This window comes from Sulfidibacter corallicola, from assembly GCF_017498545.1.
In the GTDB taxonomy this organism is placed as follows: domain Bacteria; phylum Acidobacteriota; class Holophagae; order Acanthopleuribacterales; family Acanthopleuribacteraceae; genus Sulfidibacter; species Sulfidibacter corallicola.
The window spans coordinates 6,311,030-6,541,715 of sequence record NZ_CP071793.1; the positions used below are offsets into that span (position 1 = coordinate 6,311,030).

Here is a 230,686-nt window from a genome sequence, read left to right on the forward strand (position 1 = left end):
GCGTCGTTGATGTTGGCGACAAACACGTCCAAGTCGTCGTCGCCGTCCAAGTCGCCCAGCGACAGGAAAAAGGGGCTGAAGCTGTTGAACCTGTAGCCACGCGGTTCAACGACGGTGTCTTCGTCATCGTCTTCTTCCGCCGCGTCCACCTCGTCCTGGTTGACGACCAGCAAATCGAAGATCCCAGCGCCGTTGTTCCGCCAAACCTGAATCTCGTACGCATTGGTTTTTCCCAATACCAGGTCCAGGTCGCCGTCGCGATCCATGTCGCCCAAGGCGAGGGCGCGTACGTCCTCCATGTCGGAAGGAAACTGGAAGTCGGAAGCCACGAAAAAGGCCCCGCCGATGTTGGTCCAGATGGTCGGCGCGCCGTTCCAATTGGCGACCACCGCATCCAGGTCCCCGTCGCCGTTGATGTCGCCCAGCACCACGTTGACGCTGTTGGTTACCGTCGTTTCGGTGTCCTCCTCAGTATCCTCGTCGTCACCATCCTCGTCACTGTCGACGACCGGTGTGCCCAACTGTTGTTCGGTATTGGTGAAGTTGCCGAACCCGTCGTTCAGCCAAACCTCGTTGGCCCCATCGTTACCCAGGAACAGATCCAGATCTCCGTCGCCGTCCAGGTCGCCCAGGGCGAGCGATCGCGTTTCGGCACCGCTGTCCATGAGGAGATCGAGTTCCACTTCTTCGTACTGGTTCTGGGCCTGGTTCATCCAGAGTCGGGTGGACTGGCCCAAGGAGTTGGCGGTGACGGCGTCGATCGCCGCGGCCGGAGTGAGTTCGCAAAAAGCAATCAGGAGAAGAATTGGCGCCCATCGAGAATCTCGACGTTGGCGGAAGCGCGCAGCCCACTTTTTCATCACGTGTACCTCGTAGCTCATTTCCCCGTGGGGTTGCTCAAATGACACAACGACTCCTCGGACTGCGATCTCCTTTTTACAAATTGTTACTCGGAGGATGAGCATCTTTGGTGGAGAAGCCGCGAGGCGGCACGAAACCGCTCGAACCACTGTTTGGTTAAATAAAGAAAAGGTAATTTTTAGGTAAAGGTTGTGTTTTGTGAAGTGATGCGGTGTTGCACGGTGCCTGTTTGAAAAATAGCTGAACACATGCGTCAACTTTGTGGTTGAAAGTCTGAATTCCGGCCTTCAGTTTCAGTTATGGGTAACTGAAATATGACTTGCGAAACAAGATAACCAGTTCCGTTGGCTCCGTTTGTGCCGTTTCAGCCAATGCCGGGTTCGCCAAGTAGGCCGGCAGCCGCCCAGTTTCAACCATCTTTCACTACTTGCCGCCACTGCACCTTTGTAAGCTTGATGACACCGCAACCGACCTCAATCATCACTACGACTTGGCGCCCTTTCGGCTCCGGCTGTCCTATCTGTATCTAGGCTCTTGGTTACATTCGAGTTCTGCATGGTTTTGTTGTGGTATTGGAATCTGCTTTTTTTCGTTTTTCGGTGGGGCCTCAGCGTGCTGGCTTCACCGAAATGAATAGGCCGGGCCGAGCGTGCTTGGAGGAAAGAAAATGCTTTTTCGAAGCTTGAAATTCATCGTTCTATTGTTTTTTTTGGGTTCTTCGCCCGCCCTCGTGGCGCAACACGAAGCGACCGAAAGCCTGGCTCGGGGATTGGGCTTTTCCCGCGTCCATCTCGGTGACGACGCCTCCGTTCGCTACTTGGGAGGCCGAGCCGGTATGTTGGCGCATTCGGCCGCGGAGGCCGAGGCCCTGTTCCAGGATCAGTTGCGCGGGTTGTACCGAATCGGCGCTCAGGATCAGGTGATCGCGGTATCGCAAGAGGTTCACGGAGAGAACCGGTACTACCGCATGCAGCAGACCTATCGCGGTCTGGAGGTTCGCGGAGGTGAACTGGTGCTGCAGACGGATCTCGAGGGCAGAGTGGCGGCGGTGATGGGGACCGTTCGTGACGGCATCGACCTGCGCGTGGGCCGGATCGGATTTACCGAGAAGCACTATATTCACGCCATCGCCGACTACCTGGGGATCCCCAGCGAAGCGGCAGCCAAGCTACCCTACCGCGTGCTGGAACAGCCCGATCTGGTGGTCTACGCACCAAACGACGCCCTTCCGGTCCTGGCCTTCGAGTTCGTCTTGGAGTTCGTCGACGAGCAGGCCTTCTACATGGAGCGGATGTATCTCAATGTGAAGGGCGGCCGGCTCGAGAACAGTGTGAACCTGATTCACAGCGCCCTCGAGCGGCGCATTCACGACGTGGATGGCGGCTGTCTTTCCGCGATTTTCGGAGCGTCACTGCCAGGACAGCAAGTCATTTCCGAAGGAGGTTCCTCCAGTGACGAAGTGGCCCAGGGAGCTTACGACAATACCGGTGCGACCTGGTGGTTCTACCACCACATGTTCGATCGCGATTCTTGGGACGGCAACGGCATTCCGCTGGTCTCGACGGTGCACATCACCTTTTCCACCGGCATTTTTCCCGTCAATTGCTCGCCCAACAATGCCGCGTTCCTGCCGGCTCCCTACAACCAAATGGTCTACGGCGACGGTGACGGGCAAATTCTGAAAGAGACCGCGCTTTCCCTCGACGTTACCGCACACGAACTGACCCATGGCGTCACCAACTCCACTTCCAACCTGGTCTACCAGCGCGAATCGGGCGCGATCAACGAGGCCATGTCCGATATTTTCGGTGCCGGGACCGAAGCCTGGGTTCAGTCGCTGGCATTGGAAGGCAAGGACCCGTCCGACGGCAATCCGGCGCAGTTCCGGACGTTCCGCGAAACCTGGTTGTTGGGTGACGACATCGCCGGCAGCCAACTGGGCGAGGCGTTGCGCTACATGGACAATCCCACCGAGGATGGCCGCTCCGCGGATTATTACCCCGAGCGCAACTACCCGAACTGCACCCCCAACAGCAGCAACGACAACTGCGGCGTGCACACCAACAGCGGCATCGCCAACCTGGCGTTCTATCTCCTGTGCGAGGGCGGCTCCCATCCTCGCGGTAAGACCAATGTCCAAGTGCCGGCCATCGGCATCGTCAAGGCGCTCCACATCTTCTATGAAACCAATGCGCAGTTGCTGACCAGCAACGCGACCTTCGAAGACTTGCGTTATGCCTCGGCTCAAGCCGCGGTCAACCAATTCGGCGAAAACTCCTGCGAGTACGTGGCCATCATGAAGGCCTGGGACGCGGTCGGCATCAACGGCAGTTGGACCGATCCCGGAGCGAATTGCGGCGGTCCCACCAATGATCCGCCGGCTGCGGCCTTCAGCTTCTCTACCGATGGCCTGGACGCCACCTTCGATGCCTCCGCCAGTAGCGATTCCGATGGCACCATCTCTCAATACGCCTGGAATTTTGGAGACGGCAACAGCGGATCCGGCCAGATTTCGACCCACGCCTACGCGGCAGACGGAAGTTACCAGGTGACCTTGACGGTGACCGACAACGACGGTGCCGTGGATGCCACGACGCAAACCGTCACCGTGTCCGACGACGGCAACGAAGTACCGCCGACCGCCGTGATCCGTCTGGTGGCAGAGGATCTGACCGTGGATGTGGACGGAACCGGCAGCAGCACGCAAAACGGCTCGATCGTGGCCTATGACTGGGACTTCGGCGATGGCGCCATCGGAACCGGCGCCACCGCGTCACACGATTACGCGGCCGCCGGCACCTACGAAATCTCCCTGACCGTGACGGACGAGGCAGGGCTCTCCGACTCGGCTCGCGAAACCGTGACCGTGACGGATCCCGGCGATGATTGCGGCAACGGATTCGCGATCGGTTCACGGACCATCACCTTCAACAACGACGGCCGTAACATTCAAACCGATGTCTACTATCCCTCCGATACGGGTGGTTCCAATGCGCCGATTCTCGAAGGCTGTGACTTCCCGGTTCTGGTATTCGGTCACGGTTTCACCATCGGAACCAATGCCTACGGCTACCTTTCCGATGGCCTGGTGCCCGCCGGGTACATCGTGGCCCTGCCACGTACGGAGTCGGGCTTCTCGCCGAGCCACGCGCGGTTCGGCGAAGATCTGGCCTTCGTGGTCGGTGCCGTCGAAACCGAATTCGCCTCCTCGGTCAGTGGTACTTCGGCGGTCATGGGTCACTCCATGGGCGGCGGCTCGGCATTTCTCGCGATGGCCGACAACCCCCAGATCACCGCGCTGGTCACCCTGGCGGCGGCGGAAACCAATCCCTCCGCAATCGCGGCCGCCGGCAATATCACCAATCCGGCTTTGGTCGTGGCGGCCAGTCGCGACTGCATCACGCCGCCGGCGGAACACCAAATACCCATGTTCGAAGCGCTCGCTTCAGCGGACAAGGAATTGGTGACGATCGAGGGCGGCAGCCACTGCCAGTTCACGACCGGTAACTTCAACTGCTCTTTCGGTGAGTTGTTCTGTGGCCAGAGACCCAACATCGGTGCCGATGAGCAGCACGCCGCCACCATCGACGCAATCCTGCCCTGGCTGGAACGCGTGCTCGAGTAGGTACGTACTCGGTCCTCGGTTCGAACCGAGGACCACCAGGAGCCTCGACCAAGGTCGGTCGGGACTCTGTACGGGACCGACTCTCCTGCGTGTGCGGAGCCCGCGAGTTCTTGGGTTCCGCGCACATTCCTCGAGGGGCGCCGGATGTCCTGGAGTGCACTTCCGTTCCCGAAATCGAACGTCTCGCCGCGTTGCGGAATGCCTCGTTCCCTCGCGGAAAAGCGAGTTCGAAACACGAAGTCCCGATCGGAGCCCATGACTCCGAATGAGGCGATTGGCCTGGGAAATGGAGTCATTCGGGTTACTCTCGTTGGTAGGGATATTTTTCAATTGTAGTTTATGACACGTCACGGCAAATTTTACTGTTGAACCTTTGGTGGGTATGTTTATAATGCGAGCCGTGTAAAATACCTGTAAATCGAATGTAAATCGCGGGTTTGAACGTAGGAGTTTCTGTTTGGAGAGGTTCTCTGAACGCAAACTGAATCTTCGTTCAAGGCCTTCTTCCTGGCTCCGCATTGTCCTTCATTCCATTTGGCCGCTTTGGCCAATTTCAATCCAAGGTAGGTTTATCATGAAGTTTTATACATTCGATCCATTTCTCTTCGAGCCCGATTCCGGCAAGCTGGCCTGGCCCGGCGGTGAGGAGTTATTGCGACCCAAAACCGCCAAGTCCCTTGAAGTTCTCATTGAACACCGCGACCGTCCCCTTTCTCGCCAGGAGCTCCTGGAAATCGTTTGGAAAGAAACTTCCGTGACCCCCAACGTGCTCTACCAGAGCATCAAGGAGATCCGCCACTGCCTCGGTGGGCGGGAGGAATCCCAAGCTTTTCTCACCAGTTCACGCAATCGCGGCTATCAGTGGGTCTTTCCCCAAACGGAAACTCATTTCGAGGAGAATCCCAATCTGCTGGCGCTCCGTCAGGCAAAAGAGACCGCGCTCATGAAGCCGGGCGAACTCTCCATATCGGAGGCCTCTGTCTCCGCTGTCGATAGTTCCCCGCAAACCGATTCACCACCCGCCAAGACCGACCCATCCAAACCGCTGACACTCGCGGTTGGTCAATTCGGAGCCCGTTTGGTGCTGGCCGCCTCGATTCTCATCTCCTTGGCCGCCGGATTCACCTTTAGCCATCTGCTCGGCGAGGCCGAGCCACGACCCGCGGTGCCAGCGGTCATCGACCAGGCCCAGGGCAACGCCAAGGCTTTCAAGGTCGGCGTCGTTCACAAATCGCGAGACAACCAGATGCCCGTCTCATGTCTTATTCGCGAACGGCTCTCCCAAAGCTACGATTTCGTATGCATACCCAGTGTTCAAATCGACCAGGCCTTCAGTGTGCCCAGCTTGAAAGGCAAAACCCGGGAACAGGTCAACCTGGCCGAATTGCTGAGCTGCGATTTGGTGCTCGATCCGCTGTGGGATCCCGAGGTCCATCAGCTCTCTTACTCGCTGGAATACCCGGGTGGGAAGATTCACATGAACGACATGCCGTTTCGATCTTTGGAGGAGGCGGTCGTGTTTCTCACCAGTCAAATCGGCCATCAAGCCCAATTCATCGACACGTTCATTCTCGCGCAGCATGAAGACAAAGGATCGATGTAGGCCCGGCACCGGCCGTCGACACCACGGAGATCGGTAACCGATTTAGACTCGATCCATCAAGAAATACCTCGGCAACCGCAATGGCTCCGGCCGTCCCAAACTGGGCGGTCGGGCCTTTTCTCGTTCTGGCCGGTCCGGAGCCCAATCAGGGGGGAGCCAGGAGCGGGGGGAGGGCTTGGGCAGTTCGCCATGGACGCGGTATGATGGGCCGTCTCCAGGAAAACGAATCCGCTTCGGGCGATATGGGGTGCCGTGAGTCGTGGTTAGGGCCAGGCCGCGGGGAAGGGGAGAGGGATGGCGAATGTCTCGGATATGGTGGAAAAGCTGATCGATCCAAACGGGCTGCCGCGATTCGGCATTTTTGAGCGGCCCGTCGAATTCGTCAACTACCGCGATTTCGATCTCCGCAGCGCCATGGATCGGCCGTGCGGCAAGCTGGCTCGATGGAGCGGCTTCAAACAGTTCCAATTCGTGGGTCTATGCGGACCCGAACTGGTGATGGGCTGTGCCGTGGTGGACCTGAAGTGGGTGGGCAACGCCTTTTTTTACCTCTACGACCCGGTTCGGCGTCACCTGGAGGAGTTCAGCTTTCTCCAGCCATTGGGGCGCAAGACATCGATCGACCCGCGACCCGATGCAGGGCGGGCCAGCTTCGCTCGGGGAAACAATCGCGTCACCATGGTCGCGGAGGCACGGCCCCGGGTGCGCAGCGTCCAGGCCCAGATCGGCAAGCGGCTTCAACTGGAAATGCACCTCGAAGAACCGGAGGGCTTTCGACCCCTCGCGATCTGTACCCGGTCGGGCTACCAGGGATGGACCTACACCCAAAAGGCGGCGGGTTTACCGGTTCGGGGGTGTCTGCAGTGGGATGGTCGCGAATTTGACCTGGGCGCATCGAACCTTGCCGGCAGTTACGATTGGAGCTGCGGCTACATGCGGCGCGAGACCTTTTGGAACTGGGGCTGCCTTTCGGGAAGGTTGCCAGACGGTCGCTGGTTGGGGCTGAACATTGCCGCCGGTGTCAACGAGACCGGGTTCACCGAATGTGGCTTCTGGTTGGATCACCGTTTCACCAAGCTGGATATGGTGAACTTTCACTTCGATCGCCTGAACCCGGAGCGAACCTGGACCATGACTTCCCACGACGGCCTGCTCGATTTGCGTTTCGAGCCGGAGGGGACGCGTCGCGAGTGCCGTAACTTCGGATTGCTCGCCTCCAATTTCAAGCAGGTCTTCGGCAAATATTACGGAAGCCTGCGCGACGAATCGGGAGAAACGATCCGCCTCGACGGCCTCTACGGCTTTGCCGAAGACCACTATGCCAAGTGGTGATGTCCATCCATCGAGGATTCGAAGAGTGTGGAGGCTAAAAGTTGGCGACGTTTCGGATCGGCTGCATGCTCCGGTGTATGGCCGAAAGCACGCCCATCCAACCGATGGCTCGCCAGAGAAGGCGAGCACATCGCCCTGGATGGGCACGCGTTATTGTGGATAGGCGGGATAGACCGGTTTACCGTCGATCGTTCTCAGGTTCTTCTCTTGCCGGTACGCTTCGAGCCCATCCGGTCCCTTCTTTTCGGAATAGGCGATCAGCGTCGGACGCTCTCTCACGAGTTGGTATTCGGGGACGGCGTATCCGCAGGAGGTCTGTACCGATTCGATGTCCATCAGAATCAGTTGGCGGACGCCAGGCATCAACTCGAAGGCGGTGATCAGCGATGTCCATTCCGATTCATCGGGTCTGACGACTCGACCGGTTCCGTACAACCGCAAAATCCGCGGCTGCTTGTCGAAGCTGCAGAACATGAAGGTCATGCGACCGTTTTCGTTCAGGTGCCCCGCGGTTTCGTTACCACTTCCGGTAAGGTCCAGATAGCCGACCGTTTTTTCGTCGAGGCACCGAAAGGTGTCCATGCCTTTCGGGGATAGGTTGATACGGCCCTCGGCCGGTGCCGTTGCGGTGAAAAAAATCTTTTGGCGATGGATGAAATCGATCAGTTTCTTGTCCAGACTGTCAAAAAAGGCGGCCATGGCGATCCTCCTGATGACGATGATGGGAAACGGTACCAAGCTCCGCTTCCAATTCGTAATCCAGTACCTTACATGTGGGTTGACGATTCGCTTATACGTTTGCTGTGATAAGCTCGCAGCTTGTTTTAACACGATTTGCAGTAGGGTATCGCCGCCAAGATCACGCGGACCGGCCAAGTCTGGTGACGCTCGATAGGGAGGGCCTTTCCTTGAATTTCGAGATTCCCGATGAATTGAGACATCCGAGCATCTACGCCTTGCTGATCTTGCTCGGATCATTTTTGTTGGCTGGATGCGTGCGCTTCTTTCTGTCTCGCACCATGAAGCGAATCGCCAGCCAAACCAAGACGAAAATCGACGATCACTTCATTGATTCGCTGCAATCTCCGGTGACCGTGTCGATCGTATTGGGCGGCATCTGGCAGGCCTTTCAGTTCATATCGTTCAACCCCAGCCTGCGGCACCTGATTTTCGGACTTCTGGTAACCATGGTGGTCATCAGTTGGATGCTGGCGGCGCTCAACTTCTCCGGCGATCTGGTGGATTGGCTGAGCGAGGGCGAAAACCCGCGGCGGTTGATCCAGCCCAAAACCAAGCCGCTGTTCCTGATCGTGTTCAAAGTGCTCGTGGTGACCTTCGCGGCCTACTTCATCATTTTGGCCTGGGGTCAGAACCTGACCGCCTGGCTGGCCTCCGCCGGTGTCGCGGGTATCGCCATCGGTTTGGCTTCCAAGGATTCGCTCGCCAATTTCATTTCGGGCATCTTCATCATCGCCGATTCCCCGTTCAAAATCGGCGACTACATCGTGCTCGACAATGGGGACCGCGGACGGGTCACCCATATCGGCATTCGCAGTACCCGCCTGCTGACCAACGACGACGTGGAGGTCATCATCCCCAACGCGGTGATGGGCAACTCCACGATCATCAACCAGAGCGGCGGACCCTACGAGAAGTTTCGCCTCAGGGTCCCGGTATCGGTCGCCTATGGATCGGACATCGACGAGGTGCGTCAGGTGCTCCTGGAGTGCGCGAAGGTGGAAGATAAGGTGGAACAGGTACCCGCGCCGCGGGTGCGGTTTCGGCAAATGGGTGAATCCTCCCTGGATTGGGAGATTTGGGTCTGGGTTCGCGAGCCGGCCATCATGGAGGAAGTGAAGGACATCATGCTCAGTCGTGCCTACAAGGCGTTGAACCGGGCGGAGATCGGGATTCCCTTTCCCCAGATGGATCTGCACATCAAGGAGTGGCCCGAAGGGTCCTCTCGGAATCCGGCTCGTGATTGAAGACAGCCGCGACGAACACTGGAGACCGAGCACAGCGAGCTTCATCGCTCATCTTTATTCGTTTAATCCTAGCTCCGGAGCATATTTCTAATGTATGATTCCCAGCGGCGTATTTTGTCTCGATAACTGTAATTGGATCAACGCAATCATGGCATTTAACTTTTCCCGAATTTTTTCAGCTTTCAATCGAGACTTGGCCATCGATCTCGGCACCGCAAACAGCCTGGTTTACGCCAAAGGATTGGGGATCGTCGTTCGCGAACCCTCGATTGTTGCCATTAACAAGGATGAAAGCCGGGTTGAAGCGGTAGGTAACGAGGCCAAGGAAATGTTGGGCCGGACGCCCAGCAACATCGTGGCGATTCGACCGATGCGCGACGGCGTCATCGCGGACTTCGAAGTCGCCGAGCAGATGCTGAGCTATTTCATTCGCAAGGCTCAGAAACAGTCTTCACCCCTCAACCTGTTTCAAGTGGATGTCGTCATCGGCGTTCCCGCGGAGATCACGCAGGTCGAACGCCGTGCGGTGCGCGACAGTGCCAAGAAGGCCGGCGCTTCCAACGTGTACCTGGTCGAGGAAGCCATGGCCGCCGCCATCGGCGCCGGTTTGCCCGTCACCGAACCGACCGGGAACATGATCGTGGACATCGGTGGTGGTTCCACCGATGTGGCCGTCATCTCCCTTTCCGGGATCGTGTATTCCAAGACCTTGAAAGTGGCCGGCAACGCGATGGACGAGAACATCGTCCAGTACATCAAGCGCAAGTACCGATTGCTGATCGGTGAGCGCACCGCGGAAAACATCAAAACCCAAATTGGAAGCGCCTACAAGTTGGACGAACCCATGGAAATGGAAATCAAGGGTCGTTCACTGGAAAGTGGGATTCCCAAGACATTGGTCATCAACGACACCGAAATTCGCGAAGCGCTGGCCGATACGGTCGACGCCATTGTGGAAACGATCAAGATCGCGCTCGAGCGGACGCCTCCCGAATTGTCGGCCGACTTGGTGGACAAGGGCATCATCCTCACCGGCGGCGGCAGCTTGCTCAAGAATTTGGATATTCGCTTACGGGAAGAGACCAATTTGCCGGTAAGTATTGCCGAGGAACCGTTGCTCAGCGTGGTGATGGGCGTCGGAAAGATGTTGTCCGATCCCAAGTTGCTCAAACGGGTGTGCCGTAAGAGCTGAGATGTTTCGGATCCTCGTCGGGGATCTTCGAACACCGCGCGATCACCAGGTTCGGCTCCTTCCATGCCGGACGGTTCGCGTTGGAAGGGTAGGGAGGCGACGCGCCATGCCCACGGCAAACCACAGCGTGAGGGAATCGGGGGACGCCATCCCGGCAGTCGTTGTCGTGGATCGCGGTTCCACGGAAACGCGCATCTCGAATCGGGATCGTCGCTGAGGGGGTGACTTTGGCAGGCTTCGGCTTCATGAAAAAGTACCCCGAGCTCAGCCTTTTGTTGGCCTTGGAGCTGGTGGCGTTCCTGATCGTCAGCTACCAGATCCAGGTGGACGAGCGCATCAGCCTGCTCGAACGCTTGAGCCTGACCATCGTGGGCCCGATTCAGAACCTCAGCAACGGCGCGGTGGGATCCGTGACCCAACTGGTCGAGGATCGCAAGACCTTGGCCGAGCTGCAGGAAGAGAACGCCCGCCTCCGCAAGAACATGGAAGAGCTGTTCCGGGTGCGCACCCGGTTGATCGAAGCCGAAAAACAAAACCAACGCCTGCGCGACCTCCTGACATTGCCTGAAATCGAGAGTTGGAAATACGTCTATGCCGAGGTCGTGGGTCGCACCAGCCGTCGCGACGACTACATGATCATCATCAACAAGGGCTCCAATCACGGCATCAAACCCGATTTCGGCGTGTCCTGCCCTTCCGGTGTGGTCGGCGTGGTTTGGGAGGTGACCGGCAATTACAGCAAGGTCATGACCATCAACAATCCCAATGCTTCGGTCGCCGCACTGGTGCAGGAGTCCCGGTACCACGAGAGTTTCGTTTCCGGGATGGGCGGTGCCCTGGGGCGCCTCGAAAACTATCCCAATTTCGAACCGATCGGCGTCGGTGATCTGATCACCACCTCGGGACTCGATCGGCTCTTTCCCAAAAACCTCCACATCGGACGCGTGACCTCGGGTCAGCCCTCTTCCGACATGTTTCAGGAGGTGCGGCTCAAATTTTCTACCGATTTTTCTCGACTGGAAGAGGTAGTGGTGTTGATTCCGGTTCCCTTGGAAGGGCCGGCAGAGGAGGCCGTCCTTGAAGTGGAGTAAGTTTTTTGGCGGCTTTCTGTTGGTGATCCTGCTCACCTTCGCCAAATCCAAGATCACCCGTTACGGCGTGCCGATCGAATTCTCCATCTTCCTGATTTTCTTCGTGATCCGATCGACAGACACCGTTCGGGCGATCCTCATGACCTTCATCCTTTCCCTGGGCTTGGATCTCATACTGCAAACGGGTCAGGTCAAAGGTCTCGCGACGATGACGCAAATGTTACTGGTTTACGTTATTATGTTATTGAAGAAGCATGTGATTCCCAATTATGAAGATCTCTTTTTGTTGGGTTTGTTTGCGCTCTTCTACGTCGCCGAGTACTACCTGCGTTTGGGGCTCGGCAAATTGCTCAACACCTACATCTCCACCATCAGTCCCACGATTCTGGTGTTTCACGCGCTGTTCCACACCGCGATTTTCGGTCTTTTGCTGGTTATCAACCTGAGGTTCTCGAGAGGCGATTCATGAGGTTGGCACCTACTCCACTTGCCTTTCAAGGCAGGATCTTTTTCCTGCGGTGGGTTGTCATTTTCAGTTTTTTGATGGTGTTGGGCGGCTATTATCGCATTCAGATCCTCAACCAGGAACGCTACGAAGAGTTGGGCGAGAGCTACCGCATCAAGAAGCGCCGCATCAAGGCCACGCGCGGCTTGATCTACGACCGTGCCGAGCGCCTGGTCACCCAGAACATGCCCACCTACGACCTCCTGCTGCGACGGGACGAGATGGAAGAGCCCTGGCGCCGGCTCAAACCCCGCATCGCGGAATTCCTCGAGGCCGAAGAGGAAACCCTCCAGCGCAAGTACGACAACCGCTCCCATCTGTTGTCCCAGCCGGTCACCCTCATCGAGAACATCAGCTTCTCCGAATCGATGCGCATCAGGCGCAACATCATGCGCTATCCGGGTCTCGCCATCGAGACTACCGAGAAGCGGCACTACACCTACGGCCGGCTCTTCCCCCACGTGCTGGGTTACGTGAGCGAAGCTTCCAAGGAAGCGTTGCGCAAGAATCCCCGGCTGCGGTTGGGCGACGTGGTCGGCAAGAGCGGCATCGAGTTGGCCTACGATCAGTTGTTGACCGGCACCGACGGCGAACGCACCATCGTGGCCGACCACCGCGGGGTCTACCACTCTTCCGAGATCACCACCGCGCCGCAACCGGGCGGCGACGTCGTTCTGACCCTGGATTTCGAGCTCCAGAAGCTGGCCTTCGAAACCCTGGAAGGTCGCACCGGTTCGGTGGTCATGATGGACGTCAAGACCGGCGAGGTGCTCGTCTACGTGTCTTCGCCCACCTTCGATCTGAACATGTTCACCGAGGGCCTCAGTCAGGAGCAATGGCAGGAGTTGTTGAAACGACCCGGCAATCCGTTGCTCAATCGGCCCCTGCAGGGCGCCTATGCGCCCGGATCGGTCTTCAAGGTGGTCACGGCCCTGTCGGCCCTTCAAAACGGCAAGATCACCCCCAACACCACCTACTTCTGCAACGGCGAATACAAACTGCACAACCACGTGTTCCACTGCCACAAGCGCGGCGGCCACGGCCATGTCGATGTTTCGCGCGCGCTGCAGGGCTCCTGCAACGTGTATTTCTACAACGTGGCCCGCGATCTCGATATCGAGCAGCTCGCCAAAACCGCCCACGAGCTGGGCTTGGGCGAAACCACCGGAATCGATCTGATCGGCGAGAAAAGCGGGTTGGTGCCCACGCCCAGGTGGAAGAAACAGCGCTCGGGCAAGATTTGGTATCCCGGCGAGACCCTGTCGGTGTCCATCGGGCAGGGGAGCTTGCAGACCACGCCGCTGCAGTTGCTGAGCATGATGTCGACCGTGGCCAGCGAGGGTCAGGTCATCCAGCCCCATCTCCTTCTCAAGAGCCGCCTCAACGAGACGGTCGTCCCCAACGAGGGCCGCAAAAAGCACATTTCCACCATGGAGCGGGAGTACTTTCGGCTGGTGAAGCAGGCGCTTTGGCGGGTGGTCAACAAAGAGCAAGGCACCGGCTCGCGCGCGCAGGTGCCCGGTTTCGACGTTTGCGGCAAGACCGGAACCGCCCAGTTGATCACCTTCAGTTCCGAAGCCGAACACAAAATCGATAAATACAAAAATGCCTGGTTCGCCGGGTTCGCCCCCAGGGACGAGGCCGAGGTCGCCATCGTCGTCCTGGTGGAGCACGCCGGCGCGGGTGGCGCCAAGGCCGCACCCATCGCCAAAATTCTTTTGGAAGCCTACCAGGCGCGCAAAAACAAGAAGGTCGATCCCACATGAACCGTTTCAGCCTACTGGATCGCGGGGCTTTTCTGGTCACCATGATCTTGTGTTGCCTCGGGGTGGTGTTCATCCACTCCGCCACGCGTGCCAGTACCCTCGACGCCAATCTCTGGATCAAGCAAATGATCTGGGTATGCCTGGGCATGTTGGCCTACCTGGTGCTCAGCCAGTTCGATTACAAGAAGCTGGTGACCCACGCCAACGTCTTCTACATCGCGGGCATCATCAGCTTGGCCCTGGTCCTGCTCTACGGGGACCGCATCAACGGGGCCCGCTCGTGGTTTCGCCTTCCGTTCATGAGCGTGCAGCCGTCGGAGTTCATGAAGATTGCCACGGTGTTGATGATCGCCAAGTATTTTTCGCGTTTCCAGGAGCGCCAGTCGAGCCTGTTGGAGTTCCTCGTCTCCTCGATTCTGATCGGCATACCCTTTTTCCTGATCATCCTGCAGCCGGACATGGGAACCGCCCTGGTCTACGTGCCCTTCTTCGTGATTCCCAATTTCCTGGTGGGCAACAAGGAGAGTATTTGGGTCACCGTGGCCGGGTCCATGTTGGTGGTCATCCTGATCCTGGGCGTGGTCTTCAAACCGGATTGGGTCTTTTTCCTCAAGGATTACCAGAAGAACCGCATCGTGAGCTTCATCTATCCCGACCGCGATACCTCCAACACCGGGTACCAGGTCCATCAAAGCAAGATCAGCATCGGTCAAGGTGGATTGCTGGGTAAAGGGCTGGGTAAGGGCCAGCAGACCCAGATGGGATTTCTTCCCGCACAACACAACGATTTCATCCTGGCGGTGGCGTCGGAGGAGGTTGGCTTCGTAGGCGTGGCGCTGGTATTCGCGCTGTTCCTCGTGCTTTTCATGCGGGCCTTTACCACGGCCCTCGAAGCCAGTGACGCCATGGGCAGCATTCTCGTCATGTTGGTCATCGGGACCCTGTTCACCCAAACCCTGTTCAATGCGGCGATGTTGATCGGTCTCGTTCCCACGACCGGTATTCCCTTTCCCCTGCTGAGTTACGGGGGCAGTAGCCTTTTGACCAGTTTGAGCCTGTTGGGCTTGATCCAGTCGGTGCGTACCCACCGTTTCGTCAATCATTGAATCGGTTTCCAGACGTCTCGATCCTGGACCGGGCGCACGACAGAACGCGAGATCGGCACCACCGGAACGGGTTTTTGCCCTTCGCGCTTCCTGCCCATGGGGGATTCTGATCGGGTTCGCCGCGATTCCGGGTTAGAATAGGGCCGAACACCCTCGAAAACTCGTTTGTGCAACCCGGGCCCTTGTGCGGGAACCGGTTATTTTCCAGGATGAAGGATGACGTCATGAGCAACTGGTACATTGCGGTGAACGGCCAGCAGGAAGGCCCCATGAATCAAGCGACACTGCTTCAAAAACTGAACTCCGGACAAATCGACCAGAACACGTTGGTGTACGGCGACGGCATGTCCGAATGGACCCCGATTTCCAAGGTCCCGGCGTTACAGCAGTCCGGTGGATCGGCCGCGCCGCCGCCACCGCCCAGAAGTGGCATGAGTTCCCATGAAGTCGACTACGAGGTGTTCGGCACCGAAATGCAGTTCGTGGAAGTGGAGTTGGATCCCGGAGAAACGGTCATCGCCGAGGCTGGCGCCATGATGTACATGCAGGACGGCATCGAAATGGAAACCCGGTTCGGCGACGGTTCCGAACCGGACAAGGGCTTCATGGGCAAAATGTTCGAAGGCATCAAGCGGAAGGCGACCGGCGAGTCGCTTTTCATGACCTGGTTCACCAACAAGGGACAGGGCAAAAAACGCGTGGCGTTCGGTGCCCCCTATCCCGGCAAGATCATTCCGCTGGATTTGCAGAAGCTCGGCGGTCGCTTCATCTGCCAGAAGGATGCGTTCCTGGCCGCGGCCATGGGCACCAAGGTCGGTATCGCCTTGCAGCGAAAGATCGGAACCGGCCTGTTCGGCGGCGAGGGGTTCATCATGCAGAGCCTGGACGGTGACGGCATGGCCTTCGTGCACGCGGGCGGCACCATCGTCGAGCGCGAGCTGGGGCCCGGCGAAATGCTGCGCGTCGATACCGGCTGCATCGTGGGCTACACGCCGACCGTCAACTACGACATCCAAATGGTCAAGGGCTTCAAATCCATGCTGTTCGGTGGAGAAGGCCTGGTGTTCGCCACCGTCACCGGTCCCGGCCACGTATGGTTGCAAAGCCTGCCCTTCTCGCGTCTGGCCGACCGCATCTACGCGGCCGCGCCGCAGACCGGCGGACGGAGCCAGGGTGAAGGCAGCGTGCTCGGCGGATTGGGCAACCTGCTCGACGGCGATTGATGGCCGATCGCGTCGGCAGCCAATGAAGCAAGAAAAAGGGCCCCGGCGAGGGGCCCTTTTCATAGGTACCTGATACCCGATACCCGAAGCTTGATCCCGGCCATTCGGCTGATTCGATTCGGACCTTCAAAAAGGCCGCCGCGCCGAATGGCCCCCGCTAGTTTTGATCGCGGGCTTGAGGCTCCTTCGGCTGGTTGGCCAGACAATCTTCCAGGTAGCGGTAGGCGGGGGTCAGCTCGCCGCGATAGACGATGGTCGCCTCGCGCAGCAGTCGCTCCAGTCCGCATTCTTCGAACGGCTTGTTCAGATCCATGCGTACGAGTTCCGGCATGTATTGCGTCAGGATGCGCGAAAAGTGCTCGGATGCGTCGCGAGAGAGTTCGCAGGGCAGGTGATCGATCGACATGACCGAAGGGCCGTACCACGAGATGCCGTCTTCGATGCGGTCCTCGTCCACGAAGTAGGTGAAGGCGGGCTCGTCGATGGTGCTGGCCTTCTTGGTGCATTCCAGGCTGCCGTCGATATCGCAACTGATGTCCCCGATCACGATCGGCAGCGCATCTTTGTGGGCCTGCATGACCGAACGCGGCAGTTGTTTGGGATAGTCGTCGTCCCAGTAGATCGTCTGCAGCAGGACGTTGTAGGAGCCCAGGAATTCGTGGAACTTGCTCTCATAGGCTTTTTTACCGTTTTTGCGGTAGTCGCCGCTGTCGAAGGGTCCGCCGTCTATGCGTCGCACGGTGTCCACGGTGGCCAGTTGGCAGTAGAAATTGCCCTCGGGAACCCGGCCAGCCAACAGGTCTTCCGGCGTCACCCGCTCCAAGCCCAGCCACTCGCAGACTTCCACGCATCCGCCGCCCACGTTGCCGGTTCCGTTGATCAGGACCTTGAGCGGGTAACCGGTAATCGGCGGTAACTCGCCGAGACAGTGTTTGGCGTTGGCGATGGTGTCGTACTTGTAGGTCGGTTCGATTTCGCAGAGGTTGGAGTCGATCCCGTTCAACGCAAGCTTGCGGCCGACCACATTGAAGGTGTCGATGGCACCGGCGATTCCGGCGTAACGGCCGAAGGCGATGGTTCGCGAACCTTCCTTGTCGCGCATGACCTCGTAATCGATGAGCGTCGCCTTCTTGTCGATGAACTCCTGGAGCAGCGGCATGTTGTAGGCCTGACCCTTGATGGTGTGCGAAAAGGCCACGTGGACCTGGTCAGGCAGAATCGCTTCCCGGGCCGGTTCCTTGATGCCGAGCACCAGTTCGGCGCCTTCCAGCGAGTCCGATAGCCGGGCTCCGGCTTCCGCGTATTCCTCGTCGGGAAAATACCGATACTTGCTTTTCTCCACGACGACCGGAATCCCCTTTTTCGCCAGTTGCGTCACCGCGTTGGGCGTCAAGGGCGTCCGGGCCTCCCAAGAACTCTTGTGCTCGGTACGAATGAATGTTTTCAATTGCTTTTGCGTCAACTTAGCTCCCCCCACAAAGCCTTTTCACACGTCGAGGCGCCCCTGTGCGGGCGGCGCTCGCCCCTCTCCATTGTTTCGTGGTTTTCGGTTGATGGATGGCCGGATGAGTTCCGTCTTCACGACGCTTCGCCATGTGCGAGAAGAGACCGCTTCTCGTTTGGCGCGTTCCCGGCTGGCTCGAACGTTCCCGATCGAGCATCGCGTGCCGGTGGCTGACGTGATCGGGCTTTCGATGTCGTGGCGGTGACCGACGCCGTGACACCGAAGGTGGTGATCCGGTTGCGAGATGAAACGACAACGGACGGGGCCGGCCTGACCCGAGGGCGACCGACCGCGTCCGTGGTAATTATTCTGCCAGGGTTTCGATCAGGTCGATGGCGTCCTGACGAAATTGTCCGTTGGGATCGTGCTTGATATACAGCTTCAGGTTGCGGATGGCTTCATCGAAGTCGCCCTCGCGCACGTAGATGCGGCCCAACTCGAAGTAGGCGTTGGCGAAGGTGTTGTCCATTTTCAGGATTTCCAGCGCTTTGGCCTTGGCGGTATCGTCGTCGTTGGCGTTGATCGAGTTGACCATTTCCGCGTACAGCGACTGCGGCGTCACGGGAACCAGCTCGTTCAGCTTGTTTTTGTATTTCTTCAGAGAGTCGTTGTTTTTGGATTTTTGAGCCGCTTCCATCGCGATTTTGGCCATGTCCGCGTCTTCGGGATCGATTTCCAGGTACTTGTCCACGTAGGACATGACTTCGGGCCAATCCTGCTGGTAATAGTTGGTGTAGACCACCAGCTTGATGGCCTTGTCGAAGGTCGGGTCGATTTCCGAGGCCTTCTTGGCGAACTCTTCGGCGGCTGCATAATCCTTGTTTTGATAGGGATCTACGGCCTCGTTGTACTGCATGATGGCCTTGTCGCGCGTGGAGAGTTCCGGTTGCTTGACCGCGTTGGGATCCAGGCCCATTTCCCTCATGGCTTCTTCGATCGTCAACATGCGGAACTCGCCGGTTTTCAGTTTGAAGTTGCCCTTGGTGTGGTTGTAGCGCAGCACCTCGTCGCGATAGCCTTCTTTTTTGGCGTAGATTTGAACCGAGGCTTCCGCGATCGACTTGAGCTCGAAGAACCCATCGTCACCGGAGACGACCTTCTGTTCGTAACCGGGGAAATCCTGGCTGCTCAGGGTGATTTCGACGGTGGGAATCGGAGCGCCGGCGCTGTCGGTGATGACGCCGGAAACATTGGGCTGCTCGCCGAGATCCGTAATGATCTCGCCTTCCTTGAGCATCCGGATTTCCAGCTCTTTGCGGCTTTGATCCTGAACGTAGACGTAGGTGCGGGAGGTCATGCCTTCGCCGGAAAGGCTGAGGGTCGCGCGACCACTGGGCATGCCCACCTGAACGAAGCCGCCGTTGGCTTTGGTGGTCAGGCCGGTTTTGTTGTACTTTTGGAGGTCTTCCGCCTCGAAAGTGATATCGATGTTGACACCCTGGACCGGCTGACCGTCCATGCCGATGACTTTGCCAACTACCGAACCGCGAATGGATTTTTGCGCCATGGCCAGGCTGCCGACCAACAAAAGCGCGATACAGACCAACTGTCTCATACAGCCACTCCTCCTGTAGCTCTGCCCGCCAGGTCATAGTCGAAGGTCTCTTCGATGGTGATGGGAACGATGTCGCCGGGCTGGTAAAAGCCTTCGGTAATCAAAACCTCGCCATCTACTTCGGGTGCTTGGCCCTGGTGGCGACCGCGCAGAAGCAGCTCGGTCTCGGGGTGAACACCCTCGATCAAGACATCAAAGGTTTTGCCGATGTGGCGGGCAAGTTTTTTCTTTGATATTTCCTTTTGCAACGCCAGCAGGTGCGCTTTGCGCCGCTCTTTCTCTTCCTTGGAGATGGAATCGTCCAAGGGATAGGCCGTGGTGTCTTCCTCGTGACTGTAGGTAAACACACCGATGAAATCGAACTCCTGTTCGGTGACGAAGGCGCAGAGTTCTTCGAACGCGCGCTCGTCTTCACCGGGAAAGCCGACGATGAAAGACGTCCGAATCCAAACATCGGGAACCGCTTCTCGGATGCGGTCCAGAAACTTGGCAAGCTGGGGGCGGCCGCTTCCGCGTTTCATGGCGGCCAGAACATGCTTATCCGCGTGTTGCAGCGGGATATCCATGTATTTACAAACTTTGGGGTGCTCGGCCATCAATTTCAGCAGCCGATCGGTGACCTGGTAGGGGTACATGTAGTGGGCCCGCACCCAGTCGATGGTCTCCACCTCGGCGATGGCTTCCATCAGTTGCGCCAATCCGTCCTTCAGGCCCAGGTCGCGGCCGTAGTAGGTGGAATCCTGGGCGACCAGGTTGATTTCACGCACGCCGGCATCGCCCAGGCGACGTACTTCGGCGACGATGTCCTCGATCGTGCGGCTGCGGTGTTTACCGCGCAGTTTGGGGATGATGCAGAACGAGCAAACGTGGTCGCAGCCCTCGGAGATTTTCACGTATGCGCAAAACTTGGGGGTCGTGAGGACGCGGGGGTGCTCGGAGTTGTAGAGAAAATCGGGGCGCCAATCCTCGGCTTCGGTGGGCTCGCGGTTCACCACGTCGCCGGACGTGCCGCGCAGGTCGGTCAGGAACTTCTGTATGCCGCCGACGTGATTGATGCCGAGAAACAGATCGACCTCGGGCAGGTCCTGGGCCAGTTCGGTGTGGTAGCGCTGGGAAAGGCAGCCCGAAACCACGAGCTTCTTGACCTTGCCCTGTTTTTTCAACTCGGCCATATCCAAAATGGCCGAGATGGATTCTTCCTTTGCGCTTTCGATAAAGCCGCAGGTGTTGACGATGACGATTTCGGCGTCATCGGCCTCGTTGGTCAGTGCATAGCCTTCGCGGGCCAGTTCGCCGAGCATGACTTCGGAGTCGACCAGGTTCTTGGCACATCCCAGGCTCAGCATTCCCACTTTTTTCATCTAAAGAAACCTCGTTCGGGAGCATCGCATCGCGAGAGGGCTCCCTCCATCTTCAACTGTAGGTCCGCCGGTTTCACGCGAATTCGGACGGACCGGTTCTCAATTCTCGCTGCGTGGATGACGTTCGGGTCCTGTCCCGAAGGGACGGCGCGGCTGAATGTGACGGGCCGCGCGGGAGATCGCACCCCAATCGGGTGCGAATGCTCTAAGTTTAACTCTTGCCCTTCGCCTGGGATCCTTTTTTTTCGCAATGCCGGTGCGTTCGGCCGAAGCCGGAGTACCGTCGCACGGTATCCGGGCTTCGGCGCCGGCGTCCGATTCGTTCGGATGATGGGTGAATAGGGGCCCATGGAAGCGGATCACGGTTTCAGGCGATAGAGCATGCGGGGATAGGGAATGGTTTCGCGAACGTGCGGCAGTTTGCAGATCCAGGCAACCGCGCGCTCCAGGCCCAGGCCGAAGCCGGAGTGGGGAAAGGAGCCGTAGCGACGGACGTCCAGGTACCATTGGTAGGGTTCGGGATCCAATTCGTGTTTCGCGATTTGTTCGTTGAGGAAATCGATCGACGAGGCGCGTTCGCCGCCGCCGACCACCTCGCCGTACCCCTCGGGTGCGAGGATGTCCATGCCCAGCACCAGGCGGTCGTCCTCGGGATCGGGTTCCATGTAGAAGGCTTTGAACTCTTTGGGGAACCGGTGAACGATGATCGGTTGATCGAACTCGTTGGTCAGCATGGTTTCGTCGTCCCCGCCGAAATCCTCGCCCCACTGGATGTCGCTGCCCAGCTTTTTCAGTTTTTCCACGGCCTCGTTGTAGGTCATGCGGACGAAGGGCTGCAGGGCCGCTTCCAATTTGGTGGTGTCTCGCTCCAACTCTTTCAGTTCGAACTGGTTGTTCTCCAGCACCCGTTGAACCAGGTGCTTCAGGAAGGACTCGCCCAATTGCATGACGTCTTCCAGGTGGGCGAACGCGATCTCCGGCTCCACCATCCAGAATTCGGTCAGGTGGCGGCGGGTCTTCGATTTCTCGGCGCGGAAGGTGGGTCCGAAGCAGTACACCTTGCCGAAGGCGGCCACCGCCGGTTCCAAATAGAGCTGGCCGCTTTGCGAGAGGTAGGCCTGCTCGTCGAAGTAGTCGACGCCGAACAGGGTGGACGTGCCCTCGGCCGCGGTCGGCGTCAGGATCGGGCTGTCGATCAGGGTGAAGCCGCGCTCGTCGAAAAAGTCGCGGATCGCTTTGACCAACGTATGCCGAATGCGCAGAATGGCCCATTGGCGCTTGGAGCGGAACCACAGGTGGCGCCGGTCCATCAGGAACTCGATGCCGTGTTCTTTCGGCGTAATCGGGAAGGCCTCGGAGATGTGGACGATCTCCAGGTCCTTCACCAGCAACTCGTAGTTTTGATTGCGGGGGTTTTGTTGGACCGTGCCGATCAGGCGCAGCGACGATTCGGTCGTCAACTGCCGTGCGCGCTCCCAGATCTGTTCATCCACTTCACTCTTCACCAGGACGCACTGGCAGAAACCGCTGCCGTCGCGCAAGACGATGAACTGGATCTTCCCACTCTTGCGGTGGTGGCGAACCCAACCCTGAAGCGTTACTTCGCCGTCCAAATGGTCCTTCAACTCAGAGATACGAGCCTTCTGCAAAACCAACCTCCCCCAATCGGTTGCGAGCGGCCGGAGCTTTCCCGAGCCACTCATGAAAAATCAATAAAACAAAGCATTCTACAGAGCGCTTCGGTTTTCCGTCAAGCGCGGCAACGCGCGGCGGGCTTTTGTCGAGCGGCTTGGTGGGCGGCTTTCCGGGCCACTGTGGGGGTTGCGGTGGAAAAGGTCTGGTCCTGGGTCCGCATTCCTTTATAAGATACCTCGGACGGATCTCGCGCCCGACGGGCCGGGGTCGCAGCGACGTTGTCCGGGGAGGCTCATTTGATCATCGTCACCGGTGGATCCGGGTTTATCGGTTCCTGCATGGTTTCCAAACTCAATCAGTTGGGACGTTCCGACATCATCGTCACCGATGTGTTGCGTACCACCGACAAGTGGAAGAATCTGAGGCACCTGGCCTATCACGATTACCTGGATCGTTCGCAGCTTCTCGATTTTCTGGGCAACGCGCCGAAGATCGACGCCATTTTCCACATGGGTGCCTGCAGCGCCACCACCGAGCGCGACGCCGACTACCTGATGGACAACAACTATCGCTACACCCTGCGGCTGGCCCAGTGGGCCATGGCCAACGACGTGCGCTTCGTCTACGCCAGTTCGGCCGCCACCTACGGCGCCGGCGAGATGGGGTACGCCGACGACGAAGCCGAAATCCACCGCTTGCGGCCGCTCAACATGTACGGTTACAGCAAGCAACTCTTCGATTTGAAGGCCCGCCGCGAGGGCTGGTTCGACAAGATCGCCGGTTTGAAGTTCTTCAACGTCTACGGCCCCAACGAGTACTTCAAGGGCGACATGGTTTCGGTGGTGTTCAAGGCCTTCAACCAGATCAGGGCCGACGGGGTCGTCAAGCTGTTCAAATCGCACCGACCCGATTTCGTCGACGGCGGCCAGCAACGCGATTTCGTCTACGTCAAAGACGTGGTCGAGGTCATGGCTTGGCTGTTCGAGAACCCCAAGGTCAACGGCTTGTTCAACCTGGGCACCGGCGAGGCGCGCAACTTCCGCGATTTGGTGAGTGCCGCGTTTCGGGCATTGGACCTGGAACCGAACATCGAATTCATCGACATGCCCGAGCACCTGCGTGACCGCTACCAGTACTTCACCCAGGCCGAGATGGAGAAGCTGCGCGAAGCGGGCTACGACAAACCGTTTCACACCCTGGAGCAAGGGGTCACGGACTACGTTCAGGACTACCTGAACCGCGATTTCGCCCATTACTGAGATCGGGTTTCCGGAGAGTCGTCGGGCCGCCGTTCGGCTTCAACGGCGGACCCAGACCGCGCCGCCCAACGCCTCGTAATCCAGGCCTTCGCTCCACAGGATCGTTTCCCAGGCTTGGCGCCAACTGATGTTCTTGAAGAAATAGTTGACCTTGCGATCCCGTACCGCGGGGTCGACCACCAGGTTGACGTCGCCCTTGTCCGCCATGAACCGCAAGACCTCGATCAAGCTGGCGTCGCGAAAGTCGATCTTGGTGATCATCGGGCCCTGATCGACTGCTTCTTCCTTGGGGACCAGGTCCTCGTAGTGGCCAGGTCGCAGCGGTTCGCCGGCCGATTCCGCCGATTCGGGTTCCGTCGGCGGTTCGACGTAGGCTTCGGTGACTTCCCAATTGACGAACCGTTCCGCAAGGGAATAGCGCTTGTCGCCGTCCACGATCATCACCTGGCCGTTTTCGCGGTGATAACTGTCGCATTGGAGCAAGGTGCCGTCGCGCAACACGAGGGTTTCGGCCGTCAATGAGGCGGAAACACTCATCAGAATCGCGATGAGGCATCGATTCAAAATCGTGAGGTCCATGACCTGAACTCCCGGCGGCCACTGGTGCCGCGGCTCCATGTTCGCTTCAAGCGAAGACTTGCGGCCAACATAGTCGCTGGTGCCGAGCGGGGCAAGTACCGGGATCACGAAGCGCTCGAACGGGAGATCGGCGTTGATGCCGGCCCCCGACTAGGCTAGAATCGAACGAGCTATGGGCAGTTTTTCGTGTGTGGTTCCAAGTGTTCACATGGGTGCCGGTGCGTGGCGCGTCAACCCGGATTCGAGACACCGAATGACGGGAGCCGGGAGGGCCGTGTCGTTTCCTCGCGGAATAGAGTCACTGTGCGCGGATTAGTGGTTTCGAGACCACCTGACCGCCGCATCCCGAGTGGACACTTCGAGCGGTTCGACCATCGTGCGCACCGGTCTTTTCGGCTCCGCCCCAGGGAGCCGATGCCGACGATCATCAGAGGCTCGTTCCGTCTGGACCGGCCTCCGAGGACACGACCGACCATCGAGGGAACCCGCCGTGCGGTGGAACCAACGAAAACCGAACGAAACATGAACGAAGCTTCAATTCGACAGTCGACGCCTTGGGTCCCCAGCCCGCGGTGCCGGCCTCGTGACCCACGCCAAGGCCGATTCTCGGCGATGCTCGCTGGTTCCCCTTGCTGGCTTCATCTTCCGTTTTCCAATGCCGCAACCGTGGCCCCGTACCGTAAATGCCCCCATCATTACCGAATTACCCATTCAATGACATGTACGTCAAATTTGTGACGAGATTAGGAGATTGTCATGACCGATCGCAATCCCTTCGGGAGTAAGGCTTCCCTCGATACCAAAGCCGGAGCCTTCGATTATTTCAGGCTTGACGCCCTCAAGGACGTGGCCGATGTGGCCAAGCTGCCGTTTTCCATCCGCATCCTGCTGGAAAGCGCCCTGCGAAATGTGGACGATTTCGCCATCACCGAAGACCACGTCAAAACCATCGCCCAGTGGGGCCCGGACAATGCCGGCAAGGTGGAAATTCCCTTCAAGCCGAGCCGCGTGATTCTCCAGGATTTCACCGGTGTTCCGGCCGTGGTGGATCTGGCCGCGCTGCGCTCTTCCCTGGCGCGCATGGGTGGCGACCCCAAAAAGATCAATCCCCAGGTACCCGTCGATCTGGTCATCGACCACTCGGTTCAGGTAGACAGCTTCGGTTCGCCCGACTCGCTGAAAATCAACGAGCAGTTCGAATTCGAGCGCAACCGCGAGCGTTACGAATTCCTGCACTGGGGCCAGAAGGCCTTCGAAAACTTCCGCGCGGTGCCGCCGGGCACCGGCATCGTCCACCAGGTGAACCTGGAATACCTGGCGACCGCGGTTTCCGGACGCAACGGTCAGGCCTTCCCCGATAGCCTGGTCGGCACCGACAGCCACACGACCATGATCAACGGGATCGGCGTTCTGGGTTGGGGCGTCGGCGGCATCGAAGCCGAAGCCGTCATGCTGGGCCAGCCGATCTACATGTTGATGCCCGAAGTCGTCGGGTTCCGTCTCCATGGCGAGCTCAAGGAAGGTACCACCGCGACCGACCTGGTCCTGACCGTCACCGAAATGCTCCGCAAGCACGGCGTCGTCGGTAAATTCGTCGAATTCACCGGTCCGGGCATGAAGCAGCTTTCCCTCGCCGATCGCGCCACCATCGCCAACATGGCGCCCGAGTACGGCGCGACCATGGGCTTCTTCCCCATCGACGAGCGCTCGCTCGAGTACATGCGCCTCACCGGCCGTGAGGATGCCCAGATCGATCTGGTCGAACAGTACTGCAAAGCCAACATGCTGTGGCACTCCGCCGCCGATGCCGAACCGAACTTCTCGGCCATGTTGGAACTGGACATGTCCACCGTCGAGCCCAGCCTCGCCGGTCCCAAGCGTCCCCAGGATCGCTTGGCGCTCAAAGACATGCAGTCCGCCTTCCGCGAGGCGATGGATGCGCCCACGGGGCACAGCGGCTTCGGCGTGAACGATGCGGAAAAGGACAACAACGGCAAGGTCGAAGGCACCGACGCCGAAATCACCCACGGTTCGGTCGTCATCGCGGCGATCACGAGCTGCACCAACACCTCCAACCCCTCCGTGTTGATCGGTGCCGGTCTGTTGGCGCGCAAGGCCGTGGCCAAGGGCCTGAAAACGCCGCCCTTCGTCAAGACCTCCCTGGCACCGGGCTCACGCGTCGTCTCCTCGTACCTGGAAGCGCTCGGCTTGGACAAAGATCTGGAGAAGTTGGGCTTCTACACCGTCGGTTACGGCTGCACCACCTGCATCGGTAACTCCGGTCCGCTGCCCGACAATGTGGCCAAGGCCGTTCGCGAGAACAACCTGGTGGCCGCCTCCGTGCTCTCCGGAAACCGCAACTTCGAAGGCCGCGTCAGCCCCGACGCCCGCGCCAACTACCTGGCCAGCCCCCCGTTGGTCGTGGCCTACGCCCTGGCCGGCTCCGTCGACAAGAACCTGCTCGACGAGCCGCTCGGCGTGGATGCCGACGGCAACGACGTCTTCCTGAAGGATATCTGGCCCACCCAGAAGGAAATCCAGGATGCGATCGCCCAGGTCCTGACCCCCGAAATGTTCCGCGAACAGTACGGCAACACCTACACCGCCAACGAGCTGTGGAACAACATCAAAGGCAAGGACAGCGAGGTCTACGAGTGGAACGAGGCCAGCACCTACATCCAGGAGCCGCCCTTCTTCACCGGCATGACGCCCGACGTCGAGCCGATCAAGCCGTTGTCCGGCATGCGCGTGATGGCCAAGCTCGGCGATTCCGTGACGACCGACCACATATCTCCGGCCGGTTCCTTCAAGCCGGAGACCCCGGCGGGCAAGTACCTGACCGACCGCGATGTATTGCCCAAGGATTTCAATTCCTACGGCTCCCGTCGCGGCAACGATCGCGTCATGACGCGCGGCACCTTCGCCAACATCCGGCTGCGCAACCAGTTGGCACCGGGAACCGAGGGCGGCTTCACCAAGGATTTCACCACCGGTGAGATCTCCACCATCTTCGACGCCGCCCAAAACTACAAGGCTCAGAGCACGCCGCTGATCGTACTCGCCGGCAAAGAATACGGTACCGGGTCCTCACGCGACTGGGCCGCCAAGGGCACCATCCTGCTCGGCGTCAAGGCCGTTCTGGCACAGAGCTTCGAGCGCATTCACCGTTCGAACCTGGTGTTCATGGGCATCCTGCCGTTGCAGTTCAAGGACGGCGAGAGCCACGAGTCGTTGGGTCTCACCGGTGAGGAAACCTTCTCCATCCCCGATCTGGGCGACGACGTGAAACCGGTTCAGGACCTGACCGTGGTGGCCAAAGCCGCCGACGGCACCGAGACGCGGTTCACGGTGATCTGCCGGATCGATACGCCGGTCGAAGTCAACTACTACCGCAACGGCGGCATCCTGCACACCGTTTTGCGTCAATTGGCGAAATAAGTCGACGCGATCCGGTAGGATCGCACTCGATCTCCGAATGGGGCCCACTTTCGAAGTGGGCCCTTTTTTGTTTGAGGATGTCACCCGCCTGCCTGGAACCATGGCGGTCTCAGAGGGTTGTGTTCCTCGCTCGGAGAACCTGTTTCGCAGCACACCAGGTCGCACTATACTTGCCGAAAGCAGCAGATCGAGTGACACGGAACAGAATGGTGAAGGGAGGCTTTACATGAAAACCAAATCCATTTGCGGGGTCATTCTCGCGTCCCGCGATCCTAAGGCTCTCGCGGGTTTCTACAGCAAGGCGCTCGGGCTGACCTTCGAACGGGAGGAACACGGCGGGCTCGATGTCCATTTCGGTGTGGATATCGGCGAAATCCATTTCGGCATCCATCCTCCCAAGAACCTGGGCCGCCCGGAAGTGGGTCGCTCCTCGACCTCGATCGCGTTCAACGTGGACTCGCTGGCAACCGTCGCCGCGACGCTGAATGAAATGGGTGCCGTGCAGATCACCGAACCCCACGACGAGGGCTTCGGCATGGTGGCGAGCTACGAGGATCCCGAGGGGAACCCGTTCGAGGTCGTCGAACTCAGCTACGATTTCGGCTCTTGATGGGAGCGCATCGGCCCAGGACATGGGAGACGTGAACTCCGAATTGGAAGGCGCGACCGAAGCCCGATACCTACGCGATAGCGTGCCCATCCTGCCGAATATCGGCCTCGCGAAAACGGTTCGTCATTGGATGGGCACCCTCTACGGGCTCCACTCCACCAGGGTCCAGGCGACCGAGTAGCCCGGCTTGGCCTGAACGCGAATCATGCTCTCGTCCACGTAGGGAAGCGGGAGTTCCATGTGGACCAGGGTTCGTTGCCACTGCGTGAGTTGATCCAGGAAGCGGTGCAGGCTCTGGCTGGTTTCGCCCGCGCCGGTCACGTGCGCCAAACCTGCCGTCATCGAGGCCAACTGCGTGCTGAACGAAGCGCGGAACGCTTCTTCCTTGATGCGCTCCTGTTCCGCCATCTTCTCTTTCTTGCGGCCGGAGAGCGGGATCTTGAAGCCGGCCTGCGTCACGCTCTTCTCTTGGAAATTGTCGCGAACACCCAGCAGCATCTTCTCTTCGTACTTGGCTTGGGCGGCCATGTTGGCCAGCGCGTCATCGGCGTCCGGCTTGGCCGGAATCTCGGTGTCGGGATTGAACTCGAACGGAAACTCGAGGTTGTAGATTTGAAGACCCGTCCTGCGCAGCAACGGCAGGAGATCTTCCATCTGGCTGACTTCGTCCGTCAACTGGTGTGTCAGGAGGATCGCCTGGTGCGGCAAGGTGGTGTGCTGTTTCATGTGGGTCAGGGCGTCGACCAGGTAGCGGACCGTGAAGTAGTTGGCGCGCGGCGAACTGGGTTCCAGCGCATCCAGGCAGGCCTGAATCAAAACTTTGCGGGTGGTGGGCGCCACAAGTAGCTCGGGCCGATGGGAAATCTGGACCACGTAGATCTGATCTTGGGGTTGGGTGTTCTTCTTCAGCCACGCCATCAGCGCCTGACGGATGTTGTTCCAGGCGGGCGATTTCAAGAGTGGGTCGTTGACCACGATGCCCCACAGCTTGGGAATGCGCGTGAAGGGAGTTTTCTTGGCGGCGGGAATCTTGGCGCCCTCCACGAAGATCTCGAAGTCGACCGGCTCGATGGTGCCGTCGGGCACGCGGGTCCCGGCGACCAGGTACTTGGGTTTCACGCGCAGTTGCTCGAAAACCGGAGTTCGTCGCGTCGTGTATTCGGTGGCGAACCAACCTTCCCCATCGCCGAACTCGTAGCGCAGGGTGGCCTCGCGCCCCCAATCGAGTGGCGGCCACTTGAACAGGCCCGTCCGCGAGGCCAGAAACGCCTGGTCGTTGACGAACAGGAGCTGAAGGTTGCCGCGAGCACCGAAGTTCAGCTTGTCGACGCTTACGTAATCTTCCGATTTCTGGGCGAAGGCGGGTACCTGGCTGGGTTTGGCGATGTCGATATCCTCGCCTTTCACCGACAGTGCCAGTTGACCGTCGGGGGTCTCCGCTCCAAGCGCGATCAAACGGAAGGGCGCCTTTTGGGCGGGCAGGTCGAACACCGCAACGCCGTCGGCGGTGAACAGGAACTGCAGTCCCATCGGTCGGTCCTTGGCGGTTTGCAGGAACAGTTGTGGGCGTTCGTCGCCGTCGACACGCACCAAGACGCGGGCGGGCTGGGTTCTGTCGTATTTCAGTGCGGGCTGGTAACGGTCGCCCCCGCAATCGATCTGCTGCGCGCCCACTTCCTGAATGCCGGCGGGTTGCCAGCGATGGCTGATGACGGGCTCACCAATGCGCGGAAGGCCCGGGGGTACGATGGCCACCGGGGTTTCGGTACGCAGGCCTTGCTCCAGGAAGCCGTTGTAGATCAGAAACTCGGCGTGGAAATAGCCAGGTGGCAGCGCGATCTCGAAATAGATTTCGTCTTCGTCGGTCAAATGCGACCAGGCGGATGCGTGGCGAACCAAGCTGGAGGGAAGACTCTCGCGCGGCTGGTCGACATCCGATTTCAGGAACGCCAGCAGTTCCAGATGCTGACGCGGGCGGTGATTGCCGCTGCGGATGTAGGCCTTCATCGACTCGGGAACCGCGACGGCAAGACGCAGGGTGCCGCCGCTGGGGTTGGGCTCCAACCAACGGTAGAGCAGCCGGGTATCGGTCCACTCCAGGTCCTCCGGCAGGCGCGTGCGTCCGAAGCTGTTGTCGCGGAAATCGTAGCGCAGTGCGCGGTTCAGGATCATGCCGTCTTTCAGGCTGTCCCAGAGTTGCAGACTGTCGGTCGCCAATCGGACCTTTCCATTCCCGGCGGGCAGGAAGGAAAAGGAGTACTGCGGAAACTTCCAGGTTCGCGGCAGTACGGGATTCTGCGGCTGCCATTCCGTTTCGACGGGATGTCCCAGCAGGTGTGCGATTTGATCGCGGACGTCACCATAGGGCTCCGGTGCGAAAAAGCTGGGCAGGTAGAGCCCGGTGGCGGGCCAATCGTTGGGGTTGTCCAGGCGTCGCGCTACAAAAAAACCCTGGAAGCGCGTTTTCTCCCGTTCCGAGAGACTTTCGTAAAGATTCAGTTCCGCCTCGGTCATCCATGGTCGGGCCATGGCCTCCCAGCTTTTGGAGTTGGTACTGGTGAAATCTTGAAGAAACAGGGCGCTGACCAAAAGCATACAAAGCGGCATGGAATCCCCTCTCGCGGTGATGTTGTGTCGACCGAAAACCTTGGGGCGACCCGCTTTGCGCAAGGTTTTGGTCGGAGGGTGAGCTAGGGTCGGAACTGGTTGGAACGCTCTTTTTAAGTTTAACTTTTTCCGCGACTTAACTCAATTCGTTCGCGCACTTCCGGCGCGCTTCGGTGCGGCTTCCTACAGCGATGACGGGGAATTCGATTCTGGCCCCGATCCGCGTTAAAATACGACCGGGTGCGTCCGGGAAGCGATGCCCTCGAGGGCTTTTCTGTCGGACGTGGGCCCGCGGTATCGATGGCAATCCAATGACTTGGGAGCGCGGCGATGGCATACGACGAGCGTTTGGCTGAGCGGGTGAAACCGCTGGTGATGATGCGTCCAGGATTCTCGGAGAAGAAAATGTTCGGGGGCCTGGCCTGGCTGCTCAACGGCAACATGTGCGTGGGCATCCACAAGGACCAATTGATTTTCCGATTGGGCAAAGAGGATGGCGGTGCGGCACTTTCCGAGCCGCACGTGGGACCGATGGATATCACCGGTCGGCCCATGAAGGGATGGGTCATGGTTCGTCAGGAAGGCCTCGTGGAAAGCGCCGATATCCAGCGTTGGGTGGAACGGGCCATCGCCTTCGTCGAGACCCTGCCGGCGAAGTGAGCGATCCCGTTCGCCCGCCGAACGTGTCACAGGCCGCGTAAAACCGGTTCCAGATGGGGCCAGACCGTTTCGGCGATCAACTTGTGCCCCTCTTCGGTGGGGTGAATGCCGTCCTCCAGGTTCAATTCCGGTCGACCCGCCACTTTCTCCAACAGGAAGGGAATGAGCACGGCCCCGTTGTTTTTGGCCAGGTTGGTGAAAATGCCCGCGAAATCGCGCGAGTAGGTTTCGCCCAGGTTGGGAGGCACCATCATTCCGGCGATCACGATCTTGACGGCCGGGTATTTGGCTTTGGTCTTGTCGATGATGGCCTGGAGGTTGCGGGTCGTTTCGTTGACGGCCACCCCGCGCAGCCCATCGTTGGCGCCCAGCTCCAGCAGCAGCACGTCCACCGGGCGGCGCAACATCCAGTCGATGCGTCGCAAGCCACCGGCCGAAGTATCGCCACTGACGCCGGCATTGACGATGGTCACGGACAAACCGGCCGAGTCCGCTTTTTTCTGCAAAATCTCGGGAAAGGCGAATTCCTTGCCCAATCCGTACCCGGCCGTCAGGGAGTCGCCCAGGACAAGAACCCGCGGAGGCTGTGGCTCGTCCGCGGCGTAGAGCGCTGTGGTTGCAACCCATAGCAGGACGGTCAGCAACCATTTTTTCCTGGAAATGGGGACATCGACGAGAAAATGGTTCATGGATATGGCTCCTTTTTCACCACGAGGTGTCCGGTCCCGAGCGGGAAGATCGGTAGCGCGATTCGCGGCCGGCATCCTGAGATACGGAATCGATTCGGGGCGGTTCACGGGAAATACCGGGCGCGGCCCCGTGGTTTTTCCAACAGGGATGCTGAACCTTCCCGTTCCGGTCTCCATGCGAGGATCTTAACCCACAAATCTCACCGGCGTTTGCGGTCGAAGGATGTAAGTTGTTGTCAATGCAAGTTTTGAGGTTGGAAAAGTCACGTATCTTCGGCAGGCTCGTCGAGGATGGCCCCAAGTAGGTGCCCTGCCTGCCGGCCCGAGCCTTACCGGTAGGGGTTCACGTGGCGATGAAAGCAAAGGAACTTGGGGATAAACCTCGAGCACCTTTTTACGAAATACAGAGAGACGTTCGCGAGGTGGGGCCATGGGTCTCCACGCCGCAACGCACCGATATCACCTGGGGGTAGCATGAGTGAGATTTTGAAAGTCCAAGGCGTGGGTAAGGCCTACGATGGCCGAGGGCACCAGGTACGGGTGCTCGAGGACGTGAATTTTGTGTTGAACGCCGGCGAAACGGCAGCCATCGTAGGACCCTCCGGCAGCGGCAAGACGACCTTGCTCAGCCTGTGTGCCGGTCTGGACACGCCGACCCAGGGCAAGCTCGAGTTGCTCGGCCACGATCTGGCGGCCTTGAGCGAAGAGCAGCGGGCCGCCCTTCGTAACCGTCACGTCGGTTTCATCTTTCAATCATTTCACCTCATGCCCAGTCTCACCGCATTGGAAAACGTCATGCTGCCGCGCGAATTGGCGGGCGTCGGCCGGCCGGCTCAAGAAGCCCGCGAACTGCTGGACCAAGTGGGGCTCGCCGATCGCGCCGATCACTATCCCGCCCAGCTTTCCGGTGGAGAACAACAACGGATCGCCATCGCCCGCGCCTTCATCAACCAGCCCATGGTTCTGTTTGCGGACGAGCCCACCGGTAACCTGGATCGCGCGACGAGTGACCGGGTGACGGAGCTGTTGTTCCGTCTCAACACCGAAAAGGGAACCACTTTGGCGCTCATCACCCACGACTTGGGTCTGGCTCGCATGACGAGCAGGCTGTTCCATCTCAAGCAGGGCCGCGTGGTGGAGGAGATCGCCGGTCGTGAGCAATCCTCCGGACGACGCGAGGTGGCGCCATGACCACGCCCGGCGACGAGATGCAAACCCCTTCGACCGCACTGCGGTCCGCCGGCTGGCACGCCAGTTTGAGATGGGCCGCGCGTACGGCCTGGCGCGACGGTCGCGGTTCCTTCGGCAAGGCGTCGCTCTACGCGCTCAGTATGGCGCTGGGCATCGCGACCCTGGTGGCGTTGGGCTCCTTCGGGGCCGACTTGTCCCAGGCGCTGCAGGGCCAGACCAAAACGCTTCTGGGCGCCGATCTGGTGGTGTACAGCCGCCAGCCCTTTTCCGAAAAGGCCGAGAAGGTGGTTGCCCCGATTCCCGCGACCACCGCGGAGATTCGCCGCTTCGCCACCATGGCCTATTTCCCCGCTCACGATCAGGCGCTGCTGTGTCGCATTCGCGCGGTCGGTGGTGGGTTTCCCTTCTACGGCGAGCTGGTGACCGAACCGGCCGAGGCGGCCCAAACCTATCGCGACGGACCCAACCTCCTGGTGGACGGGAGTCTTTTGGAGCGGGTCGGCGCCAAGGTGGGCGAAAAGTTGCGATTGGGGGAGTTCGAGTTCACCATCGCCGGCAAACTGGTTTCCACGCCCGGAGTGCCGCCCGCGGCCTCGCTGCTGGGGCCCCGGGTGTACATGCCGCTCGAGTACGTGGAGCAGACCAACCTGATCCAACGGGGCAGCCGCGTGTTCTACAGCAAGGCGTTTCGCCTCGACGAGGCTTATGACGTGGATGCCTGGATCAAGCAAAACAAGGAGGATCTGCGCGAGGAACGCCTTTCCTGGAGCACCGTGGCGCAGCGGCGCCAGCAGATCGGCGACGACATGAACAACCTGTCGGCGTTTCTCAGCCTGACGGCGTTGTTGACACTGTTGCTGGGCGGCCTGGGCGTGGCCGGCGCGGTTCACTATCACGTGCAGCAGAAGCTGCGGCAGATCGCGGTGTTGCGGTGCCTCGGCGCCACGACGGCCCAAGTGGTGACGGTCTACCTTCTGCAGGTAATGGCCATGACCCTGACCGCAGTCTTGTTGGGTACCCTGATGGGCGTGGGCCTCCAGTATTATTTGCCGACGCTGGTTCGCGACCTGTTCCCCGTGGCCTATGAACCGGCCTTCCAGCCGGAGGCCGTGGGTCTCGCCGTCGGGTGGGGATTCCTGCTTAGTTTCCTATTGGCCTTGGCACCGCTGGCCGCGATTCGCAGGGTGAGCCCGTTGGTCAGTTTTCGCCTGTTTCTGGCGCCGGCCGGACGCGATTGGGTTCAAATCGCCTGCTACGGTCTGGTCCTGCTCACCTGGCTGGGTTTCGCCATGGTACGCACCCAAAGCGTCAAGACCGGTTTCCTGTTTCTCGGCGGACTTCTGGCGGCGGTGGCGGTGCTCTATGCGACCGCCAAGCTGCTGGGCTGGGGCGCGCGCCGACTGGCCGCGGCGGGTTTGCCGTTCACCTGGCGTCACGGCCTGTCCAGTTTGTTCCGACCCCACAACCAAACCGCCGTGCTCATGGTGATTCTCGGCATGGGGATCTTTCTGGTGGCCGTGCTGGCCGGTGCTCGCGCCATGTTGTTGGGTCAGTTCACGACCGCCATCGGTCAGGACAAACCCAATTTCATCGCGTTCGACATACAGGCCGATCAACTGGACGGTGTGCTGGAGGTGGTTCGCGACAACCAAATGTCCCCGCAAAACGTGACCCCCATTTTGGCGATGCGACTGGAGCGCATCAAAGGCGTGTCGATCAAGGAGCTGCTGGCCACGGATATCCCGGAGTGGGCCCTGCGGCGCGAATACCGAAGCACCTATCGCGGCAGCTTGTCCGAAACGGAGGAACTCGTGGCCGGGGAGTGGATCTCCGAAGTCGATCCCGACGTCTCGCCCGTTCCCGTATCCTTCGAGATCGAGCAGGCCGAAATGCTCGGTCTTTCGTTGGGTGACACCCTGGTCGTGGACGTCATGGGCATCCCGATCGAAGCGCAGGTCACCAGCCTGCGCAAGGTGGCCTGGCAGAGCATGCAACCCAACTTTTACATGCTGTTCCCCGAGGGCTATTTTGAGAACGCGCCACAGATGTTCCTGTTCACCACCCGTACCGAGAATCCCGAACAGGTGGCTGCGCTGCAACGCGATCTGGTCAAGAAGTACCCCAACGTATCCTGTGCCGACCTGACCCAACTGGTCCTTTCCTTCGACAAGATTCTCGACAAGGCGGCGTCGATGGTCCGGTTCCTCGCGGGGCTCTGCATGTTGACGGGCCTGGTGTTGCTGGCCAGCGCCCTGTGGAACAGCCGCTATCAACGGATGGGCGAACAGGCGTTGCTGCGGACATTGGGGGCGGGTCGGCGTCAGGTGGCGCTCATGACCCTTGCCGAGTACTTCCTTCTGGGGGTGCTGGCCACCCTTACCGGGTTGACCCTGGCGCTGGTCGCCAGTTGGGCCTTGGGAACCTTCCTGTTCCAGGTGACACCGTTCCCGGATCTCGCGGCGGTCGTGCTGCCGGCACTGCTCCTGCCGCCGTTGACGGTGGTGATGGGATACCTCAGTCACCGAGGCCTGTGGGATGTACCCGCCATTCAGGTGTTGCGGGAGGAAGGCCGCTGATTCGAGATGGGGGCCTGTCGTGGCCCCGGGAACCTAAACCGCAGCCCCGGCTCGGAGTGCCCGCATCGTGAGGATCCGCTTCGATGTACTTCTCCGATCCCGGGCCCTCGCCCTGATCAGCGACTCAATGGCTACTGGCGCGACCCTCGCTGCGGCGGTATTTCAGGCGCGCGGTCTCCAACCAATTTTCGCCTCCGTCTTCCGACTGGGCCATCGTCAGCGAAAAGCCGTCCTTGCCGACCTCGGAAATGACGACGCGGGTGTGAAAGGTCTTGTCGAACGCCTTCCAGGCACTGTTGGTGGCCAGGTTGTCGAGGCGCAATCCGTTTTCGCCGAAGGTGCCTTCCAGCACGGCCGCCTGCGTCGTGAAGTCGTCGACCTGAACGACCCGAAATAGGTTTCGCGTGCGATCGAAGGTGAACCACCGGCGATAACGGATCGCGGGCTCGGTGCCGAATCGAATTCGTTCCTCGAGTGCGGTGCCGCCCAGTTCGGCGACGATCGTGGACGAACTGGTGGACGACTGCCACTGCGCGTTAGGCGAGTTGCGGGTTTGGACGTCCACCAGCCAGGTACCGATCAGGTGCTTCAGGGGATTCATGGCCTCGGGAAACGGCAGATCGAAGGGATCGGACTTCCATTCGGGGTTCAGGGTGATCTCGTCGACCTCCATCACCCGGTGCCGCGTGCGGAATTCCCATTCGATGAGATAGGGCAACTGCAGGCCGCCGACCTTGCGAAAGTCGCTGAACCAGGTGGTCTGGGCGATCGGCTGGCCGAAGTCGGAACCCATGGAGGTGCGTCCGAAGTGCAGGTAGGTTTCGGGATCGAGATACCAACTCTCGGTTTGTCCATCCGGCCGCGTCAAGGCCAATACCAGTCCCTTCTGGCCTTCCAGTTCTTTTTCGCCTTGGAACGCGACGGTGAACCCCGCTTGGCGGTAGTCCAGGAAGGGGGTGGCCAGCGAGGTCTCCTGGATCATGGCCCTGGTGTCGGCCGTGCCCATGGGGACCGGCCAGTCGATGCGGTACCAGGGATTGATCCACCAGGCGATCTCGCCGTTCCAACCGAGGGTGATCGGCTTGTCGCCCAGGGTGAAGCTCATGAAGAGGTGGTGGGGACGGCGACGGTGCAGGGTGAAGGGATGAGGCATGCTGAAGCCGGTGTAGGTTCCGGTCAGGGTCATGGTTCGCACCTTGTCCCAGGCGGCCTTGCCGCCGAGTGCCTCGATGTGTTTTGCGATGACTTCGTCGGCGGTCGGGGTCGGGTCGGTCCAGCCGCAGAGGAGGAAGGCCGTAAACGCCAGAGCCAGTGATCTCGATCTCATGGAGTATCGCTCCTTCAAACATGAGAAACAGGTCGGTTGACGAGGAAGGCGGGCCGGTTGCGAAATGCCGAAAAACGCCCGCCGGTTCAGGGCTTGGAACCGATACCCAGGCAGATCATTTCCTCGTGGTTGCGCAGGTAGAGTTTGCCTTCGGCGAGGCTCGGAGCCGTCCAACATTTGCCCTTCAGGGCCTGGTAGGCGGCGTGTTCGCGGTAGGCTTCCGGCGTGGCCGCCACGGTGGTGAGCTTGCCGCGATCACTCAGGACCCAAAGACAATCGTCGGCGAGAATCAGCGTGCCTTTGCCGAAGCCCCGTTTGGCCCATTTCTGTTCACCTGATTCGGTGGAAATGCACTTGAGGGTGGCGTTGTCGAAGCCGTAGATATGGCCGTCCTGGGTGACCGAGGAGCTGAAGTGGTTCTTCATCGAGCGCGACCGCCAAAGCTCGCGAGGTGCAATCGGGTCGGCCTTCGCATCGATTTGAAACATGGCGGCGCCCACATCGCCGGCAGCCGAAACGAACAGTTTGTCGGGAGGAACGAACAGGGGATGGGCAATGCTGTTGGGCACCCACTCCGCGTCCCAGGCTTGGGTGCCGTCCAAGTGCAGGCCGGTGAGTTTGCCACCGGTGAGCAGCACCCATTGGGGGTTGCCGGCGAACGGCGCCAGGATGGGGGACATGTAGCCGTTGCCCGAGGAATATTTTTGCCAGAGCACGGAGCCGGTCTCGCGGTCGAAGGCGACGTAACCCTTGTCCTTCACCCCGCTGAGCTCCATCAGCACCGCTTTTTCGGTCATGATCGGGGACACGCAGACCCCGAAACGCGGGGTGGTGGTACCGAATTTCTCCTGCAGATCGACCGACCAATGGACCTTTCCGGTGGCGCGATCCAGGCTGAACAAGTTGCCGTAGGAGCCCACGGCCACGATGCGATCGCCGGAAATGAAGGGGGTCGCGCGCGGTCCGTTGCCGAATTGATTGACGAATTCTTCGCCCAGGCGCACGCGCCAGAGCTCTTTGCCGTTCTTGACCGCGAAGGCCCCGACGAATTCGCTTTTTTTGTCGCTACCCTCCTCGGGGGCGGAAAACAGGGTGTAAAAGGCGTCTCCGGCGATCACGATTTCGGAAAACCCGGCGCCCACCGGCATTTTCCAGAGCACCTCGGGCCCCTTCTCGGCCCATTGGGCGTTCAGGTTGCGTTCCGGGGAACTGCCGTTGTGGCTCGGGCCGCGAAATGCCGGCCAGCCGCGTTCGGGCGAGGCCGCCTGGGCCGAGATCGCGATGTTCAGAAGCAGCAGGATGGAGGCGCGCCGGAGAAGCGTGGGGTAGGAAAAGGCAGGAGAGCGAGACGGGACCGAACGAGATGTCACGAAGACCTCCGCGAAACAGCCGCGGGAACTCGGCTTTCGGCGGAATCGCCACTTCGCCTCGTGGAGCGAAGGCAGCCTCCAGCATTACCGGCCCATACGTCTGTTCTATCGTGAATTGGGGTTACTACCTTATTCTCTATCGCGCGGAAAAGGTTCCAAAAAGTTCACGCATTTTTCGGAAGGCCGGATGCGGCGCGGGAGGTCTGCCGCGTTCGAAAGTGAGATCAGCCCAGGACGCCGCGAAGCCACAGGCCGATATCGCGGATTTCTTCGGGCGAAACGCTGTGGGGCATGGGGTACTGGTGCCATTTCGGCTGGTACCCCAAGGTTTCCAGGAGGTCGTGGGATTTGCGGCCCCATTGGATGGGAACCACGGGATCGTAGGTACCGTGCGCCATGAAGAGCGGGATTCCGTGATTGACCTTGCGGTCCTCATCGGCCGCCGTCTCGTTGATGGGCACGTAGCACGACAATGCCAGCACCCCGGCCAGTTGTTCTTCGAAGCGAATCATGGTGTGCAGCGCCATGGCGCCGCCTTGTGAAAAACCGGCCAGGACCAGGCGATTGGCGGCGATGCCGCGTTCCTTTTCCCGAGAGATCAGGTCGCGCACCAGGCGCTCGGATTCCCGCACCCCTTCGCCGTCTTCCTTGGTGCCGCGCTCCAGGCTGTAGATGTCGTACCAGGCACGCATGGCGAATCCACCGTTGAGGGTCACGGGACGAACCGGTGCATGGGGAAATATGAACCGGACCGGTAGATCGTCGAAGCCCAATTCGGGAACGATCGGCTCGAAATCGTGCCCGTCGGCGCCGAGACCGTGGAGCCAGATGACACAAGCTTCGGCGGGTTGTTTGGGCTCGATTTCAATGGTTTCCAGACGGGGTTGTGACATGGGGGACCTCGATAAAAGTAAAGGTATACCACGCGGTTTCCGACAATCGACGCGTGGCGGCATAGGTTGCAGCACAGCTTAGCGGCAAGCAGGGGGGAACGCAAGAGCGGGTACGGCTCGGGGAGGCTTGGGCATCCATCGGGAAGGGTTCTCTTCAATCAGTTTCGAATTGCCGTTGTTTCCTCAACCTTTTGGGGATCGAAACCGATAGGAAATTGGAAATCTGTGAAAAATGAAAAGAGCTGCCGCTTTCTATTGATGAGGTCATCGGTATTCAATTGGAATATTTGAGCCGTTGTCCATCGTATTTGGACCCGGTTTCGAAATTGTTCGTTCGAGATCCCTGGACAGTCGCCGATTTTGTCGCCTTCGATCATTGAAGGATGTTGGAAGTCTCATGCTTGTAACAGGTTTTGCTGGAAAAGACAGCATGATGGGTCCCGAGTTCCCCTGCTGCGGGAGGTTCGGGTGAAACAGTACGAAGGAAAGATTCTGGTCGTCGACGACTTCGACCTGAACCGGGACATGCTCGTCAGGCGCCTGAAGTCCAGGGGCTTTGACGCCTGGGGCGCGGAAGACGGTCGCAATTGTCTCAAAATGATCGAAGAGTTGCCCCTCGATCTGGTCCTGCTGGACATCATGATGCCCGACATGGACGGGTTCGAAGTCGTGCAGGCCATTCGGGCCGATCGGGACTCGGCGGATTTGGCCGTCATCATGGTCACGGCCAAGGACAACAGTGAAGATATCGTTCGGGCGCTGGAGCTGGGTGCCGACGATTACGTCACCAAACCGATCGATTTCGCGGTGGTGCTGGCCCGCATCAAAACCCAGATGGCGCGGCGCAATCTGGAACTGGCCCTGCGCGAGTCGGAGGAGCGCTTCGCCCTGGCCGCTCGCGGCTCCAACGACGGCCTGTGGGATTGGAACCTGCGCACCCAAAAAGTATATTTCTCCGATCGGTGGAAGGCCATGCTGGGTTGGAAGCCCGACGAGATCGCCGACAGCATTCAGGAGTGGTTCGACCGGGTTCACCGCGACGACCTTGGCCGATTGCGGCTGATGCTCGAGCGCCACCTGTCCGGCGAGGCGGAAAAGCTGGAGTGCGAGTACCGCATCGCCCACAAGGACGGCAAGTTCCGGTGGATGCTGTGTCGGGGAATGGCGGTCTGCGACGTGTCGGGACGAGCCTATCGAATGGCCGGCTGGCAAACCGACACCACCAATCGGGGCGAACACGACATACTGACCTCGTTGCCCAATCGCGGCCTCTTCCTGGATCGCCTCAGCAATACCATTCAGCGCTGCAGCCGATCCGGCGACCAGTCGTTTGCGGCCTTCTACGTGGGGATCGATCGCTTTCGGGTGGTCAACGACAGTCTGGGTCACAAGTGGGGAGACCAGATCCTGATCAAGGTGGCCCGTCGTCTCGAGACGCTGTTGGACCCCGGAGATACGCTCGCTCGCCTGGGCGGCGACGAATTCTCCATTTTGGTGGAGGGCATCAACAGTATCGGTTCGGCCACCGACTTCGCCAACCGGGTTCGCGAGGAACTGGCCCGGCCCATCGAGTTGAACGAACAGGAAGTCCACATCACCGCCGGCCTGGGCATCGCCCTGGCCGACGATCAGTCGGTCGGCGCAGAGGAAATCCTGCGCCGTGCCCACTCCGCCCTCGATCAAGCCAAGGCCCGCGGCAAGAACGCGGTTCACTTCTACGACAACCACATGACCGAGGTCCTGATCAGCGAATTGCAGATGGAGAACGAGCTGCGCAGGGCCTTGGATCGCGAGGAACTCTATCTGCAGTACCAGCCCCAAATCGATACCTGCAGCGGGCGAGTCGTCGGTGCCGAGGCTCTGATTCGCTGGAAGAGCGAAAAATACGGACACATGCCGCCGGGCCGGTTCATTCCCCTGGCCGAGGAGACCGGTTTGATCGTGCCGATCGGCGATTGGGTCCTCGAGACCGCCTGTCGCCAGAATCAGGCGTGGCGCGATGCCGGCCTGCCGCCGATTCGCGTCGCCATCAACCTCTCTTCCCGACAGTTCCGCCACCACGACATCTTCGCTTCCGTACAGCGCGCCTTGGATGAATCCGGATTGGACCCCACCGGGCTCGACCTGGAATTGACCGAAAGCCTGTTGATGGAGCACGTCGAAGAGACCATCGCCTACTTGGAACGCCTTCACGAGTTGGGGGTCCAGATCTCCGTCGACGATTTCGGGACCGGTTACTCGTCACTGGCCTATCTGAAGCGGTTTCCGCTGGACACCCTGAAAATCGATCGATCATTCGTCACCCACATCACTTCGGACCCCGACGATGCGGCGATTTGCAGCGCGATCATCGGTATGGCGCACAACCTGCGCATGCGGGTGATCGCCGAGGGCGTGGAAACCCAGGAACACCTGTACTTCCTGCGCGACCTCAATTGCGACGAATTGCAGGGCTTCTTTTTCAGTCCACCACTGCTGGCCCCGAAATTGGCCGAAATCCTCAAGAATAACAAACGATGGCTGCCGGGACAGGAGGGCCTCAATTGAGGTGTCTCGGCAATCCGGGGACGATCACGAATCCGATCTCTGGTCCAGCAAGGTGTGGATCTTGTCCAGCAAACGCTTGAAATCGATAGGCTTGGTATCGTAGTCATCGCAGCCGGCATTCAGGCCCTTCTGCCGATCGCCGCTCATGGCGTGGGCCGATAGCCCGATGACGGGAATATCTTGAGTTTCCGGATTCGACTTGATGCGCCGTGTCGCTTCCCACCCGTCCATCTGGGGTAGGCTCATATCCATCAAAATCAGGTCTGGTTTGACTTCTTCGACTTTTTCCAGGGCCTGAAGGCCGTCAACCGCCTCGGCGACTTCGAATCCTTTGCGCTTGAGACGGCGTGACAACATGTCACGGTTCATTTCGTGATCTTCCACCAGCAGGATCTTGTTCATCATGCGGGGACCTCCCCTCGATCGCCACGCGAATCATTCTGTTCACTCAAGTATAGAAGTATTTGCTTTTTCAATTGCTTCAAAAACTCCCTATCTTTGATTTCGCTTGGGTGGCCGAGGTGGGTAAGTCGGCCCAGAACATGTAGTTGTGACTCCGCGGCGGGGCTTGCGGAGGTGATGAATACGATGGGGATTTCCGTGAAACGATGGTCCTTACGCACGTGTTCGAAAAAGTCGTAACCGTCCATTTCGGGCATCATCAGATCGAGGAAGATGAGTGCGGGGTGCTGGTTTTGAAGCAGTTGTAGGGCTTCGCGACCGCCTGCCGCCTCCACCACGGGCCAATCGCCCTTTTCCAACGCCTTGCTCAACATGCGGCGCGACACGCGATCGTCGTCCACGACCATGATCGGCCGCTCGGAGGGAGATCCGAGCAGACGCGTCGCCAATCGCGCGATGCGCTTTTCCTCGATCGGTTTGATCAGGTACCCCAGCGAGCCCAGAGTGTAGGTGACGCTGATGCGGTCCATCATCGAGAACATGATAACCGGCTTTTCACTGGTGGTGGGATGGCTCTGTAATCGCAACAAGGTCTCCAGACCCAAGAAGTTGGGCATGGTTCCGTTGAGCACCAACAGCTCCGGCCTGACTCGATCGGCCACCTGGACGGCCTCTTCTTCGCTGCAGGCGGAGTGGATTTCGAGATTTAGTTTTTCCAGTTGAGAGATGAAAAACTGAGTTTCGTCCTCGTTGTCGTGGACCAGCAAGATCGAACGGGGTCCATCCGGGTGGGCTTTGCTCGGCAGGATCGGGCCGGTGAATGCCGGAATGCACACGCGAAAGGTGGTGCCCTCGCCCGCCACGCTTTCGGCATCCAGGGTTCCGCCCATCATTTGACACAGGCTGTGGCAAATGGCCAGCCCGAGGCCGCCCTCGTCGCGTTCGGTCAATACCCCCGGCGTTTGAGTCAGGACGCCGCGAAACAGGCGCTCGATGCGATTCTTGGGAATGCCGCGACCGGTATCGCGAACCGTGAAGGTCAGCCACGGCAGTCCATGGCGCTCCTGCATCTCGATCTTCAGCGTGATCTCGCCGTCCTGTGTGAATCGGATCGCGTTGTGCAGCAGGTGCAGCAGTACCTGACGCAGCTTGCTGATGTCGCCCTCCAGCGTTTCCAGGTGTTCTTCCGCCTCGATGGAAAAGCGGTTGCCGGATTGGGCCAACTTCGCATCGATCGTGCGCGCCAATTCGTCGGCGAAATCCACGGGGTGGAACAGGTCGTACACCACCTGCATTTTGCCGGCCTTGATTTTGGAAAGCTCCAAAATGCTGTTGATCTTCTCCAGCAGGTGTTGGCCGGCCGACTCGATCTTCTTGATGTCGGGCAGCGGCGTATCCCAACCGTTCTCGCGGCAGGCATCGCCGACCATTTCGCTGTACCCGATAATCACGTTCAACGGGGTGCGCATTTCGTGACTCATGTGGGAGAGGAAGGCGTCCTTGGCTCGATTGCTCTCCAACGAGACCTTTTCCGATTGGATCAGGTTGTGGATTTCGGCGTGTTCGTGGCGGCGGATGCGGTCGCGTTCGCGGGTCAATTCCTGCCGGGTCTGAGCCAGAATCCCCTCGATTCGACGCGTCTGGTTTTGAGCCTCGTGGAGGAGCGTCTCACTGCGCACGAGAGATTCCTGTAAATCTTTTATTTGAGTATCTTTATGCCAGGAGTCGTCTTGTGTGACGCGCAGCAGTCGGCGTGCCGCGAGCGCCTTGTAGACGGCATAGAACGCCAGGGCGAAGGCGATCCCGGTCAACAGCGTCATACCGACCGGGGACATGACGCCCGGTTCCGCCGGCAGTTCCGAAGCGCCGACCGGCACCGTCTGGGCCAATCCTTCGAGGAAAAAAAGAGGGATAGCCACACTCGTGCGCAGCAGGACCCGTCGCCCCTGGCCGTGCGCCGGCCGAGCCGGGTCGACCCGTTTCGGCTTGGTCGCCGATGGGGGATGGGTGGGTTCGTCTCGAAGCGTTTCGTGGCGTACGGGGACCATCCCTCGCCGATCGGCTTCGGCGACGACCGTCAATTGCCGGCGTTTCCCCGGACGCGTACGGGAACCGGGAAGGGAGCCGGATGGGTCCTTGCCGACACATTCATCGAGAAAATCCTGGGTTGGCTCTGAAGCAATCATCATAGGCGGGAAGGGTCTCCGCGAAACCGTTGCCCGAAGAGTGTCGGCCGAAAGTGCGCCGACTCGTTGACGCGGCAGGAACGGGTTTGGGATGGTTTGTAGGGAGCTGTCGGAAACGTACGCCTATTCTATCGGTGAAATGCCTGGAATGATTAAGCTAAATCCTCCTTGGCCGGGTTGAATGATTCACCTTTTCCGCTCGGTGCGACCAGGTGGACCCGCCTCCGGCCCGGGTTGCGGGTTTTTGATGAGGTCGAAAACCAAAAAAGCCACCCGAAAGAACGGGTGGCTTCCTCGTGGAATCGGTGCCTCTCGATGGGTGATCGGCCATCGGGTCCACGCGAATCAGGGTTTGGGAAAAGGGTTCGTTTTCGAACGTCACATGACGAATGGAACGAATCGAAACCCGTTCTCCCGAGTGTGCGCTGCGCGAATCGTCACACCGTGCCGGTACCGCCGGTACCGCCAGTGTCGGTGGTGCCACCGCTGGGCGCCTCGACCATGCCCATCTTGCGCTTCAATTCCAACAGCGAGTCGGATGCTGCGGCTTGGGGCGCATTCAACGCGGTCTCGATCTCGTCGTCGAGATTGCTCATCCCCATGTCGCTGACCTCGCCGTAGGCCTGAGCCAACGATTCTTCCTCGTCGACCTTCTGCTTCATCTTCTCCAGCATCGAGATGGTGCCCGAAGAATCCACGGTGGAGAGTTGCTTGTTGATTTTCTTCATGGACTCCGCGGTTTTGGCGCGGGCCTTCAGGGTGACCAGCTCGTTTTCATAGCGTTGGATGGTCTTGCGGAGCTTTTCCACCTTGGCTTGAAGGGTGTCGGCCATTTTCTTCTGGGCCTGGTAGTCCGTGCTGAGACTCTGAACCTGCTTGGCCGCTTCTTCCTTGCGGGTCAGCGCCTCGGTGGCCAGGCGATCGGCGTCACCGACTTCCATGCCACCACTCTGCGCCTTCTGTAGGAGCAGCATGGCCTTGCGCTCGTAGTCCGCCGCGATCTTGTTCTTGTCGTTGCAATCGCGTTCCAGGCGCAGCGCCAGGGATTTGACCTGGGCCAGGCTGGTCATGGCCTGCTGTAGGTCGTTTTTCAGATCGCGGATGCCTTGCTCCGTCATCTTGATCGGATCTTCCAATTTATCCACGACCGAATGAGCTTCCGATTGGAAGATTTTGAAAATTCGACTGAATACCATACCTACTACCTCCCCTAATTAAGCGCGTGCGTAACCGAGCAGCTCGCCACAGTGCTCGGCCATCGCCAATGAAAGTGCCCTGATCGAACCTTCGAGCTCGTTGAGGTCGAGGTTCGCCAACTGAAGCGTGTCGCGCCAGGCAACGAATTTGCCATCGCCGGAAAGCGTGTAGGCGCCGTGCACAAGATCGGAGTTCATCTGCAGCAAGCGTTTGTAGAGGTCGCCGCTGTTTTCCGGCACTTCCATGATGAGCTGTTCCAGGACCAGGATCGGCGCTTCGCAATCGACGATCAGATTGCTGATGCCGTTTTCCTCGTCCTCGACGACGAACAACTCTTCTGCCAGATTACCTTCCACGATCTTAATGCCGAGCTCAAGCAGGTAGGTCTGGACCTTCTCATAATGCTCTGACATTGATATGCCTCCTTGAAATCACCCGGATGACGGGCCTAAGTATTCTCTATCTTGAATTCTTTGCGATGGGAGTCCCCGAGTCCCTACTCGGTTGGCCCGGAGAGGAATGCCCCGGAGAAGCGGGCGCAGGGTGAGGGCGAGCCGTTCGAAGTCGGCCGCCGAGCCGGCGCCTGGGTCGAATCACGTTTTCAGGCGCTTTTCCAGTTCGCGATAGGCGATGTTGATTTGTTGGGTCAACTCCTCGGCCACCTTTCGTTTCTCCGCGGACTGATTGTGCAAATCTGGATGGTACTTCCTCAGAAGTTTCTTGCGTGCCGCCCTAACGGTTTCCAGATCAGAACCGTAGGGCACCTCGAGATTGGCGTAGTAGCGCGCCAGGTCGGGATCCTCTTGGGGGCCGCCGCCGCCGGTCGCATGACCGTACGAACGGTCGCTGGAAGTACCACCGAGATCCTGATCGAAATGAGACGTGTCGTGAGCCTGGCGATCGGCGGTGCCGGTGCCGCCCTGCGGCTGACCCAGAATGCGGGTGACCGCTTCGTGGGTGCGGATGGCATGGGCATTGGCACGCACGATATCTTTCAGACGATCAAACATGCTCATGGTGGTTTCCAAACGCGAGAATGGCTTCATCATAACCGGTTTATCCTTCAAAACCCAACCGCTAATCTGACCGGTCGGGGTCTGGAAAGTCCGGCGTTTTGAGTGGTGGAAAGGGGCCAATCGCGGCGAAATTCCCCGCGGCTCGGCAAAGGCTGACCGGTGCCTGCCCGGCTTCAATAGAAATCCCAGCGACCCTTGGCGTAGTAGCGGTGCAGGCTCAGGTCGTCGGTTTCGGAATTGACCGTGATTTCGTCCAAGTCCTCGAGGATGCCCTTGCCGAAATGCGACATGGAGATCATGGCGTCCCGGTTCAGGAATCGGGTGTCGATGGTGTCGAATCGCTGGTCGCTCAACAATTCACGCATACTTCGCGGCGGCGCGGCCGGCAGGTTCCACCCCAGGACCCAGCCCCATTCCCCCATGGTGGGAATGTGGTTGTGGAACGTCGTGGTCTGCAGGTCGGCGGCGCCCATGGTCTTGTAGATGCAGGTGAAGGCCTGGCGCGAGAAGAACGGGCTGGTGGCCTGGGTGATCAGGGTTCCGCCCGTGATCAGGTTCCGCTTGGCAAGGCGGTAGAACTGGACCGAATACAGGCGAGCCAGGTCGACGGTTTTGGGATCCGGCAAATCGACGATGATCACGCCGAAAGGCATGCGATTCTCTTCCAGGAAGAGGTAGGCGTCGCGGTTGACGACCTGGACGCGGGGATCGTCGAGTGCGCCGCCGTTCAATTCGCGCAAGACCGGATGCTCGCGACCCAGGCGGGTGACGGCGGGATCCAGGTCGACCAGCACGATGTCCTCGACCTCGGGATACTTCAACAACTCGCGCGCGGCGAGGCCGTCGCCACCGCCCAGAATCAACACGCGTCGTCGATCCTGGCTGAGGGCCATGGCGGGATGAACCAGCGGTTCGTGGTAATGCGCTTCGTCGTAACTGCTGAACTGTTGGTGCCCGTTGAGGTAGAGCCAGTGGTCCTGCTTCCAACGGGTCAGGACGATGCGCTGGTAGGGCGTCTGTTCCTGGTAGATCACCTTGTCCCGGTAGCGTGCCTGCTCGCCGAACAGCACGATCGGTTTGGCGAACAGGGCCAACAACAGCAGGCTGGTGCCGGTGGCGAAAAAAGCCAGGTACCAATTTTGGCGGCCGGCGAGGCGGTCTTTGAAAACCGCCGTCAACCCGATCGCGGCGGCCAGGTTGATCATGCCCAGGATGATCGGGGTGTAGGTCAATCCGAGATAGGGCAGCGCGACGAACGCGAAGAGCAGGCCGCCCAGCAAGGCGCCGTAGTAATCCTTCTCGAGGATGGTGCTGATGTTGTAGCGCAGTTCCTCGAATTCTTCGTTGATTCGCGTCGCCAAGGGCATCTCCATCCCGATCAGGAACCCGATCGCCATGGCTACCGAGTAGATCATCACCGCCAGGCTTTCGGTAAAGGCCGCGATGAAGTAGATGAAGGTGGCGCTGGCCGCGCAAAGTAGGGAAAGGATGGTCTCGGCCAGCACGAACCAGGTCAACAGCCGTCGATTCAGGTGCTTGCTGAATCGGCTGCCGAGGCCCATCGCGAACAGCATCAGCGAAATGATCAAGGTCCACTGCTTAACCGAATTGCCCAGCAGGTAGCTGGCCAGGGTGGACATCGCGTATTCGGCCACGATGCCCGAGAAGCCGGTTGCGAAGATGCACAGCTTGAGCATGCGCCCGCGCAAGCGATGTTGCCGTGCGGCGACCGCGTCGCCCGTCGGGGAAGTGGAGGGATCGGGCGTTTGCGGAATCGCTGGATTCGAAGCGGGTAGGGAGGTCATGAGGGGGATCGTTTCCTGGAATGTGGCTGGCTCGGCGTTTCGAGGCGACCCGCCTCGGCCAAATCGCATCCGGATGAACCGGAGATCGAGGCGGTTCGGCGCGGGGACGGGTGGTTCAGAGGATCCAAGTGATCAGCATCGAGGCCGAGATGTAGGAGGTCGCTTCGATGAGGCCCGCGCCCACGTTGGGTTTTTCCTGGTTGACCAACTCATCGGTCAGGCGCGCGCCCGGCAGCAACAGCCGGTCGGTGGCGATGCGCAGCAGGGGCAACACGATCACGCCCAAGGCCGCGTAAGCCGCGAATCCCGACATGTTTTCGGCCCAGGATTCGAAGTCGCCGCTTACCGCGATGCGCAACACGTTGCCCAAACCCACCAAAAGGCCGGCGAACGCGACACCTACGGCCACGTTGTCCTTTTCCACCTCGTCGTGCAGGTCGAACTTGTTCGTCAGGTTGTACACCCGCGTCACGATCACCAGCGCCAACTGGCCCAACAGCCAGAACACGATGCCCGTGACCAGGTCGCCGTCCTGACCGGAGAAGGCCCCCGCGAAAATGAGGCCCATCGCCATGTAGTTGCCGGCTTCGATGGCGCCGGTTCCCTCGTTGCGGTCGTCGATGATTTCCTTGACGTTGTCGAACTTGTGGAGAATCAGTTTGTCGTTGATGAAGCCGGAGAAGTTCAGGAGAACGACGGCGAAAAGGCCGAAAAAGAAGATGTCGATCAGATCTTCGCCGAGACCGTTCGAGGGGCCCAGCAAGACGCCGCCGATGGCGAAGACGAGGCCGAGCATGTAGCCCGCGACGGTGATGGCCACGGCCAAGTTGTCGTGTTCGACCAATTGGTCCTTCAACTTGAAACGAGGGTGCATCAGGTCGAACACGAATTTACCGACCACGAACAACACCATCACGGCGGCCAGGTAAACCAGCGAAGTCAGGAATTGATCCAAAGTCATTGTTCCTCTCCCATGAGAATGCGATTGATCCGACAGGGGCCGCCGATCCGGCCTTATTTACCACCACTGGAAAAGCTGCGGCTGCGTGAGCTGCTCATGCGGCTGCGGCTGGTGCGGCTGCTGGAGCTGCGAGACTTGCTGGTGGTCGAAGTCGAGCTGCGCGTGACGCTGCGGCCGTAGGTCCGCTTGGCGACCTTGTCCCTGAATTTGGTTTTCGATCGTGCCTCGCGGGTTTGGGCGCGCTGGTAGAAGTTCGGCTTGGTTTTGCGCGTGTAGCTGCCGGCGGTGCCGTATTGCTTGTTGCGGCCGTAATAGGGCACCCGGTTTTTGTAGTAGTTGTTGTGGTAGTTGTTGTAGTACTTGCGCTTGAAGGGGCTTTCGAAGACGTCGAACACGCTGCTGATGAAGGCGTATTTGCCGTAAAACTCCCAGAAACTGTCACCGGAGCTGTTGGTGCGCCATTGCCCGTACTGTGGGTTGCCCACGTACTGGTAGCCCGTTGGTTGCGGCGTGGTGCTCTCTTCACCCTTGCTGGTCTTCATGGCGATGGTCATGCCCAGGGCGCCCTCGTACTTTTTGAAGGTCTCTTCGGAGACCTGGATCCAACCGGTTTCGTGGGTTCGGAATTTGGGCTCCTCGCCCGGAAGGTCCTGTAGGAAATAGACCCGGTATTGGTGATAGGGCGTTTTGACGAAGTTGCCGTCCTGCTTCATGTCCTCGAGGACAATCGAGTATTCCGGCGTGTCCTTGAAAAGCGCGATGGTTTGGGCCAGGCCGTCTTCCGGTGCGCCGGAGCAGGACCACAGGAACAGCATGGCGGCCAAAGCGGCCCATGTGGAATGAGAGCGTTGGATATTCACGTGCAGCACCTCGGTTTCGTCGTGGTTCGATGGTGGATGGCGGGGTTTCGGCGGGTGGTCCCGCGGAACTCAGCGGCCACCCGGCAGGATGTTGGTGAATTCGTATTCTTCGACGTAGAAACCGGCAGCGGCTTCGAAGTCGTTCTCGCCCCACTGCTCGACGCTCACGAAGCTTTCCTCGTCGTCGCTCAGGAAGGTCCAGGAGATGAACTCCTGACCGGGCGCCTTGCCGTCTTCGTAGAACAGGCCGCTATCTTCCTCGTCCAGCGTGAATTCCTTGTTCTGGTAATGGATTTTGCGCGGCGGTTCGTCGAATTGGCCGATGTGTTTGGCCAGGTTCTCTTCGATACTGGACATGCGGATCTTTTTGGCGAAGGACCATTCCACTTCGTCGTCCTCGTAGCGCTCGAGGAAGACCAGCGCCCCTTCCGCACGCAGACACCATTCTTCGGCTTCGTCGTTTCGGCCGTATTCGTAGACGTTGTAGCCCACGACTTCCCAGGTCTTCATGTTGTAGTCGACCAAAAACCCGACTTTCATTTTCGAGAGGGTCAGATCGTGGAGCGGGTCGATTTGGGATTTGGGGTCCGGTTTCTTCTTGAACATGTCGAACAAGCCCATGGTGTTCGTTTCTCCTCAACGTATTGCCGGCGCCTGGGGCCCTTCAGCGCCACCGTGGTGGCGAGGTGCGCCCGTGCGGCCGGCTCGGGTCTCGCTTCCGCGCTCGCGGGGAATAGGGAACCGTGGGCCGCGTGCCATGGCCATCGGGAATCACGATTGGAGCGAAGGGGAACGAAACCATACCTAGTCTATCTATTAGACGGCGGGAATCCAAAGCAAAAGGTGTCTTCGAATCAAGGACTTTTGCGAACTCGCCCGCTGTCGTCCCGATCCGTGGCGCCTTCCGTCTCAATCGTAAGTGGCCCGTCGAGGATAAAGGAGTCGAACGATGTGCCTTTCGTCGTGCGGGCGACGGCACTTCGGCTCGGTCGGGTCGGCACCCATGCCGCCGACCGCGCCGAACCGGCCGTCGCGAAGAGTTGTTTGGCTCAGTCTTCCTTCAACGAGGCGATGGCCACCTGGATCGTTTTCAAAACCGTCTCGCCGATGACCGCAGCGTCGGGGAATTCGGCCCGGGTGCGGTTGACCAGAACGCCGCTGATACAGGCGCCACCCAGTCCGTAGGCCGATGTCTGGGTCAGCACGGTACCGGCTTCCATTTCGTACGACAGCACGTTCAGGTTCTGCAGCTCTTCGATTTTGTTGGCGAGTTCGCGGTGGACGAAACCCTTGCGAAAGGAATCCTTGCGGCCCTGGCCCTGGTAGAAGGTGTCGGACGAGGCGGTCACGCCCAAGTGGTAGCGGGCGCCGATGCGTTCGGCCGCGGCGACCAGCCGGCGGACCATGTGGAAGTCGGCCACCGCCGGGTATTCCTGCGGTGCGATGTGGCGCGATGCGCCGTCCATGCGGACGGCCGCGGTGGTGATCACCACGTCGCTGGCCTCGATGTGGGGCTGGATCGCACCGGTGGTGCCGATGCGCAGGAATCGCTTGACGCCCAACAGGGCCAGCTCCTCGACCGCGATCGCCGCGGACGGGCCGCCGATACCGGTGGACATGACCAATACCGGGGTTTCACCCGAAAAACCCAGCATGGATCGATACTCGCGGGTATTGGCCAAGTCGCGGGCGTTCTCCAGGTGCGTCGCGATTTTCGGGACGCGGCCCGGGTCTCCGGGGATCAGGGCGATTTCCGCACCTTCCAAATCCGAGCGATTCAATCCCAAATGAAATACGTCGTGATTTCCTTCAGACAAGCTGTCCTCCTTCGGCGTGGGTGCGGCGCCCGATTCGTACCATGGGGCCGCAAATCTTTTCGATGGCAGCCAGGCTTCAGGTGTCGGAAGTCGAAATGGTCGGTTCGGTGGGAACCCGCGGGGCGAAGAGGCCAAATCGCTTCAATGTCTCGATGGCGGGAACTGCCAATTCTCGAAGGGGATCGGCGGGCACCTGAAATCCTGTTGCGCGAGGCCCAAAATGGGCTCAGGCCGAGCATTGTAACCCGGATTTTCACTGAAGCGGGAATCATCCCGCAAAGTCTATGGTGCTGCGCTACAATGAGAACCCGTGTGCAAAGGAGCGGACATGATTGAGAAGTTCGAAAGTCCTGCCGCGTGGCGGGGGACCGCCCTTTTTAAGCGCCCCGATTGGGAATACCGCTTGAGCGTGGAAGAGCTCGCGGAAATCGAAAGGGCCTTGCGACGGATCAAACGCAGAGGTCTGTCGCTCACGAAAATAACGCGCGAAGATTTTGAATTGCCCAGGCTGGAGCCCGTTCTGGCTTCGGTTCAGGAAGGCCTGGAAAACGGTTCCGGCGCCGCCCGGATTCGCGGGATCACGCCGGGCCTGTTCGACGAGGACGATGTGCGCCTGATCTTCTGGGGATTGGCGCGTCACATCGGTACGCCGGTGTCGCAAAGTGCCAAGGGCGAACTGATGTTTTCGGTTCGCGACGAGGGCTTCGGCGAGCAGAGTGCCAAGACGCGGGGGCCCAATACCAACAAACGCTTGAGGTTTCACACCGATCGTTGCGACGTGATCGGATTTCACTGCGTGCGTCAGGCCAAGATCGGTGGCGACAACCTGCTGGTCAGTTCCATCACGCTTCACAACGAAATCCTGGAGCGGCGCCCCGATTTGTTGATGGTTCTGTACAAACCGTTTTATTACAAGCGCCACAACGTGGATACCGGCAATCCGCTGCCCTATTTGAGGCAACCGGTTTTCGCCATTCACCAGGGGCACTTCATCGGCAATGTGTTGCGGGTGTTGATCGAGCGGGCCCACACCGTTCCCGGTGTGCCGCCCCTGACGCCGGTGCAGCGCGAGGCCCTGGACTTTTTGGACGAGGTGGCCGAGGAAACGGAGCTCCACGTGCGCTTCCGCCAGGAGCCCGGCGACATGCTGTTCATCAACAATTTCGTCGTGTTTCACCGGCGCGACGCTTTCGAGGATCACGGTGAACCCTCGTTGCGGCGACACCTGCTTCGCCTTTGGCTCTCGGTGCCCAACAGCCGCCCCCTGTCCGAATCGTTTCGCGCCAACTACCGCGAAATCGAAGCGGGCGCCATACGGGGCGGCATGCCCCCCATTGGACCCGATTGAACCCGGTTCCTCCACGCCGCGAAGCCACTCCGCGCGAACCATCGCGTTTCGAGACCGTACATCTCCTAAGATTCCGACATCCAATCTCTTACTATGCGCAACAGTTGCGCTGCCCTCGAAATCATTGGTTTTCCGCAGATCAGGCGGTCGCTCGGCGCCATCGACCCACGCGAATCCACGTCACATCGATTCGGGTCGCCCTGCGCGTCGGGTTTTTAGGAGGATTTTAGAATGCGAACGCACCTTTCTTTTCTGGCAATTTCGTTGTGTTTCTGTCTCGGTGGGTCGCTTTTTGCGGCCGGGCCCGATTGGCCCCAGTGGCGCGGCCCGGACCGCACCGGCATCGCTCCCGCCAAAAACCTTTTGACCCAGTGGCCCAAGGACGGGCCGCCCTTGGTGTGGCGAAATCAGGGGCTCGGAAACGGGTACAGCTCGCTCGCGATCCATGGGGACGCGATCTTCACCATGGGCGATATCGGTGAAAAACAATACGTGGTCGCCGCCAGCCGCAAGGACGGTTCGGTCCTTTGGAAGACCGAGGTGGGCAAGGCCTGGGTCGATCAGTACGGCGGCACCCGTTCGACCCCTACCTACAACGACAACCACATCTACTCGATTTCCACCGAGGGCCTGTTGACCTGCCTCGCGGCCAAGACCGGCAAGGTGGTCTGGAAGAAGCATCTCAAGCGCGAGTTCGGCGGGTTCATGGCGGCCGGTAACGATTGGGAGTGGAAATTCTCCGAATCGCCGTTGGTCGACGGCGATCGCGTGGTGGTCACTCCGGGTTCGAAGGATGCCTTGATCGTGGCCCTGAACAAAAAGACCGGCGCCGAGATCTGGCGCACCAAGCAACCCGACATGGGTGAAAAAGGAGCCGATGGCGCCGCCTACGCGTCGATCGTGATCGGCAACGCCCTCGGGATCAAGCAGTACGTGACCCTGACCGGGCGCGGTGCGGTGGGTATCGCGGCCGCCGACGGCAAGTTCCTGTGGGGCTACAACCGAATCGCCAACAAGGTCGCCAACATCCCCACACCGATCGTGGAGGGCAACCACGTCTTCGTGTCCACCGGTTACGGCACCGGGGCGGCACTGTTGGAAATCGTGCGCGAGGGTGACGGCACCGCGGCCAAGGAAGTCTACTTCCTGGAGGCCAACAAAATGCAGAACCACCACGGCGGCATGATCTACCACAAAGGCCACATCTTCGCGGGCACGGCCCACAACAAGGGGTTTCCGATTTGCCTCGACATGAAGAGCGGCGACATCAAGTGGGGTCCCGTACGCAACGAGGGCAAGGGTTCCGCCGCCCTGTCGATGGCCGACGGCCACCTGTATTTCCGCTATCAGAACGGCTTGATGGTTCTCGTCGAGGCCACCACCGACGAGTATCGGGAAAAAGGTTCCTTCATGATTCCGGAGGTCAAGAACTTCAGTTGGTCCCATCCCGTGATCGCCGGTGACAAACTGTACCTGCGCGAGCAGGACAAGCTCTACTGTTATGACTTGAAACGAAAGTGACGGTTCCACCACCGTGGCGGGTGGGGCCGGAAACGGTGCCGCCCGTGCGGTTTCGCCATCAATGTCCCTCCGGATCACCCGTTCTCGCCGGAATAGGTGAACGTGAATCGATGTCAAGTTCGGTGAGTTTTGGCCGACTTTATTATCAATTCACCGGACCACATCATTTTTTTGGAGGCGGTATGCGACGTGTATTTGTGACCCAGGAATTTTCCGAGCTGCGTTACGTTCAATCGCTTCTCGGGGAGCAACACATCGACTTTGTGACGAAAAACGAGCACCTGATGGGAACGGGCTCGGCCGCGGGTGAAGTGCCCCCGTTTTTTTGCCCCATGGAAATCTGGATCGCCGACGATCAAAAAGAGGAAGAAATCGCCGCGATGATCCAACGCAGTTTGAAAGCGCCGCGCCTGGTACAGGCGTCCTGGCGATGCCAGACCTGTGGCGAGGAAATGGAAGGGCAGTTTTCCGCCTGTTGGAAATGTGCCGCACCCGATCTCTCTTCGGCGATGCACGCGGATTGAGAGCGGCCGCCCGGTGTGAGCCGGTCGAATCGCATCGCCGGGTTCCCCGAAATGGGTCGCAAGGGCGGGCACCGCGGTGATGGGCGACACCCGCACCGGCTTCAGGCCACCGTGGCGATGACCTTGAATTCGACCGCGATGGGTGTGGGCAGCGCGCCCACTTCGACGGTGGTTCGGGTCGCCCCGATCGAGGCGAAGGTTTCGGCATAGACTTCGTTGAAGATCTTGAAATCGGCCTTCATGTTGGTCAGGAAGACCTGGATGTCGACGACCTCCTCGAGGCTGCTGCCCGAGGCTTCCAAGATGATGCGCACGTTCTCGATGACGGAACGGGTCTGTTCGGCCACGTCGTAGGCCGTGATATTGCCGGCCTCGTCGAGGGTGACACCGGGAATTTGTTTGGTACCGGGCTTCCGGGGACCCACCCCGGAAAGAAACAGGAGATCGCCCACCCGTCGGGCGTGTGGATAGGCGCCCACCGGTTCGGGCGCCTTGTCGGTGTGGATGCGTTGGTCGGTCATGTTCGTTCGCTCCATGCTGTGTGGAAATGGGTCGCGGTGGGCTCGGCGAGTCGACGGAAACTTCGATTTCCGCCGCGGCCGTTCACCCCACCGCGCTTGGTGATCGCGGCGTTGCCCGCCGCTTAGAACTGGATGCAGACGTTTTGCGATTCGGTGTAGAAATCGATCGAGTGTGCGCCGCCCTCGCGGCCGACCCCGCTGGCCTTCATGCCGCCGAACGGCGTACGCAGGTCGCGCAGCATCCAGGTGTTGACCCAGATGATGCCGGCGTCCATGGCGTGGGCCGTGCGGTGGGCACGCGACACGTCGCGGGTCCAGATCGTGGCGGAAAGTCCGTAGCGCGTTCCGTTGGCGAAGGCGATGACCTCCTCCTCCGAATCGAAGGGCGTGATGGTCACCACCGGTCCGAAGATCTCTTCCTGCATGACCCGGCACGTGGGGGTGAGCCCCGTGACGATGGTGGGTCGCAGGTAGTAGCCGCCATCCAGGTGGGACGGCAGGTCGGGCCGCGTGCCGCCGCAGTGTACGGTGCCGCCCTCCTCGCGAGCCAGCGCGATGTAACCCCGAACTTTTTTCAGGTGCGCTTGGCTGATCAGGGCGCCCATGTTGGTCTCGGGTTGTGTGGGGTCACCCACCACCATGGCCTCGACCATCGGGGTGAAACGTTCCAGGAACCGCTCGTAGATCGGCCGTTCCACGAACAGCCGCGATCCACACAGGCAGACTTCGCCCTGGTTGGTGAAGGCCGCGCGCAACGTGGTCGGCAGGCACTGGTCGAGATCGGCGTCGGCGTAGACGATGTAGGCGTTCTTGCCGCCCAGCTCCAGGCTGAGTTTCTTGAACCCGTCGGCCGAATCGCGAATGATGCGACGCGCCGTTTCCGTTCCGCCCGTGAAGGAGATCAGCGGGACTTCGGGATGGCCGACAAGCGCGGCGCCGGCCTTGGGGCCCGTACCGAAGACCAGGTTGCAGACACCTGGCGGAATGCCCGCTTCCTGCAGCACCTCGGCCAGCAGCCATGCGGTCATCGACGTCATTTCCGACGGTTTGGCGACACAGGTGTTGCCGGTGGCCAGGGCCGGTGCGATCTTCCAGGTCAGCAGATAGAGCGGCAGGTTCCAGGGCGAGATCAACCCGGCGACGCCGACTGGCTTGCGCACGGTGTAGTTGAGGGCTTTGCCGTCCATGTGGGTGGCCGATTCCTCGTGGTGGCGGATCGCACCCGCGAAGTAGCGGAAATTGGAAACCGCGCGGGGGATGTCTACCATTTTGGCGAGGGCCACCGGTTTCCCCTGGTCGCGCGACTCCGCTTTGGCGAAGGCCTCGAGTCGCGACTCCAGTAGGTCGGCCACGCGCTCCAGGAGTCGGGCCCGTTGCTCGACGGGTGTGGCCGACCAGGCGGGAAAGGCCCGCTGTGCGGCGGTGACGGCCGCCCCGATGTCGTGTGCGTCCGAATCCGGTACCTGGCCGTAGACCCGGCCCGTCGCCGGTTCGATGTTGTCCATGTAGTTGCCGTTGCACGGGGGTACCATGGCGCCATCGATGAAGTTTTGAATCTGAATGTGTTGACCCATGTGAATTCCTTGTTCCCGGCGATGGGCGGCGTCGCTGTCCGCGCCCTCCCGTCGCCGTTCTGGGCCCACTCGGCGCCGATCGCGTCGGGCGGGCGTATTGTCGAACCGAAAGAGATCTTCCGCAGGAGGTGAACCGGAAAGGTAATTCTCCACCCCGGTCGGCGGTGACTGCGGATCTTCACCGCCGAGGTCACCGAGGTAACGGCGTGAAACCACGTTTGCCTCGAGATTCATTGGTTTGATACAGACCTTGGCTCGCAGGACGGGATGAATGGACTGCCTTTGGGTTCGGCTTCGGCTAGTGGAGATGCGAAGCGATGTCTTCCATGAACCAGCGCATGGACCGCTTGACCGTCTCGTTGTCGTGATTGTTGAAGTCGAACCACAACATCAACCGATCCTCGGAGTGGAAGCGCCGCTGCATCTGGTCTCGAATCGAGGCCGGGCAACCCACCAGGGCGTTGTCGACCGCCTGGCTGATACGCTCGGGGTCGATCGTGCCCTGGAGCGCTTTCCAGTAGTTTTCCAAGGCCTTGTTGGCGTGGGCCCGGGCGCGGCTGTCCCGCTCGGCATCGGAAATGCCCGGCGTGTTGTCCACGAACACCAGGACCGTGCGCGGCATGTAATTCCGTTTCCAGGGACCGCCGTCCGGGTGGAACGAGTTGATCATGCGTTGGTGGGTGGCTTCGATCTGGGCACTGGGCGTAATCGAGAGATTGAAGACGCCGCAGGGATAGAACTGGTTGGCGTAATCCTGGGTTTTGGCGTCGTGGGCGCCGATGGTCAACCACAACAGATCGAGCGGGGCCTCGAAGGGAATCACTCCCACTTTCTCGAAATCCCAAATCGGCGCCAGGGGAATGCGGGTCACGTGACTTCCATGGGCGTGGAGTACGGCCTCCCAATCTTCGTCGCTGCGGAAATCCTCCCGCTCCAAGAACTTGGGGGAGACATCCGCCGAAGAGAAGATGTCGCCGCGGACGAACCGCAGGAAGATTTCCAGCGCTTCCCGAAAGACCTTGCCCTTGACGGCCTTCCAGGCCACCCGCTCGACCGCGTCGCGCGGAAAGATGCCGTAGGGCGTGTTGGAGAAGGGAAAGCGACCGCTGGCGAAGCCGATTTGCAGCCGGCGCTTCTCTTCCGGGTCCAGGCCGTGGAGCAGGAGCGCGGTGCGCAGTGCCTCGGCTCGGGCGATGGGGCCGCCGTTGCACTGGATGTTGAGAATCGCCGAGCCCACCTCGATCTGGTTCGTCTGGGCGAATATCTTGTGTGCCATTTGGAAAATGTCGGTATTCAGGCCGATTTCGCCTTTGAAATCGGGAATCACCGGGTTCTTGTTCTCCTTTTGAACCTGGCAGGAGAGATGGGTTTCGGCGATCCAGGCACAGCTATAACCCAATGCATCGGCCAGGCGAACCTGGTCGAAGAAGTTGAGCAGCATTTGGCGCTCGTTCGGGGTGTACCCGTCCACCTCGGTCTGACAGATGGAAAAAAAGACATCGTATTTCATAAACAACCCGTCCTTCCGCCGTCGACCGGCAGGTTGACACCGTTGATGTAGGCTGCCGCGGGCGAGGCCAGAAACGCCGTGGCCGCGGCCGTTTCCCTCGGCTCGGCGAATCGCTTGGCCGGAACGCTCTGCTTCCAGGCTTCGGCCACATCCTCGGCCGGCTTACCCTGTTTGGCCGCGTTGGCTTCGATCAGCGCGGTCAAGCGCGGCGTATCGGTGAAACCCGGCAGGACGTTGTTGACCGTGATGCCGAAGGGCGCCACTTCGATGGACAGGGTTTTGGCCCAATTGGCCATGGCCCCGCGTACGGTGTTGCTGACGCCCAGGTGGGGAATGGGCACCTTGACGGAGGTCGAGATGATATTGATGATGCGGCCGTAGCCGGCTTCCTTCATGCCGGGCAACAGCAGCCGGACGAGCAGGGACGCGGCCAAGATGTGGTTGCGAAAACCCGCCATGAACGCTTCCGGCTCCGCTTGGGAAATGGGCCCGGGTTTGGGGCCGCCGCTGTTGTTGATCAAAATGTGGATCGGTCCGTCGGCCAGTTCCCCGGCGACCGATTTCTCCAGCAGTTCCTGGTCCCCGATATCGAGACTGATGCTGTAGTGCCCCTTGCCCGGCAGCGATTTCAGAACGTTCGCGAGCTTGTCTTCACTGCGGGCGAGGGCGATCACGGTACATCCCATGCACGCCAATTGGTGCGCGATCGCCGCGCCGATGCCCTGGGAAGCACCACACACCAAGGCCCGTTTTCCGGTTAAATCCAAATTCAAGGTAATCCTCCCTGTTGACTTGGTCCGCGTTTCGATGCGAACGAATGCGCGCGAACCGAGATCGGCCGCGATCCCGTTCCGGTTTCATTCGCTGGCGAAGAGCCGTAGCGCTTCGAATCGCGGAGGGTTGCGTCAGACGTCCGAACCGATCATGTTGCGCACGTCCCAAAGTTCCGGGAAACACTTGAGGTCTTCGCGCGTGCGCAGGAATTGCCATCCCGTGCTTCCACCCGTGCCCGCTTTCTGACCGATGGTTCGCTCGACCATGACCGCGTGGGTCTTGCGCCAGAGCATCAACTTCTCGTCCAGGTCGAGCATGGCTTCGAACAGGAGCACCCAATGGAAGTTCTCGCGGGGGTCCTCGTAGATCTGGCGGACGGTGCGCGTCAACCGCTCGTTTACCTCGTGCGCCTTGCTGTAATCGCGTTTCAGGATTTCTTCCGGAACCGTATAACCGGCTCGTGAGAGGCACATCAGCGCTTCGTCGTACACCGAGGGTTCGGTCTGGATACGCGCCAATCGGGCGCGGATGTCCGGGAGCTTTTCGAAGAATTGCAGGAAAAAGGGATTGCGCAGTCCGTAGGTGAACTCCATCTCGCGGAACTGAGCCGATTGGAACCCGGATGCGGGTTTCAACAGGCCGCGAAATCCGGAGAACTCGATCGGGGTGAGCGTACCGAGCAATCGAATTTGTTGCACCTGAAGTTCCATTATGGCGCCAATTCTCTTGATGGCCTTCAATGCGCGGGAAACGGTGTTTTCGCGAAAGCTTTCCACGAGTCGCGTGGTTTCGTGAAGAACCTCCTTGAACCACAACTCGGCCGACTGATGGATGATGATGAAAAACATTTCGTCCGGGTGATGTGGCTGGGAACGCAGATGTTGGAGATCGAGCAACTCGGGAAGTTTGAGGTAGGAATTGTAGTTCAACTCCTCGAGTACCAGGTCCTTGTAGTCAATCGTCATAAAGAACTCCTGGGCTTGGGAAAGTTCACAAAAAAGAGCCGGAGTTTTGCAAAACTTCCAGTAGAATCCACTAGAAAGACGGCCACCAACGAGCCAAATCAATTGCCAGCGTGCTTCTGCCAGGAAATGGAGAGAGCTTGTCTGTCCTCTTTTAACTGGTTTGGCTACTCTTTGTAAAGAAATATCCCGAGGAGACAAAGCTACATTCATGGAAAGTCATCACTTGCTTACGACCTTCGCGGCAGCCTGTGGGCTAGGCGTTTTTTTTCTCATCCTGGCCCAACGTCTCAAGGTTTCCGCGATCGTGATCCTCCTGATCGGGGGCATCGTGGCCGGACCCCAGGTGCTGAATTTGGTTCATCCCGATCACCTGGGCAGCGGACTGAACGCGATCATCTCGCTCGCCGTCGGCCTGATCCTGTTCGAAGGTGGCCTGACGCTGGACGTGAAGGGTTATCGCGAGGTGTCTCGCGAGATTTGGGGCGTGCTCACCAAGGGCATCCTGGTGACCTGGATCTTTTCGGCCTTGGCCATCAAGCTGGTGTTCGATTTCGATTGGCCCTTTTGCTTTTTTGCCGCGAGTCTCATCATCGTCACCGGCCCCACCGTGATCGGCCCGCTGCTGCAGCGGATCCGTGTCAGGAAGAACATTCACCACATCCTCCACTGGGAAGGGGTCCTGATCGACCCGATCGGGGTGTTCATCGCCTTGCTGTGCTACGAATGGTTCGTCAGCGTCTATCTGGAGAACACCACTACCGGTGGCGCGCTGGGCGGGTACCTGGTCGAATTTTTCGGCAGCGGTTACCAGACCATTTCCTATTTCAATTTCTTCCTGCGGTTCATCGTGGGCATGGTCACCGGTCTGGGACTGGGTGGCGCACTCTACCAGTTTCTCAAGCGCGAGTGGATCCCGGAAGAGTACATGAACATTTCGGTTCTGGCCTACGCCATGGGGATTTTCATGGCGGCCGACCTGTTGGTGCACGAGGCGGGGCTGCTGGCGGTCACCGTGGCCGGACTGCTGGTGGGCTACAAGGATACGCCCCAGCTCGACCGCATCATCGAATACAAGGTCGAATTGAAGGACCTGTTGATCGCGCTCCTGTTCGTGTTGCTGGCGGCAAACCTGGAGTTGGAGAAGTTCATTCACTACGGCTGGCCGCTGTTGATCGTGGTCGGGGCCGTCATGTTCCTGGTGCGACCGCTCAACATCTTCATTTCCACCCGCAAGAGTTCGCTGACCCTCAGGGAGAAGTTGTTTTTGAGCTGGATCGCCCCGCGCGGTATCGTGGCGGCCTCGATGGCCTCGATCTGTGCCTTCCACCTCTCGAACCTCGATTTCAAGGAGGCCGGCTTTCTGGAGACCTTCACGTACTCGGTCATCGCCGGTACCGTGGTCTTCCAGGGGTTCACCGCCAAATTCGTGGGTGGCGCGCTCGGCGTGCTGGAGTCGCGTCCCAAGGGCTGGGTCATCGTCGGGGCCCACAAGCTGGGGCGCCTGGTGGCACAATTCATTCAGGAATCCGGCTTCAGCGTGGTGCTCATCGATACCAACCCGCGCGAGATCAAGCTGGCGCGCCGCGAGGGTTTGGTCGCGATCAACGAGAACGCGATGCAGATCGATCCCGAAACCAATCCGAACCTCTACGGGATCGGCAACTTCCTGGCGCTGACAGAGAACGAGGATCTCAACCGGTTGCTGTGCCAGCGCTGGAGCAACATGCTCAGCGACGCCAATATCTACCGCTGGGTGTCGGAAGAGGCCGAGAACGCGGTCGCCAACGCCAAATTGTTGGTGGGCAGCTCGGTCTGGAACCACCTGCAACTGAAAGCCGTGTTGGCCCAGGAAGAGCGGGAGGAGCTGAAGGCGCGCCGCATTTCCACCAACCTCCAGACCTACCAGCGGCCCGAACAGGTGCTCATGTGCCTGTACAACGGCGAACTCTATCCCTACGTTCCCGCCGACAGCAACGGCCAAGCCCTGGTCCTGACGCTGGCGCCGGTTTCCGGTGGATTGGAGATCCCCAGCAACAAGAAGTGGGTCCTCTTCTCCGAGGCAGACTCGCTGGAGTCCCTGTATCGCAACATGTTGGATAAACTGGCCAACGAATATCCCGAGCTGGATCGCGACACGTTGCTGGGCGAACTCATTCAGCGCGAGGAGGAGTTCAGCAGCCTGCTGGGCCACGGTATCTCGCTACCGCATACCTACAGCAACGCCATCGACAGCACGCTGATCCTCATCGCGCGCGTCGATCCGGCGATCTCCTGTAAACACAGCGGTTCCGACATTTCGCTGGTGTTCATGCTGCTGAGTCCCGAAGACCACCCGGTCGAACACCTGAACCAAATCTCCCAAATCGCGAAATTCGTGATGCGGGAGGAGACCCGGTCGGCGCTGGTGGCGGCCAAAACCGAGGCGGACCTTCACTATGTCATCGAAAACGGGTGATGGCCTCCTGAGCCGGTTCCGACCGGCGCGAATCCCTGTCCTGTCACCATAAGTTTGTGCAGGATTGAAAGTTGCGGCTGCCCGCGTTATCCTGGAGTGCGAATCTTTATCGCAAATCCCCAAAATCTCTCGATGAAGCGACGCCGTAGACCGCCGATCGGTCGTTCTTCGTCCTCCGTCGATGTGTACCCGAATTCACCATGGCAAAAAAGAAGAAAAAACATCCAAGCATCGCCGACCGTCAGGAGATCCAAATCATCTTGGGCAAACTGATGCACAAGGCGCAGGCGATCACCTTGAAGGTGGGTGGCGAGAAGGTGCGTTGCCTCATTTTGGACGAATTGGAAGATTCGTTCATCTTGCGGCTCGATGCCGAAATTCGCGAAAAGCACGGGCTCCAACCGCGCACGCTCATCCACCTGACCTTCTACTACGAGGGCAAGGAATATTACGGCTCGGTGGCGATGCTCGGGTTCGGCCGCTACGAAAACAAGGAGGCCATTCGCCTGGCCTTTCCCCAAAGCATTTCCATCAACGACGAATTCGGCTTGACGCAATTGCATTTGACCCCGCGTAAGGAATTGACCTTCACCTCCACCCTCAACAAGCTCTGTGACGGCCAGGTGGTGAATATCGGTCTCAAGGGCATCGACCTCAAGAGTGCGGAATCGGAGCCGATTCGCGAACTGCTGGCCGTCAACCTGCCCACCAGTTTCGGGTTCGAACTGAACCCCGACCTGCGCATTCACTGCACCGGCAACGTGCTGTACATCCAATCGTTTGGCGAACAGTTGGTGGGCATCGAGTTCGAGGGCCTCGACAAGGATACCCAAAAGATGCTGGCGGACTGGATTCATGAAGAATCCCTGAAGCAGCGCAACCAGGACCTTCATTTTCTGCGCGAGCGCAAGCAGCGGCGCGAAAAGCAGGCTGCCGGAAGCATGGAGGGCGAAGAGGAGGCCGAGGAGATCGAACAGGGACCGCGCCTCGAGGCCGACTACGCCAACACGGTGCTCTCGGAGGGCGACAGCTACATCTTGTTGTTGTCGCGTGACAAGGAGCTGCTGACGCGCATGGGTAAGAGCCTGAAGCGAAAATACGGGGTACTGATTTCCAAGGGGCGCTTCAGCAACGTTCAGAAGATCGTGGAATACTACCAGCCGACCCTGATCCTGATCGACGAGAATCTGGCCACCGTTTCCGGTTACGATGTCTGCAATACCATCAACAAGCACATCGAGGACGAACAGCAGTGCGTGCTGATGGGCGAGGTGGATGAAGGCGGTGACAAGCGGGAACGGGCGCTCGAGGTGGGTGCCATGGAGTACCTGGTCAATTCGCCGTTTCGACCGCTGTCCTTTTTCAAGACGGTGGATGAATTGGTGACGCTCTCCTCCGGCGGCATTTGAGTGGGCACGAGAGACCGGCCCAGCCCGCGGCGATCAGGGTTCGGCTCGATGGGGTTCGCCGTCTTCGGGAGGGGCTTCGTCTCGTTTCTCGCAGTCGGGGTGTCCTTCGGGCAGCGGGAGCGGGTCGTAACCGCCCGGATTGAACGGATTGCAGCGCAGGATGCGATAGGCGGTCAGCCACAGCGCCTTGTGCAGCGGGTAGGTCTTGAAGGCCTGCAGGCCGTAAGAGGAGCAGCTCGGGTAGAAGCGGCAGGACGGTGGCAACAGGGGCGAAATGAAGCGCTGGTAGAACTTGATCAGCATCACTGGGATGAAGTTGATGGCGGTGCGCAGGCGATTCGCGGCCAAACAGGGCCTCCTTCGAACCCCAAATCGGGCTCATCTCCATTGTAAACCCGAGCGTTGAAAATGGCATGCACAGGCCATCGAACCCCGGCCTTTTCTGAACAAAACCACCGCACTTTCGGGTAAGCTGTCAACCGTGGCGTCCGACGACAACCCATCCGTTCCGAACCTCTTCCGAGAAGACCAGGCTCATGTCTCAATTGAAGCACAGGCTCCATGAAATCATATTCGAAGCCGATTCTCCGGCCGGCAAAACCTTCGATCTCCTGCTGATCGTCTGCATTCTCGCCAGCGTGCTGGTGGTCATGCTCGATTCGGTGGGCTCCTACCAGGCGCGATTCGGTCGCGTCTTCCTGACGGTCGAATGGGTGTTCACGGCGCTGTTCACCATCGAATACATCCTGCGGCTCTACTGCGTGGGCAAACCGTGGAAATACGCCTTCAGCTTTTTCGGCGTGGTGGACCTGCTCTCGATCCTGCCCACCTACCTCAGCCTTTTCATTCCGGGCACCCAGTACCTGCTGGTGATCCGCACCCTGCGCACCATTCGCATCTGGCGCATCCTCAAACTGGCCCAGTACCTCCACGAGTGGGACTACATCCTGAAGGCCATGCGCGCCAGTGTGCGCAAGATCGTGGTGTTTCTGGTGGTCGTGGTGACCCTTGTCGTGATCCTGGGTTCGGCGATGTACATGATCGAATCCGAGGAGACCGGTTTCACGAGCATTCCCCGCAGCATCTACTGGGCGATCGTGACCGTGACGACCGTGGGTTACGGCGACATCGCGCCCCGTTCGGATTTGGGGCAGATGCTGGCCGCCCTGGCCATGATCCTTGGCTATGCGATCATCGCGGTGCCGACGGGGATCGTGACGGTGGAGCTGGGACAGGCCCGCAAGGAAGTGTCCACCCAGGCTTGTCCGGAGTGCTCGCGCGAAGGCCACGATCCCGACGCCAAGCACTGCAAATTCTGCGGAGCGCAGTTGTAGGTCCCAACCCCACAGCATTCGCGATAAATCATCCAGAATTTGGCGGCGTAGACCGGTTTCGCAGTTGGGCGACGCTTTTCGGCATGGCTCGACGAGAGATTTGGCAGCGCCTGTCGCTTCCCTCTTTGGGCGTCGTAAGGGCCTGAAAGCGACCCGTCGGCCCGCGGCTTTACCGGCCCAGCCCAACCCACAGCGGCGACGCCTCTCCCTGGATGCTTGGAACTGCGTTGGGCATCGCTTTGATGCGGGGATGTCGCGGAACCCGGTGTGCTGCCCAGCGGGCAATAAAAAAGGCGGCCGCGAGGGCCGCCTTTTTGGATCGTTGCGTTTTCCCGCACTAGAATCGAGCGGAAACCCCGAACAGGAAGGTCTGCTTCAGTCCGGGACGTACGCCGTAGGGACGGCGCGACACGATGTATTCTTCGTCACCCAGGTTGCGGACCCGTCCGAAGACGCGGTAGTGTTCGAAGAGCGTGACCTCGGCCGAGGCGTCGAGTACGAAGTAGTCGTCGATGCCTTCGCCCGCGGGGATGGCGCCCTGGCCGGCCTTGGTGCGCATTTCACCGGTGTAACTGCCGCTCAGGTTGACGTTCCAGTTGTCGCGGCCCAGGCCCAGGTTCAGGGCGTATTGGGTTTCGGGGATGTACGGCAGCTCGTCACCTTCGTCCACGTGCGGGCTCCAATCGGCGAAGCTGGTGTCGAAGGAAGATTGGAACTCGGAGGTCGTGTAGGTGTACACCACGGAGAAGGGGACCGTCCAGCCGTTGCCCACCTGATTGCCGAAATCGTAGGCCAGGCTGGCTTCGATGCCGCTCACCTCGACGGCGCCGCCGTTGAACAGCTCGCCCGCGGAATCGCCGCCACCGGAAACCGTCTCGGCACCCAGCAGGTTGTCGTAGTCGTTGAAGAACCCAATGATTTCCGCGTTCAGCGTGTCACTGCGATGGCGGTAGCCCAGCTCGAAATTGGTGCTGCGCTCTTCTTCGGTGTCCTGGTTCTTGCCCGCTCCGGGAGGCGAGAAACCGCGGTGAATGCCCGCGAAGACGCGATTCGCATCGTCGATGCCGTAGTCGACGCCCAAGCCGGGCACGAACACTTCCACGTCGTTTTCGCGAACGCGGCTGGGACCTTCGCTGCGGTCGGGATCGGCCGTCGAATAGTCCAAACGCTCGTAGTCGATGCTTTCGAAGCGGATACCGGGACGGAAGGTCCAGTTGCCGGCGGAAATGGTGTCCTGTACGAAGAAGGACAGAGCTTCCGCACTGCTGACGCGGTTGGCCTGGGTGCCGCGCGCTTCGGCACGGGTCAACACCATGTTGCCGTTCACCATCTGGAACAGCTCTTCGTCCTGGATGCGGTCCTCTTCGTCCTCGTGGTAGCGCAGGCCCACCTCGATTTCGTGGGATACGGAGGCCGTGGCCACCGACCAATGCAGGTTGGACTGAATGCCGCGGGAATAGTAATCGCGGCGGTTGTTGCGGACGCGCAGATCTTCGGGCGCGCTGTCGATTTCACCGCGCAGGATCGCCACTTCCTCGGCGTAGGTGGTCGGATCGTTCAGCACCGAGGCGGCGCTGACACCGGCGATCTTTTCCAGTTTGTGCCAGTTGCGGAAGAAATCGTTGTTGTAGACGGTCGTGGTGATATCCACGTTGCTGGTGGGCTTCACGAAATAACGAAGCTGGATCTGGTCGTGATCGGTTTCGATGTTGTCCACCTGAGAACCGGCATAGCGGCGGTAGGGCGTGGCTTCGAAGTCCGCTTCGGTCAGGCCCAAGTAGGTCTCGTCGCCGTCCTGCTTGGTCTTGCCCGCCTTCAGCTCCAGCGATTGGTAGATCGAGGCGTCCGCGCGCGAGTTGAAGCGAAGCTTGACCATGTAATCTTCCACTTCGGTACCGGTCTCGTCGCCATTGTCCAAGTCCTTGAAACCGTCCGAATTCAAGTTCAAGGCTTCGACCATATATCCGAAGGTCTCGTAGTCGTTGCCGAGCTGACCGCGGAATTCACGGGTGCCGTAGCTGCCGCCGGTGGCGTCCAACCGTGCCGAAAAGTCGTTCGGTACGCTGGTGGAGACCATGTTGAGGACACCGCCGTTGGTGTAGGGACCGTTCTTGATGGATGCGGCGCCCTTGAGCACCTCGAAGCTCTCCATGCGGGCCGCCGTGGGGAAGTAGTAGGCCGCTGGAGCGGTGTAGGGAGCCGGTGCGATCAGGACTCCGTCTTCCATCAGCGTGATCTTCTGGCTGCGCTCCACTCCTGTGCCCCGCATCCCGATGTTGGGGCGCAAGCCGAGTCCGTCTTCTTCCTGGATGTTCACCCCGGGAAGTTGACGAAGAATGCGGTGAATGTCGGCGTAACTCTGCTTTTCGAGTTTCTCTTTCGAGATGTAGTGCGCGGAACCCGGCTCTTTCGCCGCCGTCTCGACACTGCCGATGACCTGGAACCGCTCGTGTACCACCTGGACCAGGTCTGGCTCTTCGTCACTCTGGTTGGTAGCGGCTTGGGACGATGAGCCAGCGGCGGCATCGTCATCGTCACCAGCGACGGCGGTGGAGGCGGTGGCCCAAAAAAGAATGAGGCAGAAGGTCATGAGGGAAAGAAAAAACCGAAAGTTGTGGGGGTTTCGGCTTCCGCTGAAGGATCTCATGGGAGTGCTCCTTGAAGAAATGAAGTAAAGAAGTCCGCGAGATGGAGAGGAGAGAAGAGCCTGGTCATGTGTCGCTCATGGCAAAAAAAGTCCGTTCGGTAAGACGGGAATGGATGTAAGGTGCTGAAAGCAATCGACATAATCTGATTAACTGAGAATCATTCTCAATATAGCCCCGCCATTCTCGAACAGAACCGATGACCTGTCAAGAGAAACGCTCGGAAATTTTTCAGGGAAGTCGCTTTTTTTATTCGGTTTGCGGCTTTCACGCCGATTTGCTGGCCTCTTGGCGCGTTCCCAACATGAGTTCCGTAAATTCCTCGGCCGGCAACGGGCGACTGAAATAGTAGCCCTGGAACTCGTCACAGCCATTTCGGCGCAGGAACGACAGTTGTTCTTCGTTCTCCACGCCTTCCGCGATCACGGTCAGCCCGAGCGCGTGGCCGATGTTGATCACCGCAATCGCGATCGCCGTATCTTCTTGATTGCCAGGAAGATCGTCGACAAATGATTTGTCGATCTTCAGCTTGTCCAGTTGGAAACGCTTCAGGTAGGAGAGGGAGGAATAGCCGGTTCCAAAATCGTCGATCGCCACCAGCAGCCCCATCTCGCGCAGTTCGCTCAGGGTATCGATGGTGGATTCCACATTGCCCATGGCGATGCTCTCGGTGATTTCCAATTCCAGGCGAAACGGGGACAAATCGACTTCTGCCAGTTGGGCACGGATCGAGGGGACCAGGTCGCGTTGGCTGAATTGGCGCGCGGAAAGGTTGACCGCAACCACGAGCGGCGGCAAGCCGGCCTTTTTCCAGATCAGCACTTGGCGGATCACTTCCTCGAGGATCCATTTGCCCATGGGCACGATCAATCCGGTTTCCTCGGCGAGCGGAATGAACTGGCCTGGGCTGATGAGGCCCAGTTCCGGGTGGTACCAGCGAATCAGGGCTTCGGCACCCACGATGCGTCCCGTGGCGATCGAGACCTGGGGTTGGAAATACAGAATGAACTGCCGCTCTACCAGTGACTTGCGCATCGCGGTCTCGAGGGCCAGGCGTTTGACGCTTTCCGCGTTCATGGTGTGGGTGAAAAATTTGTAACCGTTGCCGCCTTCGCGTTTGACGCGCCGCATGGCCGTTTCGGCATAGGAACTGATCAGGTCCGGCGATTGGGCGTCGACGGGAAAGACCGCGATACCGATGCTGGCGGTGACGTGCACTTCCATGCCCTCGACCAGGAAGGGCCTGCTCAGGACCTTGGCCAGCCGGCCGGCGATTTTTGCCGCGTCGTTTTCATGGCTCAAATTGGACAGGACGAGGGCGAACTCGTCGCCGTCGATCCTGGATACCGTGTCCGTTCCCTTCACCGAGGAACGCAGGCGGTTGCCCACTTCCTGGAGAAGTCGGTCCGCGTTCTGGCTGCCGAGGCTGTCGTTGAAATGCTGGAACCGGTCGATATCGAGTACGACGACGGCGCCCGTCGTTTCGTCCAAGGCGGCTTTGGCCGAGGCCACCGCGAGCTTGTCCACGAAGAGCAGGCGATTGCCCAACCCGGTCAGATCGTCGTGGGATTTATGGTATTCCAGTTGGCGTGCGGTCTGGTGTTTGAGGTTTTCCTGGGCGATCTCCAATTCGTGGGTGCGGGCGTCCACCTCGCGTTCCAGCTCCTGATTGAATTTCCTGAGATGGGTCACCTGGTTCTTGATCTGGAGGCGCATGCGCTCGAAGGCGCCGCCCAGGCGCTGCAGTTCGGGCCATTTCATTTCGGGGATCGGGTGGTCCCAATGGCTGTCGGCGGTGTACTCGGCCAACTGGGCGAACTGGCTGATCGGTTTGGCCACGCTGCGTGAGAGGAAAAAGATCAGGCCGATGCCGACCGGAAGCGCCAAGAGGAACAGCACGGCGATGGGCAGCATGGTCGATGTCATGGCCGCCATGTAGGCTTCGTTGTTGGTGTCGACCCTCAGATCGGCCTCGAGCAGGCCCACCATTCGTCCCTGCCGATCGAAGATCGGGGCCAGGGCCGAAACCCAGGTGCCGTGGGCATCGGTGTAGATCTTGGTATTGCCTGGCTTGCCGGTTCTCTGGATCCCCCGAATCAGTTCGAGGTTTTTGCGGGGGACCTGGTAGATCGAACCGGGGAAGGGCTCGGGGTGTAGCATCACCGCGAACTCCAGCCGACTGGGATCTGAGTCGGCGGCCAGGTGAAAGGTGTACAAGTGGTCGAATTCCAGGTCGTTGGCCTCGCGAACGCGACTCAGGTAGCGCTGCATGTCGCGCCAGCGCGGATCTTCCGCAACCGCATCGCCGCGCAGCGAAGCGTGTATATCCCCGTCGATGTTGAGGGAGGCGGTCATCGCGATGCGCTTCAATTCGTTGCTCAATCGAAGCACGGACTGCCGATGGGAAAGTGCCAGCGAAGCACTGAAAAGGAGGAATCCGATGATCAACATCGCGGCGGAAAAGATGGCCGCCAGTTTGGTGGCCATGCTTTGCATCCTGAGCGTCGCAAAGATCCGAGTCATAACGGGGTGCGTCCTTGTGGCACTGTCACCGGGTCGGACCGGGCGGAAACCGACCTGCCCCCGGAGTTCGTCTGACGGAAAGGGATGACTGACTCGGCGGCGTGATTACTTTGTGATACGAGACAAACGGGAAGGGTGCCCATGAAAGTTGATCGGGCGGAAGGGTGGCAAAGTTGACCGGCAGGCGTGGGAAAAGGTGGCATTGCAGTAATCTGGCGTGTCGGGAAAATGAAAATGGAGATCGCATCCGTGGTGAATGATCGGGGTGTTCGCGGCGTCGCAGACCTGTGCGTCTGCCGAAGAGCGAGCTTTGGGGGAAGGGTAAAGAGATCGTTTGAGAGGGATTTGTCCGCATTCGGGTAACTTTCGAAGGGGAAGTACCGGGGCGTCGCGGAGGACGGATGGGGGCGTCGGTTCGAGCCCGCGAATGCCCTTTATTCGGGAACGTATTTGGCTGGCCCCGACATTTCGAAAAACGGCGAAGACCACCTTTCCGCGAGCTGTGTCAGGTTTATTTTAGAAAACCGGCGAACGGTCGAAGAAGATCTATAGCGAAACTCGCGCGCGGTCGCACCTGTGGTTCGGCCCGTGGGGAGCCCGCGTGGTGGCCACCGTCGATGTCACTTGCCCGGTGCCCGTTCGCGGGCCCGAAGGCCGTGGAATCGGGCGAAAACCGGCTGGATTGCAGACGATGGTTTTCGCCTCGCGGGCATTGCGCCGTCCGGTTTCGCGCGTTTTCGGTATTCCTGCCGGGACCCGAATTCGCTTCGTGCCGGAATCGCTTCCCGGTCTTCCCCGTTTTTTCCGTACAGCCTTTTTTTGTTCTTTGTAATCAGTGGCTTTCGATTCTACAATGTTTGAAACTCCAACCCTGAACGACCCTATCGACCGCAAGGTTTTCGAAGTCTGCTTTCGGGCAGCCGTACCGGCAGTTTTCCAAGGACTGGACAATGTCAGATTTTGAATTTGAAGACGCGGAGCTCATCAACGGATTTCGCGAAGAAAGTCTCGAACACATCGAAGTGGTCGAAACCAAGTTGCTCGATCTCGAGAACATCGGTGTGAATCCGGAAGACATCAATCAGATCTTCAGGTCTATCCATACCATCAAGGGCGGTAGCGGCTTTCTCGGTTTCGAGGCCATCAAGGAACTGTCCCACTACATGGAGAGCCTGCTCGATCTGATCCGCGGGGACAAGGCCGAAATGACAGCGGCCGCGATGGATTCCCTTTTGCGTGGCAGCGACTTGCTCAAGGCGATGTTGAACGATCTCGCCAACCAGGACGAAGTGCCCATTCAAGATGAATTGCGCGTTTTGGACCTTTTGATCAAGGGCAAGGGACACTTGCCGGATGATGTCGACACGGCGGCACCGGTGGTCGAAGAGCCGGTGGAAGAGCCCGAACCCGAAGTGGAAGAGGCTGCGCCCGCGGTCGCGGCGGGACCCACCCCGCTGATGGATCTCGCCGGTGCCCATGGATTGATGAACAAGGGATTCAACGTCTACCGCCTGCCGTTGGATCGCGAGTACCACATGGAAAAGATGAAGAAAAAGGATTTCAAATCGCTTTCCGACTATCTGAATTCCTTCGGCTCGCTGGTCTGGGAGGACGGCAGTTTGGAAAAGGATGGCGCGGAACGGGCCGAAATCGTGTTCGCCACCGTGTTGGACGAGGAGTTTGCCGGAGCCTCGCTGAAAGTCGACGGCGGTGATCTGAAGAAATTGGACAAGGACGGCGTCGCCGCGCTTTTTGCCGCGTCAGCCCCCGCGGAGCCCGCCGCCCAGCCGACGGCCGCGCCCAAACCGGTCGCAGCCAAGCCGGCGGCCCCCAAAGCCGCACCCCCGAAGGCCGCGGCCAAACCCGCCGCGCCCAAACCGGCTCCGAAGCCGGCCCCCAAGCCGTCGGTGGCCAAGGTCGGCGACGGCGACGTCAAGCGCAAAAAATCCGCGGCGGCCAGCTCGACGACCGGGTCCTCCACCATTCGCGTCAATACTTCGCTGCTCAACAAGCTGATGAACCTCGCGGGGGAGTTGATCCTGTCGCGGAACCAATTGGTTCAACGGTTGGACAACAAGGACCTGCCCGAGCTGCAGAGCCTGAACCAGAGGCTCACCGAGCTGCAGGAAAGCGTCATGCAGACCCGCCTGCAGCAGGTGGGTGCGGTGTTCAACAAGGTTCCCCGCATGGTGCGCGACCTTTCCAAATCGCTCGGCAAGAAAATCGAGGTCGTTCTCGAAGGCACCGAGGTCGAATTGGACCGGACGATCGTGGACGCCATCACCGATCCCCTGACGCACCTGGTGCGCAACAGCATCGACCACGGCATCGAAATCCCCGAGGAACGTATCGAATCGGGCAAGACGGCCCACGGTACCCTGTCTCTGCGGGCTTATCACGAGGGCGGTCAGGTCAATTTGGAGATCTCAGACGACGGCAAGGGCATCGATGTGGAGATCCTGAAAAGGAAAGCCGTCGAGAAAGGGGTATGCACCCAGTCCGAAACCGAAAACATGGGGAAACGCGAGGCGCTGAACATCATTTTCCGCCCCGGTTTCTCCACGGCCCAGCAGATCACCGAGATCTCCGGTCGCGGTGTGGGCATGGACGTGGTCAAGACCAGTTTCGAGAAATTGGGCGGCACCATCGACCTGTCCTCGGATTTGGGTCAGGGCACCACCGTGTTGGTCAAGTTGCCCACGACCCTCGCCATCGTTTCGGCGGTCATCGTCGACGTGGAAGGGGCCGACTTCGCCATTCCGCAAACCAACATCGAGGAAATCGTGCGCATCAAGGAGCACGAAATCTCCACCAAGCTCGAGCGGGTCGGCCGACACGAAATCTTCCGGCTGCGCGGGCGCCTGTTGCCCATTTTGCGCTTGGCCGACGTGTTGAAACTGAAGCGCTATTACACCGACAAGGACGGCAACCGCCAGCCGGATCGGCGCCAAAACCTGGCCGATCGGCGCGGACGCGAAGGCAGCGTGGCCGAGTACATGGGCCACAAGCGCGACGGGGAAGACCGCCGCAAGGGCGGGCGCACCTTCTACATCGTGGTGCTTCGCATCGGCGTCAACCAGTACGGGTTGCTGGTCAACCGCATTCGCGACGTGGAAGAGGTGGTCGTCAAGCCGCTGAGCTCGTTCCTCAAGGATATCAAGGTCTTTCACGGAACAACCATTCTCGGCGATGGCCGCGTGATCTGTATTCTGGATTGCAACGGCATTTCCGCCACCGCCCAGCTCAAGTTCGACACCCTGCGCGACATCGAGCAGGACAATGCGCTGCATTCGCACGCCGCGCACCACGAACTGCAATCGTTCCTCATCTTCAACAATCACCCGGACGAGCATTTCGCACTGCCGCTCTCGTTCATCACCCGGATCGAGAAGACCAGCGAGTCCGATATCGAGAAGGTGGGTGACGAGGAGTACATCCAAGTCGGCGGCAAGAACATTCCGTTGTTTCGGTTGGAGAAGCGGATCGCCTGCAAACCGGGGGTCACGGATGAAGAGGGCACCCTGTACCTGTTGATTCCCAATTTGGTGCGCTCGCCCTACGCGATCGTGGCGACACGCGTTCGCGACGTCGTCAACACCAGCCTGGACGTGCAGACCGATACCTTCAAGCGTGACGGGGTGCTGGGCAGCACCATCATCCAAAACAAAATGACCCTGGTGCTCGACATCTACGGCCTGTTCGGCGAAAAGCGGGAGTCGGGAATCCTCAAGGCCGAAGAAAAGCCAAAAGTGCTGCTGGCCGAGGACACGCCGTTCTTCCGCACCATGATCCGCTCCTATCTCGAGGAACACGGCATCGAGGTCATCGAGGCCGTGCACGGTCAGGAGGCCTGGGATATTCTCGAGAAAACCGAAGATATCGATCTGGTACTCAGCGACATCGAGATGCCGATTCTCAACGGATACGAGCTCGTCGCCAAAATCAAGAACCATCCGACTTACGCCCACCTGCCGGTCATGGCGATCACGGCATTGGACAACCCGCAATCGCTGGCCCAGGGCAAGAAAGCCGGATTCGATGCCTATCAAATCAAACTGGATCGCGATGAGCTGATCAAAACGCTCGACGAGCTGTTGGCGATGGGCGAGACCAAATCCTGAGTCAATCTATTTCCGGGACCCTCTCCGAGACCGTCCCGTATCGCGTCATGTTACCTTCGAGATCACCTCTGCCTCCAGGGAGTAGGAATGGAAAAACAATTCATGACATTCTCGATCGCCGACGGGATCTACGGCATCAACATTCTGGGTATCAAAGAGATCAACTACAGCAGTCGGTTCACCGCCGTTCCCCTTGCGGCCGACCACCTGGTGGGTCTCTTGAACCTTCGCGGTCAGATCGTCACGATTTTGGATATGAGCCTCGCGTTGGGTTACAAGACGCGCGACATTCACGACGAAACCAGTCTCCTGATCATGAAGACCAACATGGAATTGAGCCATGTGGCGCGAAAACACGGCATCGACACCCATACCGACCAGGTGGGGTTCATGGTCGACCGCATCGGCGATGTGATCAGTTGCGACGAAAGCGAGATCGAGTCGGTGCCTGCCCACATCGATGTCGATGTGTCCAAGTATTTGGAAGGAGTAGTGAAACGGGACGATTCCCTCGTCGGCATCATCAATGTGCCCGAGCTGTTGAAATACCCATAGGAGCGTGATCTTTGCCTCGTGTACTGATTGTGGAGGACATGGCCACCTACCGAACCATCATTGCCCGCAGCCTCGCCGAAATCGAGGATGTCGAGGTGGTGGGTCGGGTTTCCAACGGGAAAAAGGCGCTCGATTTTCTGGAGCGCAACGAGGTCGACCTGATCACGCTCGATGTGGAAATGCCGGTGATGGACGGGCTGGCCACCCTGAAAGAACTGCGCAAACGGCGCATGCACATCGATGTGGTCATGCTTTCGGGCTTGACCGATCAGGCCGCGCAGCTCACGATCAAGTGCCTGGAACTGGGCGCGCTCGATTTCGTGTTGAAGCCCGCCACTTCCTCGTTCGTGGAAAATCAAAAAATTCTGGTGGAAAGTCTGCGTCAATTCCTGAACAACCTCAAGCGGCGGCTCTCGTTTCGAGCCCCTCCCCGCGTGACGCCACGGTCACCCATCACGCGTTTCGGGACACCGCGTCGCGATACCGCCGGGCGACCGGAAGTGTCGCCCCCGCCGCCGGCACCGACACCGAAGCCCACAGCGCCCCGTCGCACGCGCTTGGTATTGCCGCGTCCCAAAATCGTCCTGATCGGTGTCTCCACGGGCGGACCCAAAGCGCTTTCCGAGGTGTTCGAAACCCTCAAGGGCCCCTTGCCCTTTCCCATCCTGATCGTCCAGCACATGCCGCCCAAGTTCACCAAGTCATTGGCGGACAGCCTCAACAAGAAAACCGATATCGACGTGGTGGAGGCCATGGACGGCGATGTGGTCAAGAGCAATACCGCCTACATCGCACCCGGCGGCTACCACATGGTCGTCATGAACGACGAGGATTTCGGTTTCATCCTGGCCACCAACCAGAATCCGCCCGTCAATTCCTGCCGGCCCTCGGTGGATGTCCTGTTCAACAGCGTGGTTCCCTTCTTCAAGCGGGGTGACATTGCCGCGATCGTCATGACCGGCATGGGGCGGGACGGTGCCGATAGCTGCGAAGTTCTCCACAAGTCCGGCCACTACATCGCCTCGCAATCGGCGGAAACCTGCACCATCTACGGAATGCCCAAGGCGGTCGAAGACCTGGGCATCCAGGACGAAGTCATCGATCTGGATCAGATCGCGCCGTTCATCATGCGGTTGGGCAAGCAGACGGGAACGCTCGGGGCCAAACTGTGGCAATCGGGATCCGGCGCCTGAGGCGATACGGCAAGCCAGGCGACAACCCAAAGACACAGAAGCCGTTGATGGACGCCGTGCGGCCGCCGTACCTCCGACTGCATCGAGTTGCCCATCGGGTTCGTGGTTCCGACGAAGGTCCCGGCAGCGATTGGCACGCGCCCTCTTGGGGCCGAGCCAAAGCCGGACCGCTTATAATGAGAATCAAGGCTCCATCACTGCTTCACTCTGCACACCAAGGATCGCTACGGCCATGAAGTTCCTTCTTCTACTGCCCCTGTTTTTCGTCGCGAGTTTGCGGGGGATGGACGAAACGACGGCGAAGGATGGCGCCAGCCTGCGCGGCATCACGATTTCCTGTCAGGGATGGGGCCGCATCTGGGGCCAGGACCAGTTCGCTCGCGAATTGCCTCGATTGGTAGCGCTCGGAGCCAATGCCGTGGCCACCCATCCCTATGCGGCGATTCGCGCCGACGGTACCGTTGCCTTTCGCGAGTGGCCGGCCGATGCCCCACCGGACTACATCGCACGCCCCGTGCGCGAAGCACGCGAGCTTGGGATCCAGTCCATGATCAAACCCCATCTGGCCTACTGGGGCAGTCCCTTCTCCTGGCGTGGCGCGATCGCGTTCGAGGAGGAATCGCAGCGCCGACGGTTCTTCGACACCTACCGCCGCTGGATCGTCGCCGTGGCGGCGGCCACCTCCGATGCCGACATTTTCGTGGTCGGAACCGAGCTCGACCAGTTCGGCCGTTACGAGGCCGAGTGGCGCGACATCATCGCCGCGGTGCGGTCCGTCACCAAGGCCCGGCTCACCTACGCCGCCAATTGGGACGGCTACGAGCGCATTCCCTTCTGGGATGCGTTGGACCTGGTCGGCATCCAGGCCTATTTTCCGCTCAGCGAGGAAGAGGATCCCGACCGTGCGGCGTTGGCCCAAGGCTGGACGAAGGTGTTCGGCCGGCTCGAGAAATTTCATCAATCCACCGGAAAGCCGATCTTTTTTACAGAGCTGGGGTACAACCGATCCCTGCGCGCCGCGGCCCAGCCGTGGCACCACGTCCAACAGTCCGGTCATGCCGCGGCCGGGCTCCAGGAACGCTGCCTGCGCATCGGCTTGGAGTGGACCGCCGGTAGGGAGGCCGCTCTTTGGCGGCGACGCTATCCCTGGTTCCGCGGCGTGTTTCTCTGGAAATGGTTTGTCGGCCCGGCCGGAGGTGAGAATTTCTATCTCAACGAAGCGCGTCTACGCACCATCATTCAATCGGTTTGGTTGGGATCCGGGCCACGCGGCGGGCCTTCGGAGCGAGGCGGCGAGTGAAGGCCGGTTTCGATCACCTTTCATGCGGCGCGTCAAAAATCCCAGCGATTTGCAAAGGTCTCGCGAGGAGCGCTCGGCAGGACTTGCGCCGAGGTCTGGGCCTTGGTATGGTGGGATCTATCAACCTCCTTATAGAAAATCAGAGTGACCTCCCAGACTGCGGGGCGTGGTTGTCCAAGGGAAACGTGAGTCCATGAAGATATTGGTAGTGGATGACAATGTAGTTTCGCGTCGGATCATCGGTAGTGAACTCACCGACGGCGGGTATCAGATCATCGAGGCCGAAGACGGCAACAATGCCCTGCGCCAACTGATTTCCGTGCCCGATATCTCCTTGATCACACTGGATGTCAACATGCCGGACATGGACGGCTACCAGGTTTGTGCCCACCTTCGTTCCTGGGAAATGAACGGAAACCTGGCCCATCGTCCCAAAACGGGCCAAATCCTGCCCGTCATTTTCGTCACCGGCGACGACACCTTCGAAGGACGTCAGCGCGGCTTCGATGCCGGAGCCACCGAATTCGTGATCAAGGGATTCAAGAAGGGCGAATTGCTCGACAAGGTCAACCGCATCCTCAAGCCTCACCGGCGCATGGAAGGCCTGACGGTCCTGGTCGCCGATGACGATCGCATCGTTCAGGGGATCTTGCGGGCCTATTTGGAGGAATACGGCGTCTCGGTCATTACCGCCGACAACGGGCTCGAGGCGTTCAACTACCTGAAGAGCGGGGAACATCCCGTCGATATGATGCTGACGGATATGGGCATGCCCGAGATGGACGGTGAAGCGCTGTGTCTCGCCGTACGCCGGGAGCTGGCTATGTCGGATTTGCCGATCATCGTGCTCAGCGCCGAGTCGGATCGCTCCAAGTCCCTGCATCTGTTGAAGTCAGGGGCCACCGACTACTTGGTCAAGCCGTTGGTCAAGGAAGAACTGTTCGCCCGTCTGAACGTTTTCCTGGAAGTGATTCTGTTGAATCGGCAGCTCAAGGCACAAGTCAAGGAGTTGGAGCAGCTCAATCGCCTCAAGGACGAGTTCATCTCCATTTGTTCCCACGACCTGCGCTCGCCCTTGACCGGGATCCTCGGCATGTCCGAACTGCTGCAGGGTGCCGAGAACCTCAACGGGACCCAGCAGGACATGATCGGGCGCATCAAGAATTCGGGCCAGTTCCTGCTGACGTTGATTCACGACTTGTTGGAAGTGGGGCAGATCCAGTCCGAGAAGTACACGCTCAAGATGGACCAGCTCAATTTGGTGGAACTCGCCGATCAATGTGTCGAAACCGCCAATTACACCGCTTTCCCCAAAGGGGTGTCGCTCGTGTTCCATCGGCCGGATCGGTTGGAACCCATCGACGCCGATCGCACGGCGGTCACGCGCATCCTGCACAACCTGCTATCCAATGCCACCAAGTTCACCCCCTCCGGCGGCAGCATCGAGGTGTCCATCGCCGAGCAGCCCGGCGAAACGGTGGTGACCGTGGCGGATACCGGGGTGGGCATTCCCGAAAAAGATTTGGAAGAGCTGTTCGACCGCTACCACAAGACCTCGCGCAAAGGCACGGCCGGCGAACTGGGAACCGGTTTGGGTTTGCCGATCGTCAAGATCCTGATCGACAATCACGGCGGCCGCATCGAGGTGGACAGCGAAGTGGGGAAGGGCACTACGTTTCGGGTCTACTTCCCGCGCAAACAGGCCGGTTGCTGATCAGTCCCGCCATTGGAAGATGTTTTCCCGAAAGTGAGAGGTCTCGTCGGGATCCGCCGAGTAACACCAGCGGTAGATGAGGTAGCCGATGAGCACGAAAAACCAGGTCGCGATCTGCGAGTAGAAGTTGATGAAGACCGAGATGGTGACGCAGAAGCTCATCAGGCCGGCGAAGTAGATCGTGAACATGTTCTTGCGCTGGCGCATGGTCACGTAGACCCACATGCTGAAAAAGCCCACGAAGAGGGGACCGAGGGCGATGCCGTACCAACCGAAATCCTTGTAGAAGGGTTCCAGGTAGGTGCAGACGTTCAGGTGGATCGGTACCCAGTAGAACTTGCCCACCAGTTGGGCCTTCTCGAAGTTGGGAATCACCAACTCCATGAAGGTGATCATCGGGGCGAACGTATGCTTGCCGTAGGCCGGCGGCCACTTGTCCTCGAGGAATTGCTGGAGCACCGGAAAGCTACCGGTCAGGTAGATGTAGGGATCGATGAGCGGCCCCAATTCCGGAACCTTGATGAACTGGCGGTTGTAGTCGTGGGCCTGTTTGACGTAGAGCTTGGCGATCAGCAGGAAGAATCCCAACAGGGCCATGATGAGGGTCGTGGCGCCGGCCACGAATTTGGCCGACAGGTTCACCCTTCGCTGGCAGTAGACGAAGATGTAGAAGGCCCAGATCACCATGTAGAAGAAGCGGGTGCGGTCGGTGGTGAAGAAGGCCGTGGCCGTGGCCCAGAACAGGATGAACACGATCCAGCGGCGCGGCTTGCGGTAGATGGTCAAGTACATCAGCGACAGCACGAAGTTGGCCACGTTGAGCAGGTTGAAATAACCCAGGAAACGGACGTTCGAGTGGAGTTCGCGCGCTCGTTGGGGATCGGTGAAAAAGGTGCTCAGCCCGAAAGAGGCGTGGAGATGGTAGAGCTGGAACAGGAACCCCAGGATGCCCATGCCGAACAGGAAGAACAGCGCCCATTCGAAGCGTTGCCGATCGATGTGGGCGATTTTGGGTGGGGCCGTCAGCCATTTGGTCTTGGTCAAGGCATAGGCCGTGACGATCAAGGTGCCGCTCATGAATGCCACGTAGGACAGGCCGATGGCCCGCCACGCCGTTTCGCCCACCGGATGGTAGCGCACGAGGTCCAGGTCCAACATGGCCAGGGCAAAGGCCCAGAAGAAATTGTAGATCGCCGGCGGTGTGAAAAAGTCGTCGAAGAACTGCTTCGATATGAAGAGCCCCAAAAAGGCGAGCGACAACAATGCGATGAACAGCATGCAACTTCCTTGAACGCGATCGCGGCCGGTTCTTCGGAGACATCGACGAAGACGACCCTGCCCGCCGGTGGCTGGCCACGGGTGCTTTTCCGGACCCGGGCACCGAGGCGGCGCGCGAAAACCGCTCATTGTAGCATGGCGTGTGGCCCAAATGCGGTCGTCGGCCTGTCCCGCGCCAGGTGGGTCCCCGGGTGGGCCGTGCCCGATGGATTTGGGCCCGACCCGGCGGTGATCGGTAAAATGCGACACTTGGTCTCTTGCGCAATTGAGTTATAATCGCAGGTCTTTGTGACCTCTGGTGCCTTTTCTGGTTGGGCTCGGTCTTTGCCGGATCCAGCGAGATGCCGGCCGGATGGGCACTTTTTCGAGTCCCAGTCATTCGATCTCGATTCGGTGGTGAACGATCTTCGTTCGGCCGACCTGCGAGGTCTCACGGTGCTGCGCGGCGCGTCGATGTTCGCGAATCGTGCGCAAAGCCGTCGTTTCTGGATGGACACTAGCGAGAGGAAGGTCTCCCCCGATGAAAGAACCGGAACTCCTATCTGTAGCCGATTTCCTGTATGTGCTTTGGAAACGCAAAGTTCACGCGCTCGCCGTGTTCGTTTTCGTGATCCTCTGCGCTTTCGTGTATTTGAGTGTGGCGAAGAAGACCTATCGGCTCAGTGGTTCCATCTACGTGGGGCGTTTTCAGACCGACCTTTTGGAGGAAGGCGAATTCGTCGCCCAGAAGCTCCAGGACTACAGCTTCATCAAAAAGGCCCTCGATACCAATGGTGTCGAACTCGACATCCCCATCCACCGCTTTCAGAAGGATGTGGAAGCCCACGTCTTGAACGAGGTCCGCAAGATCGAGGACGTCGGGATCGTGTTGTTGACGGTCGAGTACAAGGACCCGGTCAAGTGCTACGAGATTTTCAAGGCCCTCACCGATCAGTTGATTCGCGAGCACCAATTCCTGACCGATGACGCGCTCAACGTGTTGCGCAGTATGGAGCGTTTTTTCAAGGTCAACGAAGACCAGCTCATGGAATCCATCAATCGCGACGAGGCCTTTGCCTCGCAGAACCTACGCGGCCCGGAGCAGGGCCAGGCCTGGCCTTCCCACGTGTTGGCGCGCTACACGATTTCCGAGAAGCGCGAATTCCTCAAGCAGATCATTCAGGATCGCCACTACCTGAAACTGGAAGGGGAGGCCGCGACCAAGAGTTTCAATACCCGTCTTTCCGCCGAACCGGAGATTCCCGACGAGCACATCAAGCCTCGCCGGGCCGTGGTCTTGGTGACGGCTGCCGGTGCCGGTGCCGTGTTGGGCGCCCTGCTCGCGTTGTTGGCGGAACTGATCGAGACCCAGATCAAGCCGCGGTATCACGCCGCCAAGCGGCGCGCCGAGGCCCGCTGACGTTTAACTCTTGGCGGAAGCCAGGAATCCCGGCGAAACGAATCTGCTCGGGGTACCCGAATGCCGAGAGATGCGTCGTGCCAGGTAGGTACGTCCGCTGGATGTACTTTTCGAAGTGATCCATGCGAGGAGTTCCCGCATGTTTTGAGGGCTAGCACTTGCAGTAGGTAAGCCGGCCCGGCCGACTTTTCGGAGCAATTCACGCTTCACAGTTTCGAGAGGTAATAGTGCGCAGCGCGTTCGGCCGGGATGGGGGATTCGCATGTTCGCCAGCGAATGGGGAGACACCGACCGTTCCCTGGCTCAATCTTGGCGGCGGCTCTCCAGTTCGGACTTCAGGCTTCGCGTCATGAGCAGCCGCAACCCCTCGGGTGGAGTCAGGCCCTCGTACAGAATGCGGTAGACCACTTCGCTGATGGGCAGTTCGACGCCGTGATCCTTGGCCAGTTTGCGCGCCGAGCGGCAGGTATGGACACCCTCGGCGACCATGCCCAGGTCGTCCAGGGTTTTTTCGAGACTGTTGCCCCTGGCGATCGATTGACCCACGCGCAGGTTGCGACTCAGGCTGCCCGTACACGTCAGGATCAGGTCGCCCATGCCGGCCAGGCCCGCGAACGTTTCGCGCTCCGCCCCCATCGCCGCGCCCAATCGGGATATTTCCGTCAGCCCGCGCGTGATCAACCCCGCCATCGAGTTGTTGCCCAGGTCGAGCCCGATGACCATGCCGCTGGCGATGGCGATGACGTTTTTCAAGGCGCCGCAGAGTTCCACGCCCAGGACGTCGTGATTGTTGTACATGCGAAACGTCGGGGTGGTCAGCTCTTCCTGGAGCTTCAACAACGATGCGTCCACCATGCCCGCCAACACCACGACCGTGGGCTTGTCCATCGCGACCTCTTTGGCGAAGCTGGGGCCGCTGAGGGTGAAGGACCGCGGTCCCCAATCCTCACCCAAAACGTCGTCCACGATCTGTTGGGGCAGATAACTCGTATTGAGCTCGACCCCCTTCGAGGTCAGGATGAGGTTGTGGTCCGGTCGGAGCATCGGGGCGATGTGGCCCAGAAAGGATCGATAGGCCTGCAACGGCACCGCGATGACCAACAGGTCGTTGTCGTGAACCGCGTGTTCCAGGTCGTCGGTGACGTTCAGCCTTTCGGGAAACGGGTAATCCGGTAGGTAGCGGGTGTTGGCGCCGGCTTCGCGAAACTTGGCCGCATGGTCTGGGTTGCGCACCCATAGATCCACGTGGTGGCCGTGCTTCGCCCAAAGAATAGCCAATGCGGTGCCCCATGAGCCCCCGCCCAAAACTCCGAATTTCATCACGATAGTCCCCCTCGGTCCGGCCCCCTGGGCCTGCTGGTTGCCTGATTCGAAATGTCCGCCCGAAGTATAACAAAAGAGCCACCCGACCGCAGGTTCGGCCTGCCGGGCAATGAAATAGAAGCGCTGCGCGCACCTACGAACGGTGGCGCGATGGTCCGCGGTTTGGTGGCTGTCCATCCGATCTGTCCGTGAGGAGGTCCCATGCGTCGGTGAGTTCGCCATGAACCTGGGCCGATTCGGTCAGGCCACCACGATCGCTCCTGTGTTTTTGCTTCTGGACGAGGCCCGAACTAGCGTTTCACGTTCTTGATTTCATCGAACTCTTGTGAAAGCGCCTGAACGTTGAGTTGGCGACGCTTCGGCCAGTACTTTCCGTTGAAAAACTTGCGAACCGAAACCGGGAGTTGGATCGAGACCTTGTCGGCGTCCCAGCGGCTCTCTTCCAACTCGACGACCATGCTGGCCGTCTGAATGCCCAGCCCCTCCACATCCGGGTAGACCGCCAGGTGACCCAGGCGCACCTTGGTGGCCAAATTCTCGACACCCACCACGACCGGCCAACGAAACCGCCGCGATAGAGGGTGCCAAATATCGCGGATCTGATCCGGTTTGAGGATTCTCGCGTCGTTGAAGATCCAGAGCGCCTGAACGTCGAGCTTTTTCAGCTTTTTGAAGGCTTGCCGGAGTTCGGAGTTGGTGGGGTCCTTGGCGACCCGCACGCCGATCAACTTGACCCCTTCGCGCTCGCTGAGTTTGGCTTCCTCCAAAAACCGCCATTCCCAGAGAGGGCGGTAGATGACCCCGACGCGATCGATACCGGGCGTGATACTGCGCAAATTGGTAATGCCGGTGATGGCCGGTATGTTGTACCGAATACCGGTGGCATTGGGCACCATGGTCATGTCCTGGTCCAGGCGTACGTTGAACAGAAGGATCACGGCCGGTTGATCGGTATTGGTGGGTGGGTACTGGCGCAGGTATGAGCGATAGAGGGCCACCGACCACCGATCCACGAGAATGAGCACTTGCGGGTTCATGGACCTCAGTTGGTCCGTGAATTCCTGAAATCCGTGTTTGCGTTTCACTTTGAGGCTTTGAATGTCGAAGTTTTCATACTCGTAAGTCAGTTCCCTGGTGAAGGCTGAATCAAATGCTTCATAGGTGGGCGTGCTCGTACGAACGACCAGGACTTTGGTCGGCTCGAGGGCTACGAGGAATAGCAATGTGAGCAAGTAAACCTCTGAGTTTGAAACCGTTGTTGGCAAAAGGACGAAGTGCTTGAAGTTGGTTTCGGAAATGAATGAGGAAACCTTTAACCGAAAATACCACTTTCATGGGGATGAAGGGTGTTTTCAGGCGCCTGGAAACGAAAGAGTTATTTTCGTGTCGCGGTGGCTCTTTGGGGAGTGGGTATTCTTGCGAACCCCGGTATATTTTATCCATCTTTGGCGCTTGTTGACAGGTCCACTTGTGTTTCATTTCGCGTGAACTTATCGATGGATGAGACGGCTCGATCTTCAGGGGCTCGGTGCGATCGGTTCTCTTCTTGGCCGACCCTTTCGAATCGACCGAACGGAGGGTTCGGCCAGGGCCGAGCGAGCTCGTTCGAGTGGGTCATTTCGATCACGAAACCAGGGGTACGGTGGCGTGCATCGCCATCGCGCGGGCTTCGGAAAATCACGTCGGTTGCGATTCGATTGCGTGGTGCACCGTCCGAGGCAGGTTTCAGGCGCTCTTCGTCGAAACACCTGGGTTTTCGGATGGGTACTATACTATGTAAGGCAACATCCTATATGCTTAGCGTCAGGTGGTTTCCCGCTGTCGTTCCGGTGTTGGTTCGATCTCGATTCGCGCAGCAATCCCAGGTCTTGCAAAACCGGATGGCCGCGAGGATCCTGTCACGCCCAGACCATTCGCAACCGATGGGTCGGCGATTCAAGGAATCCGATACTCGCGGTCGATAGGGAACAGTGTCGCGAGCGTGGCTGATTCCGGGAAACCCAGTCAATTGGCGTGAGGGCACGCCTTGGACGCGTGCCATTCCTGGCGTTGGTGGTGAGGAATTACCGAAAGGTTTTGATTTTTATGAAATGTTTGTTGCTTGTGAGTTTTTGTTGGTTGGGAATGGCCTTTGCCGCGCCCGCTTTGGATTTGACCTATTACCTGCCACATGTCGATCGCTACGATCCGAAGGTCCCCACGCCCGAATCCTATTTGGGGTATCAGGTGGGCGAGTGGCACGTGCGCCACGATCAACTTTTGGGATACTTGCGGCTGCTGGCTCGCCATTCTTCGAGAATTGAAATGGAAACCATCGGCACGACCCACGAGCGACGCGAACTGGTTCAGTTGATGATTTCCCATCCCGACAATCTCGCCAAGGTCGACGAGCTGCGCCGCGAGCGCCTGAAATGGATCGAGACGGGTGAAGCGGCCCGGTCCGCGTCCCAGTTTCCGGTGGTGGTGTGGCTTTGTTACAGCATTCACGGCAACGAGGCCAGTGGCAGCAACGCGGCCTTGCTCACCGCCTATCACCTTGCCGCGGCCCAGGATATCGATCCGCTGCTGCGCAACACCATCATTCTGCTGGATCCCTCGCTCAATCCCGATGGATTGGGTCGTTTCACCTCCTGGGTGAACACCCACCGCGGACGCCAATTGAGTGCGCTGCGGGATTCCCGAGAACATCAGGAGGCCTGGCCCAGGGGGCGGACCAACCATTACTGGTTCGACTTGAATCGCGACTGGCTGCTGTTGCAGCAACCGGAATCCAAGGCGAGGGTCGATTTCTACCAAAAATGGCAGCCGAACGTTCTCGCGGATTTCCACGAGATGGGCAGCGGTTCCACCTATTTCTTCCAGCCCGGTGTGCCGTCGCGTCAGAACCCGCTCACCTCGGAAACCAATTTACAATTGACCCGCCGCATCGCGCGTTACCATGCCAATGCGCTGGATCAGCTTGGCGAACTGTATTTCAGCGAGCAGTTCTTCGACGATTTCTTTTTCGGCAAGGGGTCGACCTACCCCGATATCCAGGGGGCCGTGGGTATTCTGTTCGAACAGGCCAGCGCCCGTGGCCATCTCAAGGAGCGGTTCGACGGCACACTTTCGTTTCCCGAGGCGATTCGCAACCATCTCACCACCTCGCTCTCCACACTTGCGGGTGCGTTGGAGAATCGGGAATTACTGGTGCGGTACCAACGAGACAGTCACCTCGAGTCACTCGCCTTGGCCAAGAAGAGTGCGATCAAGGCCTATGTGTTTGGTGACGATGGAGATCCCGCGCGTGCCTGGATGATGGCCGACGTGTTGCGGGCCCATCGTATTCAGGTGTTCCCACTCGCGCGCAGTGTGCGGGGCGGCAACGTGGTCATCGACAGCGGCTACGTGGTGCCCACCGAACAACCCCAGTTCCGGTTGATTCAATCGATCTTCGAAACGCGAACCGAGTTCAAGGACCGATCGTTCTACGACATCACGGCCTGGAATTTTCCCAATGCGTTCGGCCTGCCTTACCTGCCGCTGGATACCGCCGCCTTTTCGAAACAGTTGCTGGGCGATCCCAAGTCCAGCAAAGGCTTACCTGCCGGTGCGTTTCGCAACAGTCAGGAAGTGTACGCCTACCTCGTCGATTGGAAGGGCTATTTCGCGCCTGCCCTGGCCTATGATCTTCTGGATGCCGGGGTTGCCGTCTGGTCCGCTGGCAAATCGTTTCAAGCGCGGGTTCAGGATGGCCGGCGAGCCTTCGAGCCGGGCACCCTGATGGTGCCGTTGGGTTCACAGTCGGTGTCGCGAGAACGCATCGAGACGCTGTTGCGGCGTGCGGCGCAGCATCAGGCCGTGCGCATCGACGCCGTCTCTTCCGGTCTGACGGCCGAGGGCATCGATTTGGGCAGCCCGAGTTTCACGCATCTGAAATTGCCGGAGATCGTTCTGGTGGTCGGCTCGAAAGTGTTTCCCAACAGCGCTGGAGAACTGTGGCATCTGCTCGATCACGAATTGGGCTTTCGGGTCCATCTCGTGGAGAGCGATCGCCTGGCGAAATTGGATTGGTCGCGAATGACACACCTGATCCTACCCGACGGCTGTCGCGATTGCCTGCCCGATCTGACCCAGTCCCGCATTCGCACCTGGCTCAACGAAGGCGGGGTCGTCATTTCCATAGCCGGTGCGGTTCGCCAACTGGTTTCCACCAAGTGGGTTCCGCTCAAGGTGAGCGATCGCAATTCGATCTTGGAGAACGGGTCGTCCCGCGAGCCGGTGGTACCCAGACCCTGGGGCGATCGAGCCGGGTTCCTGGCCGAACAGCGCATCGCGGGAACCATTTTTGGCGGAACCCTGGATTTGAGCCATCCACTGGGATTCGGTTTCCAACGACCCGATGTGGCGCTGTTCCGCGATCACACCCTGGTCCTCGAAGCCGACGACAATCCGTTCAGCAGCCCGATTCGCTACGACGCGGCGCCGCTCGTCAGTGGGTACGCGTCGACCGAGAATTTGAATCGGATCGCGGGCACGCCGGCGTTGACCACACGCCAAGCCGGAAAGGGCCTGGTCGTCGTGATTATGGATAATCCCACCTTTCGGGGCTTCTGGCGCGGTGCCCAAAAAATCGTGCTCAACAGCCTGTTTTTCAGCAGCAAGGTCCTGGGCCAGTGAACCGCGATGATCGATGTCGCCTCCATGCGGCCCGATCGGCGGGGGCCATGGCGCCGCCGCCTGGTTAAGGTCTCAGGTATTGTGTCAAAATGCCGACAAGCCATTGAACCGACGAGGCGCTTTTCCCGACGGTACTTCCGCCTCGCTGCTTGGAGTGGGTGATGGGACGATGGTCTCCACTTTGGTAGAGGGGTCGGTTGAACCGCCTGTGTGGGTCATGTGGCCGTTTGTGGTCCGAGGGTCTGGACCGTCGAGCGCCAGGCGTCTCCCGCCGCTTCCCTTCGAAGATTTATTTGATTTTGATGAAACCACTCCATTCTTCGCGTATCGCTCAAATAGTTACTCGAGCAAATTCATTCCTTCTTTCCGCTCCAGCGCTTTGCGAAAGCGAGATCTCCAGGTGATTCATGGCCGATTCTGCCTTACAACCATTTGAGAACTACCAGTTACAGTCGGTGATGCGCGACGTTTGGGAGCGCGGCGTGACGGGCGTGGTTTCCTGTGAGGTCAAGGGTTATCCCAAAGAGTTGTTCGTTCGGGACGGCCGTGTTTTGTTCTCGACCTCCGAAGATCCCGAAGACAAATTGCCCAGGGTGCTCATCGACCAGGAGCGCTTCACCCAGGAACAGTACGAGTCGGTCGAGGCCAACTTCCGCGAAGATATTTCGATCGGACGTAATCTGGTCGAGATGGGGCTGATCACCCAACAGGAACTCGTCGAGGGAGCCAAATATCAGGTTTTTCGTATCTTCTCCGGCATTGTCTGTGCCTCCACGGGTAGCTTCGCCGTCAAGGAAGGCGACCTGCCCGAAGGGGTGGTGAGCCTGCCTCTCGATTTCCCCGGCGACTTCATTCGCGCCCTGCTCGAACTCACCGATCGCGGCTGGATCTCCCGTCAATTCGGCGACGATTTGAGCTTCATACCCCAAACGAATCCCGACAAACCCATCAATTTCGAAAAGGTCAAGGTCGCGGATTTCGCACAGCAGGTTTTCGGTCTGATCGACGGGGAAATGGACGGCAATCAACTTGCCTTCGAGACCGATATCGATGATTTCATGCTGCTCAAATTCCTTTATGCACTCAAGTTCCTCAACTATATCGAAGTGGAGGTCGAAGCCGGCGAAGAGGATCTGGAAGACGGTGATTCCGGCAACGTGGAGGGCTTCGCCGACGAGTTGCAGGATGCGCTCGATCACAGCCAAAAGGTGGAAATGCTCGGCCAGGCGAGCATGGACGAAACCATGGAGATGTCGGTTTTCCAGAAAACGGGCGACTCGGACGAAAAGGTCGAGCCGATTCCCGGCATGGATCCCACCGTCGAAATATCGAGAGCGTCTTTGGGGACGCCTCAGCCGGAAAGCATTTTCGGAGACGACAGCGAAGAAGATGTGGACGAGGCGCTGAATGCGCTGGATGACGAAGCCGAATTGGCGGCGTTCGAAGAGGACGAGCCCGCGGAGGGCGAGGAAGAGCCCGGCGAAGTTGCGGATCTGCAGCAGGAAGAACCGGAGAGTGCGTTCGGCGGCGAAGAAGAAACCGGTTTGGATGATTTGGGCGAATTGACCAGCGACATCCTCGAAAAAGAACTGGAAAAGATGGCCCATCCGATGGGCATGGACGACGAGGCGGCGGACGTTCCCATTCAAAGAGCCGAAGAGGAAGTCGAGGACGATACCAACGAGGAAGGGTTCGAGGAAGCGGAAGGAACCGACGAAGTCGACGATCGAGCCTATCGGCGGCGTATGCTGGTGGCGCTTGTCGCGTTGTTTCTGGGTGGCTTGGCGTTGGCCTACACCCGCGGTTACCTGGATGTGCTGCTCCCCCGAACGGATCCAGTAGAGGTGGATGAAAGCGAGGACTTGGCCATGCTCGATGCGTCCCCTGGCGATGAGTCGGATCCCGACGCGGCGGATGTGAGCGAATCGGAAAGCACGGATAAAGATCCCAGCGCCAGTGAAGAAACTCAGCCCGACGCCAAGGTGGCGCATGCACCTGAGAGCGACGACAGCGCCAAACCGCCCGAGCCCGTAGCTGAGAAGAAAGTGGAGGAACCCGAGGAATCGGCGCCGGTGGTAGCCGCCAAAACGGAAGCACCGCCTGAATTGACGCCCGAACCCAAACCGGAACCCGTTGCGGAAACGACGGTGGCGGAAGTCGTCAAAGACGATCCGCAACCGCCCCAGGATCGGGAAGAACCGGCGCCCGTGGCCGAGGCACCGCCCGAGAAACGGTTCTTCAGTCCCGTCGCCAGCGGTTGGGACCCCAAGACCGGTAAGCCCGTGCCTGGCGGAGCAGGGATGGCCGATGCCGCTTCCGCCTTACCCGCAGGCCTTCTGGATTTTCTGTTGCCTTCCTTGCCCGAACCCAGCCCCCACCTAGTGGAACCGCCGCCAGGCGATGAATGGCAGGCGCTTTTGGAGAGGGGCGATCAAAAAGCTCGGGAAATGGTGACCCCTCAACCGGCCTCCGTTACCAAGCCACCCGTGACGGCGACGGTGACCGACGCCTCCCGGCGCAAGGCCGATGCGTCCTCCAGCCGAAAATCCGAGCGCAACACCAGTGGGAGCGTCGCCCCCGCCGGTGCGTCGGCCGCAACCGAGCCGCCGAGCCAGCCTGCCGCTTCTCCCGGCGCTTCATCGCGTTTTGCCGCCATGGCCGCGAACGCCCGAACCGAGCGCGAGCGCCAGCGCGGAAAATACACCCTGCGCCTCTATCTCGCCTGCCAAGAGGAAACCGTCGAGAATGCGATGCGCCTGGCCGCGGGTAACGACGATCTGTACCTCTTGCCGCGGGACTTCAATGGACGGGCCTGTTATTACGTGTGCTGGGGCGTCTACGAATCGCGCTTCGACGCCTTGGCGCACCGGGCCGATCTACCGGAGGGCATCGTCCAGACCATGGAAGAGGTCGACGTCTTCGTCGTCGGCGATTTGTTGCGATGAGTTAGGTAGCTTCCACTACACGATCCCAGCCCGAGTTGCGACGATGGACGAAAACGGGAGCCGGTCGATGCCGGCACCCGGCAGTTTTGATTCAGGTTAAACCGCAAGTCCCTCGTCGGTTTTTTCCTTGGCGGTTTCCGAAAGCAAGTAGGCGCGAATGAAATCCTGCAGGTTGCCCTCGAGCACCTTGTCGGGGGCGGGCGATTCCTCGTTCGTGCGGTGGTCTTTCACCATGCGGTAGGGGTGCAGCACATAGCTGCGGATTTGACTGCCGAAGGCGATGTCCTTCTTTTCCGCCGCACTGTTACGCACTGTTTCCTGGTGCTCCAGGCGCTGGATCTCGGCCAGGCGGGAGCGAAGTACCTTCATCGCCGTGGCTTTGTTCTTGTGCTGCGAGCGCTCGTTTTGGCAGGAAACCACGATACCGGACGGCAAGTGCGTGATGCGGACGGCCGAATCGGTCGTGTTGACGTGCTGGCCACCGGCACCCGAGGAGCGGTACACGTCGATGCGCAGGTCTTTTTCATCGATGTCGATGTCGGTGTCTTCCTCGATCTCCGGTGTCACGTGCACGCTGGTGAAGGAGGTGTGGCGGCGCTTGCTGGCATCGAAGGGCGAAATGCGGACCAGACGGTGCACACCCGACTCCGCCTTGAGGAAGCCGTAGGCGAAGCGACCGTCGACGCGAATCATGGCCGATTTGAGGCCGGCTTCCTCGCCGTCGAGGTAGTTCAGGATCTCGACCTTGAAACCCGACTTCTCGCAAAAGCGGGTGTACATGCGATACAGCATGCTGGCCCAATCCTGGCTCTCGGTACCGCCCGCGCCGGGGTGGATCTCCAAGATGGCCGCGGCGTCGTCGTAGTCGCCGGAAAGCATCATCTTCAATTCGTTCTGCTCGATGAGCTCGTAGTACTCGGTGAGCAGGCTTTCGAATTCTTCGGTGACGTCCTCGCCCTCTTTCATGAGTTCCTGGTGAACTTCGATGTCGTCGGTAATGGTTTCGAACTTTTTGGCGAGATCGATATCCTGTTGAATGGCGTTGCGTTGTTTGAGAACGGCTTGTGCCTTGTCTTGATCGTTCCAAAAATCGGGATCGGCGGAAAGGGATTCCAGTTCCATCAACTTCCTGGCGTTGCCAGGGAGGTCAAAGATAACTCCGAATGCGATTTGCGCGCGCCTGTTGCGCGTCCAGTTTCTGTAAAAGCGTATCCAACATCGAAATCCTCCGGAACAAAATTCGGCTCGAAACTATATCCTGTTTACTTCTCGATCGCAACCGAGGCCCACACCGGCCGAGAAGTTCTATTATAATAGACCGAGGCCTAGCGATGACATTCGAGAACCGCGTGGAGATCCGCGCACGAACCCCGGTTGCAGCCCTGCTGGCGCGAAAGGGATGGTCCTCTCACGATGCGTGAGGGCGTGCGCGCGTACTGATTTTCATGAAAGTGATCTCGATTCGGCGTCCGCCCAGGCTGAATTTTTATTGGAGCAAGAAGCGCAGGGTCCACGTGGTTTGGGATGATGGGAACGGGTTTTCGCCCGGTGAGAATCGGGTGAAAAAAAGTTCTAAATCTTCCTTGACTTCGATTTAGGCCTAGTGGTAGTTTTCAATGTCTCGCGAACGCGGGGGTTGTAGACACGTAGCTCAGGGGTAGAGCACTACCTTGACACGGTAGGGGTCGGCGGTTCAAATCCGCCCGTGTCTACCATTCTCTCGTGGCGTCAGCCAACTTCGCAAGGCTAGTTCCCGCGCTTCATTTGGAGGTTTTTTGAGAAGGAATACGAAAGATACTCAGCGCGTCAACGAGGCCATCCGGGCCAATGTAGTTCGGGTTATCAAATCCGACGGCGATCAAGCGGGTATCATGAACGTCCGGGAAGCGTTGAGTCTGGCCGCCGAGGAAGGTTTGGATCTGGTGGAGATCGCGCCGAACAGTGATCCGCCCGTGTGCAAGATCATGAACTTCGGTAAGTACAAGTTCCAGCAGAGCAAAAAGGCAAAAGACGCCAAGGTTAAGCAGAAACACGTTCAGGTCAAAGAGGTCAAGTTCCGGCCTCGGATCGACGAGCACGATTTTCAGACGAAAGTCCGCCACATTCGAAAGTTCATAGGGCAAGGCGACAAGGTTCGCGTTTTTGTGCATTTTCGAGGGCGGGAAATGGCGCACCGTGAACTGGGTGCCCGTTTGCTGGGCCGTGTCTTGGAAGAGACCCAGGACATCATTCAAGTCGAAAAGCACCCTTCCATGGAAGGGAACCAAATGGCGATGATCGTCGTCGGCCAGGAAGCGCTTACCAAAGGCAAGGCTCCCAAGGGTAAAGCAGACGAAAAGAGTCGCGAAGTCTCCGATCAACCTGGCAAGTAAACGAACGATAACCAACGATTTTCTGTAGAAGGGGCGATGTCGTGCCTAAGCTGAAGACCCATCGTGGCGCCGCGAAGCGTTTTAGCTTCACCGGCAGCGGTAAGATTAAACGGAAAAAGGCGTTCAAGAACCATATCTTGACCAAAAAGAGCGCCAAACAAAAACGGAACCTGGGCAAGGCCGGCTTGGTCGACAAAAGCGACGCCAAGCGCGTGGTAGCCATGCTGCCGCACGCCTGACCCATTCAATAACGTAGGAGCACCTGTCACATGTCTCGTGTCAAAAGAGGAAACAAACGGCGAATCAAACGCAAAAGATATTTGAAAATTACCAAAGGCTTCTTTGGTTTTAAAAAGAACCTGTACCGCTACGCTCGTGAAGCTGCGGATCGGGCTCTCGTGTTCGCCTACCGTGATCGGCGCAGAAAGAAGCGCGACTTCCGCAAACTGTGGATCCAGCGCATCAATGCTGCCGCCCGGTTGAATCAATCGACTTACTCCTCTTTCATGAATGGTCTCAAGAAGGCCGGCATCATTTTGGACCGGAAGGTTCTTGCCGACATCGCCGTTCGTGACCCTCAGGGGTTTAGCCAGTTGGTTCAAAAGGCCAAGCAAGCCAGCGCTTAGGCCTTTTGGCGTCCAGCCATTTCAATCTAAAGTTCATCGGGGGAAAGCCGGTTCAAATGCCGGCTTTCCCTTTTTTGCTTTGTGGTATATCTTGTACCCCATTACTCTGTCGCCGCCCCGCTTCGGCCTTCGCATCCGCCGCGGCGCGACGAGAAAGGTGTAGGTCATGGATCTTTCGACGTGGAATTTGGAGCAATCTCTCGAGTCCTTCCGCGCGCGCACCGCGGAAGCCGGTTCCGCCGACGAATGGGAAGCATTGAGGATCGAATACCTGGGCAAGAAGAACGGCATGATGACACGCCTTCTGACCGCCCTGCGCGAGGCCCCGCGCGAGTTGAAGCCGCGCCTGGGCAAGGACCTCAATGTTTTCAAAAAAGAAGTCGAGCGCATCATCAAGGAGCGCAAGCCGAGCGATCGGGCCGGCAAGGCTCCCAAACTGGACCTCAGTCTCCCGGGCGTCGCGCCGGACTTGGGTGGACTGCACCCGGTGACGCTGACGATGCAGGCCATGACCGATTTTTTTGTGCGCATGGGGTACGACGTGGCCGAGGGGCCCGAAATCGAAACCAATTTCTACAATTTCGAGGCGTTGAACACGCCGGCCGCACACCCGGCCCGTGATGACGCCGATACCTATTACATCGAAGACCCCAGCAACGACCTGTTGCTGCGGACCCAGACCTCCGGGACCCAGATCCGCTACATGCAGACCCATCAGCCGCCCTTCCGCATGGTGGCCCCGGGCCGCGTGTTCCGCCGCGACGACGACATCACCCACTCTCCGGTATTTCACCAGATGGAAGGCCTGGTGGTCGGCGAGGGTATCACTTTCAGTCATCTCAAGGGTTCGCTGCAGGCCTTCGCCGCGCACATTTTTGGCGAAGGTACGCGCATTCGCCTGCGTCCCAGCTACTTCCCGTTCACCGAACCCAGTGCCGAGGTCGACGTGACCTGCCCGTTCTGCGAATCCGGTTGCCGTACCTGCAAGGGCACCACCTGGATCGAGATTCTGGGTTGCGGCATGGTCGATCCCAACGTGTTCGAAGCGGTCGGTTACGATCCCGAAAAGGTGACCGGTTTCGCCTGGGGCATCGGCATCGAGCGGGTGGCCATGCTGAAGTACAGCATTCCCGACATTCGCTACCTGTATCAGAACGACCGTCGGTTCCTGGATCAATTCAAGGTGGGGTGAAGCATGCATTTAGATTATGAATGGTTGGCATCGTATCTCGACAAGGCGCCTTCGCCCGACGACGTGGCGCGCCTGCTCAACGAAACCGGCCTGGAGACCGAGCGCGAGGGTGACGGATTCGAAATCGAATACACCGTCAATCGTCCCGACGCCATGAACCACTTCGGTGTGGCGCGCGAACTGGCCGTCAAGGCCGGTTTGACCCTGGCGCCGCCGCCGGTTTACGAAGGCGAGATCCCGGCCCTCGAGGATTGGACGGTCGAATCGGACGATGCCGAACAGTGTCCGCAGTACATCGCGGTCAAGGTCGACAACGTGCGCGCGGTGCCCTCGCCGCCCTGGCTGAAACGACGCCTCGAGTCCATCGATCAGACCAGCCACAATCTGCTGGTCGATTTGACCAACTTCCTGCTTTGGGAATACGGACACCCCTCCCATGCCTTCGACGCCGCCAAAATTCCCGACAAGTTCATCGGCATTCGATTCGGTCGTGACGGCGAGCGTCTCACGACTCTGGACGGCAAGGACCACGATGCCGCAGGGCGCCTGTGCATCGTCGACCGCCAAAAGCCGATCGCGTTTGCCGGGGTCATGGGCGGTGAGAACTCCGAAGTCGACGAGAACACCACCGAACTGGTCTTGGAACTCGCCTGTTTCAATCCGGTCAGCGTGCGGCACACGGGCCGCGACAATCAGATCCACTCCGATGCCCGTCACCGTTTCGAGCGCGGTATCGATCGCGAAAACATGCATACCGTCATCCGTCGCTTCCTGTACCTGTTACTTCGGGAGCAACCCGAGGCGCGCCTCGTCGGCATGGTCGACATGAACCTGGAGCCGTTCCGACGCGAGGACATCGAATTGCGGCGCGTTCGCCTGGACCGGTTGCTGGGCATTTCCTTGGAAACCGACCTGGTGACCGACCTCTTGACGCGCATGGACTGTCGCCCACGGTCCACCGAATCCGGTTGGCGCGTGCAGGTGCCGGGATACAAGGTGGATGTCACGCGTGAGGTGGACGTCATCGAGGAAGTGATCCGCTTTGCCGGGTTCGCCCGGCTGGAATCGGTCCTGCCGCCTTTCGGGGGTTCCGATTTCGCCGCCGACCCGCTGCTGACGGGCGAACACGTACTGCGCGGCCATTTGGCCGGCATGGGGCTTCAGGAAACCTGCACCTACAGTTTCCAGGCGGAAGTGCTCGATCGGGCCTTCCTGTCCGAGGGGCAGCCGATCGTCGTGCGCAACCCCATGTCCATCAGGCAGGCCGTGATGCGGCGTCTGATGCTTCCCAACATGTTGGACTGCCTGGCCCAAAACCTCAAACGCGGCATGCGCGATTTGGGTCTCTTCGAGATCGGCCACGTCTACACCGGCGGCACCGAACCCCACCACCTGGGCTTGGTCCTGATGCGTGACAGCGAGCGCGCCACCTGGTACCAGCCGGCGACCGAACACCCCTTCTACCACGTCAAGGGCGTGCTGGAGAACCTGAAGGCGCGTTTCGGCTGGACCGAGATGGCCTTCAAGACGCCGGCCCCGGCCTGGTTGCAGGCCGGCGAGTCGCTGGGCATCTACTGGGGCGATCGACTCGTCGGCGGCTTCGGTACGCTGGATCGCGGGGTGATCGATCTGCTGGGCAAAAAGGACGCCTTCGATGTGGACCTGAACATTCCTCTGGCCGTCGCCGAATGCGACCTCTCCTTCCTGTGTGACGCCGCGGTGGCCCAACCCAACGTCAAGGTACTGCCGCAGTTCCCCGCCATCCGCCAGGACATGGCCTTCGTGTTGGACAAGCTGCATTCCTTTGCCGACGTGCAGGCCCACGTTCTCGGTGGCGGTCTCGAGTTCCTCGAGAAGCTCGAACTGTTCGACGTCTACGAGGGTAAGGCACTCGCCAAGGGCAAGAAAAGCTTGGGTTTCCGCTTTCATTTCCGACACCCCGAGCGAACCTTGACCGGCGAAGAAATTTCAAAAATCATGGATTCCGTTGTAGAATCCGTCAAAGAGAAGTTTGGCGCTGAAATTCGCATCTGAATGCTCATTTTCAATTCGCCCCACCGTATCCACAGGAACCTGCAATGGAGTCTCCCTTCGAGCAACGGTTGCGGCAACTGATCAGTGAATACCGGGTTCTCAAGCAGGCCAACGCCGCCATGGATCGGGAAGTCGCCGATCAGGCGCGAACCATCAGGGAACTGGAGTCCATGTGTCAGCGGCTGCGCCGTCAGGTCGACGAAATGGACAAAGACCGATTCGTCATCAAGCAATTGCGTGACGAGCGAAAAACCATCCGCAAAAAGCTGGAGAGCGCGCTCAGCCGCCTCAATGCCTTGGAGCAGGAGTTGTTGTCGTGAACACTGGTCGGAACGAGTCGATCCCCGTCGAGATCTTCGGAAGGACCTACTTGATCCGCGCCAAAGATGACAAGCAATACGTCGAAAATCTTGCTAGAATGGTCCATGAAAAGATGCTGGAAGTGGAGCGATCCACCAAGACGGTGGACTCGGTTCGCGTCGCGGTTTTGACCGCCTTGAATCTGGCAGACGATTTAACCAGAGTGAAAAACGAATACGAAAAGCGCGTTCGCCATTTGGATACCGAACGTGCCAAGCTCCTTGAAATGGTCGAGAAAGCCCTGGCAGAGGAGCCAAGAATTACCCCTGCCTGACGCGTGATGGCCAAAGACTAAGCTGAACCAACAAACCGTTTTTGGGAACCTAAATCGCGAGCTGTGAGCATGCCCTATTGTACAGGGAAGCCTGAGGCGCGTGAGGGGGTGCCCACCTGCTGAGGTAGGTTCAACGGTTTTTATGTCACACGGTCTAGGCGGGGGGTCTTCTTACGACGCACCAGCGTCCAGCATGTATGGGGAGGCCGATCGAAAGATCTGCCTCCCTTTTTCCTTTTCAGGGGCCGGCTCGGTTTCCGACAACGACATTCAGGAGTTCTCATGAAAGCAAAGGCATCCGGAGAGATCCGCGTTCTCGCGGTTGGTGATGTGGTTGGCCGTCCTGGACGGCGATTTTTGGCCGGCGCGCTGCCCGTTCTGAAAGCCGCCTATCAGTACGACGTCTGTGTCGTGAACGTCGAGAACGCGGCGGGCGGATTCGGCATGATGTCCGATACCTATCGCGAATTCCTGGGCATGGAGATCGACATCATGACCTCCGGGAACCACATCTACGACAAGAAGGATGCCGAAGGCTGGATGAACGACGCGACGCGCATGTTGGTCCCGGAGAACTGGCCGCCGGGTTCGCCGGGGCGCGGGTACGGCGTGTATACCGTGGCCGGCGGTGTGCGTCTGGGGGTTCTCAATCTCATCGGCCGCACCTTCATGCGTTCCTACGACTGTCCCTTTCGGGCGGCCGATCGGGTCTTGCCGGAATTGTTGGAGGAGACCCCGCTGGTGTTGGTGGACTTCCACGCCGAGGCGACCTCCGAGAAGGGAGCCATGGGGTGGTATCTGGCGGGTCGTGCATCCGCGGTCTGGGGAACCCATACCCACGTGCCCACCGCCGATGCGCGCATTCTCGAGGGTCATACCGGTTACCAGACCGATTTGGGCATGACCGGCAGTTACGATTCGGTGATCGGTATGGTCAAGGAGCCGGTGATCGAAGGGTTCCTGACTCAGAACCGGTCGCGGTTCGAGGTGGCCAAGGACGACCCTCGCTTGGGCGGGAGCATCATGGATTTGGACGTGGCCACCGGCAAGTGCACCGCGATCGAGGGGATCTTCGCCTGTGCCGAATCGCTAAAGCAGCTCAAAGTGGCCGAGCAGGTATAGGATCGAACCGGCCAGGCTCCCCACGATCAGGTACCAGGGGGCCCGGCGATGCTGCACCAGGAGAATCGTCATCGGAAGTCCGTGCAGGCCGAGGATGGCCAGGCCCAGGCCTTTCGGCCACGCGTGCAGGGGATGGAACCAGACCGCCAGCCCGCAGATCAGGGCGTACAGCGCCTCGTTCAGCGGGTACCGAATCGAGATCGGATTGCGGCAGTAGCGGCACTTGCCGAGCAGCCAGAGCCAGCCCAGAACCGGGACGTTGTCGTACCAGGCCAGGGTGTGGTTGCATTTGGGACAGGCCGAACCGGGATAAACGATCGATTTGCCCAGCGGAAAACGATACAGGATGACATTGATGAACGACCCGAAGCAGCCACCCAAAAACGCGGCCAGCAGGGGATGGTAGAAATCGGTCAAGAACACCTGTCCCTCGTTTCTCGCTTGGATAGTTCGGCAGGCGGCCGAGATGGAACAAAACCGCATCTTAACCCGGTTGCCGCGGTCTTCACAGGGTTTGATGTCACCAATTTCGAGGCGGGTGGAACCCCCGATCGCGGTAGCCTGGCGATCCGGTCGATTTGGATCTTCACGACGTCCGGCTCAGGGCAGGAAGCTGGTGATAAAGCCGATCAGCGCGCCGAACACGCCGCCCCACACGACCAGCCAGCCCAGATGGCTGCGGATCATTTCCTGGATGATGTTCTTGACCATTTGGGGCGTCAGTTCTTCCAGGCGGCTGTTCACCATGTTTTCGATCTTTTCCTGCCAGTGGGCGTACATGTCGGGTCCCTCGTCGCGCTTGGCGATCGAACTCAGGAATTCCGGCTGTTGCGTGATTTCGGTGAGCTTTTCCCGTAGTTTTCGCTTGAAGGGATCGCGCATGGGCTCCAACGCCTTGCTGCCGCCGAACATGCCCAGCATGCCCCCGAATTTGGAACTCTTGATGACGTCCACGAACGCGTCGTAGATGTAGTCGTAATTCAAATTTTCGATTATCGGGGTCAGGTCCAGCGGTTTGTCGCTGCCGCCCTCCATGAACCGGCGAATGTTGTCTACCGTGAAGAACTGGTTCATGATCATGTTGCGGATGGCTTTCTTGAACGACTCGAACTTGAGGGGGATGATCCCGGATCCGTAGAGGCCCGGGACGCGTTCGAACAACATGTGGATCGCCAGCCAGTTGGTGATCGCACCGGAAAAACCGAAATAACCCGCGCCGAGCACGTGGTGGCGAAAGGGCTCCGGCAGGAACTGGCCGATGACGATCAGGGCGATGCAGATGCCGTTGACCAACAGGCTTTTGTTGATCCTGGGCTTTCCGTTCGGCGGTGCCTCCGTGGGTACGGTCTCGCCGAAAAAGGTGGCCGGCGGCATCACCGTGGGAACGGTCCCGATGGTTGGCTCGGTCTCGGCGCGCTCGGTTCCGTTTTTGGGGCCGTCGGGGGCGGATTGTTCACCCTCCGGCAATCCGGTGTGCTCGTCCATCGCCGACACGGGCACCTCTTCTCGTTCTTTACTCGTCATGTCGTCGATCGAAATGTTGTCCATCAGTACCTTCCCGCCTCAGCGCAGTGTAACAAAATTATGGAGTATAAAGCCAACGCGTGCGAAATGCCACAGGTTCACCTCTGTCGATCGGAGATGCGCTTCTCGAAAAAAAGTAGGGGGCGGGCCGTAAAATCAAGCGTTTCGCGACTGCGGACGATTTATTGCACAGAGTGTCGCGGCGACAAGCCCTTTCCGCGCCGTGATCTCGCCTGGTACCCGTCCGGACCCGTGATCTCCGACTCCCGAGACGTTCGCGCTGGCTAGGCCGTCGCGTCTCGGCAAACCGACCTCTCGGGGTCGATGTTGGTGCAGACGCAATTCCAGACATCACATATGGCCCGCGATCCCGCCGTTTCTGCGTGGTGTCGATCGGGATCCGGAGAATCGTGACGTGAAGCTTTTGATTGCAGACGACAACCCCATCAATCTCTCCGTGCTTCAGGAGTTGCTGGTCGCGGAGGACCGACAGATCCTGCTCGCCGAGGGCGGCGCCGAGGCGTTGAAGCTGGCCCGCACGGAGTACCCAGATTTGATCCTGCTGGACATTCGCATGCCCGAAATAGATGGCTGGCAAGTGTGTGAGTCCTTGCAGGCGGATGCCGCGACTCGGGACATCCCCATCGTGATCATCACTTGCCTGACCGAACCCGAGGAGAAGATTCGCGCCTTCGAGGCCGGCGCCGTCGATTATGTCACGCGGCCGTTCGATCCGGCGGAGGTCGCCGCCCGGGTCGACACCCACCTGACCCTCAAGCGGGTTCGGGAGGAACTGGAACTCAAGGCTCGCCAGTTGGAGGAGCGCAATCGCGCCCTGGAAGAGATCATGCGACAGAAGGACGAGATCCTGTACATCGCCACCCAGGAGATCCGCAATCCGCTGTCGGCGATTCTCGGCGTGCTCGCTCTCGAAGAGGAAAGTCTGGGCGAAGTCGCCGAAGACATCTCCCACTCGGCCAAGATCATTCTGAAGATCATCGAAAACCTGTCCAAGGCCGAGCGCGCCATTTCCAAGTCCTCGGACGACGAACCGCGGCCCGTGAACCTGGCCGAGTTGCTGCGTTCCACCGCCGAGTGCCATCTTCACCAGGCCCGGCGCAAGAACCAGCGTTTCGAGCTCGAACTGGAAGAGAATTGTGTGGCGATGGTGGATGCCCATCGGCTTTGGGAAATTCTCGAGAACTTCGTGACCAACGCGGTGAAGTTCTCGCCGGCGGACGCCACCATCACCCTGCGGTTGCGGCGCGAGACCGATCACTTTTTCCTCGGGGTGAGTGACGAGGGGCCGGGATTGTCCAAGGTCGATTTCGGAAAAGTCTTTCGCAAATACGAGCGCCTCAGTGCCAAACCGACGCACAAGGAACCTTCGACCGGTTTGGGGTTGTTCATCGCCAAGGTCTTTGCCGGCCTGCTGAACGGCGAAGTGGGCGTCACCAACAACGATTCGGGTGTCGGCGCCACCTTCTTCGTGCGAATCCCCATCGGAGAACTTCCCGAGTTCTTGGGACATGCCGATCCGAAGTGAATCCGATCGAAGGGGGCCGCGCTTTCCCGTGCCGGCTCGGTGTGCTTCGACGGCGTTCCGTCCGGTAGCGGTCGAAAGCCCCATTCCCCGTGCCGCCAACCCCGCAGGCTGACGACACAGGCGCTAATTCTGGCTCATGTCGCCCTTTTTGTAGTCGCTGGGGATGTCGAAGATGTCGTCCGGGAAATCGTGTCGCCGCTCCATGACGGTGATGGTGCTGGTCGTGACGATTTCCATGCCCTCCTGCTCGATTTCGGAAGTCAGTTGAATGGGCACGCCGCCCAACTCGCGCATGATCAGGCCGAGGATGCTGCGCACATCCGGCGGCGGGTTGATGCCGGCGCCCGCGTACCATACGCGAAGAAAGGTCCGCGGGCTCACGTGGACCGGATAGACGGAAGCCCAGATTCTGGTGGTGATGCCGTATTGGGATGGATAATTCAGTTTGAATTCGCGGCAATAGAAGGGGCCGATCTTCTTGCGACCGCCGGTTTCCTCCAGGAAGGAGCCGCGTTTCACCAGTTGACCGTTGTGAAGGGCGGCCAGTCCGAACAACGGTCGTTGGGTGACGCGTTTGTCCTGACCGGGTGTGGCGAACACGTATTCCTTGCGTTGATGGTTCAACATGAACATCGAGTTGATGTCCTGGGCGTAGATCAGGCTGGTTTTGTCCTGGGGATTGTCCACGCGCATCCTGCGGGCGCCGATCCAGATGTCCCGATGGCTGACCTCGATGATGCCGTCCGGCAGTTGCAGCTCCACCTCCTCGCGCAGGTAGAAGATCGACTTACCATCCAGTTGCTGGGCGAAGAGGGCCGTGAGAAGCAGGTGCGATAGTATCTTGGTCGTCGCCATCGCCAACATCAACGGACCTCGATCGCCAGCTTGCGGGTTAAGAGCTCGCCCTCCGAGAGTTCCATCTCGAAGTGCAGATCGTACGGGCCGGGGGCCAAGTTGGAGCTTTCGAGAATCGGGTGGATCAGGACCGTGCCTTGTGGGGTCACGGTGACTTCCTCGGGAAACAATTGCCACTGTTGGATGGTTTTGTCCTGGCGAACGGCGCGAAAGACGATCGAGTCGACTTCCGGTTGGGTGATGGCGCCGGATAGTTCGAGCACTGGGTAAATGCGATCGCCGCGTGCGAGATGCGGGGCGATGTTCAGCGTGAAAGGTTGGTCGCGAATGGTGAAGTTCGCATTTTTGGGATCCACGTTGGGATCCATCAGTACGAAGTCCACTACCTGTTTGGATTGATCGTTGAGCCGCGCCAATTCCACCGGGATTTCGTGATAGGAGGTTTCCTGGCCGTTGACGTCGAACAACTGCATGCGCACCGAATACCGGTCACTGGGAAGGATGACCGCGAACGCTTCGCTGAAGACGGCGCCCTCGCGTTCCAGGAGTTCCTTTCTGGGGACCAGGACTTCCTTTTTGATGCGGTTGGTCAAAACGACCTGGCCGTCGGGGGACACGATCGCGTAGTCGAGGATGAACGGCGCCTCGTACTGGCTCGATTGGAACCGGAAATCGAGGCTTTTGAGCGGGAATCCGATGCGGCCCATGAACAGGCCCTGATTCTGACCGCGCTTGAAGAAGCTGGTCGTCACCCGCAGGTTCGCGGCATTGCCCGCCTCGGGGGAGAATCGTGATTCCTGCCCGCTTTTGCCGGATGTGGTCATCGAAGGCACCATCAAGTCGGTTTGATTGAGCTTGTCGACGGGTGTGGCGCCGCTACCAGAAGTCGTCGGCGGGGCCACCGGTGGGGTCGGATCGGGAGTGGGCACTTCGGCCCGGGCCATCGAGGACGGTGTGGCGGCGGGTTCGGGAGCCGTTACCGGCACGGGGGCGCTGGATACCGGGGCCGATTGGGTCGGGTTCACGCGGGCCACCGTTGCCGGTTTGGGTCCGGTGTGGGGAACCCCGTCCGCGCGTTCGGCCGAGGAGGGCATGGTCGGTCTGTCGGTACTGACGGAAAAGATTTCCTCTTCGACGGTCGGGACCGGCGCCATTTCCAGGTCGGGGTGCATGATGAATTTGTGCTTCAGGGTGCGCAGCCATTGACCGGTAAAGGGATCGGTGACCGAGACATAATCACCCCAGGAGTTGATCGGCAGAAATTGGACCCGTAACCGTTTGGGTCGGAATTCGAACGGAGGGTCCTCGTAAATCCACAGTTCGGGACGGTAATTGAGCAGGCGGGTCTGGGTTCGAAAACCCACCAGGCCGAAATCCAGGCGATATTCGATCTTGGTCGGTTTGCCGAGGAGCAGCAAGACGTGGCTGCGCGGCGTCATGGGGCGTGAGACGTTTTTCCGTTCGAAGTGAGCCATGGCGAAGTCATAACGGGCCAGGTAGTTCTCGCGAAAAGGATTGCGGTTGTCGCTCAGGTCTGGATCGCGTTTCGCCCAGAACAGCTCGATGAATTGCTTGCGCTGGTGGTGGGTGGTGAGCCGTTTGCGAAAGGTTTTTCGCTCGGCGGTGGTGATGATCAAGTCGACCTTGTTGAGCCATGCACGTTCTTCGTCATTCAGCTTGGTACGTTTTCCGCCGTAAAGGGAAGGGCTTAGAACCAGCAAGGCGATCCAAATCCATTTAGTACGGGGCATCGAATCCTCCTGGATGCTGGGCGGGGTCAAAAGAATTCCGTCATTTCGTGGGTTGAGATGGACGCGGGGGAGAGGTCGGGTCGGCAATGGGCCGTCCAAATCGGAACCAAAGGTGGCCGTGTGGGCGAAAAGGAAGGTAGGTAACCTCGTTTTTGATCATTGTAACAGCACCTGGCCTAGGTGCCTTCCCGAATCCCTGCGATCCGGGATACCGGATCGGGACCCTCCGTTCTCGGAAACGCGATCGGTCCCTGTTTAACAAAACGGTCGGTTGGAGGCGCGCTCCCATGGTCCCGTCATTTTGCGAGATAGAGCCCGCGCCGAATACGAGAGGTTTTCTGTACATGGAGCGCGCGAACCGATATGCTTAGTTTCGGTCACCAACTACGGAGTCGGCTCGGGGTTGCCGCGTGGAATGGCAGCTCGGTTTTTCGCCGACGGCGCGGCCGCTCGATCTCGGACCCAGGGTTCGCAAGACGGGTGGATGCGGTGATGTCGCCTTACGGAGTCACCGGGCTCGGAGGGTGTGATGGCGCAGTGGGAGCGATGACGTCGCTCCGGTCATCTGGACCTCGGCTTCTTCCGGCTCACGGTAGGGGGCGTCGCGCGGCCGACAAACGCTCGAAATGGGTCCTGGCGCGCCGATCCGGTTGAATCTTTGCCGACTCGAACTTAGCTGCATGGGCGGGGTTCCGTGCCTCGATGGAGGCCGGCGCGCTGTGGGGGGCGAGTCTCCTGGAAGTTCCCGCCATGCCGAGTCAGGTCGCTCGTGCACCTGACGACTGACGCGAAATCACAAAAAAGGAATCATTGATGACGATTTTGGCCAAAGAATCGGAACGGGGGGTTCAATCCGTGCCTATCGAACAACTCATTGATCGAATGGAACGTTGGGAAAACTACAGCATTGCGGAATTGGGACCCTATCTCAAGAGTCTCGAAATCGACGAGGCCTGGATCGATGCGCACATGCCCGACCCCATGCCCACCGATGCCTACCATCGAAACCTCATCTATCAGGGACGGCGATTCGAGGTCGTCTTGGCCACCTGGCCGATTGGCGGCGGCACCCTGGTCCACGATCACGGCAGCTTGAGCAGTCTGGGCTCCGTTCGCGTGTTGCGTGGCGATATCTTCAATCAGGTGTATCGCCTGGTCGATCGCGATACCGTCAAACCCGTTCACCGCGAGGTGTTCCATACCAACGACATCGTCCCGGTGGATCACGGTCTGATTCACGCGATGGGGAACGCGTGCCAGTCCGTGATCGCCATGAGCCTGCACGTCTACTTCCCGTGGATCATCGACGTATCCTACTGGGATCCCGAAACCAACAAGCGCATTCCCACCAGGCTCTGATCGGCCGGGGCCACGTGTCGTTTCCGGAACCGGAAGCGATCGCGAACGTCTACCGGCCATCAGGCCCCGTGTGGGCAAGCCCGATTCGGGTCCGTCTCGATGGAGCCGGCTCGTTTCGGGCTTCCCGCTCGATCGTTCATGCATTCGGGGGATTTCATGGGTGAGTCACCAAAGCGCGATGAGGCGCGAATCGAAAGGGCGCGTTCCTTTTTCGAGACCCACCGCGCCTGGCTGATCGATCGCATCGACACATATATAAAAGTAGAAACACCGACATCCGCGTTCGACCGACTCGACGAACTGGCGGCCATCGTGGAAGAGGACCTGATCGCGCTAGGGGCGAAGGTCGTGCGCGAGGACCATCGTCCGCGCCCGGTCGTCGCCCGCTTCGAGAACGGGCCGTCGACCCGACCCCCCGAATTGTTGTTGGTGTATCACCACGATACAGTCTGGCCGGTGGGCAGTTTCGAGCGCACCGGCGTCGAAGGGAATCGCTGGTACGGTCCGGGCATTTTCGATATGAAGGCCAACCTTCCCATCGGACTGCTCTGCCTGAGGTATTTCCGGAGCCACGCTCCTGAGTCGATGTCCCGCCTCGGCTTGATTTCCTCGCCCGACGAAGAGACCATGGGACCGGTCTCGCGAACCATTCTCCCCCGCCACGCACGGGGTGCGCGCTGGGCACTGGTCTTCGAACCCCATATGCCCGACGGGGGGTTCAAGAATCGGCGCAAGGGAGTGGGTCGGATACAATTGAAATTTCGCGGTTTGGCGACTCATGCCGGCAACCACTACGCCGCGGGCAAGAGCGCCCTGCGGGCTGCATCCCATTTTCTCCTGGCCGCCGAGGCGCAGACCGACCTGGTCGCGGGTCGCACCGTCAACGTGGGCCTGCTTTCCGGAGGCAGCGCGGTCAACACCAGGCCCGGCGAAGCGGACATGAGTGTCGACGTCCGCGTGACGACGGCCGACCAGTGGGATGCGTTCCTGGCGTTCGTCGCCGCCTATCGCGACCCCGACGGGGTGGAGATCGATATGGATGTGGCACCCCTGTTGCCGCCGCTGGAGGCCGAGCACGAGGGGTGGTCCGCGCTCGAGCGACTGTGCGCGCAATTGGGTCAGCCCTATACCCGCGGTATGGCGGGTGGCGGCTCGGACGGCTCGCATCTGGCCCAGTTGGGTATCAAGGTGCTGGACGGTCTGGGCGTCGCCGGTGCGGGCGAGCACGCGACCCACGAACACATTCTCGTGGACGGGCTGTTCGATGCCTTCGTGCGCAGCCTGGGTTTGATCGAGGAATTGTTGGCCCTGCCCAGGTGATCGAAAACGGGCCGAGCCTCCGTCCCGCAAGGGGTGGCGTGGCGTGAACGGGGCGGGTTCCCACGCCGTTTCGCGATGGTCCGTTGGCGCTCCGTTGGAACCAAAATCGATCGGACCTTTTCGGTTGACACTCCCTTGGGCCGATGGTAGTATCTTCAGGTTTTTGCGCCATGGGCCGCAGAAACTTTTTGTTGAACATTGAGGAGTCTTTCAGTGCCAACTATAAATCAGTTAATACGCAAAGGTCGTGAGCAGCAATTGGTGAAAACCAAGTCGCCCGCTCTGCAGGCCTGCCCCCAACGTCGCGGGGTTTGCACCAGGGTTTACACCACCACGCCGAAGAAGCCCAACTCCGCTCTGCGGAAAGTGGCGCGTGTTCGTTTGACCAACGGCATCGAAGTGACCAGCTACATCCCCGGTATCGGGCATAACCTGCAGGAACACTCCATTGTCTTGATTCGCGGTGGTCGTGTGAAGGATTTGCCGGGTGTGCGTTATCACATCGTGCGCGGTACCCTGGACTCGGTCGGCGTCGCCGATCGCAGTAACGGTCGCTCCAAGTACGGAACCAAGCGGCCTAAAGTCAAGAAGTAATTCAGGTTTAGGAGAGGCGCATGCCAAGAAGACGCAGCATTCCGCCGCGCGAGATTTTGCCGGATCCGGTTTACAACTCACCCCTTCTGGCAAAATTTGTCAATTGTTTGATGTTGGACGGCAAGAAGTCGACCGCACAGAAGATCACCTATGGTGCTTTTGATGTCATTCAAAAGAAGTCCGGCGAAGATCCTTTGAAAGTCTTCAAAAAGGGACTGGACAACATCCGTCCCATGCTCGAGGTCAAATCGCGTCGGGTTGGCGGTGCTACCTACCAAGTACCGGTGGAAGTCAGCCCCCGTCGTCAAACCTCTCTCGCTATTCGTTGGCTGATTGAGTATGCAACCAAGCGTGGTGAAAAGACCATGCGCGACAAACTCGCTGCCGAAATCCTCGATGCCGCCAATGGTCGCGGCAGTGCCGTCAAAAAGAAAGAAGACACCCACCGCATGGCCGATGCCAACAAGGCATTCGCTCACTACCGTTGGTAATTTCTCGCTTTTTCAAGCGGCTTTGACAATTGATTCTTAGGGTGTAAAGCGCCCGGCAAAACAACGACGAAAAAAGCAAATGTCCTGGAATCGCTAGGGTTCGGCATTTGAAATTTTCCCTCCAAAACAGCCGAGTGTTCTTTTGGGGACTTGTGGAGCAAGCGCGTGAGTCGAGAACTGTCTCTCGAAAAATATAGAAACATCGGTATCATGGCGCACATCGACGCCGGAAAGACCACCACCACCGAGCGGATCCTGTACTACACGGGTGTCAGCCACAAGATTGGTGAGGTCCACTACGGCACCGCGACCATGGACTGGATGGAAGACGAGCAAGAGCGCGGTATCACCATTACCAGCGCCGCCACCACATGTTCCTGGAAAGAGCACCGCATCAACATTATCGATACGCCCGGCCACGTTGATTTTACGGCCGAAGTAGAGCGTTCCTTGCGGGTTCTGGACGGAGCCATCGCGATCTTCGACGCGGTATCCGGCGTCGAGGCACAGTCGGAAACGGTTTGGCGTCAGGCCGACAAGTACCGCGTGCCGCGCATCGCCTACGTCAACAAGATGGACCGCGCCGGTGCGGATTTCGAGCGCGTGATGGCCATGATGGTCGAACGTCTCGGTGCCAAGCCCGTCGCGATTCAGTTGCCCGTGGGCATCGAAGAGCAGTTCACCGGGGTCATCGACCTGGTCGAAGACCAGATGGTGATCTGGGATGGCGACGACAAGGACGCGAAATTCGAAGTCACGCCGATTTCGGATGAATACCGCGAGGCGGCCGCCGAAGCTCGCGAGCACATGATGGAAACCCTGGCCGAATTGGACGAATCGCTTCTCGAGGACTACCTGGAGAACGGCGAATTGACCAAGGACCAGATCTACGCGGGTCTGCGCAAGATCACGCTGGAGCTCAAGGGTTGCCCGGTTCTGTGTGGCTCCTCTTTCAAAAACAAGGGTGTCCAGAGTCTCTTGGATGCCGTGGCACACTATCTGCCCTCTCCGGCGGATATCGGCACGGTGACCGGGCACAATTTGGACTACAGCGAGAGCGTCGTGCGCAAGGTCGCGGACGACGAACCCTTTTCGGCGCTGGTCTTCAAGATCGCCAGCAACCAATACGGCGATCTGGCCTACATTCGCGTTTATTCGGGTACCCTCAAATCAAACGAAAAAGTATACAACGTGGCCAAGGAACGAAGTGAACGCATCGGACACTTCTTCCAAATGCACGCCAACAAACAGACCGAAGTCAAAGAGGTACGGGCGGGCGACATCGTCGCCGTTACCGGCTTTAAAAATGTGGTGACAGGTGATACGATCTGTGACCCTGCGGCGCCGTTGCTGCTCGAGCGCATGGATTTCCCCAATCCGGTGATCCACGTGGCGATCGAGCCCAAGACCAAGGCCGATCAAGACAAGCTGAAACAAACGCTCGACCGTCTGGCACTCGAGGATCCCACCTTCCGGGTTCGCATCGACGAGGAGTCCGGTCAGACCATCATCTCCGGCATGGGTGAGCTTCACCTCGAGATTCTGGTCAAACGGATGATTCGCGATTTCAACGTTCAGGCGAACGTTGGCAAACCCCAGGTAGCCTATCGTGAAACCGTCAGTCAACAGGCGGTGGTCGGAGAGACCTACGAACGGCAACAGGGTGGCAAACGCGTCTTTGCCCGAGTCAAGCTGGAAGTCGGCCCCCGTGAGCGGGGCGCCGGGTTTGCCTTCGAGAACCAAGTGGCTCCGGCTACCTTGCCCAAGGTGTTCGCGGACGCAGTCGAAGAAGGAGTTCGCCAGGCCATGCGCTCGGGCGTGCTCGCCGGCTTCGAAATGCTCGATGTCCGCGTCAAGCTGCAGGGCGGTTCCTATGACGAGGTGGATTCCACCGATGTGGCCTTCAAGATCGCCGCATCGATCGCCTTCAAGCGAGGCGCACGGGAAGCCCGCTCCGTCATTCTCGAACCCGTCATGAAGGTGGAAGTCGCCACACCCGAAGAATACATGGGCGCGGTTGTGGGTGATCTCAATACCCGCAACGGCAGAATCCTCAACATGGAATCGCGCGGCGAACTGCAAGTCGTACGTGCCCATGTGTCATTGGCAAAGATGTTCGGTTACTCAACCGCCTTGAGATCCGTTTCTCAGGGCAGAGCCACGTTCTCCATGGAGTTTGCGCAGTACGCGGAAGCACCCAAGGCCATTCAGGAGAAATACGCTCCCCAACAGGGCGTATTTGGCGATGGAATCAGGAGTATGGGATGATCAACGAAACCATTCGAATTCGATTGAAGGCATACGATCACAAAATTCTGGATCAGTCGACGCGTCAAATCGTCGACACGGCCAAGCGCACCGGTGCGGTCATTGCCGGCCCCGTGCCGCTGCCCACCAGAACTCGCAAGTTCACGGTGCTGCGATCGCCTCACGTCGATAAAAAATCTCGCGAGCAATTCGAAGAGCGCCGCCACAAACGGTTAATCGACATTCTCGAACCGACCTCGCAAACAGTTGAAGCGCTTATGAAGCTCGACCTGCCTGCCGGGGTAGATGTGGAAATCAAAACCTACGCGAAAACCAAGTGACCGTGTGGCGTTTTAGCGTAAGTTGAGGAGTGAGAGGATGATCAAAGGAATACTTGGCAAAAAACTGGGCATGACCCAGGTTTATGACGACACCGGCAGAGTGGTTCCCGTTACCGTTCTCGAGGTGGGTCCTTGTGTAGTTACCCAGGTGAAGACGGTTGAGAAAGACGGTTATACCGCAGCTCAAATCGGCCTGGTCGAAAAGAAGCCGCCGAAGAAGCTGTCCAAGCCCGAAACCGGTCACTTGAAGAAAAACGGCGTCGCCCCGCTGCGTCACCTCAAAGAGTTCCCGCTCGAGGACGAAGGTGGCGTCAATGTCGGCGATCAAGTCCTGGTGAACAACTTCACCGTCGACGAGAAGATTCACGTCACCGCGACTTCTCAAGGTAAGGGTTTTCAGGGCGTCATCAAGCGCCACGGTTTTGGTGGCGGTCGCAAGACGCACGGTTCGCACTTCCACCGTGCGCCGGGTTCCATCGGTCAGTGTGCGACCCCCAGTCGTGTTTTCCCCGGTAAGAAACTGCCGGGCCACATGGGTTCGCGCAAGGTGACCGTGAAAAACCTCAAAGTGGTGCAAATTATCGAAGATCAGAACCTGATGCTCGTCAAGGGTGCAGTTCCCGGCGCCAAGGGCGGCCTGGTCGCGATCCGCAAAGGTTAAGGAGTAAGGGAAATGCCAAAAGCACAAGTTTTTTCATTGAAAAACGAACAAGTCGGCGAGCTCGATCTCGTGGACGAGGTGTTTGCCGCTCCGTTGAATCGCCACCTGATTTGGGAAGCGGTCAACCACTACCTGGCCAAGGGTCGTGCCGGTACGGCAAAAACCAAGGTTCGTTCCGAAGTCGCGGGTTCCGGCCGCAAGCTCTGGAAACAGAAAGGCACCGGTCGCGCACGGGTCGGTGAGATCCGCACCCCGAAATGGCGCGGCGGCGGTACCGTTCACGGTCCGCGTCCCCGCAGCTACGACTACGCCTTCCCCAAGAAGAAGCGTCGCGGCGCCCTCGCCAGCGCTCTTTCCGACAAGTTGGCCAACGGCGGCATGAAGATCGTCGACGACTGGTCGCTGGAAAGCCACAAGACCAAGAGTCTGGTGGGCGTGATCAAAGGCTTGGGTCAAGACGGCAAGGTATTGGTCGTGGACACCCAGGGCAATGACAATCTGGAGCGCGCCTCCAACAACCTGCCGACGGTCAAGCATTTGACTTCTTTGGCGCTGAACATCCACGACCTGTTGAAATACGACAGCCTGGTGATCTCCAAAGAGGCGGTTTTGCAGCTCCAGGAGGTATTGAAGAAATGAACGATCGTTTGACGAAAATCCTCTTGGCTCCTCACCTGTCCGAGAAGAGCCTGGCCGAAAAGGCGAGCGACAACGTGTACGTGTTTCGCGTCCGCCCCGATGCCAACAAGATCGAAATCAAAGCTGCTGTCGAGAAGCACTTTGAAGTGGTCGTGACCGACGTCAAGACTTCCAACGTCAAGGCCAAGAAACGCCGCATCGGCCGCCACATGGGCAAGACCGCGGCATGGAAGAAGGCTTACGTCACCGTGCAGCCCGGCTCCGGTGAAATCGAGTACTTCGAAGGCACCTAAGCAATCGAACAGGAGTTGTTCCAATGGCTATGAAATCATTTAAACCGACCTCTCCGGGTGTCCGCTCGCTTAAGTTGCCCATTCACGAGGGCCTGGCCAAGACCGGTCCGAAGAAGTCGTTGACCGAAGGCCTCAGCAAGAAGGGCGGCCGTGACAACAAAGGTCGCATTCGCATCCGCTTCCGTGGCGGTGGCCACAAGCGCAGATACCGCGTGATCGATTTCAAGCGCACCAAAGACGGCGTTCCCGCGACAGTCGTTCAGGTCGAGTACGATCCGAACCGCAGCAGCCACATCGCCTTGTTGAAGTACGCCGACGGCGAGTTCCGCTACATCCTCGCGCCCGTGGGCCTGAAGGCCGGCGACACCGTCATGTCCGGTGCCGACGCCGACATCATCCCCGGCAACTGTCTGCCTCTGCGCAACATCCCGGTTGGTACCCTGATCCACAACATCGAGCTGAAAATCGGCAAGGGTGGCCAGATGGCCCGCAGCGCCGGTGCCTACGCTCAGTTGCTGGGTAAGGAAAACGAGTACGCCACCCTGCGTCTCCCTTCGGGCGAAGTTCGCCTGGTTCACCTCGACTGCCGTGCTTCCGTCGGTCAGGTGGGCAATATGGAAAACGAGATCAAAAAACTCGGTAAAGCGGGCCGCAAGCGTTGGATGGGCAAGAAGCCCCACAACCGCGGCGTCACCATGAACCCGGTCGACCACCCCATGGGTGGTGGTGAAGGTCGTTCTTCCGGTGGCCGTCATCCTTGTACGCCTTGGGGTAAACCGACCAAAGGTTGGCGCACCCGTCGCAAGAAAGCCAGCGACAAGATGATCGTCCGCAGACGCAAAACCAAATAATTGAGATCGCCATAAGGAGCGCGAAATGCCGAGATCACTGAAAAAAGGGCCCTTCGTGGATCATCACCTGTTGGCCAAAGTCATCGCCCATCAGGAGCGCAGCGACAACAAGGTCATCAAGACCTGGTCGCGTCGATCCACCATCCTGCCCGAAATGGTGGGCATGACCTTCGCCGTTCACAACGGCCAGAAATTCATCCCCGTGTACGTCCAGGAAAACATGGTCGGCCACAAGTTGGGTGAGTTCTCGCCCACCCGCACCTGGCGCGGTCACGCCGGCCAGAAAAACCAAAAAGGTTCCAGAAGATAATAGGGGGATCCCGTGATTGCCAAGGCCAAAGCAAAATACATTCGCGGATCCGCCCGCAAGGCGCGTCTGGTCATCGACCAGATCCGCGGTGAAAAAGTCGACCGAGCTCTGGAGATTCTCCGGTTCTCTCCCAAACGTGCCGCGCGGCACATCGAAGAGTGCCTGAAGTCCGCCATCGCCAATGCCGAGCAGAAAGACGGCATGATCGATGTGGACGAGCTCTACGTGTCCAAAGCCGTCGTCGACGAAGGACCCACGATGAAGCGCATTCGCCCGCGTGCCATGGGCCGCGCGTTCCGCATCAACAAGCGGTTCAACCACATCAGTATTGAATTGTCCCAAGCTGGGAAATAACGGAGGTAGTTGTGGGTCAGAAGGTTCATCCGACCGGGTTTCGTCTGGTCGTCAACAAGAACTGGTCCTCTAAATGGATTGCGAATCAGGAATACGCGGATTACCTGCACCTGGATCTCAATCTTCGCAAAGTATTGAAAGATCGCCTGCGTAACGCGGCCGTATCGCGCATCGACATCGAGCGCGCCGCCAACAAGCTGAAGCTCAACATCCTGACCGCCCGTCCCGGCATCATCATCGGGAAGAAGGGCTCCGAAGTGGAAAAGCTGAAGAGCTGGATTTCGCAACGGACCAACCAGGACGTGACCATCAACATCAAAGAGGTCAAGAAACCCGAGCTGGAAGCGCAGTTGATCGCCGAATCCATCTGCAATCAGTTGGAACGCCGTATTTCCTTCCGCCGTGCGATGAAGAAAGCCGAAGAAAATGCGTTGAGATTTGGTGCGAAAGGCATTAAAATCAAGGTTTCGGGCCGACTGAATGGTGCCGAAATCGCCCGTTCCGAAGAATACCTTTCCGGTCAGATGCCTCTGCAGACGTTGCGCGCCAACGTAGATTACGGCTTTGCGGAAGCTTTAACCACCTACGGCATCATCGGTGTCAAAGTTTGGGTTAACAAGGGCTAGATCGATCCATCGTCGAGATGGCATGGCCTATGGGGCCCGTGCGCATTTTTTGCGTTCTTTGAAGGAGAAATACCGTCATGTTGATGCCCAATCGCACAAAATATCGCAAAGTGCAAAAGAAACTGAAATTTAAAATGGCCACGCGCGGCGCCGAATTGGCGTTCGGTGAGTACGGCTTGAAGGCGCTCGAGTCCGGTTGGCTGACCAGTCGTCAAATCGAAGCCGCCCGTATCGCGATGACCCGTCACGTCAAGCGTGGCGGTAAGATTTGGATCCGGATGTTCCCGGACAAGCCGATTACCACCAAGCCTGCGGAAACCCGCATGGGTAAAGGTAAAGGCTCCGTGGATCACTGGGTGACCGTGGTTCACGCCGGCAAGATTCTCTTCGAGATGGAAGGGGTCAGCCCCGAACTGGCTCGCGAGGCCTTTGAAATTGCGGCGCAGAAACTGCCGATCAAGTGCAAGTTCGTCATGCGCCACGGTGAGGAGTAAGCGGTCATGAAAGCTCAAGAGATTCGTGAAATGACGGACGACGCCATCGTCGCCGCCATTGCGGACCATGAAAAACAACTCATGCACCTGAAAATGGGCAACGCCATCGGTACGGTGGAAAGCCCCATTGAAATCCGTCAGAAGCGGCGCACCATCGCGCGGATGAAAACCATCCTCGATCAGCGCCAGACGCAAAACAGCTAGCAGGATATAGGTAAGCTTCATGGAAAATAACAGAGGTCAACGGGTTAAGAAAGTCGGCATCGTGGTGAGCGACAAGATGGATAAAACCATCGTTGTTCGTGTGGAGCAGAAGTACACTCACCCGCTGTACAAACGGACCGTGAAAAAGTCCAAAAAGTTCAAGGCCCACGACGAGGCAGGCACGGCCAAAACCGGCGACCGCGTCGAGATCATCGAGTCTCGCCCGCTGTCGAAGAGCAAGACCTGGCGCCTCGTCCGCGTGTTGGACAAATAAGCGATTTTGAGTAAGGGAACACTGCCATGATTCAAATGGGATCTATCCTCAATGTTGCTGACAACTCCGGGGCCAAGAAGATCATGTGTATCCGTCCCCACGGCGGGGACGTGGCCAAGGTAGCTCAGTTGGGCGACATCATCACGGCTTCCGTGAAGGAAGCCATTCCCGGCGGCACCATCAAGAAGAAGAAGGTGGTCAAAGCCGTCATCGTTCGTCAACAAAAAGAATTTCGGCGCAAGGACGGATCCTACATCCGCTTTGAAGAAAACGCCGCCGTGCTCGTCAAAGACGACGGCGAGCCCATCGGCTCCCGCGTTTTCGGCCCCGTGGCTCGCGAGCTGCGCGATCGGAAGTTCATGAAGATCGTTTCGCTTGCACCTGAAGTTCTGTAATACGGAACCGGAAGCGGTTCCGTCACGAAGCACTCGGACAAGGTGAGAAGGAAATGGCCGCAAAGATCAGAAAAGGCGACACCGTCATGATTGTCGCCGGCAAGGACCGGGGTGAGATCGGTAAGGTTCTTCAAGTGATTCCCGGCAAGGATCGGGTTCTCGTTGAAGGCCGCAACATGGTGAAGAAGCACCGTCGTGCCTCCCAAAACCAGGAAGGCGGCATCGTCGACCTGGAGGCACCGATTCACGTGTCGAACCTCATGTTGATCGATCCCTCCGACAGCAAACCCTGCCGGGTTGGTTTCGAGGTACGCGACGGCAAGAAGATTCGCGTATCCAAACGCACCAATACGGTACTCGACTAATGGAACCTACACCGGACCCGTTCCGGTGGGTTAACCTCTAAGAGGAAAAAATGGATCGCATAGAAAAGAGATATCGGGAAACTATTCGCCCCAAGTTGAAAGAAGAGTTGGACCTGAAGAACGTCATGCAGGTTCCCAAACTCGAGAAGATCGTGATCAATATGGGGGTAGGCGAAGCCATCGGCAATAACAAGGCGCTCGACGCCGCGGTGGAACAACTCACCGCACTGTCGGGTCAGCGTGCCGTGGTGACCCGGGCGAAAAAGTCCATCTCTAACTTCAAATTGAGAGAAGGGATGGCCATCGGCTGCCGTGTTACCTTACGCGGCGAAAAGATGTATCAGTTTTTTGATCGCCTGGTGAATATCGCATTGCCCCGGGTCCGTGACTTCCGCGGAGTATCCAACAAGGCATTCGATGGTCGTGGGAATTACACCCTCGGTTTGAAGGATCAGTTGATTTTTCCGGAAATCGATTACGGCTCCATCGATAAATCACGTGGCATGAACGTGTGTCTCGTCACCACCGCGGTGAACGACGAGCACGCGCGCACGCTTTTGACGGAATTGGGTTTCCCCTTCCGCAAGAACTAAGATCCACGGCGCCCCCCGCACCCTTCCGACATCCGGCGGGGGGTCGATGAATTTGAGCTCGTAGAGTTTTGAAGGAGCAGCGATCATGGTAACTGATCCAATAGCTGATTTGTTAACCCGGATTCGCAATGGTCACATGGCAAAGCACGACAAAGTGGACGTGCCCAATTCCAAGCTGAAGCAGGCTATTGTCAAAATCCTTAAAGAAGAGGGTTACATCAAAAATTTCAAGGTGGTGGAGACCAAGAAGAGTCACCCCATCATTCGCGTGTACCTGAAGTACAACGCCCAAGGCGAGCCGTTGATTCACGGCTTGAAGCGGGTTTCCAAGCCCGGTCGCCGCGTTTACTCCGGTAAGGACAGGTTGCCCAAGGTTCTCGACGGCCTGGGCATTTCCATCATCACCACCAGCAGAGGGATCATGACCGACGCCAAGGCCCGTCATATGGGCGTGGGCGGCGAGGTCCTCTGCAAGGTCTGGTAAGGGGGAACGCCATGTCACGTATCGGAAGAAAAGAAATCGTCATGCCCAAGAACGTCAAGGCCCGCATCGAAGGTAACGAAGTCTTCGTGGAAGGCCCCAAGGGCAAACTGAAGAGCCCGATTCCCTCCGGCATCACCGCCAACCTGGAAGACGGCAAGCTGAACTTCGACCGTCCCAACGACGAAGGCCCCACGCGCGCCGCGCACGGCCTGGCGCGCGCCCTGGCCAACAACTGCGTGGTCGGTGTCACTCAGGGCTTCAAGAAGCAGCTTCAAATCATCGGCGTCGGTTACCGCGTCAACGTCAAGGGTTCCACGGTGGAATTCCACCTGGGTTATTCGCACCCCATCGACTTCAAACTGCCCGACGGTATTTCCGCTCAAGCCGAACAGGACCGCAACACCAAGTCCATTATCCTCACCCTCGAGGGCATCGACAAGCAGCTCGTGGGACAGGTGGCCGCCAATATCCGTTCGTTGAGAAAGCCCGAGCCCTACAAGGGCAAAGGCGTTCGCTACCTCAACGAGCAGATTCTGCGCAAGGCCGGCAAGTCCGGTAAGTAAGGTAAGGAGCGCACTTCCATGAAGAAAAGCAAAAAAGACATGCGGGTTCGTTCCCACCGGAGAATTCGTCGCAAGATCTCCGGCACCCAAGAACAACCGAGACTGGCCGTTTTCCGCAGCCTTAAGCAGATCTACGTACAGGCCATCGACGACGTCACCGGTCACACCATTGCATCCGCCTCCACCCTGGAGAAGGAATTCAAGAGTGGCGGCAAGTACGGCGGCAACATCGACGCCGCCAAGTTCGTCGGCTCTTCCATCGCCAAGCGTCTGCTGGACAAGGGCATTTCCACCGTGGTCTTCGACCGCGGGGGGTTCCAGTACCATGGACGCGTGCAAGCCGTGGCGGAAGCCGCGCGCGAAGCCGGCCTGAAATTCTAACCGGGATGCAAAGGAGATCACCGTGAAAGCAAACAAGCCCACGCTCAATGAAATGAACCTGAAAGACTCCGTGGTCACCATCAAGCGCGTGACCAAGGTCGTCAAGGGCGGCAAGAACTTCTCCTTCTCGGCCATGGTCGTCGTCGGCGACGGCGAAGGTCAGGTCGGTTACGGCCAGGGCAAGGCTCTGGAAGTTCCCGCCGCCATCAAGAAAGCCGTGGCCGCCGCGAAGAACTCCATGATTCGCGTGCCCATCATCGATGGAACCATCCCTCACGAGGTGAAGGAACGCTACGGCGCCGGCAAGGTCCTGCTGAAACCGGCCAAGGAAGGTACCGGCGTTATCGCGGGTGGTGCCGTTCGTGCCGTGGTGGAAGCCGCCGGTATTCGCGACATCGTGACCAAGTCGCTCGGTTCGGACAACAAGATCAACATCGTCAAAGCGACCTTCAAATGTCTGGCGGAACTGCAGGATCCCACGGAATACGCCCGTGCCCGCGGCCGCGAGATCAATCAGGAGAAAGCATAATGAGCACCGTCAAAGTACGTCTGGTGAAAGGCCTTGCCGGCAAGCTGAAGACGCACCGCAAGGTTGTTCACTCGCTTGGCCTGAAGAAGGTCAACCAAGTCAAGGAACTCAAGGATTGTCCCGAGGTTCGCGGACAAATCAAGAAGATCGATTATCTTCTGGAAATCGTGGAATAAGAAGGATACGGCCATGAAGTTGAACGAGTTGAGACCCAACGACGGCGCAACCCGAAACAAAAAACGCGTTGGCCGTGGTCCTGGGTCCGGCAACGGCAAAACCGCGGGACGCGGCCACAAAGGTCAAAAATCCCGCAGTGGTTACAGCCGTAAGCGCGGTTTCGAGGGCGGCCAGATGCCCTTGCAGCGTCGCCTGCCCAAGCGCGGTTTCAAGAACCCATTCCGCAAGGAATTCGTGGTTTTGAACCTGTCCCTGTTCGAAACCCGCGACGTAACTGAAGTCACCTTGGAAGACTACCGCAAATTGGGGCTTATCAAAAATCTCCGTGATGGTGTTAAGATTCTTGGCGACGGCGACCTAAGTCGTGCCATCACCTTTCACGCGCACAAGTTTTCCAAATCCGCCCAGGAAAAGATCGAGAAAGCCGGCGGCAAATGCGTCGTCATCGAGGATTGATCCTCGACGAACACCTTCGGTAAAGAGTTAACACATGGAAAAGGTAATCGAAAACATCAAGAACATTTTCGAGATCCCGGATTTACGCAACAGGATCTTTTTCACCTTCGGCATCCTGGCCCTCTATCGGCTGGGCTGCCAGGTCCTGGTGCCCGGTGTAGACAGTAATGAAATTGCCAATCTGTTCAACGTGAGCGGCAGCGGCATGCTGGACATGGCCAATACCTTCAGTGGGGGCGCCCTCGGCAACGCTGCCGTCTTCGCGCTCGGCATCATGCCCTACATCACCGCGTCGATCATCTTGCAGATTCTTCAGAAAACCGTGCCCTATCTCGAACGGCTTTCTAAAGAAGGGGAACAGGGACGCAATAAAATCAACCGCTACACCCGGTATCTGACGGTTGTCTTCGCGTTGTTGCACGCTTGGGGCATCACCACGATCCTCATCAGCATGGACAACAACAACAACCTGATCACCGTCGAAAATACGCTGTTTTTCCGGTTGATCGCGATGGTGACGCTGACTACGGGCGCCATTCTGATCATGTGGCTTGGTGAGAAGATTACCGAACGCGGTATCGGTAACGGCATCTCGCTGATCATCTTCGCGAGTATCGTCGTCACCGTGCCCGGCTCCGTGATCGACATCTGGAAACAAGTACAGAGCAACGTGATTCCCGCTTCCGTCATGGCGTTGGTCCTGGCGGTGATCGTGGGCACCATCTTCTTCGTGGTGTTCTTCGAGCTCGGCGTTCGCCGCATCACCATCCAGTACGCCAAACGCGTCGGGAACGAAGGCCAGACGGCCGGTGGCAGCAGCTACCTGCCGTTCAAGATCAACTCCGCCGGCGTCATCCCGGTGATCTTCTCGGCCTCCATCGTTCAGTTGCCTTCGATGTTGACCCAGATCCCCAGCATTCGCACCAATCCCGCGGTGATGGGCGTGTTGGATCACTTCCTCTACGGTCGTCCGTTCAGCAACGTCTTCTTCTTCGTGGCGACGATGTTCTTCACGTTCTTCTACGTGGAAATGCTGTTCAATCCGAAGGACACTGCCGAGAATCTCAAGAAACAAGGTGGGTTCATCCCCGGTATTCGTCCCGGTCAAGAGACCCAGGACTATATCGAACGCGTGTTGAACCGACTCACCTTCTGGGGAGGCCTGTACCTCTCGCTGGTGAGTATCATCCCCAGTCTGATCATGTCTGGTCTGCAGCTTCAGAGTCTGCCGGTTTGGTTGGGTGGCGAGTTGTTCCAAAATTTGCCCGCCATCCTCAACCAGGGTACTCAGGTCATGCTTGCATCCGCCCTCGGCGGAACCAGTCTGTTGATCATCATCAGTGTCGGCCTCGACTTCGTGAATCAGGTCGACAACCAGTTGGTGATGCGGAAGTACGACGGTTTTACTTCCGATGCGGGCAAATCGAAAGTGCGCACCAGAAGGTACGCGTAACGAGCTGAATTCGCGGTTGTAACGCCTGTGAGAAAGGTGTTAGGATTGTGAGTTGGCCTACGCCAGGGCTATGCCCTGGCTACTTTTCAGTGGAAGGGTTGTGTGAGTGGCTAAAGAAGATGCGATTGAAATGCAGGCGGTAGTGCTTGAGACCCTACCGAATGCGACGTTCAAAGTCGAGCTTGATAACCAACATCAGGTTTTGGCTCACATTTCCGGGAAAATGCGGAAGAATTTCATCAGGATCTTGCCAGGCGACAAAGTTCTTGTCGAGCTTTCACCCTACGATTTGACCCGTGGACGGATTGTCTACCGTTACAAATAAGTATTTCGCCATACCCTACTGCCAAAGTTGTAGAACCATCCGGAGGTAAAGTTTTGGCACGGATCGCCGGGGTTGATTTGCCCCATAACAAGCGTATTGAAATCGGGTTGACCTACATTTTCGGTATCGGTCGTACCCGTTCCCAGAAGATTCTCGACAAGTGCGGCATCGACTGGGGGACCAAGGTCAAGGATCTCACCGAGGAAGAAACTTCCAAACTGCGCCGCATCATTCAAGAAGAAGGCGACGTGGAAGGTGATCTCAGAAAGCGGATCAGCCTCGACATCAAGCGTCTGATGGAAATCGGCTGTTACCGCGGTAACCGCCACAAGCGCAACTTGCCTTGTCGCGGCCAGCGCACGCACACCAACGCCCGCACCAAGCGTGGCCGTCGGATTGCGATCGCCGGTAAGAAGAAGTAATTGACATCGGTGAATGGAGCATAGGAACAAATGAGTAAAGGTAAAGCGGTTAAGAAATCTGGTAGGAAGAAGGACCGCCGCACGGTCGTCCACGGTGTGGTACACATTCAGGCCAGCTTCAACAACACGATTATTACGTTTTCGGACAAAGACGGAAATGCGCTCTGCTGGGCTTCTTCCGGTGGTCAAGGTTTCCGCGGTTCTCGCAAGGGCACGCCCTTTGCCGCTCAGGTCGCCTCTTCCACGGCCGGCAACAAGGCCAAGGATTACGGTGTGAAAATGATCGACATTCATGTCAGCGGTCCCGGTGCCGGTCGCGAGTCCTCGATTCGCGCGTTGCACGCGCTCGGTTTCGAGATCAAAAGCATCAAAGATGTGACGCCCATTCCTCACAACGGATGTCGTCCTCCCAAACGGCGCCGCGTCTAATCTACCCCTTTCCGCGGAAGCACCCCTAACCAAGCCATTGGTTTGTCAGAATTTCGACGGCGGAGGATTGCCAGTATGATGCAAGTGAAAAGTTACCAGAGACCTCGACGCATTGAGTTCAACGAAGAGGAAATGACCGAGAACTACGGCAAGTTCGTCGGCCAGCCCTTCGAACGAGGTTTCGGTACGACGATTGGTAACGCTTTGCGCAGAACCCTATTGTCTTCTATCGAGGGTGCGGCGATCTCCGCCGTGAAGATCGACGGGGTTCTCCACGAGTTCACCTCGATCTCCGGGGTGACCGAGGACGTTACCGATATCATTCTCAACATGAAAACGATTCCGTTCAAAATGCACAGCAAAGACCCCCAGCGGGTCCACATCGATGTCAAGGGTCCCGGCGAGGTGACCTCCAACGACATCGTGACCGGTGCCGATGTGGATGTCCTCGACAAGACCATTCCCATCGCCACGCTGGGCGAGAACGGCCATCTCAAAATGGAGATGGTGGTGGAAATGAACCGCGGCTACGTGGTCGCCGAAGACAACTACAAGGACGATTTCGAGATCGGCTTCATCCCGTTGGATTCCGCACACAGCCCGATCAAGATCGTGAAGTACACCGTCGGTAGCGCGCGGGTCGGTCAGAACTCGAACTACGACAAGCTCACGATCGAAATCACGACCAACGGTTCCGTCGCCCCCAAGGATGCGCTCGCTTACGCCGCCAACCTGTTGCGTGAGCAATTGAGCATTTTCGTGCATTTCGAAAGCGTGCCCGAGGATGCACCCGCCAAAGAGAAGGACGAGGAAAAAGAAAAACTGCGCGAGCTGCTTGATCGCTCCGTGGACGAGCTCGAACTTTCCGTTCGCTCCCACAACTGCCTCAAGAACGCCAACATTCGCACGATTGGCGAACTGGTGCAGAAGACCGAATCCGAAATCCTCAAAACCAAGAACTTTGGTCGAAAGTCCCTGAATGAAATCAAGGAAATCCTGCTTCAGATGGGCCTGACCTTAGGCATGCAAATCGATTTAGAAAGTCTTAGGAAGTAAGAGGACCGCCTCATGCGACACAGAAAAGGATACTCGAAGCTCAATCGCAACACCAATCAGCGCAAGGCGTTGCTGAAAGGTCTCGCGATTTCTCTGTTCGAGCATGGCCGAATCACCACCACGGTTGCCAAAGCCAAGGAACTGCGCCGCTACGCCGAACGGTTGATCACGATCGCCAAGAAGCAGACCCCGAGCGCACACCGCGTGGTTTTTTCTCGCCTGCAGAACAAGGACATCACCAAAAAGCTGCTCAACGAATACGGCCCCAAGTACGAAGGCCGCAACGGCGGCTACACCCGAATTCTGAAAAAAGGCCGCCGTCTCGGCGATGGCGCCGAAATGGCCTTTATCGAACTGGTCGATTACGACCACCTGGCTCGAGCGGCTGGTGAAGATACCACCGAAGCTTAAGCAGAAGCCCCGGAAACGGGGCTTTTTCATTTTTTGGGGTTCGGACAGGGAACGCGAAATGGGGGATCCATGCGGGTTGCGGTGCTTTTGACGGGTTATGCCACGGGGTATACGGCCCAGAAATATGGAACCTATGCCGATCTCTTTCGGCATCTGCTCGAGGAGCCCGGCAGCACCTGGGACACTTTCGACGTGATCCAGGGGGAATATCCCCGCGACCTGGCCGATTACGACGCCTACGTCGTCACCGGCAGCGCCTCGGACGCCCACGCCACCGAACCCTGGATCCAGGATCTGAACCGCAAGCTGCGCGAGGCGTTCGATTGTGGTCGCAAGATCCTGGGGGTCTGCTTCGGCCACCAGGCGGTCGCCAACGCCTTGGGCGGCGCTTCCCATCGAGCGGACCAGGGTTGGGAGGTCGGCATTCACGCGTTGGACCTCACCGAGGCGGCGACCAAAAAGACCTACGGCCACAATTTGCCCACCAATTTGAACGTGCTTCAGACCCATCGCGACGAGGTCAAGCGTCTCCCACCGGGTGCCGAGTTGCTCGCTTCTTCCGCCCAGACCCCGATCCAGATGTACGCCGTGGGCCATCAAGTGCTCTGTATGCAAGGCCATCCGGAATATTTCAAGGACATCGTCTCGGATTTGCTGGAGGGTCGGGCTCTGCGAGGCCTGATTCCCGAGGATGTCGCCGTTGTCGCACGCCAATCACTGGCGACCATGGAGCCGGATCGAAACGCCTTTCAGGTCATGCTCAAGACCTTTCTCTACGGTTGAGATCGGGCCTCTTCAAGGCCTCACATTCTGGTCAGGTCGGTATCGAAGGGGAGCAGCAACGCCCTCACCGGCCCCGCATCGGCATCCCGCAGTTTGAGCGGCTGCGCCAACAGGATGTACCGGCCTGGCGCCACCTCTCCCAATACGATGCCTTCCAGGACGGCCAGGTCCTTTTGATAGACCATTTGATGGGATTCCAGCGCCTGTGAGGTCTCCGGATCGATCGACGGCGTGTCGATGCCCACCAACACGACCCCACGTTCCGCCAGCCAGATGACCAACTCGGGCGAGAGACTGTTGAAATCCGAGTTCCAGTTGTCGGGATCGGGGAAGCTGTCGGTTCGAAACAGTACCCGTTTCTCGGTGATCTCGATGTCCTGATCCGTTACGTGATACGGGTAGATGCGCTCGTCCGGACCCAGGGAGACGCCAATCACCTGACAAGCGCCCACGTACCGTTTGGGGTCGCGGCGATCGATGCCGATGCCGTCCCGATGGTAGTGATTGGGCGCATCGGCGTGGGCACCAACGTGCAGGGTGGTCTGGATGCTGGAAAGCAGGAGATGATCGCCCTTCTGAAAATCCATGGCAATCGATCTTCGGTAGGGAACGTCGCCCGGAAAAACGGCCGTGGATGCCGAGATGGCGGGAGTGATATCGATAAGCGTCATGAATGGCTCCTGCACTGCGTTGGTTGGCGGTAGCGTTTGGTTTTCGCTTCGATCATAGCAGGAAGCCATCGTGGTTGCCTTCGCTCTTTTTTCGGGTGAACCACATGGCTAAATCCCCGAAACCACACCCGACCGATCGCGATATTGCTTATAATAGGGACCAGTTCGATAGGGGGGCTCCATGCGCTTTTTTCTCACTTCTATTCTGCTCATGCTCGCCACGCCCCTTTGGGCGCAGCAGCTCGTGATTCCGGACGAGTTGAACGAAGACCAGGCGAAGATCTACCAGAAGGTCTCCACCGCGGTGTCCGCACCCTGCTGCAAGAACGCTATTCCGGTCGCGTTCCACGAGAGCCCGATGGCCAATCACATTCGCGACAACATCAAAGCGTGGATCCTCGAGGGTAAGAGCGAAAAGGCGATCATGGCCGAGCTGGCCGACATGGAAATCGGTTCTTCTGGCCTGAAGGTCATCTTCACCGTGCCGGAAAAAAAGGGCATTGGTCTCGTGGCCTGGCTGTCGCCAATCATTGGTTTGTTGCTTTCGATCGGCGGCATGTTCCTCCTTTTGAACAAACGTAAAAATGAGGACCCCACCGAAGGCGATAGCGACTTGATCGAAAATTACCGTTCCCGAATCTACGCCGATTTGGAATCCACGAAACGTTGATGCCGCTGTGCCCGGCCTGATGGTGACGCGTGCCGACGCTACGGCATCGATTGGATGGGGGCACTGAAGGCGCGAGTTTTTCAATGGAGAGGGCGGGGCCCCGAATGCAGGCAGGGTGCCCTACCGGCGGTCAGTCAGGCTGGTGTGACGCGCTCGTCTCTGGATGAGCGCCGACGGGCTCACCCTTGAGTCGTTTCCAGAGCTCTTCCCAATAGTGACTGGGCGGCTTGGGGCGCGGGCGCTTTTCGATTTGTGCCGGAAGGACCCGTTCGTCTTCGAGGGTGCCGATCTGGTAGGAGAACACGTAGAAGTCCTTCTCGCCGAAGCGCAAGTCGGCAAAAATCACCCGGTTATCTTCTTTATAAATGTGATAGTAACCTTTGCTGAACCATTGAAGTCGCCTGACTCCAGGTTGTTGGTCCATATCAGCAATGAGGTGGGTGCCCCGTTCCTTGGCGCTGAACGTCACGTCTTCCTCGCTACCCAAAAACGAATAGTAGGCCGTGTACACGCGGTCGTCCTGGATGTAGAGCGCCTTCCAGAGGACGCAGTTGAAGGCGGTGGGCATGGACATCATCGTTCCCTGACCCAAATTCGGATCGCGGGCCACCGCTTCTTGGAAAACTTTGTCCGCCGCCGCCTTGTTGAAAACGGTGATTCCCAGATACGAGCTACTCATCGCCAGTGCAAATAGGATGACGCGCCTTCGTTGCGCGGATTCGCGGGCCAGCCAAAAACTGAGTGCGACACTGAACAGTAGGGGGAGGGAATAGAGCGGATCGATGATGAAGACACTGCTCCAAGAGACCGGATAGGGCGATATCGGCCAGAAGACCTGTGTACCGTAGGTCGTGAAACAGTCGAGGATGGGATGGGTGATCAGGGCCCAAAAACACAATTTGGTCCAGTCTACCCAATTCACATCCAGCCGGCGGTGAATGCGGCCGATGACCAGTCCCATGATCGGTGCGAAGGCAGCGAGCACCAAGAACGAGTGCGTGGCCGAACGATGGTAGGTGAGACGCTGGACATCGTTCCAGAAAGGGTAGGCCAAAACGTCCAGGTCGGGGAGAGTGCCGGCCACGGCCCCCCAGATCAGAGCCTTGTTACCCACTTTACGGCCGAGTACGGCTTCCCCCACCGCGGCGCCCAACACCATTTGCGTCAGTGAATCCATCGTTGTCACTCCACCGTGCCGAAAGCCAATCGCGTACTGTTTTGCCAATTGTCGTTGGTGACCGGCTTCATGGGAATCGGTGGTCTGGCGCACCAGCGTCGCGCCGCGAGAAGGGACAGGTCGGATTGTTGTTGGCGCCATTCCCACTGGGCGTGCTCGAGTAACAGGATACCCGCGTAGCAGCGGCCGAGGTTCATGGCCAGAGTACGTGCCTGGCTTTCGAGGGCTTCCCTACCGGTTTTCGCCAAAAACTGGAAGTGTTCGAGCCATCGGTCCAGCTCGCGTTCCAAGATGGTCGCCTGAGGAGCCAGGGTCTCCTGGTCGATGTCCCCCAGGCGTCTGCGCGCGTCTTCGACGAGAGGTGCCAGGGCATCTTCCTTCGATATGGCTCGCAACATGTCCAAACTGAGTATGTTGGTCGTACCTTCCCAGATCGCCAGTACCTGGCCGTCACGGAGCAGCATCGGGAGATGGGTATCTTCCACGTAACCGGCGCCACCGAAGGATTCCAGTACTTCGCTGGCGCTGGCGACCCCCAACTTGGCGGTGAACAGTTTGGTGATGGGGGTGAGGATGCGCAACAGCTTGTCGGCACGGCCCTCCTGGCGGTCGGTTTCCGCTTCACCCAGGAAACGGGCGACCTGAAGCACCAGCGACAGGCAGATTCGGTAATCGGTTTCCAAATCGGCGAGGGTTTCCGCGTGCAGCGGGTGATCCAGGAGCCGCTTTCCGAAGGCACGGCGTTTGCGCGCGTAATCCTTGGCCAGGGTCAAACCGCGACCCATCGACGAAACCGCGCATACTGCGTTGTAGACCCGGGTTATGTTGAACAACGAAGCGATCTTGCGAACGCCGTGACCTTCGCCGCCAACGAGTTGGGCCGGCGTGCCGTGCAGGGTGAGTTCCGCGGTGGGTAAAGCGCGTGTACCCAATTTGTCCTTCAGTCGATGCACCTCGATTTGGTTGAGCCGGCCGGCTGGGTCTCGCAGTTCCAGGTAAAACAGGCTCAGGCCCTTGCTGCCTTCGGGAGCACCTTCGATGCGCGCCAGGGTCATGGCCATTTCCGAGGTAGTCGCCGACGTGAACCATTTGGTTCCCTGCAGGCGGAAGCCACCCTGACCGTCGGGGCGGGCGATGGTGCTGGTGCCACCCACGTCCGAACCGCCGGTGCGTTCGGTCATCCACTGACCCGAGGTCCAGAACCGGTCGGGATCGCGACTGGTGAGGTTGGCGTAGGCGTTTTCTTTCAGCGATTCGTCACCGTACAGTTCGATCGCTCGTGCGGTGCCGTCGGTCATGGCCAGGGGGCAACTGAAAACCGCGGATGAAGGATGGTAGAGATGAAGCAGCGTCATTTGGTAGAGTCGCGACCAGCTTCCGTACTTCCGTTCGTAACCCGTGGCGACCAAACCCTCCTCCGCCGCCGCCCGTTTGAGCAGGTCCCAGCTTGGATGGGTTTCGATCTCGTCCACGCGCCTGCCCCAGGCATCGAAGGGGATATGCACGGGCGGATGGGTTTCGGCCTGTCGCGCCAACGCCAGGAGATCGTTCGCGGCGCGGTGGCCCAGATGGTCGAGATGTGGCTGGATTTCCCGAAGGATCTCTCCTGGCAACATTCGAGTGAGGCAGGATTTGAGAAACCCGTCGCTTTCATAGGTGTTGCCGAGAACGGGACCTTCCTGGTAGAACGTGCTCATGGGCGGACTCCGAACTGAAATTTCATTCAAAGTTCATATTCTAGTACCGCGCCGCGGAAGTCTGCCAGCGCGATTTCGGGCTGGGTCGGTTGGAAGCGGAGATATTGCCGGCGATCGGGCTTCGGCGCGGTGCCGTGCGCTTCAGGGGGTCCAGGATGACCATGGGTGAAGAAGAGAAATTGGATTTCGAAGGGCATCGAAACCAGGCGATCACGTCCGGAGCCAGGAAAAAAGGTGGCCAGGGCCGAACGAAGGGACCGGATGCCCTTCCAAGCAAGAAAAAAGTGGTGGCCCTGCAGTTGTCGGCGGAAGAAGATCAGGCTTTTCGCGAGTTGGGCGGTGCCGGATTCTTGAAGCGATTGCTGGCGTCCGAGTCTTTGCGCAACAAGGTGAAACGACTCGTCGACGAGGATTGAGCGCTGGGTTCCAGGCGCCGGGTGGCTCGTGGGCGCGGGCTCGAATCGAACCCGAGGGCTCCAAAAAAAGCTGTCGATGGGAAGGTATTCGGGATAAACGGCGTTCGGTTGGATGGACGAGAAACGCCCATTTTTTGAACCGGCCTAACATTTCCGGGTGGCGGAAATGGGCTGCTCCCGAGATCTGTTTTCGGGTTACAATCTCCGGTGAAATATTCATCCCCTCCATTCCCTTCGACGGTTCCGTCCATCTGAGAACACGCTGTGATCAGTGAGGTATTGCCATGAATGCTACAGATCCCGAAATTGAAAAAATCACCACCCTTCAGGCTGTCCGTCAAGCCATCCGCAGTCGCAATCTACGCCGTCTCAACGAAGCCTTCGAACGTCCCTGGGCCAAGGAAATGCTGCGCGAAGCAGCTAAAAAACGTTCCGATTCGGGACATTACACCGTCTATCAAATGGCGCTGAAGTCCATGGCCAAAGAAGAGCGCCTGCGGGCTTTTCAATGGACGTGGGACTGTTACCACCCGCTGATGTCCGACTTGGGCAAATGCCTGCAGGATATGGACGGTTATGTAAGACACGCCTGATCGGCGCGTTTCGCGTGGGGAATGTGATCTTCGGGTTTCGATCATGGCTGGGGTTTTCAAAGGGATCGCACGTTTAGGATCGTTTTCAAGAACAAGTGCGTCATGTCCCACGTCCATCCGGAATCGATCACGCCCCGCTCCGAGGCCTAGGAGAAGTTGTCATGAATCCTTTTCGTACCACCGCGACAGGTTTGGTCTGGTTTGGCTTCTCCGTGGCTTTTCCTGGATTGTTGCAGGCTCAGGACTTGGAGATCGAAGAAGAAATGACGGTGTCCCGCACGGTCGTCAACGTGCGGGTCGTCGACAATTTCGGTGCACCGATTCCCGGCCTGTCCAAGGAAAATTTTCTGCTCAAGATCGAGGGCAAGGAAGTTCCGATCATCCAGGTGGAATACGTCGATCTCAACGAGGTGGTGCCGGAGGTGGTGCCCGAGATCGTGCCGAAAGAAGATCCCGAGGCAGACTTCGAGTTCATCGACGAGATGGGCCCGCGTCCGGGAGAGCCGGGCTACGGTAAGGAAAAGCTCAACGTGGTATTGATTCAGGGCTCGATCAACCCCGAGAGGCAGTACGGGTTGATGCGATCCCATCACTTCGCGAAGAAGGTCGTCAGCAGTCTCCCGCCCGATTCCTACACCGCGGTGTTCTCGTTTCACACCCACCTCCAGTTCAAGTGTGATTTCACCCGCGACAAAGAGCTGCTCCACGACGCCGTGTGGGAAGCGGTGGAGCGCGATTCGGAGGTGGTGTTCCAGGCGGCCAATCACCCCAGCGTCACGGCCCATTTCAGCGAGGCGCGCGGGAAGGAGGTCGCCAACGTAGAAGACGCCTTCCTGGAAATCGCGCGGGTGTTACGCAACTTCAACGGTTTCAAGAACCTGGTCTACGTGGGGTGGGGCATTGGCGAGTGGAGCCCCACTACCGGCATGCATTACGGGTTCGAATACCATCGGGCCGTGGTCGAACTGACCCGCGCCAAGGTATCGGTTTTTTCGCTGGATCTCACGATGGCCGATTACCATTCGTTGGCGGCCGGCATGATGAAGCTCTCGGGTCAAACCGGCGGTACCTATTTCAGCCTCTACAAGTTCCCCGACCGTGCGGCCAAAATGGTATCCCGCAGCATGTCGGCCTATTATCTGATCACCTACGAGCATCCCGAGGTTCGCAAGCGCCGACCGAAGTACAAACTCTACCTGGTCAACACGCGCGGCAGCATGATGGTTCGCGATCCCTACAACCGCGATTGAAGGATCAGTGGCTGTCGGCCAGCTCGCCCGCGATGTTCTTGCTGATCATGGATTTGATCTTTTCCGGCGCCAGTCCGTAGCTTTTGAGCACCATCAATTTGGTGACCATCGCTTCACGCGTCATGTCCAACCCGTCGCCGACGCCCATCTCCAACATGGCGCGGCCCGGTGCATAGGTGCCGAGCATGACTCGACCACGGGGCACCTGGCTGCGAATGAACACCATGCCGCCTTTTTCGATGAATTCGGCGAAGATGTCGCGGATGGGCTTGTCGAACGGCATGTTGCCGGTCCCGAACGCTTCCAGGATGACACCCCACTGATGTTCCAGGGCGGGGGCCAGTGATTCGAAATCCAAACCGGGAACCCAGGGTAATACCCAGGGCGCGGAGGGCAGCGAGCCGGGGATGGGGCGATAGATGGTGGGCCGTCGGGTTTGCGGCCAAAACAGGGCCTCGTTCCATTCCCAGCTAATGCCGGCCCGACCCAGCGCCGGGTAATTTGGGCTGTTGAAGCCGTCGAAGTCGCCAATGGCGGATTTGGTGGCGCGGTTGCCGCGATAGGCGGTGTTGTGAAAGAACACCATCACCTCGACAGGTCCCTCGAGCGCCGTCTCGAATGCGCCGAGCACGTTGTTGCGTGCATCGGTGCGGAGTTCCGCCAATGGGCGCTGGCCTCCGGTGAGCACCACTGGAACCGTCAGGCCGGGGAGTAGGAAAGACAGGGCCGAGGCGGTGAAGGCCAGCGTGTCGGTCCCGTGCAATACCACGATGCCGTCGCATTCGCCGTTCTCCTGGGCTCGTTCGATCCGGGTCGCGAGCTTCAACCAAATCGAGGGGGTCAATTGCGATGAATCCAAGTTGGCGACGATCTCGACCGTAAACGCGGCGTATTTCTCCAGCTCCGGAATCCAATAGGCCAGGTTTTGGAGAATCTGATCCGGTTCCAAGGGGCCGCCCTGTTGGGCGCGCATGCCCAGCGTGCCACCGGTGGAAAGTACCAACACGTGCTTGCGGTTCGCGTTCTCGCTCATCGTCCCATTCCTTTGACGTTCTCATTGGCGCCGATGGCAGGTTCGTCGCCGGGCGATCTGACCGTGATTCTAAACGAAAGCCGATGGGGATGAACCCGCAAACTGGGGTTTCTTCACCGGTTCGGGGCCCAGACGCAAAAAAGCCCCGAGATTGACTCAGGGCCTTGGGACTATCGGCCCCCGGGATCGGGGCCAGGCGTCGTGGAAGTAGAGGTCGAGGGGGAAAGTAAATCGGTTTCGCAAACAGGCGCCGAACGGTGGCAAACAAAAAGGGAACCTATGGAAACATGATGAAGCGAGACCCGAAATTTGGAAGGAACGGTTTTGCGGGAGTCAATGGTAGGGTAACAAAGTGGAGTTTTTCAAGAAGAGGGTTGGGTATGAAGGAGGTCTCTTCCGAATCCATAGGTTCAATGGCCTTCTTGGCGAAAAGTGTGCCACTAAAGCCAAGATGCAGGGTGGCGTCTTCGATTTCAAGTGTTGTCGCGAAACAATGCTGGGAGACTGGGGTTTCGGTTAATTTATCATCTGTGAAATCAGGTGGTTTGGCGGTTTTGCGGGCAGGGTTAATATTGTGTAAATGTATGCTGGATCACCAAGGGTTCGCGCTGGAAAACCGCGTGGCCATGTCCAGTGGATTCCGTTCCCCTTACGATTGAATCCCCCGTGGGAACAGCGTCGCGAGCACCCGGGTCAACACTTTCCCGAACAACGTCTCGAATTGTTTGTGGAAGGATTTGATCGCCTCTTCGTCATGCTCGGGGCTCGCTGCCATTTTGCACAGCGTTCCGATGTCGCGTTCCAGATCCCGCGTGTGTCGCTCTACCAGAATGGTCAGATACTGGTTGGGTTCCTCCGCCTTGAGCGGGCCCTTGCCGCGACCGTGGTGGCTCGTCACCAGGTAGTAGGTGATCGTGAGCTTGAAGAATTGGATCAGGGCGGGCTTTTTCCAACTGACGCGGCCGCGCGGCAACCGATTCATGACGGAGGCATAGGAGGCGCCACCGAGATACCCGCCCAGGAATCCCAGGAGCGCGCCGCCGCCGACGGTCAAGCCGCCGCTCATCAAATCGGCCGCCAATCCGGTGCCGGCTCCGGAAAGGGCGCCTGCGAGCAAACCGGAGCGTGTTTCGGAGAGGGCTTTGCCCGCAAGGCCGGCCAGTTGCTGGATATCCGCCTGAAGCCGGGCTTGGCCGGATGACTCGATGTGGAACAGGGCGATCAGGTGATCGAGATAGGCGTCCATCTGGTTTTGCAGCTCGGCCAACAGGGCGTGAAACGTCTCGGCCTTGCCCTGATCGGGTCGTTGTTTCGTGTGCTGGCGGCATGCGAACAGAAAGAGTCGCCCGGCCTGTTCGATGGCGGAGGTCTTGATTTGTTCGTATTGGCGGACCCACTGGTTGCGGATCATGGCGAGCGCGGTTTGTTTGTCGGGTGTCAGGTGTGGTTCGATCAGGTCCATCAGGCGCAATTCCTGGTGCCAGGCGCGGGTGAACGCGTCGAGAACCAGCACGTTGCAGAGACATGGATAGCGCGAAAACGATTGTTTCCAGCGGTTTTCCAGCTCCTTCATGCGCAGCGGCGTCGGGTCTCGATCCCAATCGACCTGATTCAAAATCATGATGACGGGCTTTTCCAATGCTTGAAGCAACTCCAACTCGGCATTGACATAGGCCGCGTCCTCGGGTTCCTCGCGCACGTTGACCAGGTAGAGCACCAGGTCGGCCTCGCTGCGCACGTTGCGAGCCGCCTCGAGCGAGCAGTAGAGGGAGCGGTTGAAAAATCGATCGACGACCTCGTTCATGATCCAGCCTGCCGCGCCGTTCTCGCGGCGAAGCCGTTTCAGGAGCTTGCCGATATGCCCGAAACCCGGTGTGTCCCAGAGGATCAAGGCGGCTTTGTGGGTGTGGATCATCTCCCTGCGCGACGCCGTTTCGGTCACGTGTTCGCGATCGGCCACCTCGCCGACGTCCTCACCCAACAGCGTGCGCGCGAGGGTGGTCTTGCCGATGTTGGTGTGCGACACCAGGCTCAACACGATTTCGGTTCGTCGCTCGGAGGCTTCCTTGAAGGGTGACGGTGCCTCGAGCGACGGACCCTGGATCTCGGTGGCGGCCATGGCGGTCAGTGACACGAGGGATCGTGGCGTCATTGCGGTCTCCAAAGGGTTTGGGCAATGGAAGTCAGGCTCGTCTCGGAGAAGGACTCGGGATTCGAAAGGTCGGTCCAGTAGCTGTGGACCACTTCTGCGGATTCGAGTACGCGTTGCCATGCGGTTCGGCGTTCCTCGGCGCGATCGAGAGGTATTTTTTGGTGGTCGACGACGATCAACAGTGTGCAGTCCGAAGGGTGGTCCGACAGGAATGTCGTCAGGTGACGGACGAAGGCGCCGTGCACTTCCGTTTCCGGCGTTTGGGCGCCGTTGAACACCAGGACGACGGCAAGGGTGACGGGATGCTCGTTTGGGGCGGGAGGCTCCAGGGGCACTTCGTCTTCGCCCCACTCTATCTTGTCCAGGCGTATTCGGGACAGGCGTTGGCCCCACAATTCGCGTGCGAGCCTTTCGAGCCGCGGGGTCGTACTCCGATCCGGCGTGTAGCCATAGAGCCAAATTCGGACCTGTGCGGCCTCTCCGCGCAGTGCCGAAAGCCAACGCCGGAAAGGATCGACAGCGGTATCCAAGGCGAACCCTTGGCGGCGAAACCGGCGATGCCGCCCGCTTTGCCAAAACAGCATCGCCAGCCGGGGGATTGCGATGTAGATCAGCGCGCTCAGGGCGAACAGGTGGATCCAGTCACCCGCGTGGGCGCTTTGGGCCAGGGGTGGGAGGCCATCTGGAAATATCCAGAGCACGGGTCGGAACACCCAGCTCAGAAATTGGCGCAGCGTTTCCTGGTCGCGGATGAAGGTGGAACTCCAGGTGAATGAATAGGCCTGGACCAGGGCCCTGAAATACAGGCCCAGAACAACCCCGAGCGCAAAAAAGATTGCCAGCAGGTGGAGCAACATGGCGACGCGCGCGTGGGCGAACCGCCCGCACTGGTGAAACCAGAGCTCCAAAAAGCGGAGGCGCGCGGTTTGTCGCACCCGGCTTTGCTCGCGATTCAAGGTGGTGTCGTCCCGGGAAAAGCGGGCCGTCAATCGCGGTATCGTCTTGATCAACTGGGGCAGCAGCCAGGAAATCGGATTTTTGGTGCCCCGGCGTTTCCAACCGAACAGCCCCAGCGAGACCATCGCCAAATAAACCCCGAAATGCCATAACAAAAGCAGCATGAAGGGGTTGAGCAACAAGTTGATTTCGGGTTCCGTCCCCAGGTAGTTCGTTGCGGCACCCATCGCCAGGGCGAACACGGCGCCGAAGGAGAACGCGGCGCGAGAGGACAGGGGCACGGTCGCGAGCTTACTCAGGTCGAGCTGGTGGCGCTGCCTGAGCCGCTCTTCCAGCCGTGTGGCGATTCGATCGAGCCACGCCGGTTCTTCGTCTTTGGCGACCGGGCCCTCCAAGTCCTCCGCGATTTCCAGGGGCAGCCGGCCCACCATGTTTTCCTGCAGCACCACCCGGTTCTCGTCCACTTCCCAGAGAGCTTGGAGCAACAGCAGACGTTTCGTTTGGGGTTCGTCCAGCATCGCGTCCGTCAGGGCGAATCGGCGAGGTCCAGATCGTCCGCCGCCTGGACCTGGTTACGGCCGTTCTCCTTGGCGAAGTAGAGCGCTTTGTCGGCCTGGTCGACGAAGGCGCTGACGTTGTTCTGCATCCAGGGCTGGTAGGTGGCCAGACCGGCACTGATGGTCACGTTGATGCTCAAGTTGTCCTTTTCGACCACCATCGACTCGATCGATTGGCGGAGACGCTCGGCGAACTGGCGGCAGCCGTCGAGTTCGGTTTCCGGAAGCAGGATCAAGAACTCTTCTCCGCCGTAACGGGCCGCGATATCCGTGGCTCGGGTACTCTCGCGGATGACATTGGAGACGCCCACCAGGACCTGATCGCCGGCGAGGTGGCCGTAGGTGTCGTTCACCTTCTTGAAAAAGTCCACATCGAGGAGGATCATGCTGCACGCGCGGGTGTATCGACTGGAGCGTCCCATCTCCTCGTAGATCCGCTTGTCGGCGTACTTGCGGTTGTAGAGCCGGCTCAAGTCGTCGGTCACTGCCTGGGTGTACAGGCGGGCGTTCTCCAGGGCGATGGCCGTCTGGCAGGAGAAAGCGTTGAGAAATTCGGTTTGATGGCGATGGAAGGCGCCTGGCGTGCGCAGGTTGTCCAGGTAGATCACACCCGAGATTTTTTCTTCCTGCTTGAGCGGAATGCACACCACACTGCGAATGCGCGAGGCCATGATCGACTGCGACGACTTGAAGCGAGGATCCTTGAGGGCATCGTCGATGAAATCGATTTGCTGCCGTTCGAAGCAGCTCTTGGCGATGGTTTGGCTGAAGGTGAAGTCGAAATCCAGGGCCGATTGGTCGGCGCGGTCGAAGCGGTGGGTCACCATCGACTTGAGTACCCCGTGGCGCGGGTCGTACAGCAGGATGAAGCCGCGATCAGCCCCCAAAACCTTGACCACCATCTTGAGTGCGGTGCTCAGGAGTTGGTTGGCGTCGAGAATCTGCCCGATTTCCTGATTGATCTGCTGCAGGACTTCGTGTTCGCGGAACTTGGATTCCACGTAATGGGTCAGTTCCTTGACCTCGTCGTCGAGCCCGCTTTTGAGCACGCCCAGCTTCTCCGCATCGTCCACGCTGGATTCGAACAGGTGGTACAGGCGGTTGCGAATCCCCTCGATCTCCTGAGTCCACTTCAGGCTGGAGAAATTGATGACCAGGGTTTGGGTGGTATCGCCGCGCACGTCATCGGGTGCTTCCGAAATATCCTGCAGACGAACGGGCAGGCGGCCCAGGAAGATCTGGTCGCCGGGCGCGAGGGCGAAGGATTGATGGGGTTCCAGCATTTGACCATTGACCTTGGTGCCGTTGCTCGATCCCAAATCTTCCAAATGGTAGATGTTGTCGGCACTGAACAGGCGCGCGTGGTGGCGGGAAATACTGGATTCCTCGATGGTGAGGTCGCAATCCGGATCTCGGCCGATCGTGTAATCGCCGGCCGTCAACGAGAACTGTTCCGTTTGCCCGTTCTGGGTCCAACGAAGCACCAAGCCGGACTCTTGGGATTCTGTCTCCATGTAAACCCGCCCGTAAAAAACTGACCGTTCCCTGGCACTTTGTGACCGAACCGCCTATCGTCAGCCCGATCCAAGCCGGGAACGCGCATTGTGAATCATGGTTTTGAACCATGAACAGAAATGTTTCCTTGAAACTAGCACAATTCAGGAGTGCTCGCTAGTGCCCATCCGGAAACGGAAACGTCGCCAACTCCCTGCATGGAAGCTGGATGGACGAGGCACCGAGTCTCTGACGGGACCTTCTCTCGAAGCGATATTCACCGGTAGGGGACCGCCGTTCGATACCCGTGGGGAAGGGACCGAACGACAGTGAGCGATTCGGGCGATCGGGTGCCGAAACACGCCGGAACCGAAGAGATGGGCGACCCGTCGTGCATGGCGGCGCGCAGGTCGCGATGACGATTCGATTTTTACTCGCTTTTCTCGCGCCCATCTCGAAACGGACCTATCACGACAACCCAGGCGGCCGGCCAGGATGGGCACGACCCCAAGGCCCGTGACATCGGGCGATCAGGTGTTGTCGCTGCCTTTGGCGGGAACCGGTTCCCGAAGCAGGCGGTCGATATCTTTCTTGAGCTGGGTGATCTCTTCGGGATCGGTGCCTTCGTAGTAGCCGCGAATCTTTTGGTTGCGGTCGACCAGGATGAATTTCTGGCTGTGATTCAACAGGTTGTCGGGATCACCCACCTTGAATCCATCGACCGCCACCCGCAACAGCTCGTCGGCGGCGCCCGTCAAAAAGTGCCAACGATCGGTGTCGGCTTTCAGTTTGGTGGCGTACTTGGCCAGTTCCTCCGGTGTGTCGTGATCCGGATAGACCGTGAAATTCACCAGGCGCAGGTCCGTGCGTTCGCGGTAATGGGTCTGAAGTTCGCCCATGTGGCCGGACATGGCGGGACAGGGGCCCGCGCAGGTGGAAAAGAAGAAGTCGGCCACCCAGACCTTCCCGTCCAGGGTGTCGGACGGGAACGCCTCGCCCCTGGTATCCGTGAACCGGAAGTCGGGTGCTTCGCCGTGCACCGGCAGCGGCGCGGCCATCACCTTTGGCTCGTACAGGAAAAAAGCACCTACGCTAATCAAGAACATGAGAAAAAAACCGGAAAAAACGACGGTAAGCGATTTCGTCGACATGATCCTTCCTCGGATTGAGGCCTCGTCCAGCAGGCCGGGCTACCGGTGGGGGAGGGCCGGCGCAAGGCCAAGTATAGCGCGTTCCGAGCGGACTTCGACAACAGCTTGATCAGAGGTTTCGCCGGCGTTCGCGAACGGGTTTTTCGAAGGGCCCGCTCAGGCGATCGATGCTTCGTCGGCCTTTTCGTCTTCGGCGGATTTCGGGCCGCCGAAAGAGTGGCAATCCTCCGTGGGACTGCCGGAACAGCAGGGCTCCATGTTGATGCCGCAGGCTGCGCACTGTCCGTGGCCGTGAACCCAAACGATGTTCAACGGCGTGCTGCACCAGGGACAGCGATCTTCGGAAGGATTCACGTGCACCTCGATTTCGATGGTTTCCCTGTTGTCCAGGAACGGCGTTGAAATTGAGACGAAACCTCTCGATTCGCCCGCCGCGCAGGACGAGACCACGGTTCCTCGCCGCCGCCGTGGCGTAGCTTGCCGGACGCCACCTACTTGACGTCGGTGGGGTCGGCCGTGAAACTGAGGCAGATTTCAAAAAAGCCTTCGCTCGACCAGTATACCGAGGAGATGAAGGGATTGTCGCCCGCGTTGGAAATGATGTGGTTGCGACCGAAGATGACGTAAGGTGTCGAGACGGTGTAGCTCAGGTTCATGCGGCCGAATTCGCCCTTCGCGTTGCCGGTGATGATGTTGACCATCTCGCCCACGGCATCTTTGACCTGGTCGTCGATCAGGGTTTTCTCCTCGCCCAGCAGAATGTGGTGGATCTTCAGCGCCAGGCGGTTGGAAATATTGAGCAACACCTTGCCCCGCAGCCCTTTGCCGAAGATGTCCAGCAGGGCCGAGAGCTCGAATTTGGGGGCGAGCGTTTCGCGCATGACCACACCCTTCTTGCGCGTTTCCAGGCTCAGGTAGTTCTCGAAGATCTTCTCCGTCGCGTTCAGGATGGGGTTGATCAGCTCGGTCTTGTAGGTGAAGGAGGGTGTCCCGCCACTGGCGGCGATCCCGTTGAGTTTTTCCTGTATTTCGTCCAGATAGAGGTTCAGGTCCACCTGACCGACCTCGCAGTCGAAGATCATGCGAATCACCGGATATCGCGACAGCACGGCCACCAGGTGTTCCTTGCCGACGATGATGGTGGGTGTCGAAAGCTTGAAGATTTGGTCCTTGGGCAGGTTCTTTTTGGAGTTGCCGACGATGATGTTGCAGATTTCCCCGGTCATGTCCTGCACGTCCGCGTCCAGTTCCTGAGTGTCGCCGCCCAGGATCCGGTTGGCCAAACCTTTGGCGACAGTGTCCTTAAGGCACAGGAACAGGTGACCTTCGACCTTCGGACCCTTGAAGGATATTTGCGAACTGATGTCGTAGATGGCCGAACAGATGCGTTCCAGGCGAAGCTCGCGTTTGACGAGCTTCAGGCCGGCCAGCGACTCCATCACGTTTATCGTCGATTCGAGAATGGGGTTGATCAGCTCGACGAAATTCTCGTCCAGTTGCTTGCGATCCGTCAGCTCGCCCCGTTGCTGTTTTTCCCGCTCCAGTTTGCGCAGATTCGAGGAGGCCTCGATCAGGTTGATCAAATCCTGATGGTGTTTGTCCAACATACGTTGCAGGCTGGCGGTGATCTTGAGATCCAACTGGTGCTGAATGGCTTTGTTCAAGTTCAACAGGTGGCAACGGATCAGGTTGCCCGATGCACTGACCACGCGGGCGACGGCGTCGATGGTGATGCCGAACAGGTTGTAGGTGAGCGCCACCTGCTTGCCACTGTCGAAGAAGGGGTCGGCCACCGCGACCTTGAAGGCGATGCCACTCGCGCTCACGTCCTGAATGGCCCCTTGAATCAGCTTCTTGCGGCCCTCTTCGGCGAGGGGGTTGCCGCTGTCGTCCAGTTTGCGGACGACCACGATCTTGGTGAGCTGCGGTGCGATGGGGATGCGGACGTACTTGCGCGGATCGTGGGAAGTGAGCACCGATGGCGTCGCGAAGACATATTCCTTGGGCTTGTTGCCCTTCTCCAGATTCACCGGGAGCTTGAATTGGAGGGTGAACGAGCGCAACACCAGCAGACCCACCTGGGCGGGAATCCACTGTTTGAAGGTCAGGCGAAATTGGGTGTTGTTGACTTTTTCGAGGGCCGCCTCGAAATGGCGTCCGGAATCCTGCGGGTAAAAGATTCCCGGCGCCTTTGTAAATGCGGCTATTTCCAAGTAGATGAGGACTTTGTCCGAATCCTCCACTGTGAATTTCAAAGAGGTACGTCCTTTATCATGACCTTGAGTGGTAAAGGGCGGCCGCTTGTGGGTACCGCTGGCGCCATGAGCTCGTTCGATTCTTCACTTACCGGTGTCTGGTCGGAAACGGAAGGGCGTGATCCGGCTGAATGGCCGCAGTCTCGGGCTTCAGGCCTCGGGTTTCGGCAGGGCGAACATTCACAGGTGATTAGCGAAACCCGATACCTGACGGCCGATGCCACTTCTAATGGCGTTGCGGACCGATCCTGGAGACCCAATTCGATGATGCCGTCGTTTCCGAATGAGCACCGTCTAGGGATATCTTCGGTTATTTTTCTTAAATCCTTAGCTTTAGGGTGATTCAAACATTTTGTTTTTTGTCGCAAAGTGGCGCTATGTCTTTGGGGCCCAATCGGGTTGGGGTTGGTTCCGGCTCGTCCGAAAGGAGTCTCAGGGCTTGTCCCGTTTGAGGTGAACCAGGAATTCCCGGTTCCCGGTTTTGCCCGCGATCGGGGAATCGACGGTTCCGTGGCACCACCATCCCTGCTGGCCGCACCAAGCCAGAAAGGCGTCGAGAATGTCCCGCTGGCGCGTTGCCGAGGCCACGACCCCGCGATGATTGACACCGCCCGGGCCGGCCTCGAACTGCGGTTTGACCAGAAGGATCATGTCGCCGTCCTCGGTCACCAGATCGGCGATCGCGCCCAGAATCAGCCGCAGGGAGATGAACGACAGATCGGCCACGGCGATGGACGCTTTTTCCGGCAGGGCCGCGCCGTCGCGAATGTTGAGACCTTCCATGTTGATCACGCGGCGGTCCTCGCGCAGTTCCGGCGCCAGTTGGTCGTGGCCGACGTCGATCGCGTAAACTCGGCTTGCGCCCTGTTGCAGAAGCACCTGGGTGAAACCGCCGGTGGAAGCGCCGACGTCGACCGCCACCCTGTCCGCGACCTGCACCGCGAACGCTGCCAAGGCCGCGGTCAACTTGTGGGTTCCGCGTCCCACGGCGCCGGTATCCTCGTCGATGTGAATCGCGCACCCCACATCGACCATTTCACCTGGTTTGGCGGCGATTCGGTCGCCGTGACGGACCTTGCCGCGTTTGATGAGGTCGCGGGCGTGGGATCGACTTCGCGTCAGCCCACGCTGTACCATCAATTGATCCAGCCGGGTTTTGGCGGAAGCCGACATGCTGCCCGTCCTTCTCGTCTCGGTATGGGGGCATCGCCAGGTTGCCCGTGGGCATGATAACCGAAACCCTTCGGGCCGGGGAACGGTTTGGGGTCCCGAGCGACCTGTCGGGAGGTGATCGCGGGTCCCGCACCAAGGCCGTGACGTCCGAAACGTTGGTGCGCTTTGTGGGCTCTGCCCGGCTTTCCGTTGCGCGTGGGACCTCGATCCGCGCTATGCTTATGACCGCGATTCGGGTTGACCGGATCAGCCGGTTCGAACGAGGAACGACCGATGGCGCCGCTCACCAACGAGGCTGAATTCAAGGATCTCGTGCTCAAGGCCTTTAACGATCTTCCCGCTCAGCAGCAGCAAGTCGCCGAGTATATGGTCGAGCATCTGGATGAGGTTCCCTTTCTGACCGTACCGACCCTCGCCAAGCATTGTGGGGTTTCCGAGGCCACCATCGTGCGTTTCGCGCAACGGGTCGGCTACGACGGTTTCAGCGGAATGAAGACCAACCTGACCGACATGGTGCGCGACCGGGTGACCTCTTCGCGGGGGACCGGTCTCGAGGAAGCGCTGGCTCCCGCGGGTACCGACAGCCTGAGTCTGGTTGTCCAGCAGGAAATGCAGAATCTGCAAAGTCTGGCGAAGGATGTCGACCTGGACGTATTCGAGGAGGCCGCGGCCACCCTGTTCCAATCCGGTCATATCTTCACCTTCGGGTTCGGGATCTCCGCTCATCTGGCCGGCTTGGCGACCTACCTGCTGACCCAGATCGGTCTGCGGGCTTCCACCTTGTCCACCCGGTTTTCCGCACCGCTCGAGCAGATGATCGTCATGCGCGAGACCGACGCGCTGTTGCTCTTTTCGTTTCCGCCCTTTTCGGTGCCTACGATCAAGATGGCCGAGCAGGCCGCAGCGCGCGGGATCAAGGTCGTCGCGATCAGTGATCGGCTGACTGCGCCCGTCGCCCCGTTCGCGGATCATCTGATTCAGGTTCGTACCCACAATCGGATGTTCACCAACGCGATCGGAGCCGTCAGCGTCTTCCTGAACGCCCTGATCACCGAAATCGCCCTCAAACACGGCGACCATGCAGCCGAGGCGATGACCAAGATCAATCGCATTCTCGCTACCGACGAGAACGTCATCCAAACCGATTGATGGCCGCCGAGCCCGGGTTCCGATCGGATGGTGCCGATTGGATTCGGGAACTGTGCCGCCGAAATGTGGATTGTACCCATGATGCCAAGCATGCCTTTTCATACCCCGTTCGATCGGGCTCTCCCGATCGAGGCTTCTCTCCGCCGCCTTGGGCGGATCGCCGGACCCGGTGGTCCCGCACGCTGGATGTTGCTGTCGCTCCTGTTGGTTGTGGCCGTGCCGGCTGCCTTTGCCCAGCGATGGGTGACCCTCGCCCCCAGTTTGACGGAATCGGCTTGCCGATTGGGGTTCCGCGACCGTTTGGTGGGGGTCACCGAGTATTGTCTGTTCCCCGAGGACGTGAAAAACCTGCCCCACATCGGCGGCTACCTGGATCCCAATGTGGAAACCATCGTCGCGCTTCGACCCGATCTGGTCTGGGCGCTTCCCGAACAGACGTCCGCGATCGAAAACCTGCGCAGCATGAAGGTTCGGGTGGAAGTGGTCAACAACCACTCCATCGAGGATATTTACGCGACGCTGAGGACCATGGGCGAGCTGGGGGGTCGGGTCGAGGCGGCGAAGGCCGTGTTGGCCGAGATGAGGGCTCGCCAGCGCGAGCTGCAGCGGCGCCGGGTGATTCCGCCTCGCGTGCTGCTGGTCCTGGGCCATGGTGCCTCTCCATCGCAGATCACGGAGGCCTACGTCGTGGGTCGTTACGGGTTCATGCACGAAATGATCGCCATGGCGGGTGGCGTCAACGCCTATCCATCGGAGAAACCCGCCTTTCCCAAACTATCGCGCGAAGGCCTGTTGGGCGTGGATCCCGACGTGATCGTAGTGCTCATGCCCAGGGATGATCTTTCGACCGAGAAACGCGACCGTGTCCTGAAGAAATGGCAGTCGGCGTTTCACCTGAAAGCGGTCAAGAATAACAAGGTTCACGTGATTCACCGGGCCGATGTCCTGCAACCGGGACCGCGCTTCCTGAAAACCCTGGCCGAGTTGGTGGCCATTCTGGACGCGCCATGAGCCTGCTCGAAATCCGGGATCTCTCGCTTCATCGCGGGACGAGAGCCCTGATCGACGGCATGGACATTCGGGTTTTCGAAGGGGATTTCTGCCTCCTGATCGGTCCCAACGGTGCCGGCAAATCGTCGCTGCTCAAATGCATCCTTTCCATCATCGACGATTATCGCGGTCAAATCATGATCCAGGGTCGCGAGTCGCGTTCCTACCACGCGCGCGAACGGGCGCGGATGATGGCTTATGTCCCCCAGGCCATGGACCTGACCTTCGACATGGAGGTCGGCGCCTTCATGGAGCTGGCTCGGTTTGCCCACGAGGACACGCCCGGAGAACGGGAGACCCTGATCGACGACTGCCTGACCAAAACCGATACCTACCGCCTGCGCGGTTCCCTTATGCAGGAACTCAGCGGCGGCGAGCGTCAGCGGGTTCTCATTGCGGCCGCGATCGCCCAACAGCCCCGCATCCTGGTTCTTGACGAACCCACCAGTTCGCTCGACCCCAACCACCGAGCGGAACTGGTTCAACTCCTGGCATCGCTCCACCTCCATCATCGGTTCACCATTCTCCTGGTCACCCACGACTGGAATGAATTCCTGGGCCTGGATCCCAAGGTCTTGGCCATCAAGGAAGGCAAGGTGGCGGTGACTTGTGGTGCTTTCGACCTGCACCAACATCTCAGTTCGGTGTTCGGCTGCCCTTTTCGACGTCTCGACGCCGGCGGCATTCCGGTTAGTTTTCCAGTGGTCGATATCTGAGGGTCGGCGCCGGGGAAAAATTCCCATCGAGACGATGCCGTTCAAATTTTTTCAGGGTGTGATCGGGGTCACGAAATGTAGGCTGTCGTGGTTGCGAATGCAACTTTCCAGGACAGTTGCGGGCATTGGCTTTTCTGGGTATACCTCCTTTTTTAAGAAGGACTTAGATGATTAGTGCGTGTTTTTTCGGGCGTTTTTCTAGTAGACGTGCTTACGTATGTGATGGAACTCTCCAAAGATCCGTGAAATAGTAGACCCACTGCAATCGTTGCTAGCCCCAGCACCAGGAAAGTGCCATTCAGTTCTCTGCTTCAGAGGGACGTAGTGCGTGCCTTTGGGAACCTTCATGCTTATTCGAATAGGAGTGCTTTGGAATGATTCGCAAAAGTCAAATGATTCTTTCGATCGCGGTTTTCTCTCTTTTTTCGCTGGTTGGCGTTGCTCAAGACGAGCTTCCGGGAACCAAGTATCGTGTGACCATCACCAACGTGACCAAGGCTCAAATCTTTTCTCCGCCAGTTGCCACGGTTCACTATCGAGACATCCAGTTGTTCCAGCTCGGTCAACCCGCTTCCGGCACCCTGGCTGAAATGGCCGAGGAAGGCAATGCCGCCCCGCTCGCGGAGGAATGGGCCGCTCACGATTCCGTTTATGACGTTCAGGTATCCGAAGGTCCGGTCATGCCCGGTGCTTCCATCACGTTGGAAGTGACCGCCGCCGGCCGCTTCAACTACATCAGTGTGGCGGGCATGTTGGTGACCACCAACGACGCCTTCTTCGCGGCAACCCTGCGCCGCCCCAACGACCAATTTTTGAAAACCGGTTTTTCCAGCGTGGTTTACAGCGATGCCCACGCTTACGATGCCGGTACCGAATTCAACTCCGAATCCTGTGATTACATCCCCGGACCGCCTTGCGGCAACGGTGGAGCGCACGATCCCACCGAAGCCGAGGGATACGTGTACGTCCACAACGGCGTCCATGGCATTGGCGACATCGCCGTCGAGAACTACGACTGGCGTGGTCCCGTTGCGCGAATCACGGTGGAACGCGTCGACTGATCCGCTGTACCCACACGACGATTCCCACAAAAAACGGCTCCGTTCCCGCGGGGCCGTTTTTTATTGGGGTACACCGGCCAATCGCTCCAGAATGTCCAGCAGGGCCACCGGCATGGGTTTTTTCTCCCAATCCAGTTCCAGGCGCGCTCGAAGCCATTGATTGTGGGCCGTTTCGAGTTCGGCGGAACGCGCTTCCCGAAGGGTCAGCGCCGTCGTATCCGAGGCGCAGTCGCCGCCTTCGGTCTGATCCGGCCGATGAGGATTGAAGCCCAGGCAGCCGTAGGGTTTGATTGTGCGCGAAAGACTGCAGCCTCGCGCCTGGCCCATGAAAAAAGGACAGGTGTAGGTTCGACGTACGAAGTGGCGCCGGCCGTCGCCCGGGCTCGGGGCGTCGAGCCGGTAGCGACGTACGGTTTCCCGCAACCGCTCGATCAGTTCGGCATCCAGTCTGCCCGCTCGCTTCAGGTACCGAATGATTTCCACGGTTTCGAGCGGTGTCGTCTGCATGGAGTTGGCCACGAAGGTACAGCAGACGCCGGAGCAGGAAAAGCAATGAAGGCCCTCGTGCTCCAAATGGGCCATGCGGTCGATCAACACTTGGCGTCGCCGTCGTCCCGTTTCGCCGATGTGATCGGTCAGGGCGTCGAGGCTTCGCGGTTCCGGATGTGCTGGGCATTTTTGGATCATAAGCGCGCTCGATGGAAGAGGACCGATCGAAATCCGAGATAGACCCGAATCCGGCGGAATGCGATCAGGTCGAAGCTGCAGGCCGGCTCTGGTTTCAGGTTTCGAAGGGTTGGATGTGGTCGAGGACGGTGTCTTTCTCGACCCATTCCAGAAAAGTGTCGTGCAGCCGATCGGTTTCCGTCAAGACCTTGCGCCAATATGCGATGCGATCGTGGTTGCGAACCCTGAAATGTTCGAAATCGTGGCGATCGGGAATTTTCCCCATGGGAAGTTTCGCCACGAACTCGGGCGATGGGCTGATCATCACCATGTTCTCCAGGTTTCGGGTCCGCGGACGACGCCACTTGAGCGACTTGTCCAGCCAACCCGGCGTGATGGTCTGGGTGTAGTGGGGAAACAGCACGATGCCCTCGCGCACGCCGGGGTAGGGGATATCGAACTGATAGTCCAGCAAACCTCCGTCCCGATAGGTTCCCGCCGGGGCTCCCGCGATATTGCGAACGCCCCGCAACACCAATGGGATGGCTGCCGATGCCATGAGGGCGTCCTTCAGGTTGCCGGCATCCAGCGCCACCGTGACCGGGGCTCGAAATCCCGTGTGGTAAAAGGGCTGCTCGGATCGCTTGTCTTGGAACACGACCCGTTCGAACGCGAGTCCCACGAGTTCGCGGTGGATGGCGTTGGTGACGAAGGCGCCCATCATGCCGATCCCCTGTAGGAGCGTGGGCTCCATGGATGCCATGCCGCGCGCCCGAGCCGTGACGATGTGAAGCCGAAGGGTCGGATGATTCAGGATCGCATCGATGGTTTTGTCCGGTAGAAAGTCGTCGAGCGCGCTACGGGTGGCCTCGCTGACTTGTCGAGAGTCCGCGTAGGGGATCAGTTTGACGCCCAGATAGGCCGCTTCGAAACGATCGAGGCCTTCGATGGGATCGGGATGCGAGAGGGCGGTGAAGCGCCAGGATCCGATCGAGGAGCCGATCAGGTGAAGGGGGGCGCCGTTGCGGCCTTTGAACCAGTTGCCGAACAAGGCGCGATCCAATCGGTTGAGCATGAGCCACTTGGGGCCGCCCGCCGCGCCGGGGACCACTTGCACCAGATTGGGATCGAATCCGTGTTTGCGAATGAGTTGGAGGGCCGCTCTTCCAGCTTGAATCTTCAACGGTGACGTCGTCATGGGGATTCCTCGCCAATCAGCCCGGTTCAGGATGGCGAAGACGCCAACCCCGCCTGGCGGGCTCGAGTTCCGATGTGGCCATGCTACCAATTGGCCAGAGGGGTCGCAAGTCGACTTTGACGCAGGGTGGCGAAAGAATGGAGCGGCGCGGCAAGAAAGAGATCGAGATCACCTACTCTCTTTCGACGAGGTCCCGATCCGCCGATTTCGCACCGATTTCTCGTGACAGTTTGCGTGGGGACTCAAGATCGGCCGTCTGAATACCGTTCTTCTTGTGAAAGCTCACGGTCGGAAGGCGCTCACCCCAATTAGATGTAGAATGAAGCCGATCGAAGCGTCAGCCACGACGATTCCCCTTTGGCAGCGAGGCCCACGTGACATTGAAACGAAGGTTTCCGATATTCGGTGTCGTACCCGTGATTCTGTGCACCCTGGTTCTGTCCACTCCGGGCCGGGCTGCCGATGCCATCGATATCGATCAGTTGGTCAGCCCTTTTCGCGGTTTCGATCACGCCCACATGGAACTCGTGTTCGATCTGTTCGGGCAGGAAACCCAGGGACGACTGCTGTTGCGCCAAGCCCGCCGCAAGCTGAACGTCTCTGCGGAGCGCGACCTGACCGAAATATTTTGCTTTTGCGAACCGGCCGATCTCGGCATTCGCGGTACGCGTCGTGGGCTGTTCACCCAGGAGACCGGCAACTACTATCGAGAAAAGGGCGAGTCGGAGTGGCACGCGCTCAACCCGGGGGGCGACGAAAAATTGCGCGACGGCGAGCGATTTCCCATCGTGGCGCGTCGCGAACATCAGACCCGCGGCTTCGAATTCCTGGACGTCGCCTTTCTGCCCAGGATCTGTATCCGGCGTGGCCTGTCCGTGGCACAGACCTACCTCGTCCTGTTCCACGAACTGATCCACCTGGTCGGGTTGGATCCCTTCGAAGAGGCCGATCTGCTGCGGTACCGGGGTTGGGAGGATCGCGACCGCTTCTATCGCGATCAAATGACCAAGGAGGGCGGGGAAGTGGATGCCTTCCTGGCCCAGATCAATGCCTTCCAGCGACTGAAGAAGCGTCACGGTCTCGAGGGCCTCACTGTCCTGGAAACCTTTCTCACCGGCGAGCAGCTACGCTACCGGGAGCGGGACGCCTTTCTGGATCACCTACTCATCGAGGCCGATTACGCGTCGGAACTGAACCGGTACCTCGAAGATCAGGTCCGGTTCCAATACAACCGCTCTTTTTCCTGGTGGGAGTATTTCGGCAAGGTGATGGCCGCGCTGGACGAGCAACTCGAGGCGATCGACCACAACATCACGGTCACGCGGGACGCTGTTGCCGTTGCCCGTGCCAGGGATCGAAAAGACCTGGCCGAGGAATACCTCGAGGAACAGTTGAAGTGGGAACGTCAGCGGATCCTCAATCGGCGTCGCTACGAACTCTACGTACTCGAACGCAAGGACCACCGGAAGTTCATGGCCCAACTGGATGAGTTGTATCCGGCACCCTGATCCGAATTTCGGGTAAATGACGCGATGAATCTCCCGGAATGGGGACATGCCGTGCGGGCATTGGCGACCACCGGTGATTCCGGTGGTGAGGGTGCTCAGGATTCGCGATCGGCGATCCTCAGGGTGCCGCCGCCGGACAGGGTCGAGAACAGCTCCAATACGGCGATCTCGGTGTGAACCGAGGCCCATTGAAGGGTGACCGTGCCGGGTTGGGTGGGTGCCGTGCGAAGTCGGCGCGCCAAGTAGCAGGCCAGGTCGATTTGGGAGCTGCTGTTGTCGTTGCGGGTGACCTGGTTTTCGTCGTGGGAAAACCAGCAGGCCGTCTGAAGTTTGTGGACCTCGCGAGAAGGGGCACAGCGGCGATGGTAAGGCGTTTCGTTCGAGGCGCGAACGGCGCTGACCGCCTCCGCGCCGCGGGCGGTCAGCTCGGGAATGATCGACTTTTCGGTCACGATCAGGGACGGACGTTCGCTGACGGGCAGGCGATCGAAGGTGGCGGTACACGCTTCGGCGGGCATCACCATCACCGTGGCGCCCGTCTTGAAACCGGCCAAAAGCGCTGCGGCCCAGTGTATCCCGGGCTTCAAGGCGATACCGATGCGGGATTGGCCGCCGATGCCCAGCGACTTCATGCGATGGGCGAGGGCGTTGGCGCGCTGATTCAAACCGGTATAAGTAATGGCCTGGCTCTTAAATTCCACCGCGATTTGATGGGGCGTCATGCGGGTTTGTTCTTCGAAGAAGTCGATAGCGAACCAAAAATCCAGCAGGGTGGCCGCGCGCTCGGTGGCTTGGGTCTTGGTGACCGGTTCGACGGTGCTTTGAAACGCGAGGCTGCCGGCGTCGGCCTCGAAAGCGGGGTCGGGGAACAGCGTCGTTGCGGTCGGGGCCTCTGTTTGGGTGGGGGCCTGACCTCTTTGTTTGCTGCGGAAGGAGAAGGGAGACGAAAGGATCGGGAAAAACTTGAGGATCCGTTGGGACATGGAACTCGACAACATCGTGGACCTCCAATGGCCGAAAAGGTGGGAGAGCATTGAGACAAAGCCGGGTCGAGGGCGGATCTGATGGCCTTCGTGCCATGGGGCCGAACGACTCGGGTTCGGCGCGGAAAAGAAAATCCAGCCTGCTGCAATCCAAGGGCGCCTTCGAAAAAGGCTTCGGAGCGTGCCGTCCGAAAAGGGGAGCTGCTGACAGCTTATGAGGAGGGACCGGCCATGGGCGTTGAGGTTTGTTGTGGATTGGCTTTTTTTGGAAAAAACTGTACGAGGGTTCGGATCACCCGTGTCGACGACAAATTTACACCACTAAATGTGGAGGAAAATGGGAGAAAAGGGGAAGAGTGACCCTGTTTGTAAAAGCCATCACCTTTATTTGGAAAAAATGTAAGGTCGGGAATAGGTCGTTTCACCCTCGTTCCCGTCCGAACCCGATGTGTGCTATGCGTGTTTTCCCGCTGATCGAGCTTCCGCCCCGGATCGATGTGGCGACATCGTCGTATCCGGGCTGCCGAAGTGCTGGTGAAAAATAATAAACCATTTAAGTTGAGAGGGTTAGTCTGTTTCGATGTGTAGGTTTTTGGCTCCGGGAACCTGGATGATCGTCACGAGACGTGAGCGGGCTCCTATTGGTTTAAAATGTTTGTTAAAAAAGTGCAAAACTTGACCTTGATCAATCGGGCGATGCGTTCTATCCTTGCCTTGTTTTTCGTAACTCGTTCGAGGGCGGTCGCCTACATACGTTCGATCCATTCAGGTCTTGGTGATCTTTCTACTTGCCCTCGGTTGAATGTCTACCCCGGAGTAAGAGAAAGGTAATAAGGGTGTATCGTGCAAATCATCGGTTGTCCGTTGGACACTCGTTGGGGACATGTGTCCATCACCCCTCGTTCTCCCTCCGCTTAGCCAATTTTTCATTTCTGAGGGATTTTTTTCATGAAGCTTCACAAACTTAGTCTGCTTTGTATCTTTGCGATGAGTGCGGTTGCATTTGCGCAAACCGGTCTTCGCGAAACCAACAACACCCCCGGCACCGTGCCCCGCCTCGGCGGTAACGTGCTTTTGGATCACGGCGATGCTGCGATCGGCCGTACCACCGGTGGTCTCGTGTCCTCCAAGCTGACGGGACTTCCCGACGGTCAGGATTCGACGGTGACCGCCGATGATTTCGATGTAACCGCCGATCGCATCTGGCTCATCGATGCGATTACGACGACCGGCTTCACCAACCTTGCGAACGACCCCGATGCCTTTGGTATCGTCATTTACGAAGACAGCACCACTACGCCCGGTACGCCCGGCGATCAAGTCTTCGAATGGGAAGGGGTGCCCAGCAACGGCATCGACGACACCCTCCAGGAGTTCCAATTCGGCAGTCCGATCGTCCTGACCGGTGGTCGCTACTGGATTTCCACCTACGGTATCTACAACGGTGTTTCCGATCTCGCCGACGGCCGTTGGAACTGGGGTTCCGGTCCCACCGCCATCGACAACGATCTGCACCTCGCGGACTTCGCCGACTTGTTCGGCATCTGCTGCGATTGGACCTCCGCGACCGATCTGGGTGTGGGCGACCGCTCCACTTCCTTCGTGCTCATGGGTACCGAGACCGACTGTGTCGATCCCGAGCTCGTCGGCATCAACGGCCAGCCCGGCCAGAACGGCGAGATCATCATCCAAGGTTCTCCCGGCTGCACCTACACCGTCACGATCACCAATTCGGACGGCTCCACGAGCCAATACGACGTAGCCATCCCCGATTGCGGTGGCGGTATCTGCGAAGGTACCTTGAACATCATCATCCCCGCGGACGCCACCATCGGCGTCGGCCAGCAGGGTCAATCACCCACCGGCGGCACCATCGGTACCGTTCCGACGCTCGGCGAATGGGGCTTGATCGCTTTTGTAACTCTGTTGATGGGCGGCGCACTGATCATGATGCGCAAGCGCCGTTTGGCGTAACGTCCAACGCTTTCTCGGGGGGATCTCCCCCCTTTTACAGTCACAAGACACAGGCCGGTTTGCTCGACCGGCCTGTTTTGCGTTTGGTGGTAAGGTCGTGCGTCTTGGTTCTTCGGCATCCCCGCCACGAGCTCCGGACCGGCTCACGGCACCGATGTGTTGAAAGGTTCGTGATCGGCCTCGCGAACATATGATCAGCCGCCGAGCTCGTGGAAAACGAAAGCGCGGACGTCACCCGGCGTAGAGATGCAGGTTGCATCCGATGTCGTCGGCCATGGCCAGCGTCGTGTCCAGATCGGGATGGCGCAACATCAGAAAGCCGTCAGAGACCAGGGTGTGGCGCCAATTGCGCCGCTGGGCGCCGATCGGTAGCAACGTGTCCCACACGAGATGCTCGCCGTATGCTTCCTGGATGTGCTCCAGGCCCTCGATGCGCTGGATGTGGCCGTGCCCTTGGGCTCGCTTGTACACGGTGGCCACGTTGTAATCGCGTGAGATTTCCGCCTCGAAGGCATGCCAGCAGATGGCGCGACCCCACTCGCGATAGACGTCGAAATTACAGGCGAATTTCATTTGGTCCACCTGGTGGGCGCCGGGCGGGCGTGCCGCGATTTCGCCGAACACCACTTCGCCGCTTTCCTTGCGGTACCACTCCATGTGGGTGAAGCCGGTCTGAAAATCCAGCGCTTCGATGACCTTGTGGCCCATTTCCAGACCTTCGGTCAACATGGGTTGGGAGATTTGGCGCAGGGCGATCACCTGCGGGCTGATCCACTCGTTGCTTCGCGCGATCAACGGTCGCGGTCGGTACCAGGCCACGTTGAAATAGGCGATGCGGCCTTCGATGCAGATCGTGTCGAAGGTGAACTCCTCGCCCTCCACGAACTCCTCGATGCTGACCTCGGGAACGTGGTGCAAGCGCGGCAACACGGCCCGCAACTCTTCGCGATCGTTGACGCGGTAGGTATCCATCGAGCCGGCGCCGTCGATCGGCTTCAGGATCAGCGGGTAGCCGATCTCTTCCGCCGCCTCCCAGCAGCCGGCGATCGAATCGGCGTGGCGATGGCGCGGCGTGCGCAATCCGGCGTCGTCCAATTTGCGCTTCATCAGCTCTTTGTTGCGAAAGGGCAGGGTGCGCTCGGTATCGAGGCCCGGGACCCCGAGTGCCTCGCGCAGACGCGCGGCCAGCATCATGCCCGGTTCCCAGAGGCACTCGACCCGGTGAATGGTGGCCATGCCCTTCCAGGCGAAGACTTCCGCGATGACGGCCTCTTCGTCCCACAGGGAGCGCACGTGTAAATAGCCGCTCAGGCATCGTTGCACCAGCCGTGGCAACAGGGCTTCGGGTGTGTCTCCGATTCCGTAGACGCGAGCCCCGACCTCGGCCAGGCCGCGCGTGAAATGAGGCATATCGGCCGGATAGCCCGGCGAAATCAATAGAACGTTCATGGCATGCTCCTGGTGTCGGCCGAATCCGGACGCGACTATCCTGTGCGGAATCGACATTCCGTTTGCGATCTTCTGACGGGAGGACCGGGAACCGATCCGAGCCGGGGACGAGCCCCCGATGCCAGGCGGTTCCCTGATGCGGTGTGCCCCGGTTCGAGGGGCCCTTCAGGCGCTCAGCCTTCGGGATCTCCTTTCTGTGGCAGGCCCAAGAGCAAGCGGTAGATTTCCATGTAGCGCTCGGCGGTATGGGCTTGATTGAACTGTTTCTTGCCCTCCGTCATGATACGCCGGATTTCCTTGAACTTGGTTTCCGGGGCCAACTTGAAGAACTTCATGGCCTGATCGACCCCCCAGCGGAAGCCCATGGCATCGTGGATCTCGAAAAGGAACCCGTTGCCCTGGCTCTTTTCCACCGAGAGGTGTCGCACGGTGTCGTGGATGCCGCCGGTGTCGTGGGCGATCGGCAGGGTGCCGTAGATCGGTCCGATCATCTGCGGAAGGCCGCAGGGCTCGAACGAGGAGGGCATGAACAGGAAATCGGCCGCCGCGTAGCCGAGGTGCGACAGGCGCTCCTCGAAGGCCGTGACGGAAACGCGGCGATGCATGTCGGCTTTGCGTACCAGGTCCACCAGCGTGTCCTTGAAGGGACCGTTGGCGATGACCGCGATCTGGAGCCGTTCGCGCGCGTATCGGGAGAGAATGTCGTAAAAGACGTCTGCCAGCAACTGGCAACCCTTCTGGACCGGATCGAGACGCGAGGGCCAGAAGAACAGGGGCGCGTCCTCGTCCTCCACCAGGCCCAGGTAGCGCTGGAGGGCCAGCTTGTTGAGTTTCTTGCCTTCGAAGTGGCTGTTGGGACCGTAGGGCTTGATGAGGTGTTCGTCCTTGGTGGGATCGAAGTGTGGATCGGGTGAATTGAGAATGCCGCGCGCATAACCCCGCTCGAATTTTGCCGCGAATTCCTGTTGAACCGACTTGGCGACGAACGAGTGTTGACCGCGTACGATCTCCTTGAGAAAGGTCGGGCTGACCGTGTTGACGTAGGTCGACGAAAAAATACCGCTGAGCAGGAAGTCGCAGGTGTTGCCTTCCCGGGTTTCCTCGTAGTTCAGGGGCGGGTGGTCGTAGTAGAGATACGGCCAGAATTGGGCGGCGTCGACGCCCGTATCTTCGATGTCGGCTAGCGTCGCCTTCATCGAATGGATATTGTGCACCGTGAACAGGCAGGGGATGCCCAGGCGCTTGGCGACTGCGGGAATGATGCCGGTCATCCAGTCGTTGCAGTGGATCAGGTCCGGTTGCACCATCGGCAGGATGTTGTTGATGACCTCGCGTTGAAACGCGGTGGCCAGTTTGAAGTTTTCGACCGCGGTATTGTGGTAGACCGAATCTCGATAGTAGAAGCAGCGGTCTTCGGCCAGGTGGATGCGATCCGTGGGCAGCTTGCTGCGATAGATGTCCAACTGGCGGTTGATGAAGCGTCCGATGTTGCGGTTGAACATCGTACGGTAATTGGGAAGGGCGACGTGAACATCCACACCACGGCCGTAGAGCGAGCTGACCAAGGCGGCGGAAACGTCGGCCAGGCCACCCGCCTTCGCGGTCAGGTAGTTGGCCATGTTCCCCATGCCTTCGGGAAGGTAGGTGATTTCGGGAGTGACGATGAGCAGACGAGGGTCTTTCCGGGCCGCGGGCATGAGTGCTCCTTGGATCTCAAATTGTTGTTCAGGAGGTTGCGTTTTGAATCTGGGGGCGAGGGGAGTTGAATTCATGGCAAAACCAAAAACTGAAGCATATGTTTCGGGTCCTGAAACCCTGGCATCGATTTTCCGGCATGGCCGGCCGGCTCCGCGGGTTCTCACGTGGAAACAGGACTGGGGAAAGGGTGCGTCACCTTGGAAACCGTGGGGGTTCCTCGACCGAGCGTTGCCGGCGATGGTCGCCTATTCGCGCCACCGGGCGACGGGCACGTTCGATCGCATTGTGCATTGTGTTCAGCCCGCGTGAACTTGGATGGTGCGGCCGATCTCCTCGAGGATGGCGCGCAGGTCGTCGTAATCGGGATACTTTATTTGAATCCAGGCATTGGCCATGTAGCCCGCTTCCACCGGTTGCGTGGGGGCGCCAACGGGGGGGAAGTGGCTTTTGATGAACCACTTGCCGTATTTGTTGCAAATGTGCTCGACCCCCTCGTAACCCTTGATATGTCCATCCTGGTTGGGACGCAGAGTGATGATCGCCGCCGAGTAGCGGCGCGAAAGCGGGGTCGGACAGGTGCCGTGAACGATGGAGAAGGCCCATTCCTTGTACAGGTCGATGTCGTTGGCGGCACAGTACAGGTCCCATTGTCCGACGCCTGGCGGCCGGGCGCCGATTTCGGAGAACTTCAGGCCCTTGGGTCCGAAGAACCATTCCATGTGGGTCGGTGCCGTATGCAGGCCCAAGTCGCGGATCACCTTGCGGCCCATGATCTTGACTTCGTCGTAACCGGGGGCGTCCATGCGGTTGGTCGTGATGATGACGGGCGAGATCCAACGCGTCCGCATCGCTTCCAGCACCCCCGGGTAGTAGTGGCTGATGAAATCGTGCGCCACCTTGCCGCCCACCGTGATGGTGTCGTAGAAACCTTCGTGACCCTCGATGAATTCTTCCAAGGCCACCGAGTTGCCCTGGGCCACGCCACACTGTTGCAGTACCGGTCCCAACTCGTTTTCACCGTTGACCCGCCAGGTGCCCGAGGCACCCGCTGCGGCGCGGGGTTTGATGATGATGGGATAGCCCACCTTGCGACCGAATGCGACGACCTCGTCGACATTTTCGGCACTGGCCGACATCGCGGTGGGAATGCCGTGTTTGCGCATGAAGTCTTTCATGATGGTCTTGTCGCGCACCAGGACCGTCTGCTGATACGTCAAACCGGGGATACCGGTGGCTTCGCGAACCCGAGCCGCCGTAAGCATATGCGCTTCGATGGTGGCTTCCATGCGGTCGACCCATCCGCGACGCTGAATGCGGCGAACCGCGTCGAGCATGGCCTGGTCGTCACACACGGAGGGGACTTGCTCGTAACCGTCCAACCAGGACTTCAAATCGTCGGGCAACATATCGACCGGAGCCTCCCCGATTCCGGTCACCGCCGCACCGACGGTTTTGAGCGCACGAACGAATTGCTTTTGGTATGCGGGAAAGTGAGGTGCCACAAAAATTACATGCACGGATGATCCTCCTGTTTCGGACACAATGACATGAACGGGTCACACGAAAACCGCAATCAGGGGAATAAAGCTATGATTTTGCACAGAGATAGTGACAGAAATTCCACGTTCTGTGAGCTTAGCGTGGAGATCTGAACGGTGTCAATCCGGCATGACCGTTCCAGCGCCGCAATCCTTTCGCGTCGACACGAAATACCTGCAATCGGGCCTGTACCCCGTGATGGCCGACGGCGGAGGTGATTCGGCTCGGAGGCAGCGCTATCGTTGGAAAGAGGGACCGACTCGACCGATTTGGAAACGGACGCAACCAAGTCGGGGATGTCTGGGGACAACTCGATGCTCAGGGGATGTCCAGCCAAGCGTCGCAGCCGCTTGTCTTTGAGGAATTTTTGCCAAGGATCCGGTGTTCGATTCGGCCATCCTAAACCATAAACCCAAGCCAGACTAGACTTTTTTGGCCTCTGACGGAAGTTTGCCGGCAATCCGGAAACCCGCCGATCGGGCCATTGAATCGACCCTTGTTTCGAAGGGTGGTGTCGCCTCTGATCGAGCGCCCGCTCCGGGTCGTTCCATGGCCGGAACAACCTGGAGCGGCGACCTGTTCTTCGCTTGCCGATTGTGTTGTAATGGGTTTGTTTTTAGGTGCTTATGATTGGCTTTCCAGGCTGGGCCGCGATCTGCGTGGTGACGGTTTGAAAGACCGGGTCCCGCCATTCATCTCTTCGCGCAGACTTTTTGATTCCGCCCTTCGGTGTTTTCTTCGTGAAGCGTTCAGGACTAGCGTTCTTTATTATGAACCCTGCGATTGATGGCAGACAGCGCTGGAGTCTTGCCGTTACAATCGCTCTGGGTTCAGTCTTCCTCCCGGTCTTCGGCACAGCCCTGCGCTCGACCTTTCGCGCGGTTTTTGGTTTGGTCTCCCTCGTGCCTTTTTCTTCTTTGATTTTATCGATGGATGCTTCGGGAAATACCCGTTCGCCGAATTTTGTCGCCGACAGCCGGAAAATGCTCGAATCAGCGAACCCCAGGCCACTTTTATCGGTGTGCCTTCGTGAAATGACCCTTAGAATGAGGTGGTAACGGTAGGTAGCCTTCTGTGCTTCCGCCGTTCCGGTACCCTTTGGAGTCACTCCCGTACCCTCACCGATGGAATGCCGTGGGATTTTACTATTTGGGAGGTAACCCGGTTTTGGCGTCTCAGACAACCCGATCATCCGCTCAGCCCCCGGACGGCCAGCCGTCCGATGCCGATTTGGTAGCCGCGGTGCTGAAGGGTCAGACCCATGCTTTCAAAACCATTTATTTTCGTTATTCCGAGCAGCTTTTCCGCTTCTTCTGGCGCCGGATGAATGGTCGTGAAATTGCCGAGGATCTGGTCCAGGAATTGTTTGCCAAAGTGTGGCGCAACCGCGCCAATCTCGATCCCGGCCAAAGTCTCAAGGCCTATCTGTATCAGGCCGCCGGCAATCTGGTCATCGACCAACTTCGCAAAAACCCACCCGAACGGTACGCCCAGGAGATTCGACCGGAACACAGCTCGGAAGAGCCGGACGAAGGCCGCTTTCAAGTTCGTGAGCAGATTCAGGCGGCCATCGCCAGTCTTCCCGAAACCCAGCGAAAAGTTTTTTGCCTGAGTCGATTCGAAGGCCTGAAGTACCACGAAATCGCCGACGTCCTGGAGATTTCGGTGAAGACCGTGGAGACCCATATGAGTCGTGCCCTCAAGAAGCTGCGCCAAAGCCTGCGCTCTCTGACGACCTTGATCCTGTTTTGGGGGCTGCTTTGAGTCGACCCCTATCGAGACGTGCTCGTTCGAGACATGCTCGTTTGAGACGTGCTCGTTCGAGACGCGCTGCGGCATCCTTCGATAAGGGTGTCGGGGATCTTTGTCAAGTGACCGTAGTCATGTCTTGGGAGAGGACTAGCGAATCAGCGATGGGGATTTTGCACGATGTCCAATAATCAGGTTCCACAAGACATTCTTTTTCACCGGTACATGACCGGTCAGGCCGACGAGGAGGAGCTTCGTCGGCTGCAAACGTGGCGTGAGGCCGACGATGCCAATGAAGCGATGTTCCGCGAATTTGCGGCCTTTTGGCAACGCCTCGACGTGATGCGGCCCGAGATTTCCTTCGATCCACGAGCCGGCTGGTGCGAACTGGCCGCGCGACTCCAATTGGGGAGTGAGGAGATCGAAGGTTGGGCCGCCTATCTGCGCGAAACCGCCGATGCGGAGGATCGGCGTCGCATCGACGCCTGGCGCAACGCCGACCCGCTCAACGATCGCGCCTTTCGCGAGTTCGAAGAGGTGTGGCGGCAGACCGAATCGGAGGTCGGGGTCCCGACGTTCGATGTGGAAGCCGGCTGGCAGCGCCTCAGTGCGCGGCTGGACGGGGAGGATGAAGCGTCCGCCCCGAAACCTTCACCGGTTGCGGTGCCCCAACCCGGGGCGGACCGGCGGGTCGATCGTCTCGGCGATTCGGGCGTGTTGGTGCCCTTTGCATCCAGGCGCCGGCCGTGGGCCAGGTATCTCGGGGTCGCCGCCGTATTGGTGATGGCGCTGGGATTGTGGCTGCTGCGCACGACCGTGCCGCCCGAAACGGCGATGGAAACCGTGACGACCGCCGATCAGGAACGGCGTCAGGTTTCGCTTCCGGATGGCTCTACCGTATGGCTGAACGCCGGAACCACGCTTTCCTGGCCAAAGGGTCTGGAAGGCGATGTTCGGCGTTTGGCATTGACCGGCCAGGCCTACTTCGAGGTTCGGCACGATCGACGGCAGTTTCTGGTCGATACGGGCCACGCCCGGGTCACGGTGCTCGGCACGCGTTTCGACGTCTGGGCGCGCAACGACAAGACGCGCGTCATCGTTCGCGACGGCAGTGTCGCCCTTGCCAACCCGCAATCCGGGGATCGCGTGGTGCTCTCGAAGGGGCAAACCAGCACCATCGTGGGTTTCGGCCAGCCTTCCCCGATTCGGGAGACGGACGCCGAAGCCGCCTTGGGCTGGCTTCAAGGTCGCCTCGTATTTCAGCGTCAACCGCTGAGTGATGTGATCGCGGACCTTGAACTGGCGTTCGGTATCGAGGTTGAATTGGAAGATCCAAGCTTGGGGGATCGAACGGTGACCGCATCGTTCGACAAAGCCGATGTCACCGAAATTCTCAATGAAATTTGTCTTACGCTCGGGTTGACCGTAACTTTCGATAATGGGGTCTACATCCTTTCCGAAACCAAGAGGCCCTGAGCACGCCTGCGCTTCCGGGCCGATGACAAGTCCGAAGAGTCGCCATATGCCTTTTTCCACACTTCAGCTTCCCGCGGCCACCCGACGACTGCCTTTCCCGTCGTGGTGGTGCTGCATCTTCTGGATGTGTGGGTATCCGCTGTGGGGCGGGATCCAGAGCCCCGTCACTCTCGAACTCAAAACCTTTCCGCTGCGCCTCGCCATCGAGCGTTTGGCCGATCAGGCCCAACTCGACCTGGTCTACGCCGACGCATTGCTGGACGGCATCACCATCGATTGCCACGTGCACGAAGTTCCGGCCGAGGAAGTTCTGCGGCTCCTGTTACGGCACACCCACGTGGGGTTCCGCATGGCTCGCGAGAACCGGGTGGTGCTTTTTGCGGATGTCTCGCGCGCCACTCGCTCGGTGGACGGGGTCGTCGTCGATGCGGCCACCGGGCGCGCCCTTTACGGTGCTCGGGTGGATGTGCCCAATGCACATCGCGTCACGATCTGCGATACCCGAGGCCGATTTCGGTTACGGGACCTCCCGGACACGGTCTCGACCCTGCACGTCTCCGCGCCCGGTTACGCCGATGCGGTGATCAGCGCCAAAGAAGCGGATGTGTCGCTCAGGATCACCCTGATTCGCGACACGAGCCTCGAGGAGCACCTCCAGGTGTTTCGCTCGCGCGGCAACGCACTCTCGCTTTCCGCCCTATCCGGCAGCATGACGCTCTCGCCCGGCGAGGTCAACAACGGCGGGAACCCGAGCCCGGACCTTTTCGACAGTTTGAGCTTGATTCCCGGCCTGGGGACCAGTCCCGGCGAGGCCGGCATCGGCATTCGCGGGAGTCGCCCTTCCGAGAATCTGATCCTGTTGGACGACATCAAGCTCTATCAGCTCGATCACGCCCTGGGCCATTTCAGTTCGCTGAATGCGGATGCGATCGAAGAAATTCAGGTGTACAAAGGCGGTTATCCGGCTCAATACGGTGAGCGCACCTCCGGGGTGTTGGATCTCGCCGTCAAGGGCGAGAACCTGAACGAATGGGAGCTACACACCGGTTTCAATCGCGACATGGGCAACGTCACCCTGGCCATGCCCTTGAGGGGACGAGGCTCCTTTCTGGTCTCGCTGCGCCAGTCACTGGGCGACGGCACCAGCAACGACGTGTACAACCGCGTTTTCGAGGCGACCTTCAACGAGAATCAGGACGAGTTCGTTCGCGACGTGGGTCTGACGGCCAAGCGCGATATCGAGTTCGACGATGTCATCGGCAAGATCTACTGGAGTCCCACCGACAAAAGCGAAGTGTCGGTGACGTACTACGAGGGGCGGGACCGAACCGAGGAGACCATTTCCTTCGATTTCGAGGACACGCCGATCACACTGCTGACCAAGGCCGGCAAATGGGGCAACGAAGGAGCCTCGATCAAATGGACCTACAACTGGAGTCCCGATTTTTCGCTTTCGGTTCACGGCGTATGGTCGGATTACACCAGTGAATTCGGATTCGAAGACACCGATTTCGAAGACGATGAGATCGAGGACGGCGAGGAAGACGAAGAAGACGAAGAAGACGAAGAGGACGGTGACGACGAAGAGGACGAGGACGACAACGATAAGACCGCCCACCGCCTCGACCTGCGCGACCCCTTCGTTTCCAATTACGACACCCATCTGGTGCCCGGCGGCTTCGGTCGATCCAAGCAAACCCCCTTCGGCAAACAGACCGTCATTCGTTCGGGGATCTTCAACGGCTTGCGTGACAAAACCATTCGCGTCGAGCAGATCCTGCGCTTCCCCCCCACCCATACCTTGGAAATCGGCTACAGCCAAACCAAGATGACCACGCGCTATTCCGAATACGACGACTTTTACGGCGGTTACGACGAACGCATCGAGACCACGACGCGCGCGCTCTACGCTCAGGATCTCTGGCAACCGTTTTCGTGGTTGGAATTGCTGCTCGGCTTGCGGCACGAGCGCAACAGCCTGACCATGTCGACCCACCTCGATCCCCGCGTTTCCTGGAAGGTACAGGCCTCCGAGAAGCTGTCTCTTCGCGGTGCCTGGGGACGGTATCACCAATACCTGCTGCGATCGCCGGATACGATCAATTATTTCGAGGGCGCGCCAGCATGGTTTCTGGCCGAGTACGATTGGATCGAAGAGGGCGAATCGCGCCAGTTTCAAATGGGTGCGCGCTTCGAACACCGTGACCTGATGATCGATGTGGAGTGGTATCGCAAAAACCAGCACGGCTCTCTGTTGAAAATCTTCAACCCGATCGGCGAGGGTCGGGTTCGGCTGGAACAGACGGAGGATCGCTTCCAGGGCGTGGATCTGCTGGTTCAAAAACGCCTGGGTGCCTTTACCGGTTGGGTGGGCTATGGCTACCAGCGATCGAGGGTGCTTCGCGAATGGTGGAGCGGCGATCCGGCCGGCTATCCCACCGACCTGGATCGACCCCACAGTTGGAAAGTGGCGGGCAGTTATGCGCGCGGGCCATGGCAGTTTTCGCTGTCCTGGCGCTACGCCTCCGGGCGACCCTACGATGTGCCCGTTCTGGTGCCGATCGACGATCCTGATCTGGAGTTCGACGAGGAAGAATACGAACTGCTCCCGTCCGACAATCCCAATAACTTCAGGTTGCCGCCCAGCCATCAAATGGATGCCTCCATCGGTCGATCCTTCGTCATCGGTCGCTACCTGGGTCGGGTGGGGATTTCCGTGCTCAATGTCTACGATCGCCGCAACGTGCAGTATCGCTACTACCAGGTCGAGGAAGCCGAGGCCGTGCCGGTGGACGTGCGAGGTTTCGGTTTTCGTCCGTCGCTGACGTTCAAGTTGCGCTTCTGACCCCTTCGCCTTACCAAACATTTGCAAAACGAGGCGTGAATGTTCGGTTTTATGGCATCGTGCGCGTTGTGTGAGGGTAACTTGTTTGTGTTGAGTGGTTTGTGGGGATCTTGTAAAAATGGTAGCCAATGACTTGACTTGGTTGTCATACCTTTTTGACGGTACTCCGACGGATGTTTTTTGCCTCCTGGATGACCAAATACCTTTTCACTTTCATTGATTTAGGTTACACTTTGCCACCTTGAGGGATTTGGGTTCGCCTCGTTTTGGGCTTTCAATCCGGTCTGTCGGGATGAGATCTCTTCTTTATTTGGGATTCATGAAGCGGTTGGGTACCGCTGAATGAAGAGGTCTTGGCTGACAACCGTCCGCGCATACAGGATTTTTCACGCTGATTCATGAATCGAATGACGAGCGTGAGGTCCATGTGCGGCCATCCTGTATCCATGATTCATCTACACGAGTTTCATCGTCATGGAGGATTGAAAGTAGTTATGAATAAAAGGCTTATTTTTGCCATTCGCAGCTTGTTGCTGCTTGGGTCCGTGATTCTGCCCGCAATGGCTCAGCAGACGGGCAGTATCAACGGCAGTGTTGTCGACGGTAGCGATGAACCCCTGCCAGGTGTTGTCATCACCCTCGAATCTCCCGCATTGCAGGGAACCCGCAGTGCTGTATCCGCCGAAACCGGCCACTTTCTGGTGCGGTTGTTGCCGCCCGGAATCTACACCCTGACGGCGACCATGCCTGGCATGCGCACCGTCAAATTGGAAACCCGCGTATCCGTCGCGTCGGCCACCCGCCCACGTATCGTGATGGAACCGGATACCCAGACCGAGACGATGGTCGTCATGGCCGACCGGATTTTCGAGTTGGACACCACCCAGGTGGCCACCAACTTCGAAAGCGAATTCGTCGAAAAACTGCCCCGCGATCGCGGCAACCTGGAAGACGTGGCCAAATTGGCGCCCGGGGTCAAGGACAGTGCCTTCGGCGGGATCACCATCAACGGTGCCCAATCCACCGAAAACGTCTTTTTCCTCAACGGTGCCCTGATCAACGCCGACAACGTGCGCGGCCGCGTCGACAACCTCTTCATCGAGGACGACATCCAGGAATCGCAGGTCATTACCGGGAACGCTTCGGCCGAGTTCGGTTTCTTCGCCGGCGGTCTGGTCAACACCATCACCAAGTCCGGTGGTAACGAGTTCCACGGCACCTTCCGCACCCAATTCACCAACGAGAGCTGGTCCGCGCGAAATCCGCTGCAACTCGAGAGCGGCGATGACAAGGTGAGTCAGGTCAACCAGGAATACACCCTGACCGTCAACGGTCCGATCGTCAAGGATCGCCTGTGGTTCGCTTTCGCCGGCCGCAATTACGATACCGACGAAACCCGTGCCCTGGTGCGCGGCACCGCGATGAGCGACGCGACCGCCGAGATGTTGGATCTTCCCACCGGACAGACCGCTCCGGGTGCGATCTCTTACGACCGCACGCGTGAGCGCGAGCGTTTCCAGTTGAAGTTGACCGGTTCCATCAGCGAAGGGCACACGGTCGTGGCCTCCTACCTGAAGGACGAGGACACCCTCTTCAACCGCGCCACCTTCACCACCCTTCATCCCAGCGGGCTGAACCCCCGCAGCGCCAACCCGTCGGAACTCTACTCCATCAACTACCGCGGCATCATCACGCCGGCGTTCACCGTCGACGCGAACTTCGCGGACCGCGTGCTGGAGTTCGACTCGGGTATCAATACCGATTCCCGCGTCGCCGGAACCTCGGTTCTTCACCGCGACCAGCGCAACGCCTACTCCAACTCCCCGTTCGGCAGCGGCAACGTCATCAACGAGCGCAGCAGCCGCAACTGGAACGTCAAATTCTCCTACTTCTACAACTCCGCCAACCTGGGCTCCCACGACATCACCTTCGGGGTTCAGGAAGTGATGGAGAGCCGCGACGAGGACAACCACCAATCGGCTTCCGGTTGGCAGTTGCGTCCCCGTTGGACGCGCTTCGACGGCGACGACCCGATCGGGGTCTACACCAGTACCGGTACCCGCAACGGTTCGGCCTGGATCATCTATTTCCCGGTCGTCAATCCCTCGCGGGGCAGCGATTTCACCACGCGCGCCGGTTACATCAACGACGTGTGGACGCTCAACGAGCACTGGTACTTCAACATCGGCCTGCGTTACGACGAAAACGACGCCAGAGCCGAGGACGGCCAAGTGCTTTCGAAAACCGACAACGTCAGCCCGCGTTTCACCGTGAACTACGACCTGCGCGGTGACGGTGTCCATCAGTTCAGTGCCGGTTACAACGTCTACACCGGCAAGTTGAACAACGCCGCCCAGGGCGGTTCCACCGCCGGTCAGCCGGCGACCTTCGCCTGGCTCTACGGCGGTCCCCAGACCGAGAGCATCGAAGAGGTTTTCGCCTGGATCGACCAGACCTTCCCCGGCGGCATCGAAGGCGTCGAGAACGTCAACCTCGACACCATCCGCAACCCCCACCTGTTCTTCATCGACTACTCTCCCGACACCTCGCCCGAGAACCTCTCGACCGTGGTTCGCGACGGCGGTCTCAACGGCTTGAGTGTTCAGGAATACTCCCTGGGCTACAAACACAAGCTGGGCCACCGGGGTTACCTGAAGGGCGACATCATTCACCGCGAATACGACGACTTCCTGATCGGCATCATCGATCGGACCACCGGCCAGACCGCGGCCGGCGTGGACCGGACGATTTTGGCCAACGACGACAACGGCGACTACGAGCGCGATTACCTCGGCGTGTCGGTGTCGGGTCAGTACACCTGGGAGAACAACTTCCTGGTGGGCGGTAACTACACCTGGAGCGAAGCCGAGGGCAACATCAACGGCGAGACCTCCGGCAACGGTGCGATCAGTACCACCCGAACCACGACCTATCCCGAGTTCAACCATCCCTTCGTCAATCCCGTCGGTCGCGCGTCCGACTCCAACGAGCATCAGTTGAACCTCTGGGCCAGCTACGACATGCCGACGTCCTTCGGGGACTTCAACTTCTCGCTGCTCCACACCTTCAACTCGGCGCTGCCCTACGGTGTCGTGGGAACCTTGGATATCGCCGCGGATCCCACCGCCTTCGGTTTCCCCAGCTACGACGAGGTGAGCCACTACGCCACACCGCCGCGTTCGGTGACCTACCACTTCACCGACCCCGACGCTTTGGAGTGGGACGATATCCACAGCACCGACCTGGCCGTGAACTACTCCTACATGTTCCGTGAACGCTACGAGTTGTTCCTCCAGATGGAAGTGACCAACATCTTCAACAACGACGGCATCATCGACGGCGACACCACGGTGGACACCGCCGGTGCCGAAGCCTTCAACGTGTTCGACGAAACGCCGCAAGAGGGTGTGCACTACAACCTGGGGCAAAGCTTCGGCAAGGGCACCGCTTCCGGTGATTTCCAGGCGCCGCGCGAGTTCCGGTTCGATGTCGGCGTGAAGTTCTAATCGATTCCCGATCGCATCGGCTCTCTTCGAGTGAGCCGATCGGGTCACCAGCCTTCAATGTTTCGGGCGGAGCCGCGACCATGCGGTTCCGCCCTTTTTTCGTCTAGATCGAAGCCCCGAGCTGCCCTCTATGCGTCGCTGGGTCTCAGGCCCGTCCCCTGATGGCTCGAGTGCAGGTTTTCGCCAGGAAGTCGAGCATTTCCCCGCGATTCTCTTCCAGGTAGAAGTGGCCGCCGTCGAAGGTCTTTACATCGAATGCATTGCTCGTCTGGTCGCGCCAGCCCTGTATTTTTTCCAGCGGGACCGTGGCATCCTGCAGGCCGCCCATCGCCGTGATCGGGCACGGAAGGGGTGGTGCGGGCTGGTACCGGTAACTCGCGGAAAGCTTGAAGTCGGCGCGCAACCCCGGCAGGATCATTTCCAGTAACTCCTTGTGTTCCAGTACTTCGGGCTGCAACCCACCGAAGGCCCCCACTTGCTCGATAAAGGCCTCGTCGGGCAGGTGGTGCAGCGGTGGCACGATGCCGCGCAATTGCGGGGCGTGTCGACCCGATACAAACAGATGAACCGGCTGGACCCTGTGGAAATCCACCAGGTAGCGCGTGAGTTCAAACGAAAGCATGGCGCCGAGGCTGTGGCCGAAAAACGCGAAGGGCGCGTTCTGATAGGGTTGCATCGCCTGGGCGATTTCGTGGATCAGGCTGTCCACGTCCGTGACGTGTGGGTCGCGAAACCGCTCCGCGCGACCCGGTAACTGAACGCCGACCACTTCGATCGAGGCCGGAAGCTCCTTGTCCCAACCTTTGATGAATGTGGCCGATCCGCCACCGTGGTGAAATGCGAACAGGCGTAGCGTGGGCTGGGCGCGCGGTGCGAAGCAACGCAGCCAGGGACTGTTGTATCGAGTCATGGATTCTCCTCGTCGAGAAAAAAGGAATTGAGCGTGGAACCACGTTCGAGCCTTTGCGTTAGGTCGAATTCGCGTGGGCGTGTCCATTTTCTCAGTGGAACACGAGGCTGTTCAACTCCAACGAGGAAAGAATTTCCACTTCACCCGCTTCCTTGCAGCCCTCCAAATCTTCGCGGATGCCCTTGAACAGATCGGCGCGGTGGTCGGATCCCGCCGCGGCCACCCCGACCCAGGCGTTGCGGCCCGAGCGTTTGGCCGCGTACAGCGCGTGATCGGCGATATCGACCACTTGCTCCCAGCTCATGGTCCCGGGCGCATCGCTCAAAAACGGCAGGCAGGCGAAGCCGATCGAGCAGGTGCGGCGCACCGTATCGCCACCCCCGATGGAGAAATGGTGTTTCTCGACCGTCGAGCGAATCCGTTCGGCCACGTCCGGGGCGTTTTCCCGATTGGTGAAACGGCTCACGACCAGGAACTCCTCGCCGCCCCAGCGGACGATGATGTCGGACTGACGACAGGTGTTGACCAGAATCTCCGCGATCTGAACCAGCACGCGATCCCCGGCGGCGTGGCCGTGATTGTCGTTGACCATTTTGAAATGATCCACGTCGAGCAGGAAGAAGATCATGTCCGAGTTGCCGAAGGTATCGGCACCGGGTTCGCTGTAGTCGCGCAACACCTTGTGCACGTCGCGGTGGATGTGTTTGACCAGGAAACGGCGGTTGCGCAACCCGGTGAGCGGATCCGTCAGGCTGACTTCTTCCAGTTTGCGGTAGGCTTCCCGCAATTCCTGGTTCTTGGACCGCAATTCTTCCGATTGCGCCACGATGGCGTCGTTTTTGGTGCGCAACTCCTGCAGGACGCGGGCCTTGGAAATGGCCGCGATCGCGTGTTCCCGGAAACGGTTCAGCTTGTGGGCGTCGGCCGCGTCGAAGGCATCGTGGTCTTCGTTGTTGATCAGGACCAGCACGCCTTCCAGGCGCTCGCGCGGTGCGACCGTCATGACCAGCATCGAACGCGGTGCGATCATGTTGCGCAGCCGCTTGGCGATCGTGATGTCTTCGCAATCGCGAATGACGTAGATGCCCTTTTCGATTTCTTCCTGGTTGTCGACGTCGTGGGTCACCAGTTCCTCGTGCGTGAAGGTGACCGGCCGCAGGTCGTCGAGCACGTAGCCGACACTGGCGGCGAAGCGGTAGACCTCGTCGTCCGGCTCCCACACCAGGAAGGTGGCGCGCTCGGCTTGGGAAAACAGGCTCATGGTGCGGTGCAGCAGGGTCTCGAGGACCTGATTCAGCTCCATCTCGCGGTTGACGGCCTTGACGATGTCGTCCAACGACTCCAGCTCGCTGTTGCGCGCCGCGAGTTCGCGTGTGCGTTCCACGACTTTCAGTTCCAAGTTGCGGTGCGTGTCCAGCAGGCTGATGTGGGTGTTGATGCGCGAGACCAGTTCGTCCTTGGAAATGGGTTTGGTGATGTAGTCGTTGCCGCCGGATTCGAAACCGGCGACCACGTCCGAGATCTGGTGCTTGGCGGCCAGGAAGATGACCGGCAGATCCTGTACGGCGTACATCTCGCGAATCTTGCGGCACACCTCGTAGCCCGACATGCGCGGCATGATCACGTCCAACAGCACCAGGTCGTACTTCTGACCGTTTTGCAGGGCGCGAATGGCCTCGGTTCCGGTGACCATTTCGGTAACGCGGTAACCCATCAGGGTGAGGTGGTTGGCCATCAGGCGCCGGTTCAGCGATTCGTCCTCGACGATGAGGACGTGGAACCGGCGCGGTCTTCCGGGCTCGCGATCGTCCGAATCCTCGCCGCCGGTCGTAGTGCCGGCATCCATGGGAAGCGAGGGGTCGGTGTGTTCGCCGATCAGTTCGTTGACCGTATAGAAGCCGGTCCCGGCTTCGCCGATGGGAAGCGTGAAGAGCACCGTCGTGCCGACGCCTTCGCTGGAATCGATTTCGATGCGGCCTCCGTGCAGTTCCACCAGGCGTTTGGTGATGGCCAGGCCCAGGCTACCGCCGTAGCGGACACGTACGCCCGGTTGGGTTCCGCTTTCGTGGGTGTCGAACACCGTGTCCAGCTTCTCCTCGTTCATGCCCACGCCCGTATCGCTGACGCGAATTTCCACCGTGCCGCCGCGCTGTTTCGCCGATACGCGGACGTGACCCGACTCGGTGAATTTGATGCCGTTGGCGACGAGGTTGATGAGGATTTGCTGGAGCCGATCCTCATCGGCGCGAACCGGCGGCAGGGTGGGCTCGACCGCGTTGACCAGGGCGACGTCCTTGCCGCTGACCAGCGGATGGAGGATGGTCAGCACCACGTCGGTCGCTGCACGCAGGTCCAGGCCGCGAAGATTGAGGTCCAGGCTTTGGTTCTTCAGCTTGGAGAAGTCCATGATGTCGCTGACCAGGTTGACCAGCCGGGTGCCGCTGGCGCGCACCATTTTGAGGTTGGCCCGGGCGCGGTCGCTCAGGTCGCCCGCCACGCCGTCGAGCAGGGATTGCACGATGCCGATCATGCCGTTCAAAGGCGTGCGCAATTCGTGGGAGGTACTGGCCAGGAACTCGTCCTTCAACTTGTCCAGTTGCCGGAGTCCCTTGTTCATGGCGCGCTCGCTCCGAAGCTTCTGTTTCTGGTAGTAGAAGGAGGCCAGGACCAGGCAGAACAGGGCGAAGACATAGAGCCCGTAGGCCCACCAGGTTTGCCAGGGGGGTGGAATGACCGTCAGCATGACCGACGTACCGGCTTCGTTCCAGACCCCATCGTTGTTGGTCGCCCGGACCCGGAAGCGATAGGTGCCCGGATGCAGGTTGGTGTAGGTGACCTCGGTTCGGTGGTCCGCGTCGATCCAATCGCGATCGAAGTTCTCCAGCTTGTAGGCGTAGCGGTTCTTTTCCGGGACCGTGTAATCCAGGGCCACGTAGGCGAAAGTCACCATGGTGTCGTCGTAATTGACCTGGAGGTGGCGAGACGGATCCAGGAGTCCCGTGTGGCGGCTCTGGTTCTGGACCCGGAAGTCCATGATGTGGACCGGTGGCACGTGGGGATTGTCGGCGACCTCTCGAGGTTGGAATCGATTGAAGCCGCGATTGCCGCCGAAGTAGAAGTACCCGTCCTGACTGATGGCCACCGCGCGGGGATTGAAGCCGTACCCCTGCAGGCCGTCGCTCGGGTCGTAGCGGCGAAAGGTCTGCTCTTTGGGATCGAACCGGCACAGGCCGCGGTCGGTGCTGACCCACAGCACGCCGGTATCCTCGCTGAGAATTCCGAAAACGGTGTTGTTGGGCAGGCCGTCGCGGGCCTGGTAGGTGCGGAATACGGCGAGGCCCGGTTCCGAGTCCGGATTGGCCAGCATCGACAAGCCACCGTCGTAGGTGCCGATCCAGATGCGTCCCTCGCGATCCTGATGAAGCGACGCGATGCGGTTGCTCGCCAGGCTTTCCGAGCCGTCGTCGTGGCGAATGAAGCGCGTGAAAATTCCGGTTTTGGGTTCGTAACGGCTGATGCCGCTCTCGTAGGTGCCCAGCCAGAGTCGATCCGCGCGATCGCGAATCACCGAGTTGTAGCGGGGGCGGGCTTCTTCGATCGAGACCTCGTCCGGACCGTCGCAGCGGACGAAGGCCTCTCGGTCGGGCGGAAGCATGCACAATCCGTTGTAGGTCGCGACCCACAATCGAAGCTCCTCGTCCTCCAGCAGTGCCAACACCGTGTTTCCGCTGATCGAATCGGGATCCTCCGGATCGTGGAGATACCGGGTGAAGGTTCCACTGGAGACATCCATGCGGTTGAGGCCGTTGCCGAAGGTTCCGATCCACAGAGATCCGCGCGCGTCTTCCAGAATGCAGCGGATCCGGTTGCCGCTGATCGTGGTGGGGTCGTCCTTGTCGTGGCGGTAGACCACGGGCGGTGCGTTGCCCGAATCGAGGCGGGCCAGGCCGTCCAGGGTACCGACCCACAGCGGGCCGCCGGCCTCCGGGTACAGCGCGTTGACGCGGTTGAGGGCGAGATTGAAGGGATCCTGTTCGCGAATGTGATAGAGCTCGAATTTCGGCGTCTTGAGGTCGATCAGGTTGAGGCCGCCGGTGCGCGTGCCGACCCAGAGAATGCCGCCGTGACCCTGGTGGAGACTGCGGATGTCGTTGTGGGTCAGGCCGTTGCTATCGCTGGGGTTGTAATTGAGAAGCCGGACCCGCCAGAACTCCTCGCCTTCGGCGGGTGGGGTCAGGCGAAAGAGACCCTCGTCCAGGGTGCCGATCCAGATGGCGTCGTCGCGATCCTGAAAAAAAGCGGTGATCGTCGATTGAAGGGGATTGCTTTGATTTGGCGGGAACGGAAGCGGGAGCTTTTCCCCGGTTTCGGAATCCACCCGAGCCACCGATATCTCGCCCCCCAGCCACATGGCACCCTGGTTGTCGCGCATTAGGGCCCTCACCCGGGCGCCCGTCAACCCGCGCGATTCCACCCACGCCTTGTCGTAGTGGGTGACGCGGTCGTTCTCGTCGAGCACGAAGATGCCCTCGTCGGTGCCGGCCCAGATGCTGCCGCGGGCGTCTTCGGCCAGCGACCAGATCCGGGCGTTGTCCAGGCCCGGGTGGCCGCTCATGCGGTCGAAGCTCTTGTCTTCGGGGCGGTACCGGTTCAGGCCGGCCGAACTGGTGCCGATCCACAGGCGTCCGCGGCTGTCGCGCAGCAGGGTCTGCACTTCGTTGTGGCTGAGGCTGGTGGGGTCCAGAGGGTCGTGTTCGTGGTGCACGAAGGTTTCCGTCCCGGGATCGAACCAATCCAGGCCGCCACCCCAGGTTCCCAGCCAGAAGCCGCCGTTTCCGTCGTGGACCATGTCGCTCACGCCATTGGCGTTCAGTGCGTTTTCCCGGCCCGAGCCGTGTTCGTAGGTCACGATGTGGAGCCCGTCGTAGCGGTTCAACCCGTTCTGGGTCCCAAACCACATGAAACCGTGGCGGTCTTGGAGGATGCAGTAGACCGTGGCATGGGACAGTCCGTCCTCGATGCCCAAACTGCGCATGGGAATTTTTTGAAATGCCGAAACCCCGGAGGAGGAAAGAAGCAGCAGCGCGCCGAGGAGATGTATGCTCCACCTCCCATGGCCGGAAAATCCTCTCCTCGTTGGCATCCGTATCTCTCCAGTGGTTTCAGGTACCCGCGACCCTCGAGTTATGGCGATTTGGGCGGAATCGGTGCCGGCACCCTTCTCGACGGGACCTGGCGATGGAGGCCTCGATATGAGCCGGGGCCGCCTCCGAACGCATTTTCTCATTCAAGTTGAGCGAACGCCTCGCGGCTTGGAGAACGGAAGCCTTCCAAAGGTTGCCAAGTCTTTGTCGCCGCGAAGGTTGAATTCAGCGTTTTGCCTGTCGATCACCCATCTTTGGGCAACATTCTACCAAATAACCCACCGCATTCCTGCGCCAGGATGTTTGGTCGCGCGGAAATACTCTTTTTTGGCGATGTCGTCGTGCCGCGTGCGAAGCCGGGGCGAACCCGTCGCGCCGTTTTTCGAGGAAGGGCGCCCTCTTGGCGTCGATTCCGTGTCGTTCGCGAAGGAGGCCATCCTCAGGTGTCGATCTCCAGCGCGGCATAGGCCGATCTGGTCGCTTCCACGAATGCACGCACCGCGAGGCGATCCTTGCGGCCGTCGCAACCTTCCACGCCCGTGTGGACGTCGACCCCGGCGGGTCGCACCGCGGCGATCGCTTCGGCCACGTTGGCGGGATTCAGCCCGCCGGCCAGAATGACCGGTCGGGGCGAGCGCGAAACCAACGCCTCGCTGATCGACCAGTCGTGGGTTTTTCCCGTCGCGCCCGTGGCGCCGGTTGCGGGATCGTAGGTGTCGGTGATGAAGGCGTCGACCCATTCGCCGAGATCGGTGGCCTCGCGGTCGAGTCGCGCCTCGTCGTCGCCGCGCACGATCAGGCTCTTGATGATCCAGAGATCCGGCCGGAGGCGGCGCAGTTCGCGCAGGGCGGCCGGGGCCATCGGCGCGTGTAATTGGACGGATCTCGTGCCCATCTTCTTCAGGAAGCTCGAGATTTCCAGCGGGTCGGTGAGGTAGGTGATCACGACGCCGCGATGTTCGGGCGGCAGGTTTCGAATGATGTCGGCCGCTTCTTCTTCGGAAAGGTCCTCCTTGTGAACCGCCAGCCGAAGGGGAAAGCCCAGAAAGTGCACGCCTTCCTCCCCTAACATCTGCGCCTCGACCCGATCGATGACGCCCGCGATTTGAATGAACGGCTCCCGGCCGGTTGCAAACGGATCCATGTGTACCTCCCTGGCGATGCCGGTTCGTGCCCATTCAGGCCGTTCCGGTATTCGGTGTTCCCCGCTTCGGATGGGCACTAGTCAAATCACAAATGGCCTGGGATGACCAGATGTTTTCGCGTTTGTCTCGAAGCGGCCCTCCTCGTGGGAGCCGGGACCGGGCTCGTGCTAAACTTCATCCGCTCGGGCCGCGCCAATCTGGATGGCTTCCGCCACCTGCTCCCCGCTCCCGCGTGTGACACCCGTTCTTTCCCCGCGAATTGCCGATGGGGAGGCCCGCCCCATCTGGAGTGACACTCATGAATTCATCCCCTTCCCAGCCTACGTCCAGTCCCGATCCCTTCATCGACAGTCCTTTTTTTCGTGGTTTCCTCTTCGTGCTGTTTCTGGTCCTGGTCGCGACGTACGTGGTTCTGATCGATTTCACCAACGAACAGCAGCGCGCCCAGCCACAGGGCATGTCGCCCCAATTCCATTTGTTGGCGCGTTACTCGGTGGGCCTCGGCCAATTGGCGCAAATGGCGGCTCGTGAAGGGCAGGGGACCGACCGCATCTTGCCGGTCGAGACGCGAACCCAGTTGGTGGAGCAACTGCTCCAGGTGGCGCTGACCCCGGACGACCGGCTACGGGCCGTGGTGGTCGTTGCCGAACTGCAGGATCCCGAAACGGCGCGGAACATCCTGAGTGGCGTGCGCGAAGCCGAACCGCCCCTGGAGATTCTGAACACGGCGGACCTGCTCGAGGCCGTGTACGCAGAGCCGGTCGGCACCGTGAATCGCGAAGCTCTGGAAGAACGACTGGGGTGGTATGGCAAGCTGGCGGCCGGCACGCATTTGGTCGAAGACGACCCCTATCGAACCCAACCCAGAATGGCGGCGCTCTCCACCTGCTTGATGGTGATCGTCTGGTTCATGGGTCTTTTGGCCACGTTGGGCGCGGGCGTCGTGGTCTCGGGTTTCGCGATGGTTCAGATGCGGCGCGGCAAGCTGGCGTTTTTCCAGCAAGCGCTCAATCTCCGGTTACCGAAAGGCCGCGGGGCCTTCATGGAGGCCATGGTCCTGTTCATCTGGATCCTGTTGTTCTCGGCGATGCTGCCGGCCTGGATTCCAGCCGCCGTTCGCTTCATGTTCCTCCTGCTCCCGGTGGGCTGGCTGGTGCTGCGCGGTCTCGATCGGCAGCAGATCATCCTGGGTGTCGGCTTGCACGCGGGTAAGGGGATCTGGCGCGAGATGGCCTGCGGCGCGCTGGGATATTTGGCCGGCGTGCCCTTGGCCATGCTGGGTTTCGCGCTTACCTTCCTCATCGTGGGCATCACGGGCAATCAACCGTCGCATCCGATCGTGGAGTCCTTCGCCGGTGCCTCCTGGCTGGATATGCTGGGATTGCTCGTCCTCGTATGTGGCGTGGCGCCCCTGGTCGAGGAGATCCTGTTCCGCGGCATTTTTTACCACTACCTGCGGGGTACCATGGGCGCCTTGATGGCCGCCCTGGTCAGCGGCTTCTTCTTTGCCGTGATCCACCCGCAGGGGTTGGCCGCGATTCCCATGCTGGCTTCGATCGGGATGATCTTCGCGCTGATCCGCGAGTGGCGCGGCTCGCTGATCGGTTCCATGACGGCGCATGCACTGAACAACACCATCCCGGTGACCCTGATGTTCATCATGTTCCACTGAGTCGTGTGTTTCCTGACAGCAACTGAGCGAAGCGAATCGATTGTGAGTTCCCGCATGTTCGATAGGGTCGTGGTGGGGAAGGTGCCGGGCGCGCCGAGGGCGCTGGGCCGACACTTCGAAGTAACCAATCTCAAAGTCCCCGCATCGTGAGAGGGGCGTAAGGCCCGTAGGTTGAGCAGCTTGCTCAACCAGTCGAAGCAACCCAAGCAGCGACAGTCGATTGCGCCAAAGAGCGAAGCACAGAATCTCCCTCGCGACCCCAATCCGAAGTCGAAATGTCCAAGGTCCCCGCATGGTGAGAGCGACGTAAGGCCTGTAGGTTGGCCCGCTGGGCCGACGCGTCGAAGCAACCCAAGCAACAGCAATCAATTGCGGCAAAGAGCGAAGCCGCCCCTTTCCCTCGCGGCGCGCTAACGAAGCCGTGAAGCTCACCGTCTTCGCATGGTGAGAGCGGCGTAAGGCCTGTAGATTGAGCAGTTTGAGGCTGTGTGAAAACGCCGTTCGTGTTTATAGTTTTCAGGTCGGTCAGGTCGGTTTTAAAGCACTTATGCGATGCGACCAAGCCGGATCGAGTCCATCTACGACGTTTTCACACAGCCTCGGCTTGCTCAACCAATCGAAGCGATTTAGCAGCAAAAATGTGCCGTCGAGAGATCTGGGGCCCGACTCAATCTGCGTCGCTTTTTTACCACTCGAACTTGCACAGCCTGGATCGCTTCGGAAAGTCGGCCGGGCCGGCCAACCTACCTGGCACGACGAAACTCTCGGCATTCGGGAACTCCGAGCTAAGTCGTTTCAGGAAAGCCGTTAGGGATCAGAACCGGTAGAGCATCGAGGTGACCCAGGATTTGAAATCGTCCGATTCCACGTAGGCCACGTCCACCTGGATGCGGTTGTTGCGCACGTACCCGATGCCGAGAGTGAAGCCCATCGACTCCTCGTTGTCGCCGGTGTTGTAGATGAAATCCTGAATGTCGAAGAGCTCGCGCAAGTTCTCTTCGTCATCGTTGGGACGACCCACGAACCGCGTCTTGTGGTCCGCCTCGTGGAAGGCGCCGCACCGAAAGGCGTAGATGTCGCGACCGCGCGGCCACAGGTATTCCAGGCCCAGGTGCAGGCTGGGATCGTTGGCGTTTTCGAAGTCGGACTGGGAGAACTGGAAGAAATCGGGGCGTCCGATGTCGATGGTCGACAAGATGGTCAGGTTGTCGCCGCTGAGTTGTTGGTACTGAATCCAATTGACTTCCGCAACCACGGTCCAGAAGTCGTTGGGCTGGAACGCCATCCCGATCTGATAGGAATCCGGGATCTTGAACTGTACCGAGGCTTCCACTTCCGCATCTTCGCCCTGCTCCTGCAGGATCTGGTTGTTGCGGAACACCTCGGGGTAGGTGAATTTCGGCAACCGCTTGGCGGACAGGGCCAGCTTGACCTTGGGGTGGACCTGGTACTGCCAGCCCAGAACGTAGGCCAGTTTGGCGGTGGTGTGGTCCGCGCTGCTCCTGACCTGGTCGTCCAGCAAAATGTCGTCGGACGAAAGCGAGGTACGGTAGATGTAGTCCAAATCCAGTTTGGAAATCGCCAGCGAAACCCCCCACGACATGTGGCCCCAACGACGCGACAAACTGAAACCAAAGGTGTCCAGCCGGATTTTCTCGACGTCGAAGCGGTTGTCGTAGTTGAAGGTATAGTAGTTGTCCGGGGATTCGAATTCCCACAGGCTGGTCTCGATCGAGCGCGAACGCTGGTAATTCAACTGGTTGGTATAAAAGGCGTTCAGGTTGACGTTGCCGCGCGAGATACTGAACGAGGCGAAGGTCAGGTCCTTGAGGCGGCTGCTGTCCACGCCCAACTGGTCGGCGTCGGTGTTGAACGACGAAAGGGTGAAGTATCCGCGTTCGGCCAGCGATTGAAAGGTGTTGTCGTTCTGGCGAAACTCCACCGAGAACTCGGGCGCGTTGAGGACCGCCAAGCCCGCCGGGTTGTTGTACGCCGCCGTGGCCTCGTCCGACAATCCCACGAAGGCGCGTCCCATGGCGTTGGCTCTCGCCCCGGGCGTGGTGAAATCGAAGCGGAACTCGCGGAACACGGTTTCGTCCGTCTGTGAGAAGCTCGTGCCACAAGCCAAAATCAAGAGGAGGGAGGCGGGTATCCACTTGGTCCCAGGTCGGCGGGGACGCTGTGTCGAAGAGGTTTCTATCTGGGCAAATGGATACAAACTCATAGTGCGGATCATATCATTCTCGAGAGGTTCGGTTCCCTAGTTTGTGGCGCTGGCTTCAAGGCTTTCGCGGCGTGTTCGGCCCTTGTGGGACGATGATCGAAAGAAGTTCCATGGAAAGCGGAGCGGCGCCTCGACGAGGAGCCGATGCGGGCTGTGGCTTTCTGTCGGAATACACTTTTGGGCCATGAGTGTGCTGGCGGCTTACAAACACCTGCGAGGCCTTGTCCCGATCACGCTGTAAAAAACGATTAAGCAAGATTGGTCGCATATGAACTCGGTGAGGGTAGATGAGAAACGATTTGGAATCCGTCATTTCTTCCCCTCTATCCGCAATCGGGGGAGACGGTAGGTGGCGGAGCAGACCTTTCTGACGCGCGGAGCTGGGGGCATGCTCGGAATATACGTGATAAATGCTTGATTATCTTTTGGTTGATGCCGATTTCGGTTTGGATCACAGTTTTCTGACATTCGGGCGCCCAGGGCGCACCGCGGGTGCGGCGGCGAACAAGACATAACGGGAAAACCCCGAGTGGGCCTTCAGGAAAATGGGTAAGGTGGCTTGTCCGTTCCAGCCCCCAAATCATATAGGAAACGAGGGCTGGTTGTTACAAAAAAATCAGAACTTTGCGGTTTCTTTCCAGTGTACCTGTAAGCATTTCGCCCTGGATTTCGGGTCAATATTGGGTGTCTGTGATGTGTGTCATGGACCTCGGTGGGGTGTCCACCCAAGAAAAAACCCGGAGTCGCACTGGGACGAATCCGGGTTCGCTTCGAAACCGAGGAATGGGTTCGGGCAACCGCGTCGAGCTGGAACCGGCACTAAGCCGCGGACGATTCGGTCACCCCGAATGGCTCAATGGCCGTTGGCTTCGAGGTTCTTGTTCCACTCGGTCAGTTTGTCGGCCATCTGGCTTTCGAGGCCGCTGGTGTCTCCCTCGATGGTGACGCTCTCCATGACATCGCCACCGGCGATGGCGTTGACCACGTCCTGATCGGCACCGCTTTCGACCGCGCCGAAGACCGCGTGACGGCCGTCGAGCCAGGGGGTGGGCACGTGGGTGATGAAAAACTGGCTACCGTTGGTGTTGGGGCCCGCATTGGCCATGGAGAGAATGCCCGGCCGGTCGTGGATCAGGCTGTCGTCGAACTCGTCGGCGAAACGGTAGCCGGGACCACCGGTACCGGTACCTTGCGGGCAGCCGCCCTGAATCATGAAATCGGGAATGACGCGGTGAAACTTCAGGTTGTCGTAGAAGCCGCGCTTGGCGAGGTTGACGAAATTGGCCACGGTGGCCGGTACCTTGTCGGCGAAAAGGCTGAGGCGAATGGTGCCTTTGTTGGTTTTGATGACTGCGGTTAGCGTTTGGGATTCGCTCATGGTTTCTCCTTGGTCTGGGGCGTGCAGGTCGGCAAACCCGGTTTGATGATATGGCTGAGAACGGCCCGGCATGGAGGCACGGGCCGAATCGACTTGGCCAGGCTCACCCACCCTTGCCTTGGGCAGGTTTTTGAAAACCTAACTTTTTACCATAGCTTTAGCGGGCATTCGCAAGTTGGTTCAACCGATCGACCAAATCGAGCACGTCGATCATGCCGTTTCCGTCGGTGTCGTAGTGCCCGTGGTAGCGGTCGCTGTTGTGCCACATGTCGTAGTTGAAGTCCGGAACCGAATCGTTTTGGCAATCCGCGGTATGGCTCAGGACGATGTCGTCGAGCCACCATCCGGTGCGGTTGACGGAACCGTCGGCGCCGGCGCGCCAGCGGAACCAGATCGTCTTGCCGGCGAAATCGGTCAGATCGACACGGGTCTGGTGCATTTCGCTTCCCGAGTTGCCGTTGAAGGCCTGACGTCCGGAGATCGGATTGACCGAGTCGCGCAGGGTCACGTCGTATCCGGAGATCAGGAAGCGATCGGCATTGGCGGGTACGTCCTCGGTGCCTTCGAGAATGTCGGCCCAATGGCTGCCGTCGAGGCTGTATTCCAGAACCCCGCCGTCCCAGCTAGCTTCGAAGTCGTAGCGGTGCATGAAGCTGAGGAACAGCCTGGCCGCATCGGGCAGGTCGTAGCCTCGAACGAAGGCGATGCTCTGGTCTTGAACCGTCTCCGCGCTTGGGCAATGCAGGTTGCCGTCTTCGCGACTGTGGGACCAGCCGGTGGTGCCGGAATCGGCGTCGCCGGTCATTTCCATGAAGTTGTCGGCATTGTCGGTCAACGTATCCTGGAAGCTGTTGACCTCGGCACCGGTCACGGCCAGGCTCTGGACGATCACGTTGGTCTCTTCGCGACCGCCGCAATTGCCGTCGCCCACCGAGTCGCCGTCTTCGGCGCGGACGATGTAGTAGTAGGTCTGGCCGTTCAACACGTCGACGTCCAAATAGTCGGTCGTGGTCAGGCAGGAGGCCACGCGGTTGACGGGGCCGGGAACGAAATCTTCCACTTCGCCGCGATAGACGTTGTAGCGAATGGATTGACCACAGAAGCCGGAGCCCGCACGCCAGGAGAGCTGCACCGCGCAGGTTTCCTCACCCACGTTGGCGATGGATTCGAGACCGGCGAAGGTGGGCTGTTCCTGGCAGACGCCGGTGGGCGTGACTTCGATGCAGGGCGAGGCTAGGGTTTCGCAACCGTCGAGGAAACCGACGACCGCGTAGTTGTAGGTCAGCGTGCCGGAGACTTCGTTGTCGACGTAACTGGTGGTTTCCAGGGAGGCCGCGAGTTGCGTCATCTCGCGCAGGTCGCAAGTGCCGAGCCCGCGGTAGAGGTTGTACCGCATGTTCTCGCCGTCCAGTGCCGGCCAGGAAAGGGAGACCTGGTTGTCGGCCGTGTTTTCGGCGTTCAGCGAGGTCGGACCGGCGACGGTCGGGCACACCGCGCTGGGAGGCAGGTTGCTGCCGAGATCGGCGATCACCGCATCGATGGTAACGCCGCGGTTGGGATCGCCGCAGTTGAGCGCGCTGCCGCGGCAGTGGTGTAGGGCGATGACGCGATGATCGGAGTAGCCCAAGACCGGAGAACCGGAAGAACCGCCCTGGGTATCGGTCCAATACCCCACTTCGGGAGGCGCACCGGCGTTGCAAGGCGCTTCGGTGACGCTGAACACGTAGGTTAGGCCGTCGGCGTCTTGGGGGTGGGTGGAGGCATTGGCGATCCGCTTGCCCCAACCGGCCGGATGTTGGGGAATGTAGATGCGCTCGCCCAGTTCCGGGCCGGACGCACGCAACTGCAGGAAGCCGTAGGTACCTGCCGCGTCTCCGGCGGATTCGGGCAGCTTGACCAGGGCGTAATCCAGCGGTTCGTTGACTTGCACCAGGTCGACCGCCTCGGCGAGGACGGTGCCGGCACAGGCTCCGCCGGACGCACAATTGGTTTCACAGGTGTCGCCCTCGGCCATCATTTCCACGGTGGAGTTGTCCGCCCAGCTCTGGTTTTCGATACAGTGCTGGTTGGTCATCAGGTGGTTTTCGTCACCGATCAACCAACCGGTACACCAGTAGATGCCGTTGGTGAACAGGCGAGCCACCGCGCGCGAGGACTCGTACATCTCGGGTTCGTCCCCGCTCAGGCACTTCGCTTCCTGGGAGTCGTCGTCGCCGCACAGGGCCCGTTCGAAGTCTTCGTTGAATTCGTGGATTTCGTCGTGGGTGTAGCCGCGCGCGTATTTTTCGATGGTGACCCCGTAGGCGGCGGCGCTACCATAGCTGTAGAGTTCCAGGATCGCGGTATCGCCGGGAATGTGCAGCGCCCAGAAACCAGGGCCCTTGCCCAGGTCCTTGCGGCCGTAGCCGGTGTAGCGGGAGGACCGGCTCCCGTCGGGGCTGCGCACGATCAGGAAATCGCCGGGAGCCAAATCCATTTTGGTGATGTAGGGGCTGATGTATTTGGCGCCGGGATGGTGGATCTCCTGTTGCCAAACCAGTTCGGCCGTTTCGGTCTCGTAGGTCGCATAGGGATGTTCGGTTTCGTTGAGGGTCGGCAATACTTCACCGACGGTAAGGCGGCCACCGGGACGGCCGTCGGGACCCGCGAGCAGGGCGGGGCCCGCAAGGAACAACAGGGCGGCTACGAAAAGACGAGCCGGGAGCAAGCTGGGCTTTTTGCAATTCATATGTTCTCTCTCCGAATGGATCGCTGAAACTCCCGGTGGGCGATCGTTCGAATGATGGGACTCTCGGGTCTTCGGCGCCGATGAAGGACCGAAGGCCCGGCCGAACCATCTTCGAAGGGATCGCGGAAATGATTCGACAATCCTAATAATCGAATATGGGGTATGGATATAGAAAATATCAGGTGAATCGGGTTCCGAGGCGTCAACCGTCATGCCGATGAATCTTCCTTGTGTCCTCTAGGAAATGGGATTGCTCACTCGACCAGTTCTCCTTTGCCGTCGAGATCCTGGCAAACCGATCGTGCGAATTCCCGTTCGGGATGGCCTGAGAGCCGCTGCGCGATAGCCGGTCGAGGGTAGGGGAAGGTTTCCACGGTTGCACGTTCCTTGTAGTTATCCACCGGGATAATGCGCCTATAGTATCATGAGAACAAAAGTGCCGAGGTATCGAAAAGGCATCGCGCCCCGAAAGAATGTGATTTTGACGAGGTTTTGTCCCCGATTTGGCGATGGAACGCGAAGCCGTCGCCCGTACCGTGAATTCATTCCCTATCGGGCCGCCATTGGGTCAGCAGCGCCGCGTATCCCTCTCGGTAGTTCGCGAAGCGCGGCCGGAAACCCGTGGCCCGCATGCGGTCGGTGCGCACGCGGCGATTGGCGCGTCCGGGGGCGGGGTTTTCTGACTCCGAACGGGGAGACAATCCCAGGGTTCGCATCTTCGCGCGCATCCAGTTCGCCACCTCGTCCATCGTTGCCGGCTCGCCGTCACTGCAGAGATATCGCGATGCCGGGTGGTTGACGGTCAACAGGTGGGCGAGAAAAGCGGCGCCGTCGTCCACGTGAATCCGGTTGCTGAACAGCGGCGGGTCGCTGGGGTAGGAGGCACCGCCGAACACCGCGCGAATCAAATGGTGTCGGCCCGGACCGTAGATGCCCGACAACCTCACCACCGTGCCCGGAATGCTCGCACCGGCGATCACTTCTTCGCCTTCCAGCAGGGTGCGTCCGCTGAATCCGGTGGGTTCGCAAGGGGAGTCCTCGTCCACCCAAGCGCCGCCGCTTTGGTGAAAGACACCGGTGCTCGAGGTGTAGAAAAGGTGGCGCGGTCGGTCCGACCTGTGGGCGTAGGCCGCCACCAGGCGTTGTATGCCCGTCACGTAGGCGCGCCGATAGGCTTCCGGTGTGCGTTCCCCGGCGCTGGCGGTGTAGTAGAGGACGTCGACGACGGGAAGGTCTCCCAGGTCGTCTCGAGTCAAATCTCGTCCGATCGGCCGCAGGTCGGACGGTAGGCGTTCCGCATTGCGTCGCAATCCCCAAACCTCGTGTCCCAGCGACACCAGCATCGATCCCAAACGCGTTCCCAAGTCACCGCAACCGGCGATCAATATGCGCATGCCGCACAGCCTCCCCGCATGATGTACATGTCCCGATCCGACCAGATTTCCCGATGGCGCCAAAGCGCCAAATTTGCCCTTGGCCGCAACCCAAAAAGTCATAGCATGGATTGTGTCGCAGCGAATGGAAATGTGACCTCATCGCGGCCCCGGTTCGGAAGCCGAGCCGGAAATCTCGGGCTCGGGGTTGCGGGCAAGGTTTGGGGAACCGCTCGGCCGTTTTTGTATAACTCGTTTTTAACGAGTGAGTTATCCGTGGAGGTTGGTGTATTCGATGGTTGAAGAGGTATCCGTCTCACTGTTTTGGTTTCGTCGCGATCTGCGCTTGGAAGACAACCGGGGGTTGGAGGCGGCGCTACGAGGTCCCCATCCGGTGATTCCCATCTTCATTTTCGATAGAAATATCTTGGACAAGTTGGAGGATCGCCGCGATCGCCGAGTTACTTTCATCCATCGGACCCTAAGTGGGCTCAAGGAAAAACTGCGCTCCTGGGGTTCGGACCTATGGGTGTTCGAAGGAACGCCGATCGAGGTGTTTGGGCGATTGTCGGCCGCTGCGCCCGAGCGGGTCCGCGTCCGTGCCGTGTATACCAATCGCGATTACGAACCCTATGCGGTAAGGCGCGACGCAGGGGTCGCCGAGCTGTTGACGGCTTCGGGCGCTACCTTTGAGAGCTTCAAGGATCAATGCGTTTTCGAGCGAAATCAGATCCTCAACCAATCGGGCTCGCCCTACACCGTGTTCACCCCCTACAAGCGCAAGTGGCTGGCCAGCCTGACGGAGGCCGACCTGGCCCTCTGTGCGGTGCAACCGTTGCGTCATCGATTCCACCGAGTCACCACATCGCCTCCCTTGCCGAGCCTTGCCGATTTGGGTTTCGAGGCGTCCGAATCGAGCTTCCCCGGCACGGCCCTTCACCGCGACACGTTGCGGCGGTATGGTGAGGAACGGGACTTTCCCGCGCGCGACATCACCTCCCGTCTCGGCCTGCATTTGCGGTTCGGGACGCTCAGCGTTCGCGATGTCGCCCGGCAGGCGCGGGACATCGATCCCGTGTTCCTCAGCCAAATCGTGTGGCGCGACTTCTTCATGCAGATCCTCCACCACTTCCCCCATGTGGTCAAAGGCGCCTTTCGGCGCGACTACGACCGCATCCCCTGGCGCCGGGACGAAAAGGCGTTCGCACGGTGGTGCGCCGGCAATACCGGGGTGCCCATCGTCGACGCCGGCATGCGCGAGCTCGATCGAACCGGCTACATGCACAATCGGGTGCGGATGATCGTCGCCAGTTTTCTGTGCAAGCACCTGCTGATCGATTGGCGTTGGGGTGAACGGCATTTCGCCCAGCGATTGTTGGACTACGACCTCGCCGCCAACAACGGCAATTGGCAGTGGGCTGCCGGGTGCGGCTGCGACGCGGCGCCCTATTTTCGCGTCTTCAACCCCTGGCTACAGGCCAAGAAGTTCGACCCCGACGGCACCTATGTCCGGCGCTGGGTTCCCGAACTCGGCAGCGGCGACTATCCGGCGCCCATGGTCGATCACAAGTTGGCGCGGCAACGCGCCATTTCGGTCTACAAAGCGGCACTGGACGGTTCGACTCCGGACCCGCGGGAACGGGATTCCCTTTTCGACTGACCGTTTCGCGATCCCGATGCCTCCGGCGAGAGCCGCCCGCTTCAGCGCAGGAGCTGGCCCATTCGCAGATCGGCGGGATACGGCTGCAGGTAGGTCTGGCCCTGAACCCACGGGTGCGGTAACCGCCGCAGATGGTGGTTGAGGAGCGCCAAGGGCACACTCAGCGGTGTATGCCGGCGGCGGTACTGCTCGATATGGTGAATCATTTCCCGTTTGTCTTCACCCTGCATCCGGTCCTTCAGGAACCCGAGCAGGTGATAGAGCACGTTGGCGTGCTTTCCGGTGGCCGCATGCTGTTCCAGGCAGTGCATGAACATCTCGCCGTAGGCGTCCACCCGTTTTTGCCAGTCTCCCGTGCCCGCCGCACCGACGATGCGACCCAATTCCTTGGCGACCGCCGGCTGATGCGCCGTCAACTGCATTTTGTGGCGGCGGTGGAAGACGACCAAATCCGCCGGGGTGGGGTCGTTCGCCAGAAAAAATGACCATCTTTGATAGGCATATATGCGTTCGATGAAATTTTCACGTAGGTTCGTGTCGTTTAAACGACCATCCTCTTCGATTGGAATCAGAGGGAACCGTTTTCGGAGGTTTTGGGCGAAAACCCCTTCGGAAACTCCGATGCGGTGGCCGTCTTCTCGATAGAGGGGAACCCGTTCCATGCCGCACGAAGGCGACTTCCGTTTGAGAATGAAGCCATGTGGATTTTTGTTGGACAAAAAATTCAGGAAAGTCTCGCAAAAAGCGTGAAGAACAACTGTTCGGTCAATTCCCGTGCGACTTTCTTCGAGGTGGACCTCCTTTTCGCGCTTGACAAGTCGGAGCGCTTCGCGGGGGGTGCCCAATCCGGCCCCCATTTCCGGGCAGACCGGAATCCAATTCACGTAACGAGCCATCACGCTCGTGACGAAATGGTTGTGACAATGGCCGCCGTTGAATCGAACCTTCTCGCCCAACAAACACAGAGATATACCCAAGTTGGGCTTGCCGAGGTCCAAGCCTCCGCGAAATGGGTCACCGAGACCCGATCGGGTCGTCTGGCGCGGTTGGCCGCCGGTCTCGTTTGTGGGGTTCCGGTTAGGGTTTTTCACGAAATCCTCCCGCAATCCTCGGTGCTTTGGCTCATCGGCCGACGGTCCACTTGGCTTGAAAATTGTCTAGCTTATGTTCAAACTTTTTTCAGGACTTACATCGTATACGAGTATGATAATCGAATTCTGTCATGTCAAGCTGTTGGCTGGAAAAAAACTGGATATTTGGTTGACAAATAAAAAAAACAGCTACATTTTAGGGAATATCCAAGGAGGCATCATGAGTGTCAAAGTTCCCATCCGAGCCGCTTCTCGACTTTCCGGCGTTTCCGTTGATTGCATTCGGGCTTGGGAACGCCGTTACCGCGCCCTCAACCCCGAGCGTGCCAAAGGCGGTCGCCTGTTTTCCGAAGATGACATTTACCGGCTCAAGCTGCTCAAGCGGGCGGTCGGCATGGGCCACAGCATCGGTCAGATCGCCAACTTGAATACCGGCGATCTCGAGAGCCTTCCCTACAACGCCCCCACCAGAAAGCCCCGTTCCCGTCCCGAACGCGCCCACGATTTTTCCGAAGAGACGAGCGAACTGGTCGACAAGATCAAGCACTACGACCAGGAAGGCGCCGATGAACTGCTGGGCAAAATGGTGACCCTGATGCAGCCTCGCGAGTTCATCTATACGTTCGCCATTCCGCTCATGAGAAAGATGGGCGATGCCCAACACAGCGGAGAGTGGCGTGTGGCCCAAGAGCACCTGGCGCTGGCCGCCATGCGCAACGTGTTGGGAACCCTGGTGCGCGTGATGCACAAGCCCAACAACGCACCGGCCGTGCTGTTCACCACCCTGCCCAACGAAAATCATGAATTCGGCATCCTGGTCGATGCCATGCTGGCCATTTCCTCCGGTTTGCGGGCCATCTACCTGGGCCCCGATCTTCCTGTCGACGAAATCCTGGAGGCTGCCGAAGAAACCCAGGCCGTGGCGGTCACCTTGGGTGTGCAACCCGGGCTGATGCGCCTTCACGACCGCGCCAACCTCCTGCGCCACCTGCGCAAGGGCTTGTCGGTCAAGACCGATATCCTGTTGACCGGTCTCTACCACAACGAAAGCCTGTTCACTGCATTGCGCACGATCGGCATCAACCCCATGCCTTCTTTCGAAGATTTCGAGAGCCAGCTTTCCAAATACCATCCCCAGTCCTGATTTCGACACTCCTCCATTGATCTCAAACGCCCCGACGAATCGCTTGTCCCGGGCGGACAGCGGCTTCGTTCGGGGCGTTTTTGTGTTTCGGAGGGGGTGTGCTTCGCGGCGAGGTGGGCGCCATGAAGCGCTTCCTTCATCCTGAGCACCGATTATTCGATTGTTCACCACTGATATCGCAGAGACACGGAGTGAAAGGAGTTTATCCACGGAATACCCGGATCGACACGAATCGAAGCAATTTCACGGAGTGATCTGCGCCGTATCGGCCGTCACCCAAAATCTTGGAAACCGAGATCCGAAGATGGTTTTAAAATCCGTGTCAATCTGCGTGATTCGTGGGCAGACTATTTAGCCGAAGATGAGCCGGAAAGATCGATTGCCCGACTTTTCGAAGCGACCCGCGCTTCTCGAGATCGAGTGGTAAAAGTGCGAAGCAGATATGTCGGGCCCCTCGATCCTTCCGTGATCGATTTCGATCTTTGCTCGGCCCGTCCGTAGTTTCGAAAAGTCCGGGCTCGGGGCGCGAAACAAAGAAAAATCACGGGGCTCACCTCCGGCTAGGTTCAACTTTGTTAGGGACATGTGTTTTGATGGTTACAGGGAAGTTTGAAAACCTTTACAATGTTCACCTGAAAACGAGGCAGCGTTTGACTTCATGACCGCCGGTTTGTGGAAGAACGATTTGAGGGCACCCGCATCAGGCTGCCTCGTCAGTGCGGCGGATTCGAGGGAGGGGCCCTCAAAACCTTGAGGGAGTAATTGATGAAGCTAATCAGGTTTGCTTCTTGCGCTTTGATTTTGGGGCTGTGTGGCACAGGTCTCGCCCAAAGTCAGCCAGGGAAAATCGAGTATCTAACCGGGCCCAGCGATTCGGGTCCCCGACAGGTCGTCATGGACTACATCCGCGCCAATTTGAGTTCACTTGGCTTGACCGCGGAAGATGTGGCCGATCCGATCATCGAAGAGGTGCACTCGCCACAAACGGGTTCCACCCACTTGTACTTGACCCAAACCCATCGTGGCATCGCGGTGGAAACCGCGATTCTCAACGCGACCGTGACGCGCGAGGGGCGCCTGCTCACGCTTAAAAGCCGGTTCGTGGCCGATTTGGCCGAAGCCGTGCAAACCCCCGATGATTCAGTATCCAGTGAGCTGGCCATCATCAAGTCGGCCGAGCACCTCGGTTTGGAAGCTCCCGAGGAATTGCAACTGCAGAGTTCCGAGGTTGGGCCCGCCGAGCGTCGTACCTTCAGTGGTGCGACCCTTTCTCGCAGCGACATCACCGTTCACTTGCGCTATCTGCCGACCGCGGATCGCGGCGTGCCCCTGATCTGGGTGGTCGAACTCGACGAGATCCGCAAGGACGACTGGTGGCGCCTGTACGTGAACGCGTCCAATGGTGAGGTGTTGGGCAAGTTCAACTACACCATTCACGATTCTTTTCATGCACCCTATCGCGAGCCCGGCAAGAAAATCGTGGGTTACAAGGCATCGCGAGCCACCGGGCAACACCTCGTCGAGTTGTTCGCCAAGTTCGGCGGCGTGGACGGCTCTTCCTACAACGTGCTGCCGTTGCCGGCCGAGTCTCCCAACCACGGGGATTTCACCACGATCAACGATCCCGCCCATCCCGATGCATCTCCTTTCGGTTGGCATGACACCGACGGTGTCGCCGGCGCCGAGTTCACCACGACGGAGGGCAACAACGTCCACGCCTACCAGGATCGCGACGGCAACGACACGCCGCCCACACCCAACGACGATCCGGACGGTGGTCCCAGCCTGACCTTCGACGTGACCTACCCGCTGGATTCGCCGCCGATCGACTACTTGGCGGGTGCGACCGTGAACCTGTTCTTCTGGAACAACCTGTCCCACGACATCCTGCATTTCTTCGGCTTCGACGAAGCCGGCGGCAACTTCCAGGAAACCAACTACAGCGGCCAGGGCACCGGCAGTGACTCCGTCAACGCCCAGTCCCAGTCGCGCGCCGATCTCGAACCTACCGACCAGACCCGCAACAACGCCAACTTCTCGACGCCCGCCGAGGGACTGAATCCCCGCATGCGGATGTACGAGTTCACCGGTCCCGCCGGGGTCGAAGTTCTGGCGCCGGTCGATCTGGTGGGCACCAGTGTCGCCAGTCTGGCGTCTTTCGGCGATCAGCTCGAAAACGATTTGACCGGCAACGTGGAAGTCGTCGATGACGGCGATGTGGGCGACGGAACCGGATCCACCACCGACGCCTGTCAGGCGCTCATCAACGGTGCCACCATCACCGGCAACATCGCCCTGCTCGACCGCGGCAGTTGCTCCTTCGTCGACAAGGTGCGCAACGCCCAAAACGCGGGTGCCATCGGCGTCATCATCGTCAACAACCAAGGCGACGGGCTCGTCAATCCCGGTGGCGACAACGCCGAGGACATCAACATTCCCTCCCTGTTCGTCGGTCAGACGTTCGGTACCTCCCTCAAGGAGGCGATTCTGGGTGGCGAGGACGTTCAGGTCACCTTCAAGGCCGCGCTCTTCTTCAACCGCGACAGCGACCTGGATCCCGGAATCATCGTTCACGAATACGGCCACGGTTTGTCCAACCGCCTGACCGGTGGACCTAGCCAGGTTTTCTGCCTCAACACCCAAACCACTCCCGAGCAGGCCGGTGAAGGTTGGAGTGACTTCCTCACGCTGTACTTCACCCAGCAGCCGGACTTTCCCCGTGGCCTGCCGCGCGGTATCGGCACCTACTCTTCCTTCCAGGAAGTCGACGGTCCCGGTATCCGTCCATTCCGCTACGCCAACGACATGACCGTCAACCCGGCCACCTACACCACCATTTCCGAGGTCAGCGTTCCCCACGGTGTCGGCTTCGTATTCTGTACGACCCTTTGGGACATGTACTGGAACCTGGTCGACGACTACGGCTACGACGCGGACCTTTACCAGGGCACCGGTGGCAACAACCTGGCCCTGCGCCTCGTGAATGAAGGCCTCAAGCGGCAGCCTTGCTCGCCGGGCTTCATCGATGCGCGCGACGCCATTCTGGCGGCCGACCTCGAACTGAATGCGGGCGCCAATGCCTGCGCCATCTGGCGTGCCTTCGCCCGCCGCGGCATGGGTGTCAACGCCGATCAGGGAAGTTCCGCGAGTGTAACGGACTCCGTCGAAGATTTCTCCGTACCGGCGGAGTGCAATTGCGCCGGCTCCTTCCCGACGGTCGATCCCACCAGCGAAGGCGGCAGCTTCTGCGAGGGTGAATCGGTCACGCTGTCCGTCGACGGAGGAGGATACAACCTCCAGTTCCAATGGCAGAAAGACGGCGAGAACATCGAGGGTGCGGTCCTGCCGGTTCTGCAGATCGACAGCCTGGTCAACGGTGACGCGGGTTCCTACACCTGTATCGTTTCCCACGAGTGCGAGTCGACCACCTCCGCGGCCATGGTGGTCGAAGTGGCGCCGCCGATCCAGTTGGGCAACGAAGCCTATTCGAACTGGTTGACCGAGATCTGCGCGGGCCAGGATTCCAACAACAATGGTATCTTGGATGTGATCGACTACGTCGCGTTGATCAACGCCGCTTCGCCGGCGAAAGTCGCGGCCAAGTAAACCACGCAACCATCACGCAAAACGAAAAGAGGCGATGCATATCGCCTCTTTTTTTTGCGCCAAGCCCGGAGTTCCCGGCAAGCCCGAAAGGTTCGTCGCGCCTGGTAGGTTCAGCCGCCGGCTGAACTTGTCGAAGCGATTCATCCGAGGAGTTCCCGCAGTTTTTGAGGGGCGGGCCTGCAGTAGGTTGGCCGGCCCGGCCGACTTTTCGAAGCGGCCCAGGCTTCGCAAGATCGAGTGGTAAAAGAGCGAAGCGAGGAATCTCCCTCGCGACCCCAATTCGAAGTCGCAAAGTCCAAAGTGCCTGTGACGTGTGAGGGGTATAAGGCATGTAGGTTGAGCAGCTTGCCTTACCGGCCCTGCTCCACCAATCGAAGTGCCTTGTGTAACAGCAAATGTTATGTTGAAGGGCGGAGCCCAAGCTCTCGGATTGAAGTACTTCGTCGAAGTAATCAGCTCCAAAATATCCGAATCCCAAGAGCGCCGTGCAGTAGGTTGAGCTACCGGAGATAACGACAGGTTTTCCATGGTCGAGATGTTTCGGAAGGCTACCTGGACGGCCAGCCAATTGCTGTGATACCTCTCCTCGGCTTTGGAATACTCTTTGCTCGAGCCGCTTCGAAACCATGTGCGGAGAGCGTACGCTTCGCTTTTGGAATCACACGCTCATTCCGAGAGAATTGCTTCGTTTGGTGGAGCAAGCTGCTCCACCTACAGGCCTTACGTCGCTCTCACGATGCGGGAACCTTGGACCTTGCGGCTTTCGAAGGGGGTCGTGAGGGAAAGGGGCGGCTTCGCTCTTTGGCGGAATTGATCGCTGTTGCTTGGGTTGCTTCGACGCGTCGGCCCAGCGGGCCAACCTACAGGCCTTACGTCGCTCACGCGATCCGGGGACTTTGGACCTTACGGCTTTCGATGGGGGTCGTGAGGGAAAGGGGCGGCTTCGCTCTTTGGCGGAATTGATTGCTGTTGCTTGGGTTGCTTCGACGCGTCGGCCCAGCGGGCCAACCTACAGGCCTTGCCGCCCTCTCGAGATGCGGGAACTCCCGGATCACGCTCTACGATGGGTCGACCCGATTCGGGTCGGGGATCCGTTCACCTAAGATCGGCAGTTCGTCGGAGCCAACCGGCACGAGGTTCCCGCAAGCCCCAAGTTTCGTAAAGCCTGTAGGTTGAGTAGCTTGCTCAACCAGCCAAAGCTCCTCCGACGCGATGTACCGATTCGATCGAGAGGATTTCAATCCCGGCTTTGACCTGCTCGGGAGAACGGATCGCTCCGCTCTTTGGCCCTATACATGACCGAAACGGACGTCGCTTCGATTGGTGGAGCAAGCTGCTCCACCTACAGGCACGGCGTCTCTTCTGCGCAGCCTCTGTGACTTTTTTGGTAAAAAGTTTCTCTCGGAATGCGGATATTGCGATCCGCGATTACTTCGAAAAATCTCCCACGCGTCGATATTGCCACTGCCTCCGCTTCGTGCCCTCGATCGTTTCGATCCGCGCCACCAGCGCATCCCCCTGGCGCTCGTACACGATGCGTTGCGGGTAGTCGTGGCCCGGATTTTCGAATACGGCGACCTGCTTCTCCCCGTCCAGCCGGACCAGTTTGAAGGGGGTCGGCTCGCGCCCCATGGGGCTGGCGAGGTAGTGGATGCCGTTTGCGCCGCCCTCGATGCGCAGGTACTCGAAGAAGCCTTTGGGCGGTGCGGCGCCTTCTTTGGCCGGCTTGCTGTCTCGGTGGAGGCCCAGCAGGAGTTGGCCTCCCGGTGCCGTCCACCACTCTTCCATGACGATACCGCCCGCTTCGCCGCGCCAGTGGCCCGTCAGCCAGCCGAGCCGGTCCATCGAGGGCGTGGGGTCGGTCGGGGTTTTCTCGCCCGCCACCGCGGGTGCGAGCGAGGCAAGGCAGATCAGCCAAGTGAGCAGCGCCGCGCGACACCGTGTTCTGCCGGCTCGCTTGGCGGGTACCATTGTGTGAAGTGCGTTCGCGATCTGCCGTGCCTGTCTCATGGTGTTGCCTCCTAGCGATTGCGGCGGAAGGAACCGAGCACCTTCAACAAGGTGGCGTATTCCTCCAGTTCCTTGACCGCGGCAGTGAGCTCCGGGTCTTCGATGTGACCGGCGATATCCAGGAAGAACACGTACTCCCACGCCTTCTTCTTCACGGGCCGGCTTTCGATCTTCATCAGGTTCAGGCCGTGTTTCTTGAAGGGCTCCAACATTTCGCCCAAGACACCGGGACGGTCCTTGAAGGCGAACAGCAGGGCGGTTCGGTCGTGGCCGCTGCGCTCGAGCATTTCCCGGCCGATGACCAGGAATCGCGTGTAGTTCTCGTGGTTGTCCTGAATGTTGGATTCCAGGACCCGCAATTTGTAGAGATTGGCCGCGTGGCGGCTGGCGATGGCGGCGGAATGGGGTTCGTCGGCGACGATCTGCGCCGCGCGGGCCGTGCTGGTCACCACCACCTGTTGGGCGTGCGGCAGGTGATCCTCCAGCCAGCGGCGGCATTGATCCAGCGCCTGGGGATGGCTGTAGATGCGGCGGATGTCGTTCAGCTCGCCCTCACGGACCAACAGGTCGTGGGAGATTTCCAGGTAATGTTCTTCGATGATCTTGAGGTCCGATTCCAGAAACATGTCCAGCGTGTGGGTAACCGCGCCCTCGTTGCTGTTCTCCACCGGGACGACGCCGTAGAGCGCGCGGCCCGAGGCCACTTCGTCAAACACCGCGGCGATCGACTTGCAGGCGGCGAGTTGCGCCAATTTACCGAACTTCTGGAGCGCGGCCACGTGGGTGAAGGTGGCTTTGGGGCCCAGGTAGACCACCTTCATCGGGTATTCGAGCGAGAGGGAAGCGGAAATGATCTCGCGGAACACGGTCTCGATGGCGTCGGAAGGGAAGGGGCCGGGATTCTCTTTGCGCAGCCGCTCGAAAATGGCACGCTCTCGGCTGGGCACGTAGAAAGGCTTGCGCAATACCTTTTTGAGGTGGCCGATTTCCATCGCCACTTTGGCACGCTTGTTCAACAGTTCGAGGATTTGATCGTCGAGTTGGTCGATCTCCTCGCGAAGCTTGGGAAGTTGGTCCATGTTCGCCGCCTTTTGGAATGGGGAAATAAGGGCGGCCCGTCCGGGGCTGGGGGATCGAGGACGGGCGTTCGGTGGCCGCTTCGGAGATCGTTCGCGTGGGGAAACGCGACCGCGCCCGAGCCGGTGCCGGCCGAGTCGAATCCGAAGCGTCCTGGTCATTCGGTGCCACCGCCGCGAGGCGATCATCCGTGAGGTCGTGCGGGGTGGGCCAAATTTTGATGAAGATTACAGGAGTCGACCTTGATGCTCAACTATTTTTTGGGCGACCACCGCCAGGGCGTGATGCACGTTCATGGATCGCTTGTAGCCGTGCATGGGGATATAAACCAGTTCGTCACAGCGTTCGCGGAGTGCCGCGGCGATGCCGTAGCTCTCGTTGCCCAGCAGGAGACGACAGGCCGGCGGCGGTTGCCAATCGCGGATGTCGCGGGCACGTTCGGCGCATTCGAGACCGATCACGGGGACGTCGGAGGCGGTCAAGTAGGCTGCCAGATCCGTTTCGAGCCGGCAGGGAATCCACCGTTGGGCGCCGCGTGCCGCGCGAACCAGGCGTGGATGGTCGAGGCGCAGGCCGGCCGTGGCGTGAACCAGGCCGGAGAAGCCGAAATTGTCGATCAGCCGCAGGACCGAGCCCACGTTGAAGGCACTGCGCACCTGATCCAGCACCACCTCCACCGCGAATGTGGGTTGCCAGCTCAGCGGGTGGTCTTCGGTTTCGGGTGTCGCCTCCGTTCCCGCCAGAGCCTGGTGGAACCGCAGCAGCTCGTTCAGGGCCTCGTGCGGTGCCAGCCATGGGGGGATCGCGAAGCGGTCGAGCTCGGCGGCCTCGGTCAATTCACCGTATCGCCGCCGGAACTCTGGCCCGTGGGCCTCCGGTGCGGCTTGGGCCCAAGCCACCAACTCGGCCAGCAGCGCGTGCTGGCGGCGGGCCGCCAGCCGCGACCACTTGCGAAGGCTGATCGATCTAGCAGACTTTTCCATTTTGAATCTGATCGGTGCGAAGGGGGGCGTCGCCGACCGTCAGCGCCTGATCGTCGAAGAGCACCTGATGGTCGACCACTTTGAACGGCGCACCCTTGAACACGTCGATCCCGATCTCATCGTGCTGGACTTTCTGGTCGGCGACCGAAACCAACTGACCCACCTCGAAGGGGGCCGCATCCAGCAATTCCGTTTTCTTGCGTTTCTCGGCGGCCAGCAGCATGCCCTCGGAGATCATGCCCTGAAGCTCGGCCGGTTTTAGGTTCGCCAACACAAACACCTGGCGGTCCTGGAGTTGGGCGGCTTCGTAGTGTTTCGCGAGGGCCGCCACGATCTGGCGTTGCCGTCCCTCGCCAAGGTCCACCGACAGCAGGAAGCTGCGGTTGGCGTGGGGATGGGGCTCCACCTTGTCGATGCGGCCCACCACGATCTGGAAGCGACCGAATTCCGGGCTGTTGCCGCTGAATTTGCGCGCCAGTTTTTGGGCCCGTTCCTTTTCGAGTTTGGCGTAGAGGATCTCCGGCTGCCCGATGCGGTGGCCGTCGAGCCCGCGGAACTCGGTGCCCTGGGCCCAGGCCGGGTGATCCAAGGCCATGATTTCGAAGACCCGCCGTGCCGTTCCCGGCATGTAGGGTCCGAGTGCGATGGCGATGTTGCGCACCAGGTAGGCCAGCAGCGATACGGTCATGTGGGCCTGATCGCGGTCTTCCTTGATCTTTTTGAAGGGTGCCTGGGATTGGAAGAACTTGTTGCCCATGTCGCCCAGGTTCAGGATGTGGCGCAGGCCGTCGCGCAGCCGGACCTCTTCCAGGGCCTGGGTCAGCTTTTCCCATTCGGCGCGGCACGACGCCACGAATGCCTCGTGGTCCGCGTCCAGCGGTAGGTCGCGAATCTCTCCGTCGAAGTTCTTTTTCAGGTAGACCATCGATCGGTTCACCAGATTGCCGATGTTGTCGGTGAACTCGGAATTGACGCGCTCGAAGAACTCCTCCCATTTGAAGGCCGAATCGTTGCGTTCCGGACGGATCAGCAACAGATAGAAGCGCCACAGGTCGATGGGGATACCGGTGGAAACGACGTCGGTGCCGAAGACGCCGATGTGGCGCGACTTGGAGAACTTGGTGTCCTCGTAATTGAGGTACTCGGTGCTGTTGATGTGGTGCAGCAACGACCAGTTGACGCCCGTGCCGAGCAGGCAGGCGGGGAAGATCACGGTGTGGAACGGAATGTTGTCCTTGGCCATGAACTGGTAGAGTTCCACTTCGTCGGGGTTGTGCCACCATTCTTTCCAGTCGTCGAAGTCTTTGGCGGTAATGGAGATGTAGCCGATAGGCGCGTCGTACCAAACGTAGAAGACCTTGTCTTCGAAACCGGGTTTGGGCACGGGAATGCCCCATTTCAGGTCGCGTGTGATGGGACGGGGTTGCAGCCCCTGGTCCAGCCAGGCGTTGGTGGTTTGGATCGCGTTGCGGGTCCAGCGACCTTCCTTCGAGGATTTCTCGAACCAGGCCTGCAGTCCTGGCTGTAGTTTGTCCAGCTTGAGATACAAATGGGTGGTCGGCTTGCGCACGGGCGGGTTCCCGCAGATCTTGCAACGCGGTGAGAGCAGCTTCTCCGGATCCAGCAGGCTGCCGCAGTTGTCACACTGATCGCCGCGTGCGTCTTCGTAACCGCAATTGGGACAGGTGCCTTCCACGAAGCGATCGGCCAGGAACATCGCGTCGTGCTCGCAGTAGGTGCGCTCTTCGGTTTTCTCCGTGATCAACCCGTTTCGATCCAAATCCTTGAAAATCGCTTGGGCGACTTCCGTCTGTTCCTCCGTCGAGGTGCGGCCGAAGGTGTCGAAAGAGATGTCGAAGATCCTGTAGATCTCCGTGTGGATCGCGTAATACTTGTCGCAAATCTCGCGAGGTGTGAGGCCTTCTTCGCGGGCCTTGTTCTCGGTGGCCGTGCCGTATTCGTCGGTGCCGCATACGTAGCGCGTCTCGTAACCGCGGGATCGGCAGAAGCGAGCGTATACATCGGCGGAGAGGACGCATCCGATGATGTTACCCAGGTGAGGTACGTTGTTGACGTAGGGCAGGGCCGAGGTGATCAGCTTTTTCTTCTGGGCCATGGTGACTATCCCCCGATACCGAGTCGCGGCACAAGCGGCCGCACTTTCGTTGATAGGGGCGCATTGTACCTCAATTCATCGGCCCGCCCAACGGCAAGTTCCGCCGGATGTGACTCCGATGGGCCTCCGTTCGGGATCTCCCCGCGGTTCAGTTTTTCGGCGGGGCGGACGACGCTTCGGAATCCTCCAGATGCAGGTGGTTCCGGCAGCAGCCTTCTTCCGGGTGCAGCCATTCGCTCTCCCCGTCGCGATAGAACTCTTTTTTCCAGATCGGCACGTCGCGCTTGATGCGGTCGATCACGTAGCGCAAGGCCTCGAAGCCCTCGGGACGGTGTGGTGCACTGACGGTTATATATATAGATGAGGCGCCCACGTCCATTTCACCGAAGCGGTGGACCACCTGAACGCGCCGTACGTCCGGCCACTTCTCGGCCACGCCGGCGGCGACTCGTCGCATTTCCGCCTCGGCCATGCCCTCGTAGGCCTCGTAGGCCAAGCGAACCACCGGCCGGCCGAGGTGGTGGTTGCGGACCGTTCCCGAGAAGGTGAGCACGGCGCCGCATGCGGGATGAACGGCACCGCGGTTGAGCGCCTCGATGTCGATGGGCGCGCGAATCACGGCGACCTCGCATTCGAGACCTTTCCTTTCGGTGGACGTGCCGTTGGCGCTGGTGTCGGTCGATGGGGATTGGCTCACGATCAACCTCCCGATACCGGCGGAATGAGCGCGATCTCGTCGTTGGGATCGAGTTGCGGATCTTCGAGACAGAAGGCCTGGTTGACGGCCAACCGCGTCACCGAACGCATGGCCGAAAGGGCCGGGTGGGCTTCGAAGAAGCGGCCCAGCAGTTGGCTGCCGGACAACGGTGTTTCACTCGAGCAGGTCCAAATGTCCGTCCCGGTTTTCTCGCGCAACACCGCGAACAGGTGGACGCGGTAATCGAGAGCGCGACGTACCGCGGGAGCTGAGTCCGACATGGCAAACTCCTTGGCATCCGAAACCGCGGTGGTCGCGGTCCGGGTCGATGCCCCCATTGTACCCGAAGCGTGCTAGAACGCGACGTTTGGTGTGGAATCTATGGTAACCGATTGCCATGTTTCGGGTTGTGATCTCGGCGCCGGTTTGGAAAAGGTTCGGCGTCGTTCCCGGTCCTCGGGCTCGGTCGCCGGGTCGTCGCGGAACCGGGTGGGGGAAGGGTGAAAAATGTGTGAGTGAGACGAGTTTCGGTCGTCACGACTAAGTCCCTCTGAGAGAAGGAGTTGGGGGATGTGGCTCGGGAAAGCCTGTAAGCGCTTTGCTTTGTTTTGGTTTCAGAATTTCTTTGAGCGAAACGTCCGTTTGTGGGGATTCTGTCATTGGAATGGCCCTACCCCTCCGCTATAATGGGCGCTTATTTGGTAAGCCGAAGAATCTACTCGATGGAAGAGTTTCTTCGGGCACAAGAGCGATTTGCTTATTGGTTCAAGCCTATCGCGCACCATCGCCTAAATCCCGCTTCTCAACCTCTTCTCCCACGAGGCCTTTTCGATGTTTTCCTTTCTTTCGAGAATGCAGGTCCCTCATGTTTTCGCTCTGATCCTTGGCGTGATTTTGGTTTGCTCCCTGTTTACCTATGTGATTCCTTCAGGCAGCTATGAGCGTGAGCAGGTAGAGATAAAGGGAACTACACGCAACGTCGTCGTGCCGGGTTCTTACCAAGAGATCCCCAAACACTACAGTCTGGACGGGATCTTCTTGGACAAGAAAGTCGATGGAAAGGCCCAACCGACGAGTGTTCATGGGTTTTTGAGTGCCGTTCCGCGTGGCATGGAAAAAGCCTCTGGCATCATATTCTTCATCTTCGTCATCGGTGGAGTCTTCGGCATTTTGCAACGGATCGGGGTTATCACTGCCGCCATCCAAGCCATTATCGATCGATTTGGCGAACGCGGCCCATTTTTGACCGTTTTGGTCATGGTGTTATTGTCGATTGGTGGGTCGACCATGGGCATGGGCGAAGAGTTCATTCCGCTGGTACCCATTTTTGTGTTGATTGCCGAAAAACTGGGTTACGACCGGGTTTTCGGTATGGCGGTCGTCATTCTTTCGGCTCAGGTCGGTTTTGCCGCGGCCACCACCAACCCCTTCACGGTGGTCATCGCTCAAGGGATCGCCGAAGTAAAGCTGTACAGCGGTTGGTGGTTCCGGCTCATTTTTTATGCGGTGATCATGTCGATCACGGTCATTTACCTGCTGCGCTACGGCGCACGAGTGAAACGGGACCCCCAAGCGTCGTTGGTGCACGGCATCGATGCAGAAATTGCCGAGATCCAGACTGTTGCCTTCACGGCGCGGCACAGTGTCATCATTCTCGCCTGTATCCTGCTCTTCGTTGGTATTCTGGCCGGGGTCATTCATTACCACTGGGATTTCGCTCAAATGGGTGGTGGTTTTTTCCTGATGGGTCTCGTCGCCGCGGCGGTCGCCGGACTTTCCGCCAACGAGGCCGCACGGGCCTTCGTCAAGGGCATGGAAGAGATGGTCGTCGCGGCCCTGGTCGTGGGCTTCGCACGGGGCATCGAGATCGTGCTCACCAATTCGCAGATCATGGATACCGTCATCCACTACGCCTCCAGCGGCCTCTCGGGTCTTCCCAAGTACGTGGCCGTCCAGGGCATGCTTCTGTTTCAAACGCTTCTCAATTTCCTGATTCCCTCCGGGTCCGGTCAGGCCGCGGTCACCATGCCGCTCATGGCGCCGCTGGCCGATGTGCTGGAGATCAGTCGCCAAACCGCGGTATTCGCCTTCCAGTGCGGCGACGGGTTTTCCAACCTGATCATCCCGACCTCGGGAATCTTGATGTCCATGCTCAGCCTGGCGCACATCCCGTTCGAGCGCTGGCTGCGCTTCATGATCCCGCTCTTTCTCATTTTCTTGGGTACTTCCGCCGCATTTTTGGTGCTTGCGGTGGTCATCGGCTTCAGTTGAACCTATAGAATAGAGCAAGAGCCTCCAACCAAACATCTTCAATCCGAAAAACCGAAAAACGAAAACCAATCCCCGAGCGGAACGAGTTCAGGCATCTTTGGGAGAGCGGCTCGACTCCATGCTGCAAAGATTGCCGACAAAACCCAACGAATCGTTTATGGACATCCATATATCGATCATCGATGTCCCTTCCATTTCTCACTTGGTATGAGATGTTTTTCCAAGATGTCCGATTGGACACCTTTTCATTGCATTCATTTTTTTGCTGGATATAGATCCACGTTCTCTTGATTGAGAAGTCATGGCAAATCCATTTTTAGAGACATGGTACGGAGGATATTCCATTGGTTAGCTTGCGGAGAAGAAGACGAATTCAAGCTCTCAAGCGCGTGGAGCTCTCGAATCAGACCAAGGTCAAGCCGGTCGATCCATCCGAGGAGCTCTCCGGGCAACAGCCTTCATCGGCTGTCAACGGCAAACGCGATGAGGTCACCTCGACTTCTCGTTGATCAATGGGTGTCGTGCGGCACCCCGGGTCGCCTCTCCACGGAGGGGCGGCTCTTTTGACCGCACGAAATATCGCGACGGCGCACCGCACGCCGCTCCGAATCTCGGGTTGGACCAGGGAGAAGTGCTTGCACTTCCCGGTCTTCACCCGAGACAGTGAAACCTAAAGTGTGCGATTCGGGTGGATGTTATCGTGCAAGATGTTGGAGCGAAACGGGTTGGGGCGAGCAGAGGCGTACTTGGAAAGTACGTCGAGCATCGCCACGAGACGTTGCAGCCCAACAGATTGTGCGATAGCGCTGCCAAGAATCGCTCAGTTTAGGTGAAAGAGTCTCGAGATCGGGTGTCTCGAGATTTCCAAGCACAACTCGGGTATGATGATGCCGACGCAAGGCGCCCAGGCGCTCCGTCGATCGCGATCCCGACATCGAATGAAATCTGAGGTAGGCTGTTGATCGGTTATTTCCGAGGACGGGAGTTCTCCTTTTCGCTGGAAACCACGGTGCTCGCACTTCTGGCGGCGATGCTGTGCGGGTCGATGAGTTATTGGCAGTGGACGCGCTACCACGGCAAGAAGGCCTACCTCGCCGAACTGGCCCGCCAAGAGGCTCGCGGCCCGTTGCGGCTCAGCGATGCCGACGGCGACTGGGCCTCGCTGCACCACGCCACCGTGCGCGTCAGCGGCACCTTCGACTACGAACGCGAAATGGTGCTGATCAATCGATCGCACCGCGACCAGGCCGGTGTCAAGGTCGTGACACCGCTTCAGATCCAGGAGGGCGAAACACCGGAAGGCCAAGCCTGGATCCTGGTGGATCGCGGTTTCGTTCCCTACGAGTGGTACGCCACCGATACCGAACACGCCCGCTACCGGCCGCAGGGGCGCCAGACCCTGACCGCGCTGGTTCGTCCTGCCCAGGACAAGGCCTTCTTCTTGGCGCCCTCCACCAAGGCCCCGTTGGAGGGTGAATGGAAGGAGCGCTGGCTGCGCTTGGAAGTGGACAAGATGGCCACCCAGCTTCCCTACGAGGTCCTGCCGATCTTTCTGGAGGCTTCGGAAGAGCGGGGGGAGGGCGTCTATCCCGTTCCGCTCGCACACGATGTCCTGCCGCCGTCGCGCCATTTGAACTACACCCTGCAGTGGTTGAGTTTCGGCTGTTTCGGGCTGTTTTTGGGCGTTTTGATTCAATTTCGCCGCGTGCCCGTCAGAGAAAAGGCGAGCCAGGAATCTGAAACCTTTTCATAAATAACTCTATTGAATGGGGTTAGGGCGCAAATATCGCCGCCTTGAAGGCAAAGAATTGCCTTGAAAGGGCTTCTGCTTTCACATAAAATATGGGGCCGGTTGGTAGGATACTGTCTTTCACATATCCCAACGAACATTTCTCGGTAGGCTTCAGCGATCCATCCCTACTGTCCCCACAGGAATATGTCTACATGCGCCTTTTTTTCGTGTTTGCCCTACTCGCGTGTTTGGTCTGGTCTGAACCGGCGACGGCTCAGCTCGACACCAAACCCCTCATCGAGGATGTCGGGGTCGACGAGCAGTTGGGAGAACATGTCAATCTATCGCTGACGCTGACGGATCAACATGGCAAACAGGTACGGTTGTCGGAATATTTCGGGGATGGCAAGCCCGTGGTTCTGGCACCGGTCTATTATTCGTGCCCCCAGTTGTGCACCTTGGTGCTCAACGGTGTGCGCGACCTAATCGACGATTTGCCGTTGGAGCTGGGCGAAGATTACCGCGTCATCAACGTCAGCTTCGATCCCGAGAACACACCGGAACTGGCTGCGAGCAAGGCGGCCAACTACTACCAATCGACCAAAAATCCGACCACTTCCGCCGAAAACTGGCACTTTCTCACCGGAGAGGCGCCGGCGGTGGAAAATCTGATGAATCAGATCGGATTCCGCTACAAGAAGGTCGACGACCAGTACAGTCACACTAGTGTGATTGTTCTGCTGTCCCCGAAAGGCGTGATCACCCGGTATGTGTACGGGGTCACCTACCCGGCCAAAGACGTTCGGCTGGGTTTGGTGGAGGCCGCTGAGGGAAAGGTGGGCAGCACGATCGACAAGGTCTTGATTTATTGCTTCAAGTACGACCCCAAGGCGGGCAAATACGTGAAAGACGCCATGAATATGTTGCGCGCCGGCGGGGTGTTGACCCTGCTGGTCATGTTGGTGGCGGGATTTTTTCTTTGGAGAAGTGAGCTTTTTAACAGAACGGAGGCAGGCACGTGATTTCAGATGCTACCGAAGTTGCCGCTAGGGTGGATTTGGTCCAGATCTTCATCTTTTTGATGATGGCGTTCTGGTTCATCGCCTGTAACGCGGTGCTTGTGTACTTCATGTTGCGCTACCGGCGCAAGGGACCGGATGACGAGGTATCCGACATCAAAGGCAGCCACATGCTGGAAGTCGTTTGGACCGTCATTCCCATCATCCTCGTTTTCATTATTTTCTATGTCGGCGCAAATGTCTGGAAAGACTTGCGCACCCCGCCGGAAGACGCTTACGAAATCAGCGTCACCGCGCAGAAATGGTCTTGGTCGTTCAAGTACGATCACGGGGCCATCAAAGGTGGCGATCTGTTCGTGCCGCAAGGCGTACCCGTCAAGTTGAACATGATCTCCAACGACGTGATTCACAGCTTTTTCGTACCCGAGTTTCGCGTCAAGGAAGACGTGGTTCCGTCCATGTACACCAATGTCTGGTTTCAGGCGGAACACGCCGGTGTCTACAACATTTTTTGCACCGAGTACTGCGGCAAGGATCACTCCCACATGTTGGGCAAGGTCCACGTGTTGGACCCCGACACCTGGGAACACTGGGTAAACACGGGCTTGATGCCCGGTGAAAAACAATTGACGCCCGTCGAGGCGGGCGAAGCACTGTTCGTGGAGCGCGGCTGTAAGGGCTGCCACTCCATCGACGGAACCAAACTGGTTGGACCCTCCGTGTTGGACCTGATGGGTCGTGAGGAAATTCTCGAGGGCGGCGAACGTGTGACGGTTGATGACAACTACATCATGGATTCAATCAAGTATCCCGATCGCCAAATCGTCGCGGGTTATCCGAAAGGGCAGATGCCCTCTTTCGACGGACAGCTCACCAACGAAGATATTTCCAATATCATCACCTACTTGAAAACCATTTCCTCGGAATAAGGGAGGCGCACGGAAATGTCCCACGAGAATACTGAATATCGCCCCTACCTGGAACCAAAGGGGTTTTACGCCTGGTTCTGGACCGTTGACCACAAGCGCATCGGTCTCATGTACCTGTATGCCATCCTGTTTTTCTTCTTGCTTGCGGGTTTGTGCGCCCTCGGCGTTCGGGCGGAGCTGTTCTACCCCAAGACCCAGTTCGTAGACCACCACGGCTACAACGTGCTGTTCACCCTTCACGGCACCATGATGGTGTTTCTCTTCATCGTGCCCGGGATCCCCGCGACGCTCGGTAACTTCCTGCTGCCCCTGATGATCGGCGCCAAGGACGTTGCCTTTCCACGACTCAACATACTCAGTTTCTGGGTGTACCTGCTCGGCGCCGCGGTCGTCGTGTTCTCCCTGATCGGACCTCCGGGATCCGCTTGGCTGGACACGGGTTGGACCTTCTACACGCCCTATTCGATCGATTCGTCCACGGGCGTGATCCCGGTGACCCTGGGTGCCTTCATCCTCGGTTTCGCCTCGATCCTGACCGGCATGAACTTCATCGTCACGATTCACAAGATGCGCGCGCCCGGCATGACCTGGCACCGCATGCCGCTGTTCGTGTGGTCGCTCTACTCGTCTTCGCTGATCCAGGTCCTGGCCACGCCGGTCGTCGCCATCACCCTGGGTCTGCTCATCATGGAGCGTATGCTGGGCATCGGCTTCTTCGACGCCGGCCTGGGCGGTGACCCGATCCTCTTCGAAAACATGTTCTGGTTCTACTCCCACCCGGTCGTGTACATCATGATCCTGCCGGCCATGGGTGTCGTGGCCGAGATCCTGCCCGTCTTCGCCAAGAAGCCGATCTTCGGTTATCGCGCCATCGCCTATTCTTCGCTGGCCATCGCCCTGGTGAGTTTCTTCGTCTGGGGTCACCACCTGTTCGTATCCGGCATGTCCGAGTGGTCCCGCTGGATCTTCTCGCTGCTGACCTTCGCGGTCGCGATCCCCACGGCGATCAAGGTGTTCAACTGGATCGGCACGCTGTACAAGGGTTCGGTGCTGCTCGACTCGCCGATGCTGTACGCCTGCGGCTTCATCTTCCTGTTCACCATCGCCGGCCTGACCGGCCTGCCCCTGGCCACCCTGGCCACCGACGTCCACCTGCACGACACCTACTTCGTCGTCGCCCACTTCCACTACACCATGCAGGGCGGTACCGTGGTCGCGCTGGTCGGCGGTCTCCACTTCTGGTGGCCCAAGATGTACGGCCGCATGTACAACGAAACCATCGCCAAGGTCGGTTTCTGGACTCTGTTCGTCGGCTTCAACGCCACCTTCATCCCCCAGTTCGTGATGGGTTATCAGGGCATGCCCCGCCGTTACGCCGACTACCTGGGCGAGTTCCACGACATGCACTTCCTGTCTTCCGTGGGCTCGATGGTCAACGGTTTGGCCTACTTCCTGATCTTCGGCAACCTGATCTGGGCGGTCTACAAGGGCAAGCGCGCCGCCGCGAACCCCTACAACTCGCTGTCGCTCGAGTGGCAGACGCCGTCACCACCGCCGTTGACCAACTTCGACGAAGTGCCGACCGTAACCGACTGGACCTACGGCTACGGCAGCAAACAGGCATAAGGACGGGGGATTAATTACATGTTTGATCACAGTAAAGCGCCCGATGGGACTTTTTTCAACTTCCACAAAGAGCCGCCGGTCCGCGCCTACGAGTTCTTCAAGCTGGGCATGTGGATCTTCCTCGCTACCGAAGTTCTGTTCTTCGGCGGCCTGTTCGCGGCTTATTTCATCTTCAAATACACCTGGCCCGAGGTCTTCGCCAAGGGTTCTGCCGAATTGGACGTTGTCTACGGTGGAATCAACACCATTGTTCTGCTGGGGAGCTCCTACACGATGGCTTTGGCGGTGGATGCCGCCCAGCGCAAGCAAAAGAAACCGCTTTTCTGGTTTTTAGTTGCTACTTTCGGTGGAGCCTGCCTGTTTCTCGTCATCAAATATATCGAGTGGAAAGGCAAGATCGAGCACGGGTTCCTGCCCGGCACCGATCTGTTCTTCGGGGTCTACTTCATGACCACCGGGCTTCACCTGATTCACGTACTGATCGGGATGTATTTCATCGGCCTGTTGATCGTGCGCGCGAAAAAGGGACGCTACACCGACGAGGGCAGCAGCCACGCCGGCGTCGAAGTGGGTGGTCTGTACTGGCACTTGGTCGACATCATCTGGATCTTCCTGTTCCCGTTACTCTACTTGCTGGGAGGTAACCACTGATGGCACATCACGATCACCACGAAGAAGGCCACATGGGCCACATCCAGAGCAAGAAGGTATACCACGGCGTGATCTTGGCGTTGGTCGTTCTCACTGCGGTGACGGTCGCCGCGGCCCAGCTCGATCTGGGCGCCTTGGGTAACGACCTCCTGGCGGTCGCTATCGCTACCGTCAAAGCTTCTCTGGTCATCACCTTCTTCATGCACGGCAAGTACGAAGACAAGGTCACCTGGGCCTTCATCTGGTACCCCATCATCCTGTTGGCGACCCTGCTCGCGGCCCTGTTCATCGACTACGGCAACCGCGATTGGGACCTGTTCAAATACCGGGCGGCCAGTGTCACGGAGCAACACCATGGCGATGGACACGGAACGACGCCGGGTCAGGTGGAGCCCACAGCGCAGGGTACCGAAACCCATGGTGAGGAAGCCGATCACGGTGCGCCGGCCCACAAGGGTGACGGCGCCCATGGTGAGGAAGCCGGCCAGGGCGACGAAACCAAGCAAGATGACGGGCAACCGGCCGACGGCGACGACCACGGCCAGAACGACGGTGGCCACGAGTAGCGTGGCGGCCGCGATGTTCGCGCATTTGTCGAACCGAAAAGGGGAGGGCACCCGATTGCCTTCCCCGTTCACCGGAGGACTGCTGTTGTTGACGGCGGTCCTTTTTTCGTGCGGCCAGGCCAATCCGGCCCACCATCCCGCGCCCGAATCCTTCGCACGGATGACCAACGATTGGGACCAGCTCACCGGTGACGCCGAGTTGGGCCGCGTGCGGGCGCGCCAACTCTGCCTCGGTTGCCACGTGATCGAAGATGTGGGTAACCAGCTCTCCGATGCACCCACGTTCGAACAGGCCATGGCCGAAGCCTACATGGATCCCGCCTATCTGCGCATGTGGCTGTGGAATCCGCCGGCGGTCAAGGTGGGTACCCTGATGCCCGATTTGAGCCTGAAACCGGACGAGATCGAAAATATGGTCGCCTTTTTGGCGCGCTACCGGCCCCAACCCGCGTCGAACGACGTGCCGGTCGATCCCGAGACCCATGAGACCGGTTCGGAAACGCCCGCAAGGCAATAGCCTGCAGCCTGTGCGACGGTTCTCCGTCCTTTTTCGCGGTTTGCGCACATGTGGGTCTCGAAAAAAGTGAATGTCCCTCGGGGTGTGGGATTTGCGCCGAGCAGAGGTAAGCCCGTTTCGGGTATACTGTGTTCAGTTTTTCCCTGCATTCAAAACCGAGGTTCATGTCATGCCGTTGTTCAATGACAAGCCGTATACCTTCGATCGCGTGGTGCGCATCACCCTGACCCTGGCGGCCGGATACGGGATCTTCCTCCTGGTCAGCGCCGTTCAGGAAGTCTTGATACCCTTTGCGGTCGCGGCCCTTTTGGCCTATTTGATTCAACCGCTGGTGAACTTTCTGCAGAAAAAGGCGCGCATCCGAAATCGGCTCGCGGCGATCATCGCCAGCTTGGTCACCGTCGCCATCGCCCTGGCCATGCTCAGCATCACCATGATTCCCATGCTCGTCAAAGAGATTCGGCACGTGGGTCAGGTGGTGTCGAAAATGGCCAGCGACCACAAGGTCAAGGAAAAGGTCGAGCAATACCTGCCGGAGGATATCTCCGAGTACGTGGTCGAGTTGACCCAACGGGAAGAGGTTCAGGCCTTTTTCAATACCGATAAATTCGGTGAATTGGTGATCAACACGTTGCGCACCGTGATACCTGGCGTCTGGGGTTTGTTTTCCGGTGCCTTGGATGTGGTGATCGGCGTGGTCGGCCTGTTCATCGTGCTGCTATACCTGATATTCATCCTGCTCGATTACGAAACCATCATGGATGGCTGGAAGGACCTGTTGCCGCCGGCCTACAAGGACCTGGCGATCGAGGTCATCGAGGATTTCGCTTCGGCCATGCGCAAGTACTTTCGCGCCCAAGCCTCGATCGCCGGAATATGCGGGATCTTGTTCGCCATCGGATTTCAGATCATCGATCTTCCCCTGGGCATCCTGTTGGGGTTGTTCATCGGCGCCCTGAACATGGTGCCCTACCTGCAGGCGCTGGGACTGATACCCTGTGCCTTCTTCGCCCTGGTGCATTCGCTCGAGACGGGACGAAGTTTTTGGGTCATGATGGGGCTGGTGCTGATCGTGTTCGCCGTGGTGCAGTTGATTCAGGATGGGGTGCTGGTGCCCAAGATCATGGGCGACGTAACCGGCTTGAATCCCGCGATCATGCTGCTCAGCCTTTCGATTTGGGGCAAGCTACTGGGCTTTTTGGGCCTGATCATCGCCTTGCCGCTGACTTTCCTGGTGAGTTCCTATTACAAACGGTTCCTGGCCCACGCCAGCTCCCCCGACGACCCGAGCCCTGCCTGAGGGTTTTTCGCGTTCGCTTGGAGGGGGCTCTTTTCTTTCGTCTCCTCCGGTTTCCCGAGCGTCCAATCGACGACTCCACCCTCCCGGGCTCCGCTTGACACCGTCTGGTGCCGGCACTGGGTGATGGTAGGAGTCGATCAATACGGAACTCGATGTCCTTGCTTGGCATCGAGTGGCCACCGGGAATCTCCACCATGTCCAATGCTCGTTTTCTTTCGCGAAGGCACTGCCTGCTCTTCTGCCTGTTTTCGGTATCGGCGTTTCCGCTTTGGGCCCAGGATCGTATCGAAGTAATCGTGGAACGAAATCTATTCGATCCATTTCCTTTCGAGGAGGTCGAGGAGGAAGCCCCGCCGGAGGAAGTGATCCCCGTCGAAACGGCGCCCGTCGAGCTTTTCCTGGACGGGACCATGATCTTCAAGGACAAGCGCTACGCCATCATTCGCTATATGGCCGATCCCGAGCCTGCCGCCACGCCCGAGAAAACGCGGCTCGCCGATCCCAGAAGCAAGCGCAAGCCGGCTCGTCGCGGTCCCCAAATGAAAACGAAGATGATGAGCCTCAACGGCGAGTTGAAGGGCTATACCCTGACCAAGGTCGACATCAACAGTGCGACGCTGATGCGCGGCCCCGAACAGGTCAGGCTCGAGATGTTCAACGGCACCAAGCAGAATCGCGGCGGCAGCAAGAAGCTGTCGGCGAAGCCCGCGCCCAAAAAGGCCGGTAAGAAGGTCGCGAAGACGCCGAACGTCCGCGACAAGAATAGAAATGACAAAAGCAACCGGAGCGAAAGGGCCAAGAACCGAAAGGATCCGAAGAAGAGTCAGGGTCTGAAGCGCGGCAATGTCGACGTCAAGAACAGGAGCAACAAACCCACCCGTCGCAAGCCACCCATAGAGTTTTGATCGGTAGAGAGTCGAAATTCAGGTCATCCAGACTAAAAATTTGCCCTGGTTCAGGTCCGCCAGAAGCTGTGTTCGGATTTGGGGCTTGTTTCTTCGAGTGAGAGGATTACAATGTGTCCTCACGCGAGGAGGCAGGTTCTCTTATGGTCAGACGCTTTACGAAATTGGAAAACGGGATGTCGGTGGTCACCCAGGCCGTCGATCACGTGCAAACCGTTTCACTGGGAATCTGGTTGGCGAGAGGTTCCCGACACGAGACGCCTGCCGAAAACGGTCTCTGTCATTTTATCGAACACACGCTGTTCAAAGGCACACCCACGCGCAGTGCACGGGGCATCGCCGAGGCCATGGACGGTATCGGCGGCATCTTGGATGCCTACACGGCCAAGGAAGAGACCTGTTACTCCGTCAAGGTACGGGGTATCCATTTGAACGCGACGCTCGAGTTGCTGGCCGACATGCTGCAAAACCCGCTGTTCGAGCCGGACGAGCTGGATTTGGAACGGCGCGTCATTCTCGAGGAAATCAAGATGGGCGAGGACGATCCCGAGGATCGGGTGTTCGAGCGCTCGTTACGCCATTTTTGGGAGGGCCACCCCCTCGGCCAGCCGATCCTGGGTTCCCCGGAAACGGTTTGCGGCTTTTCGCGAGAGGACGTAGCCGATTTTCACCGAAACCATTATCTGCCTGAAAACATGATTGTTGCGGCAGCCGGGCTACTGGATCACGATCGCCTTTGTGATCAGTTGCAGCGCCTTTTTCCCGGCGGGGAGCCTTCGTCTCGGACGATGCGCCAGGACGTTCCGGTCCCCAAGCCGTTCCAGATGTTCCTGCCGGACAACAGCCTGGAGCAGGTCACCTTTTGCATCAATTTCGCGGGCCTTTCGCAAACCGATTCGCGCCGTCACGCACTGGGTGTGCTCAGTACCTTGTTGGGCGGCGGCATGAGTTCGCGCCTGTTTCAGAAGATTCGGGAAGAGCGTGGTCTGGCCTACTCGATCGGGGCGTTCACCAGCAATTACTCGGATTGCGGTTACTTTTCGATGTGCGGCGGCTGCAGCCCCCGAAATTTTGCCGAAGTGGTGGACCTGTGCCTGGCGGAGATCTTGGCGTTGAAGCGGTTCGGTATCGGGGTCGAAGAGTTGAATCGCGCCAAGGAACAGATGATCGGATCGCTCCTGATGAGCCTGGAGAGCACCTACAACCGTGCTTCGGCCCTGGCCCGGCACATGCTCCACGTCGGGCATGTCTATGACGAGTCGCGCTCGGTCGCCGCGATCGAAGCGGTGACTCGGGAAGACGTCGACGCACTCGTCGGGGAATTCCTGACCGATGCCAGCCTGGGTCTCGGCGCCACGGGTCAATTCGAGGCATTGGGCCGCGAGTGGTCCCTGGAACGGGCCGCCGCCATTTCGTCCTGAGTGACCCGGCCAACATCGGTTCCACCAATCATAGATTCCCATTCGGGAGGTATCGAATGACCCTGACGTTGCCCATCGTCGCCCTGCCCCACCACGAGGGCCTGCCCTTGCCGAGTTACGAAACCGAAGGGGCTGCCGGCATGGACCTGCGCTGTGCCGCCGAGGAACCCATCCTGTTGGCACCGATGGCGCGCATGGCCGTGCCCACCGGTATTTGCGTCGCCATTCCCGTCGGCTACGAAGGTCAGGTGCGTCCGCGTTCCGGCCTCGCCGTTCGCCTGGGTTTGGGTATCATCAACAGTCCCGGCACCATCGATGCCGATTATCGCGGGGAGATCAAGGTGCCCTTGATCAATCTGGGGCAGGAAACGCTGGAGCTCACGCGCGGGATGCGGATCGCTCAGTTGGTGATCGCCCCGGTCGCACGCATCGCCTGGCAGCCCGTACCGACCTTGGACGGGTCGGCTCGAGGAGCGGGGGGATTCGGTCATACCGGTACCCACTGACCGTTACCGGATGAGTGGATTAGGGGTCTCGTTGACCCGAAAAAGACCATTTTTTAGGGTGTTGTGCGGATTGGGCTTGGCGTGATTAAGTTGTATGAAATGAGATGTTTGCGTGTTTCATATGAGACGAATGTGAGCCCTGTGTGAGGCTTTATCGGGCCCTTCACCTCCCGGATTAATCATGGACGCGAGCCCGCAAATAGTTTACCCTTGTCTCGTGTCGACGGCCGGAATCTCTGGAGGCATCCCGGCTGTTCAAAACCATGGTCGCGTGAGAGCCCCCGCAGAAACCTCCTTTTTAGGAACGATTTTCAAGGAGTTGCGCATGGAACTGAACGATCAAATGAAAACACTACTCAAAGACTTGAGCGTTGCCCTCCACCATGCGTTAACCAAAGATCAGAACATCAAGCAGGTCACCGACAAAATCAAGGGGAACGGGTACGACATCTACCTGATCATGGAAGCCAACATCGCCCTGGACAAGAGGGAAGAAGAGGGCGAGGGCACGCTTTTCCTGGGAACACCGGAAGAGCGATACGAGATGGAAGACCATCAATTCAACAAATACGATCGCGACTTTTTGGCGAGTATGAAAATCAGAGTCGATGAGTTCGAGGCCATCGACGAAGTAGAAGATGATTGTGACGGCGACGAAAGTGACACCGGCGAAGACGACGTCGAATAAGGAAAACCTTTTCGGGAAATCGGCAAAAGAAATTCGTCAGCGATTGCAGGCCATCGGTGAGCCGGCCTACCGCGAAAAACAGATTCGCGATTGGATTTACGTCAAGCGCGTTCTCGACTTTGCGGGCATGACCAATCTCTCCAAGGCGTTGCGAGCCAAGTTGGCCGACGCCTTCGTGATCGAGCCGCCCGCGACCTACCACAAACACCAGTCCAAAGACGGTTCCGTCAAGTACGTGTTCCACTTGGAAGCCGGTGGCGAGGTGGAGGCCGTCTACATGCCGATGACCAAGGGCGTCACCATGTGCCTGTCCAGCCAGGTGGGATGTGCCCAGGCCTGCAGCTTTTGCATGACGGCGCAAATGGGCTTCATTCGCAACCTCAGTCCCGGTGAAATCGTGGGCCAGGCCTTTGCGATCGCGCACGACCAGCAGCTCGAGGATCCATTCAACATCGTGATGATGGGTATGGGCGAGCCTTTGTTGAACCTCAACAACCTGATGAAGGCGATCGACCTTTTCACCGATGATTTGGGTTTCGGCCTGTCGCCCCGGCGCATTACCGTTTCCACCTCCGGGCATGTCCGCAATTTGTTGAAGCTGGGGCAGTACCCCAAGCTTCCTCGCATCGCCGTCTCGCTGAACGCCAGCACGGACGAGCAGCGCAACCAACTCATGCCGGTCAACCTTCGTTGGAACATCGCCGAACTGATCGATGCCTGCAAGCAGTTGCCGATTCCGCCGCGCGAGCGCGTGACGCTGGAATACGTGTTGATCAAGGACCTCAACGATACGCCGGCCGACGCCAAACGGCTCGTGCGGCTGGTGGCCAACCTGCGCTGTAAGATCAATTTGATCCCGTTCAACGAGACCGAGGGACTGTCCTACCGCCAACCCTCGCTCCAGGTGATCGAGGCCTTTCAGGCCATTCTCAATCGATCGCAGATCCGCAACACGGTTCGCTGGTCGAAAGGTCGCGATATCGGTGCCGCTTGCGGGCAATTGGCCACGCCGATCACCAAACGAGGTGCCGATCTGCGCCTCAAGTCCGGCGCGCCGTCGCGAAAAGCGGGTTCGGCGGGGTGAGTGGGGTGCACTTCGCGGCGGAGGCGTTCGATGTTTGTGCGAATGGCTCGGCCGGTCCGCGGTTGGCCTTTCCATGACATGGAAAATCGTTTATGCTTCATGCTTGTTTTGAAAATTCTTCAGGGCGAGAAATCGCATACCCACGGGTTCTGGCATGTTAGTTCGTCTAAATTTATCGACTGTCACCAGTGTTTGGCCTGCCTCATGGGATCGTATTTTACCTGGAGATTGCCTGGCATACGGCGGTTGGAGTATGGTCTCCACGTGGACTCGTGCGCGTGCAGCGTTCCGTCTCTCGCGGCTCGTGCCGCTCGTTGTGGGGGAAATTAGGAGGTAATGTCGATGGAAAACGAAATGACTTTGGACGACCTGACTTGTGAATGGGAGCAGGATGGCGAGCTGGTCGTCGAGCAATTGGACAAATGCGTGCTCTCCAAAGGTGCATGGTCCACCATTATGTTTTTGTACCGCGAAAAGAAAACGGACGGAAGTTGGGGTGATCCCAAGGTCCGCGTGCAGCGTTACCAGAAATCGCGCGGCCGTTATATGAGCAAGAGTAAATTCAACATCAGTTCCAAGAAGCAGGCGCGTGCCATCGTCAAGCAGTTGGTCGATTGGTTCCCCGAGGAGTCGGAAGCGTCTTGAAGTCTCAGATCATCCAGAGTCGCGCCAATCCCCGTTACAAGCACCTGAAGCAACTTGCCCAGGCGGGATTCGGCAGCGACCTGATCGTGGTGGAAGGTCTGAAACTGATTCGTGAGGCGGTGGCCGCCGGTGTCTCCTTCGAAAGCGTTTGGGAGATCGAGGCCGACGCGCTGAACATTGCCTGCCCCCGATTTCGATTGGGGGCGGAAATGTACCGGCAGGCTTCGCCCACGCGATCCGGCAATGCCCCCTTGGCGGTGGTGCGGTGTCCGTCTTTGAATCGAGGCGAGATGCCGGCGCCAGGACGCGTGTTATTGCTGGATGCCGTTCAGGAGCCCGGCAATGCGGGGGCGCTGGTGCGTGCGGCGGCGGCCTTCGGTTTTTCCGCGGTGGTTTGGTTGAAGCCCTGTGTCTTTCCCTTTCACCACGCCTGCATCCGCGCTTCGGCGGGCACCGTCTTTCGGGTGAAACACTACCTGTGGGAGGATGCCGGTCCCCTGGCGTCCGCGGAGATGCCGGTGTTCGGCGCCGATGGTCACGGCGAGGTCGGCTTGAAGGACGTCACGTGGCCGCAGCATCTCGTGCTCGCCATGGGCAATGAAGGGCACGGGCTTCGTGCCGAAGTGAAGGCGCACCTCACCCAACGCGTCGCGATACCCATCGCGCCCGGCGTCGAAAGCCTCAATGTGGCCGGCGCGGCGCATATTCTGATGTACCATATCGCCGAGCGGCATCTCTGAACCACCCGGCGAAATGGTGGTGATTGGATCCCGGATGTTTTCACGTTGCTCTGGTTGATGGGTGAACGGATACCCGAGCGAGGAAGGGACGCCATCGTCGCGGGCGTGCTTGGACATGCGCCTGGACCGTAAACCCCGGCATCTCTGGTATGCCGGGTTTTACAGTGAATTGGATGTCTCGTGCGGCGCGATCTGGAAAATCAATCCAAAACCCGCATCTCGATGCCGGGTTTGAATTTCACCGTATAGGTTTCCGGGATTTCAATGGTTTTTGCGCGTTGGATATCCCGGCCGACGCTTTTTTTGCGCAGTTTCTTTTGGAAGACACCGAATCCACGAATTTCAATGCGCTCTCCGCGCACCAGTGAATCTTTCATTTCGTCCAAGATGACATCCACGGCTTTAAGGGCAACCACTCTGGGTATGTCGACCCTTTCGGTAATGCGTTCTGCAATGTCGATCTTAATCATTCGGTAAACCTCCAGGAAAGACCTCGTTTTGGTCTTATCGTCTGGTAACTCTATTAGTTGATCCCATTTACCATTTTTTTGCGAGAAAAGAACACCGTGTATCGCGATTTGTTCCGACACAGGCATCCTCGGCACTCGCGAAGTGCTGATTTTCGCAACCTAAAATGGTAAGAGGGGAGCCATTCGTCTAGTTATAACATACTTTTGGCTTTTTCATGAAAATCGTGAGGCATCGGTGGAACTTTTGGCATGGGGTTCCGGGCCCGTTTTTAGGGGATCTTGCGCGACCGACCCCGATGCGGGAGATTGGTTTTTTGATCGCGTTAATTTGAATCGGGGAATTGTTCAAGTGGCGGTATATTGAATCTGGTGCCGGGTTCCGAGCCGGCACGCGCTCCTTTGGGTCCCTCGGATTCGTTTCGAAAACCCGCGATTTCCGGGCCCTGGCCTGGGTAGTGGCCATCCGGAGCCGCGCTTTTTTGAAATGATGCCACCGACTGGCCGGTTTTCGACCATACCGGTATCCACAGCCAGGCATCGGGTGTCGGCTAATTTCCTTTGAACAAGTGCCTTGCTGGGGCTTGCCGCCTGAGGCCGGATACCGTGCCCATTCTGGTGGTCGCGATCCTTTCGTTTCTGGATGGGCACTGGGTAGAATGAAAGGGTGGGCGGCGTCCAAGAAAAAGTGGCGTTTTCCCTGCGTTCCAGTTTAGTATGCTGCGGTCGTGTTCCTTCGCCCCGAGATGTTCGGCGCCTTTGCTTCCGCTCGAAGCGGCCCGACGGGGGCGGTGAATGCCTCCGCGATTTTTTCGAACACAGTTTGATGTAAACACAAGGAGTTGTCCATGAAACCGTCGCGATATGAAGAAGCAGGGGTCTCCATCGATGCCCAGGATCGCGCCATCGCCCAGATCAAGAGCCATGTGAACAGCACGCAAACGGATCGCGTGCTCTCGGATATCGGCAGCTTCGGCGGTCTTTTGGATATTCGCTTTCCCGAAATGCAATACCCCGTACTGGTTTCTTCGGCCGATGGTGTGGGCACCAAACTGAAAATCGCCTTCGATGCGGACCGCCACGACACGGTCGGGCAGTGTCTCGTCAACCACTGCATCGACGATATTCTGGTTCAAGGTGCGCGACCGCTGTTTTTCATGGACTACGTGGCAACCGGGAAGCTGCGTCCGGACGTGGTCGCCGACGTGGTCGCGGGCATGGCCGTCGCCTGCCGCGAATCGGGTCTGGCGATCCTGGGTGGCGAGATGGCGGAAATGCCGGGTTTCTACAACGCCGGTGAATACGATGTGGCCGGCTTCATCGTCGGTGTGGTCGACAAAGCCAAGCTGTTGGGTGCCGATCGCGTGCGCAAGGGGCAGAAGCTGATCGGCCTGGCCAGCACCGGCCTACACACCAACGGTTACTCGCTTGCCCGCAAAATCATTTTCGAAGAGTGCGGCCTGAAGCTCGACGATCTCGTGCCCGGAACCGAGGCGCGCGTCGACGATGCGCTCCTGGCGGTGCACCGCTCCTACTTCAAGGCTTTGGAGCCGCATCTCGAAGTCGACCGCATTCAGGCCATGGCCCACATCACCGGCGGCGGTTTCCTCGACAACCTGCCCCGCGTCCTACCGGCCGACCTGGATGCGAGCATCGATACCGGCGCCTACGAAGTGCCGCCCTTGTTCCGGTTCCTGGTCGAACGCGGCGGCGTGGAGCGCGAGGAAGCCTATCGCGTGTTCAACATGGGGATCGGCATGATCCTGGTGGTCGACGAAGCCCAGCAGGAAGCCCTGATGGCCGATCTGGAACAGGCCGGCATGGCGCCCTGTGCCTTGGGCGACATCGTCGCGGGTGAAGGCAAAGTCCAACTTCGTTGATCGCGGCGATGCTCGGGGCCGGATGCCGATGCGTCCGGCCGCGGGCGGATTCAGCTTCGAGGCGAGATGATCGAGCGACCCGCTTCGAAACGGATTCGATCCTCCGCGAAGAGGGTGATCGCTTCCGGCAGGGCTTCGCACTCGAGCTCGAAGACCTTGCGGCGAATGTCCTCGGGGCTGTCCTGGTCGTGGATGGTGCAGCTCTTCTGCACGATGATCGGGCCCTCGTCGTAGTGTTCGTTGACCAGGTGGACGGTGCAACCGCTGATTTTACAAGAGCGCTCCCACACGGCCTGGTGGACGCGATTGCCGTAAAAACCCTTGCCGCAAAACGCCGGAATCAGCGCCGGATGAATGTTGATGCAGCGCTGCGCGAAGGGGCCGCTGGGCAGGTAGATCTTGAGAAAGCCGGCCAAGACCGCAAGCTCGGCACCGTGGTCGCTGAGGATTTTCGTGATCGCCGCGCTGAAACCGGCATCGTCCTCGTATTTCGAGCGCGCCACCGCGAAGGTCGGGTAACCCAGATCCCGGGCCCGGGTGACGCCGGCCACTTTGCGGCGCGAACTGACGACGCAGGCGATTTCCGCGTTCAGGCGTCCCGATTGAATGTGTTCGTGTAGATTGAGAAACGTAGTTCCGCCGCCTGAGATCAGGACTCCCAGTCGCAATGTCGCGTTCATGTTGGCGCCTCGTGGTGATCATTCACTTTGGTGCAGGAGCGAGATGTCGATGCCCGCGCGCTTCAGCAGTTTATAGAAAAGCGTGCGGTTGATGCCGGCGAGCTCCGCGGCCTTGCGGGCCGACCCGCCGCTCTCGCGCAACAGCCCGAGCAGGAATCGGCGGTCCAGGTCGCGCTGGTAGCTCATGGACACGATCTCCACCTCTTTCTTGAGCCGCTTAAGCGTATCCCGATCTTGCGGGACAAAACCATCGAATTTTTCAAAAGGATGGTGGCGGAAGTCTTCGCTGGAAGCCTTTTTGTTGGTGGCCTGCAGCACGTCCTCGGGCAGGTCCTCGATTCCGATCACCGGCTTTTGGGTCATCACCACGGTCCGGTGGATGATGTTGTCCAATTCGCGCACGTTGCCGGGGAAACGGTAACGCTCGAGGGCTTCGAACACCGCTTCGTCCACCTTGCGGCGACTGGCGCGGCTCTTTTTGATGTATTTGGCAAAAAACTTTTCGCTGAGCAGGCGGATGTCTCCGCCGCGGTTGCGCAGGGGAGGGATGGCGATCGGGATGACGTGAATGCGGTAGAACAGGTCTTCGCGGAAAGTGCCCTCGGCGACCATTTGTTTCAAGTCGCGGTGCGTGGCGACCACGATGCGCGCATCCGAGCCGATGGCCTGGTTGCCGCCCACCCGGTTGAACTTCTTCTCCTGCAGGTAACGCAGCAGCTTGGCCTGAAAGGCCAGTGGCATTTCGCCGATTTCGTCGAGGAACAGGGTGCCGCCGTTGGCCTGCTCCACTTTGCCGATCTTGCGATAGTAGGCGCCCGTGAAGGCTCCCTTTTCGTGACCGAACATCTCCGATTCGATCAGTTCGTGGGGAATGGCCGAGCAGTTGATGGGGATGAAGGGGCCCGTGGCGCGCTTGCTCATTTTATGTAGATGTCGGGCGAACAGCTCCTTGCCGGTGCCGCTCTCTCCGCTGAGGTAGACACTCGCTTCGGAGACGGCCGCCTGGCGCAGGCTCTCCAAGGCGCGCAGGAAATCCGTGTCTCGTCCGAACAGCTCGCCGCTGTCGTCTTTGGTGTCCTGTTGGCCGAGGATTTCGACGACGCGCACCGGATTCAAGTTGGGCAACCGGCAGTCCAGGGTCAATCGGAGCAGGTGCTCGTTTTCTTTCAATAGATGTAGCCGGACGCGATCGACGAGCGGTGCGGGCCGGCGCGTCAGAAAGCGCAGCACGAGGCCCGTGCGCGCCGGTCGATCGAGGCGAATCCACAGGTTTTGGCGCCATTCGGGATCCTCGCCGATGTGAATGCCGTCCTGGCACTGGCCGGGCAGGTGGTATTCCTGGATGTCCTCTTCCGCTTCCAGCGGGTGGACCTTGGTCAGGGTGCCTTCCCCGTTCTCCTGAAAGACTTGGACCTGTTCGGCGTTCGCGAAGCGGCACAGCCACTGGCTCATGGTGTCCCAGAAGTACCAGTGGCGGTCTTCGGCGTGGTCGCGCAGGAGACTTACCCTCTGGAGCAGGTCGTGAAAGACCAGTTTGTTTTGAATGTCTTCCAATCGATGGCGTTGGGAGCTCACCGGATTCAGGACTTCTTTGGAAAAACTGGGGGGGAGCAGTTGGTCGTCTACGAGGACCAGGCTATCTACGAGCGTCTTGATACTGTTCAACAATTGCATGTCATCCGCCGGCACAACGAGTCACCTCATCGAGTCATCAATTTGGGTCCCCAAAAATGTGAAAGTCAAACGCATCCCGAACATCGGTGAGATACCATCCATCAACGCGCGTCGCCCCGGGAGCCGGCGCGGGTTGTGGGGATCTGAAACAAAGAAGGGCAGGCAACTCGATCCAAACACTGAATCGCTCTCTGGAAATCGCGCGCGATGACGGCGGGCGACCTTTCGAGGAGATCGCGCCATACACATCCACCCGGCGATAGGGAGAGCCCGTCCCGCGAGTCGCGACCGTTTCGATTCCTCGGTGTCGAATGGGCGTTGTTTGGAGGGAATCGAGATGCCGAAGATCGAATGGGCGTCGGTTCTCACGGTGTCGGCTATTGTATCTGTCTCTTCGATTGGTTACAACAGAATTTCTCACTTTTTCGTGTGATCATATTCTATGAGACGCTATTGTGGCGTCTGATATGGGTTCTCGAGTTGGGTTTTTCTCATGTTATTGCGCGGAAAGAACTTGAAAAAGAAAGGCGTTAGCGGTCGTTCGTTTGCCTTGAGCCCGGTGCTGCATGGGTTCACGTCACATGCGCGATATGAGAAAAATCTATGTAACTTGCTTGTAAATATAGTGTTGGTGTGAGTGTGTCGTTGTCCGACTCATACCGATCACCCTAGTGTTTACCAGGTTTTCGGGAGGAACGGCCACGCTGGCTGACGGGCCAACGTGGCCGCTGGAATACTTGCGTTGCTACACTCTCTAAAGAATGTCTTAGCAAAAATCGATGCCAACTTTGATCCAAGCCAAAAAAAATCGGCACCGAAGTGCCGAAAAAGCCAAGTGCGGGGTGGCACCTGGTTCCCTAGGAGTGGGGTTGATGATTGTATGGCCTGCTATGGGTTGGGACGCGATCGAGCGACGAGCCACGCGGCTTATTGCGCGATGGCGCCGGGTCGGCCGACCAACCGATGGGGATGCCTTTCGTTCCTTCACGGCAGTTGCCATGTCGTCGACCCGGAATCGCTCGCTCTGCGGCGAGGCGACCGGAACCGTGGTCGCCTGCCGTTCCCCATGATAAAAAGAACCAAGGCGCCCTTTTTCCCATGTTTTCTTTTGACGGGTGGCGAAAAGAAGAACGGAGCCGCCGCGGAGATGGTGCGCGACGCGGGTTCGCCCGCCCTGCCGTGGTGGGGTCTGGTGTTCCCGATGGGGTCCAGGTTAGAATGCGGGATGTTTTGAGGTTTTTACGCGACTCGAAATGCCTGCTCCCTGAACGGAAACCTCGTGTGGACCTGTTCGTGGACAAGGGATCGAGCCGTTTTCGTAGCGATCGAGAGTGGGTGTCTCATCGCTTCCGCTCGGCGGATTCCCGTGTTGGGGCGTCGTGGTCGTGTTGAATCTCGAACGTGGCCGGATCCTTTCGGTGCTTTATTGAATACATGAATCATTCGGTTCTGCGGGTACCCTTTCGGTGCTCGGGAATCTCTTTTCTTTATTGGGATTGAGCTCAGCGTGGCTCGGGTAATATTGAAGTAGGCTTCCCTTGTTGTCGAACCCATTTCAAACGGCCCGATTCCGTCCCGGACGGATCGTCCGACTGCGTTGTGCTTCAGATTCGATCGGATCACTGACGATCCGGCGTCGATGCGCTGGTCGAATGTTGCGTGGTGGGTGGTTTGAATTTTGGTGAATTCCTCTGAGTCCGAATTATTGGCGCGGGTCAAACAGGCCGACGACGAGGCCTTTCGCGTCCTTTTCGAAAAATATCACGCGATGCTGTTCCGCAACGTGTTCTACAAACTGCGCGACGAGCGCCTGGCCCAAGACATCGCCCAGGAGGCGTTTTTGAAGTTTTGGGTCTATCGGGACCGCATCAAACCCCATTTACCTTTCTTTCCCTACGTGGAGAAAATGGCGCGAAACCTCATTCTCGATCACTACAAGCGCGAGAATGTGCGCGCCAAACATCGGGATCACGTGCAGCGCCTGGTGGATATCCCGCCGGAGCAACCGGACGAAGAGGTGCGCCTGCTCCAATTGGAGGAGAAGATCCGCCACGTGGTGGTCAAGTACCTTCCCGAAAAATGCCGCGCGATCTTCCTGTTGAGTCGGGTGGAGGGTCTTTCCAATCCCCAAATTGCCGAAATGCTGGGAATCTCGCGTAAAACCGTAGAGAATCAGCTTTATAACGCGTTGAAGGTGCTGCGTAAAAAATGTTCGGAACATCTTGGGTGATGGCAGTGCATGATTCGTTGAGAGTTGCTGAGAGGGCGATGTGTTTGGAGGAAATCCATGACCTCATTTTTCGATTGGTTGGATAACCAATCCGATTCCGCGCGGGCATCTGGCGGTCCTGCGGACGTGAATCCCCATCGCGAATCAGCGGGGGACGAGACCTCTGAATATGCTGACATGAAGCAGTTGTGGGAGGCGGCCCCGATGCGGGAGATGCCCCCTGTCCCGGATACGAAACACGAATGGACGCGCCTTCGCGCGCGAATGGAAGAAGCGGATGCCCAGCGAAAAAGCGGTTTCGCCCGGTTTTTTCGCGATCCCGGTGCTCGGTTTGCCATGGCGCTGGCGCTTCTGGTGTTGCTGGCCTTCGGCGGCTGGTTCCTCAGTGGTTCGCGAAATCAGGAACCCGGGACCGTCGCGCCCTATACCGTGGTCACCCAACATGGCGAACAGCAGACGTTTACCCTGCCGGATGGTTCCGTCGTGTCCCTGAATGCGGGCTCTCGGCTGGAAGTGGAGCCGGGTTTTGGAAACCAACACCGCCGTGCCTGGTTGGAAGGCGAAGGTTTTTTCGAAGTGCAAAAAGGGAAAATCCCTTTCGTGGTTCAAACCGAGCAGGCTAGAATTCAAGTGTTGGGTACTGTCTTCAATGTTTTCGCGCGCACCGGACTCTCCGAGGTCTCCGTGCGTGAGGGTAGGGTCGAGGTCTCGGCCGCGGGTCAGGCAGTGGTACTGCAGAAGGGTCAAATGACCCGATGTCAGGCCGGTCAGCCGCCGCAGCCGCCCAATGCGCTGCCTTTCGAAAATTATCCCGGTTGGCTCGAAGGCGAGCTGATGGTTGACGGTGCGCGACTGGCGCGTGTCATCGGCGAGATCGAACGGCGATACGATGTACACATTCGACTCGCTGATCCTGGTGTCGGTGAGCTCAAGGTGACCGGACTGTTTCGGGACAAAGACCCCTCCGATCTGATCCAATCGCTTTGCGTGCTTCTCGACCGGGAGTACGATCGCGAAGAAGGTGGTTTTGTCATCTACTAGATCCCTGCAGTCCTTGGTGTTGGGATTATTTTTCCTGTTGCCGCCGCAGATTACGGTCGGTGGAACGGAAGACTTGCGCCTCCAGTACCGATTTCATCGAACGGTACTCAGTGAGGCGCTTTCGCGGTTGATCGACGAGTACAAGGTACCGCTGGTGTTCCAACCCCAGTGGATGAGCGCCTATCGGGTCACGGCAGATTGCGACGGGTGCGGTCTGGCCAATGCCCTGGATCGCCTGCTGGAAGGCACGCCCTTCACCTGGAAGCGGAGCGGCGAGCAGTACCTGGTGGTGGTGCGCGGTCCCGGCAATTCCGGCATGAGCGGGGTGGTGGTCCTGAAGGACGATCAGGTCCCCCTGCCGGAAGTCCCCGTATTCCTGCGATCCGACCGCGGTGAGGAACGCATGCCGTTGCGAACCTGGTCCGACGAAGAGGGCCGTTTCCGGTTCGACCACCTGTCACCGGCGACCTACGAGCTGATCGTGGTACTCGAGGGTTACCAGAACTATCACGTGCGCAACCTGAAGGTGGAAACGGGGGAACACCGCGAGTTGTTGGTCCAGGTGGCGGTCACGCCTCTGATCCTGGAGGAGTTGGTGGTCACGCCCAAGTACAGGATCCTCAAGGACGAGCCCATCAGCGGCTCGGTCCTGGCCCACGAAGAGATCTACCACATGCCCCACTTGGGTAACGACGTGTTTCGCGCGGTCGATCCGTTGCCGGGTGTGGCGGGCGGCGATCTTTCGGCCGGCTTCCACATTCGCGGGGGCAACCAAAACGAGTCGCTCATCATGCTCGACGGCGCCGAATTGGAGATGCCCTACCACCTGCGAAACCTGGCCGTCAGCCCGGTCAGTTTCATCGACAGCGAGGCCGTTTCCGGCGTGGAACTGATGACCGGCGGTTTTCCGATTCAGTACGGCAACCGCATGAGCGGGGTACTCAACATCTCCAGCCTGGATCCGGTCGGCCGCCGCCACACGGTAGGTGCGAACTTTTTGAACGGCCGGGTCATGAGCCAGGGCGGTTTCGGTCACGCGCGCGGCGATTACCTGGTGACGGCGCGCCACGGTTTTTTCGACCTGGCCAAGAATTTCACTTCGGAAGATGCCGAAGTGCACACGGACCTGCGCTACTCCGACCTCTACGCCAAGGTGCTGTACCGCATCGGCAACCAGAGTATCCTGTCGTTACACGCGTTGTTGGCCGAAAGCGACGGCGACCTGTTCGATCCCACCGATTTCGACAATCCGCTCGTGTTCGAACGCGCCGAAAGCGAAGAGAGCAACCGCCTGTTCTGGATCAATTTCGAGAACCACTGGGATTCGGGACTGCTGCTCAAGACCCATCTCTACTTCGGCAACCAACGTGAGAAAACGGATGCCAGCGACACCTTCGGCAACCGACAGTTCCTGCTGACCGACCATCGCGATGCCCAAGCGCTCAAGCTGCGCCAGGACTGGAGTTTCGCCCATTCCGGCGGCATGCAGGGCTGGAAATGGGGCTTCTCCTACAAGCATGCGATCGCCGATTACGTCTACATCAACACGCGCGCCGATTTCGGCTCCATCCTGGGCGGCAACGTGGGCAGCCTCGACCTGCAGGAGTCGGCGGAAGCCCACGAAGTGGGGGCGTACCTGGCCAGCCGGACCCGGTTCAATGACATCGTCACCCTGGAGACGGGCCTGCGCTACGACCGGCAGAGCCATACCGACGACGAGCAATGGAGCCCGCGCGCCCACATTTTGTTGAACGGGAAGAACGGCAGCAGCCTCAAGTTCGGTTGGGGCAAGTTCTACCAGCCTCAATCCGTCCGTGAACTGCAGGTCGAGGATGGCGTCACCGCCTTTCATTCGGCCGAGTTGGCCCAGCACTACGTGTTCAGCTACGAGGCCGCGCCGCGCCCCGACACCGAGCTGCGCGCCGAAATCTACTACAAGAAATTCGAGAACCTGCGACCCCGTTACGTGAATTATCTGGAACCGCTCGTCAGGTTTCCCGAGTTGCAGCCGGATCGGATTCTCATCGATGCCGCCAAGGGCGAGGCCCGCGGGATCGAAGTCTGGTACGTAAACCGCCACCGCGAGCACCTGCACTGGTTCATGAGTTACAGCCTGTCGCGCGCTTTCGACTACCTCGACAATTTGAAAATCCTGCGCCAATGGGATCAACGCCACGGCCTGAATTTGGGGTTGAACTACCAATCTCGCTCGGGCTGGTACGTCCACACGACCTGGCGCTACCACACCGGCTGGCGCACCACCGACATCCAGCCGGAAACCATCGTCCTCCCGGATGGCGGTCGTGAGATCCGACCACGACTCGGCACCCTCTACGACAAAAAAGTTCCCGATTACCACCGCATGGACGTTCGCCTCGGCCGCGAATACCAGTTCGGCAACCGCGGGCTGAGTTTCTTCCTGGAAATCATCAACCTCTACGACCGAGGCAATTTGCGCAGTTTTACCGATCACACCCTGTTCTACGACGGCAGCGAAGATCCGGTGATTTCCTTCGAGAGCAACGAGTGGCTGCCGATCACTCCCTCGCTCGGCGTGCATTTCGTGTTCTGAGAGGTGCGCTACCTCGTTCTCGAGTCGGTGCTTGCCCTCCTCGGTACCTGTGCCTTTCGGAGGCCTACTTCCGGACATCGCTCAGGTGCACCCACGCCTTTCTCGAGTGCTGCGTGTAGTTTGCGTTGTGACCACGGCGGCATTGCCTTTAAGATGGAGTAAGCGCTCCATGAGGCACAATGTGATTTCCGTCATCACCTGCACCATCGATCCCGAAAAGTATCGACGTTTCGAGTCGATGTTGCCCCATGCGTTCTCGCGCGAGCCCTACGAAATCGTCAAGATCCCGGACGCCAAGTCGCTGTGCGAGGGCTACACGCGTGGGGCCGAACGGGCCAAGGGCGATCTCCTGGTTTTTTGTCACGACGACATCACCTTCCTCAACCGCAACCTGGACGACCTGCTCTACGAAAATCTCGCGATCCACGACATCGTCGGCGTGGCCGGCACCACCCATCTGCGGGAGGGAAGTTGGGCGGCCAGCGGGTTTCCCTATCTGCACGGCCAAATCGCCCATGCCAAGCCGGGGAAGCCCGAGCACACCCTGCATCTCTACGGGTGTGGCCGCGACCCGATTCAGGTTCCCGGCATTCAGGCCCTGGACGGCGTGTTCTTCGCCCTGAAACGCAAAACCATGGATCAGCTCAAGTTCGACGCCAAGATCTTCGACGGTTTTCATCTCTACGACTTGGACTTTACCTATGGCGCCTTTTTGAAGGGCAAGAAGTTGGTGGTCGATCACCGCATCCATATCCTTCACTTCTCGGGCGGCTCCTACGACAAGAACTGGAAACGCTACCGCTATTTTTTCAACCGCAAGTACCGCTCCTGGCTGCGACCTCCGCGCGACATCCCCTTGGCCTACTACAAGAACTGGGCGTACGCGCCCGATGACCGCGAGGCCTTGGTCGCCCAGATGCGAATCAATGCCGATGAGCCCAAGCTGCGGGCGGGCCACCTGTTCTTGGAATTCGATCGCTTGCTGGACGATTTACCGATCGGCGCGGTCAACACCGGGGCCGAAAAGGCGGCGGTCGAGAAGTTGGCTCGCGCGGTTGCCGGATGCCAATCGGGAGCCACGCTCTTTTTTCGTGGACCGGATCACGCCCTGGCCGGCCTGGCCTCCTTCAGTGTCAACGCCGGCACCCACTTCCTGCAGCATCATCAGAACCGCATTCCCGGCGCCCTGCTCATCCATGCCGCCGTCGAACACCCCGAAACCCGCGTGCTGGCGGAAGTGCTCAAGACGAACGAAGCCATCAAGACCGCCTTGAAGCGGTTCATCCCCGAGGTGAACGACGGTTGATCCGAGCTGCCGGATGTGGCACGCGTTGTCCTCGACAGCGATGCCCGGCAACGGTTGGCAACGCGATCAAGTTTGGTATCGCGCCAAAATCGTTTCCACGATGCCGGTGGTCGAAGCACCGGGTTTGAAACCGAGCGAGCGAACCTGTCCGCCACGGGCCTGGACCAGGTCCGCACCCACGATCTGATCCGGGGTGTAGTCACCGCCCTTGACCAGAATGTCGGGGGCCACGCCGTCGATCAGGTTGTAGGGCGTATCCTCGCCGAAGCCCACCACCAGATCCACGGAGGCCAAACCCACCAGCACTCGGGCCCGGTCGGCGAACGGCATGATGGGGCGTTTGTCGCCTTTCAGCCGGCGCACGGACGCGTCGTCGTTCAGACCCAACACCAAAAAATCGCCCAGCTCGCGAGCTTCTTCCAAATAGGTGACGTGACCGGCGTGCAGGATGTCGAAGCAGCCGTTGGTGAAGACCACTCGGCCGAGATCGGGCCGCATGGCGCGCCAGTCACCGGCGAGATCCGTGAAATCGAGGTAGACGGGCGGGGTGCGTTGCATGAGGGTACTCCCTAGAGAATGGCTGGTGCCGCCGAGGCGTCCCCACCCTACCATTCCCGCCGCCGGCGAGCGAGATTTTTGTGGGTTGGCGACCGCTTCCCGAAAACGGTCGCGGAATAATTGGTAGAAACACCGCGTTCCTGCGCCACGGGAACATGGTCGAACCCCCCGGTCGCTTCAGTCGACACCGCCACGATTCGGCTTTCGGCAACCATGATTCCCCCTACTTTACCGGCCTTGGGATTTGGTCTATCCTTGAAGGCCACGAGCGCATGTCGCAACACCCATAGGAGGGACGACGATTCATGAGCAATCTCACCGCAGTTACCGCAGGTTCTTTCGACGCTGAAGTTGTCAACAGTGATACTTTGACCTTGGTCGACTTTTGGGCTTCCTGGTGCGGCCCTTGTCGCATGCTGGCGCCGACCTTGGAAAGGGTTCAGGAAGAGCGCGGAGATTTGGTAAAGATCGTCAAGGTCAACATCGAAGAGAATCCCGATGTGGCCACGCGTTTCAAAGTGACCAATATCCCGCTGATGCTGCTCTTCAAGGACGGTCAAGTGGTTGACCAGTTGTTGGGGAACCAGCCGAAAGCCAAGATCGACAAAATGATCGAATCCCACGCATAACCCAACGGATTCGGGCCCTTCCCCGGAAGTGGCCCCGTCGAGAAGCCGGTGTTCCCTCGAGGAAGGCCGGCTTTCTTGGTTTTGGAGAGTCCCTTGTTCGTCGATGCCCACTGCCATCTGGCCGATCCCCGTTTCGACGCCATTCGCGATGCCGTGCTGGAACGAGCGCGCGCTGCCGAAATCGGATACTTCATTCAGGGTGGTGTGGGACCCGAGGACTGGGCTCGCCAAATGCGGATGGCCTCGGCGAACTGGTTTCTGGCGTTCGGCCTGCATCCTTGGTTCGTGGCAGATCACGACGACGAGGCCTGCGAAACGGCGCTCGCCGCCTTGCGCGACCTGCTGCCGCGTGCCGTGGCGCTCGGAGAGTTGGGTTTGGATCGCGGTCCCCGTTGCGATCCGGCTTCGCTCCCACGACAGCGGCACTTTTTCGAACGACAGTTGGTGCTGGCCCGCGAGCTGGACAAGCCGCTGGTGCTCCACGTGGTGCGGGCCCATGGAGAGGTGATCGCGATGCTGCGCCGTCTCGGCGGTACTTGGCGCGGTCTGGTCCACGCCTTCACCGGCAGCTTGGAGATCGCACGTGATTACCTCGACCTTGGGTTGTATCTTTCCATCGGGGGGGCGCTGACCCGTCCCGGCTACAAAAAACTCAAAAACGCCGTTTCGGATATTCCCCTCGATCGGCTCGTAGTAGAATCGGACGCGCCCGACATGGCCCCTCACGGCTTCGACCGCGGCCTCAACGAACCCTGCGGTTTGTGGCCGGTGGCGGAGGCCCTGGGCGAACGAACCAACCGTGAGGCCCGCGAGGTCCTGCGCCAGAGTGCAGTGAACCTCGACCGTATCTTCGCTTTGGAGCTAGTGTTATGACCGAGAAGCATGTCGATCAGGACGTGGTCGAGACCGCGCAGTCGGCACCCGACGAAACGGCAGCCGCCAATCACTTCCCCTTTCTGGCCTTCGAAGACCCTCGCGAATTGGAAGATTACAAGCTTCACCGTCGCTTCGACCGCATGGGCCGCCTGGTGGGCGACAGCTCCATGAAACGGCTTCAGGACGCCCACGTCATGGTCATCGGCCTCGGCGGGGTCGGTTCCTATGCGGCGGAAATGATCGTGCGCTCCGGAATCGGCAAGATCTCGATCGTCGATTTCGACCTGGTGTGCATCACCAACGTCAATCGCCAGCTTCACGCGATGAAGGGCGTCATCGGCAAGCCCAAGTGCGACGTGCTCGCAACGCGATTCGCCGACATCAATCCCAAGGCCGAAATCGTCCCGATCAACAAGTTCTACAACTGGGAGAGCAGTGCCGAGCTGCTGGACCTGAACCCGGACTACGTCATCGACGCCATCGACAGCGTCACCGCCAAGGCGCACCTGCTCAATGCCTGCCGCGAGCGCAAGATAAAGGTGGTGTCCTCCTCGGGGGCGGCGGGGCGCATGGACCCGACCCGCCTGGCGATCGCCGATCTGTCCGAAACCACCGTCGACCCGCTGGCCCGGCAGATCCGCAAGATCCTGCGCACCAAGTACGATTTTCCCCGCGACGCCCCCTTCGACATTCCCACCGTCTACAGCACTGAACCGATCACCCAGCCCAAAGAACTGCTGTACGACAACGGCCAGGGGTTTCGCTGCGTCTGTCCCCAGGGGCAAAACGAGTTTTTCACCTGTGACGATCGGAACGTCATTTACGGTACCGCCGGGTTCGTCACCGGTGCCTTCGGCTTCACCGCGGCCTCGGTGGTCGTGCGCGATATCAGCGGTACATCCTTCTGGTCTCGGGATTGATACTTTGCGACGGTGACGCGACCGGCTAGGATTTGAGGTGCCATGCCCATCCAGAATTGCGTTCGTTTCCGATGCCGGGTGCGCCCGGTGTTCGGGCAGGGCATCGAATCTGCGCAAACGGGTGTTCCCGAAGGTTCGACCGCCGGTTGGAACCCATCGGTCTGAGGCATCCGCGCGATCCGCTTCGAATGCGGTTTCACGCGGATCGTCGCGCCCGTTCGATCGTTCATCGCTGAAAGCGTCGGCTTCGCCGGCGCGACTTCCCCGGACAGCCAACCCATGACGCCACCTTCTCGATCACCGTTACTTCGTGCCATGCCGCCGACGCGCCGGTTCCAACCGGCGGACAGGATGGTGCGTCGCGCCAAGTGGTTGGGATTGTTGCTGCTGGTGGTGGCGATACCCACGGCACTCGTCGGCCTTCGGATCCTTCCCGTCGATGGACCGGCCTACGGGCTCTATTGGCTTCACGATCACCTGTACCTGCCGATCAAAGGGCACACGTTCACCCGATTTTTTCCCTGGAGCCTGGTGTGGTGGTCGGCCATCGCGGTCGGCCTTTTTGCTTCGTTGATCGCCTTCGTGACCAGGGCCTCTCTGCTCGGCGAGCCGCGTATCCTGTTGGCGCGCCTGCTGGTTCGCCGCACGCCTGGGCACGGTTGGCTGGTGCGCCTTTCTCGATGGCAGGCACGGCGCGGGTTCGAACCCGAGTGGCTCGCGGCCTTCGCGGTGTTGGAATGGCGCCTGGAATTGGCACGCCTGCGCGACCGCTTCGATGCTCCCACGGACGACGATGCCGTCGAACGGGTCGTGGCGCTCGCCCTGCTCGCCGATCGATTGGACGGCCTGTGCGACGGGCATCCGCCACGCCGGCTCCGAGCCTTGCAGCGGCTCGTGGAAACGCGCGTGGTGTTGTTGGAAAGGTCCCTGACCATCGCCCCGACGGGCGTCGATGCAGACTTCGGTAGCCCGCCGATTTCGGAAGCCAGGCGCGCCTCTTTGACGCGTGCCCTCTGTGAGCG

At 59.2% G+C, this 230,686-nt stretch carries 189 protein-coding genes, 1 tRNA gene and 1 other RNA gene (2 of these 191 cut by a window edge); 118 read left to right on the forward strand and 73 right to left on the reverse strand.

Annotated features, from left to right (window positions below):
• Nucleotides 1-908, reverse strand: the 5' end (the start) of a protein-coding gene (locus J3U87_RS19420) for an FG-GAP repeat domain-containing protein (protein WP_237377435.1). It extends 1,051 nt beyond the left edge of the window; only the first 908 of its 1,959 coding nucleotides appear in the window; its start codon is at nucleotides 906-908; its stop codon lies off the left edge, out of view.
• A gap of 620 nt (nucleotides 909-1,528) precedes the next feature.
• Between J3U87_RS19420 and J3U87_RS19425 the strand changes: the two genes are divergently transcribed.
• From J3U87_RS19425 to J3U87_RS19435, 3 genes are all read left to right on the forward strand, one after another.
• Nucleotides 1,529-4,486, forward strand: a complete 2,958-nt coding sequence (locus J3U87_RS19425) for a M4 family metallopeptidase (protein WP_237377436.1) — start codon at nucleotides 1,529-1,531, stop codon at nucleotides 4,484-4,486.
• A 574-nt stretch (nucleotides 4,487-5,060) separates the two neighbouring features.
• Nucleotides 5,061-6,089: a transcriptional regulator gene (locus J3U87_RS19430; protein ID WP_237377437.1), complete on the forward strand. Its 1,029-nt coding sequence runs from the start codon at nucleotides 5,061-5,063 to the stop codon at nucleotides 6,087-6,089.
• Between the two features lie 294 nt (nucleotides 6,090-6,383).
• Entirely contained in the window at nucleotides 6,384-7,421 is a 1,038-nt protein-coding gene (locus J3U87_RS19435; RefSeq protein ID WP_237377438.1) for a DUF2804 domain-containing protein, read from the forward strand.
• A 150-nt stretch (nucleotides 7,422-7,571) separates the two neighbouring features.
• Here the strand turns inward: J3U87_RS19435 and J3U87_RS19440 are convergent, their stop codons facing one another.
• Nucleotides 7,572-8,120: a pyridoxamine 5'-phosphate oxidase family protein gene (locus J3U87_RS19440; protein ID WP_237377439.1), complete on the reverse strand. Its 549-nt coding sequence runs from the start codon at nucleotides 8,118-8,120 to the stop codon at nucleotides 7,572-7,574.
• 209 nt (nucleotides 8,121-8,329) lie between these two features.
• Between J3U87_RS19440 and J3U87_RS19445 the strand changes: the two genes are divergently transcribed.
• The 7 genes from J3U87_RS19445 to J3U87_RS19475 all read left to right on the forward strand — a co-directional run bounded on the left by J3U87_RS19445 (nucleotide 8,330) and on the right by J3U87_RS19475 (nucleotide 16,289).
• A complete protein-coding gene (locus J3U87_RS19445; protein WP_237377440.1) occupies nucleotides 8,330-9,406 on the forward strand; it encodes a mechanosensitive ion channel family protein in 1,077 nt (358 codons plus the stop codon).
• A gap of 148 nt (nucleotides 9,407-9,554) precedes the next feature.
• Nucleotides 9,555-10,598, forward strand: coding sequence for a rod shape-determining protein (locus J3U87_RS19450; protein WP_237377441.1), 1,044 nt, complete (start codon nucleotides 9,555-9,557; stop codon nucleotides 10,596-10,598).
• A gap of 245 nt (nucleotides 10,599-10,843) precedes the next feature.
• Entirely contained in the window at nucleotides 10,844-11,689 is an 846-nt protein-coding gene (gene mreC / locus J3U87_RS19455) for a rod shape-determining protein MreC (protein WP_237377442.1), read from the forward strand.
• Entirely contained in the window at nucleotides 11,676-12,158 is a 483-nt protein-coding gene (locus J3U87_RS19460; protein WP_237377443.1) for a hypothetical protein, read from the forward strand. Before mreC ends, J3U87_RS19460 begins: the two co-directional genes overlap by 14 nt.
• On the forward strand, nucleotides 12,155-13,960 hold the full coding sequence (gene mrdA, locus J3U87_RS19465; RefSeq protein ID WP_237377444.1) for a penicillin-binding protein 2: 1,806 nt from the start codon (nucleotides 12,155-12,157) through the stop codon (nucleotides 13,958-13,960). Before J3U87_RS19460 ends, mrdA begins: the two co-directional genes overlap by 4 nt.
• Nucleotides 13,957-15,066 carry a rod shape-determining protein RodA gene (gene rodA, locus J3U87_RS19470; RefSeq protein WP_237377445.1) on the forward strand — a complete coding sequence of 370 codons (1,110 nt, stop codon included), beginning with the start codon at nucleotides 13,957-13,959 and terminating at the stop codon, nucleotides 15,064-15,066. The genes mrdA and rodA overlap by 4 nt, the downstream gene beginning before the upstream one ends.
• A 224-nt stretch (nucleotides 15,067-15,290) precedes the next feature.
• A complete protein-coding gene (locus tag J3U87_RS19475) occupies nucleotides 15,291-16,289 on the forward strand; it encodes a TIGR00266 family protein (RefSeq protein ID WP_237377446.1) in 999 nt (332 codons plus the stop codon).
• A gap of 157 nt (nucleotides 16,290-16,446) precedes the next feature.
• Here J3U87_RS19475 and J3U87_RS19480 read toward each other — a convergent pair whose 3' ends face one another.
• The 4 genes from J3U87_RS19480 to asnS all read right to left on the reverse strand — a co-directional run bounded on the left by J3U87_RS19480 (nucleotide 16,447) and on the right by asnS (nucleotide 22,358).
• The gene (locus tag J3U87_RS19480) at nucleotides 16,447-17,751 is read right to left on the reverse strand and encodes a Rossmann-fold NAD(P)-binding domain-containing protein (RefSeq protein WP_237377447.1); all 1,305 of its coding nucleotides are present in this window, start codon (nucleotides 17,749-17,751) and stop codon (nucleotides 16,447-16,449) included.
• A 346-nt stretch (nucleotides 17,752-18,097) separates the two neighbouring features.
• Nucleotides 18,098-19,348, reverse strand: coding sequence for a carboxypeptidase-like regulatory domain-containing protein (locus J3U87_RS19485; protein WP_237377448.1), 1,251 nt, complete (start codon nucleotides 19,346-19,348; stop codon nucleotides 18,098-18,100).
• Entirely contained in the window at nucleotides 19,345-20,709 is a 1,365-nt protein-coding gene (gene rimO, locus J3U87_RS19490) for a 30S ribosomal protein S12 methylthiotransferase RimO (RefSeq protein ID WP_237377449.1), read from the reverse strand. Before rimO ends, J3U87_RS19485 begins: the two co-directional genes overlap by 4 nt.
• Nucleotides 20,710-21,068: 359 nt before the next feature.
• A complete protein-coding gene (asnS, locus tag J3U87_RS19495) occupies nucleotides 21,069-22,358 on the reverse strand; it encodes an asparagine--tRNA ligase (protein WP_237377450.1) in 1,290 nt (429 codons plus the stop codon).
• A gap of 282 nt (nucleotides 22,359-22,640) precedes the next feature.
• Between asnS and rfaD the strand changes: the two genes are divergently transcribed.
• Entirely contained in the window at nucleotides 22,641-23,603 is a 963-nt protein-coding gene (gene rfaD / locus J3U87_RS19500) for an ADP-glyceromanno-heptose 6-epimerase (RefSeq protein ID WP_237377451.1), read from the forward strand.
• A 39-nt stretch (nucleotides 23,604-23,642) separates the two neighbouring features.
• On the opposite strand, the gene J3U87_RS19505 is transcribed toward rfaD, so the two are convergent.
• Complete coding sequence (locus tag J3U87_RS19505) at nucleotides 23,643-24,290, reverse strand: hypothetical protein (protein ID WP_237377452.1); 648 nt, start codon at nucleotides 24,288-24,290, stop codon at nucleotides 23,643-23,645.
• A gap of 648 nt (nucleotides 24,291-24,938) precedes the next feature.
• Between J3U87_RS19505 and acnA the strand changes: the two genes are divergently transcribed.
• Both acnA and J3U87_RS19515 read left to right on the forward strand, forming a co-directional pair.
• Nucleotides 24,939-27,620 (forward strand): aconitate hydratase AcnA, encoded by a 2,682-nt coding sequence (gene acnA, locus J3U87_RS19510; protein ID WP_237377453.1) that lies wholly within the window; start codon nucleotides 24,939-24,941, stop codon nucleotides 27,618-27,620.
• A 226-nt stretch (nucleotides 27,621-27,846) separates the two neighbouring features.
• Complete coding sequence (locus J3U87_RS19515) at nucleotides 27,847-28,230, forward strand: VOC family protein (protein WP_237377454.1); 384 nt, start codon at nucleotides 27,847-27,849, stop codon at nucleotides 28,228-28,230.
• Nucleotides 28,231-28,371: 141 nt separating this feature from the next.
• Here the strand turns inward: J3U87_RS19515 and J3U87_RS19520 are convergent, their stop codons facing one another.
• On the reverse strand, nucleotides 28,372-30,837 hold the full coding sequence (locus J3U87_RS19520) for a vWA domain-containing protein (RefSeq protein ID WP_237377455.1): 2,466 nt from the start codon (nucleotides 30,835-30,837) through the stop codon (nucleotides 28,372-28,374).
• A gap of 330 nt (nucleotides 30,838-31,167) precedes the next feature.
• Here J3U87_RS19520 and J3U87_RS19525 point away from each other — a divergent pair, with 330 nt between their 5' ends.
• Complete coding sequence (locus J3U87_RS19525; RefSeq protein ID WP_237377456.1) at nucleotides 31,168-31,497, forward strand: TfoX/Sxy family protein; 330 nt, start codon at nucleotides 31,168-31,170, stop codon at nucleotides 31,495-31,497.
• A 26-nt stretch (nucleotides 31,498-31,523) separates the two neighbouring features.
• Here J3U87_RS19525 and J3U87_RS19530 read toward each other — a convergent pair whose 3' ends face one another.
• Nucleotides 31,524-32,186, reverse strand: a complete 663-nt coding sequence (locus tag J3U87_RS19530; protein WP_237377457.1) for an arylesterase — start codon at nucleotides 32,184-32,186, stop codon at nucleotides 31,524-31,526.
• Between the two features lie 474 nt (nucleotides 32,187-32,660).
• Between J3U87_RS19530 and J3U87_RS19535 the strand changes: the two genes are divergently transcribed.
• Together J3U87_RS19535 and J3U87_RS19540 are read left to right on the forward strand one after the other, a co-directional pair.
• Nucleotides 32,661-33,377 carry an ABC transporter ATP-binding protein gene (locus tag J3U87_RS19535; RefSeq protein WP_237377458.1) on the forward strand — a complete coding sequence of 239 codons (717 nt, stop codon included), beginning with the start codon at nucleotides 32,661-32,663 and terminating at the stop codon, nucleotides 33,375-33,377.
• Nucleotides 33,374-35,953, forward strand: coding sequence for an ABC transporter permease (locus J3U87_RS19540; protein WP_237377459.1), 2,580 nt, complete (start codon nucleotides 33,374-33,376; stop codon nucleotides 35,951-35,953). The genes J3U87_RS19535 and J3U87_RS19540 overlap by 4 nt, the downstream gene beginning before the upstream one ends.
• A 124-nt stretch (nucleotides 35,954-36,077) precedes the next feature.
• Here J3U87_RS19540 and J3U87_RS19545 read toward each other — a convergent pair whose 3' ends face one another.
• The 3 genes from J3U87_RS19545 to J3U87_RS19555 all read right to left on the reverse strand — a co-directional run bounded on the left by J3U87_RS19545 (nucleotide 36,078) and on the right by J3U87_RS19555 (nucleotide 39,543).
• A complete protein-coding gene (locus tag J3U87_RS19545) occupies nucleotides 36,078-37,280 on the reverse strand; it encodes a DUF1579 family protein (RefSeq protein ID WP_237377460.1) in 1,203 nt (400 codons plus the stop codon).
• 86 nt (nucleotides 37,281-37,366) lie between these two features.
• On the reverse strand, nucleotides 37,367-38,650 hold the full coding sequence (locus tag J3U87_RS19550; protein ID WP_237377461.1) for a PQQ-binding-like beta-propeller repeat protein: 1,284 nt from the start codon (nucleotides 38,648-38,650) through the stop codon (nucleotides 37,367-37,369).
• Nucleotides 38,651-38,874: 224 nt separating this feature from the next.
• Nucleotides 38,875-39,543: an alpha/beta hydrolase gene (locus J3U87_RS19555; protein ID WP_237377462.1), complete on the reverse strand. Its 669-nt coding sequence runs from the start codon at nucleotides 39,541-39,543 to the stop codon at nucleotides 38,875-38,877.
• Between the two features lie 468 nt (nucleotides 39,544-40,011).
• Between J3U87_RS19555 and J3U87_RS19560 the strand changes: the two genes are divergently transcribed.
• The gene (locus tag J3U87_RS19560) at nucleotides 40,012-42,090 is read left to right on the forward strand and encodes a putative bifunctional diguanylate cyclase/phosphodiesterase (protein WP_237377463.1); all 2,079 of its coding nucleotides are present in this window, start codon (nucleotides 40,012-40,014) and stop codon (nucleotides 42,088-42,090) included.
• A 24-nt stretch (nucleotides 42,091-42,114) separates the two neighbouring features.
• On the opposite strand, the gene J3U87_RS19565 is transcribed toward J3U87_RS19560, so the two are convergent.
• The 10 genes from J3U87_RS19565 to udp form a co-directional block, all read right to left on the reverse strand.
• On the reverse strand, nucleotides 42,115-42,492 hold the full coding sequence (locus tag J3U87_RS19565; RefSeq protein WP_420038312.1) for a response regulator: 378 nt from the start codon (nucleotides 42,490-42,492) through the stop codon (nucleotides 42,115-42,117).
• Nucleotides 42,492-44,681: an ATP-binding response regulator gene (locus J3U87_RS19570; protein ID WP_237377465.1), complete on the reverse strand. Its 2,190-nt coding sequence runs from the start codon at nucleotides 44,679-44,681 to the stop codon at nucleotides 42,492-42,494. Before J3U87_RS19570 ends, J3U87_RS19565 begins: the two co-directional genes overlap by 1 nt.
• 434 nt (nucleotides 44,682-45,115) lie before the next feature.
• Nucleotides 45,116-45,874, reverse strand: a complete 759-nt coding sequence (locus J3U87_RS19575; protein ID WP_237377466.1) for a PspA/IM30 family protein — start codon at nucleotides 45,872-45,874, stop codon at nucleotides 45,116-45,118.
• 18 nt (nucleotides 45,875-45,892) lie between these two features.
• Nucleotides 45,893-46,288, reverse strand: a complete 396-nt coding sequence (locus tag J3U87_RS19580; protein WP_237377467.1) for a YbjN domain-containing protein — start codon at nucleotides 46,286-46,288, stop codon at nucleotides 45,893-45,895.
• A 180-nt stretch (nucleotides 46,289-46,468) separates the two neighbouring features.
• Complete coding sequence (locus J3U87_RS19585) at nucleotides 46,469-46,891, reverse strand: J domain-containing protein (RefSeq protein WP_237377468.1); 423 nt, start codon at nucleotides 46,889-46,891, stop codon at nucleotides 46,469-46,471.
• A 173-nt stretch (nucleotides 46,892-47,064) separates the two neighbouring features.
• A complete protein-coding gene (locus J3U87_RS19590) occupies nucleotides 47,065-48,696 on the reverse strand; it encodes a polyamine aminopropyltransferase (protein WP_237377469.1) in 1,632 nt (543 codons plus the stop codon).
• Between the two features lie 115 nt (nucleotides 48,697-48,811).
• Nucleotides 48,812-49,657, reverse strand: coding sequence for a DUF350 domain-containing protein (locus tag J3U87_RS19595; RefSeq protein ID WP_237377470.1), 846 nt, complete (start codon nucleotides 49,655-49,657; stop codon nucleotides 48,812-48,814).
• A gap of 53 nt (nucleotides 49,658-49,710) precedes the next feature.
• Nucleotides 49,711-50,517, reverse strand: a complete 807-nt coding sequence (locus J3U87_RS19600; protein ID WP_237377471.1) for a hypothetical protein — start codon at nucleotides 50,515-50,517, stop codon at nucleotides 49,711-49,713.
• Nucleotides 50,518-50,586: 69 nt separating this feature from the next.
• Entirely contained in the window at nucleotides 50,587-51,138 is a 552-nt protein-coding gene (locus J3U87_RS19605; protein ID WP_237377472.1) for a DUF4178 domain-containing protein, read from the reverse strand.
• A gap of 428 nt (nucleotides 51,139-51,566) precedes the next feature.
• Nucleotides 51,567-52,334 (reverse strand): uridine phosphorylase, encoded by a 768-nt coding sequence (gene udp, locus J3U87_RS19610; RefSeq protein ID WP_237377473.1) that lies wholly within the window; start codon nucleotides 52,332-52,334, stop codon nucleotides 51,567-51,569.
• A gap of 328 nt (nucleotides 52,335-52,662) precedes the next feature.
• Between udp and J3U87_RS19615 the strand changes: the two genes are divergently transcribed.
• The 3 genes from J3U87_RS19615 to J3U87_RS19625 all read left to right on the forward strand — a co-directional run bounded on the left by J3U87_RS19615 (nucleotide 52,663) and on the right by J3U87_RS19625 (nucleotide 55,727).
• The gene (locus tag J3U87_RS19615) at nucleotides 52,663-53,682 is read left to right on the forward strand and encodes a TauD/TfdA family dioxygenase (RefSeq protein ID WP_237377474.1); all 1,020 of its coding nucleotides are present in this window, start codon (nucleotides 52,663-52,665) and stop codon (nucleotides 53,680-53,682) included.
• A 231-nt stretch (nucleotides 53,683-53,913) separates the two neighbouring features.
• The gene (locus tag J3U87_RS19620; protein ID WP_237377475.1) at nucleotides 53,914-55,203 is read left to right on the forward strand and encodes a PQQ-binding-like beta-propeller repeat protein; all 1,290 of its coding nucleotides are present in this window, start codon (nucleotides 53,914-53,916) and stop codon (nucleotides 55,201-55,203) included.
• 182 nt (nucleotides 55,204-55,385) lie between these two features.
• A complete protein-coding gene (locus J3U87_RS19625; RefSeq protein WP_237377476.1) occupies nucleotides 55,386-55,727 on the forward strand; it encodes a putative signal transducing protein in 342 nt (113 codons plus the stop codon).
• Nucleotides 55,728-55,828: 101 nt separating this feature from the next.
• Here the strand turns inward: J3U87_RS19625 and J3U87_RS19630 are convergent, their stop codons facing one another.
• From J3U87_RS19630 to J3U87_RS19650, 5 genes are all read right to left on the reverse strand, one after another.
• Nucleotides 55,829-56,248 carry a RidA family protein gene (locus J3U87_RS19630; RefSeq protein ID WP_237377477.1) on the reverse strand — a complete coding sequence of 140 codons (420 nt, stop codon included), beginning with the start codon at nucleotides 56,246-56,248 and terminating at the stop codon, nucleotides 55,829-55,831.
• Between the two features lie 122 nt (nucleotides 56,249-56,370).
• Nucleotides 56,371-57,822: an aldehyde dehydrogenase gene (locus J3U87_RS19635; RefSeq protein WP_420038313.1), complete on the reverse strand. Its 1,452-nt coding sequence runs from the start codon at nucleotides 57,820-57,822 to the stop codon at nucleotides 56,371-56,373.
• A gap of 298 nt (nucleotides 57,823-58,120) precedes the next feature.
• Nucleotides 58,121-59,332, reverse strand: coding sequence for an LLM class flavin-dependent oxidoreductase (locus J3U87_RS19640; protein WP_237377479.1), 1,212 nt, complete (start codon nucleotides 59,330-59,332; stop codon nucleotides 58,121-58,123).
• Complete coding sequence (locus tag J3U87_RS19645) at nucleotides 59,329-60,105, reverse strand: SDR family oxidoreductase (protein ID WP_237377480.1); 777 nt, start codon at nucleotides 60,103-60,105, stop codon at nucleotides 59,329-59,331. The genes J3U87_RS19640 and J3U87_RS19645 overlap by 4 nt, the downstream gene beginning before the upstream one ends.
• Nucleotides 60,106-60,237: 132 nt before the next feature.
• Nucleotides 60,238-61,071: a tryptophan 2,3-dioxygenase gene (locus J3U87_RS19650; protein ID WP_237377481.1), complete on the reverse strand. Its 834-nt coding sequence runs from the start codon at nucleotides 61,069-61,071 to the stop codon at nucleotides 60,238-60,240.
• Nucleotides 61,072-61,279: 208 nt separating this feature from the next.
• Here J3U87_RS19650 and J3U87_RS19655 point away from each other — a divergent pair, with 208 nt between their 5' ends.
• Nucleotides 61,280-63,526, forward strand: coding sequence for a cation:proton antiporter domain-containing protein (locus J3U87_RS19655; protein WP_237377482.1), 2,247 nt, complete (start codon nucleotides 61,280-61,282; stop codon nucleotides 63,524-63,526).
• A gap of 200 nt (nucleotides 63,527-63,726) precedes the next feature.
• On the forward strand, nucleotides 63,727-64,935 hold the full coding sequence (locus J3U87_RS19660) for a hypothetical protein (protein ID WP_237377483.1): 1,209 nt from the start codon (nucleotides 63,727-63,729) through the stop codon (nucleotides 64,933-64,935).
• Nucleotides 64,936-64,968: 33 nt separating this feature from the next.
• Here the strand turns inward: J3U87_RS19660 and yidD are convergent, their stop codons facing one another.
• Entirely contained in the window at nucleotides 64,969-65,283 is a 315-nt protein-coding gene (yidD, locus tag J3U87_RS19665) for a membrane protein insertion efficiency factor YidD (protein WP_237377484.1), read from the reverse strand.
• A 188-nt stretch (nucleotides 65,284-65,471) separates the two neighbouring features.
• On the opposite strand from yidD, the gene J3U87_RS19670 reads away from it, so the two are divergent.
• Entirely contained in the window at nucleotides 65,472-66,269 is a 798-nt protein-coding gene (locus J3U87_RS19670; RefSeq protein WP_237377485.1) for an ion transporter, read from the forward strand.
• A gap of 337 nt (nucleotides 66,270-66,606) precedes the next feature.
• Here the strand turns inward: J3U87_RS19670 and J3U87_RS19675 are convergent, their stop codons facing one another.
• Together J3U87_RS19675 and J3U87_RS19680 are read right to left on the reverse strand one after the other, a co-directional pair.
• Complete coding sequence (locus tag J3U87_RS19675) at nucleotides 66,607-68,916, reverse strand: TonB-dependent receptor family protein (protein WP_237377486.1); 2,310 nt, start codon at nucleotides 68,914-68,916, stop codon at nucleotides 66,607-66,609.
• 265 nt (nucleotides 68,917-69,181) lie between these two features.
• The gene (locus J3U87_RS19680) at nucleotides 69,182-71,401 is read right to left on the reverse strand and encodes a putative bifunctional diguanylate cyclase/phosphodiesterase (protein ID WP_237377487.1); all 2,220 of its coding nucleotides are present in this window, start codon (nucleotides 71,399-71,401) and stop codon (nucleotides 69,182-69,184) included.
• Nucleotides 71,402-72,387: 986 nt separating this feature from the next.
• On the opposite strand from J3U87_RS19680, the gene J3U87_RS19685 reads away from it, so the two are divergent.
• From J3U87_RS19685 to J3U87_RS19705, 5 genes are all read left to right on the forward strand, one after another.
• The gene (locus J3U87_RS19685; protein ID WP_237377488.1) at nucleotides 72,388-75,558 is read left to right on the forward strand and encodes a hybrid sensor histidine kinase/response regulator; all 3,171 of its coding nucleotides are present in this window, start codon (nucleotides 72,388-72,390) and stop codon (nucleotides 75,556-75,558) included.
• Between the two features lie 87 nt (nucleotides 75,559-75,645).
• Nucleotides 75,646-76,113, forward strand: a complete 468-nt coding sequence (locus J3U87_RS19690; protein ID WP_237377489.1) for a chemotaxis protein CheW — start codon at nucleotides 75,646-75,648, stop codon at nucleotides 76,111-76,113.
• Nucleotides 76,114-76,124: 11 nt separating this feature from the next.
• Complete coding sequence (gene cheB, locus J3U87_RS19695; RefSeq protein WP_237377490.1) at nucleotides 76,125-77,306, forward strand: chemotaxis-specific protein-glutamate methyltransferase CheB; 1,182 nt, start codon at nucleotides 76,125-76,127, stop codon at nucleotides 77,304-77,306.
• A gap of 232 nt (nucleotides 77,307-77,538) precedes the next feature.
• Nucleotides 77,539-78,606 carry a glycoside hydrolase family 113 gene (locus J3U87_RS19700; protein WP_237377491.1) on the forward strand — a complete coding sequence of 356 codons (1,068 nt, stop codon included), beginning with the start codon at nucleotides 77,539-77,541 and terminating at the stop codon, nucleotides 78,604-78,606.
• Nucleotides 78,607-78,799: 193 nt separating this feature from the next.
• Nucleotides 78,800-80,320, forward strand: a complete 1,521-nt coding sequence (locus J3U87_RS19705) for a sensor histidine kinase (protein ID WP_237377492.1) — start codon at nucleotides 78,800-78,802, stop codon at nucleotides 80,318-80,320.
• Here the strand turns inward: J3U87_RS19705 and J3U87_RS19710 are convergent, their stop codons facing one another.
• Entirely contained in the window at nucleotides 80,321-81,598 is a 1,278-nt protein-coding gene (locus tag J3U87_RS19710) for an O-antigen polymerase (protein ID WP_237377493.1), read from the reverse strand.
• Between the two features lie 520 nt (nucleotides 81,599-82,118).
• Between J3U87_RS19710 and J3U87_RS19715 the strand changes: the two genes are divergently transcribed.
• Nucleotides 82,119-82,997: a GumC domain-containing protein gene (locus J3U87_RS19715; protein ID WP_237377494.1), complete on the forward strand. Its 879-nt coding sequence runs from the start codon at nucleotides 82,119-82,121 to the stop codon at nucleotides 82,995-82,997.
• Nucleotides 82,998-83,300: 303 nt separating this feature from the next.
• On the opposite strand, the gene J3U87_RS19720 is transcribed toward J3U87_RS19715, so the two are convergent.
• Together J3U87_RS19720 and J3U87_RS19725 are read right to left on the reverse strand one after the other, a co-directional pair.
• Nucleotides 83,301-84,542, reverse strand: a complete 1,242-nt coding sequence (locus J3U87_RS19720; protein WP_337249535.1) for an NAD(P)H-dependent glycerol-3-phosphate dehydrogenase — start codon at nucleotides 84,540-84,542, stop codon at nucleotides 83,301-83,303.
• 68 nt (nucleotides 84,543-84,610) lie between these two features.
• Nucleotides 84,611-85,552, reverse strand: coding sequence for a type 1 periplasmic-binding domain-containing protein (locus tag J3U87_RS19725; RefSeq protein ID WP_237377496.1), 942 nt, complete (start codon nucleotides 85,550-85,552; stop codon nucleotides 84,611-84,613).
• A gap of 853 nt (nucleotides 85,553-86,405) precedes the next feature.
• Between J3U87_RS19725 and J3U87_RS19730 the strand changes: the two genes are divergently transcribed.
• Both J3U87_RS19730 and J3U87_RS19735 read left to right on the forward strand, forming a co-directional pair.
• Entirely contained in the window at nucleotides 86,406-88,979 is a 2,574-nt protein-coding gene (locus J3U87_RS19730) for a M14 family zinc carboxypeptidase (RefSeq protein WP_237377497.1), read from the forward strand.
• A gap of 407 nt (nucleotides 88,980-89,386) precedes the next feature.
• The gene (locus J3U87_RS19735) at nucleotides 89,387-91,924 is read left to right on the forward strand and encodes a hypothetical protein (RefSeq protein WP_237377498.1); all 2,538 of its coding nucleotides are present in this window, start codon (nucleotides 89,387-89,389) and stop codon (nucleotides 91,922-91,924) included.
• A gap of 96 nt (nucleotides 91,925-92,020) precedes the next feature.
• Here J3U87_RS19735 and prfB read toward each other — a convergent pair whose 3' ends face one another.
• Complete coding sequence (gene prfB / locus J3U87_RS19740) at nucleotides 92,021-93,136, reverse strand: peptide chain release factor 2 (RefSeq protein ID WP_420038314.1); 1,116 nt, start codon at nucleotides 93,134-93,136, stop codon at nucleotides 92,021-92,023.
• Between the two features lie 428 nt (nucleotides 93,137-93,564).
• On the opposite strand from prfB, the gene J3U87_RS19745 reads away from it, so the two are divergent.
• The 10 genes from J3U87_RS19745 to J3U87_RS19790 all read left to right on the forward strand — a co-directional run bounded on the left by J3U87_RS19745 (nucleotide 93,565) and on the right by J3U87_RS19790 (nucleotide 99,904).
• Nucleotides 93,565-93,639 (forward strand) — tRNA-Val (locus J3U87_RS19745).
• A gap of 60 nt (nucleotides 93,640-93,699) precedes the next feature.
• Entirely contained in the window at nucleotides 93,700-94,296 is a 597-nt protein-coding gene (gene infC / locus J3U87_RS19750) for a translation initiation factor IF-3 (protein ID WP_237377500.1), read from the forward strand.
• A 41-nt stretch (nucleotides 94,297-94,337) separates the two neighbouring features.
• Complete coding sequence (gene rpmI, locus J3U87_RS19755; protein WP_237377501.1) at nucleotides 94,338-94,535, forward strand: 50S ribosomal protein L35; 198 nt, start codon at nucleotides 94,338-94,340, stop codon at nucleotides 94,533-94,535.
• Between the two features lie 30 nt (nucleotides 94,536-94,565).
• Entirely contained in the window at nucleotides 94,566-94,922 is a 357-nt protein-coding gene (rplT, locus tag J3U87_RS19760; RefSeq protein ID WP_237377502.1) for a 50S ribosomal protein L20, read from the forward strand.
• Between the two features lie 166 nt (nucleotides 94,923-95,088).
• Nucleotides 95,089-96,114: a phenylalanine--tRNA ligase subunit alpha gene (gene pheS, locus J3U87_RS19765; RefSeq protein WP_237377503.1), complete on the forward strand. Its 1,026-nt coding sequence runs from the start codon at nucleotides 95,089-95,091 to the stop codon at nucleotides 96,112-96,114.
• A gap of 3 nt (nucleotides 96,115-96,117) precedes the next feature.
• A complete protein-coding gene (pheT, locus tag J3U87_RS19770; RefSeq protein ID WP_237377504.1) occupies nucleotides 96,118-98,148 on the forward strand; it encodes a phenylalanine--tRNA ligase subunit beta in 2,031 nt (676 codons plus the stop codon).
• A 44-nt stretch (nucleotides 98,149-98,192) separates the two neighbouring features.
• Complete coding sequence (locus J3U87_RS19775; RefSeq protein WP_237377505.1) at nucleotides 98,193-98,468, forward strand: hypothetical protein; 276 nt, start codon at nucleotides 98,193-98,195, stop codon at nucleotides 98,466-98,468.
• Entirely contained in the window at nucleotides 98,465-98,782 is a 318-nt protein-coding gene (locus tag J3U87_RS19780; RefSeq protein ID WP_237377506.1) for a cell division protein ZapA, read from the forward strand. The genes J3U87_RS19775 and J3U87_RS19780 overlap by 4 nt, the downstream gene beginning before the upstream one ends.
• A non-coding RNA gene (gene ssrS / locus J3U87_RS19785) (6S RNA) lies at nucleotides 98,769-98,951 on the forward strand. Before J3U87_RS19780 ends, ssrS begins: the two co-directional genes overlap by 14 nt.
• 113 nt (nucleotides 98,952-99,064) lie before the next feature.
• Nucleotides 99,065-99,904 carry a TIGR00282 family metallophosphoesterase gene (locus J3U87_RS19790; RefSeq protein ID WP_237377507.1) on the forward strand — a complete coding sequence of 280 codons (840 nt, stop codon included), beginning with the start codon at nucleotides 99,065-99,067 and terminating at the stop codon, nucleotides 99,902-99,904.
• Here J3U87_RS19790 and J3U87_RS19795 read toward each other — a convergent pair.
• Both J3U87_RS19795 and J3U87_RS19800 read right to left on the reverse strand, forming a co-directional pair.
• Nucleotides 99,872-100,327: a prepilin peptidase gene (locus tag J3U87_RS19795; RefSeq protein ID WP_237377508.1), complete on the reverse strand. Its 456-nt coding sequence runs from the start codon at nucleotides 100,325-100,327 to the stop codon at nucleotides 99,872-99,874. The two genes, J3U87_RS19790 and J3U87_RS19795, sit on opposite strands and share 33 nt — an antisense overlap.
• A gap of 177 nt (nucleotides 100,328-100,504) precedes the next feature.
• Nucleotides 100,505-101,452 carry a DUF445 domain-containing protein gene (locus J3U87_RS19800; RefSeq protein WP_237377509.1) on the reverse strand — a complete coding sequence of 316 codons (948 nt, stop codon included), beginning with the start codon at nucleotides 101,450-101,452 and terminating at the stop codon, nucleotides 100,505-100,507.
• Between the two features lie 391 nt (nucleotides 101,453-101,843).
• On the opposite strand from J3U87_RS19800, the gene J3U87_RS19805 reads away from it, so the two are divergent.
• Nucleotides 101,844-102,974, forward strand: a complete 1,131-nt coding sequence (locus J3U87_RS19805; protein WP_237377510.1) for a hybrid sensor histidine kinase/response regulator — start codon at nucleotides 101,844-101,846, stop codon at nucleotides 102,972-102,974.
• Between the two features lie 123 nt (nucleotides 102,975-103,097).
• Here J3U87_RS19805 and J3U87_RS19810 read toward each other — a convergent pair whose 3' ends face one another.
• Both J3U87_RS19810 and J3U87_RS19815 read right to left on the reverse strand, forming a co-directional pair.
• Complete coding sequence (locus J3U87_RS19810; RefSeq protein WP_237377511.1) at nucleotides 103,098-103,838, reverse strand: hypothetical protein; 741 nt, start codon at nucleotides 103,836-103,838, stop codon at nucleotides 103,098-103,100.
• A complete protein-coding gene (locus J3U87_RS19815; protein WP_237377512.1) occupies nucleotides 103,838-105,580 on the reverse strand; it encodes a GWxTD domain-containing protein in 1,743 nt (580 codons plus the stop codon). Before J3U87_RS19815 ends, J3U87_RS19810 begins: the two co-directional genes overlap by 1 nt.
• 813 nt (nucleotides 105,581-106,393) lie before the next feature.
• Here J3U87_RS19815 and J3U87_RS19820 point away from each other — a divergent pair.
• The 32 genes from J3U87_RS19820 to J3U87_RS19975 all read left to right on the forward strand — a co-directional run bounded on the left by J3U87_RS19820 (nucleotide 106,394) and on the right by J3U87_RS19975 (nucleotide 125,460).
• Entirely contained in the window at nucleotides 106,394-106,939 is a 546-nt protein-coding gene (locus J3U87_RS19820) for a cysteine dioxygenase (protein WP_237377513.1), read from the forward strand.
• A gap of 156 nt (nucleotides 106,940-107,095) precedes the next feature.
• A complete protein-coding gene (locus J3U87_RS19825; RefSeq protein ID WP_237377514.1) occupies nucleotides 107,096-108,259 on the forward strand; it encodes a M20/M25/M40 family metallo-hydrolase in 1,164 nt (387 codons plus the stop codon).
• 213 nt (nucleotides 108,260-108,472) lie between these two features.
• Nucleotides 108,473-108,853: a 30S ribosomal protein S12 gene (gene rpsL, locus J3U87_RS19830; protein ID WP_237377515.1), complete on the forward strand. Its 381-nt coding sequence runs from the start codon at nucleotides 108,473-108,475 to the stop codon at nucleotides 108,851-108,853.
• A 20-nt stretch (nucleotides 108,854-108,873) separates the two neighbouring features.
• Nucleotides 108,874-109,344 carry a 30S ribosomal protein S7 gene (gene rpsG / locus J3U87_RS19835; RefSeq protein WP_237377516.1) on the forward strand — a complete coding sequence of 157 codons (471 nt, stop codon included), beginning with the start codon at nucleotides 108,874-108,876 and terminating at the stop codon, nucleotides 109,342-109,344.
• Nucleotides 109,345-109,509: 165 nt separating this feature from the next.
• Complete coding sequence (fusA, locus tag J3U87_RS19840; RefSeq protein ID WP_237377517.1) at nucleotides 109,510-111,612, forward strand: elongation factor G; 2,103 nt, start codon at nucleotides 109,510-109,512, stop codon at nucleotides 111,610-111,612.
• Entirely contained in the window at nucleotides 111,609-111,932 is a 324-nt protein-coding gene (gene rpsJ, locus J3U87_RS19845; RefSeq protein WP_237377518.1) for a 30S ribosomal protein S10, read from the forward strand. The genes fusA and rpsJ overlap by 4 nt, the downstream gene beginning before the upstream one ends.
• A 37-nt stretch (nucleotides 111,933-111,969) precedes the next feature.
• Nucleotides 111,970-112,593, forward strand: a complete 624-nt coding sequence (gene rplC / locus J3U87_RS19850; RefSeq protein ID WP_237377519.1) for a 50S ribosomal protein L3 — start codon at nucleotides 111,970-111,972, stop codon at nucleotides 112,591-112,593.
• Between the two features lie 12 nt (nucleotides 112,594-112,605).
• The gene (rplD, locus tag J3U87_RS19855) at nucleotides 112,606-113,232 is read left to right on the forward strand and encodes a 50S ribosomal protein L4 (RefSeq protein WP_237377520.1); all 627 of its coding nucleotides are present in this window, start codon (nucleotides 112,606-112,608) and stop codon (nucleotides 113,230-113,232) included.
• The gene (gene rplW, locus J3U87_RS19860; protein WP_237377521.1) at nucleotides 113,229-113,525 is read left to right on the forward strand and encodes a 50S ribosomal protein L23; all 297 of its coding nucleotides are present in this window, start codon (nucleotides 113,229-113,231) and stop codon (nucleotides 113,523-113,525) included. The genes rplD and rplW overlap by 4 nt, the downstream gene beginning before the upstream one ends.
• 23 nt (nucleotides 113,526-113,548) lie before the next feature.
• Nucleotides 113,549-114,376, forward strand: a complete 828-nt coding sequence (gene rplB, locus J3U87_RS19865) for a 50S ribosomal protein L2 (RefSeq protein WP_237377522.1) — start codon at nucleotides 113,549-113,551, stop codon at nucleotides 114,374-114,376.
• 25 nt (nucleotides 114,377-114,401) lie between these two features.
• Nucleotides 114,402-114,686 (forward strand): 30S ribosomal protein S19, encoded by a 285-nt coding sequence (gene rpsS, locus J3U87_RS19870; RefSeq protein ID WP_237377523.1) that lies wholly within the window; start codon nucleotides 114,402-114,404, stop codon nucleotides 114,684-114,686.
• A gap of 12 nt (nucleotides 114,687-114,698) precedes the next feature.
• Nucleotides 114,699-115,040, forward strand: coding sequence for a 50S ribosomal protein L22 (gene rplV / locus J3U87_RS19875; protein ID WP_237377524.1), 342 nt, complete (start codon nucleotides 114,699-114,701; stop codon nucleotides 115,038-115,040).
• 11 nt (nucleotides 115,041-115,051) lie between these two features.
• On the forward strand, nucleotides 115,052-115,666 hold the full coding sequence (gene rpsC / locus J3U87_RS19880; protein WP_237377525.1) for a 30S ribosomal protein S3: 615 nt from the start codon (nucleotides 115,052-115,054) through the stop codon (nucleotides 115,664-115,666).
• Nucleotides 115,667-115,743: 77 nt separating this feature from the next.
• Entirely contained in the window at nucleotides 115,744-116,160 is a 417-nt protein-coding gene (gene rplP / locus J3U87_RS19885) for a 50S ribosomal protein L16 (protein ID WP_237377526.1), read from the forward strand.
• A gap of 6 nt (nucleotides 116,161-116,166) precedes the next feature.
• Nucleotides 116,167-116,364, forward strand: a complete 198-nt coding sequence (gene rpmC / locus J3U87_RS19890; protein ID WP_237377527.1) for a 50S ribosomal protein L29 — start codon at nucleotides 116,167-116,169, stop codon at nucleotides 116,362-116,364.
• Between the two features lie 19 nt (nucleotides 116,365-116,383).
• The gene (gene rpsQ, locus J3U87_RS19895; protein ID WP_237377528.1) at nucleotides 116,384-116,638 is read left to right on the forward strand and encodes a 30S ribosomal protein S17; all 255 of its coding nucleotides are present in this window, start codon (nucleotides 116,384-116,386) and stop codon (nucleotides 116,636-116,638) included.
• A 26-nt stretch (nucleotides 116,639-116,664) separates the two neighbouring features.
• Nucleotides 116,665-117,033: a 50S ribosomal protein L14 gene (rplN, locus tag J3U87_RS19900; protein WP_237377529.1), complete on the forward strand. Its 369-nt coding sequence runs from the start codon at nucleotides 116,665-116,667 to the stop codon at nucleotides 117,031-117,033.
• A gap of 53 nt (nucleotides 117,034-117,086) precedes the next feature.
• Entirely contained in the window at nucleotides 117,087-117,398 is a 312-nt protein-coding gene (gene rplX, locus J3U87_RS19905; protein ID WP_237377530.1) for a 50S ribosomal protein L24, read from the forward strand.
• 50 nt (nucleotides 117,399-117,448) lie between these two features.
• Entirely contained in the window at nucleotides 117,449-117,991 is a 543-nt protein-coding gene (rplE, locus tag J3U87_RS19910) for a 50S ribosomal protein L5 (protein WP_237377531.1), read from the forward strand.
• A gap of 82 nt (nucleotides 117,992-118,073) precedes the next feature.
• Entirely contained in the window at nucleotides 118,074-118,475 is a 402-nt protein-coding gene (gene rpsH, locus J3U87_RS19915) for a 30S ribosomal protein S8 (protein ID WP_237384517.1), read from the forward strand.
• 11 nt (nucleotides 118,476-118,486) lie between these two features.
• Nucleotides 118,487-119,038, forward strand: coding sequence for a 50S ribosomal protein L6 (gene rplF / locus J3U87_RS19920; protein ID WP_237377532.1), 552 nt, complete (start codon nucleotides 118,487-118,489; stop codon nucleotides 119,036-119,038).
• A gap of 18 nt (nucleotides 119,039-119,056) precedes the next feature.
• On the forward strand, nucleotides 119,057-119,419 hold the full coding sequence (gene rplR, locus J3U87_RS19925) for a 50S ribosomal protein L18 (protein WP_237377533.1): 363 nt from the start codon (nucleotides 119,057-119,059) through the stop codon (nucleotides 119,417-119,419).
• A gap of 52 nt (nucleotides 119,420-119,471) precedes the next feature.
• Nucleotides 119,472-119,948: a 30S ribosomal protein S5 gene (gene rpsE, locus J3U87_RS19930; protein ID WP_237384518.1), complete on the forward strand. Its 477-nt coding sequence runs from the start codon at nucleotides 119,472-119,474 to the stop codon at nucleotides 119,946-119,948.
• Nucleotides 119,948-120,124 (forward strand): 50S ribosomal protein L30, encoded by a 177-nt coding sequence (gene rpmD, locus J3U87_RS19935; protein WP_237377534.1) that lies wholly within the window; start codon nucleotides 119,948-119,950, stop codon nucleotides 120,122-120,124. Before rpsE ends, rpmD begins: the two co-directional genes overlap by 1 nt.
• Before the next feature lie 13 nt (nucleotides 120,125-120,137).
• Entirely contained in the window at nucleotides 120,138-120,581 is a 444-nt protein-coding gene (gene rplO / locus J3U87_RS19940) for a 50S ribosomal protein L15 (protein ID WP_237377535.1), read from the forward strand.
• A gap of 34 nt (nucleotides 120,582-120,615) precedes the next feature.
• Nucleotides 120,616-122,034, forward strand: coding sequence for a preprotein translocase subunit SecY (secY, locus tag J3U87_RS19945; RefSeq protein WP_237377536.1), 1,419 nt, complete (start codon nucleotides 120,616-120,618; stop codon nucleotides 122,032-122,034).
• 106 nt (nucleotides 122,035-122,140) lie between these two features.
• Complete coding sequence (gene infA, locus J3U87_RS19950) at nucleotides 122,141-122,359, forward strand: translation initiation factor IF-1 (protein ID WP_237377537.1); 219 nt, start codon at nucleotides 122,141-122,143, stop codon at nucleotides 122,357-122,359.
• Nucleotides 122,360-122,412: 53 nt separating this feature from the next.
• Nucleotides 122,413-122,781, forward strand: coding sequence for a 30S ribosomal protein S13 (rpsM, locus tag J3U87_RS19955; protein WP_237377538.1), 369 nt, complete (start codon nucleotides 122,413-122,415; stop codon nucleotides 122,779-122,781).
• Nucleotides 122,782-122,811: 30 nt separating this feature from the next.
• Complete coding sequence (gene rpsK / locus J3U87_RS19960) at nucleotides 122,812-123,210, forward strand: 30S ribosomal protein S11 (protein WP_237377539.1); 399 nt, start codon at nucleotides 122,812-122,814, stop codon at nucleotides 123,208-123,210.
• A 75-nt stretch (nucleotides 123,211-123,285) separates the two neighbouring features.
• A complete protein-coding gene (locus J3U87_RS19965) occupies nucleotides 123,286-124,266 on the forward strand; it encodes a DNA-directed RNA polymerase subunit alpha (RefSeq protein WP_237377540.1) in 981 nt (326 codons plus the stop codon).
• 12 nt (nucleotides 124,267-124,278) lie between these two features.
• Nucleotides 124,279-124,677 (forward strand): 50S ribosomal protein L17, encoded by a 399-nt coding sequence (rplQ, locus tag J3U87_RS19970; RefSeq protein WP_237377541.1) that lies wholly within the window; start codon nucleotides 124,279-124,281, stop codon nucleotides 124,675-124,677.
• Between the two features lie 69 nt (nucleotides 124,678-124,746).
• Nucleotides 124,747-125,460 (forward strand): type 1 glutamine amidotransferase, encoded by a 714-nt coding sequence (locus J3U87_RS19975; protein WP_237377542.1) that lies wholly within the window; start codon nucleotides 124,747-124,749, stop codon nucleotides 125,458-125,460.
• Nucleotides 125,461-125,480: 20 nt separating this feature from the next.
• On the opposite strand, the gene J3U87_RS19980 is transcribed toward J3U87_RS19975, so the two are convergent.
• Nucleotides 125,481-126,131 carry a cyclase family protein gene (locus J3U87_RS19980; RefSeq protein ID WP_237377543.1) on the reverse strand — a complete coding sequence of 217 codons (651 nt, stop codon included), beginning with the start codon at nucleotides 126,129-126,131 and terminating at the stop codon, nucleotides 125,481-125,483.
• Between the two features lie 181 nt (nucleotides 126,132-126,312).
• Here J3U87_RS19980 and J3U87_RS19985 point away from each other — a divergent pair, with 181 nt between their 5' ends.
• Nucleotides 126,313-126,801: a cytochrome c-type biogenesis protein CcmH gene (locus J3U87_RS19985; RefSeq protein WP_237377544.1), complete on the forward strand. Its 489-nt coding sequence runs from the start codon at nucleotides 126,313-126,315 to the stop codon at nucleotides 126,799-126,801.
• 130 nt (nucleotides 126,802-126,931) lie between these two features.
• Here J3U87_RS19985 and J3U87_RS19990 read toward each other — a convergent pair whose 3' ends face one another.
• Both J3U87_RS19990 and J3U87_RS19995 read right to left on the reverse strand, forming a co-directional pair.
• Nucleotides 126,932-127,978, reverse strand: coding sequence for a metal-dependent hydrolase (locus tag J3U87_RS19990; RefSeq protein ID WP_237377545.1), 1,047 nt, complete (start codon nucleotides 127,976-127,978; stop codon nucleotides 126,932-126,934).
• A gap of 5 nt (nucleotides 127,979-127,983) precedes the next feature.
• Nucleotides 127,984-129,675 carry an acyl-CoA dehydrogenase family protein gene (locus tag J3U87_RS19995; protein ID WP_237377546.1) on the reverse strand — a complete coding sequence of 564 codons (1,692 nt, stop codon included), beginning with the start codon at nucleotides 129,673-129,675 and terminating at the stop codon, nucleotides 127,984-127,986.
• 155 nt (nucleotides 129,676-129,830) lie between these two features.
• Here J3U87_RS19995 and J3U87_RS20000 point away from each other — a divergent pair, with 155 nt between their 5' ends.
• From J3U87_RS20000 to J3U87_RS20010, 3 genes are all read left to right on the forward strand, one after another.
• The gene (locus tag J3U87_RS20000) at nucleotides 129,831-130,091 is read left to right on the forward strand and encodes a hypothetical protein (protein WP_237377547.1); all 261 of its coding nucleotides are present in this window, start codon (nucleotides 129,831-129,833) and stop codon (nucleotides 130,089-130,091) included.
• Nucleotides 130,092-130,375: 284 nt separating this feature from the next.
• Nucleotides 130,376-130,684 (forward strand): hypothetical protein, encoded by a 309-nt coding sequence (locus tag J3U87_RS20005; RefSeq protein ID WP_237377548.1) that lies wholly within the window; start codon nucleotides 130,376-130,378, stop codon nucleotides 130,682-130,684.
• Between the two features lie 161 nt (nucleotides 130,685-130,845).
• Nucleotides 130,846-131,934: a hypothetical protein gene (locus J3U87_RS20010; RefSeq protein WP_237377549.1), complete on the forward strand. Its 1,089-nt coding sequence runs from the start codon at nucleotides 130,846-130,848 to the stop codon at nucleotides 131,932-131,934.
• 4 nt (nucleotides 131,935-131,938) lie between these two features.
• Here the strand turns inward: J3U87_RS20010 and J3U87_RS20015 are convergent, their stop codons facing one another.
• From J3U87_RS20015 to J3U87_RS20050, 8 genes are all read right to left on the reverse strand, one after another.
• Nucleotides 131,939-132,967: an asparaginase gene (locus J3U87_RS20015; RefSeq protein ID WP_237377550.1), complete on the reverse strand. Its 1,029-nt coding sequence runs from the start codon at nucleotides 132,965-132,967 to the stop codon at nucleotides 131,939-131,941.
• A 649-nt stretch (nucleotides 132,968-133,616) separates the two neighbouring features.
• Nucleotides 133,617-135,119 carry a DUF3482 domain-containing protein gene (locus J3U87_RS20020; protein ID WP_237377551.1) on the reverse strand — a complete coding sequence of 501 codons (1,503 nt, stop codon included), beginning with the start codon at nucleotides 135,117-135,119 and terminating at the stop codon, nucleotides 133,617-133,619.
• Nucleotides 135,116-136,594, reverse strand: a complete 1,479-nt coding sequence (locus tag J3U87_RS20025) for a DUF2868 domain-containing protein (RefSeq protein WP_237377552.1) — start codon at nucleotides 136,592-136,594, stop codon at nucleotides 135,116-135,118. The genes J3U87_RS20020 and J3U87_RS20025 overlap by 4 nt, the downstream gene beginning before the upstream one ends.
• 8 nt (nucleotides 136,595-136,602) lie before the next feature.
• Entirely contained in the window at nucleotides 136,603-138,147 is a 1,545-nt protein-coding gene (locus J3U87_RS20030; RefSeq protein WP_237377553.1) for a diguanylate cyclase, read from the reverse strand.
• Nucleotides 138,148-138,657: 510 nt separating this feature from the next.
• A complete protein-coding gene (locus tag J3U87_RS20035) occupies nucleotides 138,658-139,233 on the reverse strand; it encodes an SCO family protein (RefSeq protein WP_237377554.1) in 576 nt (191 codons plus the stop codon).
• 201 nt (nucleotides 139,234-139,434) lie between these two features.
• Nucleotides 139,435-139,632 carry a hypothetical protein gene (locus J3U87_RS20040; protein ID WP_237377555.1) on the reverse strand — a complete coding sequence of 66 codons (198 nt, stop codon included), beginning with the start codon at nucleotides 139,630-139,632 and terminating at the stop codon, nucleotides 139,435-139,437.
• 137 nt (nucleotides 139,633-139,769) lie between these two features.
• The gene (locus J3U87_RS20045) at nucleotides 139,770-141,533 is read right to left on the reverse strand and encodes a chemotaxis protein CheX (RefSeq protein WP_237377556.1); all 1,764 of its coding nucleotides are present in this window, start codon (nucleotides 141,531-141,533) and stop codon (nucleotides 139,770-139,772) included.
• 432 nt (nucleotides 141,534-141,965) lie between these two features.
• Nucleotides 141,966-142,706, reverse strand: coding sequence for a TlyA family RNA methyltransferase (locus J3U87_RS20050; protein WP_237377557.1), 741 nt, complete (start codon nucleotides 142,704-142,706; stop codon nucleotides 141,966-141,968).
• 273 nt (nucleotides 142,707-142,979) lie between these two features.
• Here J3U87_RS20050 and J3U87_RS20055 point away from each other — a divergent pair, with 273 nt between their 5' ends.
• The 4 genes from J3U87_RS20055 to J3U87_RS20070 all read left to right on the forward strand — a co-directional run bounded on the left by J3U87_RS20055 (nucleotide 142,980) and on the right by J3U87_RS20070 (nucleotide 146,682).
• Nucleotides 142,980-143,855: a MurR/RpiR family transcriptional regulator gene (locus J3U87_RS20055; RefSeq protein ID WP_237377558.1), complete on the forward strand. Its 876-nt coding sequence runs from the start codon at nucleotides 142,980-142,982 to the stop codon at nucleotides 143,853-143,855.
• 90 nt (nucleotides 143,856-143,945) lie between these two features.
• Complete coding sequence (locus J3U87_RS20060) at nucleotides 143,946-144,866, forward strand: ABC transporter substrate-binding protein (RefSeq protein ID WP_237377559.1); 921 nt, start codon at nucleotides 143,946-143,948, stop codon at nucleotides 144,864-144,866.
• Nucleotides 144,863-145,621 (forward strand): ABC transporter ATP-binding protein, encoded by a 759-nt coding sequence (locus tag J3U87_RS20065; protein ID WP_237377560.1) that lies wholly within the window; start codon nucleotides 144,863-144,865, stop codon nucleotides 145,619-145,621. Before J3U87_RS20060 ends, J3U87_RS20065 begins: the two co-directional genes overlap by 4 nt.
• Before the next feature lie 374 nt (nucleotides 145,622-145,995).
• Nucleotides 145,996-146,682, forward strand: coding sequence for a spondin domain-containing protein (locus J3U87_RS20070; protein WP_237377561.1), 687 nt, complete (start codon nucleotides 145,996-145,998; stop codon nucleotides 146,680-146,682).
• 60 nt (nucleotides 146,683-146,742) lie between these two features.
• On the opposite strand, the gene J3U87_RS20075 is transcribed toward J3U87_RS20070, so the two are convergent.
• Complete coding sequence (locus J3U87_RS20075) at nucleotides 146,743-147,369, reverse strand: hypothetical protein (RefSeq protein ID WP_237377562.1); 627 nt, start codon at nucleotides 147,367-147,369, stop codon at nucleotides 146,743-146,745.
• Nucleotides 147,370-147,463: 94 nt separating this feature from the next.
• Nucleotides 147,464-148,546, reverse strand: a complete 1,083-nt coding sequence (locus J3U87_RS20080) for a patatin-like phospholipase domain-containing protein (RefSeq protein ID WP_237377563.1) — start codon at nucleotides 148,544-148,546, stop codon at nucleotides 147,464-147,466.
• 374 nt (nucleotides 148,547-148,920) lie between these two features.
• Here J3U87_RS20080 and J3U87_RS20085 point away from each other — a divergent pair, with 374 nt between their 5' ends.
• Complete coding sequence (locus tag J3U87_RS20085; protein WP_237377564.1) at nucleotides 148,921-150,054, forward strand: hypothetical protein; 1,134 nt, start codon at nucleotides 148,921-148,923, stop codon at nucleotides 150,052-150,054.
• Between the two features lie 95 nt (nucleotides 150,055-150,149).
• Here the strand turns inward: J3U87_RS20085 and J3U87_RS20090 are convergent, their stop codons facing one another.
• Nucleotides 150,150-151,052 carry an AMP-binding protein gene (locus J3U87_RS20090; RefSeq protein WP_237377565.1) on the reverse strand — a complete coding sequence of 301 codons (903 nt, stop codon included), beginning with the start codon at nucleotides 151,050-151,052 and terminating at the stop codon, nucleotides 150,150-150,152.
• 933 nt (nucleotides 151,053-151,985) lie between these two features.
• Between J3U87_RS20090 and J3U87_RS20095 the strand changes: the two genes are divergently transcribed.
• The gene (locus tag J3U87_RS20095; RefSeq protein ID WP_237377566.1) at nucleotides 151,986-153,011 is read left to right on the forward strand and encodes an IPTL-CTERM sorting domain-containing protein; all 1,026 of its coding nucleotides are present in this window, start codon (nucleotides 151,986-151,988) and stop codon (nucleotides 153,009-153,011) included.
• A gap of 231 nt (nucleotides 153,012-153,242) precedes the next feature.
• On the opposite strand, the gene J3U87_RS20100 is transcribed toward J3U87_RS20095, so the two are convergent.
• From J3U87_RS20100 to J3U87_RS20110, 3 genes are all read right to left on the reverse strand, one after another.
• Nucleotides 153,243-154,460 carry an ATP-grasp domain-containing protein gene (locus tag J3U87_RS20100; protein ID WP_237377567.1) on the reverse strand — a complete coding sequence of 406 codons (1,218 nt, stop codon included), beginning with the start codon at nucleotides 154,458-154,460 and terminating at the stop codon, nucleotides 153,243-153,245.
• 173 nt (nucleotides 154,461-154,633) lie between these two features.
• Nucleotides 154,634-156,157 (reverse strand): glycogen synthase, encoded by a 1,524-nt coding sequence (locus J3U87_RS20105; RefSeq protein ID WP_237377568.1) that lies wholly within the window; start codon nucleotides 156,155-156,157, stop codon nucleotides 154,634-154,636.
• A 297-nt stretch (nucleotides 156,158-156,454) separates the two neighbouring features.
• Nucleotides 156,455-157,675, reverse strand: coding sequence for an ATP-grasp domain-containing protein (locus J3U87_RS20110; protein WP_237377569.1), 1,221 nt, complete (start codon nucleotides 157,673-157,675; stop codon nucleotides 156,455-156,457).
• Between the two features lie 762 nt (nucleotides 157,676-158,437).
• Here J3U87_RS20110 and J3U87_RS20115 point away from each other — a divergent pair.
• The 5 genes from J3U87_RS20115 (at nucleotide 158,438) to J3U87_RS20135 (ending at nucleotide 167,273) form a co-directional block, all read left to right on the forward strand.
• A complete protein-coding gene (locus tag J3U87_RS20115; RefSeq protein WP_237377570.1) occupies nucleotides 158,438-158,755 on the forward strand; it encodes a hypothetical protein in 318 nt (105 codons plus the stop codon).
• A gap of 109 nt (nucleotides 158,756-158,864) precedes the next feature.
• The gene (locus J3U87_RS20120) at nucleotides 158,865-159,461 is read left to right on the forward strand and encodes an RNA polymerase sigma factor (RefSeq protein ID WP_237377571.1); all 597 of its coding nucleotides are present in this window, start codon (nucleotides 158,865-158,867) and stop codon (nucleotides 159,459-159,461) included.
• 165 nt (nucleotides 159,462-159,626) lie between these two features.
• Nucleotides 159,627-160,922 (forward strand): FecR family protein, encoded by a 1,296-nt coding sequence (locus J3U87_RS20125; protein WP_237377572.1) that lies wholly within the window; start codon nucleotides 159,627-159,629, stop codon nucleotides 160,920-160,922.
• Between the two features lie 46 nt (nucleotides 160,923-160,968).
• Nucleotides 160,969-163,767, forward strand: a complete 2,799-nt coding sequence (locus tag J3U87_RS20130) for a TonB-dependent receptor domain-containing protein (protein ID WP_237377573.1) — start codon at nucleotides 160,969-160,971, stop codon at nucleotides 163,765-163,767.
• Between the two features lie 494 nt (nucleotides 163,768-164,261).
• Nucleotides 164,262-167,273, forward strand: a complete 3,012-nt coding sequence (locus J3U87_RS20135; protein WP_237377574.1) for a TonB-dependent receptor — start codon at nucleotides 164,262-164,264, stop codon at nucleotides 167,271-167,273.
• Between the two features lie 145 nt (nucleotides 167,274-167,418).
• Here the strand turns inward: J3U87_RS20135 and J3U87_RS20140 are convergent, their stop codons facing one another.
• The 3 genes from J3U87_RS20140 to J3U87_RS20150 form a co-directional block, all read right to left on the reverse strand.
• On the reverse strand, nucleotides 167,419-168,183 hold the full coding sequence (locus tag J3U87_RS20140) for a thioesterase II family protein (RefSeq protein WP_237377575.1): 765 nt from the start codon (nucleotides 168,181-168,183) through the stop codon (nucleotides 167,419-167,421).
• Nucleotides 168,184-168,274: 91 nt separating this feature from the next.
• Nucleotides 168,275-173,218, reverse strand: a complete 4,944-nt coding sequence (locus J3U87_RS20145; protein WP_237377576.1) for a two-component regulator propeller domain-containing protein — start codon at nucleotides 173,216-173,218, stop codon at nucleotides 168,275-168,277.
• A 548-nt stretch (nucleotides 173,219-173,766) separates the two neighbouring features.
• On the reverse strand, nucleotides 173,767-174,471 hold the full coding sequence (locus tag J3U87_RS20150; RefSeq protein ID WP_237377577.1) for a phosphoribosylanthranilate isomerase: 705 nt from the start codon (nucleotides 174,469-174,471) through the stop codon (nucleotides 173,767-173,769).
• A gap of 299 nt (nucleotides 174,472-174,770) precedes the next feature.
• Between J3U87_RS20150 and J3U87_RS20155 the strand changes: the two genes are divergently transcribed.
• Nucleotides 174,771-176,144 (forward strand): CPBP family intramembrane glutamic endopeptidase, encoded by a 1,374-nt coding sequence (locus J3U87_RS20155; RefSeq protein WP_237377578.1) that lies wholly within the window; start codon nucleotides 174,771-174,773, stop codon nucleotides 176,142-176,144.
• An 814-nt stretch (nucleotides 176,145-176,958) separates the two neighbouring features.
• Here J3U87_RS20155 and J3U87_RS20160 read toward each other — a convergent pair.
• The 4 genes from J3U87_RS20160 to J3U87_RS20175 form a co-directional block, all read right to left on the reverse strand.
• Nucleotides 176,959-178,233, reverse strand: a complete 1,275-nt coding sequence (locus tag J3U87_RS20160; RefSeq protein ID WP_237377579.1) for an OmpP1/FadL family transporter — start codon at nucleotides 178,231-178,233, stop codon at nucleotides 176,959-176,961.
• A gap of 988 nt (nucleotides 178,234-179,221) precedes the next feature.
• Nucleotides 179,222-179,746 (reverse strand): peptidylprolyl isomerase, encoded by a 525-nt coding sequence (locus J3U87_RS20165; RefSeq protein ID WP_272932387.1) that lies wholly within the window; start codon nucleotides 179,744-179,746, stop codon nucleotides 179,222-179,224.
• Between the two features lie 157 nt (nucleotides 179,747-179,903).
• Nucleotides 179,904-182,474, reverse strand: a complete 2,571-nt coding sequence (locus J3U87_RS20170; protein ID WP_237377580.1) for a trypsin-like peptidase domain-containing protein — start codon at nucleotides 182,472-182,474, stop codon at nucleotides 179,904-179,906.
• Nucleotides 182,475-183,016: 542 nt separating this feature from the next.
• Nucleotides 183,017-183,868 (reverse strand): SDR family oxidoreductase, encoded by an 852-nt coding sequence (locus J3U87_RS20175; RefSeq protein ID WP_237377581.1) that lies wholly within the window; start codon nucleotides 183,866-183,868, stop codon nucleotides 183,017-183,019.
• A gap of 274 nt (nucleotides 183,869-184,142) precedes the next feature.
• Here J3U87_RS20175 and J3U87_RS20180 point away from each other — a divergent pair, with 274 nt between their 5' ends.
• Nucleotides 184,143-185,507 carry a cryptochrome/photolyase family protein gene (locus J3U87_RS20180; RefSeq protein WP_237377582.1) on the forward strand — a complete coding sequence of 455 codons (1,365 nt, stop codon included), beginning with the start codon at nucleotides 184,143-184,145 and terminating at the stop codon, nucleotides 185,505-185,507.
• Nucleotides 185,508-185,548: 41 nt separating this feature from the next.
• Here the strand turns inward: J3U87_RS20180 and J3U87_RS20185 are convergent, their stop codons facing one another.
• Nucleotides 185,549-186,598, reverse strand: coding sequence for a YbgA family protein (locus tag J3U87_RS20185; RefSeq protein ID WP_237377583.1), 1,050 nt, complete (start codon nucleotides 186,596-186,598; stop codon nucleotides 185,549-185,551).
• 220 nt (nucleotides 186,599-186,818) lie between these two features.
• Here J3U87_RS20185 and J3U87_RS20190 point away from each other — a divergent pair, with 220 nt between their 5' ends.
• Together J3U87_RS20190 and J3U87_RS20195 are read left to right on the forward strand one after the other, a co-directional pair.
• Entirely contained in the window at nucleotides 186,819-187,742 is a 924-nt protein-coding gene (locus tag J3U87_RS20190; RefSeq protein WP_237377584.1) for a MerR family transcriptional regulator, read from the forward strand.
• Between the two features lie 765 nt (nucleotides 187,743-188,507).
• Nucleotides 188,508-191,348: a M36 family metallopeptidase gene (locus tag J3U87_RS20195; RefSeq protein WP_237377585.1), complete on the forward strand. Its 2,841-nt coding sequence runs from the start codon at nucleotides 188,508-188,510 to the stop codon at nucleotides 191,346-191,348.
• Nucleotides 191,349-192,776: 1,428 nt separating this feature from the next.
• Here J3U87_RS20195 and J3U87_RS20200 read toward each other — a convergent pair.
• The 6 genes from J3U87_RS20200 to J3U87_RS20225 form a co-directional block, all read right to left on the reverse strand.
• Nucleotides 192,777-193,358, reverse strand: coding sequence for a DUF6265 family protein (locus J3U87_RS20200; RefSeq protein ID WP_237377586.1), 582 nt, complete (start codon nucleotides 193,356-193,358; stop codon nucleotides 192,777-192,779).
• Between the two features lie 11 nt (nucleotides 193,359-193,369).
• Nucleotides 193,370-194,437 carry a prephenate dehydratase gene (gene pheA, locus J3U87_RS20205; RefSeq protein ID WP_237377587.1) on the reverse strand — a complete coding sequence of 356 codons (1,068 nt, stop codon included), beginning with the start codon at nucleotides 194,435-194,437 and terminating at the stop codon, nucleotides 193,370-193,372.
• 225 nt (nucleotides 194,438-194,662) lie between these two features.
• A complete protein-coding gene (locus tag J3U87_RS20210) occupies nucleotides 194,663-195,418 on the reverse strand; it encodes a TrmH family RNA methyltransferase (protein WP_237377588.1) in 756 nt (251 codons plus the stop codon).
• The gene (gene metG / locus J3U87_RS20215) at nucleotides 195,402-197,534 is read right to left on the reverse strand and encodes a methionine--tRNA ligase (RefSeq protein ID WP_237377589.1); all 2,133 of its coding nucleotides are present in this window, start codon (nucleotides 197,532-197,534) and stop codon (nucleotides 195,402-195,404) included. The genes J3U87_RS20210 and metG overlap by 17 nt, the downstream gene beginning before the upstream one ends.
• Nucleotides 197,535-197,682: 148 nt before the next feature.
• A complete protein-coding gene (locus J3U87_RS20220; RefSeq protein WP_237377590.1) occupies nucleotides 197,683-198,231 on the reverse strand; it encodes a molybdenum cofactor biosynthesis protein MoaE in 549 nt (182 codons plus the stop codon).
• 2 nt (nucleotides 198,232-198,233) lie between these two features.
• Complete coding sequence (locus J3U87_RS20225; RefSeq protein ID WP_237377591.1) at nucleotides 198,234-198,512, reverse strand: MoaD/ThiS family protein; 279 nt, start codon at nucleotides 198,510-198,512, stop codon at nucleotides 198,234-198,236.
• Nucleotides 198,513-199,083: 571 nt separating this feature from the next.
• Here J3U87_RS20225 and J3U87_RS20230 point away from each other — a divergent pair.
• From J3U87_RS20230 to J3U87_RS20305, 16 genes are all read left to right on the forward strand, one after another.
• The gene (locus J3U87_RS20230) at nucleotides 199,084-200,502 is read left to right on the forward strand and encodes a YfcC family protein (protein ID WP_237384519.1); all 1,419 of its coding nucleotides are present in this window, start codon (nucleotides 199,084-199,086) and stop codon (nucleotides 200,500-200,502) included.
• A 958-nt stretch (nucleotides 200,503-201,460) separates the two neighbouring features.
• A complete protein-coding gene (locus J3U87_RS20235) occupies nucleotides 201,461-202,255 on the forward strand; it encodes an SURF1 family protein (RefSeq protein ID WP_237377592.1) in 795 nt (264 codons plus the stop codon).
• Between the two features lie 191 nt (nucleotides 202,256-202,446).
• Entirely contained in the window at nucleotides 202,447-203,256 is an 810-nt protein-coding gene (locus J3U87_RS20240; RefSeq protein WP_237377593.1) for an SCO family protein, read from the forward strand.
• Nucleotides 203,253-204,182: a cytochrome c oxidase subunit II gene (gene coxB, locus J3U87_RS20245; RefSeq protein WP_237377594.1), complete on the forward strand. Its 930-nt coding sequence runs from the start codon at nucleotides 203,253-203,255 to the stop codon at nucleotides 204,180-204,182. The genes J3U87_RS20240 and coxB overlap by 4 nt, the downstream gene beginning before the upstream one ends.
• Before the next feature lie 15 nt (nucleotides 204,183-204,197).
• Nucleotides 204,198-205,808 carry a cytochrome c oxidase subunit I gene (locus J3U87_RS20250; RefSeq protein ID WP_237377595.1) on the forward strand — a complete coding sequence of 537 codons (1,611 nt, stop codon included), beginning with the start codon at nucleotides 204,198-204,200 and terminating at the stop codon, nucleotides 205,806-205,808.
• Between the two features lie 18 nt (nucleotides 205,809-205,826).
• Entirely contained in the window at nucleotides 205,827-206,459 is a 633-nt protein-coding gene (locus J3U87_RS20255) for a cytochrome c oxidase subunit 3 family protein (protein ID WP_237377596.1), read from the forward strand.
• The gene (locus J3U87_RS20260) at nucleotides 206,459-207,025 is read left to right on the forward strand and encodes a cytochrome C oxidase subunit IV family protein (RefSeq protein ID WP_237377597.1); all 567 of its coding nucleotides are present in this window, start codon (nucleotides 206,459-206,461) and stop codon (nucleotides 207,023-207,025) included. The genes J3U87_RS20255 and J3U87_RS20260 overlap by 1 nt, the downstream gene beginning before the upstream one ends.
• Nucleotides 207,026-207,080: 55 nt before the next feature.
• Complete coding sequence (locus tag J3U87_RS20265) at nucleotides 207,081-207,542, forward strand: c-type cytochrome (RefSeq protein WP_237377598.1); 462 nt, start codon at nucleotides 207,081-207,083, stop codon at nucleotides 207,540-207,542.
• Nucleotides 207,543-207,711: 169 nt separating this feature from the next.
• Complete coding sequence (locus J3U87_RS20270; RefSeq protein WP_237377599.1) at nucleotides 207,712-208,842, forward strand: AI-2E family transporter; 1,131 nt, start codon at nucleotides 207,712-207,714, stop codon at nucleotides 208,840-208,842.
• Between the two features lie 194 nt (nucleotides 208,843-209,036).
• Nucleotides 209,037-209,747 (forward strand): hypothetical protein, encoded by a 711-nt coding sequence (locus tag J3U87_RS20275; protein ID WP_237377600.1) that lies wholly within the window; start codon nucleotides 209,037-209,039, stop codon nucleotides 209,745-209,747.
• A 143-nt stretch (nucleotides 209,748-209,890) separates the two neighbouring features.
• The gene (locus J3U87_RS20280; protein ID WP_237377601.1) at nucleotides 209,891-211,168 is read left to right on the forward strand and encodes a M16 family metallopeptidase; all 1,278 of its coding nucleotides are present in this window, start codon (nucleotides 209,891-209,893) and stop codon (nucleotides 211,166-211,168) included.
• A 56-nt stretch (nucleotides 211,169-211,224) separates the two neighbouring features.
• The gene (gene dut / locus J3U87_RS20285) at nucleotides 211,225-211,674 is read left to right on the forward strand and encodes a dUTP diphosphatase (RefSeq protein WP_237377602.1); all 450 of its coding nucleotides are present in this window, start codon (nucleotides 211,225-211,227) and stop codon (nucleotides 211,672-211,674) included.
• 325 nt (nucleotides 211,675-211,999) lie between these two features.
• Entirely contained in the window at nucleotides 212,000-212,362 is a 363-nt protein-coding gene (locus J3U87_RS20290) for a hypothetical protein (RefSeq protein ID WP_237377603.1), read from the forward strand.
• Complete coding sequence (gene rlmN, locus J3U87_RS20295) at nucleotides 212,313-213,446, forward strand: dual-specificity RNA methyltransferase RlmN (protein WP_337249537.1); 1,134 nt, start codon at nucleotides 212,313-212,315, stop codon at nucleotides 213,444-213,446. Before J3U87_RS20290 ends, rlmN begins: the two co-directional genes overlap by 50 nt.
• 342 nt (nucleotides 213,447-213,788) lie before the next feature.
• On the forward strand, nucleotides 213,789-214,091 hold the full coding sequence (locus J3U87_RS20300) for a hypothetical protein (protein ID WP_237377605.1): 303 nt from the start codon (nucleotides 213,789-213,791) through the stop codon (nucleotides 214,089-214,091).
• Entirely contained in the window at nucleotides 214,088-214,831 is a 744-nt protein-coding gene (locus J3U87_RS20305; protein WP_237377606.1) for a TrmH family RNA methyltransferase, read from the forward strand. Before J3U87_RS20300 ends, J3U87_RS20305 begins: the two co-directional genes overlap by 4 nt.
• 200 nt (nucleotides 214,832-215,031) lie before the next feature.
• Here J3U87_RS20305 and J3U87_RS20310 read toward each other — a convergent pair whose 3' ends face one another.
• On the reverse strand, nucleotides 215,032-215,301 hold the full coding sequence (locus J3U87_RS20310) for an HU family DNA-binding protein (RefSeq protein ID WP_237377607.1): 270 nt from the start codon (nucleotides 215,299-215,301) through the stop codon (nucleotides 215,032-215,034).
• 845 nt (nucleotides 215,302-216,146) lie between these two features.
• On the opposite strand from J3U87_RS20310, the gene purM reads away from it, so the two are divergent.
• Nucleotides 216,147-217,178 carry a phosphoribosylformylglycinamidine cyclo-ligase gene (purM, locus tag J3U87_RS20315; protein WP_237377608.1) on the forward strand — a complete coding sequence of 344 codons (1,032 nt, stop codon included), beginning with the start codon at nucleotides 216,147-216,149 and terminating at the stop codon, nucleotides 217,176-217,178.
• A gap of 50 nt (nucleotides 217,179-217,228) precedes the next feature.
• Here purM and purN read toward each other — a convergent pair whose 3' ends face one another.
• Together purN and J3U87_RS20325 are read right to left on the reverse strand one after the other, a co-directional pair.
• Nucleotides 217,229-217,858: a phosphoribosylglycinamide formyltransferase gene (gene purN / locus J3U87_RS20320; RefSeq protein WP_237377609.1), complete on the reverse strand. Its 630-nt coding sequence runs from the start codon at nucleotides 217,856-217,858 to the stop codon at nucleotides 217,229-217,231.
• Nucleotides 217,859-217,876: 18 nt separating this feature from the next.
• Nucleotides 217,877-219,532, reverse strand: coding sequence for a sigma-54 interaction domain-containing protein (locus J3U87_RS20325; protein WP_237377610.1), 1,656 nt, complete (start codon nucleotides 219,530-219,532; stop codon nucleotides 217,877-217,879).
• A 1,681-nt stretch (nucleotides 219,533-221,213) separates the two neighbouring features.
• On the opposite strand from J3U87_RS20325, the gene J3U87_RS20330 reads away from it, so the two are divergent.
• The 4 genes from J3U87_RS20330 to J3U87_RS20345 all read left to right on the forward strand — a co-directional run bounded on the left by J3U87_RS20330 (nucleotide 221,214) and on the right by J3U87_RS20345 (nucleotide 226,681).
• Nucleotides 221,214-221,762, forward strand: coding sequence for an RNA polymerase sigma factor (locus J3U87_RS20330; RefSeq protein WP_237384520.1), 549 nt, complete (start codon nucleotides 221,214-221,216; stop codon nucleotides 221,760-221,762).
• 57 nt (nucleotides 221,763-221,819) lie between these two features.
• The gene (locus J3U87_RS20335; RefSeq protein WP_237377611.1) at nucleotides 221,820-222,803 is read left to right on the forward strand and encodes a FecR family protein; all 984 of its coding nucleotides are present in this window, start codon (nucleotides 221,820-221,822) and stop codon (nucleotides 222,801-222,803) included.
• Nucleotides 222,790-225,375 carry a TonB-dependent receptor gene (locus J3U87_RS20340; RefSeq protein ID WP_237377612.1) on the forward strand — a complete coding sequence of 862 codons (2,586 nt, stop codon included), beginning with the start codon at nucleotides 222,790-222,792 and terminating at the stop codon, nucleotides 225,373-225,375. Before J3U87_RS20335 ends, J3U87_RS20340 begins: the two co-directional genes overlap by 14 nt.
• Before the next feature lie 169 nt (nucleotides 225,376-225,544).
• Complete coding sequence (locus J3U87_RS20345; protein WP_237377613.1) at nucleotides 225,545-226,681, forward strand: glycosyltransferase; 1,137 nt, start codon at nucleotides 225,545-225,547, stop codon at nucleotides 226,679-226,681.
• A 66-nt stretch (nucleotides 226,682-226,747) separates the two neighbouring features.
• On the opposite strand, the gene rfaE2 is transcribed toward J3U87_RS20345, so the two are convergent.
• A complete protein-coding gene (rfaE2, locus tag J3U87_RS20350; RefSeq protein WP_237377614.1) occupies nucleotides 226,748-227,239 on the reverse strand; it encodes a D-glycero-beta-D-manno-heptose 1-phosphate adenylyltransferase in 492 nt (163 codons plus the stop codon).
• A gap of 305 nt (nucleotides 227,240-227,544) precedes the next feature.
• Here rfaE2 and trxA point away from each other — a divergent pair, with 305 nt between their 5' ends.
• The 4 genes from trxA to J3U87_RS20370 all read left to right on the forward strand — a co-directional run.
• Nucleotides 227,545-227,868, forward strand: a complete 324-nt coding sequence (trxA, locus tag J3U87_RS20355) for a thioredoxin (protein ID WP_237377615.1) — start codon at nucleotides 227,545-227,547, stop codon at nucleotides 227,866-227,868.
• 93 nt (nucleotides 227,869-227,961) lie between these two features.
• The gene (locus J3U87_RS20360) at nucleotides 227,962-228,741 is read left to right on the forward strand and encodes a TatD family hydrolase (protein WP_237377616.1); all 780 of its coding nucleotides are present in this window, start codon (nucleotides 227,962-227,964) and stop codon (nucleotides 228,739-228,741) included.
• Nucleotides 228,738-229,664 carry a tRNA threonylcarbamoyladenosine dehydratase gene (locus J3U87_RS20365; protein ID WP_237377617.1) on the forward strand — a complete coding sequence of 309 codons (927 nt, stop codon included), beginning with the start codon at nucleotides 228,738-228,740 and terminating at the stop codon, nucleotides 229,662-229,664. The genes J3U87_RS20360 and J3U87_RS20365 overlap by 4 nt, the downstream gene beginning before the upstream one ends.
• Nucleotides 229,665-229,943: 279 nt before the next feature.
• Nucleotides 229,944-230,686, forward strand: partial view of a hypothetical protein gene (locus tag J3U87_RS20370; protein WP_237377618.1) — the 5' portion only. Its footprint extends 709 nt past the window's final position; the window shows 743 of its 1,452 coding nt (coding positions 1-743); its start codon is at nucleotides 229,944-229,946; its stop codon lies off the right edge, out of view.

What these genes read in the sequence shown, in the direction of transcription:
- J3U87_RS19425 (WP_237377436.1), top strand. Translation starts at nt 1,529, where the DNA reads ATGCTTTTTCGAAGCTTGAAATTCATCGTTCTATTGTTTTTTTTGGGT.
- J3U87_RS19430 (WP_237377437.1), top strand. Translation starts at nt 5,061, where the DNA reads ATGAAGTTTTATACATTCGATCCATTTCTCTTCGAGCCCGATTCCGGC.
- J3U87_RS19435 (WP_237377438.1), top strand. Translation starts at nt 6,384, where the DNA reads ATGGCGAATGTCTCGGATATGGTGGAAAAGCTGATCGATCCAAACGGG.
- J3U87_RS19440 (WP_237377439.1), bottom strand. Translation starts at nt 8,120, where the DNA reads ATGGCCGCCTTTTTTGACAGTCTGGACAAGAAACTGATCGATTTCATC.
- J3U87_RS19450 (WP_237377441.1), top strand. Translation starts at nt 9,555, where the DNA reads ATGGCATTTAACTTTTCCCGAATTTTTTCAGCTTTCAATCGAGACTTG.
- mreC (WP_237377442.1), top strand. Translation starts at nt 10,844, where the DNA reads ATGAAAAAGTACCCCGAGCTCAGCCTTTTGTTGGCCTTGGAGCTGGTG.
- mrdA (WP_237377444.1), top strand. Translation starts at nt 12,155, where the DNA reads ATGAGGTTGGCACCTACTCCACTTGCCTTTCAAGGCAGGATCTTTTTC.
- rodA (WP_237377445.1), top strand. Translation starts at nt 13,957, where the DNA reads ATGAACCGTTTCAGCCTACTGGATCGCGGGGCTTTTCTGGTCACCATG.
- J3U87_RS19475 (WP_237377446.1), top strand. Translation starts at nt 15,291, where the DNA reads ATGAGCAACTGGTACATTGCGGTGAACGGCCAGCAGGAAGGCCCCATG.
- J3U87_RS19485 (WP_237377448.1), bottom strand. Translation starts at nt 19,348, where the DNA reads ATGAGACAGTTGGTCTGTATCGCGCTTTTGTTGGTCGGCAGCCTGGCC.
- rimO (WP_237377449.1), bottom strand. Translation starts at nt 20,709, where the DNA reads ATGAAAAAAGTGGGAATGCTGAGCCTGGGATGTGCCAAGAACCTGGTC.
- acnA (WP_237377453.1), top strand. Translation starts at nt 24,939, where the DNA reads ATGACCGATCGCAATCCCTTCGGGAGTAAGGCTTCCCTCGATACCAAA.
- J3U87_RS19515 (WP_237377454.1), top strand. Translation starts at nt 27,847, where the DNA reads ATGAAAACCAAATCCATTTGCGGGGTCATTCTCGCGTCCCGCGATCCT.
- J3U87_RS19520 (WP_237377455.1), bottom strand. Translation starts at nt 30,837, where the DNA reads ATGCCGCTTTGTATGCTTTTGGTCAGCGCCCTGTTTCTTCAAGATTTC.
- J3U87_RS19525 (WP_237377456.1), top strand. Translation starts at nt 31,168, where the DNA reads ATGGCATACGACGAGCGTTTGGCTGAGCGGGTGAAACCGCTGGTGATG.
- J3U87_RS19530 (WP_237377457.1), bottom strand. Translation starts at nt 32,186, where the DNA reads ATGAACCATTTTCTCGTCGATGTCCCCATTTCCAGGAAAAAATGGTTG.
- J3U87_RS19535 (WP_237377458.1), top strand. Translation starts at nt 32,661, where the DNA reads ATGAGTGAGATTTTGAAAGTCCAAGGCGTGGGTAAGGCCTACGATGGC.
- J3U87_RS19540 (WP_237377459.1), top strand. Translation starts at nt 33,374, where the DNA reads ATGACCACGCCCGGCGACGAGATGCAAACCCCTTCGACCGCACTGCGG.
- J3U87_RS19545 (WP_237377460.1), bottom strand. Translation starts at nt 37,280, where the DNA reads ATGAGATCGAGATCACTGGCTCTGGCGTTTACGGCCTTCCTCCTCTGC.
- J3U87_RS19555 (WP_237377462.1), bottom strand. Translation starts at nt 39,543, where the DNA reads ATGTCACAACCCCGTCTGGAAACCATTGAAATCGAGCCCAAACAACCC.
- J3U87_RS19565 (WP_420038312.1), bottom strand. Translation starts at nt 42,492, where the DNA reads ATGAACAAGATCCTGCTGGTGGAAGATCACGAAATGAACCGTGACATG.
- J3U87_RS19570 (WP_237377465.1), bottom strand. Translation starts at nt 44,681, where the DNA reads ATGATGATTGCTTCAGAGCCAACCCAGGATTTTCTCGATGAATGTGTC.
- J3U87_RS19575 (WP_237377466.1), bottom strand. Translation starts at nt 45,874, where the DNA reads ATGGTATTCAGTCGAATTTTCAAAATCTTCCAATCGGAAGCTCATTCG.
- J3U87_RS19580 (WP_237377467.1), bottom strand. Translation starts at nt 46,288, where the DNA reads ATGTCAGAGCATTATGAGAAGGTCCAGACCTACCTGCTTGAGCTCGGC.
- J3U87_RS19585 (WP_237377468.1), bottom strand. Translation starts at nt 46,891, where the DNA reads ATGAGCATGTTTGATCGTCTGAAAGATATCGTGCGTGCCAATGCCCAT.
- J3U87_RS19590 (WP_237377469.1), bottom strand. Translation starts at nt 48,696, where the DNA reads ATGACCTCCCTACCCGCTTCGAATCCAGCGATTCCGCAAACGCCCGAT.
- J3U87_RS19595 (WP_237377470.1), bottom strand. Translation starts at nt 49,657, where the DNA reads ATGACTTTGGATCAATTCCTGACTTCGCTGGTTTACCTGGCCGCCGTG.
- J3U87_RS19605 (WP_237377472.1), bottom strand. Translation starts at nt 51,138, where the DNA reads ATGGGCTTGTTCGACATGTTCAAGAAGAAACCGGACCCCAAATCCCAA.
- J3U87_RS19615 (WP_237377474.1), top strand. Translation starts at nt 52,663, where the DNA reads ATGATTGAGAAGTTCGAAAGTCCTGCCGCGTGGCGGGGGACCGCCCTT.
- J3U87_RS19620 (WP_237377475.1), top strand. Translation starts at nt 53,914, where the DNA reads ATGCGAACGCACCTTTCTTTTCTGGCAATTTCGTTGTGTTTCTGTCTC.
- J3U87_RS19625 (WP_237377476.1), top strand. Translation starts at nt 55,386, where the DNA reads ATGCGACGTGTATTTGTGACCCAGGAATTTTCCGAGCTGCGTTACGTT.
- J3U87_RS19630 (WP_237377477.1), bottom strand. Translation starts at nt 56,248, where the DNA reads ATGACCGACCAACGCATCCACACCGACAAGGCGCCCGAACCGGTGGGC.
- J3U87_RS19635 (WP_420038313.1), bottom strand. Translation starts at nt 57,822, where the DNA reads ATGGGTCAACACATTCAGATTCAAAACTTCATCGATGGCGCCATGGTA.
- J3U87_RS19640 (WP_237377479.1), bottom strand. Translation starts at nt 59,332, where the DNA reads ATGAAATACGATGTCTTTTTTTCCATCTGTCAGACCGAGGTGGACGGG.
- J3U87_RS19650 (WP_237377481.1), bottom strand. Translation starts at nt 61,071, where the DNA reads ATGACGATTGACTACAAGGACCTGGTACTCGAGGAGTTGAACTACAAT.
- J3U87_RS19655 (WP_237377482.1), top strand. Translation starts at nt 61,280, where the DNA reads ATGGAAAGTCATCACTTGCTTACGACCTTCGCGGCAGCCTGTGGGCTA.
- J3U87_RS19660 (WP_237377483.1), top strand. Translation starts at nt 63,727, where the DNA reads ATGGCAAAAAAGAAGAAAAAACATCCAAGCATCGCCGACCGTCAGGAG.
- J3U87_RS19670 (WP_237377485.1), top strand. Translation starts at nt 65,472, where the DNA reads ATGTCTCAATTGAAGCACAGGCTCCATGAAATCATATTCGAAGCCGAT.
- J3U87_RS19675 (WP_237377486.1), bottom strand. Translation starts at nt 68,916, where the DNA reads ATGAGATCCTTCAGCGGAAGCCGAAACCCCCACAACTTTCGGTTTTTT.
- J3U87_RS19680 (WP_237377487.1), bottom strand. Translation starts at nt 71,401, where the DNA reads ATGGCCACCAAACTGGCGGCCATCTTTTCCGCCGCGATGTTGATCATC.
- J3U87_RS19685 (WP_237377488.1), top strand. Translation starts at nt 72,388, where the DNA reads ATGTCAGATTTTGAATTTGAAGACGCGGAGCTCATCAACGGATTTCGC.
- J3U87_RS19690 (WP_237377489.1), top strand. Translation starts at nt 75,646, where the DNA reads ATGGAAAAACAATTCATGACATTCTCGATCGCCGACGGGATCTACGGC.
- J3U87_RS19700 (WP_237377491.1), top strand. Translation starts at nt 77,539, where the DNA reads ATGAAGTTCCTTCTTCTACTGCCCCTGTTTTTCGTCGCGAGTTTGCGG.
- J3U87_RS19705 (WP_237377492.1), top strand. Translation starts at nt 78,800, where the DNA reads ATGAAGATATTGGTAGTGGATGACAATGTAGTTTCGCGTCGGATCATC.
- J3U87_RS19710 (WP_237377493.1), bottom strand. Translation starts at nt 81,598, where the DNA reads ATGCTGTTCATCGCATTGTTGTCGCTCGCCTTTTTGGGGCTCTTCATA.
- J3U87_RS19715 (WP_237377494.1), top strand. Translation starts at nt 82,119, where the DNA reads ATGAAAGAACCGGAACTCCTATCTGTAGCCGATTTCCTGTATGTGCTT.
- J3U87_RS19720 (WP_337249535.1), bottom strand. Translation starts at nt 84,542, where the DNA reads ATGGCGAACTCACCGACGCATGGGACCTCCTCACGGACAGATCGGATG.
- J3U87_RS19730 (WP_237377497.1), top strand. Translation starts at nt 86,406, where the DNA reads ATGAAATGTTTGTTGCTTGTGAGTTTTTGTTGGTTGGGAATGGCCTTT.
- J3U87_RS19735 (WP_237377498.1), top strand. Translation starts at nt 89,387, where the DNA reads ATGGCCGATTCTGCCTTACAACCATTTGAGAACTACCAGTTACAGTCG.
- rplT (WP_237377502.1), top strand. Translation starts at nt 94,566, where the DNA reads ATGTCTCGTGTCAAAAGAGGAAACAAACGGCGAATCAAACGCAAAAGA.
- pheS (WP_237377503.1), top strand. Translation starts at nt 95,089, where the DNA reads ATGGATCTTTCGACGTGGAATTTGGAGCAATCTCTCGAGTCCTTCCGC.
- pheT (WP_237377504.1), top strand. Translation starts at nt 96,118, where the DNA reads ATGCATTTAGATTATGAATGGTTGGCATCGTATCTCGACAAGGCGCCT.
- J3U87_RS19775 (WP_237377505.1), top strand. Translation starts at nt 98,193, where the DNA reads ATGGAGTCTCCCTTCGAGCAACGGTTGCGGCAACTGATCAGTGAATAC.
- J3U87_RS19790 (WP_237377507.1), top strand. Translation starts at nt 99,065, where the DNA reads ATGAAAGCAAAGGCATCCGGAGAGATCCGCGTTCTCGCGGTTGGTGAT.
- J3U87_RS19800 (WP_237377509.1), bottom strand. Translation starts at nt 101,452, where the DNA reads ATGGACAACATTTCGATCGACGACATGACGAGTAAAGAACGAGAAGAG.
- J3U87_RS19810 (WP_237377511.1), bottom strand. Translation starts at nt 103,838, where the DNA reads ATGTTGGCGATGGCGACGACCAAGATACTATCGCACCTGCTTCTCACG.
- J3U87_RS19815 (WP_237377512.1), bottom strand. Translation starts at nt 105,580, where the DNA reads ATGCCCCGTACTAAATGGATTTGGATCGCCTTGCTGGTTCTAAGCCCT.
- J3U87_RS19820 (WP_237377513.1), top strand. Translation starts at nt 106,394, where the DNA reads ATGACGATTTTGGCCAAAGAATCGGAACGGGGGGTTCAATCCGTGCCT.
- J3U87_RS19825 (WP_237377514.1), top strand. Translation starts at nt 107,096, where the DNA reads ATGGGTGAGTCACCAAAGCGCGATGAGGCGCGAATCGAAAGGGCGCGT.
- rpsG (WP_237377516.1), top strand. Translation starts at nt 108,874, where the DNA reads ATGCCAAGAAGACGCAGCATTCCGCCGCGCGAGATTTTGCCGGATCCG.
- rpsJ (WP_237377518.1), top strand. Translation starts at nt 111,609, where the DNA reads ATGATCAACGAAACCATTCGAATTCGATTGAAGGCATACGATCACAAA.
- rplC (WP_237377519.1), top strand. Translation starts at nt 111,970, where the DNA reads ATGATCAAAGGAATACTTGGCAAAAAACTGGGCATGACCCAGGTTTAT.
- rplD (WP_237377520.1), top strand. Translation starts at nt 112,606, where the DNA reads ATGCCAAAAGCACAAGTTTTTTCATTGAAAAACGAACAAGTCGGCGAG.
- rplW (WP_237377521.1), top strand. Translation starts at nt 113,229, where the DNA reads ATGAACGATCGTTTGACGAAAATCCTCTTGGCTCCTCACCTGTCCGAG.
- rplB (WP_237377522.1), top strand. Translation starts at nt 113,549, where the DNA reads ATGGCTATGAAATCATTTAAACCGACCTCTCCGGGTGTCCGCTCGCTT.
- rpsS (WP_237377523.1), top strand. Translation starts at nt 114,402, where the DNA reads ATGCCGAGATCACTGAAAAAAGGGCCCTTCGTGGATCATCACCTGTTG.
- rplP (WP_237377526.1), top strand. Translation starts at nt 115,744, where the DNA reads ATGTTGATGCCCAATCGCACAAAATATCGCAAAGTGCAAAAGAAACTG.
- rpmC (WP_237377527.1), top strand. Translation starts at nt 116,167, where the DNA reads ATGAAAGCTCAAGAGATTCGTGAAATGACGGACGACGCCATCGTCGCC.
- rpsQ (WP_237377528.1), top strand. Translation starts at nt 116,384, where the DNA reads ATGGAAAATAACAGAGGTCAACGGGTTAAGAAAGTCGGCATCGTGGTG.
- rplN (WP_237377529.1), top strand. Translation starts at nt 116,665, where the DNA reads ATGATTCAAATGGGATCTATCCTCAATGTTGCTGACAACTCCGGGGCC.
- rplX (WP_237377530.1), top strand. Translation starts at nt 117,087, where the DNA reads ATGGCCGCAAAGATCAGAAAAGGCGACACCGTCATGATTGTCGCCGGC.
- rplE (WP_237377531.1), top strand. Translation starts at nt 117,449, where the DNA reads ATGGATCGCATAGAAAAGAGATATCGGGAAACTATTCGCCCCAAGTTG.
- rplF (WP_237377532.1), top strand. Translation starts at nt 118,487, where the DNA reads ATGTCACGTATCGGAAGAAAAGAAATCGTCATGCCCAAGAACGTCAAG.
- rplR (WP_237377533.1), top strand. Translation starts at nt 119,057, where the DNA reads ATGAAGAAAAGCAAAAAAGACATGCGGGTTCGTTCCCACCGGAGAATT.
- rpsE (WP_237384518.1), top strand. Translation starts at nt 119,472, where the DNA reads ATGAACCTGAAAGACTCCGTGGTCACCATCAAGCGCGTGACCAAGGTC.
- rpmD (WP_237377534.1), top strand. Translation starts at nt 119,948, where the DNA reads ATGAGCACCGTCAAAGTACGTCTGGTGAAAGGCCTTGCCGGCAAGCTG.
- rplO (WP_237377535.1), top strand. Translation starts at nt 120,138, where the DNA reads ATGAAGTTGAACGAGTTGAGACCCAACGACGGCGCAACCCGAAACAAA.
- secY (WP_237377536.1), top strand. Translation starts at nt 120,616, where the DNA reads ATGGAAAAGGTAATCGAAAACATCAAGAACATTTTCGAGATCCCGGAT.
- rpsK (WP_237377539.1), top strand. Translation starts at nt 122,812, where the DNA reads ATGAGTAAAGGTAAAGCGGTTAAGAAATCTGGTAGGAAGAAGGACCGC.
- J3U87_RS19965 (WP_237377540.1), top strand. Translation starts at nt 123,286, where the DNA reads ATGATGCAAGTGAAAAGTTACCAGAGACCTCGACGCATTGAGTTCAAC.
- rplQ (WP_237377541.1), top strand. Translation starts at nt 124,279, where the DNA reads ATGCGACACAGAAAAGGATACTCGAAGCTCAATCGCAACACCAATCAG.
- J3U87_RS19975 (WP_237377542.1), top strand. Translation starts at nt 124,747, where the DNA reads ATGCGGGTTGCGGTGCTTTTGACGGGTTATGCCACGGGGTATACGGCC.
- J3U87_RS19980 (WP_237377543.1), bottom strand. Translation starts at nt 126,131, where the DNA reads ATGACGCTTATCGATATCACTCCCGCCATCTCGGCATCCACGGCCGTT.
- J3U87_RS19985 (WP_237377544.1), top strand. Translation starts at nt 126,313, where the DNA reads ATGCGCTTTTTTCTCACTTCTATTCTGCTCATGCTCGCCACGCCCCTT.
- J3U87_RS19990 (WP_237377545.1), bottom strand. Translation starts at nt 127,978, where the DNA reads ATGGATTCACTGACGCAAATGGTGTTGGGCGCCGCGGTGGGGGAAGCC.
- J3U87_RS19995 (WP_237377546.1), bottom strand. Translation starts at nt 129,675, where the DNA reads ATGAGCACGTTCTACCAGGAAGGTCCCGTTCTCGGCAACACCTATGAA.
- J3U87_RS20000 (WP_237377547.1), top strand. Translation starts at nt 129,831, where the DNA reads ATGACCATGGGTGAAGAAGAGAAATTGGATTTCGAAGGGCATCGAAAC.
- J3U87_RS20005 (WP_237377548.1), top strand. Translation starts at nt 130,376, where the DNA reads ATGAATGCTACAGATCCCGAAATTGAAAAAATCACCACCCTTCAGGCT.
- J3U87_RS20010 (WP_237377549.1), top strand. Translation starts at nt 130,846, where the DNA reads ATGAATCCTTTTCGTACCACCGCGACAGGTTTGGTCTGGTTTGGCTTC.
- J3U87_RS20015 (WP_237377550.1), bottom strand. Translation starts at nt 132,967, where the DNA reads ATGAGCGAGAACGCGAACCGCAAGCACGTGTTGGTACTTTCCACCGGT.
- J3U87_RS20020 (WP_237377551.1), bottom strand. Translation starts at nt 135,119, where the DNA reads ATGACGCCACGATCCCTCGTGTCACTGACCGCCATGGCCGCCACCGAG.
- J3U87_RS20025 (WP_237377552.1), bottom strand. Translation starts at nt 136,594, where the DNA reads ATGCTGGACGAACCCCAAACGAAACGTCTGCTGTTGCTCCAAGCTCTC.
- J3U87_RS20030 (WP_237377553.1), bottom strand. Translation starts at nt 138,147, where the DNA reads ATGGAGACAGAATCCCAAGAGTCCGGCTTGGTGCTTCGTTGGACCCAG.
- J3U87_RS20035 (WP_237377554.1), bottom strand. Translation starts at nt 139,233, where the DNA reads ATGTTCTTGATTAGCGTAGGTGCTTTTTTCCTGTACGAGCCAAAGGTG.
- J3U87_RS20050 (WP_237377557.1), bottom strand. Translation starts at nt 142,706, where the DNA reads ATGTCGGCTTCCGCCAAAACCCGGCTGGATCAATTGATGGTACAGCGT.
- J3U87_RS20055 (WP_237377558.1), top strand. Translation starts at nt 142,980, where the DNA reads ATGGCGCCGCTCACCAACGAGGCTGAATTCAAGGATCTCGTGCTCAAG.
- J3U87_RS20060 (WP_237377559.1), top strand. Translation starts at nt 143,946, where the DNA reads ATGCCTTTTCATACCCCGTTCGATCGGGCTCTCCCGATCGAGGCTTCT.
- J3U87_RS20065 (WP_237377560.1), top strand. Translation starts at nt 144,863, where the DNA reads ATGAGCCTGCTCGAAATCCGGGATCTCTCGCTTCATCGCGGGACGAGA.
- J3U87_RS20070 (WP_237377561.1), top strand. Translation starts at nt 145,996, where the DNA reads ATGATTCGCAAAAGTCAAATGATTCTTTCGATCGCGGTTTTCTCTCTT.
- J3U87_RS20075 (WP_237377562.1), bottom strand. Translation starts at nt 147,369, where the DNA reads ATGATCCAAAAATGCCCAGCACATCCGGAACCGCGAAGCCTCGACGCC.
- J3U87_RS20080 (WP_237377563.1), bottom strand. Translation starts at nt 148,546, where the DNA reads ATGACGACGTCACCGTTGAAGATTCAAGCTGGAAGAGCGGCCCTCCAA.
- J3U87_RS20090 (WP_237377565.1), bottom strand. Translation starts at nt 151,052, where the DNA reads ATGTTGTCGAGTTCCATGTCCCAACGGATCCTCAAGTTTTTCCCGATC.
- J3U87_RS20095 (WP_237377566.1), top strand. Translation starts at nt 151,986, where the DNA reads ATGAAGCTTCACAAACTTAGTCTGCTTTGTATCTTTGCGATGAGTGCG.
- J3U87_RS20100 (WP_237377567.1), bottom strand. Translation starts at nt 154,460, where the DNA reads ATGAACGTTCTATTGATTTCGCCGGGCTATCCGGCCGATATGCCTCAT.
- J3U87_RS20105 (WP_237377568.1), bottom strand. Translation starts at nt 156,157, where the DNA reads ATGCCCGCGGCCCGGAAAGACCCTCGTCTGCTCATCGTCACTCCCGAA.
- J3U87_RS20125 (WP_237377572.1), top strand. Translation starts at nt 159,627, where the DNA reads ATGTCCAATAATCAGGTTCCACAAGACATTCTTTTTCACCGGTACATG.
- J3U87_RS20130 (WP_237377573.1), top strand. Translation starts at nt 160,969, where the DNA reads ATGCCTTTTTCCACACTTCAGCTTCCCGCGGCCACCCGACGACTGCCT.
- J3U87_RS20135 (WP_237377574.1), top strand. Translation starts at nt 164,262, where the DNA reads ATGAATAAAAGGCTTATTTTTGCCATTCGCAGCTTGTTGCTGCTTGGG.
- J3U87_RS20140 (WP_237377575.1), bottom strand. Translation starts at nt 168,183, where the DNA reads ATGACTCGATACAACAGTCCCTGGCTGCGTTGCTTCGCACCGCGCGCC.
- J3U87_RS20145 (WP_237377576.1), bottom strand. Translation starts at nt 173,218, where the DNA reads ATGCGCAGTTTGGGCATCGAGGACGGACTGTCCCATGCCACGGTCTAC.
- J3U87_RS20150 (WP_237377577.1), bottom strand. Translation starts at nt 174,471, where the DNA reads ATGGATCCGTTTGCAACCGGCCGGGAGCCGTTCATTCAAATCGCGGGC.
- J3U87_RS20155 (WP_237377578.1), top strand. Translation starts at nt 174,771, where the DNA reads ATGAATTCATCCCCTTCCCAGCCTACGTCCAGTCCCGATCCCTTCATC.
- J3U87_RS20165 (WP_272932387.1), bottom strand. Translation starts at nt 179,746, where the DNA reads ATGAGCGAATCCCAAACGCTAACCGCAGTCATCAAAACCAACAAAGGC.
- J3U87_RS20170 (WP_237377580.1), bottom strand. Translation starts at nt 182,474, where the DNA reads ATGAATTGCAAAAAGCCCAGCTTGCTCCCGGCTCGTCTTTTCGTAGCC.
- J3U87_RS20175 (WP_237377581.1), bottom strand. Translation starts at nt 183,868, where the DNA reads ATGCGCATATTGATCGCCGGTTGCGGTGACTTGGGAACGCGTTTGGGA.
- J3U87_RS20180 (WP_237377582.1), top strand. Translation starts at nt 184,143, where the DNA reads ATGGTTGAAGAGGTATCCGTCTCACTGTTTTGGTTTCGTCGCGATCTG.
- J3U87_RS20190 (WP_237377584.1), top strand. Translation starts at nt 186,819, where the DNA reads ATGAGTGTCAAAGTTCCCATCCGAGCCGCTTCTCGACTTTCCGGCGTT.
- J3U87_RS20195 (WP_237377585.1), top strand. Translation starts at nt 188,508, where the DNA reads ATGAAGCTAATCAGGTTTGCTTCTTGCGCTTTGATTTTGGGGCTGTGT.
- J3U87_RS20200 (WP_237377586.1), bottom strand. Translation starts at nt 193,358, where the DNA reads ATGAGACAGGCACGGCAGATCGCGAACGCACTTCACACAATGGTACCC.
- pheA (WP_237377587.1), bottom strand. Translation starts at nt 194,437, where the DNA reads ATGGACCAACTTCCCAAGCTTCGCGAGGAGATCGACCAACTCGACGAT.
- J3U87_RS20210 (WP_237377588.1), bottom strand. Translation starts at nt 195,418, where the DNA reads ATGGAAAAGTCTGCTAGATCGATCAGCCTTCGCAAGTGGTCGCGGCTG.
- metG (WP_237377589.1), bottom strand. Translation starts at nt 197,534, where the DNA reads ATGGCCCAGAAGAAAAAGCTGATCACCTCGGCCCTGCCCTACGTCAAC.
- J3U87_RS20225 (WP_237377591.1), bottom strand. Translation starts at nt 198,512, where the DNA reads ATGTCGGACTCAGCTCCCGCGGTACGTCGCGCTCTCGATTACCGCGTC.
- J3U87_RS20230 (WP_237384519.1), top strand. Translation starts at nt 199,084, where the DNA reads ATGCAGGTCCCTCATGTTTTCGCTCTGATCCTTGGCGTGATTTTGGTT.
- J3U87_RS20240 (WP_237377593.1), top strand. Translation starts at nt 202,447, where the DNA reads ATGCGCCTTTTTTTCGTGTTTGCCCTACTCGCGTGTTTGGTCTGGTCT.
- J3U87_RS20250 (WP_237377595.1), top strand. Translation starts at nt 204,198, where the DNA reads ATGTCCCACGAGAATACTGAATATCGCCCCTACCTGGAACCAAAGGGG.
- J3U87_RS20255 (WP_237377596.1), top strand. Translation starts at nt 205,827, where the DNA reads ATGTTTGATCACAGTAAAGCGCCCGATGGGACTTTTTTCAACTTCCAC.
- J3U87_RS20260 (WP_237377597.1), top strand. Translation starts at nt 206,459, where the DNA reads ATGGCACATCACGATCACCACGAAGAAGGCCACATGGGCCACATCCAG.
- J3U87_RS20270 (WP_237377599.1), top strand. Translation starts at nt 207,712, where the DNA reads ATGCCGTTGTTCAATGACAAGCCGTATACCTTCGATCGCGTGGTGCGC.
- J3U87_RS20275 (WP_237377600.1), top strand. Translation starts at nt 209,037, where the DNA reads ATGTCCAATGCTCGTTTTCTTTCGCGAAGGCACTGCCTGCTCTTCTGC.
- J3U87_RS20280 (WP_237377601.1), top strand. Translation starts at nt 209,891, where the DNA reads ATGGTCAGACGCTTTACGAAATTGGAAAACGGGATGTCGGTGGTCACC.
- dut (WP_237377602.1), top strand. Translation starts at nt 211,225, where the DNA reads ATGACCCTGACGTTGCCCATCGTCGCCCTGCCCCACCACGAGGGCCTG.
- J3U87_RS20290 (WP_237377603.1), top strand. Translation starts at nt 212,000, where the DNA reads ATGGAACTGAACGATCAAATGAAAACACTACTCAAAGACTTGAGCGTT.
- rlmN (WP_337249537.1), top strand. Translation starts at nt 212,313, where the DNA reads ATGATTGTGACGGCGACGAAAGTGACACCGGCGAAGACGACGTCGAAT.
- J3U87_RS20300 (WP_237377605.1), top strand. Translation starts at nt 213,789, where the DNA reads ATGGAAAACGAAATGACTTTGGACGACCTGACTTGTGAATGGGAGCAG.
- J3U87_RS20310 (WP_237377607.1), bottom strand. Translation starts at nt 215,301, where the DNA reads ATGATTAAGATCGACATTGCAGAACGCATTACCGAAAGGGTCGACATA.
- purM (WP_237377608.1), top strand. Translation starts at nt 216,147, where the DNA reads ATGAAACCGTCGCGATATGAAGAAGCAGGGGTCTCCATCGATGCCCAG.
- purN (WP_237377609.1), bottom strand. Translation starts at nt 217,858, where the DNA reads ATGAACGCGACATTGCGACTGGGAGTCCTGATCTCAGGCGGCGGAACT.
- J3U87_RS20325 (WP_237377610.1), bottom strand. Translation starts at nt 219,532, where the DNA reads ATGCAATTGTTGAACAGTATCAAGACGCTCGTAGATAGCCTGGTCCTC.
- J3U87_RS20335 (WP_237377611.1), top strand. Translation starts at nt 221,820, where the DNA reads ATGACCTCATTTTTCGATTGGTTGGATAACCAATCCGATTCCGCGCGG.
- J3U87_RS20345 (WP_237377613.1), top strand. Translation starts at nt 225,545, where the DNA reads ATGAGGCACAATGTGATTTCCGTCATCACCTGCACCATCGATCCCGAA.
- rfaE2 (WP_237377614.1), bottom strand. Translation starts at nt 227,239, where the DNA reads ATGCAACGCACCCCGCCCGTCTACCTCGATTTCACGGATCTCGCCGGT.
- trxA (WP_237377615.1), top strand. Translation starts at nt 227,545, where the DNA reads ATGAGCAATCTCACCGCAGTTACCGCAGGTTCTTTCGACGCTGAAGTT.
- J3U87_RS20365 (WP_237377617.1), top strand. Translation starts at nt 228,738, where the DNA reads ATGACCGAGAAGCATGTCGATCAGGACGTGGTCGAGACCGCGCAGTCG.